Raw genomic sequence first — 230,686 nt, 5'->3', positions numbered from 1 at the left:
GTGATGTCGATGCCAACTACTTCCAGCATGTGCCTTATCTGCACTCCCAGGAGCAGGCGCTGGGGCAAAAATTTGCCGTGGCCGCAACGGTGCATATTGAGCCACTTGGCGTCTATTCCCACAAACATAAAACCTTTGCTGATGTCCCGCAAAATGGCACGGTAGCGGTGCCGAATAACGTGACTAACCTCAGCCGTGCGCTCTATTTACTGAAAGATCAGGGGCTGATTACCTTGAAGCCGGGCTTTACCGATCCGGCTAAAAATCAGGCGACGCCGAAGGATATCGCGGACAATCCAAAACACCTGAAAATTTTAGAGATTGAATCACCGCAAATCCCTCGTTCATTGGATGATGTTGATTTAGCAGTGATTAATGGAAATTATGCGTTAGAGGCAGGGCTTAATCCGGCGAAAGATGCATTAGGACTGGAGAAAGCTGCCGGTAACCCTTATGCCAATATTCTGGTTACCACCCCCGCGCTGGCCAGTGATCCACGAATCAAACAATTGGCGAAAGATTTGCAGTCACCCGAAGTGGCGAAGTTTATCACTGAAAAATATGCCGGTTCAGTTATCCCTGTGGCAGGCCTTAAATCATGATTAGCATCGAACGCCTGAGTAAAACCTATCCACAAGGAGGGCTGCCAATGGTGGCCCTGGAGGAGGTCTCGCTTGAGATCCCGACAGGCTCGGTGTTCGGTATTATTGGCCGTAGCGGGGCAGGTAAAAGTACCTTAATCCGTTGTCTAAACCTATTGGAACGGCCCACTTCGGGCCGTATTCAAGTGGATGGCCGGGAATTAACCACACTTTCTGACCGTGAATTGCGGCTGCAACGGCAAAATATCGGCATGATTTTTCAGAATTTCCATTTACTTCATTCACGTAATGTATGGGACAACATTGCTGTTGGTTTGGAAATTATTGGGATGCCCAAAGCGCAACGCCAGCAGCGCGTTGCTGAGTTATTGGATTTGGTTGGCTTGAGTGACAAGGCTTATGCTTTCCCCTCGCAGTTATCGGGCGGACAAAAACAGCGCGTGGGAATTGCCCGAGCGCTGGCCGCCAAACCGTCATATCTGTTATCTGATGAAGCGACTAGCGCGCTGGACCCTGAAACCACCGCATCGATCCTGGCATTGCTCAGTGATATCAATCGCCAACTTGGATTGACCATCGTGTTGATCACTCATGAATTGGAGGTGGTGAAATCCATCTGTGATAGCGCAGCATTGTTGGAGCGGGGGCGGGTGGTGGAAACCGGCGCTATTGCTGACTTATTGGCATCAACACATTCCCGTTTAGGGCGTTCATTGCTTCCCGCTCGGGGGCCGGCGTCATTGTCTGGTGCGCCAGTGGCGGAGCTAACCTTTTTCGATACCTTAGCGGCTTCCCCCGTGCTCAGTGAGTTGGCGCAGCAACATGCCGTGGGGGTAACCCTACTTGGCGGTGGGGTGGAATCGATAGGTGGCCAGCGGGTTGGGCGTTTGCAGGTTGATTTCAGCCACCCAGACGGCGGGTTGAGTTTAGCTGAGGTCTTACAATTTCTTAATGAGCGTGGCGTGAGGGCAGAACTGATATGAACAGCGGCATGAGTTGGCAAGATCTGCTGGCACTGGTCACCAATGCCACCGGCGAAACTATCTATATGGTGGTAATTGCCACCTTTTTCACTGTATTGATTGGCTTACCACTGGGGGTGTTGTTATTTATTTCGCGCCCCAATGGGGTTTTGCCTGCCGCGCGCTTGAATACATTGGTCGGTGCCATTGTTAATTTGGGGCGCTCAATGCCCTTTGTGGTGTTACTGATTGCGTTGATTCCGATTACCCGTTGGATTATCGGCACCACGTTAGGCAGTACCGCTGCCATCGTGCCAATTACTCTGGGGGCCATCCCATTTTTTGCCCGAGTGGTCGAAGCGGCTTTGGATGAAGTGGATAAAGGGCGGATTGAAGCAATTTTATCGATGGGCGGCTCGGCACGCCATGTGATTCAAAAAGTTCTGTTGCCAGAGGCACTTCCCGCTTTATTGGCCGGCATTACCTTAACTGTCGTGATGCTGGTGGGGTTCTCATCAATGGCGGGTGTTATTGGTGGCGGTGGATTAGGTGATTTGGCTATTCGTTATGGTTATCAACGTTTTAATAATGAAGTGATGGTAGCGACATTAATCATATTGGTCATTTTGGTTCAGGGCGTACAAAGCCTGGGCGATAGATGGGTCAGGTCGTTGGCTCACCGGCGCTAAAATTTATCACCACCTATATTTGATATAACAGCCGCGGTATTCATTGCTGTGGTTTCACTGCGCAATAATGGACGTTACCGCTATCAACGCGGCAACGTCCTGTCAGCAGGCGATTAACCGTTTAGTGCTTGTGCCAAGTCCGCAATCAGGTCCTCGGTATCCTCAATACCCACCGACAAACGCAGTAATTGTGGCGTAATACCGTGTTTCAGCCGGGTTTCTAAGGGGATGGAGGCATGAGTCATGCTGTATGGCTGGCTGATTAAACTTTCCACCCCGCCCAAACTTTCGGCCAGGGTAAACAGATGTGAGCGTTTGATTACCGCGCGAGCGTATTCATCATCCCCTTTCAATCGCACAGAAATCATACCGCCGAAACCCGCCATTTGCCGTGATGCCAGCTCATGTTGTGGGTGGCTTTTCAGCCCAGGGTAATAGACATTTTCAACTTGTGGTTGCCCTTCGAGCCACTCGGCTATCTGCTGGGCACTGTGATTATGTCGCGCCATGCGCAATGCCAAGGTACGCAGTCCGCGTAACGTCAGAAAGCTGCTGAAAGGATCTAAAATTCCGCCCACCGCATTGTGCAGAAAGCCTAACTGTGCTGCCAGTTCAGGGTTATTGCCCACCGCCGCGACGCCAGCGACCACATCAGAATGGCCATTAAGGTATTTGGTGGCGGAATGCACCACAATATCAAAGCCCAGTTCCAGCGGGCGCTGGATGTAAGGGGAGGCGAAGGTATTATCGGCCACACTGATAAGTTGATGCTTTTTGGCAATCGCCGCAATGGCCGCCAGGTCAGCCAGTTTCAGCAATGGATTGGTCGGTGTCTCCACCCAGATCATTTTGGTTTCTGGCAATATTGCTTGTTCTAATGCCTCGGTATCCGCAGGGGAGACATAGGTCACTCGCAAACCGGCCGTTCGGCTGCGAACTTTTTCCAGCAGGCGATAGGTTCCGCCATATAAATCATCCACGGCAATGATATGGCTACCCTGATCCAGCAGTTCAAGCACAGTTGAACAGGCTGCCAGACCAGAGGCGAAGGCGTAACCTCGAGTGCCCCCTTCCAGTTCCGCAATCGCCTTTTCCAGCGCGGTACGCGTTGGGTTGCCGCTACGCGAATATTCATACCCGGTATGCTCGCCAGGAGCGGGTTGTGCGAAGGTGGATGTCGCGTAAATTGCGGGCATCACCGCACCGGTGCTATCGGGGGTATAACCGGCATGAACGGTTAAGGTATCGAACTTTGCCATAATAAAAATCCTTAATATGAGAAGATTAAGCCAGCTTTTGACGCCAGGTATTCAAAACATCAGTGCGGGTAATCAAGCCAAGGAAACGCTCTCCATCCAATACTACTGCTACATGGCCATCATTGAATGTTGCCAGTAGAGAGCGGTAATCGGCCTCTTTTTGTAATGTATTCACTTGATGGGTCATGGCGGCACTGGCCGGTAATTTGAAATGGCTGGCATCTGCTTGTACGGTGTTCAGCAAGTCCCATTCGTCGATTAACCCGACCACTTTTTCGCCGTCTAATACTGGTAGCTGGGAGATGTCATACAGGCGCATTCGGGCGTGAGCCACGGCCAGCGTGTCCTGCGGTGAAACAGAAATTGTTGCGCCGTCCTCATGACGATAAGTGATGAAATCACGCAAATCGCCATACTGGGGCTTGCTCAGCAAACCTTGTTCCATGAGCCAGTAATCGTTGAACATTTTGGACAGGTACTTGTTGCCGCTGTCGCAAACGAAGGTGACCACTCGCTTTGGTGTGGTTTGCTCGCGGCAATAGCGTAATGCTGCGGCCAGTAGGGTGCCGGTAGATGAGCCTGCCAGTACCCCTTCTTCCCGCAATAACGCACGTGCGGTGCTGAAGGCTTCAGCATCATCGATGCGATAAGATTTTTTTACCTGAGAAAAGTTGCTCAGTGGCGGGATAAAATCCTCACCAATTCCTTCGACCAGCCAGCTACCCGCATCGCCAATCTGCGAGCTGTCGACGTAATCTGCCAAAATGGATCCCGCAGGATCGGCCAGTACGAACTCGGTGGCGGGTGAAACCTCGGCAAAGTATTGGCTCAGGCCGCTCAGGGTACCGCTGGAGCCAACACCCACCACGATGGCATCGACCTGCCCATCCATCTGTTGCCACAGCTCAGGGCCGGTCGATGTCCGGTGCGCCGCGGGGTTTGCCGGGTTATTGAATTGATCGATATAGAAAGCCCCCGGAGTTTCCTGCGCCAGACGCAGAGCATAGTCCTGATAATAAGCCGGATGCCCTTTGCCCACATCTGAGCGGGTCAATAGCACTTGTGCGCCCAATGCCCGCAGGTGGAAAATTTTCTCCTGGCTCATTTTATCCGGTACCACTAATAGCAGTTTGTAACCTTTTAGCGCCGCTACCAATGCCAACCCAAGGCCGGTATTGCCAGCGGTGGCTTCAATGATGGTTCCGCCGGGTTGCAGCAACCCTTCTTTTTCAGCTTGCTCAATCATCGAGAGCGCGACACGGTCTTTAATCGACCCACCGGGATTCTGATTTTCCAGCTTGACGAACAGTTGGCATGGGCCGGTATCAAAGTGGGTCAGTTCCAGTAGCGGGGTGTGGCCGATAAGATCAAGTACCGAGCGTGGGATAGCCATTGCATACTCCAGCATTATTTGTTTAACAGCATAAATTGTTTAACAGCATGAATTTGGATAACAACTGATGGGCTGGATAATAGCGCTAGCGGCTTAAGCATTAAAAAGAACAAATAACCTGCCTATATTACCTTTTGTTATATGTTTATGTTTTTTTAGACGTTTAGGTGCTTAGGTGTAAGGATGTTCAGACAGGAAGATGGTTAGCCGTATAGCCATCGATATTTATAAAAAACAGTCTCTTTACAAAACAAAACGTAAAACTACGCCCAATTGGGCCAGCAATGGGATAAATTTAGAAAAGGGACTGAAATATGACTAAGCTAATATTTCAGTCTAAGTGAAAAGACGTTATTTTTTCGCTAATTGGACAGTGGTTGGTTCTGGGAATACCACTTATTTCCAATTATTAGCAAGGATACTCTGGCGACCTCATGATGAAATTTATCCTCCCCTTTAAGATAAAGAAATTAACCTTCAGTGCTGGCTTATTGCTTTTGGTGCTGCCCGCCGCGCATGCGGCTGGAGACCCGGCTGCTCCCCCGGTAGATGCCAAAGCCTATGTGCTGATGGATTACAACAGTGGAAAGGTGTTGGTGGAAGGGAACAGTGACCAGCGCCTTGATCCGGCCAGTTTGACTAAGATTATGTCCAGTTATGTGATTGGACAGGCCATTAAAGCGGGGAAAGTGCACCCTGATGATTTAGTGACCGTGGGGAAAGATGCCTGGGCTACGGGTAATCCGGCATTACGTGGCTCCTCACTGATGTTTTTGAAACCGGGCGATCAGGTGAAATTGTCCGACTTGAATAAAGGTATTGTGATTCAGTCAGGCAATGACGCCAGTATTGCGTTGGCCGATTATGTGGCTGGTAGCCAAGACAGTTTTGTTGGTCTGATGAACAGCTACGCCAAAGCCTTGGGTCTGGCGAATACTCACTTTATGACCGTCCATGGTCTTGATGCGCCAGGGCAGTACAGCACTGCGCGGGATATGGCGGTATTAGGTCAGGCACTGATCCGCGACGTGCCGGAAGAGTATGCGCTGCACAAAGAGAAAGAATTCACTTTTAATAAGATTCGTCAGATTAACCGTAATCGTCTGCTATGGAGCACTAATCTCAATGTGGATGGCATGAAAACCGGTTTTACCTCCGGTGCGGGGCATAATCTGGTCGCATCTGCAACCGAAGGGCCAATGCGTTTGATCTCTGTGGTGTTAGGTGCACCCAGTGATCGGGTTCGCTTTAGTGAAAGTGAAAAACTGTTGACCTGGGGCTTTCGTTTCTATGAAACCGTGGTGCCGATTAAAGCCAGCAAACCTTTTGTGACGCAGAAAGTGTGGTTTGGTGATACCGGCGAGGCCGAGCTTGGGGTGGCAGAGGATGCCGCTATCACTATCCCGAAAGGGCAGATGAAGGATCTTAAAGCCAGTTATAAGTTGGATCAAACGGAGCTGCGTGCGCCGCTGGCCAAAAATCAAGTGGTCGGAACCATCGATTTTCAGCTTAATGGCAAGACGATTGACCAACGCCCGCTGGTGGTATTAAACGAAGTAAAAGAGGGCGGCTTCTTTAGTCGTATCTGGGACTTTGTGATGATGAAACTCAGTCAATGGTTTGGTAGCGTATTTGGTTAGTTTAAAGAAGATGATTGATTAATAAGAGAAAGGGCTACTGAAAAGTAGCCCTTTTAGCCTATTACGTGACCTATCACTGAGATAAATCAGTTACAGGCAACGATCTTGATTGCTAACCCCCCTCGGGAGGTTTCGCGGTATTTAGAATTCATATCTTTGCCGGTTTCATACATCGTTTCGATGACTTTATCCAGACAAACACTGGGTTCGCTAGTACGACGTAGCGCCATGCGCGCAGAGTTAACGGCTTGCACCGCAGAAATTGCATTACGCTCAATACACGGCACTTGAACTTGCCCTGCCACTGGGTCACAGGTCAGCCCCAGGTTATGCTCCATCGCGATTTCTGCTGCAATGCACACCTGAGCAGGGCTACCGCCCATCAACTCAGCCAGGCCTGCTGCGGCCATGGAACAGGCCACACCCACTTCGCCCTGACAACCCACTTCAGCGCCGGAAATAGACGCATTCATTTTATACAGCGCCCCAATCACACCAGAGACCAGGAAGTAGCGACTGTATGAGTTCTCATTTACCTGACGAATGAATTTGTCGTAGTAAGATAATACTGCCGGAATAATGCCACACGCGCCGTTAGTCGGGGCAGTCACAACCCGCCCGCCAGCGGCGTTCTCTTCATTGACGGCTAATGCATACATATTGATCCAATCGACAACCATCATCGGATCTGAGTTATTTTTATCGGTACTCACCAGCATTCGGCGCAAAGCTGCGGCGCGACGTGGTACTTTCATTGGACCAGGCAATAACCCTTCAGTATTGATGCCGCGATCAATACCGGCACGCATCACTTCCCAGATTGCGGCAAAGTGAGCACTTATTTCGGCTTTGCTGTGCAATGCCAGTTCATTTTGCATCACTAAACCGGACAGTGATAAACCGGTATCTTTACAGTGCTTTTGCAAGTCACGGGCAGAATTGAACGGATAAGGCACAGTAATCGCTTGGCTATCTTCCTGACCAAAGTGTGCTTCATCGACAATAAAACCACCGCCGATGGAGTAATACGTTTTACTGAAAATACAGTCATCACCCGCATGAGCGCTGATGGTCATACCATTTTCGTGCAATGGCAGGTTAGTGCTGTGGAAGTTCATCCCGCCATTGGCCGGGAAATCAACTTCGTGGCTGCCGTTTGCCAACAGCAGACGTTCCCGCAACTCTACATCGCGGATAAAACCAGAGATTGCATCAATATCAACGGTATCAGGCAGATTCCCCGCCAAACCCATAATAATCGCAATATCGGTATGGTGGCCTTTACCGGTAAGAGACAAAGAGCCGTAAACATCAACAGTGATTCGGGTGACGGCAGAAAGATGCCCCAGTTCGATTAGGTCATCGGTAAACAGCTTGCCAGCCTTCATTGGGCCGACGGTATGAGAGCTGGATGGACCAATACCAATCTTGAAAATGTCAAAAACGCTGACCATATATCGCCCCTTAAAGGTTCTAATTATTAAAGTGATGACATTGCCGTGGTAGGAAGCCGGAGCGGACGCTCCGGTTTTTGAAACAATTTACAACATCAGACCATGATAACTGGCTGGCCGTGGGACGTTGGCCAGCCTCAGAATCATTTACCGAACAGGCTGAACAAGATTGCAGAGATAGCAATCAGGCCCATGATAACCACGAATACGTTGCTGATATGGCCGCTGTACTTACGCATCGCTGGAACTTTATGGATTGCGTACATTGGCATCAGGAACAACAGCATCGCGATGATTGGGCCACCCAGGGTTTCAATCATACCCAAAATGCTTGGGTTCATGGTGGCGACGATCCAGGTTGTTACCAGCATGAACAGGGCAGTAATACGGTTCAGTTTGTCATGATTGATGGTTTTGCCTTTGCTACGCAGAGACTTAATCATCATGCCATTAAAGCCTTCACGTGCGCCCAGATAGTGACCCAGGAAAGACTTGGTGATAGCGATAAAGGCAATAACCGGCGCCATATAGGCAATTATTGGAGTATTAAAGTGGTTAGCCAGGTAAGACAGAATAGAAATGTTCTGGCTTTTCGCATCCGCCAGATCCGCAGGAGACAGGCTCAGTACGCAACTGAAGACGAAGAACATAACGGTGACAACCATCATGATGTGAGCAAAAGCCAAAATGCGTGAACATTTTTTCTCTGCATCTACGCCGTACTCTTCACGTTTTGATACTGCAAACGCCGAGATGATAGGGGAGTGGTTGAATGAGAACACCATGACCGGAATAACCAGCCACATGGTCATCCACAGACCGCTACCAGTACCGTTGCCGTCCATTGATACATGTTCAAATATTGCACCGGTCCAGTTAGGGATCAGGTACACAGCCAACAACATCAATGCCGCAACAAACGGGAATACCAGAATACTCATTGCTTTTACAATGGCATGCTCACCAAAACGCACGATAGTCATCAGGCCCACGATCAGAATCAGGGACAAAATAGCGCGCGGTGGTGATGGCAGATGCATCTGGTGGGTAATGAAGCTATCAACGGTGTTGGTGATTGCCACACTGTATACCAACAAAATCGGGTAGATAGCGAAGAAGTAAAGCAGGGTAATCAACTTACCTGCGCCGATACCAAAGTGCTCTTCAACCACTTCAGTAATGTCTTCACCTGGGTTTTTGCCTGACAGCACAAAACGGCAGAGACCACGGTGAGCAAAGAAGGTCATCGGGAAAGCAATGATGGCCATTACAATCAGCGGCAGAAGACCGCCGATACCGGCATTGATAGGCAGGAACAATACGCCTGCACCGATTGCAGTACCGTACAGGCCCAACATCCACATGGTGTCACTTTTACGCCATGTGCTTGATGAAACTTTTCCCGGGGAGGCAATAGTGCCTGCTTGAGTAGTGTCCATAAAGATCTCCACTGTGAACACGTTAATTTAAAATTAAGAGCCGAAAGTTAGATACCCGCTATGCATTATCGAGTTGCATAATCAGGCGAAAAATTCAGTCAAAACGATTCGTTTAAAATTGGTGCCCTGGTTATTACTTTGGTGCCGTAATCGTGCTTTATACCTAAATTGTCAAGTGCAAAATTTAACCGATATTAAGAAGATGAATTCGCGATATCGGATATTTTTGGTGTTCTTGGCAGAACAATAGTTTTTGCTGGCGGCAAGATAGCGATTTGCAGTGAAAACTACCGTGATCATGCTCCCAAATGCTTAATAAACTCGCCACTGATCATTTGTTGCGAATTTAAAACTGATTGTTATGTGAATGTTTATGATTTATCACTAGAAATAATGAAAAGTATACTTTCCCTTCTGGTCGATAAATAAACAGACTATTCTTTATTCCTTGCTTCTTGGCGTGCAATATATTTTAACCACGCTTATGGATCTAGCGGAAATCGATTTTTTCACTGATTTATTGATGAATATCATTAGTTTAAAACCTTAAAAATAATTTAACTTGTTGATTTTTAATGTTATTAAATAAATTATCAGGTGATGGTGGTTTATGGATTTGATGATAAATTCAACAGGAAAATAAGAGGAAAAAAGACAATAGGCATAGCCAGGGGGAATAAGTCAGCGCATGATTATTAGTATCGAACCATATATTTGTCATATAAATTTTTTCTGTCACTAATTTGTCTGACAATAAACTAACGTTATTCTTTTATTTAAATGTGTTAAATGAACACTAAATGTTAAATTAATTTACCTTAAATCTTTTTACTATTGCATGTTCATTTAATAATGGAATTGTGTTTTAGAAATTTGATAGGCAAAGAGTGATTTAACCACAAATATAATATGGTTATTTAGTGTTGTGCTATTCTGCTTAAATATAATCCAATTTTTACCTGATATATACGGATAGATTTATCTACCCGGTATTTACCGGGTTAAGATTTTTGCTATGTAATCAAGTCTAACAGTCGATTTTGATGCCATGTTGTAAAAAGAACTGGCTGAACTCGGCATCAGGCTGGCGGTCGGTGACTAACGCATCAAACAGGGTCAACGCTCCAATGCTGGCAGGTTTTATTTTACCGAACTTACTGTGGTCGGCCACCAGGATTTTCTGTTGTGATTTGGCTATAGCTCGGTGCTTTAACAGAATTTCATCGAAGTTGAAACAGGTGGCGCCATACTCAATTGAAACGCCGGCTGCGGAGATAAAAGCTTTGTTTGGGCAGGCATTGTCCAGCTCATTGTGCTGACTGATCGGTGTGAAAATATAGTTATTGGGTTTGAATTCACCACCGCACAGAATCACTTTACAGTTGGGTTTGTCTTGTAGGGAAAGAAAGGTGTTAAGGGAGTAACAAATAGCAGTAAATACCAGTTCTTCGTCTATCTCGTCGATAATCGAGGGAATTGTAGTGCCGCAGTCAAAAAAAACCGTATCGTTTTCGGCGATCAACCTTGCTGCCAACTGACCAATACGGCGCTTTTCTTCCACCTGTTTGGCTTGCTGGTCAGAAACAAAATAGTTATTGGCGTTATTGCTTTTAGGGTCCATCACCACATAACCACCCAACAAAATCACGGCGGTCGGCTCGGCGCTAAGATCACGGCGAATAGTCATTTCAGAGACTCGCAGCAAATTGGCCGCGTCTTTGAGGTGGATTTTGTCGGAACGCTTTAGGGCCTGAGTAAGTTTATTGATTCGTTCTGCACGGCGGGTTTCCATAAGCTATTCCTGACAAACAATTATTAATACCATACGTTGCACTATAGTTTCTTATAATACAACGTATTGCAATAAATAAGCCCGGCAGTAGCCGGGCTGACAATCGATTCGAATCTAAACAATCGATTAATAGACTTACACTGAGTTAGTAGCTTGATGCCACGGCCTGTTGGCCCGAAACGATGGTTACACCAGAGCTGGTACCAATGCGTGTCGCCCCTGCGTTGATCATGATTTCTGCTGTCTTTTGATCACGAACTGCACCAGAGGCTTTAACGCCTATTACCGGACCAACCGTAGCACGCATCAATTTAACATGTTCTTCTTTGGCACCACCGGTGCTGAAGCCTGTTGAGGTTTTCACAAAAGCTACGTCAAGCTCACGACACATTTCACAAACTTGTACGATTTGAGCATCACTTAGCAGGCAGGTTTCTAATATTACCTTCAACGGTGTAGTGGCGCAAATATCACGTACAGCCTTAATATCGGCTTTAACTTCGGCAATTTTGCCACTTTTCAGCCAGCCAACATTGATAACCATATCAATCTCTTGCGCCCCAGCGTTGATTGCTGCCTGAGCTTCAAAAGCTTTTGCTTCAGTCAGACCCGCACCCAGTGGAAAACCAATGACTGAGCACACCTTAACCGTACTACCGGCTAACTGTTGAGCGGCGACTGGCACGTATCCAGAATTAACACATACGGCATAGAAATGATGCTGTTTAGCTTCTTCACACAGCTTGATAATTTGGGCTTCCGTGGCATCCATTGCCAATAAAGTATGGTCAATGTAATTAGCATAATTGATCGTCATGATTTTTATCCTTTTGTTCATCTGTAAGTTATCACTACTGTTATAATAGTAACATTATTAGAAGAAAACAAAGGTAATTCTCACATATTTAACTGTTTTACATTTTATTTTGTTATTTTAATTACATTTTAGCGGCTTAAATGTACTGGTAATATAGATGACTTTCTTTTGTTAATTGATTTTAAAGGATTATTTTATAATGTGACTGGCGGCGGTGGGTATTGCCGATCTTTTAGAGCCATCGGCAATGTGAGATTTATAACCTAGCGTGACTAGCTTCTGACCCATCCTCTACTGATAGGCAGAGCAAAACTGATACGATAGAGGCGAGTCATACCACTCGCGATAGCGTCACCGAATAAATTCCATACTAACTGTGCGAACAGACAACCAATAATCCCTAATAAGAAGGCACCCACCATATCTAATGGCCAATGAACACCCAGGTAAATACGTGACCATGCAATGGCGGCTGCGACGACCATCATGCTGACTGCGGACCAGAGTTTGTGCCAAAAAACAAAGGCTAAGGCAAAGGTGAAAATAGCGGTGCCGTGATCACTTGGGAAAGAGCTGTCAGGTGCATGGCTCATAAAGTTATAGCCAAAACCGACAACAAAAGGGCGATCGTGTGGGATAAGCATCCCGATACAAGCCGCTGAAAGCATAGAGAAAGCAAGAGCGATTGCTGCCTTGGTTACCACTGCTCGCTGCATGTTAATGCTATCTTTTGGCCCCCATAGCCACAGTGCCACCAGTAACACGGGGATAATCATGATCAGGTCACGTGCGATGAAGGTCGCAAAAGAAATCATCCATGGCGGTGATGCAGGGGTCGCATTTATCATGGAAAAGAAAAAATAGTTCATTTGTTCCATTATTCAGTACCTTTATCGCGGCGGTAAAAACCGCTAATCATCCAAAACAGAGCCAACTGGCTCAGCCATACCCACCAACCCGCCCACAGGTTATGAGTAAGAAAATGTGCCCCGCGCATAATTTGACCAAACCCCATCAACATGCCAAGACCAATACCGAGCAACCAACACAGCGTAGCCAACCGAGGCCGCTCGGGGTAGAACAGGAAGAACAGTGCCATCACGGCAAAACCGCTGGATGCATGGCCACCGGGAAAACAGTGGCCGGGACCTGCACCTACAGGAGCGGTACCCATCAGCACATAACTGATAGCTTTACCACCGTACTCCACCAGATCCCAAGGGCAGGAGTGGGCGCTGACGGCCTTTAGCACACCAACCACCAACGGACCGATGCCAAACAACAACATGGTCGTCACCAAGCGCCCATTACGGCGATAAATCCCCCATAACAATGCCACCACGGCAGTACTGATAATGGTTATTTTCAATAATCGGTGGTTGAGTAAATCCAGCCAGTAATTGTTTTCCCATGGAAAATTTTGCCCGACGGGGTCAAACCAGTAATTGCTGATAAACCAATCTAGTTGCTCGTTGTTCGACAGCCATAGAAAGAGCAATCCACAGATCACTAACCCAAAAACCTGCCAAAAATAGAAGGATAACGGCAACGAGTAAAGGGAGTTTGTCTTAATTATCTGTGCTGTTGAGGCATTATTTAATGTCGCTGGAGTGACATTGGCTTGAGAGGTAGGTTTGCTGGTCTTCACGAAGTAACCTGAAGCGGAAATAGGGAATACTAAGACTGTAATAATATTGTCTTAAGAAAGCCTTAAGGGGCAGATGGCGCGATATGGACGAGAGTAGAAATAGGCAGAACTCAAATTTCAGGCAAGAAAAAACCCGATTAGTCTTGAACCTAAGAAGGCGGGACTATCGGGCTCCTCAATATGGGGACATCAAAGAAAAGCAGTGGCATTAAATCAGACCCCAGTCCAGTAAGAAAGTTCTGGGGAAATAAAAAAAGTATAAAATAATGTTTAGTTTTCTTCGAAATGGCTTTTTTAGCACACTAGCCTAATATCCCCGGCCAGATAATAACAATCAACGAACCTGCCAATGTTAATAGTACGTTGGCTATGGCATAAGTCCCGGCGTAACCCAGTGCCGGGATGTTACTGCGGGCAGTATCGCTGATGATGTCCATGGCCGGTGCGCAAGTGCGAGCACCCATAATGGCACCAAAAAGCAGAGCACGGTTCATGCGTAATACATAAGCGCCAAAGAGAAAGCAGATGACAACCGGGACCAGACTCACGATTAGGCCAGAGATAAGCATCTGCCCACCGACCGCGCCCAAGCTGCTATTAATACCGCCACCTGCACTTAATCCGACGCCAGCCATAAAGACCATTAACCCGAACTCTTTCACCATATTCAACGCACCTTGCGGGATATAGCCAAAAGTAGGGTGGTTAGCACGTAAAAATCCGAGCATGATGCCAGCCATTAACAGGCCGGCCGCATTACCAATGCCGAAACTGAAATTACTGAATTGGAAGGTAATTAAACCAATCATCAATCCGAGAATAAAGAAGGCACAGAAAGCCAGCAGGTCGGTGACCTGACTGTGAATAGAGATAAAGCCAATTTTTTCTGCCACGCTTTTAACGCGCCGTGCATCACCGCTGACTTGCAGTACGTCGCCTTTATTCAATACTACGTTGTCATCAATCGGCATTTCAATTTGGCTGCGGATCACCCGGTTTAGGAAACAGCCGTGGTCAGTCAATTTTAAGTGGCTGAGTCGCTTTCCAACAGCATTGCTATTTTTAACCACAATTTCTTCGGTAACAATGCGCATGTCCAGCAGGTCACGGTCGAAAACTTCTTTACCGTTACGAAAACTGGGATCAAGACGGGAGTGAGCGTCAGGGTAACCGACCAGTGAAATCTCGTCTCCCACTTGCAGCACCGCATCACCATCTGGGTTGGCTAAAATACCATTGCGGCGAATGCGCTCAATATAACAACCCGTTTGGCGGTAAATACCTAATTCACGTAGATTTTTACCATCTGCCCACGCCACCAGTTCCGGGCCAACCCGGTAGGCGCGAATGACAGGCAAATAGACCTTACGCTGGCTATCGGTATCCAGACCGCGCTCACGAGCAATCTGCTGAGCACTGGTCGGTAAGTCCTGGTGTTGGAGTTTGGGCAAATAACGTGCGCCCAAAATCAGGCTCACCAGCCCGATAAGATAGGTTAGGGCGTACCCGAGGCTCAGATTATCCTGCGCGTGTTGCAACGCCGGGTTATTGGCGATGGTATGGCGTAACGTATCACCTGCACCGACCAAAACCGGTGTGGAGGTCATGGAGCCTGCCAGCATCCCGGCAGTCAGGCCAATATCCCAGCCAAATAATTTACCCAGCCCCAACGCCAGAATCATTGCGCTACTTACCATGACCAGGGCGAGCATCAGGTAGTTTTTACCGTCGCGGAAAAATATAGAGAAAAAGTTTGGACCGGCTTCAACACCGACACAAAAAATAAATAGCATAAAGCCCAGATTCAGCGCTTCAGTATTGATGGTAAAGTGCTGTTGCCCAAGCAACAGTGATACCACCAACACACCAATAGCATTACCTAATTGAATAGGGCCGAGTCGCAGTTTACCCAGGCACAACCCCAAGGCTAAAACTACGAATAACAGCAAGATGTAATTGCCGTTTAACAGATTTGCGACGTTTATATTCACGAGTATGACTTTCTATTTAGCTCGAATGACCACGATGTATACGCTCTTGGTTTAAAGGTAGAAGGAGCATGTCTTTAAACTCAGAATATTTATCGCTAAACAGCACATAAAGGCAGGCGATAGTGGGAGTTATTCTAATCTGTCTGCTGCGAGACAGCCAGTAATAAGCAGGAAGTTTGGTCTCGCTAGAAGGATATGCTTTGTTACCAATTATAGATGGGTTTATATGTTGTTTGTAGGTCGCTTCGTCTGGTTTCCTGAGGCGGTTTTTACTGTGTGGTACTTGAGCCCCAGCAATAAAAAAAGGGCGCTAAGCACCCTTTTTCGGATAAAGCCAAATAATCTTGGCGAAGAAACGCTCTGTGCGGCTGACCAGATTACTGGAACAGGCTCAGATTTTCTTTAGCGTATGCTTCAAAATCTGTGCAACCGCCAATGTGTTTCTCATCAATGAAGATTTGCGGCACGGTTTCTACCGGTTTGCCGACGGTTTTTTCCAAATCAGCTTTGGTGATACCTTCCGCATGAATATCGATGTAACGGAATTTAAAATCGTCGCGTTCAGTTTCCAGTTTTTCTGCCAGTTCTTTAGCACGGACACAGTAAGGACATCCAGGACGCCCGAAAATCACAGCAAACATGTAAAACTCCTTAATTAAATTGAGCTATCCCCGCCATTTATCAAACAGGGGTAATCACTTCGCCAACAGCTCTTTATATCTTCAACTGTTAAATGACTTCTAGCGCATTACTCACTCTTACTGCGGTCTACTATGCCCTTTGACGCGGTGAAAAAAAAGCAGGATTTGCCTGTTAGTTTGATTAATCGTACCTATTTGCTTATCGGTACTGTTACAAGTTGTGGGGATTCAATACACTGTGTAAACGCTTATGCAGAGCCTATCGGAGGTAAAGATGCGCTCGTTAGGAGATATGCCCCGCATTGTGATTATTTCAGAAGTGCTGGGGATGCTGTTACTGGTTGTTGCCTACCTAAGTATTAATGGCTACTTGTCATTATCTGGTTCAATGGGAACACCGGCTGTCGCCATTATTATGATTTTTGTCGGGATTGGCCTGATGCTCCCTGCCGCTGCGTGTATTGTTTGGCGCGTAGCGAGTGGTTTTGGCCCACTATTAGGTAGCGCCGATAGAATATCAAGGCCGCCATCCAACAAAGAATCAGCGGCAGAACAGACCAAAAAGGATAATAAACCCGATCAGGATAATGACTGAGTCTTTATAAGGGCATTAAATTTGTCGGTATTGATCATAGCACTGTCGGTTAATATTCCGTAAGCTATGCCACTTTTCGTCTTATGAGAATCGTGAGGTAGGTAGTTATGGATTCACTCATCGTCCCGGATTTAGCCTTATTACGGCGTTGGCTGGATCAACTCGGTATCTCATTTTTTGAGTGCGACTCCTGTCAGGCGCTGCATTTGCCACATATGCAGAACTTTGAGGGCGTGTTTGATGCCAAAGTTGATTTGGTTGATAACATCATCTTGTTCTCGGCGCTGGCTGAAGTCAGGCCGACGGCCCTTATCCCGTTAGTCGCGGATCTGAGCCAAATAAATGCCAGCTCGCTGACGGTTAAAGCCTTTATCGATATTCAGGATGATAATTTGCCGAAATTGATTGTCTGCCAGTCACTGACGGTAGAAGTCGGTGTCACATTTGCTCAATTTGGCTATTTTATGCAGCAGTGTGAAGAGCAGATTTCGATGATCATTCTGGAAGCGCGTGCCAATGATTTACTGTTTATTGGCAACAGTGACGACGATGAATCGCTACAGACGGCGACGGCTTATCCGGTTATCCACTAATATCCCTTCATTAAATGTGCCGCTGATAGCGGTGGCACACTACTATTTCCCCTGTAAACCATAAGATATTCTGCTTTTTACCCTACTTTGCCAGATATTTATCGCCGTTTATGCCATTAGTGGCGCATTACATAGATAGAATGTGCATAAAAAATCGATAAAAGGCGTTTTTTACCCTAGAGTATGGTACGGATTGCTAAGTACGGTTATGCTGCTGTTTCTGCAAAGGGCATAATATTCCTCCGCCTAAACAGTGATTATTCTTACCAGGTGAATAATCACTCACCGTGCATAGTCATGCATCTGGTGCAGGTGGCAATAGCACTCGGCAGGGCAAAGGTGTTGTATCCTGGCGGATACAAATTTAGCGCACGACTTCACCCCCTATTCTGGAGGAGTTAACGGATGTTCACCCATCGTAAAAAGTGGTTATCGGGTGTTGCTGCTGGCTTGTTAATGGCCGCGTCCGTCTCAGCATCTGCTGAGGAAAAAACACTGCACGTTTACAACTGGTCCGATTATATCGCACCCGATACGCTGGCTAATTTCCAAAAGGAAACCGGCATTAAGGTTGTCTATGATGTGTTTGACTCCAACGAGGTGTTGGAAGGTAAGTTGATGGCCGGGAGTACCGGGTTTGATTTAGTGGTGCCATCAGCCAGTTTCCTTGAGCGCCAATTGTCTGCGGGTGTCTTTAAGCCGTTGGATAAAAGTAAGCTACCTAATTATAAAAATCTCGATCCTGAGTTGTTGGCGCTGGTCAGCAAACACGACCCAGAAAATAAATATGCTATTCCTTATTTGTGGGCGACAACAGGTATCGGCTATAACGTCGAGAAAGTGAAAGCTGCTCTGGGGAAAGATGCGCCAGTAAACAGTTGGGATCTGGTGCTGAAACCTGAAAATCTTGAGAAGTTGAAAAGTTGCGGTGTCTCTTTCCTGGATGCACCAAGTGAGATCTTTGCAACTGTACTCAATTACTTAGGTAAAGATCCAAACAGTATTCAGGCGACCGACTACACCGGTCCTGCTACTGAGTTGTTGCTGAAACTGCGGCCGAACATCCGTTACTTCCACTCTTCACAATATATTAATGATCTGGCAAATGGTGACATCTGCGTCGCTGTCGGTTGGGCCGGTGACATCATGCAGGCGTCTAATCGGGCCAAAGAAGCGAAAAATGGCGTGAATGTGGCCTACAGCATTCCGAAGGAAGGCGCATTAGCGTTCTTTGATGTGTTTGCGATGCCATCTGATGCTAAAAATCAGGATGAAGCCTATCAGTTCCTGAATTACCTGATGCGCCCTGATGTGATTGCTAATATCAGTAATCATGTGTTCTATGCCAATGCCAACAAAGCGGCAACGCCATTGGTAAATGCAGAAGTACGTGATAATCCTGGTATTTATCCGCCAGCGGATGTGCGTGCCAAAATGTTCACGCTGAAAGTACAAGACCCGAAAATTGATCGTGTGATCACCCGGGCTTGGACAAAAGTGAAAAGTGGTAAATAACCCATTGGGGTGAATCAGTAGCTTGTGCTCAACGCGTGACTGATATCACATTGATGGAAAGTGAAATGAACGAGGGTAGGGGCAGGGAGTTTATCTTCCTGTTCCTGTTTTTTATTGTGCCGCATCTTAAATGCGGCCTGTTCTGCTTTTACGGAGAGCACGCTGAGTGAATGATGTAATTCCCCGCCCGCAGCCAAAATCCCAGAAGGTGTTTACACCCTTGTTGGAGATCCGCAACTTAACCAAATCATTTGATGGTCAGGCCGCGGTAGATGACGTCAATCTGACTATCTACAAAGGTGAGATTTTTGCGCTGTTAGGGGCTTCAGGCTGTGGTAAATCCACCCTGTTGCGGATGCTGGCCGGCTTTGAGCAGCCCACTCAGGGGCAGATAGTGCTCGATGGGCAGGACTTGTCTCATGTGCCGCCGTATCAGCGCCCGATCAATATGATGTTCCAGTCTTATGCGTTATTTCCCCATATGACGGTTGAGCAAAATATCGCGTTTGGCTTGAAGCAAGACAAGTTACCTGCTGATGAGATCAAAAGCCGCGTTGCAGAGATGCTGACATTGGTGCACATGCAAGAGTTTGCTAAGCGTAAACCACATCAACTCTCTGGCGGGCAGCGTCAGCGCGTGGCTCTGGCCCGTAGCTTGGCCAAACGGCCAAAACTGCTGTTGCTGGATGAACCCATGGGGGCGTTGGATAAAAAGCTGCGTGATCGGATGCAACTGGAAGTGGTTGATATCCTGGAGCGGGTGGGGGCGACCTGTGTGATGGTTACCCATGACCAGGAAGAAGCGATGACGATGGCCGGGCGCATCGCCATTATGAACCGTGGCAAGTTTGTGCAAATTGGCGAACCGGAAGAGATTTATGAACATCCGAACAGTAGATTCAGCGCTGAATTTATCGGCTCGGTGAATGTATTTGAGGGGGTACTAAAAGAGCGGCTGGATGATGCATTGGTGATTGACAGCCCTGGTCTGCGCCATCCATTGAAAGTGGATTCTGATGCCTCGGTGGTAGACGGTGTCCCGGTATTTGTGGCTCTGCGCCCGGAAAAAGTGATGTTGTGTGAACAAGTGCCAGAAGATGGCTGCAACTTCGCGGTCGGTGAAGTGGTACACATTGCTTATCTGGGGGATTTATCCATTTATCATGTGAAGTTACACAGCGGGCAGATGCTGAGTGCACAGCTACAAAATGGTCATCGCTACCGTAAAGGGATGCCAACCTGGGGCGATGAAGTGCAATTATGTTGGGATGCTGACAGTTGCGTGGTTTTGGGTAATTAAGAGCCTTGGGGAGTTAATATCGTGATGTCTAAATCTACCCGTGGGGCAGCAGAACCACCGACCCGTACTGTCGGGCCGATTAAGGCTTTTGTCCAGCGTTACCAAATGGCGCATGGCCGTAAACTGGTTATTGCCATGCCTTATTTGTGGCTATTTCTGTTGTTTATGTTGCCGTTCCTGATTGTATTCAAAATCAGTCTGGCCGAGATGGCGCGCGCCGTACCCCCTTATACCGATCTGGTTACCTGGCTGGACGGCAAGTTGGATATCTCGCTCAATCTGGGTAACTATCTGCAACTGCTCGATGATCCGCTGTATATCGATGCTTACCTGCAATCATTGCAAGTGGCTGCGGTGTCGACGCTATGCTGCCTGATTATCGGCTATCCATTGGCTTGGGCGATTGCACACAGTAAATCATCCACTCGTAATATCTTATTGCTGTTGGTGATTTTACCGTCATGGACATCATTCCTCATTCGGGTTTATGCCTGGATGGGTATTCTGAAAAACAATGGAATCTTGAATAATTTCCTGATGTGGACCGGGATTATTGATCAACCGCTGATTATTCTGCACACCAATCTGGCGGTATACATTGGTGTGGTTTATTCCTATCTGCCATTCATGGTACTGCCAATCTATACTGCGCTGACCCGACTGGATTATTCGTTGGTGGAGGCGGCGCTGGATCTGGGGGCCAAGCCATTTAAGACCTTTATCAGTGTCATTGTGCCATTGACCAAAGGTGGCATTGTTGCCGGTTCCATGTTGGTGTTTATCCCTGCGGTGGGTGAGTTTGTTATCCCTGAACTGCTCGGTGGGCCGGACAGCATTATGATTGGTCGTATTTTGTGGCAAGAGTTCTTTAACAATCGCGATTGGCCGGTTGCCTCGGCGGTTGCGACGGTGATGTTAGTGCTGCTGATTGTGCCGATACTTTGGTTCCACAAGCATCAGAATAAAGAGATAGGAGGCCCGGTATGAATAACCTACCGGAAGTACGTTCGGTCTGGCGTCGGGTGATCCTTATTGTCGGTTATACCTTCTTGTATGCGCCGATGTTGATGCTGGTTATCTACTCATTTAACAGTTCTAAACTGGTAACCGTATGGGCGGGGTGGTCAACCCGTTGGTATACAGAGCTATTTAATGATTCAGCGATGATATCTGCCGTTGGCCTGAGTCTGACTATTGCCGCCGCCTCCGCCACGATGGCGGTGGTTCTGGGGACAATAGCCGCGGTGGTGATGGTGCGTTTTGGCCGTTTTCGCGGTTCAACCGGTTTTGCTTTCATGCTGACAGCGCCGTTGGTGATGCCCGATGTGATTACCGGTTTATCATTGCTACTGCTGTTTGTTGCTATGGGGCATGCTATCGGTTGGCCAGCAGAGCGTGGCATGTTCACCATCTGGCTGGCGCACGTCACCTTCTGTACTGCCTATGTGACGGTAGTGATAAGTTCTCGTCTGCGTGAGCTGGACCGTTCTATTGAAGAAGCCGCCATGGATTTGGGGGCCACACCGCTGAAAGTGTTCTTCGTGATTACCGTGCCGATGATTGCACCGGCATTAATCTCCGGCTGGTTATTGGCCTTTACTTTATCGCTGGACGATTTAGTGATTGCCAGCTTTGTTGCCGGCCCTGGGGCGACAACCTTGCCGATGCTGGTCTTTTCTAGTGTGCGGATGGGGGTCAATCCAGAGATTAATGCCCTTGCCACACTTATCTTGCTGGTGGTTGGGATAATCGGTTTAATCGCGTGGTGGTTTATGTCCCGTTCGGAAAAGCAGCGGTTGCGTGAATTACGAAAAGCTGCCCGTAGCTGATTGCCGTTAAAACTGTTAGGCTTCATTCTGCTTTAACGCCGCTGACCAGCGGCGTTATTGTCAGGAATAACATTAGGTTGCAGCAACCGGACTGAGGGCAGATAGGGCAACATGAGAAAACTATTTTCATCCTTAGCATTTTCATCCTCTGCAACGACGCCAGTACCGGTCCTCATCGCCGGTACAGCCATTATTGCTACCCGTATCCTCGGCGTATTATTATTGGTTGCGACTCTGGGGTGGGTGGGTACCGGCGAATTTATCAGTGAAAGTCTGCAAAGCTGGGATTTTGGCCTGATCTTCTTGGCCAGTGTGGTGCTATTGCTGTTAGACATTGTCTGCGGCGCTGCGGTGTGTTATCGCAAGAACTGGGCGCGTTGGTGCTATTTGGCGTGTCAGATTATCGCGAGTGTTTATTTGTTGATGGTGTCACTGGACTGGTTGTATTTAGATGTTTTTCGGGTTGAAGGTGATACCGGCAGCGAAATTTTACATAGCCTCCTGTTACAGAAGATCCCCGATGTGGTGATTATCGGTTTGCTGTTTTTCCCCTGGTACCGCTATTTCCCTCAGTCAAAATGAGTGTTTAGCGCGGCACAATGCTACAATTCGCCTCATCAACAGCCTCGGCTGCAAATTATTCAACTTCTCAGATTATAACGGTCAATATTAATGCATTGCGCACAGTATACGGCGGGTCGCTGTCGTTCCTGCCAGTGGCTGGATAAACCCTATCCACAACAACTGGCTGACAAACAACATCATTTGGAGAGCCTGCTAGCTGGTCACCCTGTGGCTCAGTGGTTAGCGCCGGTTTTCGGGCGTGAGAACGCTTTTCGTAATAAAGCGAAAATGGTGGTCAGTGGTAGTGTTGAACGGCCGCTATTGGGGATGTTGCATCGTGACGGTACCCCGGTCGATTTATCTGACTGTCCACTCTATCCGGCCAGTTTTGCCCCGGTCTTTACCGTGCTGAAAACGTTTATAGCCCGCGCTGGTCTCACACCCTATAACGTTGCACGTAAACGCGGCGAGCTTAAATTCCTGTTATTGACTGAAAGTATTTATAGCGGTGAGTTAATGCTGCGCTTTGTACTGCGTTCTGAAACCAAGCTGGCGCAATTACGCGCAGCACTGCCATGGTTACAGCAGCAATTGCCTCAACTGGCTGTTATCTCGGCTAATATTCAGCCAGTGCATATGGCAATCTTGGAAGGGGAGCAAGAAGTCCCGTTAACTGAACAGCAGGCGCTGCCCGAACTGTTTAATCAGGTGCCGCTGTTTATCCGGCCACAAAGTTTTTTCCAGACCAATCCTCAGGTTGCCGCCTCACTGTATGCCACGGCACGGCAATGGGTGCGGGAGCTGGAGATCAGCAGTATGTGGGATCTGTTTTGCGGAGTAGGTGGTTTTGGTTTGCATTGTGCCAGCGCCGAGACACAACTCACCGGTATTGAAATCAACGCGGAAGCCATCGCCTGCGCACGTCAATCGGCGCAGCAGCTAGGATTAAAGAATGTCAGTTTTGCCGCACTGGATTCCACCCGTTTCGCCACCGCAGAAACGCAAGTGCCGCAGTTGGTCTTGGTTAACCCCCCACGGCGTGGCATGGGTGCTGAACTGTGTGACTATCTTGCTCAGATGGCACCTGAATTCATACTCTATTCAAGCTGTAATGCGCAGACAATGGCGAAAGATATCAGCCTGTTAACCGATTACCATATTGAGCGGGCGCAGTTGTTTGATATGTTTCCGCATACTGCTCATTACGAAGTCCTCATATTGCTTACCCTGCGTCCTTGAAGCTGTAGGGTTGTTGGCTGCGTTCACTTACCCGAATCACTTACTTGAGTAAGCTCATCGGGATGCGTTCGCTTGCCGCCTACCTACAACTGCAATGACTTTGGGTATGTCCTGCGTCCTTGAAGCTGTAGGGTTGTTGGCTGTGTTCACTTACCCGAATCACTTACTTGAGTAAGCTCATCGGGATGCGTTCGCTTGCCGCCTACCTACAACTGCAATGACTTTGGGTATGTTCTGTGTCCTTGAAGCTGTAGGGTTGTTGGCTGTGTTCACTTGCCGCCTATCTACAACTGCAATGACTTTGGGGAAGTTATTAAATCAGTTTGGAAACCACTTATCATTGATGGCTTTATATGTCCCGTCAGCTTTAACGGCATCAATGGCTTTATTCAACTTCTCCAACAATGCGGTATTATCCGGGCGTACCGCAATGCCAAGGCCAGTGCCGAAGTATTGTGGGTCGGTCACATGTTCACCAACTGATGCCAGATTCGGATTGGTTTTCAGCCACTCATTCACTACAGCAGTATCACCAAACACCCCATCAATACGGCCATTTTTCAGGTCAATAATGGCATTCTGGTAGCTGTCATAAGCCACTGTCTGAATTTCAGGATGCAAATCCTGCAAATATTTCTGATGAGTGGTGCCATTTTCCATCCCGATTTTCTTGCCTTTCAGGTCGGCAAAAGAACTGAATTTACCTTTCGGCGCAATCACAATGGCGGAGTTTGCATAATAAGGCTGGGTGAACGCGACCTGTTTGCTACGCTCAGGGGTAATATCCATGCCAGAAATGACGGCATCATAACGTTTGAATTTCAGTGCTGGGATAAGACTATCAAAAGCCTGATTGGTGAAGGTACAGTTGGCCTCCATTTGTTTACACAACGCTTTTGCCAGATCCATATCGAAGCCGACGATTTCGTTATTGGCATCCATTGATTCAAATGGCGGATAGGTGGCTGAGGCAGCAAAACGAATAGTTTCTGCGGCAGTCGCGCTGAAAACCATACCACTGAGTAGGGTTGCCAATAGTAACTTTTTCATGCTTAAACTCCTGTCTGAATTTTTTTAATAGAATATGTTATTAGTTATTGATTTTATTATGCCTTGTGATGCTTCATCGCGATTTATTCGGATGGGTGATGAGGTTTACATTGCCATTTTATGAATTTATATGCAAGTAATGTGATTAAAAATTTGTTTTTTTATTTTAATTACAGGAAGGACAAACTAGAGGTTTGGGTTCGCGCGGGATTACATAAGGGGCCACGCTTATGGCCCCTTTGCCGGTTGGTTCATTGGAGGTCAGGTGAGCTGTGAAGCCCTAACAGCCGAATATGATCACTAAACAGCTAACAACCAAATTGGTCACAAAATCAAAAGAATAATCTTAATTCCGCCGCTCAAACGCCAGTGCTCTGCGTTCCACCAATCTCATCAGCAACGTTAGCAAACCATTCACGCACAGATAGACAATCCCGGCGGCACCAAACACCATCACGTCATAGGTACGGCCATACATCAGTTGGCTATAGCCCATAACTTCCATCAATGTGATGGTATAAGCCAATGAGGTACTTTTGAATACCAGGACCACTTCATTGGAATAGGATGATAATGCGCGCTTAAAGGCAAATGGCAGTAGGATGCGTAACGACTGGGCTTTTGACATCCCCAATGCTTCGCAAGATTGCCATTGACCCGATGGAATTGCCCTAACTGCACCGTAGAACAGTTGCGTAGTATAGGCCGCACTGTTCAATGCCAACGCAATCATTGCGCACAACCAAGGTTGCGACAATAAGCTCCATAACCACGGATATTCACGGATAGCAGGGAATTGACCTGGACCGTAATAGATCAAAAAGATCTGCACCAGCAGCGGGGTGCCGGTGAACAGTGTGATATAAATTTTAACCAGTGGCGTGATAATCGGTGTTTTTAGCGTTAACACAATGGTAAACAGCAGCGACAACACCAGTGCCACCAACAGTGATGCAATCGTCAACGTCAGGCTGGTATGCAGCCCTTTAAGGATCTCGGGTAAATATTCCAGCATCAGGATGGGCTCCGTTCAAAACGAGTGGTACGGAGTTCAATCCATTTGAGCACATACTGGCTCAGCAGAGTCACCACCAAGTAGATTGCCGCTGCAATTACATACCAAGTGAAAGGTTCCTGGGTCCGGGTTGCAATACTTTTGGTTTGTAGCATCAGGTCATTGACGCTGATAAGCGACACTAACGCTGTATCTTTCAGCAACACTAACCACTGATTGCCCAAGCCTGGCAATGCATGACGCCACATCTGCGGCATGATTAAACGGAAGAAGATGGCCGCCTGACTCAAACCCAATGCCTGACCTGACTCCCACTGCCCGATAGGCACTGCTTTCAGTGCGCCGCGTAAGGTTTGCGAGGCGTAAGCAGAATAGAGCAGGGCGAGTGCGATAACACCACACAAGAACGGACTCACCTCAAAATTATCGATATTGAGCTTAATGGGTAGCTCAAACAGATAAAGATTTAGGGTAAAACCGTCCGACAGCATCATCAACAACTGGGAGGAGCCGAAATAGATAAACAGGACCACCAGAATCTCCGGTAGCCCACGCAAAATGGTGACCCAGCCGGTAGTCAGGTAGCTGACCACTTTCACCCGTGATGATTCACAGACGGCAAACAGCATCGCCAGAACCAGACCGAGGGCCAGTGCACAAACGGCAAGGCCGACGGTCATACCGGCGGCGCTTGCTAAAGGTTGAAATTCATTCATGGGTGCTTAGATTACTGCTGGAACCATTTTTTATAAATTGTCTGATAGGTGCCATCTGCTTTAACTTTCGCCAGTGCAGCATCTAACTTACCCTGTAACTCGGTGTTGTTCTGACGCACTGCGATACCTAAACCGGTACCGAAATAGTCAGCGTCAGTCACTTTGTCACCCACCGCAGCGAGTTGGTTATTCTGCTTCAACCACTCGTTGACGACCGCGGTGTCGCCAAATACTGCGTCCAGACGGCCATTTTTCAAATCAAGAATAGCATTCTGATAGCTGTCATAAGGTACGGCGGTAATTTCAGGGTGTTTTTCCATCAGGTATTTCTGATGGGTAGAACCATTTTGCATCCCGACGCGTTTGCCTTTCAGGGCCGCCAAATCAGCCACTTTACCTTTCTCAGCGATAAACAGTGCGGAGTTATCGTAATAAGGTTTAGTAAAGGCAACTTGTTTTTGGCGCTCAGGGGTAATGTCCATACCTGAAATCACCGCATCAAAACGTTTGAATTTCAGGCTTGGAATCAAGCTGTCAAAGGCTTGGTTGGTAAAGGTACATTCGGCTTGCATCTCTTTACACAGCGCATTAGCCAGATCGATATCGAAGCCCTGCATTTTATTATTGGCATCAATAAATTCGAATGGCGGGTAAGTGGCTTCAGCCGCGAAACGGATAGTTTCCGCGGCAGAGGCGGACAGACTGATACTGGCAAGGACGGCCGCTATTATTAATTTTTTCATCGCAAATTCCCAAATAGATATCAATGTGACAGATAGCTGGCAAAAGCTTCGGTTGTTGGTTGTGTAAAGTGGCTGGCATCACCTTGTTCCACCACATGACCGTTTTCCATGTAAACCACACGGCTGGCCGTTTTGCGGGCCACTTCAACCTCATGGGTAACAATCACCTGAGTGATGCCGGTGCCGGCCAATTCACGGATGATACTGACGATTTGTGCGGTAATCTCCGGGTCAAGTGCCGCTGTGGGTTCGTCAAACAGCAAAACTTGCGGCTCCATCATCAACGCGCGGGCAATCGCCACTCGCTGTTGTTGGCCACCAGAAAGGTGCAGGGGGAAGCGGTCAGCAAAATCAGTCAAACGCAACCGTGACAGCAGCTTCTGCGCACGTGCCATGGCTTCATCTTTTGATAGACCCAGCACACGGCAAGGGGCTTCAATCAGGTTTTGTACCACTGACAGATGTGGCCAAAGATTATATTGCTGAAAGACCATACCCACATTCTGGCGCAATTCGCGAATCGCTTTTGCACCGGGAGCCTGAGTAAAGTCGAAGTGATTACCGGCGATCTGCAAAGTCCCTGAACGGGGCATTTCCAACAGATTCAGTACGCGCAGTAATGAGCTTTTACCTGCACCGCTTGGTCCTAATAGCACTAAGGTCTCGCCAGCCGGGCAGTCTAATGTAATGTCGAACAGCGCCTGATGTACGCCGTAATAACAGTTAATTCCGTTAAGTTGAATACTCATGCGCCAAATCTGAATAGCCAATGATGCGGTGAATGGTAACTTCCGCGGCATACTTATGCAATCTTTGTGCGTTAAAATTTATTAATAACCAGAATAAACCCAGCAAAATAGCATAACATTTGGATTTGACTGATATCCGAGGGAATTTGTCACGCGATGCATAAATCTGACAGAGCTATCCCCGTCATCTTTCACATTGCAGGGGTGTTGGCTGCTCTCGCTAACCCGAATCACTTACCAGTGTAAGCTCATCGGGATGCACTCTTTTGCCGCCTACCTGCAATTCGAAATCTATAGGGGATACTCATTTTCTTTCACATTGCAGGGGTGTTGGCTGCTCTCGCTAACCCGAATCACTTACCAGTGTAAGCTCATCGGGATGTACTCTTTTGCCGCCTACCTGCAATTCGAAATCTATAGGGGATACTCATTTTCTTTCAAATTACAGGGGGGTTGGCTGCTCTCGCTAACCCGAATCACTTGACTGTGTAAGCTCATCGGGATGCACTCTTTTGCCGCCTACCTGCAATTCGAAATCTATAGGGGATGCTCATTTTCTTTCAAATTACAGGGGTGTTGGCGGCATTTGGGGCTGGTTAGTGATCACCCAGTAGCTGCCGCAAGCTCCCTGCCGGTGCAGATACCCCCATAAAACGGATATCGTCGACAACCCAGCATGTCCCTTCACGTATCATCAGCACTTCGTCTTGCCACATCACCGATTGGCCACCCGCAGTTTGATGCGTCAAATTAACCCGCAGCGGAATATTTCTGGCATCGGTATTGGGAATGGTTGAGGCACTGGCAACGTCGGCACTGGTACTCCCTTCCCGCAGGCTGGTGAAAATATCGCCGTTTATGGTTTGAGTTTTATTCACCTGGGTCGTAGTGCGGTTGCCAATCTGTTTTCTGGCAATCTGAATTTGCTCGTACAACGCCTGACTCAAATAAGGGCGAAATTGGGCCGAGAGATTATCATCAGGTAAGCCACTTTGATGACCAATTTGTTGCACGCGGAGGTCATAGAATTTTTGCGCTACGGTATCCGGCCCACCTTCAACACAAGGTGTAGCACGGCTGCTGATATCCTTATAAGCGGGATCAACGGTGCTGGTACAGGCGCTAAGCAGAATGGCAAGAGGAAGAACAAGGGCAATATTTTTCTTTTTCATATGATGACCTTAGGTGAAAGAATCTGTTATGAAAGTTATTTCAGTATATACCCAAAGTCATCAGAGTTGCAGTTGGTCAGTAAATCAACCATTTCCACCAATTTTTACCTAGGGTGCTGTTTTACTTAGCGCATAACTTACCGTGCTCTTTCAGCCAGCGGGCGGTACGGATAATCCCTTCGTCCAGTGAGACAATGGGCCGATAGCCTAATTCTTCTTCAGCCCGGTGGGTATCCAACGTTAGATCAAAATTGAGCTTAGCGACGCCATAATGTGTCAGCACCGGCTCTTTTTCTGCTTTATTTCCCAGTTTCTCCATGGCTCTGGCCATGATATCCATCATCGGGTAGGGCACGGAGCGGATACGGCATGTCATATCCAACTCTTCCAGTAAATGTTGCACGATGGTGCGCAATGGGCGGGGCTGCTGATTGGTAATATTATAAGCGCGACCGGACAGCGTGTTCTCACGTTGAGTCGCCAGCCACATCGCATGCACCGCATTTTCCAGGTAAGTCATATCCACCAACGCATCACCGCCACGGGGTAACAGCAAAGTGCCATAATACTTAATCATCTGTAACAGGCGCGGCAGCATCACGGTGTCGTGAGGGCCAAATAACCCCTGCGGGCGTAAAATAGTGAAATGTGTTTGTGGATTGGAAAGTGCTAATTGTTTGATAACCTCTTCACCGGCAGCTTTACTGCGGGCGAACTCGTTAGCAAAACGTGCCGGGCGGAAGTCCTCCTGAATATTTCGATGGTGGTGATAATCGAAATAGATAGCCGGTGAGGAGATATGAATAAAATTCTCCACACCATAGGCTGCGGCCCATTCCCCCAAACGGCGTGTGGCGCGCACATTAGCCAGTTCGAACGCCTGTTCGGTGCCCCAAGGAGAGGTAAAACTAGAGCAATGCCATAGGGTATCGACGTCTGCCAGCATGGCTTTCGCCTGCGAGGAGACCAGGTTTGTCAAATCTGCATGAATAAATTCAGCACCTATTTTTGTCAACAATGCGCCCATCGCCGGATTGTTGCCGGTAGCGATGACTTTAATACCCTGACGACGGAGATATTCAACGGCATTTCGGCCTAACCCACAGGTTGCACCGGTGACCAATACCTTCATAGCGAATTCGGTTCCCACCAAAAATCAGAATGCTAGCGTTTGGAATCATTCGCCCAGCAAATAAGATGCCATTCTTTCGTGAAATGCGGTGCTATGCAATCAGAATCCCCTGCTTACTTGAATTTGCAGCGTTATTAGCTGCAACGCCCATTAAATAGGGGATGCATCACGCCGTTTGATTTAAGGCTCTGATTCGTTGTGCGCGGGTGCGGTAGGTTCACGATCATATTGCTCGGCCAGCGCCGCGATGCGTTTTGCCATTCCACGGAAAATAAACAGGTGTGCTGGCATCATGACAAACCAGTACAGTAAACCGCTAAAACCGGCCGGATGCCACCACGCCCGCACATCAATGCTTCGGCAGCCACCTAAATCCTTGATAGTAAAAGTGAGACGGCCCAGACCCGGCGCTTTCATGCCGAACATCATGGCTAACTGGCGTAATGGTTTGATTGTAATGACTTTCCAACCATCAATCAGGTCACCTAATGCCAGTGTTTCCCGCTCTGGGCGGCCATATACCACGCCACCACCGGCGATGTCATCCATCCAGGCGCGGATTTTCCATAACGGATTACCATAAAAATAACCTTCTTTACCGCCGATTTGTTGCACCACGTGCCACAGCGCCTCGCTGGAGGCGGTGGTCGATAGCTGGCAACCGGCCTGTTTAGGGTAAAATCCGTAGCCGGGCCGCCAGCGGGCGCGGGCCTCGGGGTCGTAGCCCCAATCGGCGGAGTCGACCACTTCATCTTCACGGCGCAGTGTCTCTTTGACCGCGTCGTCAAAACTTATCAGCTGTTGTGGGATAAGCGCCTGCAAAGCTTCACCATTGGCTGGTAAATCATGGTTCAATCCGGCAATCAATGCACTGGCAATCGGCGTGGGTACCGAGGTGACCAGATTGATGAAATAAACCGAAATAAACCGGGTAGGGAGTGGGATCGGTATCAGCCAACGCCGTTTACCACTGATCGCAATAAAGCGCTCAAACAGGGTCTGATAACTGATGTATTCCGGCCCGGCAACCTCGAAAATTCGGTTATCTTGTGCCGGATGGTTGAGTAATTCAGTCAAATACACCAGCAGGTTATCCAGTGCAACGGGCGACGATTTAGAACGAACCCAGCGTGGCGGGGTGAGGATGGGCAGGTTATAAACCATATCGCGCATCACTTCAAACGCGGCCGAACCGGGGCCGACGATAATACTGGCCCGTAGTTCGGTGACCGGAATGCCGCTTTGGCGCAGCAGCTCACCGGTTAACTTGCGCGCAATCAGATGAGGCGAGCTGTTATCCTCGGGTTGTAAGGCACCTAAATAAATAATCTGTTTCACCGTGGACGATGAGGTTGCGGCGCTGTGTTGTAGCGCCGTTTTCAGATTATTAGCAGCAATACGTTCCTGTTCAATCAAGTCCTGCCCGTCGCCCATACCATGAACCAGATAATAAACAACATCAATATCTTGCAACGCAGCACTGAGTGTGGCTGGCTGATAAAGATCAACAAAGTGACAATCGACTCCCGGCCACTGTTGTTCTTTTAACCACTCAATGCGGCGGGCGGCGGCAATGACATGGTGTCCTTGTTGGCTAAGCTTTGGAACCAGGTGCTGGCCGATATAGCCACTGGCACCTAATACCAATATCCGTTGCGGTGTCATGAGCACTGCTCGGTCAAAAATTCACGCCACAGTGCAACCACTTTCTCCAGATCATGGCGGCTGATATTAAGGTGAGTAATCATTCGAGTTACCGGGCCTGCACTGATCAATACACCGCGTTCACGCATCCAAGGGCCAAGCTTGGCGGCAGCCTCGGCGGATTGCTTAATATACAGTACGTTGGTCTGTGCTCCGGGTGCTGCAATTTCGATATCCAATGCGCGCAGTTGCTGCTCTAGCCATATTGCATTGTCATGGTCATCTTTTAACCGGCTGACATTGTGCTCTAAGGCATACAAGCCTGCCGCGGCCAGAATACCCGCTTGACGCATACCGCCACCGGTCATTTTACGCCAGCGGCGGGCGCGTTGAATATATTCAGCACTGCCGCACAACAGGGAACCCACCGGTGTGCCCAACCCTTTTGAGAGGCAAATCGTCAGGGTATCGCAATACTGGCTGATCTCGCTTAGTGGCACATTTAAGGCGACGGCCGCATTAAAAATACGTGCGCCATCGATATGCAGTGCCAGTTTCCTCTCTCGAGTCAGCGCCCAGGCTTGCTGTAAATAACGAAGAGGCAACACTTTGCCGCTATGGGTATTTTCCAAACTCAACAGCCGGGTCTGAGCAAAATGAATATCATCGGGTTTGATGGCTGCCAACACTTTATCCAGTGGCAGGGTACCGTCATCATTGGCTTCAATAGGTTGTGGCTGAATGCTACCAAGCACTGCCGCGCCACCGGCTTCATACAGATAGTTATGGGCTTTCTGACCGACAATATACTCTTCACCCCGCTGGCAGTGGGTTAATAGTGCCACCAAATTGGCCTGGGTGCCGGTTGGCAGGAACAGTGCCGCCTCCTTACCTGACAGGCTGGCGGCTTTAGCTTCCAAGGCATTAACCGTTGGGTCATCGCCATAGACATCATCACCCACTTCAGCGTTAGCCATCGCATTGCGCATTGCGGTGTCAGGTTGAGTTACTGTGTCACTACGTAAATCGATCAGCATAATTTTCTCGCGGTCAGAATAAGAAGATATTCTTCATCATAGCCAGATTGATAAAACAAGAAAGGAGTGAAAGGTATTATTTAGCTATTTGGTGAGTAATATTTATCGTGATAACTGATAATTAATTCGAATCGGCATTATTGGCTGATTTATTAGGATTTTTCTCGCTGAGCATAGACCAAACACGAAGATGTATTAATTTCCTCCAGGCATTTGCCTTGTTTATCGGTAAAAAAACGCGTTTCCAGTTCGTGGGCATCAGCCTTATCCAATAATATGAAACCGTATTGCTCCAGCAAGGTATCTATGCCGCGGGTAGTGATACCAAACGTCCACTCTTCGCCAATACTGCGCACACGTTCAACACTCTCTTTTGCGCCATATTCCGGGTTGTGCTGGGGTAAGCCTTCTTCGTCGGTTAATACCGAGAGTTCCGTCAACAGATGAGCATAAACAAAGTCGCAGATAATTTGGCTACCTTCATTGCAGTAGTCACTTATGGCACTAAACAGTGTTTTTACCTGTTCTGGCTCGAGATACATCAATAACCCCTCCAGCAGAAACAGGCATTTTTCACCCGCTTGTAACGGGATATCCGCCAGAATGTCCGCCAGACTTTGCAGATTAAAATCAAGGGGTAAAAAAGTTAGATTGGTAGGTGGGGTGATATCACACTCACGGAGTTTCTCTATTTTAGATTGTTGCATGGCTGGATGATCTATCTCATAAACCCGGCTATGTTGCAGTGCGTGATAGAAACGAATCGCTCTTGAATCAAAGCCCGCACCCAGAATAAATATTTTACTAAATCGACCTGCGGTTTTCTTAAATAGATCATCGATATACAAGGTTCTGGCGACAATATAAGGGTAAATTCCTGCCGGGGTAGCGATATGTAAACTATCATCGCCCAATAGAAAGGTTTTCTGCATCATAGAAAAGAATGAATGGAAGGTCTGGCTTAGAATAACCGCCACGTAATCATCACTTTTAAAATAAGGCCGTTTATCACCGTATGACTTTGCCCGCAGTAAACAGGTTAATTCAGCCGTAGCCGAAGTCCCTGATTTGGCTCTCTTTGACATAATGACACCACCATAAATAAAGTTAGCGTGCTGCTTATATAGCTACTAACAATTATCCTGATAAATAATGGCAACCACTGATTAAAAGACAGTACGCCTCTATTTGCTATTTTGCTGGGTGGCGAGTAAAAAATGTCGTTTATGACACATAAAATATAAGGATAATTTCTGTCTCAATCAGGAACTGAAGGGGGGGAACAATGAAAGTGATTAAATAACCACTTTCATTGCTAATTATTCTGTTACCAGATGGCTTTGGGAATCAGCGGAGCCAGTTGGTTTTTGCCAGCTCGACCACCTCATCGCCACGGCCATTAATGATAGCCCTTAGCATGTAAAGGCTGAATCCTTTGGCTTGCTCAAATTTGATTTGTGGTGGCATCGCTAGCTCTTGCTTGGCGGTGACCACATCGAGCAAAACCGGCCCCGGATGAGCGAAAGCACTCTCCAGTGCGGCATCTAATTCGCCGGCTTTCTCGACCCGAATCCCTTTGATACCGGCGGCATTGGCAATGGCGGCAAAGTCTGGATTATGCAAGTCAGTGCCATCGGTCAGATAGCCACCGGCTTTCATCTCCATGGCGACAAACCCCAGAACACTGTTGTTAAACACCACAATTTTCACCGGCAGTTTTAATTGTGCCAGAGTGAGAAAATCCCCCATCAGCATGGTGAAACCACCGTCACCGCATAAGGCAACCACTTGTCTGTCAGGGGCCGTTGCTTGCGCGCCAATGGCTTGCGGCATGGCATTGGCCATCGATCCATGGTTAAACGATCCCAGTAAACGCCGCTTACCGTTCATTTCCAGATAGCGGGCCGCCCATACCGTCGGTGTGCCGACATCACAGGTGAATATTGCGTCATCAGTGGCATGGCGGCTAATCTGTTGTGCCAGATATTGCGGGTGGATGGGTTGATTATCATTGGCGGTTGCCAAACCATCCAGATCTTTACGGGTGGTACGGTAGTGCTCTAACGCTTTTTGCAAAAATGTGCTGTCACTTTTGACTTCTAGTTGTGGCAACAGCGCGCTAAGCGTGGTTTTGATATCGCCGACCAGCGCCATATTGACCGGGCAATGTGCACCAATACTGCCGGGGTTGATATCAATTTGGATGATATTGGCGTTGGTTGGATAGAATGCACGGTAGGGGAATTGTGTTCCCAGCAGAATCAGGGTATCGGCATTGAGCATGGCATGATAGCCGGAGGCAAAACCAATCAGCCCTGTCATGCCAACGCTGTAAGGGTTATCCCACTCAATATGTTCTTTCCCGCGCAGGGCATGTACTACCGGGGCTTGCAGCATTTCAGCTAACTTCACCACTTCATCGTGGGCGTCAGCACAGCCGCTACCACACATTAGCGTGATATTTTTCGCCTGATTAAGCGTTTGCGCCAAAATGTTCAACTCACTCATCAGCGGCTGAACTAGCGGTAATTTGGGGGTTTGCCACACGATGGCGGCATCTTCTGGTGCAGGTTGTAACGCCACGTCACCTGGCAATACGATCACTGAAACGCCGCGATTGAGGATGGCTTGACGCATGGCGATTTCCAGCACCCGTGGCAGCTGTTCCGGGTTAGAAACCAGCTCACAATAGTGGCTGCATTCGCGAAACAGTTCTTGCGGATGGGTTTCCTGGAAATAACCACTGCCAATCTCACTGGAGGGAATATGTGCGGCAATAGCCAATACGGGGACATGATTACGATGACAGTCAAACAGGCCATTAATCAAATGCAAATTACCCGGGCCACAGGAGCCGGCACAGACTGCTAACTGCCCGGTGAGTTGTGCCTCCGCCCCGGCGGCAAAGGCGGCCACCTCTTCATGGCGAGTCCCCAGCCATTCGATAGTGCCCATCCGATGCAGACTATCACTCAGGCCATTGAGCGAGTCGCCGGTTACACCCCATATTCGCTTAACACCTGCTTGTTCCAACGTTTTTGCGACCAGTGTTGCCACAGTTTGCTTCATAGTTGTGTTCCCTCAAGGATTAATGGCGAGTCATTATTCTATGAGGTCAAAGTATGGCGCGTTTGGCAATAATTGCGCCATTAATGGGGGCTAATCGGCATTCAGGCCAGTTGGACATCACCTTGTAACTGGCAGCTACAAGCTAACACATAACCTTGAGCAATCTCTTCTGCTGTCAGCGTCATGGTGCTGCTGGTGGTATATTTGCCATGCAGAATACGGGTTTTACAAGAACCACAAACACCCGCGCGGCAGGCGGCCATCACTGGTACTTTGTGTTGTTCCAAGGCGAATAGCAGGGACGTACCCACCGGGACTTTAACACTGCGCAAAGGATGGCTGATGGTCATCGTCAATTCATTACCGCTATCGACAGCGTCATCACGGGTGCGGAACTGCTCTTTCTGGAAATGGTCTGCTGGAACTGATTGTTCGCGGCAATACTGCTCAACCCAATCCATATAGGGCGCGGGTCCACAAGTCATCACCCGGCGGTGGGCAATGTCAGGTGCTACCTGTTGCATTATTTGTGCATTGATTCTGCCTGCAACGAACCCATCGCTGGCCTCTGATTCAGCCATCAATGTGAGCTGTAATTGTTGTGGATAGCGCTGTAACAAGGCTTGCCAGCTAGCGGCAAAAATGACATCTGCTGGTGAGCGCACATTAAATATCACCCGGATATCTGCTTGTGCACGCCGTGCCAGTAAGTCACGACACATCGACATCACGGGAGTGACACCACAGCCAGCAGCTAGCATCAGGTAGTGGTCATCATCAGCGTGAGCACAAGTAAAATCGCCCTGAGCATCGGAAAGCCACAGGTAATCCCCCACCTTGACTTGCTGGGTCAACCAGCGTGATCCTTCCCCATCCGCTAAACAGCGCACGGTGAGCTGGATAAACGGACTTAAACCGGGTGTCGAGGAAAGCGTATATGCCCGCAGAGTTTCATCACTATTGCGAATGCTTACCAAGGCATATTGGCCCGGTAAATAAGGATAAAAATCGTGATTAATTAACCGCAGGCTCCAGACATCGGGTGTTTCTTGCCAGATGGAATGAACTTGCATGCGGTTAGGGCACAGGGCGGTAGGACAGTCGGTTGGGATAAAATCAGCGGTTGGGATAAAATCAGTCATCAAAACCTCACAACGAATCAGGTCATTTTCGGGCAAAAAAGCCATTAATAGTGCCCGACCAGTGGCAATAAACCACTCTGGCCGGGCAACGTGCCATTACTTAATGAGCCAAAATATCGACTTAATTCCCCAAAATCGCACTCATATCTTGCTCTACGGTGGTAATAGGACGCATACCAAATTTCTCGTAGAGGATGGCCATCAGGTTGTCAGTCAGGAAACCTGGCGCGGTCGGGCCGGTATAAATATTTTTGACACCCAATGACAACAGGGTCAGGAGAATGACAATAGCTTTCTGTTCAAACCATGACAGTACCAGACTGAGTGGCAGGTCATTGACGGTACAACCCAGTTTTTCTGATAATTTAACCGCCAGCATGATGGCGGAGTAAGCATCATTACACTGGCCGACATCCAGCAGGCGTGGCAAGCCTTCCAAGGTACCAAAATCCAGTTTGTTGAAGCGATATTTGCCGCAAGCCAGTGTCATGATGATGCAATCTTGTGGCACACTGCGGGCAAAATCAGTGAAATAGCTACGTTCTGTACGGCTACCGTCACATCCCCCGACCAGGAATACATGACGCAGCTTTTTAGTGGCGACCAAATCAATAACGGTATCTGCCGCATTCAGCAAGGTCTGGCGGCCAAAACCGACAGTAATCAGGTGTTCCAGCTCATTATACGGGAAGCCAGCCATCCCCAATGCCTGTTCAATGACGCGGGTGAAATCCTCCCCATCCAGGTGATTAACACCCGGCCAGCCAACAATACTGCGAGTCCAAATACGATCACCGTAATTGCCGACGTTCGGGTCAATGATACAGTTAGATGTCATTAGGATCGGACCGGGGAATTTGGCGAATTCGGTCTGCTGATTCTGCCAGCCACTGCCGTAGTTACCCACCAGATGTGGATAGCGTTTTAACTCAGGGTAGCCGTGAGCAGGCAGCATTTCACCGTGGGTATAAATATTAACGCCGGTTCCCTGAGTTTGCTCCAACAGCATTTGTAAGTCTTTGAGATCATGACCGGAGATCAAGATAGCCTTACCGGCAACCGGGCGCACATTCACCGATGTTGGCTGCGGATCGCCATAGGCTTGGGTTTCGCCGTGGTCCAAAATGGCCATCACATTGAAGTTCATTTTGCCAATACCCATTGCATTATTCAGTAGCGTGTCGACATCACGCGGTTGGGTACCCAACCAGGCCATATAAGCATGATAATCAGCATAAATCTGCTCATCGAACTGCCCCAGGACATGGGCATGTTCCATATAGGCCGCCGCCCCCTTCAGTCCATACAAACACAGCATGCGCAAGCCGTGGATATCGTCACCAACGTCAGCTTTATCGTTGTTCAGCGCAAATTGCAGCGATTGTTGTTGCAGGGTAGGGATATCGTCGGACAGTAGTTGTAGCTCAGCCAGTGGGTGATCAACCGTGATAGTACTATCAAGCAAGCGGCAACGAATGGCCAATGATTGGCGCAATAAGATGGCTTCTTTCGCGTAACCGACGATTCTGTCTGAGTCGAAATTCACATTGGTCAGGGTCGAGAAAAAAGCTCTGGGTGCAAAGCTATCAATCTGATGATCGATAATACCAAGTTCGCGGGCGGTCAATGCCCATGCGGAAAGCCCTTGCAGTACAGCAACTAATAGGTCTTGTAAATCAGAGGTTTCGGCGGTTTTCCCGCACATCCCCTGCGCGTAAGAGCAGCCGTTACCCGCAGGTGTTCGGATAGTTTGTTCACATTGCACACAGAACATAATTATTTTTCCTTTTAAAGTTGCATTTGTAATGCGTGTTTAAAAGCATAGAGGTGCATCCGAGGTTTAAAAAGGCTTTTTTAATGCAACTTTCACTTGTTTTGATTTGGCGCAACTTTTGCTGCGAATGAGAATTTATTCACTATTAGGCAGGAAGAGCGCGCAGTGAATCGGCTGATCCACTGCGCTGGGTAATAAAGTGATTAAGAAAAGAAAGCGATCAATACCGGGGCCAGTAAGCTTAGCAAGAAACCGTGGACGATAGCGGCAGGGACCATCTCCAGCCCACCACTGCGCTGCAATACCGGCAAGGTGAAGTCCATAGAAGTGGCGCCACATAAGCCAAGCGCCGTGGAGCGGCTACTGCGGACTAAGGTTGGAATCAGCATGATGGCCACTAATTCACGCGCCAAATCGTTAAAGAATGCGGCACTACCAATTACTGGGCCGAACGCATCAGTCAGCAAAATACCAGACAGTGAATACCAACCAAAGCCAGAGGCCATCGCCAGCCCGGTTTTAACCGGCAAACCGATCAGTAGTGCAGCAAGCATACCACCGAGTAAGGCACTGATTGCTACCACCAATGCCACCATGGTGCCACGGCGGTTCAACACTATCTGGCGCAGTGTCATACCACTGTTACGCAATTGAATCCCCACTAAGAACAGCAGGAAAATCAGTGCCAACTCGCTGCCTTTGGCGGCAAACTGCAACCACTCCCATTGGCTTAGACCCAACAGGAAGCCAACAATGACCACGCCGCACAGTTTTAATGACTCTAGTGCCATATGCAGCCGTGAGGGTAATGCTTCCTGCCGATGAGTATTCTTCCACGGTATTTTGCGTTCGAGCAAAAACAGTGCGAGCAAATTGGCACAAAAAATACACAGAAAAAAGATGCCGGTGTACTGGAAAATGAGCAGCAGGTTAGCGCTGAGGTTTTCCAAAAAGGCCAGGCTGATCCCCATAAAAAATAAAATAACGTAAACCATCCAGCTTAATAGACGGTTGATTAATTGAATTAATGGTTTGCGACTAAGTGGGATCAGATAACCAATAATTAACGGCAAAAGTATGATCAACAATCCTGAATACACGAGTTATACCGTCCTATACCCTTCTTCATTGACGTTACTGTGGTGTTAGCTGCACTTGCCCACCCGAATCACTTATCGATGTAAGCTCATCGGAATGAATGAACCTCCTTGAGACTCACCCTGTGAACGAGCATGAATGTTGTGCAAATCGGTTCGAGACCGATTAATCATTCGTTTGTGGACTTGTTGTAACGCCAATGACTTTGGTTATCATGAGCAGATGAATAATGAGCTGTGGCGCAATAAGCTATCTAAAATCAGAGACAGAGTAAAGCAGTACGCACGGGCCGCGGCACTTGACCCGTAAGGTTTTTTTGCGTCTGGCGTCAAGACAATCGACTATGATTGCTGAGTTAACAGTGTTATCTGTAGTATCAGTATGAATAAATTCGCACCGGAGGCGTAGCATGTATCTTGAACGTGTTGATATTGTCGGTTTTCGCGGTATTAATCGTATTTCATTGAGCCTTGACGATAATACTGTGCTGATCGGTGAGAACGCCTGGGGTAAATCCAGCTTATTAGATGCGCTCACGCTGCTGTTGTCTCCCGAACCTCAACTCTATCATTTTACCGTGCAGGATTTTTATTATCCGGCAGGGGACGAGACGGCTAAAGAGCGCCATTTACAGGTTATTTTTACCTTTTGTGAGAAAGACATTGGTCATTGGCACTCCCCACGTTACCGCCATTTAGCCCCATTATGGATAAAAAATGATGATGGTCTGCATCGTATTTATTATCGGGTCGAGGGGGAACTGGCTGATGATGGCACGGTGTGTACCTGGCGTACGTTCCTTGATTTAGAAGGCCAGCCACTGTCTTTGCACGATATTGAGAAGTTGGCACGTGGCGTTATTCGTATCCACCCGGTATTGCGATTGCGTGATGCGCGCTTTATGCGCCGGCTCCGTAGCAGCACTGAAAACAGCCATGCACCTGATAAAGTGGCGTTGAACCAGCAATTGGATCAATTAAGCCGTGAGTTGGTCCGTAACCCACAGAAACTGACTAATTCAGAATTACGCCAGGGCTTGGAGGCGATGCGCCAACTGCTGGAACACTACTTTGCCGAGTCTGGATCGCAGTCCGCCGGTTTGCGTAATCACCGTTATCGGCCACAACCGGAACGTGAAGCCTGGCTGGCCCTCGACAATATAAACCGGATGGTGGCTGAGCCGAACAGCCGCAGTATGCGGTTGATACTTTTAGGGATGTTTTCAACGTTATTACAGGCTAAAGGGCCATTGAGTCTCGATCCCCATTCCCGGCCATTGCTACTGGTAGAAGACCCTGAAACCCGCTTGCATCCGATAATGCTGTCCGTCGCCTGGGGGTTGCTCAGCCAGCTCCCTCTGCAACGGATTACCACGACAAATTCCGGTGAGTTAGTGTCATTAGTGCCGATAGAGAGCATTTGCCGATTGGTGCGCGAATCGGCAAAAGTCGCGACTTATCGTATTGGCTCTCGTGGCATGAGCCCTGAAGATAGCCGCCGTATCGCTTTCCATATTCGTTTCAATCGGCCCTCAGCCCTGTTTGCCCGTTGCTGGCTGCTGGTGGAAGGTGAAACAGAGATCTGGTTACTCAATGAGTTTGCTCGCCAGTGTGGTTATCACTTTGAAGCTGAAGGGGTAAAAGTGATTGAGTTCGCTCAGAGTGGTTTGCGCCCGCTGCTTAAGTTTGCCAACCGGATGGGCATTCAATGGCATGTTCTGACTGATGGCGATGATGCCGGTAAAAAGTATGCCGCCACGGTGCGTAATATGGCGGACAACGGGCGCGATCATGAACGGGATCGCCTGACTATATTGCCAGCACCAGATATGGAACACTTTTTATATCGCGCTGGTTTTGATGATGTCTATCATCGGATCTCAGCAATTCCTGCCAATGCCAAAATGCAGCCGCGTAGAGTGATTGAAAAGGCGATTCACCGTACCTCCAAGCCGGATCTGGCTATTGAGGTTGCCAGTCAGGCCAAAGAGAGGGGGGTAGAATCTGTCCCCCTATTACTGAAAAAAATGTTCTCTCGCGTAGTTTGGCTGGCGCGTGGTCGAGCCGATTAGCACCAGATCACTTCAACACGGATCACGCCACGTCGTGAGTAAAATGCGCGGCTAACGCACCCTCCAGTTGTGCAAGTAACTCATAGCGGCGGCGATATTCTGCCCGTTTTTTGCTAGCAATATCTTCAATCGGTTTACGCGCGATTTTGGTTGGTAAATTGAAATGGCCTTCTGTGCACGCTTCTCCGCCAACAGACAACCAAAAACTGTCATAGTCAGCATGCAATTTCTCTTTTTTCTTGGCCCGATAGCGCCAGTTTTGATAAATGTGCGTTTCATTCCCCACGGCTTTAATTTGTGTTATTCCCATTAACTCTGCCAGACAGCATGCGGCTTCCAATACCAAACGTTTAGGGAATAAACCATGACAAGCTTTAGTGCTGGTGTGAATTGCGCTGTGTGGTGTTCCATTATCGGCACCTTGTAACCCACCAATAAACAATGTTTTTTGCTGTTGATAGTAAAACAGGCTGAAAGTCAGCACCGCCAGCGTTTGCTGTTGCTCATTTGCCAGCATCAGCGTAATTTCTCCCTCCTTATTGAGTTTTGGAATAACACCCAAATAAAGAGAATACTTTTCCTCATTCTTGCCAATTAATTCAGCCAGTTTATAGGGCGAAGTATGCAAGTAGTTGCGACGTAATGCCGCAGGCATACATTGGTTTACCAAGAGGAAATGATCCTGTAGCACCCCCAGTTTTTGACGATTATTGAGCGTGTTAGTCAGATAAGGACGATGCAACTTACAAGGCAAATCGGGTTGTGCGCGCAGTATACTGTTTAGTAACGGTTGTTTTACCAGTACACCCAATAAACGAAAGGTCAGTTTTGGGCTGATAAGGGTCCGGGCGATAAATTTAAGCCGAAACTGCAACTTTTGCCATGAGCCGCCCAGAGCCTGACTACCTTTGAATAGCAATGTAATTAACCCCCAACGGTTAATATTGTTGGGGATTGATGCTGTGTTATTGATGTTATGCATGATTAAATCCGTAATATCGCTGTGTTTCTGGCGCTATTCAAACAAACGGGAACTAAACAGAGGCTCAATGCATCTTAGATTTCGCCTATAGCACGGTTGTATTGATATTTGGTTTAGTTAAATGAGAATTTCTGATGCTATTTTCAGCAGATTGAAAAATTGACGAATAAGGAAGGTAATTGATTTGATGCAGTTCAGTCGCAGTCAGCGCCGATGGCTTACCATAATTGCCGTGTTAATTATCGGGGGTTTTTTCCTCATCAGACATCTGACGGCCCCAGCCCCGGTGCAATACCAAACAGTAAAAGTTGCCAATCGTGACTTGCAACAGAATGTTCTGGCAACCGGCAAACTCGATGCGGTGCGTAAAGTTGATGTGGGTGCACAGGTCAGCGGCCAGTTGGAAAAACTGTATGTGGAGATTGGCGATCAAGTTAAGCAAGGGCAATTGCTGGCGATGATCGACCCGCAACAGGCACAGAACCAAATTAAAGAAGTAGAGGCGACATTACAGGATTTGAATGCTCAGTTGGCACAGGCGAAGGCTGAAATGCAACTGGCCGCGGTCACCCTGCGCCGTCAACAGGATCTGGCAAAATTACAGGTGGTATCGCGCCAAGACTTGGATCAGGCCAGTACCACGCTGGCAGTGAAAAAAGCGCAGGTAGAGACGATTAATGCGCAAATTAATAAGACTAAAGCCAGTTTGGATACAGCCAATATTAATCTCGATTACACCAAAATTTCTGCGCCAATGGATGGCGATGTGGTGCAAATCACCACCTTGCAGGGGCAAACAGTGATCGCCGCGCAACAAGCGCCTAATATTCTGACGTTGGCGGATATGAGCACTATGTTGGTGAATGCGCAGGTATCCGAAGCGGATGTCATTCATCTTAAACCGGGGATGAAAGCCTCATTTACCGTGCTGGGTGATCCTGGGAAACACTTTGATGGGGTGTTAAAAGACATTCAACCAACACCAGAAAAAGTAAATGATGCCATTTTCTACTCGGCACGTTTTGAGGTGCCGAATCCAGATCGCTTATTGCGCCTGCAAATGACTGCGCAGGTTTCAATTCAACTTGCCAACGTAAAACAGGCAATGGTTATTCCGTTATCGGCCTTGGGTGATGAGTTAGGGACTAACCGTTATCAGGTCGCGGTGCTGAAAGACGGTAAAGAAGAGAAACGTGAAGTGACGATTGGTATCCGTAATAACGTTGATGCCCAGGTGATTTCTGGTTTGAATATCGGTGATGAGGTCATCGTTAGCCGCGGTGGCACGGAGGAGACGTAATGACGGCATTGCTTGAGTTAAAAGGCATCCGTCGTAGCTATCAGTCCGGTGAAGAGACCGTGGATGTATTGCAGGATGTCTCACTGACAATTAATGCCGGTGAGTTAGTGGCAATTATCGGCGCCTCCGGTTCGGGTAAATCGACGCTGATGAACATTCTGGGCTGTCTGGATAAGCCTAGTGCTGGTGTTTACCGCGTCGCAGGGCAGGATGTGGCGGTATTGGATAATGATGCACTCGCGGCTCTGCGCCGTGAGCACTTTGGCTTTATTTTCCAGCGTTATCATTTGCTGCCGCATCTCAGTGCTGCCCACAATGTGGAAGTCCCGGCGGTCTATGCCGGTTTGGGTAAAAATGAACGCCGCGAGCGGGCCAATATGTTACTCACCCGCCTGGGGCTGGGCGACCGTGTCGGGTACCAACCCAACCAGCTATCTGGTGGGCAGCAGCAGCGTGTCAGTATCGCCCGCGCCCTGATGAATGGTGGGCAGGTGATTTTGGCTGATGAGCCAACCGGTGCACTGGATAGTCATTCCAGCGTTGAAGTTATGGCTATTCTGAAACAGCTACAGCAGCAGGGGCACACGGTTATTATTGTGACTCATGACCCTACTGTTGCGGCTCAAGCTGAGCGGGTTATCGAAATAAAAGATGGCCGCATTATGGCGGATTCAGGCTCGAAAACGGTGCAAGCAGTGGCCGCTTCTGAGGCAATTAGTCTGACGCCACCCGCTCCATCATGGCAGCAACTGGCGGGTCGTTTCCGCGAGGCTTTATTAATGGCCTGGCGTGCGATGTCGGCCAATAAAATGCGCACGGCCTTGACCATGCTGGGCATCATTATCGGTATTGCCTCTGTTGTCTCTATCTTGGTAGTTGGGGATGCGGCCAAACAACTTGTTCTTGCTGATATCCGGGCTATTGGCACTAATACTATTGATGTTTATCCCGGCAAAGATTTCGGCGATGACGACCCCAGTACCCGGCAGGCATTGGTTTATGACGACATGGCAGCACTGAAAGCACAGTCCTACGTCAGTGCTGTATCCCCGACCATCGCAGGCAGTATGCGGCTCCGCTATGGCAATATTGATGTTGCCGCCAGCGTATCGGGGGTCAGTGAACAGTATTTCCGTGTATATGGTATGAAACTCGAACAGGGAACGGCCATTACCCGTGAGCAGGTTGAACGCCAGTCGCAAGTTGCTGTTATTGACCGTAATACCCAGCGCCGCTTGTTCCCGCATATGAAAGACGTCGTAGGGCAGGTCATCTTGGTGGGGAATATGCCTGCCACCGTGGTTGGGGTGGTAGAAGAAAAGCAATCTATGTTTGGTAGCAGTAAAGCGCTGCGAATATGGGTACCTTACAGCACCATGGCGAGCCGTCTGATGGGGCGTGCCTACTTTGATTCGATAACTATCCGCATTAAAGAGGGGTATAGCAGCAAAGAAGCTGAGCAGCAGCTAGTGCGGTTGTTGACGATGCGCCACGGCAAGAAAGACATATTCACCTATAACATGGATAGTTTGTTGCAAACGGCGGAAAAAACTACCCGTACCATGCAATTGTTCCTGACACTGGTGGCAGTAATTTCATTAGTGGTAGGGGGAATTGGGGTGATGAATATTATGCTGGTTTCGGTGACAGAACGCACTCGAGAGATCGGTATTCGCATGGCTGTAGGGGCGAGATCCAGTGATGTTATGCAGCAATTCCTAATTGAAGCGATTCTGGTTTGCCTGGTCGGTGGAGCTCTGGGTATCACGCTATCCTTTGCCATCGGTCTGGTTGTAGAGATGTTTCTGCCTAACTGGCAGATAGCTTTCCCGCCGGTTGCATTGTTCAGCGCATTTTTGTGCTCTACAGTGATAGGTGTGGTGTTTGGTTATCTACCGGCCCGCAGTGCTGCTCGACTAAATCCGATTGATGCATTAGCTCGAGAATAAATTAGCTGGTGAATAGATCAGTCAAAGGATTGAACTTGGTTCATATGGCCGCATATTAGAAGTATGAGAAATAAAAATGCCAGTCATCGTTGGCTGGCATTTTGAAACGTAATCGATGTTAGTAGCAACACGCCGCCCGGGAAATACCGTTGGCACCAGACTGTTTCGCTGATGGGCAGGTGCAGGCGAGTGAATGCGTGGTGTCAGGCCATTGCAGCGAGCTCCTGCGGTATGGCTTCTTGCAATAGGACATCTAACCCGAGTGGAACTATCAGGCTGGCATGGTTTCCTTTTGGTCCCTGATGGACATCAAAGTTAACCATCTGACCGGCTTTTAATGTGCGGTAGCCATCCATCTGAATAGTTGAATAGTGAGCGAAGATATCTTCGCCGCCGCCCTCAGGGCAAATAAAGCCAAAACCTTTGGCATTGTTGAACCATTTAACAGTACCCGTCTCCATACTTCTACGTTCCTCGCAAGGCTATTCTAGTTTGAGATGAGGTAATAACTGGTTAAAGTGAGCGCGAATTGGTTAAAACTCCAACAGCTCACGAAAATACACTCTAGTGGAAATGGCCTTAACGTCAAGGGGAGGGCTTTTGTCTGACCAAGGCAGTTATTCAAAGTTTGATGTAGCTAACGCTATTGTGTTTATCTGGTTACAATTTAATCACTTTTAACGCAAAAAAACCGACTTCTTTCTCTGGCGGCGTTATGGCATAAGTGATGTTAAAATAATAATAGATATCTGCATGAAATGGTCTTATAACCGGAGTGAGGTATTGCTCCTGTATGGTTCTGTGAAACGATGGGCAGGCAATGGGTAACAACAACGATTGGCTGAATTTTGAACATTTAGTCAAAGATAAACAGAAAGAGGCGCTCAAACCGCCGTCTATGTATAAAGTTATACTTAACAACGACGATTACACACCGATGGAATTTGTGATTGACGTTCTGCAAAAGTTCTTTTCTTATGATATTGAACGTGCAACACAACTGATGCTCAATGTGCATTATCAAGGAAAGGCGATTTGCGGTGTTTTTACTGCTGAAGTTGCAGAGACGAAAGTCGCACATGTAAATCAATACGCCAGGGAGAACGAGCATCCATTGCTTTGTACGCTGGAAAAAGCCTGATTAAGGCAATTATTGGGAGGTGCCTATGCTCAATCAAGAACTTGAACTCAGTCTCAATATGGCTTTCGCCAGAGCGCGTGAGCACAGACACGAGTTTATGACCGTGGAGCACCTATTGCTGGCATTGCTAAGCAATCCGGCTGCGCGGGAAGCGCTGGAGGCGTGTACGGTTGATCTGGTAGCGTTACGCCAGGAGCTGGAAGCGTTTATCGAACAAACCACACCAACATTACCTGTTAGCGAAGAAGAGCGTGACACCCAGCCTACGCTCAGTTTCCAGCGCGTGTTACAACGTGCAGTTTTCCACGTCCAGTCCTCTGGGCGCAATGAAGTCTCGGGTGCCAACGTGTTGGTCGCCATCTTCAGTGAACAAGAGTCTCAGGCGGCCTACCTGCTGCGTAAGCATGATGTCAGCCGTCTGGATGTAGTGAACTTTATTTCCCACGGCGCTCGTAAGGACGAACCGGGTCAAGCACCGAATGCAGAAAACCCGGTAAATGAAGAGCAGGCAGGAGGGGAAGACCGTATGGAAAACTTCACCACCAATCTGAATCAACTGGCTCGCGTGGGGGGCATTGACCCACTTATCGGTCGCGACAAAGAGCTGGAACGGACTATTCAGGTATTGTGCCGTCGGCGTAAAAACAACCCGCTGTTGGTCGGAGAATCCGGTGTCGGTAAAACGGCTATCGCGGAAGGCCTGGCCTGGCGTATCGTGCAGGGCGATGTTCCTGAAGTGATGTCGGAATGCACTCTGTACTCACTGGATATCGGTTCACTGCTGGCCGGAACCAAATACCGTGGTGACTTTGAAAAGCGTTTCAAAGCGCTGCTGAAACAGTTAGAAAATGACAAAGACAGCATCCTGTTTATCGATGAAATTCATACCATTATCGGCGCAGGTGCTGCCTCCGGTGGGCAAGTGGATGCAGCTAACCTGATTAAACCACTGCTTTCTAGTGGCAAGATCCGGGTCATTGGCTCTACCACTTATCAGGAATTCAGCAATATCTTTGAAAAGGATCGCGCACTGGCACGGCGTTTCCAGAAAATTGATATTACTGAGCCGACACCGGAAGAGACCGTTCAGATTATTAACGGCCTGAAACCGAAATATGAAGCACATCATGATGTGCGTTATACCGCGAAAGCGATACGCGCAGCGGTGGAGTTGTCGGTTAAGTATATTAATGACCGCCATTTACCGGATAAAGCCATTGATGTGATTGACGAGGCTGGTGCTCGTAGCCGCCTGATGCCACTTAACAAACGTAAGAAAACTGTCAATGTGTCGGACATTGAATCCGTGGTGGCTCGTATCGCCCGTATTCCTGAGAAGACCGTCTCTGCCAGTGATCGCGATGTGCTGAGAAATCTGAGTGATCGGCTGAATATGTTGGTATTCGGTCAGGATAAAGCTATTGATGCGCTATCCGAGGCGATCAAAATGAGCCGCGCAGGATTAGGGCATGAGCATAAGCCGGTCGGATCGTTCCTGTTTGCTGGCCCAACAGGGGTAGGTAAGACGGAAGTTACGGTGCAATTGGCCAAAGCACTGGATATCGAACTGCTGCGTTTTGATATGTCTGAATATATGGAGCGCCATACTGTTAGCCGCCTGATTGGTGCGCCTCCGGGTTATGTAGGTTACGATCAAGGTGGTCTGTTGACCGATGCGGTTATCAAACATCCTCATGCAGTTCTGCTGCTGGATGAAATTGAAAAAGCCCATCCAGATGTGTTTAACCTGTTACTACAGGTGATGGATAACGGCACTCTGACGGATAACAATGGGCGTAAAGCTGATTTCCGTAACGTCATTCTGGTGATGACCACCAATGCTGGTGTGCGTGAAACGCAACGGACCTCAATTGGTTTTAAACAGCAAGATAACAGCACTGACGCACTGGAAGAGATCAAAAAAGTGTTTACCCCGGAATTCCGTAACCGGTTGGATAACATTATTTGGTTCAACCACTTATCACCTACCGTTATTCAGCAGGTGGTCGATAAATTTATCGTTGAGTTGCAGGCGCAGTTAGATGCTAAAGGCGTGTCACTGGAAGTCAGTGAAGAAGCCCGTAATTGGTTATCTGATAAAGGCTATGACAAAGCGATGGGTGCACGACCAATGGCGCGGGTGATTCAGGAGAATCTGAAGAAACCGCTGGCAAACGAGCTGTTGTTTGGTTCTCTGGTTGATGGTGGCTCGGTCACTGTTGGGCTGGATAAAGAAAAACAACAACTGGCTTATGAGTTTCAGAGTGCGCAGAAACGCAAAACTGAAGGTGCCGTTCATTAAATGTAAGATGTCCGAAATAAGTGGCGTTGCAGTCGATGGCAAATGAAAGATTCCCGATGAGCGAGTATTGAGTGATTCGGGGGATATCGGTGTTACACGGCTACTGCGTCAAGTATACCGGGCAATAAAAAAGGGCGATAAGCTATAAACTTATCGCCCTTTTTGTTTTCCACGATTAGTGACTTTTGCATTTTGCTGTTGATTTCACGATGAATAAACCTACTCAATCGATAAAAAAAAGAAAACGCAAAACGCCCTTGCCATAAATGGGAAGGGCGCCGGAGGGGGACTACATCCTCAGAGCTCGCCAGTCTTAAACTGGCGACAGATTAGCCGATTAACGGCTACGGAAGACAATGCGGCCTTTGCTCAGGTCGTACGGGGTCAGCTCTACAGTGACTTTGTCACCCGTCAGGATGCGGATATAGTTTTTACGCATTTTACCGGAGATATGAGCGGTTACCACGTGCCCGTTTTCCAATTCAACGCGGAACATGGTGTTCGGCAGCGTATCAAGAACGGTGCCCTGCATTTCAATATTGTCTTCTTTGGCCATCGAATCCTCTAGGTGTTACTACCTTAGTTTTTAACCGGCAAGATAATGCCGAAAAACCCACATTATGTAAAGAAGTGTTGGCGGTCATCGCACCATTTCAGCAAAATTAGTCTGCCGGTAAGAGGGGATAAAGCCTAATGTGGGGTACTTTCTCAACGGTTGATCTTTACTGCATCGCGGATGAAAAATTCAACGATTGCGGTAACCAGCATTCAGCCGGTAGTGGACTAAACTGGAGTTGACTCAACTGCTGCATAAAAAAGTTTCGTGGGATCTCAATCGCACCCAGCGACGCAGTGTGAGCGTTGAGGACCTGACAGTCAATCAGTTCTCCACCTTGACGGGTAAAATGATGACAAAAAACCATTAATGCGCTTTTTGAAGCATTGTCAGCTCGGCTAAACATCGATTCTCCGCAAAACAGTTTACCCACTGCAATGCCATATAATCCGCCAACCAGTTCATTTTCCAACCAAACTTCAACTGAGTGCGCGTGCCCTAATGCATGTAATTGGCAATAAGCTTGCTGTACATCCTCGCCAATCCACGTCCCCTCATCACGTTGCGCAGCACAAGCGCTGACCACATCGGCAAAAGCATGGTTAAGTGTGAGGCGATAAGGACAACGGCGCAGAAAGCGGCGCATGCTGCGGCTAATATGCAAATCTTCCGGGAATAACACCGCGCGCGGGTCCGGCGACCACCATAGGATCATCTCTCCGGGGCTAAACCAAGGAAAAATTCCCTTCTGGTAAGCTGCCAGCAGGCGAGGAGCGGCTAAATCGCCCCCAAGAGCCAGCAAACCATTAGGTTCGCGCAGAGCCAGCTCAGGTGAGGGGAATGCAAATGACTGAGAAGATAGCTGTGTAATGCGCATAAATCCCCCTGATGATATCTTCAGGCTCATAGCCTTCGTACTTGAAGCCACAGCGTTGTTAGCTGCTACGCTAAGTTCGCTGGGTATAATAAATAACAATGAATACCACTTTTTCTTCAGTGGTTTTTATTCATATTAGCGCGAATTATGCTAATTACCTGCTCGCATCAGGTGACTCATTCACAATTCACGCAGCCCAGTGTTCAATGGCGTTGATGGAATTGGTAATAGCGCCCTTTGTGTTGCAATAAACTGTGGTGATTGCCTTGCTCGACTATTTTGCCACCATCCATCACGCAGATTCGATCCATATATTCCAGACCGTATAAACGATGAGTGACCATGATCAGGCTCTTGTGCTGACAGTGTTGGCGCAGCAGAGCCAGAATTTGTTGTTCTGTTTCAGCATCTAACCCTTCGGTAGGTTCATCAAGTAGCAAAAGAGGCGCAGGATGTAGCAAGGCACGGGCAATTCCTAAACGACGCTGTTCACCGCCAGAGAGTGGCCGGCCGCCATCCCCCATCCAGGCATTCAGTCCCTCACTGTTATCAAGTAAGTTGGCTAACCCGACGTGTTCCAAAACTGTTTTCAACTGTGCATCAGACGCCGTAGGGCAAGCCAGCAACAGATTTTCACGTAATGTACTGCTGAAGACATGTACCCGCTGGCTGACCACTGTCATCATCTGGCGCAAGGTATTTTCGTCATAATTGGCCAATGGTTCCCCATTAAGCGTGATACTGCCTTGGCTGGCATCCCAGGCCCGGGTTAATAATTGTAACAGTGTGGATTTTCCACAGCCTGTGCGCCCAAGTAGCGCAATATGCTCCCCTGCGGCCAGTGACAGCGATATATTCTGCAAAACGGGTAAGGGCTGCTGTGGGTAGGTAAAACTCAACCCTGTCACTTCTAGCGCCACCTGTGCGGCCAGCTCTGGACCATTGGTCGGGAATGTCACTTCAGGCTGTTGTTCCATCAATTGCGCAACGCGGGTCGCAGAAGCGATAACTTGTCCCAAGTGTTGGAATGCACCAGCCACCGGCAGCAAGGCTTCAAATGCGGCTAAAGAGGTAAAAACAAAGAGCGCCAGTAATGCGCCTGGTTGATTATTCGCGCCAATACCTCCAGCGGCGAGCCATAAAATTAGCGTGACCGTTAGGCCAGTAGCCAGAATCATTAGCGCCTGCGCTAAACCAGCCAAGGATGCTTGCTGTTGTTGGCGTCTCATCCAGCGTTGTTCAATATCCTGCAACGAGGCACGGAATTGCTGTAACGCACCGAATACCAATAACTCTGCCTGCCCCTGTAACCAAGAGGTCAGTTGCGAACGATAAAGACCACGCAGGTCCGTCAGGTCACGACCAATGGGCTTACCGGCACGATAGAAGATCAATGGGACGAGTAGTAATAACCCCAGCAGAATTGCACCGAGTGTCAGGGCCAGATTGACATCCAGATAGCTCAAACCAAACGTCACGGCAGCAATAATTGCGATGGCGGCCACCAGCGGTGAGATGACGCGCAGATAGAGATGATCGAGGGTATCAACATCGGCGACCAACCGGTTCAGCAGTTCACTTTGGCGAAAACGGGCAATACCGGCAGGGGAGAGTGGTAGGATCTTCTGGAAAGCGAAGACCCGCAGATGTGCCAGTACACGGAATGTCGCGTCATGGCTGACAACTCGCTCTGCGTAGCGGCCCGCCGTACGGGTAATTGCGGCCCCTCGGACACCGGCAGCCGGTAGCAAGTAGTTAAACGTATATAATCCAGCAGGGCCAGCGATGGCGGTACCCGCAAGGAACCAACCTGATAATGTCAGCAAGCCGATACTGGCCAGCAGCGTGACAATTGCCAGCACGATACCCAGACAAATCAGGAACCAATGGCGGCGATACAACGCCAAAAAAGGAAGAAGTACGCGCATAATTAAAGCTCCTCACTGCGATGGGACAGCAGATTGGCAAATGAACCGTCAGACTGGCTGAGGGTGGAGTAATCACCTTGCTGAATCAGAAGGCCACTATCCATTACCCAGATTTGATCATAACCCAGCGTATCTTCTAACTGATGGGTAACCAGTAGCGTCGTCTGCCTGCGAGAGGCTTCCTCTAGTGCTTTCATCACCAATTGTTCACTGTGAGCATCAAGGCTGGCGGTGGGTTCATCCAGCAGCAATAAGCGGCACGGATTCAGTAAGGCGCGGGCAACGGCAACACGTTGCGCCTGCCCAACGGAGAGACGTGCAGAATGGTCGCCGACTTCAGTATTCAGCCCTTGTGGCAAATCAGCCAGGAATTCATTGATATAAGCACGCTCTACCGCCTGTTGCAATTGGCTGTGTGACGCATCTGGCTGGCCCAGCAAAATGTTGGCCGCCAGCGTCTGTTCCGGCAAATGTGGGTTTTGGCCAACCCAGCTTAATTGCCTACGCCACGCTGGTGCTTCCAGTTCGCGTAATTCAACCCCGTTCACTTTCAGTGAGCCGCGATAGGGTAAAAAGCCCAGCAGCAGGTTGAGTAATGAACTTTTACCTGCGCCACTCAGACCAACAATGGCAACGCGTTTGCCTGCGGGTAATAAGAACGTCAACGGTCCGGCCAACCGGGTGCCATTAGGGGCCAGAATTTCCAGTTGGTCGGCTTCCAGGGTGATAGCTTGGTTACCCGGCAGCACTTGGTCACCTTGGCCAATCGCTTCGCCTTCACTACTCAAAAATGTGACCAGCGATTCTGCTGCGCCAACTGCCTGAGCTTTTGCGTGGTAAAACGTGCCTAAATCTCTCAGCGGTTGGAAGAATTCAGGGGCCAGGATCAATACCAGAAAACCCGCAAACAGGGTGACGCCAAAACCATAACTACCAAAATTCAGTTCACCCAAATAGGAAAAACCAAAGTAGACGGCAACCACGGCAATAGAGATGGCGGCGAAAAACTCTAATACGGCTGAAGATAAGAATGCCATACGCAGCACTTCCATGGTGCGGCGGCGGAAATCTTCTGAGGCATCACGAATTTGGTCGGTTTCTGCTTTAGCACGGTTAAATAACCGTAACGTGTCTAATCCGCGTAAGCGATCAAGGAAGTTGCCACTCAACCGTGCCAGTGCGACAAAGTTACGCCGATTGGCGTCGGCGGCACCCATCCCGACCAGTGCCATAAACAGCGGGATCAATGGCGCGGTGACAAACAAGATCAAACCTGCCGCCCAGTTGATAGGGAAGACGGCAATCAGGATAAGCAATGGAATGAATACGGCCAGATACATCTGTGGCAGATAGCGGGAGTAGTAGTCCTGCATATCTTCAATTTGTTCCAGAATGATGGTTGCCCAACTGCCCGCGGGCTTACCTTTCACCCACGCAGGGCCGAGCTGTTCTAATCGGTCTAAAACGACATTACGGATCTGCTGGCGAACTTTCATTCCGCAGATAAATCCCACCCGTTCGCGCAACCAACTGATCACGGCGCGCAATGCAAAGGTTCCGGCCAGTAGCCAAAAATCAGCAGTCAATGCCGATCGGGGGAGTTGGTCGATAATCAGAGATTGCAGCAGGGTGGCCAGTAACCATGCCTGAGCGATGATCAATAACCCGCTGAGGAGGCCAAGTAACATGGACAGGCGGAGCCAACGTTGCGCGGGGGCGCTTTGTTTTTTCAGCCAACGAATCAACTCATACTGTCTTGTTTTATTCATCAGGCAATTTATCTGCGCAGGGAGCTAGAAAATATCAAAAAGTGTTTGTCACCGTTGACGGTGGCAAACTCGCGAAAGGCAATATTACCTTGTCATGACGAGAGGTGAAACCATTAGGTTGTGATAGTCGCCGCATTCCACAACAGGAGTAATTTACTGTTTTTAATTGGGATGCGGGCGAGTGAAAATAAAAAACGGGTGGTTCACTTATCGTAAACCACCCGCCACATAGCGCTTGGATCCCCATGCGGAATCGTTACTTATCGTTTACTAGCCCATCCAGATAGCGTTCTGCATCCAGTGCCGCCATACAGCCGGTACCGGCGGAGGTAATTGCCTGGCGGTAAATATGGTCCATAACATCGCCTGCAGCGAACACACCCGGAATGGAGGTTTGTGTGGCATTGCCTTGCAGACCTGACTGAACTTTGATGTAGCCGTTTTCCAGTGCCAGTTGACCATCAAAGATGGCGGTATTTGGGCTGTGACCAATCGCAATGAAGACGCCAGCAACAGCAATCTCTTCTGTCTCACTGTTTTTGGTGGATTTAAGGCGGACACCGGTGACACCCATGTCATCACCCAAAACTTCGTCCAAGGTGCGATCAGTGTGCAATACGATGTTGCCGTTTTTTACTTTTTCCATCAGGCGATCAATCAGGATTTTCTCTGAGCGGAAGCTATCACGACGATGAATTAAATGCACTTCAGCTGCGATATTCGCCAGATACAACGCCTCTTCAACCGCAGTATTACCGCCACCGACTACCGCCACTTTCTGATTCCGATAGAAGAAACCATCACAAGTCGCGCAGGCAGAGACCCCTTTGCCTTTGAAGGCTTCTTCTGACGCCATTCCCAGATAGCGGGCAGAAGCCCCTGTAGCAATAATCAGCGCGTCACAGGTGTACTCAGCACCATCACCAAACAGGCGGAATGGGCGGTTTTGCAAATCCACGCTATTGATATGATCGAATAGAATCTCTGTTTGGAATTTTTCTGCATGCTCATGCATCCGCTCCATCAGAGCAGGGCCAGTCAATCCTTCAGGATCACCAGGCCAGTTCTCCACGTCGGTGGTGGTGGTTAACTGACCGCCTTTCTCCATTCCGGTAATCAATACAGGTTTCAGGTTGGCGCGTGCAGCATAAACCGCCGCAGTGTAACCCGCAGGGCCAGAACCCAGAATAATCAATTTGCTATGTTTAGCCGTGCTCATGAATACCTCTTTCCCACAATGGCGGACAATGTTAGCGATTGTAGGGAAAATTGGGCATTAAAAAAAGCAGACAAAAATGTTGTTAGCGATTTGTTTGATAGGTGATGCCTATTTAATGAACTAAATGTATTAAGAATCGGCAGTTAGCGGTGAAGCGACGTCAGGCTACGTCCAAATTGGACCCAAATTAATTTTTACGTTACGCGCCAACTCGCGCTGAAAAGCTTTGACCCTATAAAACATGTGGCTTGCAAGCCGATTGAGCAAAAAATAGCCATGACACTAAACCACCTTTTTGCACCATTTTATAGCAAATTTAGGGCGAAAAAATAGCTAAGGGAAACACTCTGGGATTTTAATTCTGGCACGTTCTACTGATTTAACTTCTTTTACTTTGACAATCGGCTGTGCATTTGCGAAAACATCAGTGGAAGAAGAAATTATCTGCGCGCCATAAATTTCAGATTTGGTATCAGTGATGCCAAGCGAAAACCCTGGAACGTTTTCGATTAATGCTGGATGGCGTGTGAAGTAAGTTCTCGAACAACTGTAGGGGGGAGTTTCTACGGCGGTTCGTGATGTGCTATCTCTTCCTCAACGCTAATAATCATCGAGTACCTCGCATACAGTTGGACAGACAGGGTGTGAGATAACAACGTGTTGATATATTTGCATAAAACAGGCTGCGGGTCGTTGTCTGTAGCAGGCTCGAAGTATAAGCACGATGAGAGCATGTCACAGACTCAAGGAAATTAAGAGAGACTATAAGATGATAGATAATAAAAAACGCCCGGGGAAAGAGCTTGATCGTATAGATCGTAACATCCTGAATGAATTACAAAAGGATGGGCGTATCTCTAACGTTGAGCTTTCAAAACGAGTAGGATTATCACCAACACCATGTTTGGAACGGGTTCGCCGCTTAGAGCGTCAGGGCTTCATCCATGGTTATACAGCACTGCTTAATCCACAGTATTTGGATGCGTCGCTGCTGGTTATCGTTGAGATTACTCTGAATCGTGGCGCTCCGGATGTGTTTGAGCAATTTAATGCCGCTGTTAAAAATCTTGAGGAAATTCAAGAGTGTCACCTGGTTTCCGGCGATTTCGACTATTTGTTGAAAACCCGCGTACCTGATATGTCTGCTTACCGTACATTACTCGGTGAGACCTTGCTTCGCCTGCCGGGCGTCAATGACACCCGTACCTATGTGGTCATGGAAGAAGTGAAGCAGAGTAACCGCCTAGTCATTAAAACGCGGTAAACAGGCAGGTGCAAAACCTGAGTAATTTGGTTACACTCCTGTTTATTCATACAGTTTCAACGCCGGGAGGGTTCTCGGCGTTGTCACTCATACCAGTTAACAGGAACCTGGAGAGCCTTTCTTGAGCCAGGAATATACAGAAGATAAAGAAGTTACCCTGAAAAAACTCAGCAGCGGGCGTCGTTTACTTGAGGCGGTTTTGATTGTGGTGACAATTTTGGCAGCCTACCTGATGGCGGCGCTGCTCAGTTTTAATCCTTCGGACCCAAGCTGGTCCCAGACTGCATGGCACGAGCCTATCCACAATCTTGGTGGGGGTATTGGTGCCTGGATGGCCGATACACTGTTCTTCACCTTTGGTGTTTTGGCTTACGCAATCCCTGTGATTATGGTGATGTTGTGCTGGGCGGCTTTCCGTCAGCGCGATGCCAATGAACACGTCGATTACTTTGCTCTTTCTTTACGCCTGATTGGTACATTAGCCCTGATTTTAACGTCATGTGGCCTGGCTGCATTGAATGTTGACGATCTTTATTACTTTGCCTCTGGTGGGGTAATTGGCAGCTTGTTCAGTAATGCCATGTTGCCGTGGTTCAATGGTGTCGGGGCAACACTGACATTGCTCTGTATCTGGGCTGTTGGCCTGACGCTGTTTACCGGCTGGTCATGGTTGGTCATTGCTGAGAAAATTGGCGGGGTGGTCTTAGGCTCACTGACATTTATGACTAATCGCTCACGTCGTGAAGAACGCTATGACGATGAAGATGACGATTATCAGGTTGAAGATTCCGACGTTGCTGAACAAGAGCAGGGGGCGGCTTCAAATAAAGCGCTAGCAGTAGGCGCGGCTAGCGCCGCACTTGCGGCATCTGCGGCTCATGCTGACGACGACGTGCTATTCTCCGCGCCATCAGCAACCGACGCCATCGCCAATGCGCCTGAGCCGGCCTTATCCCCAGTGCCTGGGTCCAATGGCGACTATGATCCTCTATTAAGCAGCCTGCGGGCAACAGATGATGACTATCAACCTGCTCCTCGGGCGATAGCCGAGTCTGTTAGCAGCCATAGCACGGCACCGATAACGGCTAACTCGACAGCGACACCGCCGTTATATTCGTTTGAAATTCCGCAAGAGACGCCATCACCGGTTCAGACTCGTGTTGCCACGCCTGTTGAGCGGCCAGAGCCACAAATGGGGGCATGGGATGTACCACCTGCACCTGTCAGCCATTCGCCGTTCGATTTCTCAACAGCACAGCGCCATAGTGATCAGGTCGATAGCGTTCCTAATACGAACACTGGTTTTGGCCGTGCCCTTGATGGTTTGGCCGCAGTAAGTTCGGCCAGTGATCCACTGATTAGTGACCCGTTTATCAATAGCAGTTTGTCAAATAACCCATTGTCTCATCACGGTTTGTCGGGAACAGCCATCGCCGCTGCGAGTGCAGCAGCGACGTTTATGCCAGCATTTACTGCTACTAGTGACACCGGTTCTCAGGTAAAACAGGGCATCGGTCCTGAGTTACCACGGCCTAACCCAGTGCGTATTCCAACGCGGCGTGAGTTGGCCTCTTACGGTATCAAGTTGCCTTCACAACGTATGGCGGAGCAGGAACAACGCGAACAAGAAGCGCAAAATCCTCAGGTTAATGCAGCGTCGTTCGACAGCGAGCCGCTATCAGAAGATGATGATGCGTTGCAGCAGGCTATATTGCGTAAAGCGTTTGCCGACCAGCAGTCCGAGCGTTACGAGCAATCATCAGACGCAGGGGGTAATACGTTCACCGCCCCTGAGCCAGAAGATGAGCAAGCTTTAGAAGAAGCCGCATTACGGCAGGCATTCGCAGTACAACAACAGCATCGTTATGGGGCGGTTCAGCACCAAGACGCTATTCATCACCAAGACGCTACTCATCACAAAAACAGTGCCGCAGAAGGAATGCAGCCTGTTGATATCCGCCGCGCCTATACATTCTCGCCGGTCGCAGATCTTGTTGATGATAGCCCTCGTGAGCCCTTGTTTACGCTTTCTCCCTATGTTGATGAAGGGGAATCCACCGCTTCTCCAGACGCTATTTCGCCTGAGCAACCAGCGCAATATCAGCAGCCATCAGTGCATCAAACGCATTCAGGGCAAGCCACATCGGTGCCAGCACCCTATACGCAGTCTGCGGCAACGCCTACTTATGCACCGACAACAGCACATGCTCCGGTAATAGCCCCGTCTGCTGTTGAGCCAACAATACCGGTACCACCTGTCGCCCCGGTGCAACCAACGCCAGCAATGGACAGCTTGATTCACCCGTTCCTGATGCGTAATGATCAGCCGTTGATTAAACCGACCACACCACTGCCTACGCTTGATTTACTTTCTTCTCCACCAGCGGAGGAAGAACCCGTTGATATGTTTGCTTTAGAGCAAACGGCTCGTCTGGTTGAAGCACGTTTAGGTGATTATCGGGTAAAAGCGGAAGTTGTGGGTATTTCTCCAGGGCCAGTCATTACTCGCTTTGAGTTGGATTTGGCTCCAGGTGTTAAAGCGTCGCGCATTTCCAATCTTTCCCGCGATTTGGCCCGTTCTCTATCAGCTATCGCTGTGCGTGTAGTGGAAGTTATTCCGGGCAAACCTTATGTCGGACTTGAATTGCCGAATAAGCATCGTCAAACGGTCTACCTGAGGGAAGTGCTCGACTGTGCCAAATTCCGTGATAACCCTTCTCCGCTTGCTATTGTGCTTGGTAAAGATATTGCCGGGCAGCCGGTGGTGGCAGACTTAGCCAAAATGCCACACTTGCTGGTGGCTGGTACTACCGGTTCTGGTAAGTCGGTTGGGGTGAACGCGATGATCCTCAGTATCTTGTATAAAGCTACACCGGATGAGGTGCGCTTTATCATGATTGACCCGAAAATGCTGGAGTTATCGGTGTATGAAGGCATTCCTCATCTGCTAACCGAAGTGGTTACCGATATGAAGGATGCCGCGAATGCATTGCGCTGGTGTGTCGGCGAGATGGAACGGCGCTATAAATTGATGTCGGCACTGGGCGTGCGTAATCTCGCAGGCTATAACGAGCGCGTAGCTCAGGCTGAAGCTATGGGGCGGCCAATCCCTGACCCATTCTGGAAGCCATCCGATAGCATGGACATCTCACCGCCGATGCTGGTGAAACTGCCTTATATCGTGGTGATGGTGGATGAGTTTGCCGATTTAATGATGACAGTGGGCAAAAAAGTTGAAGAACTGATAGCACGTCTGGCACAAAAAGCCCGTGCTGCCGGTATCCATCTGGTGCTGGCTACCCAGCGCCCATCGGTAGATGTCATCACCGGTTTGATAAAAGCTAACATTCCAACCCGTATCGCATTTACGGTTTCCAGTAAAATCGACTCACGGACTATCCTCGATCAGGGCGGCGCGGAATCACTGCTGGGGATGGGGGACATGCTGTATATGGCTCCAAACTCTTCGATTCCGGTACGTGTGCACGGTGCCTTTGTCCGTGACCAGGAAGTGCATGCCGTGGTTAATGATTGGAAAGCTCGAGGTCGCCCTCAATACATTGAGAGCATTCTTAGTGGTAGTGAAGAAGGGGAAGGCGGTAGTCTTGGATTGGACAGTGATGAAGAGCTGGACCCACTATTTGATCAGGCCGTGAACTTTGTGTTAGAGAAGCGCCGGGCGTCAATTTCAGGCGTGCAGCGCCAATTCCGTATTGGGTATAACCGTGCTGCACGTATTATCGAACAGATGGAAGCCCAGCAGATTGTGAGTACGCCGGGCCATAATGGTAATCGTGAAGTGTTGGCCCCGCCGCCACATGAGTAGTCATATTTTGCTCTGAGGAAGTTAACATATACCCAATAGATTTCGAGTTGCAGGTAGGCGGCAACGAAATGAACCCAAGGAGTTGAGATAACTCAATGAGTTGGGTGACAAATCTGTCAGGAGCAGATTTGAACGCTGCTTGCCGCGGCCTCGCAGAGGCGAGGTCCATGGACGGGCCGAGTAGTGATGGCAGCCAACACCCCTGCATCTTGAAAGATGACGAGTATAGACAGGGCCGCTTTGCGGCCCTTATGCAAAGAAGCATAACCCCGTATTTATCAGAGAATTTTATAAGGTATTTAGAATAATGAAAAAACTGCTTGTTGCTTGCTGTCTGTTATCGGGTTTAATTTCAGCTTCAGTTCTGGCGGATGTCAGTACCGATTTGCAAGGTCGTCTGAGTAAGGTGAACAGTTTCCATGCTAATTTCTCGCAAAAAGTGACCAGCGCTGATGGCGCGACGGTGCAGGAAGGTGAAGGGGAGCTGTGGGTGAAACGGCCAAATCTGTTTAACTGGCATATGACCTCACCGGATGAAAGCGTACTTATCTCAGACGGGGAAACCTTGTGGTTCTACAACCCTTTTGTTGAGCAGGCCACGGCAACCTGGTTGAAGAATGCAACCGGTAACACCCCGTTTATGCTGATTACCCGCAACAACCCGGATGACTGGAAACAGTACAATGTTAAGCAGAAAGGCGATGATTTTGAACTGACACCTAAAAGTGCCAGCGGTAATCTGAAGCAATTTGCCATTACAGTTACGCCAACGGGGACTATCAAGAGTTTTACTGCGGTTGAGCAAGATGGGCAGCGCAGTGCTTACACCCTGAAAGGCCAGCAAAATAGCTCGGCTGACGCCAGCAAATTTAAATTTACCCTACCAAAAGGGGTGACGCTGGACGACCAGCGGCAGTGAGGTTTGTGTGAGTAATATGTCCCTCGACTTTTCCCAAAATGAGTTTCAGCCACTGGCCGCGCGGATGCGGCCTTTGACGTTGGATCAATATATTGGTCAGCAACATTTGCTGGCACCGGGTAAACCGCTACCACGGGCAATCGTTGCGGGGCAGTTACACTCCATGATCCTCTGGGGGCCACCTGGAACGGGCAAAACCACATTGGCCGAAATTATTGGTCGTTACGGTCAAGCTGATGTGGAACGCATTTCTGCCGTGACCTCCGGTATTAAAGAGATTCGTGAGGCCATCGAACGCGCACGGCAAAACCGTGATGCTGGTCGGCGCACTATCTTGTTTGTTGACGAAGTCCATCGTTTCAATAAAAGCCAGCAGGATGCTTTTTTGCCGCATATTGAGGATGGCACTATTACCTTTATCGGTGCTACGACTGAAAACCCCTCGTTTGAACTGAATTCGGCATTGCTCTCCAGAGCGCGGGTTTATTTGCTTAAGGCATTAACCGCCGCAGATATCGAGAAAGTGATCGATCAAGCGATGTCAGACGGCAGCCGTGGCTACGGTGGGCAGAATATCAAACTGCCGGACGAGACCCGCCGCATGATGTCGGAGCTGGTTGGTGGTGATGCTCGTCGCGCGTTAAACAGCCTTGAGATGATGGCAGATATGGCAGAAATAGATGCCAACGGGGTGCGAGTATTAACCCCTGATTTGCTGAAAGAAGTGTCTGGCGAGCGGAGCGCCCGTTTTGATAACAAAGGTGATCGTTATTATGATCTGATCTCGGCGGTGCATAAATCCATTCGCGGCTCGGCCCCGGATGCGGCGCTATATTGGTTTGCGCGTATTATCACCGCAGGGGGGGATCCCCTTTATGTCGCCCGCCGTTTATTGGCTATTGCCTCGGAAGATGTCGGTAATGCGGATCCACGCGCCATGCAAGTGGCTATATCAGCGTGGGACTGTTTTACTCGAGTCGGTCCGGCAGAAGGTGAAAGGGCGATTGCTCAGGCCATTGTTTATCTGGCTTGTGCACCAAAAAGTAATGCGGTTTATTCCGCGTTTAAAGCAGCGATGCAGGACGCGCGTGATAAGCCTGACTTTGATGTGCCAGAACACCTACGTAACGCACCGACCAAACTGATGAAAGAGATGGGGCTTGGGGCGGAGTACCGATATGCCCATGATGAACAGCATGCTTATGCTGCGGGTGAGAACTATTTCCCGCCAGAAATGGCCGCGACTCGCTACTATTCACCCTCATCCCGTGGTCTGGAAGGTAAAATCGGTGAAAAGCTGGCATGGTTGGCTGAGCAGGATCAAAATAGCCCGATAAAACGCTACCGCTAGTCTTGCTGTTGCGGTAAGGTTAGCGCTATATGGTAAGTGGCTGTTTATACCGCTTATGTCATGAAATTCTCCTTTAATAACCATTATGCCCAAAATAGTTGAAGTGGCAGGTAGGCAGCAAGTAAGCGAGTCTCAATGAGTTTACTGAGGTAAGTGATTCGGGTGAGAGAACGCTGCTAATACCGCTGCAACTTCAAAGATGAAAGGCATTCTATAACTACAAGCACAGGACTAGCATGCTCGATCCCAATATGCTGCGCAATGAGCTAGACGCAGTCGCCGAAAAACTTGCTCGCAGAGGTTTTAAACTTGATGTTCAGATGTTGCGCCAACAAGAAGAGCGCCGCAAAGTTTTACAGGTTGAAACAGAAAGTCTGCAAGCAGAACGTAACTCCCGATCGAAATTGATTGGTGCGGCCAAGGCGCGTGGCGAAGATATCGAGCCATTACGTCTGGAAGTAAATGCGCTGGGTGAAAAGCTGGATGCGGCTAAGGCCGAGCTGGACAAACTGCAAAACGAAATCCGCTTACTGGCGTTGTCTATTCCTAACCTGCCGGATGATTCTGTCCCTGTGGGTAGAGATGAGAAAGACAATCTTGAAGTCAGCCGTTGGGGTGAGCCGCGTAAGTATGATTTTGAAGTGAGAGATCACGTCTCGCTGGGCGAAATGGCCGGTGGCCTCGATTTTGCTGCCGCAGTGAAGCTGACCGGTGCGCGTTTTGTGGTAATGAAAGGGCAAATAGCCCGTATGCACCGTGCGTTATCCCAGTTTATGCTGGACCTGCATACCGAAAAACACGGTTATCAAGAAGCTTATGTTCCTTATCTGGTTAACCATGCCACTTTGTACGGTACTGGCCAGTTACCTAAGTTTGGTGAAGATTTATTCCACACCAAACCGCTGGAAGAAGAGTCAGATAGCAGTAACTATGCACTGATTCCGACCGCTGAAGTGCCGCTGACCAATCTGGTACGCGATGAGATTCTGGAAGAAGACACTCTGCCATTGAAAATGACGGCCCATACCCCATGCTTCCGTTCTGAAGCGGGTTCCTATGGTCGTGATACCCGTGGCTTGATTCGTATGCATCAGTTCGACAAAGTTGAGATGGTGCAGATTACTCGCCCGGAAGATTCGATGGAGGCACTGGAAGAGTTGACCGGTCATGCAGAGAAAGTTCTGCAATTACTGGACTTGCCATACCGCAAAGTGCTGCTGTGTACTGGTGATATGGGCTTTGGTTCCAGCAAGACTTACGATTTGGAAGTATGGCTGCCAGCGCAGGATACTTACCGTGAAATCTCTTCCTGTTCTAACATGTGGGATTTCCAGGCGCGCCGTATGCAAGCTCGTTGCCGCAATAAAACCGATAGAAAAACCCGTTTAGTTCATACCCTGAATGGTTCTGGTTTGGCGGTTGGCCGCACCCTGGTTGCAGTGCTGGAAAACTACCAGCAGGCAGATGGCCGAATTGAGGTTCCAGAAGTATTACGCCCATATATGGGTGGCCTGGACTTTATCGGTTAATAACATACGGATTAATCACTAATCCAATATGCAGAAAGCGCCTCAGGGCGCTTTTTCTTTTTGGCGTATAGCCAGAGTAAAGGCTGAAGATTGTCAGTAGGTGCTTCCAACATATTGTGCTATCCCCTCCCGCGCAGTAATTGACTTTTATATCGCCGGTGGCATGATGCGCTCACTTTTATCGTCCCGACGGCTCCTGTCTTATTATGTCCGCATATTCTCGCCCGGTTCTGCTTCTGCTCTGTGGGCTTTTGCTGTTTACGATTTCTATCGCGGTGTTAAATACATTGGTTCCCTTATGGTTATCTCATCAACAATTGCCAACCTGGCAGGTGGGGATGGTTAGCTCGTCTTATTTTAGTGGGAATCTGGTTGGGACATTGATTGCGGGGCGCTTGATCCAGCAATTTGGATTTAATCGCAGCTACCATTACGCCTGTTTTTTATTTGCGTTGGCGACTTGCGGATTAATGCTATCAGTGGATTTCTGGAGTTGGCTGGGATGGCGCTTTTTGGCGGGCGTCGCCTGCGCTCTGATTTGGGTCATTGTTGAGAGTGCGTTACTGCGTAGTGGCACGTTAACCAATCGTGGGCAACTGCTGGCGGCTTATATGATGGTCTATTATCTGGGAACCGTCACCGGGCAATTATTATTAGGTGTCGTGTCAACGCAATTACTCAATGTTATCCCTTGGGTCAGTACATTGGTCATTACGGCCATGCTGCCGCTGTTGTTTGCCCACTTCTCGCATCAGGGTAGCAGTGAGTCCTCACACATTGCCATTTGGCCGATGCTTAAGCGCCGTAGCGCTCGCCTGGGTATTAATGGCTGCATTATCTCAGGGATACTGTTAGGTTCGCTCTATGGACTGTTGCCGCTCTATCTATCACATCAGGGCATGAGTGATGCCAGCGTTGGATGGTGGATGGCTTTACTGGTTAGCTCAGGCATTATCGGTCAATGGCCGATAGGCAAAATGGCGGACCGTTATGGTCGTTTACTGGTGCTGCGTATTCAGGTGTTTGTCGTCATCCTCGGCAGTGTAGCCATTTTAGGTAATTATGCCCTGGCTCCGGCATTATTTATTCTGGGATGTGCCGGTTTTACCCTTTATCCGGTCGCCATGGCCTGGGCGTGTGAAAAGGCCAGTGCTGATGAGTTAGTGGCGATGAATCAGGCATTACTGATGAGTTATACCCTCGGCAGCCTGACCGGCCCAACCATGACTTCCCTGCTGATGCAGCGCTATTCCGATAATTTACTGTTTATCATGATAGCCGCTGTCGCCTTAGTGTATTTGATGATGTTGCTGCGTAAGCCAGGTAAACAACAGACCCCTTACGCTGCCATATAACAACCAAAAAAATACCGCCAGTGGCATAACCCAATTTGGCGGTATCTATGGGGATGCGTTAATTAACTGACTACGCCCCCCTTCTTGTTTGAAGTTGCCGCACCATTAGCTGCTTGCAACTGTAATGACTTAATATATTACTTTGTGACCATAGCTTTCGAGAATGCCTTTCACCCGATCCATGATCTCTGCGGTAGGGGGCTTCACCCCATCCAGTTTGTATTCTTCACCCATGGCGACCCATTTGTGCTTACCCAACTCATGGTAAGGCAGTAATTCGATTTTCTCGATATTGGTCATGTTCTGGGTAAACTCGCCTAACATGTGCGCCGATTTATCATCATCTGACCAACCCGGCACCACCACATAGCGGATCCAGGTTTTCTGGTTACGTTTTGCCAAGTAACGGGCAAACTCCAGTGTTCGATGATTCGATACCCCCACCAGATTCTGATGCACACTGTCATCCATCTGTTTTAAATCCAGCATCACTAAATCTGTGGCATCAAGTAACTCATCGATGACCGGATCATAACGGCGTACAAAACCATTGGTATCCAGACACGTATGGATACCAACTTCATGACACGCACGAAACCAATCGCGCACAAACTCGGCCTGCAAAATAGCTTCGCCACCTGATGCAGTCACACCGCCGCCAGATGCATTCATAAAGTGGCGATAGGTGATGGCTTCTTTGACTAATTCTTCAACGGTAACTTCTTTACCGCCGTGGGTATCCCAAGTATCACGGTTATGGCAATACAGGCAACGCATCAAGCAGCCCTGGAAGAATACGATAAATCGGATACCCGGGCCGTCAACAGTGCCACAGGATTCGAATGAGTGAATACGACCAAGTACTGACATAGCAGGATTTCTCCAACGCTGGATGAATAAAGGCCCCACTAAAGTGGAGCCTTTAAGTTTATGCCATTTTACTGCGGCAGGGAATTATATCGACTGTGTAAAGGTACGAGTAATTACATCCTGCTGTTGTTCTTTGGTCAGCGAGTTGAAACGTACTGCGTAACCCGATACACGGATAGTCAACTGCGGATATTTTTCCGGGTTTTCCATCGCGTCTAACAGCATTTCACGGTTCATTACGTTCACGTTCAGGTGTTGACCACCTTCGATGGACGCTTCGTGATGGAAGTAACCATCCATCAGACCGGCCAGGTTAGCTTTACGTACTTCGTCATCTTTGCCTAATGCGTTTGGCACGATAGAGAAGGTGTAAGAGATACCATCTTTCGCGTAAGCAAACGGCAGTTTAGCAACCGAAGTCAGAGAGGCAACAGCACCTTTCTGGTCACGGCCATGCATTGGGTTAGCACCTGGACCGAATGGTGCACCAGCACGGCGACCATCTGGGGTGTTACCGGTTTTCTTACCATAAACCACGTTAGAGGTGATGGTCAGCACGGACTGAGTTGCCACTGCACCACGGTAAGTACGCAGCTTCTGAATTTTCTTCATGAAGCGCTCAACCAGGTCACAAGCGATATCATCAACGCGTGAATCGTTGTTACCAAACTGTGGATATTCGCCTTCGATGTTGAAGTCGATAGCCAGGCCGTCAGCATCACGGATGGTGCTTACTTTGGCATACTTGATAGCAGACAGGGAGTCAGCAGCAACAGACAGACCTGCAATACCACATGCCATAGTACGGTAAACATCACGGTCATGCAGTGCCATTAGCGCAGCTTCATAGCTGTACTTGTCATGCATGTAATGGATGATGTTCAGCGCGGTAACGTATTGTTTAGCCAGCCAATCCATAAAGTGGTCCATGCGTTCCATGACTTTGTCATAGTCCAGCACGTCATCCATCATTGGCGCTTCTTTCGGGCCAACCTGGATCTTCATTTTTTCATCAACGCCGCCGTTGATTGCGTACAACATGGTTTTCGCCAGGTTGGCACGGGCACCAAAGAACTGCATTTGTTTACCGACAATCATCGGGCTAACACAACAAGCGATAGCATAGTCATCGTTGTTGAAGTCAGGGCGCATCAGATCATCGTTTTCATATTGCACAGATGAAGTATCGATGGAGACTTTAGCCGCATACTTTTTAAAATTCAGTGGCAGCTTTTCAGACCACAGAATGGTCATGTTCGGCTCTGGAGACGGCCCCATGGTGTACAGGGTGTTCAGGAAGCGGAAGCTGGTTTTGGTCACCAGAGTACGGCCATCAACGCCCATACCGGCCAGAGACTCAGTTGCCCAGATTGGGTCACCAGAGAACAGTTCATCATACTCAGGGGTACGCAGGAAGCGAACCATACGCAGTTTCATAACCAAATGGTCAATCAATTCCTGCGCTTCAATTTCAGTCAGCTTACCTTCTTTCATGTCACGTTCGATGTACACGTCAAGGAAGGTAGATACACGACCGAAGGACATTGCCGCACCGTTTTGGGATTTAACCGCAGCTAAATAGCCGAAGTAGGTCCACTGTACTGCTTCACGGGCGTTAGTTGCCGGACCTGAGATATCACAGCCATATTTGGCCGCCATTTCTTTGATTTGAGCCAGAGCACGATGCTGTTCAGCAATTTCTTCGCGCAACTGGATAGTCATTTCCAGGTCTTTGCCGTTTTCCAAATCATCTTGCAATGAATTGAACTGAGCCAGTTTGTCTTTCATCAGGAAGTCGATACCGTAAACGGCTACACGACGATAGTCACCGATGATACGGCCACGGCCATAGGCATCTGGCAAACCAGTCAGTACACCAGATTTACGGCAGTTCAAGATGTCTTTGGTATAAACGTCGAACACACCTTGGTTGTGTGTTTTACGGTAATCGGTGAAGACTTTTTTCAGTTGTGGGTCAAGTTCACGACCATAAACTTTGCAAGAGCCTTCTACCATTTTAATGCCACCGAATGGGATCAGTGCACGTTTCAATGGCTTTTCAGTCTGCAAGCCAACGATGGTTTCCAGATCTTTATTAATATAGCCAGCATCATGAGATGTGATGGTTGCAGCTACGTCGGTATCGAAATCAACTGGCGCATGGGTGCGGTTTTCCAGTTTGATGCCTTCCATAACCTGCGCCCACAGTTTGTCGGTCGCATCGGTAGGGCCGGCAAGGAAGGACTCATCGCCTTCATAAGGGGTATAGTTCTTCTGGATGAAGTCACGAACGTTTACACCGTTCTGCCAGTCACCCTTGGTAAAACCTTGCCATGCTTTGGCCAATTTTTCATTAAGTTCGGTCATAATGCATCTACCTTTTAATGTTAATTTCTTCGAAAACCAGACGTAGCGGCCACATATTAATGTTGCTGGTCACCGCGCAGATAAATTACCCAATAAGTCAACCCAACCAATAATCCGCCACCAATGATGTTACCGATAGTGACTGGGATCAGGTTATCAATAATAAAGTTACTTACGGTTAAGTGAGCAAATTGCTCAGGTGTTGATCCTATGGATTGCCAAAATTCAGGCGAAGCGAAATTTTTAATCACAATGCCCATAGGAATCATAAACATATTTGCGATGCTATGCTCAAAGCCGCTGGCAACAAACATCCCCACCGGTAAGATCATCGCGAACATTTTATCCATTATGGTACGGCCGGAGTAACTCATCCATACCGCCAGACAGACCATCAGGTTAGCTAAAATACCCAAACACACTGCTTCAATAAAAGTATGGTGCAATTTATGGTCGGCTGTTTGCAAAACATTCAGACCCCATTGACCATTCGCCACAGTATGTTGGCCTGCGAACCAAATAAGACACACAAAGAACAGTGCACCGAACAGATTCCCAATATAGACATTAACCCAGTTACATGCCAATTGACGCCATGTGATACGGCCGCTGGCTTTAGCGACAGTTGTGAGTACGGTCGATGTGAAGAGATCACCCCCACACACCACCACTAACATTAGCCCCAGGGAGAAACAAATACCACCAACCAATTTGGCAAAGCCGAAAGGCACGCCAGCAGTACCGGTAGTCGCTGTAATATAAAAAACAAACGCAATTGAAATAAACACACCAGCAGTAATCGCTAAATAAAAGGTTTTTAGCGGATGCTTGGTGGCTTTATAGACACCGGCATCTTCGGCTACTTTAGCCATTGCCGCAGGTAATAATGCATCGAAGGGGTTGTCAGCTTTCACACTAACTCTCTCTTAAGGGTTAATAAAGCACAACGAGATACTAGCAAAGCAGTATAGCGTGAAAATTGATATGGATCATATTGCGCGAGTTTAGTTAGCTGTGAAACACCATGAAATATAGGGGTAATGCTATTAACTTATTGATTATTAATTGAAAAAAATATTTTAAGATTTACAAATAATTTTGATTGGACTGTTTTAAAGCCGTTGAGAAGGTTAACTAAAAGGAGTATTTGTAGTTATTTTTATTATTATCAGTCATTAAAAATTAACTATTCATTCACCTATTTATCTATTTTATCTGGTCGCTAAATAATGTTTGTCTAAAGGTGCTATTACGGCGTCAGAAAATAACGTTTTTTTATGACAAAAACAATTGTTGAGCGCGGCGATTTGTATTTATTTTCGTCAGGATTAATTGCAGTACTAAATTAAACGGCGCTGCCAAAAGACAACGCCGTGGGTCGTTTTCTGCTGATTAGCATTTAGCTATTTGCTGGCAGAAAATGTTTACTCGCTTTTAGCCCAATAGCGGCGTTTGGCAGTTTGCAACTTCTCATAAGCACCTAGTAGTGCCTGATGAGCTGGTAAGGCTTTTAGATCCTCATCAACACTGAACAGGCCATTGAAGCGCGCCTCACCCACCAAGGCCGCTGAGGCTGCATCTACCGCCTCCTGACCATACATTTTCACAAAGGCAGTGTAATATTGTGCCGCTTCACGATCCGGCTCCTGAGTCAGTAACAATAGGGTTTGCAGGCAACGGTAATAGTTCGCCTGTTTTGCCGTAAAGACTGAAGAGTTAAAATCTTGCGTCCATTCAACCCAAATCAGTGCTTGCTCCAAATCACCGCCAGCCAATGCCAGCATGGATTTCAGTTCACCGACACGCAGGGTATACCAGCCGTTATCTTTACCCGAGGCGATACCCAGCAATTCACGCACGCGGGCGAAATCATCCAACCCTTCATCATCCAACTGCTGAATGAGCGCCAGATATTCCTCAGGCTGCGAGTCACTGCCGGGCAGGGCCAGCAACCTGTCTCGCAGATGAACACCCATGGTGTTGTTCGCCATCAGCAAATCTTCGGCAGGATAGATATCAGACCAGCCTGGTACCAAAATCCGGCAGGCATAGACACTTAAATGCTCATAATCAGCGATATACACTTCGGCGTTTTCTTGCTTGAAGATAGCCATCAGGGTAGCGAATTCTTCTTCTGTGCTGCCTTTAAAGCTCCAGTCCACAAATGGATAGTCGGCCTCGTCTTTGAACATATCCCAGCTGATCAAGCCACTTGAATCGATAAAATGGGTTTCCAGATTGGTGTGCTCTGCCACCTCTTCGTCATCGAAGGTCGGCGCGGTAAAGACGTCCAGGTCTTTCAGGCTACGGCCCTGCAATAGCTCAGTCACGGTACGTTCCAGCGCGACACCAAAATCAGGATGTGCACCGAATGAGGCAAAACAGGTGCCATTCGACGGGTTAAACAGCACTACGCAAATAACCGGATAAGCGCCACCTAGAGAGGCATCGTAAGAGAGAATTGGGAAACCTTCTTCTTCCAGCTTGGCAATGGCTTCTACCACACCTGGATAGCGGTTTAACACCGCCGCAGGGATCTCCGGCAAGCTGATAGATTCTGCGATAATACGGTTTTTAACTTTACGTTCAAAGACTTCGGACAGAGCTTGTACCCGAGCTTCATTGGCAGTATTGCCCGCAGACATGCCATTTGAGACATACAGATTGCCGATAATATTCATTGGAATATAGACGGTTTCTAAATCTGACTGGCGGGTAAATGGCAATGAACAGATCCCGCGTTTGGCGTTACCTGATTGCAAATCCACCAGATCACTGGCGACCAATTCCTGCTCTGGATCGTAAAACGCCAGCAGGCGCTCATCGAGAATGCCTTCTGGCAGCAAGTTATCTGCTGGGATCGGGAACCATTTCTCGTTGGGATAATGAACGAAATCCCCTTCGGCAATGGCTTTACCCAGATAGAAGTCAGCAAAGAAATAGTTGGTGGATAAGCGTTCGAAATATTCACCTAAGGCCGAAGCCAGTGCCGCTTTCTTGCTGGCGCCTTTGCCGTTGGTAAAGCACAACGGGCAATCACGGTCGCGGATATGTACCGACCAAACGTGAGGAACCGGGTTAAGCCAAGAGGCTTCTTCAATATTAAAACCGAGGTCGCTCAGTTTTTGCTGAAAGCGAGATATTGAGTCTTCCAGCGCGGCGTCTTTGCCGGGAATAAAGGTTTGGGTCATTGTCGTCACTTTTTGGCGGTACTAAAAACGCGCAATCATACGGGGTTTTAGTTAATAGCTCCATGTATTCCTAAAGCGCAGCAAATGTCACAGTTTCAGTATGGATATTCCGCATAATTCACTAGCTTATAAATAACGGAGTCATAATGTGAAATCTATAAAGCTAACTGTCTTAGCCGGAATCTTAGCAGGGATCAGCGGTTCGGCCTTTGCTCTACCCAATATCACCCTATTGGCAACCGGGGGAACTATCGCCGGTGGCGGAGATTCAGCCACTAAATCTAACTATAAAGCCGGTAAATTGGGGGTTGATGCCCTGGTAAACGCGGTGCCGGAAATGAAAAAAATCGCCAATATTCAGGGCGAGCAAGTGGTTAATATCGGTTCTCAAGATATGAATGACGAGGTCTGGCTGAAGTTGGCGAAAAAAATTAATGCCGATTGTGCCAAAACAGACGGATTCGTGATTACACATGGCACTGACACTCTGGAAGAAACTGCCTATTTTCTTGATTTAACGGTGAATTGCGATAAACCGGTGGTGATGGTTGGGGCGATGCGCCCGGCAACTGCCCTGGGTGCAGATGGTCCGCTGAATCTCTATAATGCAGTGGTCGTCGCCAGTGATGCCAATTCAGCTAAACGTGGTGTGCTGGTAGCGATGAATGACCAAGTGCTAAGTGGCCGTGATGTGATGAAAACCAATACCACTTCGGTGCAGACATTCCAGTCACCGAATACCGGATCCTTGGGGTCTATTTATGACGGTAAAGTGAATTATCTGCACCAACCCGCGCCAAGACAACCCGCTTTCGATATCAGCAAACTGAGTGAATTACCAAAAGTGGGCATTATTTATAACTATGCCAATGCCTCTGATTTACCGGCTAAAGCGCTGATTGCTGATGGCTATAAAGGGATTGTCAGTGCCGGTGTTGGTAACGGTAACCTTTATCATTCTGTTTTTGATACGCTGGCAACGGCAGCACACAGTGGGGTTGCTGTTGTGCGTTCATCCCGTGTGCCTACTGGCTCTACCACGGAAGATGCAGAAGTTGATGACACCAAATATGGATTTGTTGCATCCGGCTCACTCAATCCACAAAAAGCACGTGTGTTGCTGCAATTGGCATTAACCCAAACGCAAAAACCGCAAGAGATCCAAAAGCTATTCCACGCATATTGATTCAATCAGTCTTTGACGGGGGCTTCGGCCTCCGTATCTGCTTTATTACCACTAATCTGAAATAAATCCGCCCATGCCGTCCGGCGACTATCTTTAATGAATCAAAAAGTTATTGGGCAACTATAAATGCAAACATTTGATCTCAAACGAATGGCACTGGATAAATTCCCCATCGAATTCTTGGCCGAAGTGGGCATGCGCTGTTTATTCACCTTTGTCTTGGTTTTTTTATTCCTCAAACTGAGTGGTCGCCGTGGCGTGCGGCAGATGTCGCTATTCGAAGTCGTGATCATTTTGACATTGGGATCCGCTGCGGGTGATGTCACTTTTTATGAAGATGTGCCGATGTTGCCAGTAGTAATGGTCTTTATCTGCATTATGATTTTGTACCGCCTCTCTACTTTCTTGATGTCACGCAGCGAAAAAATACAACAGTGGATGGAAGGGAAGCCGTTGATCATCATCAGTGATGGAATATTTGTTTGGGAAACCATGCAGCAGGAAAATATTACCCATGATGAGTTTTTTATGGAGTTGCGCCAACAAGGTGTCGAGCATCTTGGTCAGGTACGGCTGGCCATCCTGGAAGTCAATGGTGCAATCAGTGTGTTTTTCTTCGCGCAAGAACATGTCAAACCCGGTTTGCCGGTATTACCTAAATGCTGTGTTAACCCCTTGGTCACCATTGAAAAACCTGCGGAGTATGCCTGTAGCCAGTGCAGCCTGATAGTGGCGTTATCCAGCGGTGCAGAGAAAACCTGTCAACGTTGTGGTCACCACCACTGGGTTGAAGCTTTGGGCCATCAACGAGCAAAATGAGTCATCTATCGTGCGCTAACACCTTGGTTCGGTAGCTTTTGGTGAATAATTCCAAATTAATGACATGATAACGCACAGCCTGCTATCGCTGGGGTTGAGAGTTTCTCCCTTGCCAGTGAATAACCGTTGCAGCAGGCGGACTCGGATGATAAAACCGAGTAATGATAACGATGGCAATCTCAGTTGAGTGTGGTGAGGGGAAATGACACAAGTTTATAATTTTAGCGCAGGGCCTGCGATGTTACCGGTTGAAGTTTTACGTCGTGCGGAACAGGAATTACGTAACTGGCATGGCTTGGGGACATCGGTGATGGAGATCAGTCACCGGAGTAAGGAATTTATTCAGGTTGCTGAAGACGCAGAAGAAGATCTGCGTGATCTGTTACGAATTCCGGCCAATTATAAAGTGTTATTTTGCCATGGTGGCGCGCGCGCGCAGTTTGCCGCAGTGCCATTGAATTTACTCGGCGACAACAACAGTGCTGATTATATTGACGGTGGCTATTGGGCACACAGTGCAGTCAAAGAAGCACAAAAATACTGTGTCCCTAACGTTATCGATGTGACAACCCACGATAATGGTCTAACGGGTATTTTGCCGATGAAACAATGGCAGTTGAGTGATAATGCTGCTTATGTACATTATTGCCCAAATGAAACCATTGATGGGCTGGCTATCAAAGAAGATCCGGATTTTGGCGATAAAGTTGTCGTTGCCGATTACTCATCATCTATCCTTTCTCGCCCGATTGATGTCAGTCGCTATGGTGTCATTTATGCAGGAGCCCAGAAAAACATCGGTCCCGCTGGCCTGACAGTGGTTATCGTGCGCGACGACTTATTAGGTAAAGCTCGCACTGAATTGCCATCGATCCTTGATTATAAGGTGCTGGCCGATAACGATTCCATGTTCAACACGCCGCCAACTTTTGCCTGGTATCTCTCTGGCCTGGTGTTTAAATGGTTGAAGGAGCAGGGCGGTTTGGTTGAAATGGAAAAACGTAATCAGGCGAAAGCTGATCTATTGTATGGTGCGATCGATAAGACCGGTTTCTATCGCAACCAGGTGGCTCACGCCAACCGCTCTTTGATGAATGTGCCATTCCAAATGAAGGATGCCTCCTTGGATAAAGTGTTCCTTAGCGAGGCACAAGAGCAGGGTTTGCAAGCCTTAAAAGGCCATCGTGTTGCTGGTGGGATGCGGGCATCGATTTATAATGCGATGCCAATTGAAGGCGTTAAAGTCTTAACAGATTTTATGGCTGACTTTGAACGCCGCCATGGTTGATTCCTCCGGGCGGATGTTTGTCTACTCAGACTGAGTATCACCCTTATTTAAAATATATTTATTTGCACATAGAAGACTGGAGAGTGCTTTTCCCATGCTGGAATCCCTGACTTTACAACCCATTGCTCTGATCAATGGCACCGTTAACTTACCCGGTTCTAAAAGTGTTTCTAACCGTGCACTTCTTCTGGCAGCGCTGGCCGAAGGGACGACCCAGCTGAATAACTTGTTAGACAGTGACGACATTCGCCATATGCTCGATGCCTTGCAGGCATTGGGGGTGAATTTCCGCCTTTCGGCTGATCGCACTCAATGTGAAGTGGATGGTGTAGGTGGCAAATTGGTCGCAGACCAACCCTTGGAACTGTTCTTAGGCAATGCGGGTACGGCAATGCGCCCATTGGCTGCGGCACTTTGCTTGGGTAACAGCGACATCGTACTAACCGGCGAACCGCGGATGAAAGAGCGGCCAATTGGCCACTTGGTTGATGCCTTGCGTCAGGGCGGTGCGCAGATTGATTATCTGGAGCAAGAGAACTACCCGCCGGTGCGCTTACGTGGTGGTTTCCGTGGTGGAAAACTGACCGTCGATGGTAGTGTCTCCAGCCAATTTCTGACAGCATTGCTGATGACTGCCCCCTTGGCTGAGCAAGATACCGACATTCAGATTCAAGGCACTCTGGTCTCTAAGCCATACATCGATATTACCCTGCATCTGATGAAAGCCTTCGGTGTTGATGTGGTGCATGAGAACTATCAACTGTTCCATATAAAAAGCGGCCAGACATATCGCACTCCGGGCACTTATTTGGTTGAGGGCGATGCGTCTTCTGCGTCCTATTTCTTAGCCGCCGCGGCAATTAAAGGTGGCACCGTGCGTGTCACGGGTATCGGTAAAAAAAGCGTGCAGGGTGATACCAAATTTGCTGATGTGCTGGAAAAAATGGGCGCAAAAATTAGCTGGGGTGATGACTATATCGAATGTAGCCGTGGCGAATTACAGGGTATCGATATGGATATGAATCACATTCCTGATGCGGCCATGACCATTGCTACCACCGCACTGTTTGCCAATGGCCCGACGGTTATTCGTAATATCTATAACTGGCGGGTAAAAGAGACTGACCGCTTATCTGCGATGGCCACTGAGCTGAGAAAAGTGGGTGCGGAAGTTGAAGAAGGTGAAGACTATATTCGTGTGGTGCCACCCGTGCAATTAATTGCCGCTGAAATAGGGACTTACAATGACCACCGTATGGCGATGTGCTTCTCACTGGTGGCGTTATCTGATACACCGGTGACGATTCTTGACCCTCAATGCACCGCTAAAACCTTCCCTGACTACTTTGAACAATTGGCCAATCTGAGCCAGACAGCCTGACCTTTTTGCGCCGAATTTATTGACCTCTAATGGGTACCCGTCGGTACCCATTCCCTATTTTATAGACGGATAGCACTTTTCTTTGTTGGCAAATAAGAATAAATGTTTTTTCTGGCTATCTTTCACATCTCTTCTACACTCCAGCCACGGCTTATGGTTTTATTTTCAGCAACTGAACCACGCGAGGGTAACAGTTCACATCGATGCGGCGTATAATGCTGCTCCTGTGTTTGCCCTGCTGGGTAGACAAGAGGTTTTGCCTACCGAAAGGAGAGAGAAATGACGGCGATAGCCCCGGTGATAACCGTTGATGGACCAAGTGGTGCAGGTAAAGGTACGCTTTGCAAAGCTTTGGCTGAATCGTTGAACTGGCGCTTGCTGGATTCGGGGGCGATTTACCGGGTTTTGGCGTTAGCGGCCCTGCATCATCAGGTTGATATCAGCACCGAAGAGGCATTGGTTCCACTTGCCGCACATCTCGATGTTCGTTTTGTCTCACAGAATGGGCAGTTAAAAGTGATTTTAGAAGGTGAGGATGTCAGCAATGAAATCCGCACCGAAACTGTAGGGAATACTGCATCTCAGGCCGCGGCTTTCCCGCGAGTCCGTGAGGCATTACTACGCCGCCAGCGAGCATTTCGTGAAGCACCGGGCCTGATTGCCGATGGTCGCGATATGGGGACAGTGGTCTTCCCTGATGCGCCGGTGAAAATATTTCTTGATGCAAGTTCGCAAGAACGCGCACACCGACGTATGCTACAGTTGCAGGAAAAGGGGTTTAATGTTAACTTTGAACGTCTTTTGGCCGAGATACAGGAGCGAGACTCTCGTGATCGTAACCGGTCTATTGCACCTTTAGTCCCTGCGGCGGATGCGTTGGTACTGGATTCAACCAGTATGTCCATCGAGCAGGTGATCGAACAGGCGCTGGCTTATGCCCAACGAATTTTAGCGTTGCCGTTGAAAAAATAACGACAATGCGGTCAGTTCTGAGCTCTCAACGATTTATTTTTTAATTAAAATTATTTTTGATGAGCACTTTAACCTTGCTGCAAGGATCTGTGGCGAGGCATGTGAAACAACCCCATCCGGCGGGATGCTAGATGGACGTTAAACTTAAGAATCCTGAAGATTATTAACATGACAGAATCTTTTGCTCAACTCTTTGAAGAATCCCTGAAAACAATTGAAACACGTCCGGGCTCTATTGTCCGTGGTGTTGTTGTTTCTATCGATAAAGATATCGTACTGGTTGACGCCGGTCTGAAATCTGAGTCAGCAATTCCAGCAGAACAGTTCAAGAACGCGCAAGGCGAACTGGAAATTCAAGTTGGTGACGAAGTTGACGTTGCTCTGGACGCTGTTGAAGACGGCTTCGGTGAAACTCTGCTGTCCCGTGAAAAAGCTAAGCGTCACGAAGCATGGCTGATGCTGGAAAAAGCTTACGAAGAAGCTGCAACCGTTACTGGTGTGATCAACGGCAAAGTGAAGGGCGGCTTTACAGTCGAACTGAACGGTATCCGTGCGTTCCTGCCTGGTTCACTGGTTGATGTGCGCCCAGTTCGCGATACTCTGCATCTGGAAGGCAAAGAGCTTGAGTTCAAAGTCATCAAGCTTGATCAGAAACGCAACAACGTAGTTGTTTCTCGTCGTGCAGTTATCGAATCTGAGAACAGCGCTGAGCGTGATCAATTGCTGGAAAACCTGCAAGAAGGCATGGAAGTTAAGGGTATCGTTAAGAACCTGACTGACTACGGTGCATTCGTTGATCTGGGTGGCGTTGATGGCTTGCTGCACATTACTGACATGGCTTGGAAACGTGTTAAACACCCAAGCGAAATCGTCAATGTGGGCGACGAAATCACTGTTAAAGTTCTGAAATTCGACCGCGAACGTACTCGTGTATCCCTGGGCTTGAAACAGCTTGGCGAAGATCCATGGGTTGCTATCGCTAAACGTTACCCAGAAAGCACCAAGCTGACTGGTCGTGTAACTAACCTGACTGATTACGGCTGCTTCGTAGAAATCGAAGAAGGCGTTGAAGGTTTGGTACACGTTTCAGAAATGGATTGGACCAACAAAAACATTCACCCGTCTAAAGTTGTTAACGTTGGCGACGTAGTGGAAGTTATGGTTCTGGACATCGATGAAGAACGTCGTCGTATTTCTCTGGGCCTGAAACAGTGCAAATCTAACCCATGGCAGCTGTTTGCAGAAACTCACAACAAAAACGACCGCGTTGAAGGTAAAATCAAGTCTATCACTGACTTCGGTATCTTCATCGGCCTGGACGGCGGCATCGACGGCCTGGTTCACCTGTCTGACATCTCCTGGAACGTTGCAGGCGAAGAAGCAGTTCGTGAATATAAGAAAGGCGACGAAATCGCAGCTGTGGTTCTGCAAGTTGACGCAGAACGTGAGCGCATCTCCCTGGGCGTGAAACAACTGGCAGAAGACCCGTTCAATAACTACCTGTCTGTTAACAAGAAAGGTGCTATTGTTACTGGTAAAGTAACTGCAGTTGACGCTAAAGGTGCTACAGTTGAATTGGCAGGCGGCGTAGAAGGTTATCTGCGTGCTTCCGAAGCAACTCGCGACCGCGTTGAAGATGCGACGCTGGTTCTGAACGTCGGTGATGAAGTTGAAGCCAAATATACTGGCGTTGACCGTAAAAACCGCGTAATCAGCCTGTCTGTTCGTGCTAAAGACGAAGCTGATGAGAAAGATGCTATTGCTACAGTTAACAACAAGCCAGAAGAAGGTAACTTCTCTAGCGCAATGGCAGAAGCGTTCAAAGCTGCAAAAGGCGAGTAATAACGGGGGGCGGTTTTTCCGCCCCTATACGGTAGTTTAGCTGCAAAGCTTGGAGGTAATATGACCAAGTCTGAACTTATTGAAAGACTTGCTGGCCAGCAATCTCATGTACCGGCTAAAGCCGTTGAGGATGCAGTGAAAGAAATGCTTGAACATATGGCTGGAACACTAGCTGAAGGTGAGCGCATTGAGATCCGAGGATTTGGCAGTTTTTCTCTTCACTACCGTGCTCCGCGTGTTGGCCGTAATCCAAAGACTGGTGCTAAAGTTGAATTGGAAGGTAAGTACGTTCCACACTTTAAGCCAGGTAAAGAATTGCGTGATCGCGCTAATATCTACGGCTAAGTTGTTTACAACTTACCGCGTTATTATCTATACCTAAAATCATTGGTGTCATAGCTAATACTGCTGTGACACTGATTATAAAAGGTATAAACGCTGATAAGAAACGGTGCCTAATGGCACCGTTTTTCTTTCTTTCTAATGTCCCGCGCTAAAATTAGCTGAATATATATTAAAACCTTATAACGAATAGATTAAATATTGTTTATTCACTTATTCAAATACCCTCATCTATCTCTATCTCTATCTCTATCTCTATCTCCCTTTTACCTGTAATAAGCTCAGCTTTATTTTCGATACATCCCGCATAGGTGTTGTTAGCTATGTAACAAGATAAAACTATTCGCGAAGCCGCTCTGAACTTCCACTTTTTGTACTGGCTGCATCATCCATCAACAGAGAAAATCAGCATATTCACGATAAGGCAAGCGGATGGCAATGAGGCTATCTGGCAGTAATACAAGGGATGGCTTCTTATCACTTTATCAATCGATCATGCTGCGGCCGCTATTGCCACTGGCTTCTTACCCCTTATTTTTCTACCTCAGTTGCCAGGAACTCTCATCACTGTGGGGCTGCTAGGGTTGGGGGGACTGGTATGGTTAAGTGGGCGTATCTACTGGCAATGTGTGGCATTAGTCATCATCAGCTTTGCGTGGGGAAGTTGGCACGGAAATAGGGTATTAATGCAAATTGAGGCGTTAACTCAAGGTGAGCAGCAAGTTATCGCCACTATAAAGAATGCCTATCTGACATGGGGAGAAGGGAATAAGGTCCTGTTGGGCATTCAGCAAGTTAATGGGCAAAGAGTATTTCCACCGATTGCAGTATCAGTAAAGTGGCCGGAGAAGCTTGAGCGCTATTGTGCTGGGCAGCAATGGGCGTTGAAGCTACGAATGCGGGCGGTGCATAGCTTACTCAATGAAGGGGGTTTTGATAGCCAACGCTGGGCTATAGCCAACCAGCGTCCATTGCAAGGGCGAGTGATTAAGGCTGAATTGCGTGATGCCCATTGTAATCTCCGCCAACGGGCCATCAGTGTTATTGAACAACAGCTACAGCAGTATGACCAGCGGCAGATACTGCTAGCTTTAGCTTTTGGTGAAAGAGAACAGTTGAACACACACCAGTGGGCGCTTTTTCGTAATACCGGAACGGCGCACCTGATGGCGATATCGGGTTTGCACATCGGGCTAGCGGCGCTGTTTGGCGGGATACTGGCTCGTGGGATCCAGTTATTTCTACCTGTTAGTTGGGTCGGTCCCGTGTTCCCGCTGCTGATTGGCTGGTTTGTGGCAATGGTTTATGTTTGGTTGGCGGGCGCGAATCCACCCGCGATGAGGGCGGCTATAGCATTAACCCTATGGTTACTGCTGAGGTTGTTCGGTATTTTATGCAGCGCCTGGCAAGTGTGGCTCTGGGTGTTGGCGCTAATATTACTCAGTGAACCACTGGCGGTACTATCAGACAGTTTTTGGCTCTCCTGTCTGGCGGTATTCAGTCTGATATGTTGGTTCTATTGGGTGCCAATTACTCAGCGTTTTAGGGGCGGATGGCTTGGGCTGACTATCCGCTGGTTCCATTTGCAATTTGGTATGATGCTACTATTGATGCCACTACAGATAGGCCTATTTCATGGCGTCAGCTTGTTTTCTATCGCTGCAAATTTGTGGGCAGTGCCTATCATATCCCTGCTTACTGTGCCTTGCGTATTGTTGGCCTTGGCCTGCATACCATTGCCTACCGTAGCTGGCCTGTTTTGGTTCTTGGCCGATATATCGCTTTGCGCGGTACTCTGGCCACTCAATTACCTAAAAACCGGTTGGTTGCATACTGGGTTAGCATCCGTTGCCGTAGCTTATGTGGGGTGGCTGGCAATACTTATTTGGCGTTTTCAGTGGTGGCGAAGCTATCCAATTGGGGTGATAGTCCTGTGTGTCAATTTGGTGTTATTCACTCAGCGGCGTGATGATTATCGCTGGCGCGTTGATATGTTGGATATTGGGCACGGTCTGGCAATAGTGATAGAACGCGCAGGGAAAGCAATTATCTTTGATACGGGCAATCGTTGGCACACCAGTAGCATGGCAGCCGCGGTTATTCTCCCTTATTTACGTTGGCGGGGCATTGTGGTTGAGCAAATTATCCTTAGCCATGATCATCTTGATCACACCGGAGGGCTAGCTGAGTTAAAGGCGGCATTCCCGCAGGCGAAAGTCCGTGCACCTTTCTCCTTAGCTGGCCCGATAGCGGGTTTGCCCTGTCAGAAAGGCGTGAAATGGCAATGGCAAAATTTAAATTTTGACGTTTTATGGCCGAGAACTCAGGTGATTAACGCCCAAAATGATGACTCATGTGTTATTCGCATTGATGATGGCAAACACAGTCTGTTATTGACGGGCGACCTTGAAACACGGGGAGAGCGACAGTTAGTTAAAAATTATCGTACTAAGCTAGCCTCAACATTGCTGCAAGTTCCCCACCATGGCAGCAATACCTCTTCAACCGGCCCATTTTTGCGGGCAGTGAAGCCAGAATTGGCTTTTGCTTCCGCTGCACGCTATAACCAATGGCACCTGCCAGCTAAAAAAGTGATTAAACGCTATCAAAAAAATAGCATTATTTGGCGTGATACCTCGGTATCCGGGCAGCTAACTGTGTATTTTTACAGCGATAGTTGGCAAATTAGGGGCTATCGGGAACAAATAATGCCACGTTGGTATCACCAGCGGTTTGGCGTTGGAGGCCATAATGAGTAGAATGGGCCGCTATTTCTTCTGGTGCTGGTATTTGCATGATGAATGATAAAGATCTATCCACATGGCAGACGTTCCGTCGCCTCTGGCCAATGATCTCTCCTTATAAGACCGGTCTTGTTGTCGCGGCGATAGCATTAATCCTTAATGCCGCCAGTGACACGTTTATGCTGTCGTTACTGAAACCTTTGCTCGATGATGGTTTTGGTAAAGCGAATAGCTCAATTTTAAAATGGATGCCGTTGGCTGTTATCGGTTTGATGGTGGTTCGTGGAATAACCGGCTTTATTTCTAGCTATTGTATCTCATGGGTCTCTGGTCAAGTCGTGATGTTCATCCGCCGCCGCTTATTTAGCCATATGATGGGGATGCCGGTATCCTTCTTTGACCAGCAATCGACTGGCACGTTGTTGTCCCGTATTACCTATGATTCTGAGCAGGTAGCGGCATCGTCTTCTGGCGCATTGGTTACAGTGGTGCGTGAAGGGGCCTCTATTATCGGTTTGTTTATCATGATGTTTTATTACAGCTGGCAGTTGTCGCTGATTTTAATCGTCATTGCACCGATTGTTTCTGTTTCTATCCGGTTAGTCTCTAAGCGTTTTCGTAATATCAGTAAAAATATGCAAAGCACCATGGGAGAAGTGACCACCAGTGCAGAGCAAATGCTGAAAGGGCACAAAGAAGTGTTGATCTTTGGTGGCCAGAAAGTTGAAACCGAGCGTTTTGATACCGTCAGTAATCGCATGCGTCAGCAGGGGATGAAGCTGGTTTCTGCTTCTTCCATTTCTGATCCCATCATTCAGTTGATTGCTTCCTTTGCGTTGGCGTTTGTGCTGTATGCGGCAAGTTTCCCAAGTGTGATGGAAACCCTGACAGCGGGTACCATCACTGTGGTGTTCTCGGCAATGATTGCTCTGATGCGCCCGTTGAAGTCCCTTACCAATGTGAATGCACAGTTCCAGCGTGGGATGGCAGCTTGTCAGACGCTATTTGCTATTCTGGATATGGAACAGGAAAAAGACGAGGGGAAACTGGAAGTTGAGCGGGCTAAAGGTGAAATAGAATTCCGCCATGTCACTTTCTACTACCCAGGCAAAGACACCCCAGCACTGAATGATATCAATATGCACATTGAAGCGGGTAAGACCGTGGCATTGGTAGGGCGTTCAGGCTCAGGTAAGTCAACTATCGCCAATTTACTGACCCGGTTCTATGATGTCAGCGAAGGCAGTATCTTGATGGACGGGCACGATTTGCGAGATTATCGGCTTGGTGCCTTGCGAAACCAAGTCGCCTTGGTGTCGCAAAATGTTCATCTGTTCAATGATACGGTTGCCAATAATATCGCTTATGCCCGTGACGAGCACTATAGCCGCGCTGAAATCGAAGAAGCCGCCCGAATGGCATATGCCATGGACTTTATCAATAAAATGGAATTTGGCCTTGATACTGTTATTGGCGAGAACGGTGTGATGCTCTCAGGTGGGCAGCGTCAGCGTATCGCTATCGCTCGTGCGTTATTGCGCGATTGCCCGATACTGATTCTGGATGAAGCTACCTCAGCGCTGGATACTGAATCTGAACGGGCGATTCAGTCCGCATTGGATGAGTTGCAGAAAAACCGTACTTCACTGGTTATTGCCCATCGCTTATCTACGATTGAAAAAGCCGATGAAATTTTGGTCATTGAAGAGGGGCGCATTGTCGAGCGTGGTGTACATGCAGAGTTGTTGGCGCAACATGGTGCCTATGCCCAACTTAATCGTATGCAGTTTGGCCAATGATTGAGCGTATCTGGTCTGGGCGGTCTCGGCTGTATCTGTTACTGCTGCCACTATCTTGGTTATACGGTGCGGTCACAGCACTTATCCGGGCCAGTTACTCGCTTGGCTGGCGTTCTGCCTGGCGCTCACCGGTCCCGGTGGTTATTGTCGGCAACCTTACTGCTGGCGGAAATGGTAAGACACCGGTCGTTATCTGGTTGGTGGAACAGCTACAACTACGGGGTTACCGTGTTGGGGTGGTGTCTCGTGGCTACGGGGGCAAATCTACGGTGTATCCGCTACTGCTATCCAATGAGACATCCACGGTGCAGGCAGGTGATGAGCCGGTTCTGATATATCAACGTACTCAGGCACCGGTCGCTGTCTCACCAAAGCGCTCAGATGCCATCAAAGCGTTACTAAAAGCTCACACTTTGGACTTCATCATCACCGACGATGGATTGCAACATTATGCGCTACAGCGTGATTTTGAGCTGGTGGTGATCGATGGTGTGCGTCGTTTCGGTAATGGTTGGTGGTTACCGGCAGGCCCGATGCGTGAACGGGCGGGGCGTTTGCACTCAGTGGATGCGGTAATCACCAATGGTGGTATTGCCGCCAGCGGAGAAATACCGATGCAGTTGGTGGCGCGGCAGGCAGTCAATCTGGTTAGCGGTGAGCGGTTGCCCGCACAGCAACTCCAGCATGTCGTTGCAATGGCGGGTATTGGCCATCCTCCTCGGTTCTTTACCACCCTGAATTTACTGGGTATTGAGCCTAAGAGTAAGCATGCTTTTGCTGACCATCAGGATTATTCATTAGCACAACTTAGTCCGCTAACGAGTGGCCAGCAAATATTATTGATGACTGAAAAAGATGCAGTCAAGTGTCGGGCTTTTGCTCAGCCTAATTGGTGGTACCTGCCGGTAGATGCACAGTTACCGCCGGATCAGGCTGAACAATTACTGTTGAACATTCAGGCATTATCACGCCACGCCAGGTAGCCCACTTTATAGACTCAGCAGTGTTAGCTTGAGGGATGCCGCGCACGCCACAATTGAGCGCTGCTGGGTTTCTTCATATAGCTGTAGTTCATCAATTACCGTGGCTCCCAGCGCCCGCTGGAAATCCTGCTTGCTGGAGTGCCCCGCAAACTGGCTGTGACCACTATCCCCTAAATTTGATTGAAAAATACCTGCTGCGCTGACGGGGAGAAAATCCTCATAAACTAAAGGCTCATATTGGATAAATTCCCCGTCAATCAATTGGTCTAATGTCAGGTTTTGCATTGATTCAGTAAGGGTACTTAGCCCTCTCTCGGTAGGGAAATAGCGAAAGAAAGCGAGCTGTTCAGCGCGCATTGTCGGGTAGTCATCTGGGAACTGGCTAAATTTCTCTTTGAGAATCGCCATGTATTGCAGGGCATTTTTTTCATTCACGGGAACCTGTAGTTGATCTTGTGCCGCCTGTAGCAGGCAGTCATAGAGATTACGCCCCTTCGCTGTCAGCGCTGCCCCCCGTTGTTCTATTTCACCAAAACGGGCGGTGTGATGGCCTCGAATGAGTCGACCATCTGTTGCGACAAACGAAACCTGTTCCTCAAGGGCTTTAAAGCTGGTTTGCCGTAATAATATTGGGCAGCGGCGCGGAGGTGGCCCTTCGATCACCGCTTTAGGGGTAATCTGATGTTCTGGCATCGCAATTTGTACGGCATCGATATGCAACGTTCGTGGCGTTAGGTGGTTAATATGGGGTCCTTTGAAAGCCACCACATCGGCAATTAAACGATGCTGATCGTGCAGTTGTTGGTAAACATCAGCACTTACTGTCGCTTGATTATGCCAGCGGAATGTCTCTAATGACTGAGCAATAAAGTCATCGGCTTCATTGCTGGTCAGCCCGCCAGAAATTTCATGCTGAGTAATTAGTTCGATAGCCCGTGGGGTAAATATCACTCTTTTTGCCAGAATATCGGCAGCTTGTTGCCGCAGCTCTGGTTGTTCAATTAATTCAAGGCGCAATAATGAGGTGAAAATTCTAAATGGGCAGGTTTGCAGCGAAGCTTCATGGACAGCGCGGAATGCCGTCGAGTGAACCGGAACCCCAGCCGGGGCCAGGTCATAATAACCAACAGGCAGCATACCCATCACCGCAAACAGGCGGCGCAGGGTCGCAAGTTCAGCGGCGGTTCCCACTCGGATAGCACCGTGTCGCTCCATGTTCAGGCGCTCAATCTCTCCGGTCTGGCGTAAATGGCGGGTAAGTTCCGGTTGCTGACCCATAGTTTGGTTGTTGATATCAGCAACCAGTTGTAACAAGGCTCCGTATAGCGGTACTTCATCCTGATACATATCCGACATGGCACTGGAGAATCTGGCGCGAATCTCATCGGGGTGGACAAACGGTGGGTGAGTCATAATCGGATAGCTCCTTCATGCTTATTCAGTTTTTAGTCTAGATTGATATCGATAAATAATGGGGTAAGCAGTGGAGAATATTGGTTTTTTATGCGTGGCATCCCATTGATGCTACTTACTGACCGACCTTCCCAGATAAAATAGTTGCGCGGCATGGTATTTTATGAGTTAATAGCCGCTGGCCTGTGCTACAGACCTATTTATGTGTAAGAGTGTTCGAGACTAAAGTAAAGCAGTTCCTCCCAGACGTTATCTTGTTGATGCCGATCCAAAGACGAACCTTCCAGTATCTCTGATAGTAACTCCCATAAGTAATGTTTTGATGCAGGCCCGCTATTACTCATAGCGCGAGTGCCTTATGGCAGATTTAATGTTATTTGAAAGTAGAAGTTGAAGGTGAAGTTTATGTCTAAGAAGACAGGTCAGGTTAAGTGGTTCAACGAAAGCAAAGGTTTTGGTTTTATTGAACAGCATGATGGCGGTAAAGATGTGTTTGTTCATTTCTCCGCGATCGCAACTGATGGTTTCAAAACCTTGGCTGAAGGCCAGCGTGTTGAGTATACCATCCAAGACAGCCCGCGCGGGCCGGCTGCTACAAACGTTGTTGCTCTATAATTTAAGAGAAATAATGTTTAGATTATCTTAGAAAGTGATGATGCCGATGTGCTAATCATCGATCTGGATAGCAAAATTCTAAAGCCCGCACTTATGCGGGTTTTTTCATAAAATCAAGCTCATAGAGGTTTAATCAGAAAACTTTAGGATGGGCAACTGCATCTAAACAATAAATAAAAATGAGTTGTTAGGATGCCCAGTAAAAGGAAATTTATTATGACGTTAAAAATGGGTCGCGTGAAATGGTTCAACCAATCAGAAGGTTACGGTTTCATCTCGCCACACGATGGTAGTTTGGATGTGTATGTCAGCAAGACGGCTATCGCCAACACCAAAAATAAATCACTCAGTGAAGGGCAGGACGTTGAATTCTCTACTTATCGTAGTATTCACGGGCCGTCAGCAGCAGATGTGATCGCTTTCTAAGTATACGACGACGATCAACTCGTTTTCTAAGCAAACGGCTACCTTTTGGTAGCCGTTTGTATTTATACCCTTGGGTATTTTTGGCCTCTATTCGACAGGTTGTTTTGTCGCCGGGCAGCTTTTGCAGGTGCTTCTATTTGTTTTTATGCGGCTTAGTTGCTGAAGTTAGCAAACAGCGCAATAATTTTATGGAATACTTTCATCTCTTACTCGATATGCCTATTTATGTGATGTGAGTCACAAAATTCTACTCCTCGCTATTCAACATATCAATAACAAAACCAGCATTTATCCCACGAGATAGCTATCTATATTTACTTATGTAGTTGCTAATTAACATAACTCCTTGTTATTAATCGCTGATAGCGCAGGCAGCATCGGTACAGTTAACCTGCTTCAGCAGATATGGTATCCTCGAGCACTTTCCTGCTGGCTAAACTCCATTCTGGAGGATGTATGGACCACCGTTTACTCGAAATCGTTGCCTGTCCGGTTTGCAACGGCAAGTTGTATTTCAATAAAGAAAACCTTGAATTGGTATGTAAAGCCGACAATCTGGCTTACCCGGTGCGCGATGGCATTCCGGTATTGTTGGAGAATGAAGCCCGCCCACTGTCAATTGATGAGAAGCACGCATGAGTTTCATCGCTATAATTCCCGCTCGATATGCTTCAACCCGGTTACCCGGCAAGCCATTGGCTGATATTGCGGGCAAACCGATGGTAGTTCATGTGATGGAACGAGCAAAGGCATCGGGCGCGTCACGGGTGATTGTGGCAACAGATCATCCTGAGGTGGTGAGAGCCGTTGAGTCCGCCGGTGGTGAGGTATGTATGACCCGTGCCGATCATCAATCTGGCACCGAGCGCTTAGCCGAAGTCATTGAACTCTATGGTTTTGCCGATGATGATATTATCGTAAATGTCCAAGGGGATGAACCTCTGATACCCCCGATAATTATCCGTCAGGTGGCTGATAATCTGGCCGCTTGTCGTGCTGGCATGGCAACATTAGCGGTGCCGATTGAAAGTAGCGAAGAAGCATTTAACCCTAATGCGGTTAAAGTGGTGATGGATGAGCAAGGCTACGCGCTCTATTTCTCCCGCGCGGCGATCCCATGGGAAAGAGAGCGTTTTGCTCAGTCAAAAGAGACTATCGGTGATTGTTTCTTACGCCATATTGGTATTTATGCTTATCGTGCAGGTTTTATCCGCCGTTATGTTAATTGGGCACCGAGCAAACTCGAACAAATCGAGCTATTAGAGCAACTTCGAGTACTGTGGTATGGCGAAAAGATCCACGTCGCGGTAGCAAAAGCGATACCCACGGTTGGGGTTGATACTCAGGCTGATCTGGATCGGGTGCGCGCTATCATGCTTCATCAGTAACCATTACGGGCACCGAACTGTTTGCGCCAGGTCCAATTGGGCCTGGCGTTTTTACTTTGTATCCGATAGTTTGATTTTTATTATCAATAATAGTTGATCTGCATTCTGGAAATCTCCCGCCCGTCATCCCATTATGAACCATCAATTTCGCCAGATAATTGGACTGAGCATAATGGAACAACTGAAAGCTGAATTAAGTGTGGTGCTCGGGGAATCTATCACCCGCCTCGAACGTATCAGCGAGCAGCCCTATGCCCACCTGTACGCGATGTATAACCAGCAGGGGCAGGCAATCCCATTACTGGCGAAGAGCTATGTTTGTCAGGGGATAGCACAGCAAGAGGCGTATAAACTTTCCATGCTGGCTCGGGAAGGCGATATCCGGTTACCCACCGTGTACGGACTGGTGATGACCCACCAATCCCCGTATAAAGAAATTCTGTTGATGGAGCGTTTACGTGGTGTTTCGGTGGAGGCACCGACTCGGACGGGGGAACGCTGGGATGCTTTGATGGATCAGATAGTTGAAGGTGTACTGGCATGGCATCGCATTGATAGCCACGGTTGTGTGGGTAATGTTGATAGCACCCAGGAAAATGATTGGTTCAGTTGGTATCAGCAACGAGTTGAAGTGTTGTGGGCGACCTTGTCTAATATGAATTCACCGGTTATGACATTGGAAGACCGTGCGATACTTTACCGTGCGAAGGCGTCATTAACGGCACTTTTTGCCGGTTTTGATGACAGCTCAGTGCTGGTGCACGGCAATCTGACTCTCCGCAGTATGTTAAAAGATGCGCGCAGCGATCAGTTGCTAGCGATGCTTAATCCAGGCCCGATGTTGTGGGCTCCACGAGAGTATGACTTGTTCCGCCTCAGCGAAGAGGGCATGCCTAGTCAGCTATTCTATCGTTATCTCAATAAAGCACCGGTCTCTGAATCCTTTGTTGCCCGCCGATGGCTCTATACCCTTTGGGAACTGGTGGCTCGCTTTATCCATACCGGGAATCTGGATCGTGCTGTATTTGATAATGCCGCCCGGCAACTCATCCCTTGGTTAAACTAATTTATTCACCCTTGCTATCCCCGCTTAATTTTTGCCACAACAGCCCCAATGTTTCATACCAGGCACGTTCGGTGTGGCCTAAATAAGCCGCTGCTGGAATAGCACGCTCCCAGCTATGCAACGGTGTAGTGATGGCTAACTGATTTGCAGGCGCGGGGATTGGATGTAACCCAATGGCGGTAAAGAATTTAATCGCTCGGGGCAGATGATTTGCCGAGGTGACCAGTAGAAATGGTTTATCACCTACCAGAGTGGCCACCGCCGCGGCTTCTTCAACGGTATCTTTCGGTTGCTCTAACGCAATAATATTCGCCACCGGAACACCTAAGCTTTCTGCCACCTGAGCTGCTGTTGTTGCACTGCTTTGGTTGTTCGGACCCGCACTGCCAGTAAAAACCATTTTTGCGTTAGGATGTGCACGATACAACCTGACACCCTCAGTGACTCTTGGCAGGCTATTTGCGAATAAATTGGCGCTTGGTGCCCAATTCGGATTAAACGTGTAGCCGCCACCGAGCACAACAATGTAATCTACCGGGTCGTTTCCCTGATAAGTCGCGTATGACTTTTCCAGTGGCAATAGCAGGCGGTCAGCGACAGGTTGCAGGCTAATAAGCAATAATACCAGCCAACTCAACGCAAAAAGTGTTTTGCCACTTTTCTGCCAGCGGGTAAACCACAATAAAATGAGTGCCAGCCCCATGATGATGAGTAACAAGGGCAGGGGCATTAATAAGCCGCCAACAAACTTTTTTAAGGTGAAAAGCATAAAAATAGGGCCCTTTTGGCTGAAAAACCGGCATTTGGCGCTGATTACAGGCCAAGAGGATTTATTCTAAGTCAGGCTGTGCCAAAATAGCAGGTTGGTAGGCATTCTTTTTACTGTGGCTATTGATTTGCGAGGTTCTATCAAGCAAGGGCGGCAAATCAATAGTGATAGCGGAGCAGTTGTTCATGCAGGATCGCAATTTCGATGACATTGCTGAGAAGTTTTCCCGCAATATCTATGGTACGACGAAGGGAATGATTCGTCAGGCGGTGGTTTGGCAAGATATCAGCGGGCTGTTAGCGCAGCTGCCACCACGCCCGTTGCGGATTTTAGATGCGGGCGGTGGCGAAGGGCATATGGCTTGCCAACTGGCGGCATTAGGCCATCAGGTCCTATTATGTGACCTGTCAGCGGAGATGATCCAGCGCGCGAAAGCCGCTGCCTTGGAAAAAGGTGTGAGCCACAACATGCAATTTGTACAAAGTGCGGCTCAGGACATCACCCAACATTTAGAACAGCCGGTTGATCTGATATTGTTCCATGCGGTTTTAGAATGGATTGCAGAGCCTCAACACGTTCTGCAAATACTCTTTAATGCGTTGACTCCCGGCGGCGCGCTCTCATTGATGTTTTTCAATGCCAATGGATTGGTGATGCGTAATGCGGTATTGGGTAACTTTCAGTTGGCGTTACCGGGTGTAAAAAGGCGTAGGCAGCGTTCGCTATCGCCGCAATACCCTTTAGATCCACCAACGGTATATGGTTGGCTTGAGCAAATGGGTTTATCCATTAGCGGTAAGACGGGAGTACGGGTGTTTCACGATTACATGAAAAATAAACAGCAACAAGTTGATGAGTTTGCTGAATTATTGGCGTTGGAACAGCGCTATTGCCGGCAGGAGCCCTTTATCAGCCTGGGGCGCTACGTGCATGTCTCGGCGTTTAAGCCAAATCTGAAGGACCCATTATGAGTGACTTTTCCCAGACAGTACCCGAACTGGTCGCCTGGGCGCGGAAAAATGACTTTTCGATTACTCTGCCCACAGATCGTTTGGCCTTTCTTTTGGCTATTGCCACGTTAAACGGTGAGCGGCTGGATGGCGAAATGAGTGAAGGGGAGTTAGTTGATGCATTTCGCCACGTCTGTAAAGGTTTTGAGCAGACCCATGAAACCGTGGCCGTGCGCGCGAATAATGCTATCAATGACATGGTGCGCCAGCGGTTACTCAACCGTTTTACCAGTGAAATTGCCGATGGTAATGCCATTTACCGCCTGACGCCGTTAGGCATTGGTATCACTGACTACTATATCCGGCAGCGCGAATTCTCCACCCTGCGCCTGTCAATGCAGTTATCGATTGTCGCACAAGAGCTACAACGGGCGGCCGAAGCGGCCGAAGAGGGGGGCGATGAATTCCACTGGCATCGTAATGTTTTTGCCCCGCTAAAATATTCAGTTGCTGAAATTTTCGACAGCATTGATATGACGCAACGCTTGATGGACGAGCAGCAACATAGTGTGAAGGAAGATATCGCCGCGTTGCTGAATCAGGATTGGCGGGCGGCTATTGCCAGTTGTGAAATGCTGTTGTCAGAAACCTCCGGCACACTGCGTGAATTACAAGATACGCTGGAAGCGGCAGGTGATAAACTTCAGGCTAACCTGTTACGTATTCAAGAAGCCACTATCGGCAATGCGGGTCTGGATCTGGTGGATAAGTTGGTCTTTGATTTACAAAGTAAACTTGACCGCATTATCAGTTGGGGCCAACAAGCGATTGATCTGTGGATCGGCTATGACCGCCACGTGCATAAGTTTATCCGTACTGCGATTGATATGGATAAAAACCGTGTCTTTGCCCAACGCTTGCGCCAGTCAGTGCAGAATTATTTTGATAGCCCATGGACTCTCACCTATGCCAACGCTGATCGCTTGCTGGATATGCGCGATGAAGAACTGGCGTTGCGCAGTGAGGAAGTTACCGGGGAGCTGCCACCGGATCTGGAATTTGAAGAATTTAATGAGATCCGTGAGCAATTAGCCGCCCTGATTGAGCAGGCGTTGTTGGTATACCAGCAACAAAAGATGCCACTTAATCTGGGGGAAGTGATGCGCGACTACCTCGCGCAATATCCGCGTGCTCGTCATTTCGACGTGGCTCGTATCCTGGTCGACCAGGCAGTTCGCCTTGGTGTGGCCGAAGCCGATTTCTCAGGGTTACCAGCAGAATGGTTGGCAATCAATGATTACGGAGCCAAGGTGCAGGCACATGTCATCAACAAATATTGAAGTAGTAATGCCCGTTAAACTGGCTCAGGCATTGGCCAACTCACTGTTTCCAGCACTTGACAGCCAGTTACGTGCCGGTCGTCATATCGGGATTGATGAACTGGATAATCATGCTTTCCTGATGGATTTTCAGGAGCAACTGGAAGAGTTTTATACCCGTTATAACGTGGAGTTAATCCGTGCACCGGAAGGTTTCTTCTATCTGCGCCCCCGTTCTACCACGCTGATTCCACGCTCGGTGCTATCTGAGCTGGATATGATGGTTGGCAAGATCCTTTGTTATCTGTATCTCAGCCCTGAACGTTTGGCCCATGAAGGCATTTTCGCGCAGCACGAATTATACGAAGAGCTGCTAAGTCTGGCCGATGAGAGCAAATTGCTGAAGTTTGTTAACCAGCGCTCAACCGGGTCGGATTTGGATAAGCAGAAGTTGCAGGAAAAAGTAAGAACGTCACTTAACCGGCTGCGTCGGTTGGGTATGATCTACTTTATGGGCAATGACAGCAGCAAGTTTCGTATCACTGAAGCGGTATTCCGCTTTGGTGCTGATGTGCGTAGCGGCGATGACCCACGGGAAGCCCAGTTACGCATGATCCGTGATGGCGAGGCCATGGCGGTGGAAAACAGTCTGTCACTCCATGATGAAAGCGATGAAACTGACATCACCATGGGTAATGCAGCGGACAGTGCAGAGGATGAACAGGAATGATTGAACGCGGTAAATTTCGCTCGCTGACCTTGGTTAACTGGAATGGTTTTTTTGCCCGGACATTCGATCTTGATGAGCTGGTAACCACCTTATCTGGCGGCAATGGTGCGGGTAAATCCACCACTATGGCCGCTTTCGTTACAGCACTGATTCCTGACCTGACACTGCTGCACTTTCGTAACACCACCGAAGCCGGTGCTACCAGTGGTTCCCGTGATAAAGGTCTGCACGGCAAATTGCGGGCCGGGGTCTGTTATTCAACGCTGGATGTCGTCAACTCCCGCCACCAACGTGTGGTTGTCGGGGTGCGGTTGCAACAAGTGGCAGGGCGTGACCGCAAGGTTGATATTAAGCCTTTCACCATTCAGGGGCTGCCGACGGCTATCCAACCTACCCAGATTCTTACCGAGGTGGTGGGTGAGCGTCAGGCGCGCGTCCTGTCATTACAAGAGCTGAAAGAGCGCGTCGAAGCAATGGAAGGGGTGCAGTTCAAGCAATTTAACTCCATCACTGACTACCACTCGCTGATGTTTGATTTGGGTGTGATTCCAAAGCGTTTACGCTCTTCTGCCGATCGCAGCAAATTTTACCGTTTGATAGAAGCATCGTTGTACGGTGGTATTTCCAGTGCGATTACCCGCTCACTGCGTGATTACTTATTGCCAGAAAACAGCGGCGTGCGCAAAGCCTTCCAGGATATGGAAGCGGCATTGCGTGAAAACCGTATGACCCTTGAGGCTATTCGTGTCACTCAATCTGATCGTGATTTGTTTAAGCATCTGATTTCAGAGGCAACGTCCTACGTTGCTGCTGACTATATGCGTCATGCCAATGAGCGGCGGATCCATCTTGATGGCGCATTGGTATTGCGCCGTGACTTGCTGACCAGCCGCAAGCAATTGGTGACTGAGCAGTATCGTCATGTGGAAATGTCGCGAGAATTAGCCGAGCAAAGCAGTGCGGAATCGGATCTGGAAACAGATTATCAGGCGGCCAGTGACCACCTGAGTCTGGTGCAGACCGCCATGCGCCAGCAGGAAAAGATCGAGCGCTACCAGAGTGATTTGGAAGAGTTGACTTACCGGCTGGAAGAGCAAAATGAAGTTGTCGCCGAGGCCAGCGAGCAGCAGGCCGATAACGAAGCCCGCGCTGAAGCTGCTGAGTTGGAGGTGGACGAACTGAAAAGTCAGTTGGCCGATTACCAGCAAGCGCTGGACGTTCAACAGACCCGTGCTATCCAATATCAGCAAGCCTTACAGGCTTTGGAACGTGCGCGCGCACTGTGCCAGTTGCCAGAATTAACTGCCGATAATGCCGAAGAGTGGCTAGAAACCTTCCATGCCAAAGAGCAGGAAGCGACTGAATCTTTATTACAACTTGAGCAAAAACTGAGTGTTGCTGATGCTGCGCACAGCCAATTTGAGCAAGCTTATCAGTTAGTGGTGGCTATCGCCGGCGAGGTCAGTCGCAGTGAAGCCTGGCAAACTGCGCGGGAATTGTTGCGTGACTGGCCGTCGCAACAACATTTGGCTGAACGTGTGCAACCATTGCGGATGCGTTTGTCAGAGCTGGAACAGCGTTTACATGCTCAGCAAGACGCAGAGCGCTTGCTGCAAGAGTTCTGTAAACGCCAGGGGCAAGTATACCAGCCGGAGGAGTTGGAAGAGTTGCAGCGTGAACTGGAGTCACAAGTTGAAGAGCTCTCTCTCAACGTCAGTGATGCTGGTGAACGGCGCATGGAAATGCGTCAGGAACTTGAGCAAATTAAGCTCAAAATTCAGGAGCTAACGGCGCGTGCGCCAGTCTGGTTGGCGGCACAAGATGCGCTGAGTCAACTCAGCGAGCAGAGCGGTGAGGCGCTGGAGGATAGCCGTCAGGTTACCGAACACATGCAGCAACTGCTGGAGCGTGAACGCGAAACCACGGTGGAACGCGATGAAGTCGCCGCAAGCAAACGTGCTGTTGATGCGCAGATTGAGCGTTTAAGTCAGCCAAGTGGTGCTGAAGATGCGCGGATGATTGCTTTGGCCGAACGCTTCGGTGGTGTGTTGCTCTCCGAGATTTATGACGATGTCACCATCGATGATGCGCCATACTTCTCCGCGCTGTATGGTCCATCGCGCCACGGTATCGTGGTACCGGACTTGTCACTGGTGCGGGATCAACTACAAGGGTTAGAAGACTGCCCGGAAGACCTCTATCTTATCGAGGGTGACCCGCAATCATTTGATGACAGTGTATTTGCCGTTGAAGAGCATGAAAAAGCGGTAGTGGTTAAAATTGCGGATCGCCAGTGGCGTTACTCCCGTTATCCAGAACTGCCGCTGTTTGGCCGTGCTGCCCGTGAGAACCGGCTGGAAGCTCTGTATCAAGAGCGTGACAGCCTGGCTGAACGTTATGCCACGCTGTCATTTGATGTGCAAAAAACGCAACGCTTGCATCAAGCATTCAGCCGTTTTATCGGTTCTCATCTGGCCGTGGCATTTGATGCAGATCCTGAAGCTGAAATTCGTTTACTCAATACCCGTCGTGGTGAAATAGAGCGTGCGCTGAGTGCACACGAAGAAAGCAACCAGCAGCAGCGCCAGCAATTCGAACAGGCTAAAGAGGGGATTTCAGCCCTTAACCGCTTGATCCCACTGATTTCATTGCTACTTGATGATACGTTGACTGACCGTGTCGAAGAGATAACTGAAGAATCGGCGCAAGCGCAAGAGGCGGCTCGCCATATTCAGAAGCATGGCGCTTCCCTGACTAAACTTGAACCGCTGTTAGCGGTATTACAAAGTGACCCGCAACAACACGAACAGTTGCAGGAAAACTATGTATTGGCGCAAAACAGCCAGCGTCAGGCTAAACAGCAAGCTTTCGCACTGACTGAAGTGGTTCAACGTCGTGCGCACTTTAGCTATACCGATTCTGCGGGCATGTTGACGGAGAACTCTGATCTCAACGACAAACTGCGCCAGCGCTTGGAGCAGGCGGAAGCAGAACGCACTCGCGCTCGTGAGCAGTTACGTCAGTATCAAGCGCAATTTACCCAGTATAATCAGGTGCTAGCGTCGTTAAAAAGTTCTTATGACGCCAAGCGTGACATGCTGAAAGAGTTAAGTCAGGAACTGGTGGATATCGGTGTTCAGGCTGATGCTAATGCAGAAGCCCGTGCTCGTACCCGCCGTGACGAGTTGCATGCGGCATTAAGTACTAACCGTTCACGCCGTAATCAGTTGGAAAAACAGCTAACCTTCTGTGAAGCTGAGATGGATAGCCTCCAGAAGAAACTGCGCAAGCTGGAACGAGATTATCATCAGATCCGTGAACAAGTCGTCAATGCCAAAGCAGGTTGGTGTGCGGTGATGCGGATGGTGAAAGATAATGGCGTTGAGCGTCGTTTGCATCGCCGTGAACTGGCCTATATGGACGGTGACGAGCTGCGTTCTATGTCGGATAAAGCCTTGGGTGCTCTGCGTCTGGCGGTGGCTGATAATGAACATCTGCGCGATGTGCTGCGTTTGTCTGAAGATCCGAAACGGCCTGAGCGTAAGATTCAGTTCTATATCGCGGTCTACCAACATCTGCGTGAACGTATTCGTCAGGATATTATTCGCACTGATGATCCGGTTGAAGCCATTGAACAGATGGAGATTGAACTGGGCCGTTTGACCGAAGAATTAACCGCTCGCGAACAGAAGCTGGCAATCAGTTCCAAAAGTGTATCGAATATTATCCGTAAAACTATTCAGCGCGAACAGAACCGCATCCGTATGCTGAATCAGGGCTTGCAAGCGGTGTCATTTGGTCAGGTCAAGAGCGTGCGACTGAATGTGAATGTACGTGAAGCTCACGCGACGTTACTCGATGTGCTATCTGAGCAACAAGAGCAGCATCAGGATCTGTTTAATAGTAATCGTCTGACCTTCTCCGAAGCATTGGCGAAACTCTACCAGCGGTTGAACCCACAAATGGATATGGGGCAGCGCTTGCCGCAGACCATCGGTGAAGAACTGCTTGATTACCGTAACTATCTGGAACTGGAAGTCGAAGTTTATCGCGGTTCAGATGGCTGGCTGCGGGCAGAAAGCGGCGCATTGTCAACCGGTGAGGCTATTGGTACCGGTATGTCAATACTGGTCATGGTGGTACAGAGTTGGGAAGAAGAGTCGCGTCGTCTGCGCGGCAAAGATATTTCCCCTTGTCGTTTGTTGTTCCTTGATGAAGCGGCGCGTTTGGATGCCAAATCTATCGCGACATTATTTGAACTGTGCGAGCGGCTGGAAATGCAATTAATAATTGCAGCACCAGAAAATATCAGCCCGGAAAAAGGGACAACCTATAAGTTGGTACGAAAAGTCTTCCAAAATCATGAGCATGTACATGTGGTTGGCTTACGAGGTTTTGCCAATGAAATACCAACATTGCCGCCGATACCTGCCGAGATACAACCTGGCGGTTAATTATTGTTCAGAAAGAAGGCAGCAATAATTAATCCGATTAAATGGTCGCTAACTAGCGGCCATTTTTATTTCTTCCACACCTTAGGGTTATATTTTATAACCACCGGAAATCTGTTAGCGTAACGTGAATGGTTAAATTTATATCGTTAACCACGCAAGAGGCAGTTCTGTTTGTATAATAATGATGAAAACCCGAAACTATTGAAGTGGTAGCCAACGAACAAATCTCGTTGAACTGATCGACGCTCAGGGATTCGGGTGCCAGAGCAGCAACAATGCTGCGACTTCAAGGAAGAAGGGTAACGACAGACTATGACGTACTTAGATAAGCATACCGGGGGCATAGAATGTCGATAGGGAAACGAAATCCGCAACGCGCATTAGCATTATACTGCGCTTTAATTTATAGCCTGATGCCGATATTTACAGCATCAGCCACGGCACCTGTCATGCCGTTAGACTCATCCTCAGCGCTGCCTATGAGTGGTACGACAATGTCGGTCGCACAAAGCCGCTCACAGTTATTATCAGTGCTGCCTAAAACGGTGACACCTTTCTATGCTTCTGAGTTGGCATTGCTTTATGCCGCCAACCGTATGCAGCCGATGTGGCAGGATAGAACTGCGGTGCAGCATTTTCAGCAGCAATTAGCCGAAGTGGCACTCTCCGGTCTCCAGCCGCAATTTATGCAGTGGGTAAAATGGCTGAGTGACCCTGACATTACCGGCCAAGCTCGCGATGTTATTTTGTCAGATGCCATGCTGGGATACTTGCACTTTATCTCAGGTGTTGGCGCTAACGGTAGTGTCTGGTTATACAGCAATGTGCCATACAAAATGGCGATGCCGCCGGTTACTATTTTAAATCGTTGGCAGCAAGCGGTGCATGAAGGTACCACCGCACCCTATCTGGCGTCGCTGGCCCCCCAACATCCTCAATACGACAAAATGCATCAGGCATTGAAACTGATGCTGGCAGACCGCCAGCCATGGCCACAGATGTCTAATGGCCCCAGCCTGCGCCCAGGCCAGTTAAGTGACGATATTCCAGCGCTACGAGAAATCCTGGACAGAACGGGCATGCTACACCCCATTGCATCAGAACCGGCCAAAGCCCCAGAGGTTATCCCGGTGGATAATCCAGCAGTAGCCGTGGTCAATGATGATCTCTCGGTTGATGAAGAAAAGAGCCGTGCTCAGGCTCACAGTTTAGTGGTTAGCCCTTCAGCGGCACCCGTGGCCGACGTTCCTGTTACCGGTGGGGTTGTAGCGTCGCCATCAGCGCTGCTCACCACAACTATAACCGACAATGTTTATACGCCAGAGTTGGTGGCAGCCGTTAAACGTTTTCAACAGTGGCATGGGCTAAGTGATGATGGTGTTATTGGTGTCCGAACTCGTGAATGGTTGAATGTCTCACCACAAACGCGGGCAACATTATTGGCATTGAATATTCAGCGTTTGCGTATTTTACCGGGACACGTCGATAACGGCATTATGGTTAACATTCCAAACTATTCGCTTAATTATTATAAGAATGGTGCTGAGGTCCTCTCATCTCGGGTGATTGTTGGCCGTCCAAGCCGCAAGACACCGTTGATGAGCAGTGCGTTAAATAATGTGGTGGTCAATCCGCCGTGGAATGTACCAACGTCTCTGGTGCGCCAGGATATCGTACCCAAAGCACGCTATGATGCTGGCTATTTCCAGCGTCATGGTTATACCGTTTTGTCTGGTTGGAGTAATGAGGCTGAAGTTGTTGATCCATCGATGATCGATTGGAGCATGATTTCACCTAATAACTTCCCGTACCGTCTGCGTCAGGCACCAGGTGCCAGCAATTCATTAGGGCGCTTCAAATTCAATATGCCAAGCTCTGATGCTATCTACTTACATGACACGCCGAACCATGGTCTGTTCCAGAAAGATATCCGTGCATTAAGTTCCGGCTGTGTCCGCGTCAATAAAGCCTCGGATCTGGCAAATATGTTATTGCAAGATGCTGGCTGGAATGATGCGCGGGTTTCCTCAACGTTAAAACAAGGCGATACCACCTACGTGAATATTCGCCAACGTGTCCCGGTGCAATTGTATTACCTGACAGCATGGGTGGCGGATGACGGTAGGCCACAATTTAGAACAGATATTTACAATTATGATAAGACGGTGAGATCCGGTGCACAAATCTCACCTCAGGCTGAACTTTTAATGCAATAAATGCAGTAAAACTCAATAACTAATGGTCTTAATATCGGGTTGTCATAGGGGGCCCCAAATTGGGGTTCTCTATAACCGAACTTAAACGCACAGCGAGTGCGGGCCGAATGCGGGTTGACTGGTTTTCCGTAGGCGGTTATGGTTCGGGACGGCACATTTGGTTAGTGCTTTCTTTTGACATTCTTGCCGGGTATTAACAGAGATCATGGATAAAATTGATAATTATCGCCGTAAATGGCTAACGTTAGGCGGGGCAGCGCTGGGTATATCGCTGCTTCCAGGGCAGGCATTCGCCACCCTTTCTACTCCTCGCCCACGGATCTTGACCCTGAATAACCTCAATACAGGCGAGTCCATAAAAGCCGAATTTTTTGATGGTCGGGGCTATAACAAAGATGAACTTTCCCGCTTAAACCATCTCTTTCGCGATTATCGGGCCAATAAGGTAAAAACTATCGACCCACGCCTGTTTGATCAACTATACCGCCTGCAAGGGCTTCTTGGCACAACTAAACCGGTGCAGCTTATTTCCGGTTACCGCTCACTTGATACCAATAATGAACTGCGCGAACGCAGCCGTGGTGTGGCCAAACACAGTTTCCACACGCAAGGGCGGGCAATGGATTTTCATATTGAAGGTATTCAATTGAGTAATATCCGCAAAGCAGCATTAAAAATGCGTGCAGGTGGTGTAGGATATTACCCTCGCAGTAACTTTGTACATATTGATACTGGGCCGACAAGAACCTGGTAGCAGACATTTTTATGCCAATGCATTGAATCATACCTAACAGATTTCAAATTGTAGGGCGGTGGCAAGCAAGTGCCAAATCGGTCAGAGTGGGTTTGAACAGCACTTATGCCAGCCACAGGGCGAGCCTCAAGATTCAGGTTCGCTAATCTCGATAAACTGATGCTATCAGTGATTCGGGTAAACGACCGCAGCCCATACAGATGTATGGTTGAAAGATGATAGGTATATTGCCAGTTGCATTTGGGGTGGAGTTTTATGAAATATCAAATTATTCCGGTGACGGCCTTTAGCCAGAACTGCACCTTAATCTGGTGTGAAGCCACAAAGCAGGCCGCATTGGTGGACCCTGGTGGTGACGCAGCCAAGATCATTGCTGAAGTTGCACGTCAGGGGGTAACGGTCAGCCAGATTTTGTTGACTCACGGCCATCTGGATCATGTGGGTGCTGCTGCTGAGTTAGCCGCTCATTTTGATATCCCGATTTATGGCCCTGAAAAAGAAGATACGTTCTGGTTAGAAGGGCTACCGGCACAGAGCAGAATGTTTGGTTTGAGCGAATGTGAAGCTTTTACCCCAACCCGTTGGTTGACCGAGGGTGACAAAATCACTGTTGGTGAAGTGGAGTTATCGGTATTGCATTGCCCTGGGCATACGCCAGGTCACATTGTCTTCATTGACCAACAGGGGCGTCTGGCACTGGTCGGTGATGTTATCTTTAACGGTGGTGTTGGACGTAGTGATTTCCCACGCGGTGATCACCAACAACTGATTAACTCCATTCGGACTAAATTGTTGCCTTTAGGTGATGACATAACGTTTATTCCCGGTCATGGCCCAATGTCTACGTTAGGCCATGAACGGCAGACTAACCCGTTTATACGTGAAGAACCGGCTATTTGGTGATGTCGACATCATAAACAGCTAGAATTTCAAAGAAGGCACCGTCAGGTGTCTTTTTACGTTATATTGAATAAGTGATTTACATATTTTGTGAAGCAATAGTTATTTATCTATTGGTGCTGTGATCATAATGATGATAGCGGTCGGTGCTTATATTATCTTTGCGAGATGGATAAAGCCTGACCAACAAACAGTCGTCACGTTAATTGACCCGGCACTGTTTCTGCTGCCGTTTTGAGTTCGTAATATTACGAGCGCCTTTCAATGGAAGCCACTATGCCGTTTCGTCGTTTCAGACTGAATAAATTCCTGTCCCGGCTAAGTTTTTCTTGCATGGTATTATTCTTATTTCTGTTGTTAGGGGCGGCAGTGATTTATGCGCAAACCAAAGCCAATATGCATCAGGATGCTGAAGCTAAGTTATTACAAGGTAGGGCTCGATTCGAGCAGATATTTAATAATTTGCAGCATGCGGCGCTTCAGGTAGAAACCGGATTAGGTAAACCTTGCATGCAAGTTGTTCAAAACCTGCGGGATCAAGTTGTCATTATACCGGATGTGCGTTCAGTCTCTTTAGCTAAGGGGACGACTATCTATTGTTCCTCGATATATGGCCCACTTTCCACGCCGTTTGATCTAGATGTGTTCGTTGATGGTCAACTGGAGCTAATGCAGGGTAATGATGTCACTCCAGATCGTGCTTTGATGGTGTATCGGCTGGCGCGAGGTGATTACAGCATACTGGTTGCGGTCGATGGCTATTATCTGCGCAGCATCCTTAACTTATTAAGTGGTGATATACAATTGTATTTGAGGGTGGGTGATAAATGGATGGATGCGGTGGGTATGGTACATCCAGGCCACCCCCCCGAGGGAAGCGAACCGTTATATCTGGCCTCAGACAAGTTTGCTTATTCATTAAATACGGCGCTCTCTAACCAGCAATATTTGGCCTATGCCTGGCAATATAATCAAGGTAGCCTGATATTTTTCATCTTAATGAGCATCGGTTCAGCCGCGCTGGTTTTCTGGTTATCGGGTAGGGCGGCATCACCCACGCAGGTATTAAAACAGGCGTTAGAAAACAACGAGTTTGTTGCTTATATGCAGCCGATAGTATCAGGCAAAGAGCAATGCTGGGTGGGTTGTGAAGTTCTAATGCGTTGGCAGCATCCTGTTAATGGTTTAATTCAGCCAAATAAATTTATTCCGATGGCCGAGGACAGTGAACTTATTGTTCCGATGACTCGCGCTATCATGCAGCAAGTTAGTACCACTTTTGCACCTTACGTAAATCAGTTACCGGAAGGTTTTCACTTTGGTTTTAATATCAGTGCTAACCATTGCCGTGATCTGAGTCTGGTAGATGATTGCCGCCGTTTTATTCAGGCCTTTGGTGGTAATAAAATCAATATCACGTTGGAATTAACCGAACGGAAATTAATCGTTGCCGATGAGATTACCGACCGATTATTTGCCGAGTTGCATGCTTTGGGGGTATTTATTGCTATCGACGATTTTGGTACCGGACATTCAAGTCTGACTTATTTACAGAACTTTAAAGTGGATTTTTTGAAAATTGACCAAAGTTTTGTTGGCATGATTGGTTCCGATGCATTGTCGAGCCACATTGTCGGGAATGTTATCGATCTCGCTACCCGACTAGGGTTGCAGACCATTGCAGAGGGAGTCGAAAACGACACTCAAATGCGCTATTTACAGGCCCATAACGTCGACTATCTGCAAGGCTATATGTATGGGCGTCCTATGCCGATGAGCGAATTTGCCAAATATATGTTCCATTAAGACTCATATTCTGACATTTGAAACAAAATAAAAAGGGTGAATATGCACCCTTTTTACGGTAAGTCATTGATGCTTAATCACAGCACAGCAACGATAGCTTCACACAGCGGAGCCATGTTATCAGGTGTCATACCTGCAACGTTTACCCGGCCAGAGTTGACAGCATAAACAGCAAACTCACTGCGCAGGCGCAGAACCTGTTCTTTGGTCAGGCCACTGAATGAAAACATCCCATTCTGGTTAATGATAAAGCTGAAGTCCTGCTTCGCACCTTTTTCCTGCAATGTATTCACAAACAACTGACGCATACGATGAATGCGCTGGCGCATATCGGTCAGTTCTTGTTCCCAAATGGCGCGTAATGTCGCGTTGCTCAGGATGGTGGCAACCACTGACGCACCATGGGCTGGTGGGTTGGAATAGTTAGCACGGATAACGGCTTTAACCTGGCTGAAGACGATATCGGCCACGTCGCTGCTAGCGGCAACAATGGTGCAAGCCCCGACACGCTCATTATACAAACCAAAGTTTTTCGAATAAGAGCTACAAACGATCAGTTCCTGATGTTTGGCAGCGAAAATACGCAGCCCCTGAGCATCTTCCTCCAAACCTTTGGCAAAACCTTGGTAGGCGAAGTCAAACAGTGGCAGCCAACCTTTGGCGACTGACAGCTCAGCTAATTGGCTCCATTGGGCTTCGGTTGGGTCGATACCGGTAGGGTTATGGCAGCAGCCATGGAATAGCACTACGTCGCCAGCCTGAGCTTCTGAGAGGCTTTTTAATAGCCCATCGAAGTCCAGTGAATGGTTCGCAGCGTCATAATAGGCATACTCAACCACTTCAAGCCCTGCAGCGGCGAAGATATTTTTATGGTTCGGCCAGGTAGGGTTACTGACCCAGACACGTTTAGCGCTGGTCTGATGGGCGATAAAATCAGCAGCAATACGTAACCCGCCGGTACCACCTGGGGTTTGAGCGGTACGCGCACGCTTATCGGCAATAATAGCGCTGTCGGCACCGAACAACAGTTCTTGTGTACAACTGGCGAAAACCGGCAGGCCATCAATACCCAGATAGTTTTTAGTAACTTCGTTTTCCAGCAAATACTGCTCAGCTTTCTTCACGCTGGTCAGCACCGGTGTTTTACCGGTTTCGTCTTTGTAGACACCAATCCCCAGATTGATTTTATGAGGGCGGTCATCCGCGCGGAAAATATCGGTCAGGCCCAGAATCGGGTCAGCAGGTGCAGCAGTGATTTTTTCAAACATGTCAGAGGCTTCCATGGCTTAGCGTTAAGCAAACAGAACTATCAGGGTAGCGCCAGTTGCAGTCTTTGCCAACCGTTTGCGATAAAAAGAAATGAATGTTGTGAGGCGGGGGAATTCAGGGTGAAAAATCGGCAAAATAGCGTATTCGACAGCGTAATATCCCTCTATTGGCTAAGGATAAAAACAAAAAGACAGAGCCGAAGCCCTGTCTTTTTTAACTTATGTCAGCAGATAAACTGCGTGATTAAGTTTAACTTAGAACTGGTATACCAAGCCAACACCAACAACGTCATCAGTGTTCAGCTTGTTAGTACGAGTGAACTCGTTTTCGTCCAACAGGTTGATTTTGTAATCAACATAGGTAGACATGTTTTTGTTGAAGTAGTAGTAAGAACCTACAGAAACATATTTCAACAGATCTTGGTTATCGCCATTCGCGTTAAGATCTTTCCCTTTAGACTGAACGTAGCCTAAAGATGGACGCAGACCGAAGTCGAACTGGTATTGTGCAGTGATTTCAATATCACGAGTTTTGTTAGCAATAGTGTTGCTAAAATCACCGTATGGAGTCAGGTTCTGAGTTTCAGCATACATTACAGCCAAGTATACGTTGTTAGCGTCGTATTTAGCACCAACGTTCCATGCCTGAGCTTTATCGCCTTCAGCAGTACTGAATGCTTTTTGCTCGTTAGTGCGGTTTGCAGAAGAGAAACCAGCACCAAAGTTCACACCGTAACCGATATCATAAGTTGAAGAGATACCGAAACCGTCGCCATTCTGATCTTTCAGGTTAGCACCAGTGTAAACACCGGTAACTGGGTCAATAGAACCAGCACGGTCATTCTGGTTTTTGCCTTGATATTGCAGAGCAAAATTCAGGCCATCAACCAGACCGAAGAAGTTGGTGTTACGATAAGTAGCCAGACCAGTAGAACGACCAGTCATGTAGTTATCAGAGTTAGAGATAGAGTCGCCACCGAACACAGGCAGCATGTCAGTCCATGCGTTAACGTCATAGATTACGCCGTAGTTACGGCCGTAGTCCAATGAACCGAACTGATCAAATTTCAGACCAGCAAAGCCCAGACGGGTTTTGTTGCCTTTGTCGCCTTGAGATTCAGCGTGGTTAGCCTGAACGTTGTATTCCCACTGGCCGTAACCGGTCAGTTGGTTAGTAATTTGGGTTTCACCTTTGAAGCCGAAACGAACATAAGTTTCGTCGCCGTCTTGTCCAGCGTTGTCAGAGAACTGGTGACGCGCGTCAACTTTACCGTACAGATCAAGTTTGTTGCCGTCTTTGTTGTAGATTTCTGCTGCATTAGCTGCGCCAGCTACTAACAATGCTGGGATTACTACTGCAAGAATATTGCGCTTCATCATTATTATTACCCTCATTGGTGTTATTCGGACACCTGCCACTGCCGCCAATAATTTTTTTGGAACTATTGTTGAGAGTTTGGTGTCGTCTGTGTCTGAACGCAGTGTTCCATTCACAGACCTGATAATCCACACCGAAAATGCTACCAATTGCCTGAATGTGTTTCATTGAGATACTATGTGTTACTAAATGTAAATATCAGGGAACTTTGTGACTTAGATCGAACTTTAAAAAATGACAAAAGCCAGCAGAGCTGGCTTTTATTTATACAAATAAACATTTTTTTCGAAATGACGAACTTAGAAGCTGGCATTTCTCGGTGTGCGTGGGAATGGGATGACATCCCGAACGTTTTGGACCCCTGTTACATAGGAGATCAATCGCTCAAATCCAAGGCCAAATCCTGAATGCGGTACCGTACCGTAGCGACGCAGATCACGATACCACCAATAATCTTCTTTATTGAGGCCCATCTCTTCCAGACGTGCGTCCAACACATCTAAGCGCTCTTCACGTTGTGAACCCCCGATGATTTCACCAATTCCCGGCGCTAATACATCCATCGCTGCAACGGTTTTGCCATCTTCGTTCATCCGCATATAGAAAGCTTTAATGTCTTTCGGGTAGTTTTTAACCACTACCGGTGCCTTAAAGTGTTTCTCAGCCAAATAACGCTCATGTTCAGAAGACAAATCTATGCCCCATGACACGTCATTTTCAAATTTCTGGCCCGATGCCAGCAAAATCTCGATAGCGTCGGTGTAATCAACCTGAGCAAAATCAGAGGTGACAAAACGTTGTAGGCGATCTACCGCATCTTTATCTACCCGCTCAGCAAAGAACTTCATGTCATCAGCACGTTCATTGAGCACCGCCTGGAAAACATATTTCAGCATTTTCTCGGCCAATGCGGCGACGTCATCTAAAGAAGCAAATGCGACTTCAGGTTCAACCATCCAGAATTCCGCCAAATGACGGCTGGTGTTGGAGTTTTCTGCCCGGAAAGTGGGGCCGAAAGTGTAAACTTTGGACAATGCACTGGCGTAGGTTTCTCCATTCAACTGACCGGATACCGTCAGGAATGCTTCTTTACCGAAGAAATCCTCGCTGAAATCGACAGCTCCAGTATCAGTGCGTGGCAAGTTTTCCAGATCCAGCGTCGACACGCGGAACATTTCACCAGCACCTTCGGTATCTGAAGCGGTGATCAGTGGGGTAGAAACCCAGAAGTAACCATTTTCATCGAAGAAACGGTGAATTGCCTGCGCTAAGGTATGGCGGACACGGGCAACAGCACCAATCAGGTTTGTACGTGGGCGTAAGTGAGCCACTTCGCGCAAGTATTCGATGCTGTGACGTTTTGCCGCCATCGGATAGGTATCGGGATCATCAACCCAGCCGACCACTTTGATAGCAGTTGCCTGAATTTCAAAGCTCTGGCCTTCACCTGGTGATGCCACCACTGTTCCAGTGACTTCTACTGAGCAGCCGGTAGTCAGATGCAGTACTTCATCCTGATAATTAGGCAAAGCATTATTCACGACGGCCTGTAACGGGTCAAAGCAGGAACCGTCATAAACGGCAACGAAGGAGATACCCGCTTTAGAATCTCTCCGGGTACGCACCCAACCGCGTACGGTGACTTCACTGTCAACCGCAGCACGGCCTTGCAGTACGTCGACTACAGGCACTACGCTCATAGATTTCTCTCTTTAATAGTTTTGATATAGAAATAGTTAACAACCCAACCAAATGGGGATGTTGCTATGTTACTTGCGGCAGTGCAGGACACAAGTAGAAATCACCAGATCAGTGCAACATTTCTGTCGTTATCCTTAATAAAGGCGGCACAAATCAGAGCTGGGTTTAATTGGGAAGTGGTTGTGAGGGGAAAACGGCTAAGTGAAGTGGCTCGCCGGGTTATATTAACACCCCGACGAACCCTCATTATGCAGGCCGATACTAACTGGCCTTTTTGACTAACGGCAGGGCGAATGCTTCGCGTAACTCATCAACAAAAGCCGGGTCCTGACAGATAGTTTTACCCGGACTATCCGAGAGTTTTGCGACCGGCTTGTTGTTGCATTCAACCAGTTTAATGACAATATTGAGCGGTTTAACGCCGGGAATATCACAAGTTAAACGGGTACCGATACCGAATACTAATTTAATTCGTTGATAGAAATGGCGATAGAGTGACAACGCTTTTTCCAGATCTAAATTATCTGAAAACACCAATGTTTTACTCATTGGGTCAATACCCAGTTTTTCATAATGGGCGATAGCTTTTTCACCCCATTCTACCGGGTCACCTGAGTCATGGCGCAATCCTTGATAGCGATTGGCGAATGTCTCATCAAAATCGCGCAAGAAGGCATCCATGGTAATACAGTCAGTCAGTGCGACACCAAGTTGATTTGGGTACTCATCTAACCAGACTTGTAGTGCCACGCGCTGACTATTGGCCAGTATCGGACTTATCTGCTGATGAGCCTGGAACCATTCATGGGCTTGAGTACCGACCGGAGCTAATGCCAGGTTGCGGGCTAAATCATAGTTGCTGGTACCTACAATATAGGGGAACTCATCTTTTAAGCTGCTGACAATAGCATGCTGTATATCGCGTGAGAAACGGCGACGGGAGCCAAAATCCATTAGCTTGAAATGACTAATATCGATATCCGCGCTGAGAATCTTAAACTGCTGAAGTTTGTTGCGCAGTTGTGTGACGGCCTCGGCTGTTGTGACACCGACTGACCGGCGCCGATGAACGATTTCACTGATCACTGCCAGCAAAGGGACTTCCCATAAAATCGTTTCGCACCATAAACCGGCAATCCGAATATCTAATTTACCGTCATTATTGGATACGGTGACCTGCTCAGGATTAAAACGAAAATCCCGCAACCAATTGAGGTAATCATCTTGAAAGAAGGGTAACCCCGAGAGGTAGGTAAACTCATCATCGGTTAACGCTAATTGTTTCATTAGCGCTATCTGATGGCGGATTTCATCGGCATATTCGCCCAGCAACTCATCACCACGGCAGCGGAATTCAGCGGCAACGGTAATATGGCGATAGCGATGGAACACGGCTTGTTGCATATGGAGCTTATAAGCATCCGTATCAAGCAGTGAAGTCAAAATCGGTGAGGCGTCTTGGGTCATGGCGCTATACAGCATCCTCGTAGGAGCATTTTCCGCAGTCAGCATATACCCTTGGTACTTGAAGTTGTCAGGGCTGCTTCGTTCACTCACCCGAATTACCTACTTATGTAAGCTCATCGTGATGCGTTCACTGGCCGCCGACCGGCAACACCAATTACTTTGGACATAATCTATAAAGTCGCAGGAGTATACCGGTATTATCCTGTTATTGAAGCCTCATCACACCATAAATGCTAATCACAGGTCTAGGATTAAACGTGCCATTATCAGTGAAACGGCTATTTTCTTTAGTGGTGTTGGCCCTTAAGGTCAGATTTTTAGCTGTTTAAGCGAATAAAGGATAAATTAACTTATAAAATATAGGGTTATTAAATTGCACTACTGAGCAACAAAAGGTAAATCTTTGTTTCCTGTTGGTTATCAGAGGTCACCTTGGCGGCCTGGTGCGGGTATTTCCCCATCATTGAGATATCACAATCAACGCAGAGCAATGTGGGGAAATAGCAAACATCATATTATATGTTTAGACATCGACTTAGATAAGTGCGATCAGGGAAGATGGCCGTAGGGTAGCCCCGAACCCGCTTGATTGCGGATATGGTCGATGAATTCTTGGCTAAGCGCTACAACATCATAGGCATAGGGTGGGATCCTGCCGATATCAGCGTCAAACCCACAATTGTTGAGTTCAGCAAGGCTATGGTTAAAAGTCGAGCCGTCATCATTAACTTTATCGCCGCCATTAAACGCCTTCATTACCCGATATTCAGCCGTAAGGTCATTAACCAAAAATATATTTTTCTCTGATAAAATACTGGACTGATAACCCAAGCCATAGCTGTATTCGTAGGGATATATAGGATCTGATTTATCTTGCTCAAATAAATTATTATAGAGATGTATGCTGGCGAAACGAACTCGCGGAGTGCGCTGGATTATCCGCGTAAAGTAATTATTAAAGAATATAACGTGCATGGTTCCTGCATCTTGCTCAGCATGACTATCGCTATGACCAATCAAAATAGTTTTGTCATGTAATTCAAAACGGCAGTGAGAAACCGTGACATAGTCAGAGCCGCGTTTAATATCTAACGCGCCATCATGCTGAACAAACTTCCAGCCATCCTTCTCGGTGTATTGATCAATCGTAAAACGGCCATCACTAAACGTGACATGGTCTACCCAGACATGGTGTGAATTAATGATATTTAAACCATCCCATTCAGCATTCCACCCATCACCTTCTTCAAACTGGGGATCGACATCTACTGGGTTCTCAATAAAGGTCTGAATCTATGTTCAATCTTATTAATGTATGAAGACCAATGTGCATGATGTCGGGTTCCGTGCTGATGGTATTGGCATATTCTGCTGTCAGAAATGACGATACCGAGCAAATCAACGGGTATTTTGTTCACCAAATGCAAGCAGGAAAATGAGCTGCGAGGCGGCTCGAAAAAAGCACATTCAATGCGTTATTTGCCGTAATAGCACTCGCTCTCACCTAGGTTTTTTTTACAATTGTGATACATTGAAAAGCTATCTGAGTCTGAGGCCAATGGGCTGACAGCAATGTTCTGGTTGCCGTGATACTGGCCTTATACGACTATTAATACAGACCTGATAATCATATTCACTGATGACGTCAAAAGGGTTCCTATGACACAACAGCCGCAAGCTAAATACCGTCACGATTATAAATCGCCGGATTACACCATTACCGATATCGATTTGGACTTCGCACTGGATGCGCAAAAAACGACGGTAACGGCGGTCAGTAAAGTAAAACGTCAGGTAGCAGATGTGACGCCGTTGATTCTAAATGGTGAGGATCTCACGCTCGTCAGTATCAGTGTTGATGGGCAAGTTTGGCCTCATTATCAGCTACAGGATAACTCGCTGGTCATTGAGCAATTACCAGCACATTTCACACTGACAATCGTCAATGATATTCATCCTGCGACCAACAGTGCACTTGAGGGATTATATCTTTCCGGTGACGCGCTGTGCACCCAGTGTGAAGCCGAAGGTTTCCGCCATATTACTTACTATTTAGACCGTCCTGATGTTTTGGCCCGTTTTACGACCCGCATCGTGGCTGACAAATCTCGTTATCCTTATTTGCTTTCCAATGGTAACCCTGTGGGGCAGGGTACACTGGAAGATGGTCGTCATTGGGTAAAATGGCAAGATCCATTCCCTAAGCCTTGTTATCTGTTTGCTCTGGTTGCCGGTGATTTTGATGTTTTGCGCGATAAGTTCATTACCCGCTCCGGGCGTGAAGTCGCATTGGAGCTTTTTGTTGACCGCGGTAATTTAGATCGCGCCGACTGGGCGATGACGTCGTTGAAGAACTCCATGAAATGGGATGAGACTCGTTTTGGTCTGGAATACGATCTCGACATCTATATGATTGTCGCGGTTGATTTCTTCAATATGGGTGCGATGGAAAATAAAGGCCTGAATGTATTCAACTCTAAATATGTTCTGGCAAAAGCTGAAACAGCAACAGATAAAGATTATCTGAACATTGAAGCGGTTATCGGACATGAATATTTTCATAATTGGACAGGTAATCGAGTCACGTGCCGTGATTGGTTCCAGTTAAGCCTGAAAGAGGGCTTGACGGTATTCCGTGATCAAGAGTTCAGCTCTGATTTAGGTTCACGTTCAGTTAATCGAATTGAGAACGTACGCGTAATGCGTGCCGCACAGTTTGCCGAAGATGCCAGCCCAATGGCCCATGCCATTCGACCAGACAAAGTTATCGAGATGAACAACTTTTACACCCTTACCGTGTATGAGAAGGGTTCAGAAGTTATCCGCATGATGCATACCCTACTGGGTGAACAACAATTCCAGGCCGGTATGCAGCTCTATTTTGAACGCCATGATGGTAGTGCCGCAACGTGCGATGATTTTGTACAAGCAATGGAAGATGCATCGAATGTCGATCTCTCTTTATTCCGTCGCTGGTATAGCCAGTCCGGCACTCCGATTCTGACCATCCGTGATGACTATGATGCTGAGAAGCAGCAGTACCATCTGCACGTCAGCCAGAAAACCTTACCAACCGCTGACCAGCCAGAAAAACTGCCACTGCATATTCCATTAGATATTGAACTATATGACAGTAACGGAAATGTGATTGCGCTACAGAAAAACGGCTTGCCGGTCCATCATGTCCTGAATGTGACCGAGTCTGAGCAGACATTTACCTTTGATAATGTTGAACATACGCCGATCCCCTCTTTGCTGCGCGAATTCTCCGCTCCAGTCAAACTGGATTATACCTACAGTGATCAGCAGCTCACTTTCCTGATGCAGCATGCGCGTAATGAATTCTCTCGTTGGGATGCTGCCCAGAGCTTGCTGGCAACCTATATCAAACTTAATGTTGCCAAGTATCAGCAGAAACAGCCGCTGAGTTTACCCACTCACGTTGCGGATGCTTTCCGGGCAGTATTACTCGATGAAAATCTTGATCCGGCTCTGGCAGCGCAGATCTTGACCTTACCGTCAGAAAATGAAATAGCAGAGCTGTTTACTACCATTGATCCGCTGGCGATCAGTGCGGTTCATGAGGCTATTACTCGTTGTTTGGCTCAGGCATTGTCTGATGAACTGTTAGCCGTATATGTTGCGAATATGACACCTGTGTATCGTATTGAACACAGTGATATTGCCAAGCGTGCATTGCGTAATACCTGCCTGAATTATCTGGCTTTTGCTGATGAAGACTTTGCTAACAAGTTGGTCTCGTCACAATACCACCAGGCGGATAATATGACTGATTCGCTGGCCGCATTGGCGGCGGCAGTCGCTGCACAATTACCTTGCCGTGATGAGTTGCTTACAGCCTTCGATATGCGTTGGAATCATGATGGTTTGGTTATGGATAAATGGTTTGCACTGCAAGCGACGAGTCCGGCGGCTGATGTTTTGACACAGGTACGGGCTTTGCTTAAGCATCCGGCATTCAGTTTGAGCAATCCAAATCGCACTCGTGCGTTAGTCGGTAGTTTTGCTTCGGGTAATCCGGCGGCATTCCATGCCAGCGATGGCAGTGGTTATCAATTCCTGGTCGAAATTCTCAGTGATTTGAATACCCGTAACCCGCAGGTGGCTGCACGGCTGATTGAGCCGTTGATTCGCTTGAAACGTTATGATGCTGGCCGTCAGGCTCTGATGCGCCAGGCGCTGGAGCAACTTAAAACGCTAGATAATCTGTCCGGTGATTTATACGAGAAGATAACTAAAGCACTGGCCGCATAATGGCTAAATCAGCCAATAGCGCTGCCCACTAACGTTACCTTCACAGCACAGAGGGCAGCAATGCCCTCTTTTTTATGGTTCTTGACCTACAAATAGTTAACATCTTGTTATCAATATAGTTAAACAAAGAGATTCTTTGCGTGGCTTTACTGAGCAATCGTTTACTTTCCTGATAGATAAATTTACCATTCCCGCGTCTATCCATAGGTTGAAAGCCGGTCAGGAGATCACATGTACTACCCACTCGTCAAAAAAGCACTATTTCAGCTTGATCCAGAACGTGCCCATGAATTCACTTTCCGGCAGTTAAAACGTGTTACTGGCACACCACTCGAATTCCTGGTTCGCCAGTCGGTACCAACCAAACCAGTGAGCTGTATGGGATTGTCATTCAAAAATCCATTAGGTTTGGCGGCGGGGCTGGATAAAGACGGTGAATGTATTGATGCTCTGGGCGCGATGGGGTTCGGTTTTATCGAAGTGGGTACGGTGACACCCCGGCCACAGTCAGGTAATGATAAGCCAAGGTTGTTTAGGATCGTTGAGGCTGAAGGCTTGATCAACCGGATGGGATTTAATAATCACGGAGTTGATAACTTAATTGAAAATGTCAAAAAATCACATTTTGGCGGAATATTAGGTATTAATATCGGGAAAAATAAAGACACCCCGGTAGAGCAAGGTAAAGAAGATTACTTGATTTGTATGGATAAAATTTATCCTTACGCGGGATATATTGCGATTAATATCTCCTCACCTAATACCCCAGGGTTACGATCTTTGCAGTATGGTGAAGCGTTAGATGATTTGTTGGCAGCAATTAAAAATAAACAAACTGAATTACATCAGCGCCATCATAAATATGTTCCTGTGGCAGTAAAGATCGCGCCGGATCTTACCGAGGAAGAGTTGATCCAAATAGCTGACAGTTTAGTTCGCCATAATATAGATGGCGTTATTGCCACTAATACAACGTTAGATCGCTCTCTCATTCAGGGATTAAATTATTGCGAACAAGCCGGTGGTTTAAGTGGCCGACCATTACAATTACGTAGCACGGAAGTCATTCGTCGCTTATCGCAAGAACTGCAAGGGCGTCTGCCAATTATCGGGGTAGGTGGAATTGATTCGGTTACTGCCGCTCGCGAAAAAATGGCGGCAGGTGCTTCATTGATTCAAATTTATTCCGGCTTTATCTTCCGTGGGCCTGGTTTGATTAAGAATATCATCACTCATATCTAATTATTTAACTTCATTACTGGCCGGGGGGTTTATTTCTTCCTCCGGCTCGTCTATATTTTACTCCGGTAGATTAAATATACAGCGAAAGCCCTATACCTAAATAATGTGAGTTGCAGGTAAGCGGTAATCGAATAACAAAGTGGTCGTGAACTGATTTGAACGCGGCTTATAGTGGTCTCGTAGCGGCGAACTTCATGGATGGGCTGAGTAACGAGAGCCGCCAACGCACATGCTGTTTGAAGTATGATGCGGTTATATGAAATTAATCCCATTTGATGGGCGAAGAACTCAGTTATTGAGTCAATGATGTTAGCAGCATGGCGGGAAGGAAAAATATGCGAATTAAACCAGATGATAAATGGCGTTGGTATTTTGATACCGAACACGACCGACTGATGTTGGATTTAGCTAATGGTATGATATTTCGCTCGCGTTTCCCGTCTAAAATGCTAACCCCAGATGCTTTCGATGAATCCGCATTCTGTGTCGACGATGCCGCACTCTATTTTGAATTCGAAGATCAATGTCGCCAAATTAAATTGAGCCATGAACAACGTTCAGAATTGGTGTTAAATGCATTGGTCGCATTTCGTTTCCTAAAACCACTAATGCCCAAAAGTTGGTATTTTGTACAATATCCTAAAGCGCTGATGCCAAAAAATGGTGAGTTGGCGTTAGTTAAAGTATTGGATAGTGGTGAAGATGTTCGCTTGTTAGTGGTTGAGTCGGGTGATTCGGCAAGTTTGTGTTTATTAGCACAATCACAAGTGGTATTAGCTGGACGGCAGATGGTATTAGGTGATGCCATTAAGATAATGAATGACCGTTTGTTGCCACTTATCATTGCAGAGGTTTATACCGCCCCAGCTTTCGACCGAGCGGTATAATTCCCCTTCATACCGCAGTAAAGTGGTTAGCTGCGTGCAGAGAGTAAGTTTATCGGGATTATCTTATTTACCGCTGAGGGTAATATCCCCTGTGGGAATACAGCTACAACAAAGAATAGTTCCGTCATTGCCAATGGCACTCTGTTTTAAAGGCGCAACATCGCCATTCACTAATGTAATTCTACAGCTACCACATATCCCAGCCCGGCATGAATAAGGAATGCGGATATTTTGTTGTTCCAATTGTTCCAGCAATACCTGCTGATTATTGCCATTAAAGCGAATGCCGTTATATTCAATCGATACCGCTTTGGATTGCTCAAGTGGTGCCGCCAGGCTTTCAACTATGGCACCTGCACTGTATGGCCGTGGTGGTTTGGTTGACAGAATTTCTACTTCATCGCCTATCCGAATAATACCGCTGTTCCTGGCCACCATATTCTGGCCAAAATCGATATCGCCATTTTCCGCAGTTCGGAATGTCTGTAGTGTTCGTAATGGCTCACCGGCGGGGTGTTTCCGCCCGCGTTCTACGCTGACGGTGGTTAATACACAACGGCTGCATGGCTTAACCAAATCAAAGGTGATATCTCCAACGCGAATCACCTGCCAACTGTCTTCGGCAAATGCACTGGCACCGGTTACGACTAAATTCGGGCGAAACTGTTCTAATTTAATACTGCCAGGGCAGCGTTGCTGTAGTTCTTTAAATGATGCTTCGTTAATGAGCAGATAAGGGAAGCCATCAGCAAAAGACAGTGGAATCTCTGGCATCGGTTTCACCCTGCGGGTTAACTGGGCACCGAGCCAGCGTAATTGCACTTCACGCTGAAAATAGCCACTGAGCCAGTTATTGATGGTCTCAGGGGCAATTAGCGCCGTAAAATGATTTCCCCAGACTTCCGTTGGTTCAGCATTGGCTAAAAAATCATTAAAGCGGATACTGGCACTCTCGCCATCGGGCGCCGTGAGATATAAACCGTCCGGCATTAATGCCGGGGTGAACAACACCATCTGCGGATTTTGGCGCGCAGTAATAAAAGTGCCATCCGGTTCGGTAATCATAAATACGCGGTCAAAGGCCAGCCCACTGCTGCTGACTTGAGCATGAGAAAGCTGCAAGCCGCGCATGGATTTCACCGGATGAACGTAGAGTCGGGAGAGGGTAATCACCATTGCCTCCGTGCGAGTATTAAATAAGAAGGAGCAACTTTATGACAAGCTGCTGGGATTAGCTATAATGCGCAACAATTTTCTTTTTGGTGATAGTGCGATATGAACTCTCTGTTTGCCAGCACGGCGCGTGGACTGGAAGAACTGTTAAAAAGCGAACTCGAAGCGCTGGGCGCTCACGACTGTAAAATAGTACAGGGTGGGGTACATTTTCAGGGTGACGATCGACTCATGTACCAAAGCCTGCTGTGGAGCCGCCTGGCTTCGCGCATCTTGTTACCGCTTAACGAATTTAAAGTTTACAGCGATTTGGACTTGTACCTCGGGGTGCAGGCGATCGACTGGCCGTCAATTTTTGGTGTGGATAAAACCTTTGCTGTGCACTTTAGCGGCGTGAATGATGAAATCCGCAACAGCCAGTACGGTGCATTGAAAGTAAAAGATGCCATTGTTGACAGCTTTACCCGTAAGTTGGAGCAGCGCCCAACGGTTGCCAAGCAGCAACCGGATATTCGGGTGAATGTTTTCCTACAACGGGATATGGCCAGTGTGGCATTGGATCTCAGTGGTGAAGGGCTGCATCAGCGCGGCTACCGTGATTTGACCGGTCAGGCTCCCCTGAAAGAAAACCTGGCAGCGGCAATTATCCAGCGTTCTGGCTGGCAGTCAGGTACACCGATGGTCGATCCGATGTGTGGTTCCGGTACATTGCTGATTGAAGCGGCAATGATAGCCTCTGATCGCGCCCCAGGTTTGCATCGCGCCCATTGGGGCTTTACCGCCTGGAGTGCCTTCAACGAAGTGCTATGGCGTGAATTGACCACCGAGGCGCAAGTGCGTGCCCGCAATGGTTTGCAGGAAACCACTTCTCGCTTCTTCGGTTCAGACATCGACAGACGAGTTATCGAAATGGCGCGTGCTAATGCCCGCCGTGCTGGGGTATCGGAGCTGATTAGCTTCAATGCCAATGATGTCAGTAAGTTAGTGAACCCATTGCCGGAAGGGCCGGTAGGCACGGTTATCAGTAACCCGCCTTACGGTGAGCGGTTGGAAAGCGAGCCGGCATTGATTGCATTGCATAATATGCTCGGTCGCATCATGAAATCGGCATTTGGTGGCTGGCGTTTATCGCTGTTCAGTGCATCACCGGAATTGCTGAGTTGCCTGCAACTGCGGGCGGAACGTGAATTTAAAGCGAAAAATGGCCCGCTGGATTGCGTGCAGAAAAATTATCAGTTAGCGGCGAATCCACAGGGTGCTGCGGGTGTTCAGGTGGCAGAAGATTATGCCAACCGTCTACGTAAAAACGTGAAAAAGCTGGATAAGTGGGCCAAACAGCAGGGTATCGAATGCTACCGTCTGTATGATGCTGATTTGCCTGATTATAATGTGGCCGTCGATCGTTACGGCAGCAAAGTGGTGGTACAGGAATATGCGCCGCCGAAAACGATTGATGCGCAAAAGGCCCGCCAGCGCTTATTTGATGTGATTAATGCCACCCTTGCGGTACTGGATCTCCCATCCAATCAATTGGTATTGAAAACCCGTGAGCGCCAGAAGGGCAAAAACCAATACGAAAAGCTGGCACAAAAAGGTGAATTCCTGCTGGTGAGTGAATATAACGCCAAGCTATGGGTTAACCTGACCGATTACCTCGATACCGGTCTGTTCCTTGATCACCGTATCGCTCGCCAGATGCTAGGTAAAATGAGCCAGGGTAAAGACTTCCTTAACCTGTTTGCCTATACCGGTACGGCCAGTGTTCATGCCGGCTTGGGTGGTGCGCGCAGTACCACGACGGTTGATATGTCGCGTACCTATCTGGAGTGGGCCGAGAAGAATTTGCGGGTGAATGGCTTAACTGGCCAACAACACCGCTTGATTCAGGCTGATTGCCTTTCATGGCTCAGTAACACTGATGAGCAGTTCGATGTGATCTTCATTGATCCACCGACTTTCTCCAACTCCAAGCGTATGGAGACCACCTTTGATGTTCAGCGCGATCACTTAGTGCTGATGAAAGAACTTAAACGGTTACTGCGCCGTAAGGGAACAATCATGTTCTCGAACAATAAGCGCGGTTTCCAGATGGATTTGGACGGGATAAAGGCGTTAGGGCTGGAAGCGAAAGAGATAACAGCTCAGACACAATCAGAAGACTTTGCCCGTAATCGTCAAATCCACAACTGTTGGCTGGTCACCCACAGCCACGAGGAAAAGTAGAAACTATGTCGTTAATTAGCATGTCCGGTGCCTGGCTGTCGTTCAGCGATGCACCTTTATTGGATAATACTGAATTGCATATTGAGGCAAACGAGCGCGTTTGTCTGGTGGGCCGTAATGGCGCAGGTAAATCCACCTTATTGAAAATTTTGAGCAAAGAAGTAGCACTGGATGATGGCCGCATCATTTATGAGCAAGATTTGATTGTGGCGCGTCTGCAACAAGACCCACCACGCAATGTGGCCGGTACCGTGTTTGACTTTGTGGCTGAAGGCGTGCAGGAACAGGCTGAACATTTAAAAGCCTACCACGCCAGCTTGCATCAGGTTGAGTTAGACCCAAGTGAGAAGAACCTCAATCGTCTGGCGGCATTGCAGGAGATTCTGGACCATCAAGGTTTGTGGCAATTAGACAGCCGCATTCAGGAAGTGCTGGTTCAACTTGGTTTATCTGCTGATGCCGAACTTTCATCACTGTCAGGTGGTTGGTTGCGTAAAGCAGCACTAGGCCGTGCGCTGGTAAGCTCGCCGAAAGTGCTGCTGCTGGATGAACCGACCAACCATTTGGACATCGAAACCATTAATTGGCTGGAAGGCTTCCTGAAAGAATTCCAGGGTAGCATCGTGTTTATCTCTCATGACCGTTCCTTTATCCGCGCGATGGCGACCCGTATTGTCGACCTTGATCGTGGCAAATTGGTGTCATGGCCAGGGAATTACGAACTGTATCTTGCCAGCAAAGAAGAAGCATTGCGGGTTGAAGAGCTGCAAAACGCTGAATTTGACCGCAAACTGGCGCAGGAAGAAGTGTGGATACGCCAAGGTATCAAAGCGCGCCGCACCCGTAACGAAGGCCGTGTGCGCGCGCTGAAAGCGCTGCGCATGGAGCGTTCAGAACGCCGTGAAGTGATGGGCACAGCCAAGATGCAAGTCGAAGAGACCGTGCGTTCAGGCAAAATTGTCTTTGATCTGGAGAATGTTAACTATCAGATTGATGGCAAAGTATTAGTGAAAGATTTTACCGCACAAGTACAGCGTGGCGATAAAATCGCGCTGGTGGGCCCAAATGGTTGCGGTAAAACGACATTACTGAAACTGATGCTCGGTCAGCTTAAAGCGGACAGCGGCAAAGTACATTGTGGCACCAAGTTGGAAGTGGCTTATTTTGACCAGCATCGGGCAGAACTTGATCCCGAACGTACGGTGATGGATAACCTGGCAGAAGGTAAGCAAGAAGTGATGGTAAATGGCCGCTCGCGTCATGTACTAGGTTACCTGCAAGACTTCTTGTTCCACCCTAAACGCGCAATGACACCGGTGAAAGCGCTGTCTGGTGGTGAGCGTAATCGCCTGTTATTGGCTAAATTATTCCTTAAGCCTAGCAACTTGTTGATCCTCGATGAACCGACCAACGATCTGGATGTGGAAACACTGGAGTTGTTGGAAGAGATGGTTGATAGCTATCAGGGCACAGTGTTGTTGGTAAGCCATGACCGTCAATTCGTTGATAACTCAGTGACTGAATGTTGGATCTTTGAAGGTAATGGCCAGATCAATAGTTTTGTTGGCGGCTATTATGATGCGCATCAGCAACGTGCTGAGGCAAAACCTATCCGTCAGGTAGCGGCTAAAGTTGAAGAAACCAAAGCTGCGTCACCGGTTAAGAGTAATGCACCCGCCGCTAAACGCCCGGGTAAGTTGAGCTATAACTTACAGCGTGAGTTGGATCAGTTACCGCAACAGCTAGAAAAACTGGAAAATGAAATCAGTGAGTTACAGGCTGAAGTTGGTCACGCAGATTTCTTCTCCCGCCCGCATGAAGAGACACAACAGGTCTTGAAAGCATTAGCTGATGCTGAACAGGCGTTAGAAGTAGCATTTGGTCGTTGGGAAGAGCTGGAAGCTCAGAAAAACGGTTAAAAATGTGTAACCGCCGTTCTACCAGATGACGTGCAATACGATATTATGTCTATTGTTATAGTAAGTCTCTTGATAGAACGGTGTTCAACAATACCCAATAGATTTCAACGTGCAGGAAGGTAGCTTGCAGCGGCCTGGTAGAGGCGAGAACCACGGATGGCGGAGTAACGGAACAGCCAACCATCTGCATGTTGAAAGATGAAGGGATATACAGGCCAGCCGTAAGGACATAGATATTGTATTCTGTTATTGAGCCTAAACACGGCGGGCAGTCAGGGAATGTCATCCTGTGCCGGCAGTGCGACATGTCAGTGGCCTTACCCTCGCTGCCTTATGGCACCAAAGCGGTATGTCCGCGTTGCAAAACCACACTGACTGCCAGGTGGGATGAGCCACGCAAGCGCCCTGTGGGGTACGCGGTTAGTGCATTATTTATGCTATTGCTGGCTAATATGTTCCCGTTCGTCAACATGCGTGTGGCCGGGATCACCAGCGAAATTACCTTACTCCAAATACCCAGAGTCATGGTGTCAGATAACTATGCCAGCATGGCAACGTTATTTATGGTACTGGTTCAGTTGATACCGGCATTCTGTATGGTAGCCATCATCCTGCTTTGCCTGCGGGTGCGGATGCCAGCCCACTTGAAAGCCGCAATCGCGAAAGCGTTATTCCAATTTAAAAGCTGGTGCATGGTTGAGATCTTCCTCGCCGGTGTGCTGGTGAGCTTTGTCAAACTGATGGCGTATGGCGACATCGGTATTGGCAGCAGTTTTATCCCCTATTGCCTATTTTGTCTGTTACAAGTCCGCGCCTTCCAATGTGTCGATCGTCATTGGATGTGGCAGGATATTGCTCCGGCTCCTGAACTGAAGCTCCCGTTGGTTGCGGGCCGTACTGGTTTGCGTCAGGGGTTGCGATCCTGTTCTTGTTGTACCGCAATTTTGCCGCAATCCCAGGTGCAATGCCCGCGCTGCCATACTCATGGCTATGTTCGTCGTCGCCATAGCTTGCAGTGGACGATGGCCCTATTGATCACCTCGATTCTGCTCTATATTCCGGCTAATTTGATGCCGATTATGATTACCGAAAGTCTGGGGAGTCAAATGGGTTCTACCATTATGGCGGGGGTCATTTTCTTGTGGAGCGAAGGTTCTTATCCGGTGGCGATGGTGATTTTTATCGCCAGTATCATGGTGCCATCGTTAAAAATGTTAGCGATTGCCTGGCTGTGTTGGGATGCAAAAGGTAAAGGTAATAGCGATACTGAACGGATGCATTTCATCTATGAAATCGTGGAGTTTGTTGGCCGTTGGTCAATGATCGATGTCTTTGTTATTGCTGTGCTCTCTTCATTAGTCCGTATTGGGCAACTGATGAGTATTTATCCAGCGATTGGTGCACTGTTATTTGCCATGGTAGTGGTTCTGACAATGTTTGCTGCATTAACCTTTGATCCCCGTTTAACCTGGGATCGAATCAGTGAATCAACCCAAAAGGAGCCGCAAGGTGACGGACAATAATCCCAGCCAGAATGTGGCGGAAATTGAAAAAATCAAGCGATGGTCGCCGGTGTGGATCATCCCGATTGTCACTGTGCTGATTGGCGCATGGATTTTGTTTTATCATTTCAGCCACCAGGGGCCACAGGTGGTATTGACCACACTGAATGCCGAAGGTATTGAAGCAGGTAAAACAAAAATAAAAAGTCGTAGTGTGGATGTCGGTATCGTAGAGCAGGTCACGCTGAGTGAGGATCTGAACCATGTTATCGTGCAGGCACGGCTCAGCTCAGGCATGAATACCCTGTTACATAGCGATACCGTCTTCTGGGTGGTGAAGCCGCAGATTGGCCGTGAGGGTGTATCTGGCCTGGGAACACTACTTTCCGGTGCTTACATTGAGCTGCAACCGGGTAGCAAAGGTAAATCATTAAGTGAATTCACCTTATTGGATTCCCCACCGCTGGCCTCACCTGATGCTAAAGGGGTGCGTATCATTCTGGACAGCGAACAGGCTGGGCAGTTGAATGCTGGCGACCCGGTATTGTTCCGTGGCTACCGGGTCGGATCGGTAGAAACCAGCACCTTCGATGCTAAGTCACGCTTAATGCGTTATCAGTTATTTATTGGTGCGCCTTATGACAGTCTGGTCACCAGCAATGTCCGTTTCTGGAAGGACAGTGGTGTAGCGGTCGATCTATCATCACAAGGAATGCGAGTTGAAATGGCATCGCTGGCAACCCTTTTCAGTGGTGGCGTAAGTTTCGATGTGCCTGATGGTTTGGATCTGGGCAAGCCGGTCACGGCAGATAAAGCTGAATTCAAACTGTTTGATAATCGCAGCAGCATTCAAAATTCTCTGTTCACGGAACATGAAGATTTCTTGTTGTTCTTCTCCGACTCTGTACGTGGTTTGCAGTCTGGTGCGCCGGTAGAGTTCCGTGGTATTCGTGTGGGTACTGTAGCCGATGTGCCGTTCTTCACCGAAGGTATGCGGCAGCGGGTTGATAATGATTTCCGTATTCCGGTGCTTATTCGCATTGAGCCAGGCCGTTTCCGCGATGATTTAGGCCCGGATACCAACTTTGCGCAAATATTGAAAACAGCCAAAGAACGCGGGCTACGTGCCTCATTGAAATCAGGTAACTTGCTGACGGGTGCGCTGTTTATTGATCTGGATTTCTACCCAGATGCCAAACCGTGGAAAGGGCCGTTGGAAGTGGCGGGCTATCCATTGCTGCCCACCGTCAGTGGTGGCTTAGCGCAAATTCAGCAGAAATTGATGCAAACACTGGATAAGATTAATAGTCTACCGCTGGATCCAATGGTGAATGAAGTCACGAAGACACTGGCTGAAAGTCAGAAAACGATGCGTGAAACTCAGAAAACCTTGGCGGCATTGACCGCAATCACCTCAAGCCCGGCGATGCAGGATCTCCCCAAAGATCTGCAAAAAACCCTGAATGAGTTGAATCGCAGCATGAAAGGCTTCCAGCCAGGTTCACCGGCCTACAACAAGATGGTGGGTGATATGCAACGGTTAGATCAGGTCTTGCGTGAATTACAGCCAGTATTGCGTACGCTGAATGAGAAGAGTAACGCGCTGGTATTTGAAGCGGCAGGAAGTCAGGATCCTCAGCCTAAGAAGGCCAAAAAATGATGAAATGGATGGCAGTTCTCGCAGTGCTGTTACTTAGCGCTTGCAGTAGCGAACCCGGCAAAACCTACTATCAGTTACCGGCACTCAGCGCTCCTGCTACGGTCAGTAGTAGTGTTGCTTCAAGGCAATTATGGATTGAACATGTTGGTGTCGCTGATTATCTGGCTGCGACGGGAGTGGTATACCAAACCAATGATGTACAGTATGTCATTGCCAGCAACAACCTGTGGGCCAGTCCACTGGATCAACAGTTGCAGCAAACCTTGGTAACCAATCTGAGTAATGCGCTGCCGGGTTGGTTGGTCTCTTCACAACCACTGGATAGCGATCAGGATGTCCTCAATGTGACTGTAACCGGCTTCCATGGCCGCTATGATGGTCGCGCTGTTATTCGTGGTGTGTGGATACTGAAACATCAGGGACAGTTGATTAAGCAGCCATTCGATCTCGAACTTAAACAGAGTGAAGACGGCTACGATGCTCTGATCCGAACCTTGGCGCAGGGCTGGCAGCAGGAAGCCAAGGTTATTGCTGCTCAGTTACAAAACGTTAAGTAATATTTTGTTCTAATTTAGTCTAATATCAGTCAAACTCTCTTTCGTTGCTAACGAAAAATTACTGCGAAAGAGGGTTTTTTGTTTAATATCAATGTTTTACCTTCATTCACCCCAAATCAATCACTTAGCAAATTCAGCGGGCATAGCTCACAAATATGACATTGGCGTGAATTTTGCGCATTGCTTTTCTGTTTCCTAAGGTCTATCACTTAATTGTGACTGCACATAAAGTGGTCACTGTTTTCTTTCCACCAGACCGAAAGATGAGGGAAACGAGGCATGAAGAGACAGAAAAGAGATCGCCTGGAAAGGGCGTTGTCACGCGGGTATCAAGCAGGTATTTCAGGGCGTTCAAGGGAAATTTGTCCCTATCAAGCTTTAGACGCCAGATCGCATTGGTTAGGAGGTTGGCGACAAGCCATGGAGGACAGGGCTGTGACCGCTTAAGCGGCTCTCTGTCAGACTAAGGGATCACCTCCGCTTTATGCGCATATTGCGGAGGTTTTCATTTTTACTCTTCGTTCTTGTCGCCGCAGCGTTGTTGGCTGCGTTCGCTCATCCGAATCATTGACTGGTGTCAACTCATCGGAATTCACTCATTTGCCGCCTAGCTGCAACACCAATTACTTTGAGTAATACAGGTGGTACTTGTCGCCGCAGCGTTGTTGGCTGCATTCGCTCACCCGAATCATTGACTGGCGTCAACTCTTCTAGGTCTGACCAACTATTCAGCCCAGCGTTTTAGCAAGATACTCGCGTTAACCCCGCCAAAACCGAAGCCATTTGACAGCGCATAGGTTATCTCATGGGGGAGAGCTTTACCTGCCACAATATTCAACCCCTTGGCCGCAGCATCCAGACTCTCCAAATTCAGAGTGGCAGGCACGATTTGATCACGCAGTGCCAGTACCGTGAAGATGGTTTCCAATCCGCCAGCCGCCCCCAGCAAATGCCCGGTGGCTGACTTGGTTGAGGTAATGGCTAAGGTATTACCTTCACCAAATAAGTGTTTAATCGCATTGATTTCGCCAAGATCCCCCACCGGAGTTGAGGTTGCATGCGCATTAAGATGCTGAACTTGTTCTGGCTTAATTTTGGCCTGACGCAAAGCGATCTTCATTGCGCGATATGCGCCATCACCATCTTCAGCTCCAGAGGTCATATGGTAGGCATCGGCACTGGTACCGTAGCCGACAATCTCAGCTAACGGTTGTGCACCACGGGCGAGAGCATGTTCTAATTCTTCAATAATCAGTAAACCGGCACCTTCCCCCATCACAAAACCATCGCGAGCACTGTCGAAGGGACGGGAGGCTTTCTCAGGTGTGCTATTAAAACCGGTTGATAGAGCACGAGCTGCAGCAAAACCAGCCAAACTGACCTTATCAATCGCGGCTTCAGCGCCACCACATAAGGCAACATCCGCTTCATCGTTGCGGATCATCCGCACCGCATCACCAATAGCTTGCACTCCCGCCGCACAAGCGGTGACGGGCGCGCCAATTGGCCCTTTAAAATGATGTTTAATAGAAACATGACCCGCAGCCAAATTCACCAAAAATGAAGGTATAGTGAAAGGGGAGAGGCGTTTTGGCCCGCGAGTGTCGGTGGTGCGTACGGCATGAGCAATCGCAGGGAAACCGCCAATACCAGAACCAATCACGGTAGCGGTACGCTCCTGTTTTTCTACATCGTCAGCATGCCAGTCGGCTTGGGTAATAGCTTCATCTGCCGCCGCCATCGCAAACGCAATGAAACGATCCATTTTCTTCTGATCTTTTGGCGCAACAGCTTTATCAGGATCAAAGCCTGCTTCTGAGTCTGCGTCAAGTGTAGGCACTTGCCCACCAATCTTAGCTGACAAATCACCGACAATCTCATCCGGCAGAATACGGATGCCGGATTGTCCTGCCAGCAAACGTTGCCAAACAGTTTCGCTACCACAGCCTAACGGGGAAACCACACCCATTCCTGTAATTACTACACGGCGCGTATTCATTGTTTTTCCTTTTGAGACTTAATTGAGTGAGACTGTTGCCTGGTATCTATTGACTGTTTGCCATGCATCAGTGCCAACCGTTTATTAATTATATCGCTCTTGACGGAGCCTGCCGCAAGAGTGACATCTTGTACACAAATAGGTTGCCCGGTATTTCTGTCCAGTAAGATAGTTTCTACCGGATTACCCGTACGGCGATCTGCGAGTACCACCGCAGGACCAAGTGGTGCAAAATGCTGATTACCCCACTGGAATAGTGCCGCCATCACTGGGAAAAAATCATTGCCACGCTCAGTCAGTAAATACTCATAGCGGGCAGGACGCGGATTATAGAGCCGCTTTTCAAGGATCCCACTTTCCACCAGATACTTTAGGCGGCGGGTGAGGATAGTGGGTGATAGCTGCAAACTTTGCTGAAATTCATCAAACCGCGTTAACCCCTGAAAGGCATCGCGGATGATTAATATGCTCCACCATTCGCCGACGCGTTCAAGAGAGCGGGCAACCGGGCAAGGCATGTCTTCAAGGCGGGTTCTTTGCATTCCATTCCTCACATCATTATTGTGGCTTTGGCTGAGCGTGGGCTGAAAATTAACATTCAACAAGTGACTACATTTATTGTAGTTACTTAGGTTAAAAAAAATGCCTCGTGGCATCATTATTATGGTGCAGGGGAGTAACTGCCCCTGCACAGGGATAACAAATATTAGAAAGTATTGGTGTCTTTAAACAGACCGACTTTCAAGTCGGTGGCAGTGTAAATCACTTTGCCATCAACCAAAACTTCACCGTCCGCGACACCCATAATTAATTTACGCATAATGACACGTTTAAAATTAATACGATATGTTACTTTCTTGGCTTCAGGCAGTACCTGACCGGTGAATTTAACTTCACCGACACCCAGCGCGCGACCTTTGCCTTCGCCACCTAGCCAGCCAAGATAGAACCCAACCAATTGCCACATAGCATCAAGGCCCAGGCAGCCTGGCATTACAGGATCACCGATAAAGTGGCAACCGAAGAACCATAGATCTGGATTGATATCCAGTTCCGCTTCCACATAACCTTTGCCATAGGTACCGCCGTCTTCTGTCATCTTGACGACACGGTCCATCATTAACATATTGCCAGCTGGCAATGGTGGCCCGCCAGCGCCAAACAGTTCGCCACGGCCTGATGCTTCAAGGTCTTCTTTTGTATAGGATTCGCGTTTATCTACCATGTTCTCAGTAAGCCTTATTTTAGTGAAGTGCGCAGAATAGCGTACACCTGTACGCTGAGCAAGTCCGATCAGCCCTGGTTGAACCAGTTTAGCCAGCGTAATGGCCATGGCCAACGGTGTCTGTCCTGCGGATTAACCTGTGAGATTCGCTCTTGAATTATACCTAACAGGCTTGGTTGCTGCTCGTCGGCATACACCATGCCTGTCAATAACGGCAGTGCTTCAGCGGCGCTATCAACCGCCCAGAGATGGAACTGACCATTTTGTACCGCCTCAATCACTGCCTGATTCAGGCATAAATGACGGACATTGGTGGTCGGTAGAATCACCCCTTGAGTACCCGTCAACCCGCGACGCTGACAGGCTTCGAAGAAGCCTTCGATCTTTTCATTCACGCCGCCAATAGGCTGCACATTACCAAACTGATCAACAGAGCCTGTGACCGCAATTTGCTGGTTGATCGGTTGCTGCGAAAGGGCACTGATCAAGGCGCAAAGCTCGGCCAGTGATGCGCTATCACCATCGACCTCACCATAGGATTGCTCAAAAACAATCGAAGCCGAGAAGGGTAGCGGCTGATCAAGTTCCAATTCTGAGATCAAGAATGCTTGCATAATCATCATGCCTTTAGCATGTAGATTACCGCCCAGTTCCGCTTTACGTTCAACGTCAACAAACTCGCCATCACCCAAGTGAACCACACAACTGATACGTGCAGGTTCGCCAAAAGCATAAGGGTGACCTGGGTATTCCAGTACCGACAAACCATTAATCTGACCGACGACTAACCCTTCGGTATCAACCAAAATCTGCCCTAGTTCAATCTCATCTTGCATCCGCTCAGCAAGATAACTATTGCGCCAATCACGGGCATTCAAGGCAATGTCCAGCGCATTGGCTGTAATTGACTCTTCTTCAGCATACAGCGCTGCTTCTGCCAACTGGCCAGTTAGCCATACAGGGCACAGCGGCAGACTGCCCTGATCACCGCTGTAGCGCACTGCCTGACGAAACAGAACTGGCCAGGCATCGGCAGATAAAGATGGCAACTGTTTTTTCTGCAATAACGCATTGATATAGCCACACCATAGGGTCATGCCATCGATATCGACCAGCGGCAGCTCGACCTCGAACTCGCCATAGATAGCCAATTCGCCTAACTCGGGTTCCATATCGTGGAAATCGCCAAGGCCCAGACGGTCGCCAACGAGAATCAGGCGCAGATCCAGTGGCATCGAGGGAATGTGTACTGGCAGAGGGCGGGTTTCATCAGGTGACAACCAATCGAAGCGCTGCTGGACAATCATCTGTTTCAGACGCAGCCACATCAGTGGTTGAGCTTGTAATGCCCGTACTGACAGGATCAATATGCCGCCATTAGCCTGATGAACCAAGCCGGGTTGCAGACTGATTTGATCTTTATGCCATCTAACACAACCAAACAGTTGTTCTGGTTCTACCCATTCCTGATAGAGACAGCGTGAATGTGCCGCAAAAGGCTCGTTACCACGTTGGGCCGGCTGCCAGGTCACTAGATTGCCATCAATCTGATAATCGCCACCAAACACGGCAGAGGCTTCAGGTTGCAGCTCTTTAACTGCCTGCGCGATCAATGCCAGATACTCAGTACTCTCCTGTGCTTTAATCAGCATAAAACGCGGTTGAGATTGTGGATGACAAAATAGCGTCATGCCATTCTCTAACCGGGGCTGAATCGCCGAGAAAGAAACCGGCTCCAACTGGGAGGCAGTAGTAAATAACGCTTCATAGGGCGTTGCGTTCGGCAGCATTGACTGCCATTCAAGTCGGTTATTGGTCAAAGTAATAGATGCAATCGTCAAAAAGGGAAAGGGCGATTATACAAGAATAAAGCAGGCTGCATATACGTAGAGTGGCAGTTGGTAGCAAGGAGTAAGACATCGGCAGTATTCCGTACAAAAAACAAACTAATCATAGGCTTTTTGTAGGGTGAAATTCTGCATAAAACTGTTATGCTTGACTTAAGTTACACGGTCACTAAAGAGCTCACGATGAAATATCAACAACTGGAAAATCTGGAAAGTGGTTGGAAATGGGCGTATTTGGTAAAAAAGCACCGTGAAGGTGAAGCCATTACCCGCCACATTGAAAACAGTGCAGCGACAGACGCAGTAGAGCAATTGATGAAACTGGAAAGTGAACCAGTAAAGGTGCTGGAGTGGATTGACACTCATATGAACGTACAACTGGCGACGCGGATGAAGCAGACTATCCGCGCCAGACGTAAGCGCCATTTCAATGCTGAGCATCAGCATACGCGCAAAAAGTCGATCGATCTGGAATTTCTGGTTTGGCAGCGTTTGGCCGCTCTAGCCCGGCGCCGTGGCAATACTCTGTCAGATACAGTGGTGCAGTTAATTGAAGATGCTGAGCGTAAAGAGAAATATGCCAACCAGATGTCATCTTTGAAACAGGACTTACAGGATATTCTTGGTAAAGAGATTTAACCTGTCTTGGTATGAATTAGATAAAAGATGATATTGATATAGAGCCATTAAGAAAAGAGATGTGGCCTGGTTTGTTATCATTGATGACAAAAAAAACCCCGCAATGCGGGGTTTTTTACGAAAGGAGTAAACTTAAGCCTGTGGCTGAGTTACAACTTCTTTGTAGCCTTTAACTTCGATCTCTACGCGACGATCTGGTGCCAGGCAATTGATCAGAGCAGCACGTGGTTTCACGTTGTCACAGGTGTTACCAGTAACTGGGTTTGCTTGACCTTCACCGCGAGCGGTGATTTTGTCAGCAGGGATACCTTTAGAAACCAGGTAATCACGCACGCTGTCAGCACGACGCTGAGACAGAACTAAGTTCGGTGCTGGTTGACCGATACGGTCAGCGAAGCCCAGAACAACTACAGAACCGTCTTTAGGATCGATAGAGCTCAGTTGTGCATACAGTTGGTCCAGAGCTTGCTGGCCTTCTGGTTTCAGAGTTGCTTTGTTGAAAGCGAACAGCACGTCAGATTTCAGTGTGAAACGCTTAGTGTCAACAACTGGAGCTGGAGCTGGTGCTGGAGCAACTACTGGCGCTACTGCATCTTCCTGACCGAAACGGTAAGAAACACCCAGGCTCAGCATACCATTGTCTGGACGAGCACCAACGGTAGCTTTATCACCGATGTTGCTAACCCATTGGTATTCCATACGGGTTGCCCAGTTTTTGGTCCATGCGTATTCTGCACCCAGCGCTACCAGTGGAGAAACACCGGTGTCATGGTTGCTAGCACGGCTATCAGTAGGAGCATCGTAAGCGCTAGAATCTACGCGCCAAACCAGACCACCCAGACGGGTGTACAGGTCCAAGTCCTGAGCAATTGGGTAGCTCAGTTTAGCAGCCAGCTGTACGCCTTGTGCTTTGAATGCGCCGTTATTTACGTCGCCTTTGTAAGGCATACGGCCAAGCCAGTCGTATCCCATTTCAAAGCCCAGGTATTGGTTTGCTTGGTAACCCAAGAACGCACCAGCACCCAGTTGGTCTTTATGGGTAGGACCGTCGTTGCCAACGTTGCCATAGATACCGCCAGTGCCAGTATCTTGATACTGGGACCAACCCAGTTTACCACCGGTGTACCAGGTGTTATCTTTCGGTGCGGCTTGCGCTACTGTAGCGAAACCAGCCAGTGCCACTGCTAATGCGATAGCTGTCTTTTTCATTTTACGCCTCGTTATCATCCAAATAGGCAATGAGCTTTAAAAAGCTAAGCCCTTGGTTAAAATTCTTCGCCAAGGTTTTAACGCTCCCGTTAATCACGCTGCCAGTATAATTTGGCGTTTTAGAGCAACCTTGGCGATGTAAAGTCTACAACGTGGCGAGAAAGTTACAAGTGTGATGTGATAAACCGCCTGAAAAAAAAGCGAAATAGTGCATTATCTTTAACGATTTAGCGGTAAAAACCCGCGTTTTCTAGACGTTATTTTCTGCTACAAGCCGCATTCCGACTCGCTTTATGCCGGTTTTACAGGAGTAAGCGCTAAATATTGTAATAATTCATGGGATAAATCCTAAATTTACTTAATGATACAAAGAAGAATGAATTTTTAACGTTGCGCACTGTCCTTGGTTCAGTTTTATGTCATTCAACGGACGCATAACAAACCCATAAGCATTCCCTAACTTTGCTGCCAAACGTAATCTGATTCGATCATTTTCTGACAACTCCGGTAGCCAACCAAGAACGACACTGTAATTTCCCGTCAATAATGCCTTCTCCATTGCATCAACAGTCGACAATGGATTGATTTGCCGTAACTGAACGACTTTATCTATTGGTAAGCCTGAATGCTGTAACCATAAACGACTTAATTTCTGTTGTGGGGCCAGCCATAAAAGCCAGCGAGACTGCTTACCAAGTTGTTGCAATAAAGGAAGCAATAACTGAGTTACCGCAGGCTGGTTTTCACTGTACACAAGTTCACTGATAAGGCCACTATCTGTTGGAGCATCAACTCTTTCCGGTGTTTCACGGCTAATAAGAGAATGATAATTAGCATTATAAGGTTTTAGTGATTGAGTACGCATTATGAACCTCGCCTGTAGTGTGCTGTATGCATATACAGTAGTCACTGTTTGTTCGAAGATCAACTAAATTTTTACAAGACGCTTCGCATAATTGTGATGTAAATCCGTGCAAATTCATTTTGTGTTTGGCTAGGTAATCCATATTGCGTATTTTTTAATTGGTTGTTCCTCTTACACTTATTGCAACTGAATAGGGACGTTGGATCGGATTTTTACTAAAGGAGTAGTTATGGAAAACGCATCAGAAAACAAAATCATGCAAGCACAGGATCGTTTCGATTTTTTAGGCAAGATCACAGTTCGTTCGCAATTTGGTGGCTATGGCCTATTGGCGAACGGCATTATGTTTGCGGTGGTTTCGGACGGCGAACTGTATTTACGCGCCAATAATAAGATAGAAACGCTATTCCGCAGTCGGGGGATGAGTAACTTTGTCTACGCTAAACGTGGGTTACCGGTATTGCTGCGTTATTATTGGGTAGACTCTGCATTATGGAGTGATGAGTGCACACTGAGTCATTTTGCTACACGCGCTTATCAAGGGGCTAAAGCTGAGTTTTTAAGCAAAAAAGGGCCAACAGTTCGTCTGAAAGATTTGCCGAATCTCAGTGCCAGCCTTGAACGACTATTGTGGAAAGCCGGCATCAAGAATGCGGCGGAGCTGCGGCGTGAAGGGGCCAAATGCTGTTATCTGAAGTTACGTGCATTAAGGCGCTCACTCGGGGTTAATGTATTATTGGCGCTTGCTGGGGCGATAAGTGGCCACCATTATGCTGTGCTGCCTTTATTGATGCGTAGTGAACTTATTGAATGGTTTGAGATACACATCCGTTCGCCCAAAATTACGCAGTTTGAAACAGCATAGCAGGGCCATCGGGAATGGCCCCAATCTTAATTAGCCTGGCTGATGTGCCTATTCAGTTCACTGAGTTCAGGTAACAGTTCAAGCAATAAACCTATTTGTTGTAAAACCAATTGGTCTTTGCTCTCCGGCTCAGGATTACAGTTCTGTAGCCGGGTAGATAAGCTGGCTAGCACCTGGGCCATTTTCGCGCAGTCAGGCTGCTCTTGCTCAAGTGTCCCCTCGACATAACAAATCGCGTCATTAAGCAGATTCAGGGTGGCGGTGTTGCTCAGTTTCTCTCGATGAGCACCCAGCGCGGATATATAGCTCAGCATCGTGTGGTTCAGACAGAGCAATCGGAATGCTGCCTCCTGGGTTTCTTTGTCATTTTTGGGTTCGGCAGACATATTTGAGATCACTGAGGCTAATTCCGCGTCGCAATTATGTGCATCACGGCGGGCTATACGGTAGGGCAGGCTATTATCTTTGCCTTGATAGTATTGCACCAGAATTGCATCCAAATAGCGGCAGTTGGCATTCAGCGTTTTATGAACCACCGCTGGGAGGTGGCGGAACTTCCAATCCGGCCAGATAAAACTCACCGCTACCCAGGCGATGGCACAGCCTAGCAGGGTATCAAATACCCGAGGTGCGGCAACCTCAAATCCTTCCCCTAATAGGTTAAAACAGAGCAAAACCAGCAGGGTAATAAACATCGTTGCATGAGCATACTGAACATTACGGAAAGCAAAAAATAGCACCCCGGTAATGACAATAAGGATGAGTTGCCCCTCAATGGAAGGCACAAAATACAGGATAGGCAAACCAATAAGAATACCCGCCAGTGTGCCAATTATGCGCAATGCAAGGCGGCGGCGCGTCGCATTATAGTTAGGTTGGCAGACAAAAAGACTGGTCAGTAGGATCCAATAGCCGTGGCGCATGCCTGTTAGTTGAATAAACGCATAACCGAGACATAACACCACTGACATACGAACTGCGTGGCGAAATAGTGCAGATTGTGGGGTGAGATGGCGGCTGATACGCAGCTTGATATCACTCCATCCGGTAATGTGGTCGTCAGACAAACGGCTCTCGGGCTGAGGGCCTTCGGCTAATACTTGTTCGGATTCAATCCCCGCCAATTGGGCATCAATAGCCCGTAAATTTCTCAGTAAGTGGGAAAGGGCTTTAACTTGTGGGATATTCTCGTTTTGCGCGAGTTCTCTGGCCAGTGCCGCATCTAAAAACGTAAAGGCTCGCTCGAAGCGAGGATCATGTTGATACTTTTGTCTCATCAGAATGGATTGCGAAAGTTGCAGGCAGGCTCTGGCTTGCATACTCAGTAAGCGCTGAAAGCGGAATAGCACGTCGCTGTAACGGAATTTCTCTCGTAGAACCTGATATTGGACATGTGACGAGCTAGCGCGTTCATGAATATCTTGCGCGACAAAATAGTAGTGAAGTGTCCGTCTGGTTCCACGCTGGCCCCGATCACCTTTCAAGCGAGTCACCAGTGAGGCTTTGGCCTGATTTAAGGTTGATACCAGTGTGCCGTTGGCCATCGCCACATCAATAAGCGGCTGGTCGACATCAGATTCGATGTCAGGATCGAAGAGATTAGCTTTTGCTTCCAAATAGTGAGCAAGCTGCTGGTAGCAACGAGCTAGATTATCCTGCAAGGGGCGGATAGGGAAAATAAGGTGTCCGCACAAGGTCAGTACGTTATACCAAACAGCTCCGAGCAGCAGCAGTAGCGGCTGTTGGTACCAGATATGGTACATCGAGGTACCCAACATGGTGTAGATAGCAATTAGCAATGCGCCAAAGGCAATTGTTGCATAGCGTTGTCCCAAAGCCCCCAACAGAATAAAACCACAGGTTGAAAAGGTCAGACCGAGGGCAAAAAACCAGGGATAAGGAAATAACAACTCTATCGATGCGGAGGCGACAAAAAAACAGATCAGCGTAATGAATAAATTGCGTAACCGCCCTGTCAGGCGGTCATCAAGATCAGTAAGTGCTGCCGCGACGACACCGAGTGTTAACGGAATTGTCAGTTTGGGCTGACCAATCCACCACGGAACCGCCGTTACTCCCGCCAACGCGATAAAAATACGGGCATGATAAAGCAGGCTACTATTGTAGACATAACGGCGTAAACCAGTGACGAAAGTGAGCACAAAAAACCTCTAAAACTGAAAATTCAGCGTTGCTGATATTGGCGTTGAGCGTTAGCCATTCTCGCTTGCTGTGCCATTTCGACTGAAACGACACGGCGGCCCACGGGCCACAAAGCAATAGCAGCAATTTTAAAATTGGCAATACCGACCGGGATCCCAATGATGGTTATGCATTGCACAATCCCTGTGGCGATATGGGATAAACACAGCCACCAACCAAATAAAATGAACCAGACAATATTCAGTAACGAGCCGCCGGCAGTTATCAGAGCATTACTTTTTTCTGGGTATAATTCATTGACATGGATCGCCTCATTGCCATAAGGAAGAAATGATAATTTGGTAATTTCCCAGCAAGAGCGCGTTAATGGTAAGGTAAAAATCAGAACGACACTGACGACTGTGGCGAATAGCCAGCCCAGTGTGGTGAAGAAACCACCTAAAACAAAATTAAGAATATTCAGTACAGTACGCATAGTGATTTATCTGCCTAGCTGAATAAAAAAACCGCAACGCGGATGAGTGATAACAAACGCTAACCATTCTATATGAATAGGGCGGGTTAGTTTCCGTTGTCAACTATCGGATACCTGTTGTTTAAACTCAATTATTTTATTTACACTCCATTGTGTTATTTCAATTCACTTAATACGAGTAATGGCGCGCAGATATGGAACTTAAAGCGACATCTTTTGGCAAGCATTTGGCTCAGCACCCTTACAATCGGGTGCGCTTGCTCAATGCTGGCATCGAAGTATGCGGTGATAAACATCAGTACCTGATTCCTTTTAACCAGTTGGTTAACATTGAATGTAAGCGCGGTATTGTCTGGGGCGAACTGGAATTTGAATTGCCAGACCAACAAGTTGTCCGTTTACATGGCACCGAATGGCAGGAAACTCAACGTTTCTATCAACATTTACTGGGCATCTGGCAGCAATGGAGTGAAGAGATGAGCTTGGTTTGTGTTGAGGTTTTACATAAACAAGTGGGATCAATCAAGCGGATTGAGCAACAGGATAAATGGTTTAAACGCAGTGAGTTAGGACAGGTGCAGCACTCTATTCGCGAGGCTTTCGCCTCATTGCCGATACCGGTGCCGCGGTTGAACGAATTTGAGACCTGTCGTGCAGATTATGAAATCTGTTTGCGCTGGTTGCAGCAAGGTAGTCGCAGTGTAGAACGCCGGAATCAGCAATGGACCAACCGAATGTTGGAAGAGCATCAAGATTTCTTCCAAAGTGTAGAAACCTCCCCCCTGAATGAATCGCAAAGCCGGGCGGTGGTTAATGGCGAAGACTCGGTATTAGTTCTGGCAGGTGCCGGCAGTGGTAAAACATCAGTGCTGGTAGCCCGTGCCGGTTGGTTGTTACGCCGTAATGAAGCATTGCCGGAGCAGATTTTACTGCTCGCATTTGGCCGTCAGGCGGCTGACGAGATGAATCATCGCATTAAGCAACGGTTAGCTGTGGATGATATTCAGGCTAAAACCTTCCATGCACTGGCATTGCAGATTATCCAGCAAGGCAGCCGTAAAACACCACTAATCAGTAAATTAGAATCAGACAGCCAGGCCAGAAGGTCGTTACTGATTAAGAATTGGCAACAGCAGTGTAGTGAGAAAAAAGCGCAGGCAAAAGGGTGGCGTGAATGGCTAACTGATGAGCTTGAGTGGGAGGTTGATGAGGGTGAGTTTTGGCAAGATAAACGTTTAGCAGCCAGATTGGCGGGGCGGCTGGAGCGTTGGGTAGGGCTGATGCGAATGCACGGTGGTAGTCAAGCCGAAATGATTGAGCAGGCTGATGAAGAAGTGCGTGATCTCTTCCAGAAACGTATACGGTTAATGGCACCGTTATTGAAAGCGTGGAAAACGGCGTTGAAAGAAGAAGGTGCGGTTGATTTCTCCGGCTTGATTCATCAGGCAGTTAACTTACTGGAGAAAGGGCGTTTTGTTAGTCCGTGGAAGCATATTTTGGTGGATGAGTTTCAGGATATCTCACCGCAACGCGCTATGCTGCTGGCAGCACTGCGCAAACAAAATAAGCAAACCTGCTTATTTGCGGTGGGTGATGATTGGCAGGCGATTTATCGGTTTAGTGGCGCGCAGCTCTCGCTCACTACAGCTTTTAGCCAGTACTTCGGTGAAGGGGCTGAATGTGCATTGGATACCACTTACCGCTTTAATGATAGGATCGGTGAAATTGCGAACCGGTTTATTCAGCAAAACCCACATCAATTGAAAAAGCCACTTAACAGCTTGAGTAAAGGTAACAAAAAGTCAGTCATCATTTTGCCGGACCAACAGCTTGACACCTTACTGGATAAATTAAGCGGTTTTGTTAAGGATGATGAGCGTATTTTGATTTTGGCCCGCTATCACCATTTACGGCCTGAGATTTTGCAAAAAGCGGCAACTCGCTGGCCAAAACTGACGATTGATTTTATGACTATTCATGCCAGCAAAGGGCAGCAAGCCGACTATGTGATTATTGCAGGGCTACATGAAGGTAATGATGGTTTTCCGGCAGTAGCGCGGGAATCAATTGTGGAAGATGTGCTGTTACCGGCACCGGAAGATTTCCCAGATGCAGAGGAGCGGCGTTTATTATATGTCGCAATGACTCGTGCGAAGCACCAAGTCTGGTTACTGCAAGATACAGCAAAACCCTCTATTTTTGTTAAGCAACTTAGCGAGTTAGGTGTTCCAGTTCAGCGTAAACCTTAACTGAGCTATCGCATACATTCCGCCCGGTGGTTGTGGCACCGGGCATAATGCTTATTGCAGTCGCTGTTTTAAGTAATGATCATAATCAGGGATTGCGATGGTAACTTCGCTGCTAAACAAGTTAGAACCAATTAAGAAGTCTGCGGTCGAGCGGTTGGTGGCGACAGGTATATTCCAGACTGTTGCCAGACGTAGTAGGGCTTTCACATCGGGATCATGCGGCACAGCATTCAACGGGTCCCAGAAGAAAATCAAAATATCGATTTTTTTCTCCGATATCAGCGCACCCACTTCTTGATCTCCCCCCATCGGACCACTTAGTAAACAGTTAACGTCAATGCCGGTGGCTTTTTGTACCAGGTTTCCGGTGGTACCTGTGGCATAAAGTTCGTGCTGGGACAGCAGTTGTTTGTTTTCCATAACCCATTCGAGCAGCGATTTTTTGCAGTGATCGTGGGAAACAAGGGCAATATGCTTGCGTACCGCAATAGTGCGGGTAGTCAGTTCCATCAATATATCCTTCAATAAATGCTAGCGGTTTGCTAACAGATTACTGAAACGGAGATTTTGTGCATAGCGGTAACGCAAAGAAATGCGAGGAAACAAGCATAACCTGATGTTTAAGAACCGCCTTATCGTAAACGGATCATTTGCCCGGTTGCTTTTTAGCCCAGAGTAGGAAGCGTTGTTGAGTTTCGGCGTTGGCTTGCAGGAACCAATATTGCAGCATCTGTTCGGCAACATTTTCCCCTTGCAGGCTGGTGGTATTCTGCGCGGTATTTGTCCCTGCCACGGCAATAGTGGTCCCCGGCACCGCACTCACAGTTGAAGGTGGAATGGTGGCAAAAGAGGGAACTGAAGCACTAAATTGGCCAACATTATAACTGGCCATTGCAGTTTCAAGTGTGCTGGCAGTGTTGAGATTGTCCTGATGTAATACATCGTGACGTACAGATAATGGGCGGCCATTATCCCCAATAAGCTGATATACCGGGTTTTTAGAAAACTTATGCCCATCTCGTTCGGTATCAATGGCCGGTAATTTTATGGCGACTGAACGAACATTGCGGGTATTAAACACCACCACTAATGGCGGAGAGGCATACAACACTTTCGGATCGGCTGGCAGTGGTTTAGCCACTTTGAACAGAATTTGATGCTGACCGCTGTTTAATTCCAAGCTATCGGCTCCTTTTAGCAAGGATCCTGACATATTTTTCCCATCGACCACCAACAGGTCAATTTCCGGCGCGAGTTTTAAGGTCGTGGCGATAGCTGAAGCACTACAGCAAACGGCCAAAATCCCTACGACCACCAGACCAAATTTCATGTGCTGCTCCTGAGGGTGATATCCGCGTACATTGTCAGACAGGCTAGATTATGTGTCAAAGTCTTTCCGTTCGCCCACATTTATTTACTTTTTGAAATGTTCAGTATAAATATGACGTTTTTATCCTGATGAATTATAAGGATAAAGCCGGCACTCTAACAGTAATTACTGCGACATCTCTTAAACCAAATCAATCTGACCGCATTTATGATCCATTTTCCCCATGATGTACACTTAGAGGATCGCCTAATATTGGTAGTATCCCTCCGGGTGCACATGGATTGGGATATTCTTTTAGCGCATCAGAGGAACTGAAAAATGCACGATAAAGACATTGCTGACATTCTCCAACAGGTAAAAACAATTGCATTAGTCGGGGCGAGTGATAACCCATCGCGGCCAAGTTATGGTGTTATGGCTTATCTGCTACAGCAGGGGTATCAAGTCACGCCTGTTAGCCCTAAATTGGCGGGGAAATCATTATTGGGCCAGCAGGCATATGCAGAACTGGCGGATATTCCTCATGCTATCGATATGGTGGATGTTTTCCGTAATGCTGAGGCTGCATACGGCGTTGCGCAAGATGCTATTGCTATCGGCGCCAAGGTTCTGTGGTTACAAATTGGTGTTATTAATGAGTTGGCGGCTACCTTGGCGGCAGATGCGGGAATAAAGGTGGTGATGGATCGTTGTCCGAAGATTGAAATACCGCGCCTGGGATTAGAAAAACAGTGATACGCGGCGTTGCTAATTTTGGCGATAAAAAACCCGGTACTAAGCGCCGGGTTTTATCGATAAATCTCAAGATTTAGTTGCGTAGACGCGGAGCCTGTAGCTGATGGCGGATGGACGCCGCCAGTTCATCCAATGAAGGTTGCTCTGGGTGAGCATCCATATCTTCATAGGTTAGTTGCGCTTCAGCTAGATAGGTATGTATCGGTTGCCCCTCATCATCCTCAATAACCACGTGATACCAAGGTGACGAACGCAGCATAGCGTTGTTTGCAACCTCATCAGGTTCCGGTGGCTCGAGAGAATATTCAGGATCGATATCAATCACTACACCCAAATAGCCGTGTAGGCTGTGGCGGACCTGCTGCCCAATACCAAATTTGCTGGCAATCATGATAACCTCCTGAGAAACATTACTCTGTCTTCTATATGAGGGCAGTGTAGGGCATTTCAAGTCATACTATCCGGCACGCGAACCCTTTCAGGTACAGACCTTCTGGATATGTCGCGATAACCGGGTGATCCGCTGCCTGACGGAACTGTTCTATAAATTGTATATCATGCCCTGCATCTAACGCAGCATCGGCCAAAATTTTCTGGAATAAATCTGTTGGCATCAAACCAGAGCAGGAGAAACTTAACAAGATCCCGCCTGGGCGCAATAATTGTATCGCTAACATATTAATATCTTTGTAGCCACGACACGCACTTGCCAACTGACTTTTGTTCTCCACAAACTTCGGTGGGTCCATAATGATCATGTCAAACTTTTCCCCTTGCGTGCGGTAGTTACGCAGCAATTGGAACACATCATCCCGAATGAATTCGGTTTTGCTCAAATCCAACTGGTTGAGTTCAATGTTTTGTTTGGCTATATCCAGTACAGCTTGTGAGGTATCAACGCTGATAACTTGCTTACAATTTCCCATCAGCGCTGCGACAGCAAAGGCACCGGTATAAGAGAAACAGTTCAGAACACGGCGACCATCGGCGTAGTTACGCGCCGCCAGGCGGCTATCGCGCTGATCTAAATAAAATCCTGTTTTATGGCCGTGCTGAATATCAACCAACAGTTGCATGCCGTTTTCGGTTATTGGCAGCAGGTCAGGCGGCATTTCACCGCTGATTGTCCCTTGCGTCAGAGGTAAGCCTTCTTTTTTACGCACGGAAACATCGGAGCGGTCATAAATAGAGCATTCTGGGTAACAATGTTGTAAGGCACTAACCAGTGTTTCCCGCTGATATTCAGCGCCGGCCGACAGTAACTGCAATACCAGAAAGTTCTGGAAGCGGTCTATGGTGATACCCGGCAGGCCATCAGACTCACCGGCGATCAGGCGATAGCCGTTCAAACCATCACGCTTTGCCAGCCAATCACGCCAGCTCTGCGCTTGCTGTAGACGGCGGATGAAGAACTCGCGGTCAATAACTTCATCTTGTTGGAACGTCCAGACTCGTGCCAAAATTTGTGATTCAGGAGAGTAGGCGGCACGGGCCAGCCATTTACCCTGGCTATCAAGGATATCGAGGGTTTCACCGGGCAGGGCACTCCCCTCAAGGCGTTGAACGGCCCCAGAGAAGATCCACGGATGGCGACGAAGTAAGGACTTTTCACGTCCTTTGGCAAGAATCAGGCTTACGGTCATAATTAGGTTGCTGCCAGCTAGGTAAAAAAGAGCGGTATTGTCGGAGTATGAGCCGGAAAATGCAAATTATCACGTAGATGAGGAGTCTATATGCCAAAAGTATGCACTGCCGCCTATGTTTACGGCGTTGTTCAGGGCGTGGGTTTCCGCTATAGCACGCAACGTCAGGCACAAGCGCTGGGTGTAACGGGTTACGCTAAAAATTGTGATGATGGCAGTGTGGAGGTGGTGGCTTACGGCGAGCAAAATGCGGTTGAACACCTGCTTGAGTGGATTAAGCAGGGGGGGCCACGCGGTGCGCGGGTGGATCGCCTGCTGACAGAACCTTATCCGAGCACCGCGTTTGAAAAATTTAAAATCCGCTATTAACTCACGAGCGGTGCCAGAGCACAGCTATCCATCATTAAATACTGCTATCTGCCGTTAAATACACTTAACGGGTTTGGGTAATCCTGCAATTTTGGTTGCTTGCTTTGCTGGCCCTTTGGGGTATAAACGATAGAGATATCGGCTATTACCTTTCTCTTCACCATACTTTTGTGCCATGGCCTTTACCAGCATGCGGATTGCAGGTGATGTATTGAATTCTTGATAAAATGCACGCACAAAGCGCACCACTTCCCAATGCGGTTCAGTGAGTATAATCTCTTCCTGTTCAGCCAGTATGGGCGCTAAAGCCTCGCTCCAGTCCGCGCTATTTTTCAGATAACCCTGTGCATCGGTATCAATAACCCGGCCTTCAAACTCCAACATACAACCTCGGTAATTCAATCAATGAAACGGCCGCTAATTTAGCAAATATTTGCCACTACCCCAAAGCAGTCTCTGCTGTTATTTGGTGAGGAGCCATCTGTGCGAGAGTAAATAAACCGGCTGCTGTACGCCTAATGGCCAGTTAGCATAAGGGATGACGATAAATTCAGCACTCGACAATCAGCTAGCGGATTTTTTGGTCAATTAAGCACAAACAGGCTTTACAAGCGGCAGAGCTCTGTTTATAGTTCGGCTCGTTGCGGAGGGGTGGCCGAGTGGCTGAAGGCAACGGTCTTGAAAACCGTCGACGGGTAACCGTTCGAGAGTTCGAATCTCTCCTCCTCCGCCATCATTTCTCTTTATCCTCTTGTTTTTTTCCCAGTTACTTATCCCAAACAAAGGGTATTTTGCCCCACAGACCCTATCGATAATGCTTTCTCCGGCAGCGTTGCTCCACCGTGGAAACGAACTAACACGCCTTTTTCTCCCATTGCATTTGTTTTATTTGTGATCGATAGCAAATAAAATGTCAATTCGAAATAAATCGAAAGTTATGGTGCAAGTGATACTCGCTTGCCTGATGGTGTTGTGGTTGCTGGCTACCTATATCTTGGCGGTTGAAGTGAGTTGTGAAACTGATAGCCCTTATATTTACGTAGCGAGGAGGTCTAATGGTCTTGGTATACCTATAAAGAGGTATATGATTGACTTTTATGTAAAAATTGATCGATGAGATGCTTTTTTTTTGAGCTGGTTCATAAAAGCGAATACCCACACAAAAATTGTTTGATCTAAAACAAGCATTCTTACTACTACAAATCATTTGCTGCAAATCCTCCTTACTATCTGCCTAACCCACAGGTTGATATCAGTCATGCTTCGCCTCCTGGCTCGCTATTTCTCACCTGATTGCGGGTTTAAAAATAAAAAAACCATCTGGTGCGGGCACTGATAGCGTCCGGTATGGAAAAACACACTGGAGTAAATATTGTGAGCAAATTTATAAGACAGGTGTTGGTAGGGATAATGGTTCTTTTGGCAATAGGCGCGGTATTTTCTTTGTCGGCGGCACCTACGCCGCCGATTGAGGCCCGCAACGATAAATTCGCCGAACAGCATGTTGACCAATTTACCTCATGGTTGAAAACCAAAGAGAGTGGGCCACGAGAAGATGCGCTGGCGGATGACCCCAATTTGGTGATCCTTTGGGCCGGATATCCGTTTGCTAAAGATTATAACAAACCTCGTGGGCACTATTATGCTGTCACTGATGTGCGGGAAACCTTACGTACCGCAGCACCGAAAACCGCAGAGGATGGCCCCTTGCCGATGGCCTGCTGGAGCTGTAAAAGCCCGGATGTTGCCCGCTTGATCAATGAACAAGGTGAAGAGGGGTATTTCAAAGGGACTTGGGCCAGAGGTGGCCCGGAAGTCGTCAATCAGTTGGGGTGTGCCGATTGCCATAATACCGCTTCTGCTGATTTTGCTGCCGGGAAGCCAGCTTTAGTCCTCTCCCGGCCCTATGCTGAGCGTGCTTTGCAATCTATCAATAAACCTTTCGAACATGCCAGCCGCCTGGATCAACAATCCATGGTGTGCAGCCAGTGCCATGTTGAGTACCACTTCGCCGGTAAAGATAAAGCGGTGAAATTCCCATGGGATCAAGGCACGGATGTGGTGTCAATGGAGAAGTATTACGATGAAATCGCTTTCTCTGATTGGGTTCATCCGCTGTCAAAAACCCCGATGTTGAAAGCCCAGCATCCTGAGTATGAAACCTGGCGTGCGGGGATCCACGGTAAAAATAATGTCAGTTGTATCGATTGCCATATGCCGAAAATCCAAAATGCGGCAGGTAAGGTGTATACCGACCACCAGATCCGCAACCCGTTTGATAGCTTTGAAACTACCTGTGTTAACTGCCATACCCAGGATAAAAAAACCTTGCAAGATATTGTTGCTGAACGCAAAGCCAGCATTCAGGAGTTAAAACTGAATGTTGAGAAACAACTGGTTCACGCACATTACGAGGCAAAAGCTGCTTGGGATGCCGGGGCAACCGAACAAGAAATGAAACCTATTCTGCAAGATATCCGCCATGCCCAATGGCGCTGGGATTATGCCATTGCTTCCCACGGTATTCATATGCATGCACCGGATGTTGGTCTGCGTGTATTGGGGGGCGCGTTGAATAAAGCTGCCGATGCCCGTACCAAACTTGCACGTCTGCTGGCGACAAAAGGGATTAGCCACGAAATTCCGCTGCCGGATATTTCGACCAAACTCAATGCCCAGAAAGCGCTGGGAATGGATATGGATAAGCTGAACCGCGAGAAGCAGGAGTTTCTGCAACAAGTGGTACCAGCCTGGGATGATCAAGCCAGAAAAGCGGGCCGGTTGAGCCAGTAAGAGGCGTTCCGGTGTGACAATACGCTCACCGGATCTATTCCAGAGACAAACGGCCCCAGATTGGGGCCATAGCAAAGGTGGAATAATTATGCGCGTTTTACGTTCATTCGGTTCAGCCGCGCTGCTGGTAGTGTTGATTCTGTGCACGCTGCCCACTCTCGCCACAACACCGAACACGACGGCGAAAATGCCCGCGTCGCGCCATATTGTTGAGCCGCAGCGCAACCCGGATGCTGCTTGCATCCAATGTCATAAAGAACAAAAAGATGAGTTGCATGGCAAACATGCTGGCGCGGTAAATCCGAATACACAGTTGGCCTTAACCTGTACCAACTGCCATGGGCAGGCATCGGTGCTGCACCGTAATGGTATTAAAGATGTGATGCGTTTTAACCGCGATATGTTTAATGCCGATAAAGCGATGTACAGCGTCTCACAACAAAACAGTGTCTGTATGAGTTGCCATCTGCCGGAGAAATTACGCGAGGCGTTCTGGCCCCATGATGTGCACATGTTGAAGCTTTCTTGTGTCAGTTGTCATCAGTTGCATCCTAAAACCGACCCGATGCATGACCTTGACGATAAAGGGCGGGTCAAACTCTGTGTTGACTGTCATCGCCGTCAGCAGGAGCTGATATCGAAGGAAACACCATGAATACGAACCGTCGTCACTTTATCGCCAGTATGGGGGCGCTGATTTTCCTGACTGGTTCTGCTGGACGTTCACTGGCACTCAGCGGCACTGTTGATGGCATTCGTTACGGGATGCTACATGATGAAACCCGTTGTATTGGCTGCACGGCCTGTATGGATGCTTGCCGTGAGGTTAATCATGTACCCGCTGGGGTCTCACGGTTAAACATCATCCGTAGCCAACCGATCGGTGAGTTTCCTGCCGTAAAATATCAGTTCTATCGTCACTCCTGCCAGCATTGCGATAAGGCACCCTGTGTCGATGTTTGCCCAACCGGAGCCTCATATCGCGATAGCGGGACTGGGATTGTTGATGTCGATCCCGACCTCTGCGTAGGGTGCCAGTACTGTATCGCCGCCTGTCCGTACCGGGTGCGCTTTATCCATCCGGTGACGAAAACTGCCGATAAATGCGATTTTTGTCGGAAAACTAATCTAAAGCAGGGTAAACAGCCCGCCTGTGTCTTGTCGTGCCCAACCAAGGCACTCATCTTTGGCAATTTGGACGACCCTAACAGTGAACTGGTGAAATTATTGCATCAGCGCACTGTGTATCGCGCCAAGTTACATCTTGGGACACAACCGAAATTGTATCGTGTTCCCTTTCAGTATGGGGAGATAACCGGATGAATCCTGAACTGAATACCCCGTTTCATTTTGCCTCGTTAGTGTGGGATTGGCCGATAGCCATCTATCTGTTTTTGATAGGAGTATCGGCGGGCATGGTGGTAGTTAGCCTATTGGTTAAGCAACGGGTTCTGGGCGGTGAGGCGGCGCGCAGTGGGTTAGTTAAATCGACCGCTATGATTGCGCCCTTAGCGGTGATTATGGGGTTGTTTATTTTGATACTGCACCTTACCCGGCCGTGGACTTTTTGGAAGCTGATGTTTTTCTACAGTACCAGCTCGGTTATGTCATTGGGTGTCATGCTGTTTCAAATTTATATGGTGGTGCTGTTGGTCTGGCTGGCGGTGATATTTCGCCATGGGCTGACGGCATTATTACAGCCTTACCGCAAATTGAATTGGGTTGGCACGGTGCTGCATAAACTGGCACCGATTGAACGCAAGTTGGAACCATTGATGATGTTTCTGGCTGTGGCGTTGGGGGCATATACCGGCTTCCTGTTATCGGCCCTGAAGAGTTACCCCTTGTTGAATAATCCGGTATTGCCGGTGTTATTTCTGTTCTCCGGTGTTTCTTCGGGTATTGCTGCCATGGTGTTGTGCGCGGTGACCTTTTTTAAAGAACCCATAGATAGCCCGGCACTGGCATTTGTTCATCGGTTGGAAAAACCGGTGGTGTGGTTGGAGCTATTTCTGCTGCTGGCATTCTTCACCGGGCTGTGGTTCGGCGGTGGTCAGAAAGAAGTCGCGGTCGCTGTCGCGTTGGGCGGTGGTTTTTGGGCCGCGATGTTTTGGTTCTGGGTTATCGGTTGCGGCATGGTGCTGCCATTAGTTTTAAACCGTTTTTGTAGCCATGGAATGCGCCATCGGGTCTCATTTCTAGTGACGGTATCCGGCTTGAGTCTGTTTGGCGTATTGGTTTTACGTTTCTTTATTCTTTATGCCGGTCAGATGACGGTTGTGTGAGGAGGCGAACCGGTGATGGGTGAAAATGTATGGTAGGTGAGTTGGGGCTGTTGTCACTGTTGGTGGCTGCGTCATTGGCGCTGCTGCTCACTGTTGTGCCTGTTATTGCTCTCCATCGGCGGCGATTGGCTTTGTTGTATTGGTTACCGTCGTTCAGTTACGCCGTGACCTTATTCATTACACTGGCACTGTTGTTACTGGGTTGGTGCTTTGTTAGCGATGATTTTTCTCTGCTTTATGTGGCACAACACGGCAATAGCCAGCTTCCTCTATTTTATAAGGTTGCGGCAATCTGGGGCGGGCATGAAGGCTCCTTGTTGTTTATGCTGTTTGCTCTGAGCCTGTGGAGCACCGCGTTGACGCTTTTTCGCCGTCATTTTCCGCTGCGTTTTTTTGCTCGCGCGTTGGCAGTGATGGGGGGGCTACTGCTTATCCTGAGTGTTTTTATCCTCTTTTTCTCCAATCCTTTTGAGCGATTGTTCCCGACGTTGGCGCAGGGGCGTGATTTAAATCCAATGTTGCAGGATCTGGCGCTGATATTTCATCCACCCTTGCTGTATCTGGGGTATAGCGGTTTTGCCGTTAGTTTTGCTTTCGCCGTTTCGGCATTGCTTGCAGGCCGCAATGGCAATAATAGTGTGCACTACTGCCGTCCCTGGGTATTGGCTGCCTGGAGTTTTCTCACGTTTGGCATTTTGTTGGGGGCATGGTGGGCATACAGCGAGTTGGGGTGGGGCGGCTGGTGGTTCTGGGACCCGGTTGAAAATGCGTCATTACTGCCATGGCTCACCGCAACTGCACTGTTACATGTTCTGGCTGTTATTGAGAAACGGGGCTTATATCATCATTGGGGCATTTTGCTGTCGCTGGTGACATTTCAACTCTGCTTGTTAGGCACTTTTATCGTGCGCTCTGGGGTGTTGACCTCAGTTCACGCTTTTGCTGTTGATACGGCGCGCGGTGAGGCTTTACTGGCGCTGTTTGGCATAGTGACGTTGAGTTCATTGACGCTATTTGCCCTGCGGGTGCGGGGCAACAATCGCCCTGCTGCTTTCAACCTCTTCTCACTGGAGTCATTACTGCTGGCGGCAATGGTGCTGCTCAGCATTGCTGCGGTAACCGTATTGATTGGCACATTGTATCCATTAATTTTCAGTGTGCTGGGGTTAGGATCACTGTCTGTTGGTGCGCCCTATTTTAATCAAACCCTGACACCTTTTGTGCTGTTGTTGCTATTGCTGATGGGCATAACGCCGTTTGCCGATTGGCGGCAAAGCCACAAAATCAATGGCTGGCGTCTTGTCGTACCTGCTGTATTAGCTATCTGCGGTGGGTTGCTCAGTTTAGGTCTATTCGAGTCACCGTGGCAGGTGGGGATGCTGATAGGTGTCACTCTGGCTATCTGGCCGTTGTTCGCGCCATTATTTGCGCCAAAGATACGTGGCAATTTATGGTTGATACACGGTGGCGTTGCGGTCAGCCTGCTGGGAATGCTGTTTGCTTCATATTACACCGTCGAGCAGGGGCGACGTATGGCGCCAGGCAGTCAGGTCACACTGGCCGGTTATCAGTTTACCTATCGTCAAACTGAATTGGTGGTCGGCCCAAACTATACCAGTGAGCAGGCGCATATTGTGGTCAGCCAGAATGGGCAAGCGTTAACCACATTGTTACCGGAGCGGCGGCACTATACGGCGCGGGGAATGTTGATGATAGAGCCGGCGATAGCCAGTAGCCCCCTGGCGGACTTTTATGTGGTTCTGGGGGATAGTTTGGGCGCGGGGGAGTATAGCGTACGTTTGTCCCATAAACCGATGGTCAGTTGGATTTGGGGGGGCGCACTGATGATGGTAGTTGGTGGTTTATTGGCGCTATGGCGCAGAATCCACCCTGTTAGCGACCTCGCGGGGGATAAATGAAACAACGTTGGCCTTGGTTGATTGTCCCTCTGGTTGCCTTACTGCTGGGCTGCTTGCTTTATAGCGGCTTAACGCGGGATCCGCATCGTATCGAGTTGGCCGAGCAAGACCTGCCGTTTCCCGCGTTTTCTTTATCCGAATTGCAACAGCCCGGGCAGAACATAACGCGAGAGCAACTGTTGGGTAAGGTGACGGTGATTAATGTATGGGCCAGTTGGTGTGCCAGTTGTAAGCAAGAGCTCGCCCTACTGGGGCAGATAGCCGGGACGTTGCATGGTGTGCAGTTCTATGGTCTGAATTACCGCGATGACCGTCAGGCGGCGTTAAATACTCTGCGGCGCTACAGCAATCCTTATCAGAAGAACCTTTATGACCCGCATGGCACATTAGCACTGGCGATGGGGGTATATGGTACACCTGAGACCTGGCTAATTGATGCAAATGGCATTATTCGCCAGCGCTATGCTGGTGAAATGACGACAGAGATATGGCAACAACAGTTTATGCCGCTACTGGCGCAATGGACGCGGGTGGGAACCCCATGAAAGTTTTATTCCTGATGTTATCACTGGTTTTTTCATCTGGTGTTGCGGCTGATCTGGTGGATACCTATCATTTTAGTTCGCCGCAACATCAGCAACAAGCATTGGCATTGGCGCAGGAGTTGCGTTGTCCTCAATGCCAAAATCAGAACTTGCTGGAGTCGACCTCGCCGATAGCGCAAGACTTGCGATTAGAGGTCTATCAGTTGGTAGAAGCAGGACACAGCTCTCAGGAGATAATGGCCGTAATGACCCAGCGCTATGGGGACTTTGTTCGGTATCGTCCTCCGTTGCGCAGTGCCACACTGGTGCTATGGTTTGGGCCTGGGGTGTTGCTGGCCTGCGTGTTAGGTGGGTTGATTTTTAAGATACGCCGGCAATCTGTCTCAGGTGTGAGAGGGCCGCGATAATGGTGCTATCGATAGGGCTGGCGATACTGGTGCTGTTGGTGGTAGTGAGTTTGTGGTGGCCGTGGCTGGTGCAATATGGTCGGTTGAGCTGGCGCTGGCCACTGGGCTTCAGCCTGGTGGTGCTGATGCTAATTATGTTGGGATACCGGCAATTGGGCCATTATACCGCCGTGCAGCAAGAGGCTTTGCGGCTACAGGAAGCCCAGCGGTTGAATAATATGCTCGATAAGCAGAGCAGTGATCCCACGCTATCTCGGTTACAACAACGTATTCGTCTGGCTCCCGATAAGGGGGATGGATGGTACAGTTTAGCTCAACATTATTTATATCGTAACGAATTTGAGGATGCATTGATCGCCTTGCAGCAGGCTGAACGTTTGCAGGGGGCCAGTGCCCGCTTTGATGCTGCACGAGCGACGGTGTTCTATTACCGGTCAGGGCAAAAAATGACGGGTGATGTGACGTACTGGTTACAGCAGGCTTTGACTAAAGATCCCATGCAATATACTGCGCTAATGCTGCAAGCCGCTGATAACTTTACCCATGATAGATACGCGCAGGCCATCGCTATTTGGCAGCAGTTATTGGAAAGTGATAACCCACAGGTTGATCGTGCGGTGATTATCCGTGCTATTACATTAGCTCGGGTGATGCAGCAGGCTGAATGATAAACAAAAAAAACCCTTACCAATCTCATTTGGTAAGGGATGCCAATTCGGCCAACACCAGGGAAAACATTATAACCGTTTATTAATCATACAATTAATTTGGGTTAGTGATATGACTTAAGTCAAGTTTATCAAAATTATATAAATAAGGTTAATGTTTATATGTGTCAGGAATCATTTATTAATCGCAAGGAGCATGGATTTACTGCACACATTGATTATTTGTATGATTTTTAAACGATGAGAAGGGGGCGGGCGATATTATGGCCATCTGAATGTAAATGCATCCAGATGGCTAGGCAGAACAGGTCTTGTGGGACTAAAAGTCCCCTGGTGTTGGCGAAAATATATTCTTTTTTGACTAACTTTCTTAGCGTCTGTGCGCTAATATATTAGTTTTATAATATCTAAAACTAATTATTTAAAGCAAAAACAGTCTAATAAACATAGGGCTATAATAATAGCTAGCCTTAAGTCTAGTTTGGAAAACTATCCTTTAGTCTAGGTTGTTTGTTCATATAATGTTAGCCGGGCGTCTGTGAGGAAACTCTGTAAGTCTATTTTATACACTGATTTCTATTGAAAACAATGTCATAAAATTGTATCGTTGCTCAACATATATAGTAAACTTGGTCTGTTATGATAATTGATTATTTTGATAATGAAAGTATTAATGAAGATATAAAGAACTATATTCAAAGAAGAATAAAAACTTATGGTGATCTGCGTTATTCCTATTTGGTAATGAATAAGAAAACACCCTTACACCCGACTATTATTTCAAACTACCCAATGGATTGGATACAAACATATAAAAAAAATAACTACCACCTTATCGATCCTGTTATTCTGACGGCAAAAGACAAAGTTGCTCCCTTTGCTTGGGACGATAATTCGGTGATTAATATAAAGTCAACCGACTCAGCTGTGTTTAACCTTGCCAGAGAATATAATATTATCAATGGTTATACATTTGTTCTTCATGATAATAATCATAATATGGCAACGCTGAATATTTCTAATGGAAGTGATGATAGCATTTCTTTTGATGAGAGCATTGAGACCAATAAAGAGAAAATTCAAATGCTGCTCATTTTGACTCATGATAAAATGTTGGGTCTCTATCACAAAAATAACAGTAAAAACAACAAGTTGAATGGTATTGGTGACGAAAGAGAAATCTTCTCTCCTAGAGAGAACGAAATTTTATATTGGGCTAGTGTCGGCAAAACATACTCGGAAATTTCCATAATATTGGGAATAAAAAGAAGTACAGTTAAGTTTCATATTGGTAATGTTGTTAGAAAACTTGGTGTTTTAAATGCCAAGCATGCGATAAGACTTGGCATAGAGTTAAAGTTAATTAAACCTATTTAACTATATCTGGCACCGCTAATGGCCAGGTTTCAAGTATATGAGGTTCAACGTGATGCGTTCTGCGTATCTTCTTTATTAATTGTTGTTGGCTATCAATGTCGACACCCAGATGTAAAAGATAAATAACCTCATTTTTCTCTGACTCACCTTGGTTTAAAACTGTAATATTCCAGCCGGAACGCTTCAGTAATACATACATCCCTCGGCTGACAACAGTCAGTATACCTTTATAATTGCGGCTTCTGGCATAATTAACCATTGCTAAAAAAAGTAATACGCTGAGTGCACTATTATGGCCTACCATATCTCTTGCTAGTTTTTTTTCAACAAAGAAACGGCTGGATTCTATAAAACCATCGACCGGAAGGTCAATGTCGGAAAAATAAGGTGCGAATGGCCCTGCCACCATTGTCGGATATTTCATTTCAATAAATCTGACACTGCAAACAATAGTGTCCTCTATTATTCCTAATATATAGTTTGTATTCTCATCATCATATTGGTCGCTTTCTCTGCCATCAGTACAGGTTACTTTCCAATCTAAGCGATCTTTAAATGTTATTTTTCTAAGTGTGAAGATCTCGTCTAACTTTCTTTCAGGCATACTGTTAAAGTTTACGTTAAATAGTTTTAACATGATGAAAACCAAAGTTATTTAATTAAACCAGCATCGTACACGATCTCTGTCCGTTAGTGCAAACATTGAACGAGGTAGACAACGCCATGAATAACTAATGAATGTCAGCATCTTCGTTCAATTATTCTACAAATAGCAAAAAGACAGACAATCTATTTTTGATGGCCACGTACTATAGGTGCGGTACTCGGAGAGTTGATGGATATTTTTAAGAGAAAAGTGACATCAGACGGGACTTTTCAACAGGAAATAGTTATAACGAAACATCATTTCATTTTTTGATTGAAAAGGATGTTCACGTGGACCGCAGTCCTGCGCTTTTTACCAATAAAAAATTTGTTTTCCTTGTGGCAACCTTCTGTTGCCTTCTTTGGGGCAGTGCCTACCCTGCGATTAAAAATGGTTATGCACTGTTTCATATCGCCCCAGATGACATTCCGAGCAAGATGGTGTTTGCGGGTTATCGCTTTTTATTGGCCGGGTTAGTGCTACTCATTTTTGCTGTAGCCAGTGGTAAAGCTATTGGCCGACTTAACAAGGGCCAATATAGGCAGATTGCCATTTTAGGGCTAACACAGACCACGTTACAGTATGTCTTTTTCTATATTGGACTGGCATATACTACCGGGGTGAAAGGCTCCATCATGAATGCAACGGGGACATTTTTCAGTGTCTTGTTGGCGCATTATATTTATAAAAATGATCGATTATCATTTAATAAAATCATTGGCTGCGCACTGGGTTTTGCTGGCGTGATGGTGGTGAATTTTGGTGCCGATTTGATGGATTTTAATTTTTCACTGTTAGGTGAGGGAAGTGTGGTACTGGCTGCTTTCATCCTTTCTGCCGCCAGTATTTACGGCAAACGTATTTCACAAACCATGGATACCACGGTGATGACAGGTTACCAGCTTGCCATCGGAGGGTTGGTGTTGACGCTTGGCGGTTATCTCTTTGGTGGCCATTTGAGTGACATTGGCTGGCGGGCTTTATTGTTATTGGCCTACCTGGTGCTGTTGTCATCGGCCGCTTTTGCACTCTGGAGCTTGCTACTCAAATATAATCGGGTAGGGATGGTTGCACCGTTCAATTTTCTCATCCCGGTTTCAGGTGCGGTTCTGTCCGCCATTTTCCTCAATGAAAGCATTTTAGAATGGAAGAATGCCCTTGCACTGGTGTTGGTTTGTGCGGGGATCATTTTGGTTAATCGAATAAAACAGAATAAAACAGAATAACGAGTAAAGAATAAATAGTTCAGAGTTATTAATGTGGGGGATGTATTAGCCTTAATTGAATTTGAGATATTAGGGCTAATACCAGCAGTTAAATGTCTTTTAACAATTTTAGCGTGCAACGATTTTTTCGATGTCGATAGAAAGCAAAGTGGCATTGGTTGGCTATAATAAACATGCGCTTGATAAAGATATAAGTATCGTGTCCATTATTTCTTGAAGGTGACCTATGCTACATGTTGACATTCCAAGTCGTGAAGAATTTCTTAGTCTTTCTGATGTACGCTCCGATGCCTGCGTTTCCATCTATCTTGAAACATCACCGTTACATCAACAGTTAGCTGGCAGTAAAATCCAGTTGGGGAACTTAATAAAAGAGGCATTACAACAGCTTGAGGCGGTAAACTTTGATAAACGGCGTCTGGCTTTATTGGAAGAAGAGTTATATTCCGTATTAGAGGATGAGTCATTCTGGGATCTGCATGCTTACAGCCTCGCAATACTTGCGACACCTGATACTTTGCGAACCTACCGTTTGGCTAATAAACTGCAAGACCAAGTAGAGATCAGTGAGCGTTTCCACCTCAAACCGCTATTACGCGCACTGACATTTCCACACTCCGCTTATATTCTGGCATTATCAGAAAATGAAGTGCGTTTGATTGAGTTTTTTGCCGATGCACCACCCGCTATCGTTTCTGTTCCCAACCTACCTGACAATGTGTTAAATGCAGTAGGTAAAGCTTCATTAAATGCACGTAAGTATGATGGCGTACATGAAAAAGTAAGGCTCGCACAATATACCCGGCAAATAGATAATGCCCTGCGGCCATTATTTGCCCGTCATAACTACCCGCTTATTTTAGTCAGTACTGAACCTTTGACGTCAATTTATCGGGCGACAAATTCATTATCAAATCTGGTGGATGAAACGTTATCTACCAATGCAGAACATCTTAATATTTCGGAACTTGCCACATTAGCGCGCCCGGTATTGGACAATTTCTATCGGGCGCAAATAGAGGGGCTGAAGCCGTTATTTGAACAGCGCGCAGGAGAACGTCGAGTCACTCATGATTTGTCGGATGCCGCACGGGCGGCAACGTTCGGTGCTATTGATTTATTACTGGTTGATATTGAAAGCCAAGTCCCAGGGACTATCAATGATCAGGGTATTATTACTTTTGCGTCAGAAGATGATGCTCTGACATATGGGGTTATCGATGAGATTGCCAGACGTGCATTGGCAACCGGAGCACGAGTTTTGGCGGTGCGGGAAAGCGATTTAGCCGGTAAGCAGTTGAGCGCTATATTGCGTTATCCACTTTAAATTGTCTTAATTAATCAACAGGGTCGCATAGGCCCTGTTGCACTTAGCGCTTATTCAGCCAGATATTGGCGCAGTGTATTGAGTAAATGATCGAATACCACGCGGACTCGCTGGGTATTGCGTAGATCTTCATGCATCACCAGCCAAAACTCCAGTGGATACGAGAATTCTTGTGCTAACACCCGCACTAACCCAGATTGACGAGCTATGGGTTCATGGCAGGCACCAATGCCCAAACCGCTGCGTATTGCCGCCAACTGTGCCAAATGGCTATCAGTACGTAGGCGGTATTGGTGCGGTTCAAAATCGACTCCCTGCTCACGCAGAACCTGGACATCATGGGTGTTACGATCCGGGCCGATTAACGCGTGAAACGCTAATGCTCCGAGACTCTGCGGCATACCATGGCGCTCAATGTAATCTTCAGTAGCAAACAGCCCAACTTCGCAATAACCCGCCCGTTGCGCAATAACTGGCAACGCTTTGGGGCGTAAGGTTCTTACTGCAATATCGGCTTCCTGGCAGGTTAACCCCTCTATCTTGCTACCCAGACTTAATTCCAGCACCAGCTCAGGATAGTGTAAGCGCAGAGGTTCTAAGCGTTGCGGCAGGATTTCAACGCCAAGTAATTCACTGGTGGCAATGCGCACGGTATCTTTAGCTGACCCAATATCGGCGCAGGCGGCTCGTACAAAAGCGTCGGCAGCGGTGGCCATTTCCAAGGCATGGGGTAACAGTGCCCGCGCTGTTTCCGTTGGGATTAATCCAGTGGACGTGCGGTTAAACAATTTTTGCCCAAGACATTGTTCCAGCGACTCAATATGCCGGCGGGCTGTCGGTTGCGAAACATTCAGACTCCGTGCGGCGGCAGATAAACTGCCTTCACGCATAATGGCCAGAAATGTACGCTGGTTATCCCAATCAGCAGGAGGTAGGTTCATAAAATTGATACTGTCAGATGGTCATAAATAGACAATTTCATTGCGTTCCCCTGTACGGTATCCCTATCACTTATTCATCATAACATCAGGCTTTATCGGTAACGATTTTCACCCCGACCCGACTTACCCGATCCGATTCCATTTCGGCAATCGTCCAGGTCAAGCCATCCCACTCAATCTGATCGCCAATAACCGGCTCTCCACCAAATAAATAGAGGACGAATTGGCCCAATGTTTGCTGTTTATCGATTCCGGGTTCCAGATTAAGGCCATAAATCTGAGAGATATCGTGGAGCTTGGCATCGGCATCAAGAATAAAGTCACCAAAGAAGCGTTCATCCAGTTGGATATTGGGTGACTGACTAAACAGTTTTCCCAATGCTGGCAGGTCGTGTTCCTGACCGATAACACACAAGATGTCACCTTCTTTCAGACGGGTGCTGCCGGTGGGGTGCAATAAGTCTTTACCACGAAACAGCGCCGCAATACGTGTCCCTTTAGGCATTTTCAAATCGCGCAGCGCAGCACCGATACACCACTTGTCACAACTCAACTGGTAAATGAACTGTTCCCATTGGTTATTCATATCAATATCTAACCCAATGCGCGAGACCGGTGCTAGTGCTGGAGGCACCACCAATTTAGTTTTACGTGCGGCAAATGACAGGCTGGTGCCCTGTAGCAGCAGTGATACCAGCACGACAAAAAAGGCCACATTGAAAAATAAATTCGCGTTGGGAATACCGGCCATCATCGGGAATACGGCTAGAATAACCGGCACTGCACCGCGTAAACCCACCCAGGAAATAAAGATCCGTTCACGCAGATTAAAGCTTGGGAACGGCAGTAAACCAATGAACACCGACAGTGGTCGGGCGAACAAAATCATCCACAATGAGAGGAGCAGCGCTGGGATCGCTATCGGCAATAGGTCACTTGGATTAAGCAACAGCCCCAATACCAGGAACATCCCGATTTGACTCAGCCATGCCAGCCCATCGAAAGTTTGTAATATACCGGAGCGGTTGCGGATAGGGCGGTTACCCAGTAATAGCCCGCAGAGATATACTGCCAGAATACCACTGCCGTTCATGGCCGTTGCCAATGAGAAAACCAGAATCCCACCACTGACTGCCAGCAGGGGATATAAACCATTCGCTAGCTCTATTCGGTTTATAAAGAGCAGCAGTAAACCGCCACCGCCTAACCCGATGATAATTCCCAGACCAAACTGTTGGATTAAGTGCACCAGGAACATCCAACTGAGGCTGGTTTCACCTGCGGAGATCATGGCAATCAAGGTAACGGTTAAAAACACCGCCATGGGATCATTGCTGCCTGATTCGATCTCTAAAGTGGCACTGACGCGCTCGTTGAGACCTTTACCCCCAAGCAGTGAGAATACCGCAGCGGCATCGGTCGAGCCAATAATCGCACCAATGAGCAGCCCTTGAATAATATCTAAATCGAACAGCCAGGCCGCAGCCAGGCCCGTCAGGCCAGCAGTAATCACCACACCGACGGTTGCTAAAGAGAGCGCAGGCCACAGAGCAACACGGAATGATGAAGCTCGAGTGCGCATCCCGCCATCTAGCAGGATAACCGCCAACGCCAGGTTACTGACCAGATACGCCACTGGGTAGTTATCGAAAGCAATCCCGCCAATACCGTCACCGCCTGCCAGCATACCGATGGCCAGAAAGATAACCAGAATCGGAATACCCAGCCGGGAAGAGAGTGAACTCAGTAAAATACTGGCTCCCACCAGCACTGCGCCGATCAAAAAGAGGCTATTAATTGCGATGGCGTCCAAGGTGGGAGTTCTCCTGATTTAAGGCGAAAATAAATGAATAACAGGCCAAAGTTATAAAAAATTATTATACACAGATTTATCTCATCTAATGCGAAGAGATGACCTAATTCAATGTGTTAAATCAGCATTTTTTTAGTTCATAGCGTTGTGGCACTTACTCACTTGAACCACTGATTTTGTCAGTTCTTTGGAATGGAGTCATTTGCAGCTTTGCTGAAATGTCAAAGATGTTAAGTCTATATAATGATTAAAATTATGAGGATAAAAGAGGGGTCGCTCACCTTTAATTGCCCAGCGGGGAATCAAGGGTGAGCGTTGGATAGTAGAACTAGTCGCGTTTGAGTGTTACCAGCGCTCTTCTCAGTGCTTCTGCTGTCGGTGCTTTTTCCTGTTCAGGAAGATTATCGACAGAAAGCTGTGACAGTTCGTTAACTAATACGCTGCGATCTTTTCCGGTGATTGCGCTGTCCAGCGCTCCGCTAAGGCGGCTAACCAAGGCAAACAGGGTAGCGAACTCGGTGACTGCAACAGCATCAGACTTGGGATTATTCTCAGTAGATTCTTGCTTTTTCATCACAATTCCTCTTTTTGTTGTCACTGCAAGTGAAACAAATCCTGATAAGGAATCAACAGGATAGTTGCTCTGAAAGCAGAGCAAGCAGTGAGGCATTAGCCATCCCGCCATCTACATGATGGTTTCACAGTGTAGCCGTTTTATCGCTTAAGCGGTATGCCGATATTCATATCGCTTAGCAATAACATTATTCGTTTGAATAATAATTTGATTACACCGTTTGCTGCTGCGGCTTGCCAGAAAATAAGAATTTCAGCAATGGAATACGGCGATGAATCTCATATAACATGAATGAAATCAGGCAAACAAAGGCCATGCCCACTACAAAGCCAAGGCCATTATTGTCAATTTGCGGCGTAATAAAGGCACCATAAATCAAGGTTAGCGGATGATGCACCAGGTAGATGAAAAGTGAGGCATTAACCAGATAGGTGATACGTGGTGAGGGGTAGTTTAATAACCGGTACCCAATAGAGTAGACCACATTGGTCATGGTCACGCCCATCAATGCCTTGATGATAAGATCCAGCTCAAAGGCAAAAAACTCAGCAGTATTAATATGTTGGTTTATCGAATAGGCGATGAATAACAACACAGAGGCCAAAAATGCACCAGGTGAAAAGGTAAGAAATACCCGTTTGAGTGGCGGATAGATAAAGCTGTAAGCACCCAATAGAAAGAACGGTAGATAAAACAAAGTCTCCATAACAAAGAAATTGAAGACACTATTAAAGAGTATTTCCGGGTTAAGAAGAAATATTATTCTACGAATGACCGCGTAGATTAATACAAAGCCAAACAATGATAGTGAGATTTTTCCTATATTATTCATTTCCTTTATCAACACTGGAACTGACTGTTGGTTATTCTTGATTTTTTTGAACAGATAAAAACAGATTGTCGTCAGCAATGCGAGGGTTAACAAAAACCATAAGTGTGAAACCATTTCCCAAATAGCAATATTTATTTTTTGATAAATTGTAAATGAATTCCAATCTTGTAATTTGGTGGTGTAATTTTTAAGGAGGTAAAATTGTGGCAATGTTATTAGTGGGATGGCGGTGAGTAACGGAATAACCACCCGCTCCAGGCGGACCTTAAGCCAGCGCTGGCGCTCATAGCGTTGATATAACATGAACGAAAAATAGCCGGAAATAACAAAGAATACCTGCATGCGAAAGGCGTGAATGAAATCGTTTAGTAAGGTAAATAGATGTGAAGGATGCGTACTATTCACTGCCCAATGATGGTTGGAGTATATAAGAGAAAGATGAAAAGGAATGCCGAGTAACATCAAATAGGCGCGGATAGCGTCTAGAAAGTACTCCCGTTGGTTAGTATTTTTTTTCATACTTATTCACTATTTGTTATCGGAATTAGAATAACGCGCCGGTTTTACCCACGGAGTTGTTTTTATAGTAAACGTTTATTGATAACAATATACGTTATTCAATGGATCAGTAAGGCGAGAAACACTACTATAAGGGCTAATAATTTTCCATAGCGTATTTTAGCTGGGCAAGATAGTCTTGTGGCTTAGCCACGGGTTTAAACAATCAACCGTCAGCATAACTCAGGCATTTACGCTAACCTGAATTTATCTGTGCGGTATGTGGGATAAACCGTCAATAATTTGGCTGTGATGATTTAAGCACCCGAACAGGGGGAGATGTGCGAGTTAATATTTTTTCAAACGTTAATAGAATGTCTAAAGGGTCACGCGCGAACAGCGTCAGATGGCTGGGGGTAACTCTCTTGCTGTCATTATTCACTTCTCAGGCAATGGCTTTCTCGTTAGATGATGTGGCTAAACAGGCACAGACATTGGCGGGTAAAAGCTTCGAGGCACCAAAAAGTAACCTTCCATCGCAATTTCGCGAAATGAAATTTGCCGACTATCAGCAGATTCAGTTTAACCATGACAAATCCTATTGGACCAAACTGGATACGCCATTTAAGTTAGAGTTCTATCATCAGGGCATGTACTTCGACACGCCAGTGCAGATAAACGAAGTTACTGCGACCAGTGTTAAACCCATCAATTATAGCCCGGACTATTTTAACTTTGGTTCGGTCAAGCATGATGCCGAGTCAGTGAAGAACTTAGGTTTTGCTGGTTTTAAAGTGCTTTATCCGATCAATAAAGCGGATAAGAAAGATGAAATCGTAAGTATGCTTGGTGCCAGCTATTTTCGTGTGATTGGTAAAGGTCAGGTTTATGGCCTTTCTGCGCGCGGGCTGGCCATTGATACGGCATTGGCCTCTGGCGAGGAGTTCCCACGTTTTCGTGAGTTCTGGATTGAGCGGCCTAAACCAAATGACAAACATCTGGTTATCTATGCTCTGCTGGACTCACCTCGTGCCACCGGTGCTTACCGTTTCGTCATTTATCCGGGGCGCGACACCACTATTGATGTACAGGCCAAAGTCTTCCTGCGCGACAAGGTTGAGAAGCTGGGTATTGCACCATTAACCAGCATGTTCCTGTTTGGGCCAAGCCAGCCGTCAGCAGTGTTGAACTATCGTCCGGCATTACATGATTCCAATGGTCTTTCTATTCATGCGGGTAATGGTGAATGGATTTGGCGACCACTGAATAATCCAAAACACCTGTCGGTCAGCACCTATACGGTAGAAAATCCAAAAGGGTTTGGTTTGCTACAACGGGGTCGTGAATTCTCGCAGTATGAAGATTTAGACGACCGCTACGATTTGCGTCCGAGTGCCTGGGTTGAACCGCGTGGTGATTGGGGCAAAGGTAAAGTTGAGCTGGTGGAAATTCCAACGGCGGATGAAACCAACGACAATATCGTGGCCTTCTGGTCACCAGACGTGTTGCCAGATGCAAAAACATCACTTGATCTGAATTACCGCCTGCACTTCACGCGCGATGAAGAGAAATTGCATTCGCCGGACGTGGCCTATGTCAAACAGACCTTACGTTCAACCGGTGATGTGAAACAGTCGAATCTGATTCGTCAGCCTGATGGCAGTGTGGCATTCCTGGTTGATTTTGTCGGTCCAGTGTTGAAATCACTTGATGAAAATACACCGCTAGCTTCACAGGTCAGTATCGACGACAACGGTGAATTGATCGAGAACAGTGTGCGCTACAACCCGGTTACTAAGGGCTGGCGTTTAACATTGCGGCTAAAAGTTAAGGACGCAAAAAAACCGATAGAAATGCGTGCTGCGCTGGTTAATGGTGATAAAACCCTGACTGAAACCTGGAGCTATCAGCTACCTGCCGATGAATAAGTCAAATCAATCTCCTGTACAGGATTATATTGCGGACTTGCCCCTGACTGCTCAGCAGCAAGGGGCGCTGCGTGATGCTCTACCTGAAGATGTATTACTCGATAGCACCCCTGAAGCGATGCAGCATTTGCATCAGCAACTGGCGGCCAGTGCGCCACCAGCGGGAGTTTTTAGCCAGGAAGACAGTGCGTTAGCATCAGTCAATGCCCGTCTGCGTGCGGCGTGGCCGGAGGCCTTGGCGCAAGGGAAACAACTGGAGTCAGATTGCGAAGGGCGCACGGTCATTAATGCGATGCCGCCCATCAAACGCACCAGTATGGCACCGCAGGCATGGCGGACCAATCCGGTGGGGCGTTTTTGGGATTCATTATTGGGTCGCAACCCGGTATCACGGGCACAAACCCATGAGCAGGCCATCGCCGAGAAGAAATGGCGTAGCGTAGGCTCTCTGCGCCGCTATATTTTGCTGATACTCATTGTGTTGCAAACCACCATTGCGACCAGTTATATGAAGACCATTCTGCCCTACCAGGGGTGGGCGTTAATCGATCCTTTCGAGATCTGGCAACAAAACTGGCAGGTTTCGGTAATGCAATTGCTGCCTTACCTGCTACAAACCGGCATCCTGATTCTGTTTGCCGTGCTGTTTTGTTGGGTCTCTGCCGGATTCTGGACCGCGCTGATGGGCTTCCTGCAATTGCTGATTGGCAAAGATAAATACAGCATATCCTCTACTATCAAAGGGGATGAGGCGCTAAATCCAGCTCACCGGACTGCGCTGATTATGCCAATTTGTAATGAGGACGTGGAGCGGGTATTTGCGGGGCTACGTGCCACTTATGAGTCAGTCGCCGCCACGGGTCAGCTTGAGCACTTCGATATTTATGTGCTCAGTGACAGTTATGACCCCGATATCTGTGTGGCAGAACAGAAAGCCTGGCTGGAGCTGTGTCGTGATGTCGATGGGCATGGGCGCATTTTCTACCGCCGCCGCCGCCGCCGGGTTAAACGCAAAAGCGGTAATATCGATGACTTCTGCCGCCGTTGGGGTAGTCAGTACAGCTATATGGTGATTCTGGATGCCGATAGCGTGATGAGCGGTGAGTGTTTGACCGGGTTGGTGCGGTTGATGGAAGCCAATCCAAATGCCGGGATTATCCAATCTGCGCCGAAAGCCTCAGGTATGGACACGCTGTATGCCCGTATCCAGCAATTTGCCACGCGGGTCTATGGTCCGCTGTTTACGGCTGGTTTACATTACTGGCAGTTAGGCGAATCCCATTACTGGGGCCACAATGCCATTATTCGGGTTAAGCCTTTTATCGAGCATTGTGCACTGGCACCATTGCCGGGTGAAGGTTCGTTCGCAGGTTCCATTCTGTCGCATGACTTTGTGGAAGCGGCATTAATGCGCCGTGCCGGTTGGGGAGTGTGGATTGCTTATGATTTGCCGGGTAGCTATGAAGAACTGCCACCTAATTTGCTTGATGAACTAAAACGAGACCGCCGTTGGTGCCACGGTAATCTGATGAATTTCAGATTGTTCCTGGTTAAGGGCATGCATCCGGTTCACCGGGCTGTGTTCCTCACTGGTGTGATGTCATATCTGTCTGCGCCGTTGTGGTTTATGTTCCTGGTGCTGTGTACTGCTTTGCAAGCGGTGCATACCTTGATGGAACCGCAGTATTTCCTGCAACCGCGTCAACTGTTCCCAGTCTGGCCCCAGTGGCGGCCCGAGCTGGCAATTGGCTTGTTCTCCACCACTTTGGTATTACTGTTCTTGCCAAAATTACTCAGCATCATTTTGATCTGGGCAAAAGGGGCGAAAGAGTACGGTGGGGCGCTGCGTCTATTGCTGTCGATGCTGGCTGAAATGTTGTTCTCCGTGTTACTGGCCCCTGTGCGCATGCTGTTCCATACCGTGTTTGTGGTCAGCGCCTTCCTCGGTTGGTCAGTGCAATGGAACTCACCACAACGTGATGATGATGCCACGCCGTGGAGTGAAGCTATGGTTCGTCACGGCTCGCAATTGTTACTGGGTTTGGTTTGGGCCGGTGGCGTGGCCTGGCTGGATCTGCGCTTCTTGTGGTGGTTATCGCCGATTGTATTTTCGTTGATTCTGTCACCGCTAGTCTCTGTGGTTTCCAGCCGTCGGACATTGGGGATGGCCAGTAAACGGGCTAAATTATTTTTGATCCCGGAAGAGTATAATCCACCACGAGAATTGCTGGCGACGGAAGAGTACCTGAAGCTTAATCATCAGCGGGCGCTTAGTAATGGTTTCTTGCATGCGGTGATGAACCCATCGTATAACGCGCTGGCCAGTGCGATGGCGACAGCTCGCCACCATACCCGTGCGATTATCGAGCAGGTGCGTGCCGAGCGGCTGACACTCGCGCTGGAGGCTGGGCCGGATAAATTGGCTAAATTACAGCGTCTGGAATTACTCAGCGACCCGGTATTGATTTCGCGTTTGCACCAGCAAGTCTGGCAGCAGCCGGAGCAGTATCAGATTTGGAACGGGTATTATCGCCAACTCGCGCATAATATAAAGGCGTTTCCAGCAGCGAAATAACGCTGATATGAAGTAACGGTAATATTGAGTAACAACGGGCGTACATTATGTATAGCCCGTTTTTTTATTAGTGATAGTTCGGTCTGAGCGGTGATAGCGTATTAGTGAATACGGACTAACGCTTTAACACCTTCTATGTTTTACATTAGCCAGATTGAGTCTTAACCGTTGTTTACATGGCGCTATGATAAGCTGTGTATCGCGCTAAACCTGAAGAGTAACTGTGTGAATCCCATCGTTAAACTGACCCATTGCCCTACCAGCATGGCCCGCATTGTTATGCTGGTGATCGGTATTATGTTGTTGTCCGGCTGTGGCAGCATTATCAGCCGCACGGTGCCGGGGCAGGGCCATGGGCATCAATACTATCCTGGCGTGCAATGGGATATGCGTGAGGGACCATGGAAGTATGTCACGGTGATAGACGTTCCGCTGTCAATGATAGTTGATACTTTTATGCTGCCAATCGATGCTCGTCACGGCCCTTATGAGTAACATCATTCGTTGGTAGCAAAAATCAGCAGTTGGTAGTGTTGTTGCTGACAAACGAATTCACTGATCGGTGTCATATGTAACCCTTTGACATGGGCTGCCAATGAGTGTGGATTATTGTTGTTAACAAACGCGGCCCCTACATCAAATTGATTACAGGTATGGGTTTTAACGGCGCTAAACAGCTGTTTAAGCACCCCTTTGCCGCGCCAGTGGCTATCGATACACACCGGCCCGTAAAGAAATACCCGCAATTGTGCTAATGGCTGGCCTTGATACTGTTGATGGCTTATGGCTTCCAGCATGGCATCAACCACCGGTGGCCGTGGTTGTTTATCCGTGTGGGCCAGACAGACAAAACCCGCGACTTGCCCATCATCAACGGCAACCAGAATTCCCAAATCTTGGTTAATTGAATCCAGTTGCTTTTCATCCATTTGTGACACAATAAAACCCTGTTTACGCTGCTCTGGGCTTAAATTTTCTGGGGTATTTTGTCGCTGCAATTGTAAGATGGCCGGGTAGTCTGAAGGTTGCGCAGGTCTTATTTTCATGTTTAATCTCTAGGTTCGAATGTGTTATCAGGAGAGAGCCGATGCCATCAAAAGCAGTGAGATTATCCGATACCCACTTAAGTAAGCCGCCGTCAGTGTTACCGAAAACCGCGATAATGCGTGTTGCCAGACCCACCGATAATCTTAAATTAATCAGCGAGATGTACTGTCGTGGCTTAGGATTTAGTCAACTGGGTCATTTTGTCGATCATCAGGGGTTTGACGGTATTATTCTCGGACATCCACACCACACTTACCATTTAGAGTTTACGCATCATCGCGGCGTCCGGGTAGGGGCGGCACCGACGCAGGACAACTTATTAGTATTTTATATACCGGATGAAGCGCAATGGAGTCTTCAGTGCCAGCAGATGGTGACGGCAGGTTTTCGTAAGGTCACTGCTTATAATCCTTATTGGGATGTCAGTGGCAAAACGTTCGAAGATAGCGATGGTTATCGTGTGGTATTACAGCAACAGGAATGGCTGTTGTAGAACAAAACCCGCCACCAGGGCGGGTTTGTGTGAACAGAGGTTGCCGTGCATGCATCAGGCGGTTTGTTGGCCCTGAGTATTATTCATCAGCCGACGAATCGGTACGATAAGCAATATTAACACTGCCGCACAGATAACCAATGCAATTGAGCAACGGGCGAACAGTGTCGGCAGCATATCAAGCTGGTCAGCTTTAACATGTCCGCCAATCAGGCCCGCTGCCAGATTACCCAGAGAACTGGCGCAGAACCACAAGCCCATCACCTGGCCGCGCATTCTGTCTGGTGCCAGTAGGGTCATGGTGGCCAAACCGATCGGGCTAAGGCACAACTCACCCAGTGTCAGCAGCAGTATACTCATCACCAGCCACAGAGGTGAAACACCGGCACCACCACTGCTAAGCACATGCTGAGCGGCATACATCATCACAGCGAAACCGGCCGCCGCGCATAAAATACCGATGACAAATTTAGTGATACTGCTGGGTTGAATTTTCTTCTTCGCCAGGGCAGGCCAAGCCCAACTGAATACCGGTGCCAACAGAATAATAAACAGCGCATTTATTGATTGGAACCAGACTGTTGGGATCTCAAAGCCCATAACCATACGGTTGGTATAGTCATTAGCAAACAGGTTGAATGAAGTCGGTTTCTGTTCAAACGCTGACCAGAAGAACGCCGCAGAAACTAACAGAATAAAGCACACCAACAGGCGAGCACGATCTTTACGGCTCATATTGGCAAAGGCAAATAGATAGACGAAATAGAGTGTCACTGAGGCCGCAATAACATAGACCAATAAGCTGGCAATCAAGACCGGATTAATCGGGATAATCCCTTGTGCTATAAGGGTAATCAGTACCACTACCAGCAGCAGGATGCCTGTCACCCACTTACCAACCCCTTGGCGCTGATTTGTCGGTTTGTTCCAGCTTGAGTCTAGCCCGACTTCTGCGTCATAGCGTTTCATCGCTGGGATAGCAAAACCACGGAAGATAACCAGTGCCACTAGCATACCAATACCGCCGATACCAAAACCCCAGTGCCAGCCGTGGGATCGCAGCAACCAACCGGACAGTAGCGGCGCGATAAATGACCCCATATTGATACCCATATAGAACAGTGAGAAACCACCGTCGCGGCGGGCATCACCTGGCTTATATAGGGTGCCGACCATGACTGAGATACAGGTCTTGAACAAGCCGGTACCCAGTACGATAAACACTAAACCGATAAAGAACATGTCGTTGCCGAAGAACGCTGATAGCGCAATCGACAGATGACCCAGTGCAATCAGGATAGAACCATACCAGACTGCACGTTGCTGGCCGAGCCAGTTATCAGCCAGCCAGCCGCCGGGTAATGCTGCCAGATACATGCTACCGGCAAAAATCCCGACGATAGCGGAGGCTTGCTCACGAGGCAGGCCCATACCACCGTCAAATACAGTGGCAGCCATAAACAGAATTAACAGTGGGCGGATGCCGTAGAACGAGAAACGCTCCCACATTTCAGAAAGAAACAGGCCGCTGAGCGGATAAGGATGGCCAAAGAACGTGCGGCCGCCTTCGGAGTTAACAGAGGTTTGCATAAAGTCTTCCCATAGAATCGCCGTTAAAGTCGGGCGAATAAGCCATCATCGAATGTTCACCCCTTTGGCACTACGGCCAGTTATCAGGGTTAACACTCGTTACAGTAGAATTTAACGCAATAATAACGTCATTTTTTGCTGCCTATCGGGGTTATATCGTATTTTTAGATGAAAAGTCGATACACATCGCATTTATCAGGGTTATCTTTCTGACTTTGAGTGCATTTCACTACAAAAGATAGAGACTAAGTTTCATTATTTAATCTTATTATTAATATTATTTATCAATAAGTTAAATCAATAGGCTATGGCTATTTTGACATGAGAGAGTGCTGGAATAAAAAATTTTCGCATAAAAACACAATAAACAGCAACTTGGCGAGGGATTAACGTTTGATGGGGCTTTTGTCAGTGCATCTCAGGAGGATTCGGGCAGAAAAGAGCAGGAATATACGTGCTTTTGTTTAGGGATTTAGGATGGTTTATGCGGGTACCCGCCGGGTGGGTTACCCCTCTAATCTTTAGCTATCTTGCTGTTGTTGAACCTCACGTTGCCGTGCTTTTAAGGGCTGGCGCTGTAAACACCAGTAAGAATAGATCGCGTTAAATAGTACCACCAAGGCAGTTACACAGAATACAGCGCGGAAACCATAGCTGGCAGAGACCGCAGCCCCGAGTAGCGGGCCGCTGACATTACCGACATCACGAAACGATTGGTTATAACTGAAAATCCGGCCAGCCACTTGATTGGTGCAGTTATAAATTAGTAACGTCTGCACCGCAGGGAGCAATGCACCATCCGTTGCCCCCAGCAAGAAGCGCAAAATACCCAATTGCAATGGAGTCTGCACGAAAGCCATCGGGATCAAGATAAGCACTGACAGAGCCAGCATGGCAATCAGAATGCGTTCCGGGCCGATTCTATCACCCAGTTTTCCTAATCTCGGCGCGCTCATCAATGCAGCAACCCCTGGGACTGACGCAATCATGCCGCTGACGAAAGCCAAATTATGAATATCACCAGCCAGTTCGCGCACATACAGCGTCAAGATCGGCGCAATTGAGCCAGTAGCAATCTGGATTATCATGGTGGTGACAAACAGGCTCAGGATTAACTTCGGGTTCTTCAGGGAGTTAAATACTTGCCGCCCGTTAAGCATGTCTTTTTTCAGTACCGGTGCAAACTGCTCCCTGACATACAGCCAGGTTAGGGCAAAACAGAGCAACAACACCGCCGCGGTAATAAAGAATACCGGTCTCAGGCCATAGTTATCCGCTAACAACCCGCCGATCAGCGGCCCGATTAATGCACCGCTCACCCCACCGGTTGAGAGCGTCCCCAAAGCCCAGCCACTCTTGTTGCGCGGTACTTGAGTAGCGATTAGTGCATTGGCATTTGGAATAAAACCACCCAGTAGTCCCAGCAGTGCACGTAATGCCAGAAACTGCCAGATATTTTGCGCCATACCCATTAAAACCATCACGATCCCCATGCCTAACGCTGAGCGTAATAGCATGATTTTCCGCCCTTTACGATCAGCGAGGCTCCCCCAGAAGGGGGCGGCAATGGCAGAAAACAGAAAAGTAATACTGAATACCAGACCGGACCACATATTCAATGACTGGTGACCGCTCACGCCTAACTCCTCCACATACAATGGCAAGAATGGCATGATCAAACTAAATGCAGCACCGGTTAGAAAACAGCCTAACCAGGTGACAAATAGGTTTCTTTTCCAGTTAACAGGTTGTGGCGCCGAGGTCATAAATTACCGATTAAGCAAGTGATTGCTTTGCGTCTCTTTATTCGTCAGCAGGGCGTTTGAAGGGGCGGCAAAGCACGAGAAGCAGATACTTAGCCTGATAAGTATGCGCTCATAGTGCAGCGACATCAATGAGATAAATATTAGTTTTTATAAAATGGAAAGGTGGTTCGACATGGATGGATATGCTTATTCTATTTGGTAATAACACAGGAGTTGTGGCATTAGCATGATGTTACAGCTGGCAGAGAAAACAGGAAAAACCACCCCGCCAAAGGCGCAGTGGTTAGTATGATATTCGTTATTTAGCGCCAGTGATTAGCGGTAAGCTTCATTTTTAGTCACGGAATAACGGCCACTACCCAGTAGCATGATAGCGACACCACCGAGGAAATACATAGCTTCGTTTTCCAAACCCCAGGCACCGACTTGGGTCAGGGTAAAGAATTTCCCCGTACCGACCATTAATACTGCAACCAACAGGTTAACGGCGTAAACGAACGCCGCAGGGCGGGTAAACAGACCAAGAATAATCAGGATCGGGGTGACAATTTCGCCGATGTAAACGCCATAGGCGACAAAACTGGGGATGCCTTGCGCCTGTAAAGACGCGGCTATCCAGCTGGTGCCATGCTGAATTTTGGCTACACCATGAAATAACATCAAGACACCGAACGTTAGGCGTAATAGTAGTTTGCCGCCGTTAGGATGGTCTGTTAATCGAGTGAACCAGAGATTAAGTGTTGCGAGCATATATATCCTTATTAAAAAAGAAAATAACCGGATAATAACTAGGATTAATTACTCTCAGTATCGTCAGATAAATCTTATTTGCCTAGCGGATAAATCTGACGAAGTGTATCAAAAAAATTGATATAAACTAATTCTCATTACCATTACCATTACCATTAGCAATATTCTATTTCTGAATAAGTCATGCTATTCATACAATGAAGGCGCGCCTTCTGGCCGGGTCTTAAAACGCCGGTGTAGCCACATATATTGGTCGGTGGCTTGGGCAATCTCTTTTTCGACCACTTTATTCATAAACGCGGCCGCCGCCACTTCATTATCTAACGGGAAGTTCTCTACCGCGGGTTGCAACAGCAGTTGATAACCTTTGCCATTAGGTAAACGACGCGGCGTGAAAGGAATAATTGCCGGTTTACCCATACGTACCAGCAGGTAAGTCCCAGTGGTGGTTGCCGCTTGATCGACAGCGAACAAGGGCACAAATACGCTGCTGCGCGGACCGTAATCGTGATCCGGCGCATACCAGATAATTTCGCCTTGTTTTAGGCTGCGGATCATTCCTTTCAGATCTTTGCGGTCTAACATGGCTTTATTTGAACGCATCCGGCCCCAAGTCTGCATCCAGTCCATGGCTTTATTATCATGCGGGCGATAGACACCGATGCCCGGATTGTAGATTCCGAAGATGCGGGCACCCAGTTCCAGCGTAAGAAAATGCAAGCCGATCAATAAAATCCCTTTGCCTTCCTCTCGCGCTTGTTGAATGTGCTCTAGACCACTAACGCTACACCAGCGCTCCATGCGCCAGTTCGGCCAAAACCAAGCCATGCCCGTTTCAAATAACCCCATCCCCACCGATTCAAAGTTCTTAACCAGCAGTTCATCGCGTTCAGCCTGTGGCATATCAGGAAAGCACAACTCGAGATTACGCTGTGTTATCCGTTTACGCCGTTTGAGAAAACGCATAGAAAAGCGGCCAAGGGAGGTACCCAGGACATAGATAACCGGGTAGGGGAGCAACACCAATAGATAGAGGATACCAAGGCCAAGCCAGGTCAGCCAATAACGAGGGTGTAGCAGTGAGCGTTCAAAAGAAGGAACTTGCATATCTGTTCTCTGCGTTATTGTAATTCAGTCGGACAGTTAACTATTTACTCTTGATAGCGGACATGTGGTTCTTTAACGAACCTCAATAGGCAGTTGCCGGTCATCCATACCAACGTATTCATCTGTCATTTAAGGTAGACTATTGTGACATTTTTAGTGGCTTACAGGAAAACAGACCGCACCAAAAAGCCATTTTTATGCCTTTTGGTTGAAGTTTCCGCCGATTAAATCACCTATCTGATGGTTAAATAACCATGATTGAATTTGGCTATTTGAACTGATTCAGTAAGCTGACTAACTCAGCCAGACTGCTAACCGCCATCTTTTCCATTACTTTAGCCCGATGCACTTCTACGGTTCTGACAGACACACAAGCTTTGTCGGCGATATCCCGATTAATCAAACCCTGCATAACCCATTGCGCAATCATCTGTTCCCGTGGCGTCAGCGAGGCATAACGCAGTTGTACCTGTCGGCGGGCCGTCAACTGCTCTGTGTGCTGCAAGCCCTGCTGTAAGGCGGTAATCAGCGGCGCTGTCGCGACTGGTTTTTGTAAGAAATCAACCGCCCCCAGTTTCATCTGCTCAACCGCCTGCGGCACTTCTCCATGGGCGGTAAGGAATATGACGGCCAGCGTGCTGTCTCGCTGGCGCATCTGGTTATAGACTTGCGTACCATCTAGCAGCGGCATACGAATATCGAGCAGTAATACACCAGATTGATATAAATCAGCCTGGGCCAGGAAACACTCACCGTCATGCCATACCTTCACTTTGTAACCCAGGCTTTCCAGCAAAAAACGGCAAGCGTCGGTGACGGCAATATCGTCATCAAGTAGATGAATCAGTGACAAGAGTAAGCTCCTTGCTTGGGTTAAGTGGCAGTGTCAGGGTAACGCGTAGTCCAATCTTATCATTGGCGGCCAGGTGGTTAAGTAGTGCCAGATTTCCGCCCTGGCGACAGATCAATCGCTGGCAAATGACCAGACCGAGACCGAGGCCATCACTTTTGGTGGAACGGAATGGGGTAAAAGGTTGGTTGAGCTGTTCGGCCGTCAGGCCACCGGCATCATCTTGCAAAATTAATATTGCCACATCGGCTTGCTGATAAGCACTGAACCATAACTGGTGGGCACCGGCCTGCAAACTGTTAGTGATCAGATTACACAAGACCTGATCGAGCAGCGTGGGCGGTAAATGCAGCGCTAATGATGCTTCGATATCAGTGTGCAACGTGCAACACGGCGCGGGATTGGTGGCTGCCAGTAACTGCCAGAGGTGATTAACCAGGGCAGGCAATGGCTGGCAGGTGGCAGAGCTGTTCGTGGCAGGCTGTTTTCCTGCCCACAGCCGTAAGTTAGCAATGGTATCAGCCCCGCGTTGGGCCTGATGGCTGATTTGATTCAAAATGGGCAGTAATGAGTGATCAGCCTGTTCCCGTTGCAGGCGAATAGCGCAGCCATCGGCGTAATGCTGAATAGCGCTGAGCGGCTGATTTAGTTCATGAGCAAATCCCGCGGCCATCTCACCGAGAATACTCAGGCGCTGAGCTTGTTCCAACGCACTTTCCCTAGCCCTAAGTTGCTGGTGAAGTTGCTCCAATTGCTGGCTGCGACGGCGCACCAGAAACGCCACCCAGATATGATTGGCCGCGAGCAATAACAGAATCACCGCGATGGCGACGATCAACAGCCGATGCTGTTGCGCCCAATCAAGAGTTTGTTGCCAGAATTGCGGCTGTTGGGGATGTTGATTAATTGAACGTAATAAACTTTCGACCTGACTGGTGGAGGAGGGCGCACCCCATTGTGGTGTTTTGTCACCATCGGGGCTGAGCAAAATCCGCGTAACATTATCGGCTAATTCATCCGGTACCTGTGATAACGCGGCAAACGACCAATTCGGGTATAACTCGCTGCTGCTCAGGCATGGAATGGCGGTTTTCTTCGCCAATAGCGGCTTAAAGTCAGCAGTATGCGCTAATCCTTCTGCCTGCATATCTTCCAGCAGGCAGGTAGGCACAATAGCCGCGGAGATAGCGCGATCACGCAGCAGATAAATTAACGCATCCACCGGGAAGCCAGAAAAATGCAATTGAAAATCCCGTTCTGGTTGCAGCCCCGCATCGCGTAGCACTTTGTATCCTAATAAGTAACCGCCAAAGGCATCGGGAGAGACGGCACCAACGCGTTTGCCAATCAACCCTTGGGGATTATGGATATCACTGTCCGCGCGTACCAGAATAACACTACCGATCACATTGCGGCTGGTGCTGTCTGGCTCATGACTGGAACGCAAAGAGACCAACCAACGCAGAGGATAGTGGTTATCAATTTGCACATATTGTGCCGGATTGGTCAGCAGAAAATTAACTCGGTTCTGCTGCACCGCACTTTTCATCGCATTTAAATCCAAGGGTAATAACTGAAAGTGCTGCCCAGGCAAGTGCTGATTAAGGCGATCGGCCAACGGTTGCCAATGTGCTAGCGCCTGAGCATCACCGCGTAATGCCAGCACGCCAATGGTCCAATCATTGGCATGGGCGGTTGAAAACCACCAAAACAGCACTATCACCAGCCCTCTGAAACTCATGCATGTTCCTTTTTATGATCCCCGTCGCAGTGCGCAATTGTCCTGGATCAAGTCCTTAAAGGGAATGTGGAAAACCACAATAGGGCTTCTGCTCGTCGATTTCTACAATCCTTGAATTAAGAGCATTGTTATTAAGCAGATGAGAAGAAAAATGGATCAAGGAAAAAGAGCATTTCTACAGCGGCTCGGGGTGTTAACTGCTGGCGCAGCATTGGTGCCATTGGCGGATGCGGGCTGGCGGATGGAACCGGCACGCAAACAAGGTGATATCAAACGGCGCTACGCCATGTTGATTGATTTGCGCCGCTGTATTGGTTGCCAGGCATGTACTGTCAGTTGCGCGATTGAAAACCAACTGCCACAAGGCCAGTTCCGTACCACAGTTAATCAGTATCAAATTGCCCTGTCTGGGGCAGAAAGTGTCACCAATGTATTGCTACCCCGCCTGTGTAACCACTGCGATAACCCGCCTTGCGTGCCAGTCTGCCCGGTACAGGCCACTTATCAACGCCAGGATGGCATTGTGGTTGTCGATAATACCCGTTGTGTTGGTTGTGCATACTGTGTTCAGGCTTGCCCGTATGAAGCTCGTTTTATCAATCACAGTACCCAAACTGCGGACAAGTGTACTTTTTGTGTTCATCGTCTGGATGTTGGATTGCTGCCTGCTTGTGTGGAGTCTTGTGTCGGCGGGGCGCGGATTATCGGTGATTTACGCGATGGCAACAGTATATTGCGCCAAATGCTGCTGCAACATGCCGCTGACATCAAAGTGCTGAAACCGGAGCAAGGCACTCACCCTCAAGTGTTTTACCTCGGGCTAAATGACATTTTTACCCGACCATTGCAGGGCCAACCCGCGCTCTGGCAGGAGGTACACCCATGATCCGTGAAATTTTAGCCCGCCCACAAGATATCGCCTGGTTGCCTTGGGCGGTGCAGTATTTCTTTTTCATCGGACTGGCTTGTAGTGGCGTGTTGTTTGCCTGCTGGCAACGGATGTTCTCTCGCCATCAGCAGAATCCATTGGAGTTTGCTGCACTGATGTTAGCGGCGACTGCGGTGGTGGTTGCGCCATTGGCGCTCAATGCGGACCTACATCAACCGGCCCGCGTCTGGCACTTCTATGCCCACTTTACGCCGTGGTCGTGGATGTCATGGGGATCTCTTTTCTTACCCTTGTTTACCCTGCTGGTGTTGTCCTATTTTCTGGCGCTGACCTACAGCCGATTGCGGGCAAAACCATTAGCGCGATTATTGACAGGATTAGCCGGACTCTGTGCGTTTTCTGCTATCACTATTTTGCTCTATACCGGCCGCGAGGTGTCAATCCTGCGCGCCCAACCCCTGTGGTTTAGTTTATGGTTGCCACTGTTTATCTTCCTGACGGCCTGGCAGGCGATCCCGCCTTTACTGGCTACCTGGCTATGGCGTGAGCCGCACTATCAGGTGTCATTGGTGCGCTGGCAACTCATCAATTTAATGATGCTGGCGTTGGTTACTGTGCTGTGGGCCAGTGGTGATAATGCCTCGGCACAAGCTCTGCGCTACTGGGCTATGCATGCCCAGACTCTGGCAGCATTTCCTGTGGTGCTGTGGCTATTGCTTTTGGCAATGGCGCTGTTCAACAGGAAAAAAACCTTATCAAGCGGGATGGTAGTGGCTCAGGCACTGGCAGCCCTGACGTTGTGTTGGTCGGTACGTTGGCTATTGCTGATGCACACTCAAACGTTGCCTAAATACAATGTGTTAACCAATCCCTATTCGTTGCCGCTGGGGAGTGAAGGATTGCTGGCCGTGGTGGGTACATGCGGATTATGGATAGCGGTGATTATTGCTAGCCGTGAAGGTGTCAGATGGCTTGAACAACAATTCTCAAGTGAAAAAATAGTCTCAAGTGAAAAAATAGTCTCAAGTGAAAAAACAGTTTCAGGCGAGAAAACAGTGGAAGGAGAAATGCATCATGGCTAAGTCTACACGGCGTCAATGGTTAAAAGGCAGTTTAGCCTTGGGCGGAGTGGTTGCATTTGCTGCCAGTTATCATGCTGTGGCACGCAAAACATTGGCTGGCCTGATTGATGGTAGTGCCGGAAAGCTTACACTCGATCCTGTTAGTGCCAACGCATTAGCACCAGAAGGACGTATTGGGCAGCAGTGGCAGGCCAATCCGCAACAAGCGGTTTCAATGACACAATGTTTTGGTTGTTGGACCTTGTGTGGCTTACGGGTGCGAGTCGATACCCAGCACAATAAAATCCTGCGCATCGCCGGTAACCCTTATCATCCGTTGTCTCATGACCACCATTTTCCGTATCAGTTACCACTAAGTGAAGCGCTGCAACGTTTAGGTGGAGAGTCAGGCATGGCCGGGCGTTCAACGGCCTGCGCGCGCGGCGCGACGCTATTAGAGGGGGTCGATAGCCCTTATCGTATTACCGAGCCAATGAAGCGCGCCGGGCCACGGGGCAGTGGCAAATGGCAGCGTATCAGCTTTGAGCAATTGGTGGCGGAAGTGACCGAAGGCGGTGATCTCTTTGGCGAGGGGCCGGTTGAAGGGTTGCGGGCTATCCGTGACCTGATTACCCCCATTGATACTCAGCAGCCCTCATTGGGGCCGAAAGCCAATCAGTTACTGGTGACTAATGCCGGTGATGATGGGCGCGATGCTTTTATCCGACGCTTTGCTCATCAAGCGTTCGGCACTAAAAATCTCGGTAGCCACGGGGCATATTGTGGTTTGGCGTATCGTGCCGGTTCAGGTGCGTTGATGGGGGATTTAGATAAAAATGCCCATGTTAAGCCAGATTGGGATAACGTCCGTTTTGCCCTATTTTTGGGGACGTCGCCCGCGCAATCCGGCAACCCATTTAAGCGGCAAGGGCGTCAGCTAGCCAATGCTCGCCAGCGTGATGATTTCAATTATGTGGTGGTCTCCCCCGCGTTGCCACTGACAACCACATTGGCTAATCAGCATAACCGCTGGGTTCCCGTGTTGCCGGGGACGGATGCGGCACTGGCAATGGGGATGATTGGTTGGATTATCGAACAGAATCGTTTTAACCACACTTATTTGTCCGTTCCCGGTGAGGTCGCCATGCAAGCGGCGGGTGAGCGCAGCTGGACCAATGCCAGCCATCTGGTGATAACCACTGAAACCCATCCCTTGGCAGGCCAGTTCCTACGTGCCAGCCAGCTAAGTGGTGAGTCAGTGGCCGAAGCTGAAGAGAGTCCGGTATTAGTGCAAGTGGCTGACGGTACATTGCAGCCTGCTGCACTAGCATTACACGCTCAATTGTTCGTCATGCGCGAAGTCACCTTACATGATGGTCAAATTGTGCAGGTGCAATCAGGTATGGCGTGTTTGCGGCAAGCGGCAGAGCGTTTTACTCTGGCAGAATACAGTCAGCAATGCGGCGTCCCAGCAGAAACGATGGTTGGTTTGGCGAAAGAGTTTACTGCTTACCAGCGTCAGGCGGCGGTTATCTCCCATGGTGGCATGATGGGGGGTAACGGTTTTTATACCACCTGGGCGGTCATGATGCTCAATGCCCTGATTGGTAACTTGAATCTTAAGGGTGGGGTTTCGGTTGGGGGTGGCAAGTTTGATGGTTTTGCTGATGGTCCTCGCTATCAGTTAGCCACTTTTGCTGGAATGATAAAACCAAAAGGCTTACCGCTATCGCGCAGCAAGCAGCCCTATGAACAATCGCAAGAGTATCAGCAAAAGATTCAGCAGGGTCAGCCTGGCTATCCGGCCCGTGGCCCATGGTATCCCTTTGTCGGTGGGCAATTGACCGAACAATTGGCACCGGCATTGGCAGGTTATCCCTATCCGCTTAAGGCATGGATTAGCCATATGACTAATCCGCTGTACGGGGTCGCGGGGCTGCGCAACTTGATTGAGGCGAAACTACAAGATCCACGTCAATTGCCGCTGTTTATTGCCATTGATGCTTTTATGAATGAAACCACCGCATTGGCTGATTATATCGTACCGGATACCCATAATTTTGAGAGTTGGGGATTCAGTGCGCCCTGGGCCGGGGTACTGGTAAAAGCCAGCACGGCCCGCTGGCCTGTGGTGACATCACGTACTGCCCGCACGGCTCAAGGCGAGCCTGTGGCCATGGAGAGCTTCCTGATTGCAGTGGCCAAGGCATTGCAATTACCGGGGTTCGGTGCCAATGCGATGCAGGACAGCCAGGGAAACAATTTGCCGCTGGAGCGGGCCGAGGATTACTATTTACGGGCCGCGGCCAATATTGCTTATGGCGGTGAAAAACCACTGCCACCAGCCTCTGATGAAGAACTGAAATTAACCGGCGTCGATCGCTTATGGCCCGACTTACAACGCAGTCTGCATATTGATGAGCAGCGCCGAGTGGCTTACCTGTTGGCGCGTGGTGGGCGTTTTGCGCCTTATGAGAAAAGTTGGAATGGCGATGCCACCGGGCCGCAGTGGAAAAAGCCACTGCAAATCTGGAACGAAAATGTCGCGCAACATCACCATGCGATTACCGGCGAGCGTTATAGCGGCTGTCCGACTTGGTATCCACCTCGTCTGGCAGACGGTTCCGATGTCTTTACCCATTATCCGGCAACTGACTGGCCTTTGCGCTTGATGTCCTTCAAGTCTCATCTCATGAGCAGTTCTACTGCGATGATTGAGCGTTTACGCGCGGTCAAACCCACCAATTTGGTGGCGATTAATCCAACCGATGCTCAGCGCTACGGGATACAGCACGGTGACAGTGTGCGCCTGATGACCCCCGGTGGTCAGATGGAGGTACAGGTAAGTTTATTGGATGGTGTTATGCCTGGTGTGGTTGCTATTGAACATGGTTATGGACATCGCGAGATGGGTGCCAGAACACATTCGTTGGATGGTGTTACCATGGCGTCAGACCCGCGTATCGGTCAGGGGAGCAATCTGAATGACTTGGGGTTTACTGATCCAACGCGAGAAGTCCCCAATACCTGGCTGGATTGGGTCAGTGGTGCCGCGGTCCGGCAAGGGCTACCCGCCAAATTGGAAGTGATTAGCTAGCAGGCTATCAATTTTGACTTAAATCCCTCTCAATTGAAGAGGGATTTTTATTTCTGCGTTATGATATTTCCGATGTATAAATGAGTTTCATTCATTCTTACCGGAGAGCCGTCGATGGCAGTAGCAAGACTCAGTGCGGGTTTATTGGTCGTCGGTGGCATATTGGGTTATATGGGGGCTTACTGGCAAACCCTCTCTTTGCTGATTGCTGCCGGAGTTGCCTTACTCACTGGGATCGTTCTTTCCGCTTTTACTGATAGTGATTACCGCTAAAGATGTTACGCAGTAATGTTTCAGGTATTATATGCGCCGCACGGGCTGCCCGTGGTGAAACATCAATTCTATTGTGCAATGAATTAACGTGATTAGCCGTCTAATGAATTACCTAACCCATTGAGCAGAAATTAAATTTTTATCAGTAACCTCTTCGAAAGACAGGAACGTACACCATGCCAGTGTTACATAACCGAATTTCTAATGAGGAACTTAAAGCGCGCATGTTGGCTGAAACCGAACCGCGCACCACAGTTTCTTTTTATAAATATTTCACTCTGGAAGATGCCAAAACCTTCCGTGACGACCTCTATAGTCAATTTGTTAAACTCGGCGTGTTTGGTCGGGTTTATGTGGCTAAAGAGGGGATCAATGCACAAATCAGTGTGCCCGCTAATCGTTATGATGAGTTCAAAACCGCGTTGTTTGCCGCACATCCTGCGCTGGATCAGGTGCGGCTGAATGTGGCTCATGAAGATGATGGGAAGTCATTCTGGGTGCTGCGCATGAAAGTTCGCGAACGCATTGTGGCGGACGGTATTGATGACGAGAGTTTCGATCCCAGTAATATAGGACATTATCTGAAGGCCGATCAGGTCAATCAGATGATTGATGATCCCGATACTTTGTTTGTTGATATGCGCAATCACTATGAGTACGAAGTGGGCCATTTCGAAAATGCTATTGAAGTCCCTTCTGATACTTTCCGTGAGCAATTGCCAATGGCGGTTGATATGCTGCAACATGACAAAGAGAAAAATATTGTTATGTATTGCACTGGCGGGATTCGCTGTGAGAAAGCCAGCGCCTATATGCTGCACAATGGCTTCAAAAATGTTTATCACGTTGAGGGCGGTATTATCGAATATGCCCGTAAAGCAAAAGAACAGGGGTTGCCGCTGAAATTTATCGGTAAAAACTTTGTTTTTGATGAGCGGATGGGGGAGCGGATCTCTGATGATGTGATAGCCCACTGCCATCAGTGCGGTACACCTTGCGACACGCATACCAACTGTAAGAATGATGGCTGCCACTTACTATTTATTCAGTGTCCGACCTGTGCGGCAAAGTTTGCTGGTTGCTGTAGTGATATCTGTCAGGAAGAGCTGAAGTTGCCGCAGGAAGAGCAACGGTCCCGCCGTGCTGGGCGCGAAAACGGCATCAAGATTTTTAATAAATCGAAGGGATTGTTGCAAACTACCATGCACATTCCGATGCCAGAAAAGAGCACAGATAAAAAATAGTCGTAGGGTTAACCTACTGGATGTACTATTAAAGTTAGACGTTGTCGGTTATTTTATTCGATAGCGTCTTTTTTATGCCATTTTTAGAGCAATGGCGATTCCAATACAAGGATTGATAATGACAATACCTGGAGTGAGTAGCCAAGGGCTACGGTTAGTCACGATGCTGGCTATGCTGGTGGTGATTATGGCGGGAATTAAAGCGGCATCGCCGATCGTGGTTCCATTCTTGTTGGCTATATTTCTTGCTATCGTATTAAACCCTTTAGTGAAACTGTTGGAGAAAATAAGAATTCCCCGCACCTTAGCTATTGTCTTATTGGTTAGCATTATTATTTTACTCATGGCATTGCTCTTTAGCCGCCTGGGTTCTTCATTAAATGAGTTTGCCCGCTCGTTGCCGCAATATCGTGGCATGATGCTGGAAAAAATGCGCGACCTGCAAGAGTTTGCAATGCGCTTTAATATTGAGTTCTCGGTGGATGACATTATGAAGCATGTCGATCCTAGCACCGCGATGAACTTTGTGACCCGTCTCCTGAGCCACCTTTCTGGTGCCATGGCTAGTATGTTCTTGCTGCTGATGACGGTGGTCTTTATGTTGTTTGAAGTGGAACGACTGCCTTATAAAATGCAGTTGATGTTTGATAACCCAGAGCAAGGGAATGCGATTCTCAAGCGTGCACTAAATGGTGTCACTCATTATCTGGTGATCAAGACGGTTATTAGCATTGCGACGGGGATTGTTATTTGGTTATTCCTGGCAGCGATGGGGGTCAGATTCGCTTTCCTTTGGGGGCTACTGGCTTTCGTCCTCAATTACATTCCTAATATCGGCTCCGTATTGGCGGCTATCCCACCCATCGTTCAGGCACTGTTGTTTAATGGTTTTGCTGATGCTTTTGCCGTTACCTGCGGGTATATTTTGATTAACCTGATTGGTGGCAATATTATTGATCCACGGATGATGGGGCGTGGTTTGGGTCTATCAACCTTGGTGGTGTTCTTATCCTTGATTTTTTGGGGGTGGCTACTCGGGCCGATTGGTATGCTGCTTTCTGTTCCATTAACCATTATTGCCAAAATAGTATTAGAGTTAACACCAGCCGGTTATAAAATCGCCGTGTTATTGAGTGATGGCAAACCGGCCAAGGTAGAGTAGTGCAAACTGCGGATATCGTATTTATTGCTGGGCCACAGGTGGGAAGCTATCTGGTGGCCCGGCCAGAAGAGGTAGAGAAAACGCGTTAATAGAAAAAGAAATAAATATCCAGAGCTAACAGAATCAGCCACAAGCAGATATAGAGCAGTAGATGTTCCCGTACATTATTGATAACCATCGATAGCAATTTATTTAACATGCAGGGTGCCTGAGGCTAGAATTATCGTCCATTATAAGGATTTTTACTTTTATAAACAATAAGCTGGCAGGCTAAATTCCTGAGTTACAGCATGATAAAATAAATCATTTCTTGGGATAATATGGGCATTGTGGTGCGAATGGAAAAGATTGATATGTATTGGTGATATTAAGTGAAATGTAACCGATTCTTTAACTGTAAGCGATAACTCACTATATTAATCCGGTTACATTATTTGTTAAGAACAAAAATTATATATACAGAAAATTTACTGAAAGGGAATGATCCCTTTATTGGGCCTCTCTATACACCAACGCCTTAGTATAAATATTTAAACACATTGTAAATAAAGCATAATTCCAAACGGTTTCTGACTTTTATTTTTTCGGTAATATGCCGTTTATGCGAATAAACTGTACTGTCACTGATATTTAACTTCCTGGCAATGCGGTAATTGGGCATCTCCATCATCCAGTAGCACATGACTTTATGCTCTTGTGGACTGAATAGGGATGCTGGACAGGGGGGATGTGGCTTACCGATACCCTCACTTGAAAAGTCCGATAGTCTTTGTAACAACGCCGGTAAGCGTCTTTTAGCCAAAATAGAGACAGAATCTGTCAGGGGTATCGGCGTTTCACTAAACGGATATGACGCATCCAGATAAATATAAACTTTAGCCCGCAGACAACAACTCAAAAATTGTGCTAATAATGGGCAATGTCCACCATAGCGACAATATTGGGTAAGGTTAACAATAATGACCTCAGGATCAAACTCATGAACAGCTAATGTAGCCTGTTCCACCGTAGGAACATCCATTAAATCGAGATATGAAGCGTTATTTAAATAAGTATTTACCCCTGATCGGGTATAAAAACATTCATCTATAATTAATATTTTCATGTGGCATACATCCTTGTCTAACAGCAACCATACCTGGCCGCATACAAGGATAAAGTAATCCCCTGATGCCTAAAACGTCAATTCGGGATTCACGATTGTTTTTAGCGGCTTTTACGAATATAAGACTCTGCTAATTATTAAATTTGCGGCGTTTTATATTAATAATGAAGTGAAAATGAGAGCGAGATATACCGATGACTGAAATAAAAAGAAACAGTCATCGGTAACAATCAAGTGCTGAACTCGCAGGTTACCGCATTACGGTTTGGCGAAGCGGGATAGCGAAAAGGCTGAAATATCAATAGGTGAGGGTTTATCTTGTGCGAAGAGCGCAGCGACTTCCCCCAATGCAGTTGCAAACTTAAATCCATGGCCACTTAAGCCTGTTACCACCATGATATTTTTGTTATCGGGTAATGTATCGATGATAAAATCTTCATCAGGGCTCATGTCATAACTGCATGCCGCGCCGTGCAGACAGACACCCACTCCCGGTAGGAAGTTACGTAAAAAGCCAAATACTTCGGTTCCATCCTCGGCATAACTGCCAAAGGGCTTACGTTGTGCCGCCGTTTCAATAGGCTGACCACCATTATGTTTGCCTAGTTTTAACTCGTCATTTTGCGAGGGGAAGCCGTAATAATGGATATTATCCGGTGTCTCGACGGTGAATGCCGGGAAATGATTCCCTTCGCTATAGCGGCCATCGGCATGGTGCCATGAAAACACTTTACGTATGGCGGTCACCGGTAATTCAGGTAACAGCTCTTTGATCCAGGTTCCGGCGGTGACAATCACTTTCTTAGCACTGTAGGTACCGTCTATAGTCACGACATCTACACCACCATCCAGCGGTTCGATAGCGGTAACCGGACAATTGAATAAAATACCGCAGCCTGCTTCTGTGACGGCTTTAATCAGCGTTTTAATTGCCAATTCAGAACGTAGATAACCTGATTGCGGTTCGAACACTCCAATATAATTATCCGGTACGGTAAATACCGGCCACTTTTCACGGATCTGGGCCGCGTTTAAGGTTTCAACCGGCAAGTTATATTGTTGAGCGCTGTGCTGCGCATTTTGCAGGAAAATAGAGTCATCTGGCCCAAGATTAAGCACGCCACTGGCCTGAAATAATGATTCACCTGTTTGAGCTGATAACTGGTCCCACAATGTTTGGGCACGCAAAACTAAGGGAACATATTTCTCACCTTCGCCATAGGCATGGCGAATGATCCGTGTATCACCATGGTGACTGCCTGCTTGATGAGGCGGCATGGCACTGTCAATCATCAGTACGTTTAAACCGGCTTGTGACGCATAGTAACCTGCGGCAGAGCCGACCGAACCGCTACCAATGACAATTAGATCATAATCCATATTTTGCATCCCGGGGAATATCGCCACCTGGCTTTTTCAATAGGGTTTGTGCTAGCAATGTGTATTTATCGCGGCAATAACCCGAACGATTTAAATTAAAGGTAGCAACAGTGCTGATAAAAATTAAAACGATAGTAATAGCACGGGACCGAGAGGAGAAAAAGCGCTGTTAGCCATAGGGGGGTGGGAATGGTTAATAAAAAGGCACTAAGTGATATTCACTCGTGCCTTTTTTGGCGAACATTAAACTCGTTTTCTGGTGGAAAAAAATTAATGTTTACGGTGATCGAGATCTTGATATTCCGATGACTCAATTTTAGCAATGCCTGCTTCTAAGATATTTATTAATTGGCGTGCAACATCGGTGGTTAACCAGAGCGTTCTATCAACCAGCGCATCTTCTGGCGGTTGATCCATGGAAGACAGGTAATGAAGACGTATCATCATAGCGTCGTATACATCTACAGTGCTGATATCCCAGCCTACAAGCGGGTGAGTCTGAATAACTTCATCATTTCTGTCCATAAAGACCCCTTATATAGTAGTTACTGACTGGAGTGACTAATGAGGATCAATGCGGCTCATTATCAAGTGAGCTTTTTCAGTATACGCAACCGCCGATAAATTTGGAGATTATCGCAAGATCTTTACAAATTATTTATTTTATGATGATTTGTTAATCAACAATAAATGGGTTAAAAGAAGTGGGTGAGTAAAGGAAGTTTAGACGCTTATATAAAAAAGCCGAGGAGCGACTCCCCGGCAAAACAGCATTACATTGGGTTACTCCGCGTCGAACCAGTCGTCAGCGCTTTCCCATATTTCTTGTAATATTTCAGAGATCAAATCTTTATCTGTTTTGGCACCACCTAAAACGGAAAGATTATTTGCTCCGGCATAACGTACTTGTACTGCGGTGGTGGTGTCCGGGAATTTGGTGTTGAGTCTTTTACTCAATTCATGGGTTAGTGCTTCGATAGCACCTGCGGGTAACGGGTTTTTTTTATCAATACTCACTTCAACACGCATATTTGGCCCTCCGAATATTTATACTGGTTATTTATACAGTACAAATATTCAGGTTGCAAGTGACTGATATAAAAATCGTCGCTGTAAAGGGTTAGCCCCTACAGCGGCGGTTATCAGCTTTTAACTGACCAATTGATAGTCTGACCGGCCAGGAAAGGAATCACCGATTCATCCCCTAATGGGATCTCTTCTGGTTGTTGGAAGGGGGCCTTAACCAATTCAACAATGTCTTCGTTAATCGGCAAACCATAGAAGCGTGGACCATTTAATGAACAGAATGCTTCAAGATGCTGTAGCGCATTCATCTCTTCAAACACAGTAGCATAAGCTGGTAGCGCTGATGGTGCGTTGAACACGCCAGCACAGCCACAGGATGACTCCTTACGATGTTTGGTATGGGGAGCGGAATCGGTTCCGAGGAAGAAACGGTCTGAACCACTGGCAACGGCCTGGCGCAATGCTTCTTGATGCGTGCTGCGTTTCAATATTGGCAGACAGAACAAGTGGGGGCGAATACCACCGACCAGCATGTGATTGCGGTTAAACATCAGATGCTGCGGGGTGATAGTTGCACCAAGGAAACGATTGCCTGCCAGCACGTAATCGGCCGCATCTTTGGTGGTTATGTGCTCGAAGACAATCTTCAATTCAGGGAATTGGCGACGTATCGGTTCCAGAATCTGTTCAATAAAGAGTGCTTCGCGATCAAAAATATCAACGGCAGCTTCTGTTACTTCACCGTGGATCAGCAGCGGCATACCTATCTTTTGCATTTGCTCAAACAACGGGTATATCGCCGGGATATCGGATACACCATGATTTGAGTTGGTCGTAGCATTCGCTGGATACAGTTTTGCCGCAGTAAATACGCCTTGCTCAAAGCCGGTGGCCAGTTCTTTGACATCAAGTGTATTGGTCAGATAACAGGTCATCAATGGCGTGAAGTTATGCCCGGCAGGTACTGCGGCTAAAATTCGTTCCCGATAAGCGATAGCACTGGCAACAGTCGTAATTGGTGGAGCCAGATTGGGCATGACAATGGCCCGGGCGAACACCTCGGAGGTATAGGGCAGCACGGTACTGAGCATTTCGTCATCACGTAAGTGAATATGCCAGTCATCCGGGCGGCGAATTTTCAGGGTTTGGGGTTGTGCAGTCATTCAACTAGCTCCGCAGTCATGATGAGATATTGGGGTTTTTATACTGTTTCCGGCGGGGTCTAAGGATAAGCGGAAAGTGCGCAGGATGCATCTGATTGTTAGGGTTAAGTTGAAAACAAGGCAAAAAGGGCATCTTATAGAGGGGCTCGGGATAAAATTACCCGTTAGGGTGAGCTATTGATTAGCAGTAAAATACGCTAATTGAATGTACAGCATGGGAGAATAACTATGGAAGTCCGTGTCATCGCCAGTTTAGTGGCAAAACCTGAATTTATTGATGCAGTAAAAGAAGCGGTTCATTTGGTAATAGAACCGAGTCGTGAGGAGAAGGGGAATCTGCAATATGATCTCCATGCCGAAAGCGACCAGAAAGGTTCTTTTGTGTTTTTCGAACGCTGGGCATCTGATGATGCATTGGAAAAACATAATAAAACCGAGCACTTCAAAGCGTTTGTCAAAGCTGTTGAAGGCAAACTGGAAAACCTCGAAATAAAGAAACTGAAACAGATAGCCTGAGAGTGATCTCTGGTTAAAGATATCACCAATATAAAAAAACCCGCCTGATGGCGGGTTTTGTCTTTGCAATGTCTGGTCGGAATAATATTACATTTATTCGACAGATTGCGGTTTTGTTGCCGGCGCGGTTGCCTGAGTTGCCGCCGCATGGCCACCAGCAGAACCTTTACCTGCAAAATCAAAGACTGGACGTTCCCACTGACCTTTAGTCGGTGACTCTGGCGCGTAATCCGGTGCCGGTGCTTTGGTCATCGGTGCTGAAGCGTAATGTTTGAACACCACACCTTCAGGATGAGCGATAGCCGACTGTTGTGGCACAACAGCAACAGGAGCCTCAACCACAACCGTGTCACTTACACTAGCTTCGACAGCGATTTCTTCAATCAGCGGTTCTTCAATTGTCGATGTTTCAACAACGACTTCGGTCACTGCCTGTGTTTCAGCTACAGCGTCTTCCACCACAGTTTCAGCTACAACCGCGTCTTCCGCCGGTGTTTCAACAATAGTTGTTTCAACAGCAGCAGTTTCAGCAACAATGGTTTCTTCCACCACCGCTTCTTCAGCAGTTGTATCCTCAATTACCGTTTCCTGAACCACAGGTTGAGCGGTAGTTTCCGCAACGCCAGTTTCTTCAACGTCGGATACTGCTTCAACCGCTGCGGTAGTTTCAGCTTGCACCACCTCAGCGACAGCTTCAACGGTTGGTTCTACAGCAGTTGGCTCAACGGCAACAGGTTCTACAACCACTGGCACGACAACAGGAGCACGGCCAGGAACGGCTGCGGCTGAAGATGAAGAACCACCTGGTTTATGTTGCGCAACAGGTGTCGGAGTGACAGTTTCAGTCACGGCGACGACGACAGGTGCGGCAACAACTGGGGCTGCTACAATCACGGCCGGAATATTAACCGGAGTCTCTACTGCGGCAACTGCTATTGGCAATTGTTGTTCAACCGGGTTTTCTACAAAAGCAGGTTCAACTGTTTGAGCTACCGGATAACGGACCCACACTTTGCCTGAAGCCATTTCTGGTGAGGCGAAAGCGCCGGCCAGTGGCATAGCAGATTGTGTCGGGTAACGCTCATCACGATAGCGACGGCGACGCTGACCACTGACGCGCAGATGACGAGGTGAACGGCGTGAACGACGTGGCATACCATTTTCATTATTGGCATTGCTAACGTGAGTAGCTTCATCATCCGCTTGAACAGTAGTTTGTGGCAGTAATTTCACTTCTTCCTGCACAACTGGCGCTGCAATGCTTGCTACCGGTGCACTAACAGGATTTTCCTGGGCTACATTTTCCAGCACATTCAGCTCATCATTGGCAGATTGAATACGGACTTTCTGATTCAATTGGCGGCGTTGACGACGCTGCATAACCTGTTGGCGTTCTTCTTGCTCAGGTTGCACATCTTCGACCACAACACTGACGGCGGCGATTTCTGCTTTGACTTCCTGTGGTGCCTGACGTTTATCATCCTGGCGACGGCGCTGACGATCACCGCGACGCTGTGGTTGCTGCTCGTCACGTGGCGCTTTATCCGTTTCAACAACGTCAGTTTGTGCTTGCGGCGCAGCAGTTTGCGCAACTGGACGCTTATTGCGACGCTGATCTTCACGACCTTCGCGGTTCGCATTGTCACGACCACTGTTGTCACGGCTATTGCTATCACGGCCACTGTTGTCACGTGTGCTGTTATCACGGCCTTCACGTGGTGTACGGTCGCCTCTCTCTTTGCGGCCATTGTTCTGGCGACGAGGATTACGACGATCATTACGGCGGTTTTCGGTGGTTTCGGTTTTCTCGACCTCTACCGGTTTAACTTCTTCTTCCGATGTGCCGAATATACCTTTTAGGCCACTGAACAAACGGCTAAAGAAGCCAGGCTGTTCTGACGTAGCAGCAGATGCGGTTACTTGCGGTGCAACGCTTGGTTTAGCACTGACGCTAGCAGGTGCGGCTTCCGGTGGTACTTCGGTTGGCAGAGAGAAAGTCGCCAACGCTGGTTGTTCTGGGCGTTTACGCTCAATCGTTGCTTCTTCTAACGGCTGCGCCATTTCTGCTTCATGCAGTTGTGGTAGCAGGTAGCTGAGAGAAGGAACCTCTTCGCCTTTACGTACCCGAAGAACAGAATAGTGCGGTGTTTGCATCTGATCGTTTGGCACGATCACCGCACGTACACCACCTTGACGTTTTTCAATGGCGTTGACTGATTCACGTTTTTCGTTGAGCAGATACGACGCAATCTGTACCGGTACAATGGCGTGAACTTCATGGGTATTTTCTTTCAGCGCTTCTTCTTCAATCAGACGCAGAATAGAAAGTGACAGTGATTCGTTGTCACGAACGGTACCGGTACCGCTACAGCGTGGGCACACGTGGTGGCTTGACTCACCCAGTGACGGGCTAAGACGCTGACGGGACATTTCCAGCAAGCCGAAGCGAGAGATTCGGCCAATCTGGATACGGGCACGGTCTTGGCGAACAGCATCACGCAGGCGGTTTTCAACTTCACGCTGATGGCGCACTGGTGTCATATCGATGAAGTCGATAACAATCAGACCACCGAGGTCACGCAAACGTAACTGGCGGGCAATCTCATCAGCGGCTTCAAGGTTGGTGTTAAACGCGGTTTCTTCGATATCGCCACCACGTGTTGCACGCGCGGAGTTGATATCAATTGCCGTCAGGGCTTCGGTGGTATCAATAACGATAGAACCGCCGGAAGGCAGACGCACTTCACGCTGGAACGCTGACTCAATCTGAGACTCAATTTGGTAGTGGCTGAATAAGGGGATTTCACCACTATACAATTTGATTTTGCTACTGAAATCCGGGCGACCCAGAGCGGCGATATGCTCTTTTGCCAGTTCGAGAACTTTAGGGTTATCGATCAGGATCTCGCCGATATCCGGGCGCAAATAATCACGGAAAGCGCGGACAATTACGTTACTTTCCTGATGGATTAAGAATGGCGCAGGGCGACCTTCAGCGGCTTTTTTAATCGCATCCCAATGCTTGAGGCGGAATGACAAGTCCCATTGCAGTGCATCAGCAGATTTGCCAACACCAGCAGTACGGACAATCAGACCCATGCCATCAGGCAATTGCAGGGAGGATAGGGCTTCTTTCAGTTCGGTGCGGTCATCACCCTCAATGCGACGGGAGATACCACCGGCACGTGGGTTGTTCGGCATCAGAACCAAATAACTGCCTGCCAGGCTGATGAAAGTTGTTAGTGCGGCACCTTTATTGCCACGTTCTTCTTTATCAACCTGAACGATAACTTCTTGGCCTTCGCGCAGCACATCTTTGATGTTTGGGCGGCCATGAGAGGAATAATTACTAGGGAAATATTCGCGAGAAATTTCTTTTAGTGGGAGGAAACCATGACGTTCAGCGCCGTAATCAACAAAAGCGGCTTCCAGACTGGGTTCGATTCGGGTGATTTTGCCTTTGTAAATATTCGCTTTTTTCTGTTCATGACCTGGGCTTTCAATATCCAAATCATACAGCCGCTGTCCATCTACAAGGGCAACACGCAACTCTTCTTGCTGAGTTGCGTTAATCAACATTCTTTTCATCTTTAACTTACTCGTTATTTTTACATTGGCGTTAGAACTGCGGGCAAAATAACCTCTATGGCCGGGTAAACCGATGACCCCGAGTCTTCTAGCAAAGCCGTCAACCTCACGGTTGTCGCCTGCATAGGGGCGCATTATTTCGGTAAGCCTGTGTTTCTTTCTGAAAAACAGCGCTTTTATATAAAGGGGCGCTTCTGAATATAAGACAACAGAGCAGACCCACTTGCCGGCCAAGCTGCAACCCGCAGCCCGCTAATTGCTTGATTTCACATTACGTCTTACGCCATTGCTGCGTTTTTGTGTGATCAGGCAAAGTTTATTATTCCACAAGTCTCTTGGTCTAACGAGAATCAACGCAGAATTAGTGACATTATTCCATTGCTGACACTGATATAGCAAGATGACTTTACCTGTCTACGTAAAGATTCTTTTACTGTTTTCACAGCGTTGGCGGCTATCGTTGTCTTATTAAACAATAAATGCGCGCAAACGTTATCTTTAAATAGCCAGACTGACAGTTAAGCACAGAAAAAGGGGTGGCGCTAATTCCTCGGTGTATTTAGAATCGCGCACCATGAAAACGAATAATCCAGTAGTACAATTAATCACCATTTCTGCCGACGAAGCCGGTCAGCGGATCGATAACTTTTTGCTCACTAAATTGAAAGGTGTGCCAAAGAGTATGATCTACCGCATCGTGCGCAAAGGTGAGGTTCGCGTTAATAAAGGGCGCATTAAGCCAGAATATAAACTGGTTGACGGGGATGTGGTCCGGGTACCGCCAGTGCGCGTCGCTGAGCGCGAAGAGGTTCAGGTCTCTGCCAAACTTGATAAAGTTGCGGCGTTGGCCGACTGTATTTTATTTGAAGATGACTATTTGTTGGTGTTGAACAAGCCTTCTGGCACGGCGGTTCATGGTGGCAGTGGTTTGAGTTTTGGTGTTATTGAAGCCTTACGTGCATTGCGCCCCGAAGCCCGCTTCCTTGAATTGGTTCATCGCCTTGACCGTGATACCTCTGGTGTCTTATTGGTAGCGAAAAAACGCTCTGCGCTGCGTTCTTTGCATGAGCAACTGCGGTTAAAAGGGATGCAGAAAGACTATTTGGCATTGGTTCGTGGTCAATGGCAATCTCACTGTAAAGCGGTGCAGGCACCTTTGTTGAAGAATATTATACAAAGTGGCGAGCGAGTGGTGAAAGTCAGCAGCGAGGGCAAACCGTCAGAAACGCGTTTTAAAGTTGAAGAGCGCTTTGAGCATGCAACGCTGGTCAAGGCCAGCCCGATTACTGGTCGTACTCACCAGATCCGCGTACATGCGCTCCATGCGGGTCACCCGATTGCTTTTGATGATCGCTATGGCGACCGTGAATTTGATCAACAATTGCAAGGAACCGGGCTGCATCGTTTATTCCTGCACGCGGCGGCATTACGTTTTGAGCATCCCAATAGCGGTGAAACTATGCGCATTGAAGCGCCACTGGATAATCAGCTACGCCACTGTTTGTTGATATTACGAAAGAAAGCAGCAGAAAAATAAATTGCCGCAATAAATAATTGAAGTAACAGGGCGCAAGTATCAATTGCGGCCTGTTTTGTTATTCAGTATTTACAGGAGCGGATTTACTCCCTGCTCAATCAGCATCTCGGTGAGGGCGATTAACGGCAGACCGATGAGTGTATTCGGGTCGCGCCCTGATAATTTATCAAATAGGGTAATACCCAATCCCTCACTTTTAAAACTGCCGGCACAATCCCATGGTTGCTCTCGCGTCAAATAACCGTCTATTTCTGCTTCACTTAGCGTTCGGAAATAAACGTCAAAAGTTTCGCACAGGCAGTTAATGCTGTTGGTTGCTGTATTCAATAGGGCCAGACCGGTATAAAAAGTGACACATTGTCCACTGGCCTGCTGCAATTGCTTCATTGCGTTTGCATAATTGTGGGGTTTCCCGACGATTAATCCGTCAATGACACAGACCTGATCAGAGCCGATTATCAGATGTTGTGGAAAATCTCCCGCCAGTGCCTGCGCTTTTGCACTCGCCAACCGCTGCACTAGCGCGCTGGCTTCTTCACCTGTCAGTGGGCTTTCATCGGTTTGTGGTGCCGCAGTAACAAAAGGTAATTGCAGCTTTTCCAGCAAAGTCCGACGATATGATGAGGTTGAAGCAAGAACCAGTTGCAGCATAATATTTTCCATAAACCGTAGCGTAATTTAATCAGGCATTTTAAACTGTCTGCCGCTTCGGAAGCGAATATTGGTGAAAGGTGCAGTAAAAAGGCCTTTTTCTTTGACTCTATGTCGTTACAAAGTTAATATGCGCGCCCTATGCAAAAGGTAAAATTACCCCTGACCATTGATGCGGTTCGTACCGCTCAGAAACGTTTAGATTACGCAGGTATCTATTCTCCTGAGCAGGTTACACGTGTAGCCGATTCAGTGGTAAGTGTGGACAGCGATGTCGTGGCCTCATTATCGTTTAATATCGATAATCAGCGCCTGGCGGTTATTACAGGTCACGCGGACGTCGATGTAACATTGATGTGTCAGCGCTGTAGTAACACGTTTGCACAACATGTTCATACAACGTATTGTTTTAGCCCGGTCGTCAATGATGAGCAGGCTGAAGCATTACCGGAAGCGTACGAGCCGATCGAAGTCGACGAATTTGGCGAAGTTGATCTGCTGGCTATGATTGAAGACGAAATTATTCTTTCACTGCCTGTCGTTCCGGTACATGATTCTGAACACTGTGAAGTGTCCGAGGCGGACATGGTATTTGGTAAACTGCCTGAAGAGGTGGAGAAACCGAATCCATTTGCCGTATTAGCCAGTTTAAAGAAAGTAATTAAGGAGTAAGGTCAATGGCCGTACAACAGAACAAACCAACTCGTTCCAAACGTGGCATGCGCCGTTCACACGATGCGCTGACCACTGCCACTCTGTCTGTGGACAAAACTTCCGGTGAAACTCACCTGCGTCACCACATCACAGCCGACGGTTTCTACCGTGGCCGCAAGGTTATCGGCTGAGTAGTACTTGCTAATCTTTAGCAAGGCGATACCTTGACTTGTCTAACCCTAGCGTTAGATGCAATGGGTGGGGATTTCGGTCCCCACGTCACAGTGCCTGCTTCATTGCAGGCACTGGCCTCTAATCCACGGCTTAAACTCCTGCTGGTCGGGAATCCCGACACCATCACTCCGTTACTTGTTAATGCCGATCCTTTGTTGCTGGCGAGGTTACAGGTCATCCCTGCTGAGCATGTTATTGCCAGCGATGCTAAACCCTCACAAGCTATTCGTGCCAGTCGTGGTACCTCGATGCGCATAGCGCTGGAGTTGGTCAAAAACGGTGACGCGGCAGCCTGTGTGAGTGCAGGGAATACAGGAGCATTGATGGGGCTGGCGAAGATGATGATTAAGCCACTAGATGGAATAGAGCGCCCGGCGTTAATGACTGTCATCCCAAACCAGCAACGCAGCAAGACGGTGGTGCTGGATTTAGGGGCTAACGTTGAATGTGATAGTACAATGTTGGTGCAGTTTGCTGTCATGGGGTCGGTGATGGCAGAAGAAGTTGTCGGTATTACCAACCCGCGTGTTGCTTTGCTCAATATCGGCGAAGAGGAAACCAAGGGGTTAGATAATATCCGCGAAGCCGCCGCAGTATTAAGAAATACACCGGCGATCAACTATATTGGTTATCTGGAAGGCAATGATTTGCTTACGGGTAAGACCGATGTGATGGTTTGTGACGGCTTCGTGGGTAACGTCACTCTAAAGACCATGGAAGGTGTGATAAGAATGTTCTTGTCACTGCTCAAATCATCGGGCGAAGGCAGTAAACAGTCCTGGTGGCTTAAACTCATTGGGCGCTGGCTGCAAAAACGTGTGGCAAAACGGTTCGGTCATTTGAACCCCGACCAGTATAATGGTGCATGTCTGTTAGGATTGCGGGGCATTGTAATCAAGAGTCATGGCGCGGCGAATCAACGTGCATTCGCAGTCGCAATCGAACAGGCGGTGCAGGCGGTGCAGCGGCAAGTCCCTCAACGGATAGCCGCGCGCCTTGAAGCGGTATTACCCAAGAGTGACTGATCGTACATGTATACTAAGATTCTCGGTACGGGGAGTTATCTGCCCGTACAAGTGCGCAGCAATGCTGATTTAGAAAAAATGGTGGATACGTCGGACGAGTGGATTGTCACCCGTACAGGTATTCGTGAGCGGCGTATTGCCGGCCTGGATGAAACAGTCGCGACCATGGGTTTCCATGCGGCTGAAAAAGCACTGGAGATGTCTGGGGTTAGTAAGGACCAGATTGGGCTGATTATTGTTGCTACCACCTCTTCAAGCCATGCTTTCCCAAGCTCGGCCTGTCAGGTACAGCAAATGCTGGGTATTAAAGATGCAGCCTCTTTCGATTTGGCAGCAGCCTGTGCGGGCTTTACCTATGCGCTGAGTGTGGCTGACCAATATGTGAAAAGTGGTGCGGTTAAGCATGCCATCGTGATTGGCTCCGATATGTTATCGCGCGCGCTGGACCCAGAAGACCGCGGTACGATTATTCTGTTTGGTGATGGTGCAGGTGCTGTGGTATTAGGCGCATCTGAACAGCCTGGCATACTGTCTACCCATTTGCATGCCGACGGCAGCTATGGGCAGTTGCTGGCACTGCCGTACCAAGACCGCCAAAAACAAGAGCAACCAGCCTATGTCACCATGGCCGGTAATGAAGTATTTAAAGTTGCGGTGACTGAGCTTGCCCACATTGTGGACGAGACATTGCAGGCCAACAATCTGGAGCGCAGTGCGCTGGATTGGTTAGTGCCGCATCAGGCTAACCTGCGTATTATTACCGCAACGGCGAAGAAGTTAGGCATGGGGATGGATAGAGTGGTGATAACTCTTGATCGTCATGGCAACACCTCTGCGGCATCTGTCCCTGCGGCGCTGGATGAAGCGGTGCGTGATGGGCGTATTCAACGTGGGCAGTTAGTGCTGCTGGAAGCGTTTGGCGGTGGCTTTACCTGGGGCTCTGCGCTGGTTCGCTTTTGATTTAACAGTACCTTTTTTGGTTTAACAGGACTTTTTTGATTCAACAGGAAAGAAAATGTCGAAATTTGCAATGGTATTTCCAGGCCAGGGTTCTCAATCCCTTGGCATGCTGGCCGATTTGGCCGCACAATTTCCGATAGTTGAAGCGACTTTCAGTGAAGCGTCGTCGGTACTGGGTTACTCCCTTTGGCAGCTAGTGCAGCAAGGCCCGGCAGATGAATTGAATAAAACGTGGCAGACACAACCGGCATTGCTGGCGGCATCTGTTGCAATTTGGCGTGTCTGGCAACATCAAGGCGGCAAGCTGCCGACAATGATGGCAGGTCATAGCTTGGGTGAATACTCAGCGCTGGTTTGCGCGGGTGTGATTGATTTCAAACAGGCGATCACTCTGGTTGAATTGCGCGGCAAACTGATGCAAGAAGCGGTACCAGCAGGCACCGGCGCAATGTACGCCATCATAGGTCTGGATAATGAATCCATTGCTAAAGCCTGTGAAGAGTCAGCACAAGGTCAGGTTGTTTCGCCTGTCAATTTTAACTCGCCAGGCCAGGTGGTGATTGCTGGCAACAAAGAAGCGGTAGAACGCGCAGGGGTTGCTTGTAAAGCGGCCGGAGCCAAGCGCGCCTTGCCTTTACCGGTCAGTGTGCCATCTCATTGTGCGTTAATGAAGCCGGCGGCTGATAAGTTAGCCGCAGCACTGGAAAACATTGAATTCCAGGCGCCATTGTTCCCGGTTATCAATAATGTTGATGTGAAAACGGAAGTGTCACCAGAGGCTATCCGTAGTGCGCTGGTGCGCCAACTCTACAACCCGGTACGTTGGACTGAGAGTGTTGAATTTATGGCAGCAGAAGGTATTGAGCTGCTGTTAGAAGTTGGGCCAGGTAAAGTCTTGACTGGCTTGACCAAGCGTATCGTGGATACTTTAACCGCAGCACCGGTAAACGATGTTGCTACATTGACCAGCGCGCTTGAAAACTAAGAAAGAGGATAACATGAGCTTCGAAGGAAAAATTGCGCTGGTAACCGGCGCGAGCCGTGGGATTGGCCGTGCGATTGCAGAATTATTGGTCGAACGTGGTGCCCGGGTTATTGGCACTGCGACCAGTGAGAAGGGTGCAGAAGCGATTAGTGCCTATCTGGGTAGCAATGGCAAAGGCTATATGTTGAACGTCGTAGAACCCGCGTCAATCGATGCTGTTTTGACAGCGATTCGTGCGGAATTTGGCGAAGTTGATATTTTAGTGAATAATGCAGGTATTACGCGTGATAACCTGCTGATGCGTATGAAGGATGAAGAGTGGCAAGATATTATTGACACCGATCTGACTTCTGTATTCCGCCTGTCAAAAGCGGTAATGCGCGCTATGATGAAAAAGCGGTTTGGGCGTATCATCACCATCGGGTCTGTGGTTGGGACAATGGGCAATGCGGGGCAGGTTAACTACGCGGCAGCTAAAGCGGGTCTGATCGGTTTTAGCAAGTCTTTGGCGCGTGAGGTTGCTTCACGTGGCATTACTGTCAACGTTGTGGCACCTGGCTTTATTGAGACGGACATGACGACGGCGTTGACAGATGAACAACGCGCAGGCATTTTAGCCCAAGTACCAGCTAACCGGCTTGGGCAAGCTAAAGAAATCGCCAGCGCTGTTGCATTTTTAGCCTCTGACGAGGCCAGCTACATCTCTGGTGAAACGTTACATGTCAATGGCGGCATGTATATGATTTAAAAATCACGAAAGTATTTGCATTATTTGAGGTGAAAACCGCAAAATAGCGTAAAATCGTGGTTTGACCAGCCGAGATTTAGTTGCATCTTTTTCAACATTTTATACACTACGAAAACCATCGCGAAAGCGAGTTTTGATAGGAAATTTAAGAGTATGAGCACTATCGAAGAACGCGTTAAGAAAATCATCGTTGAACAACTGGGTGTTAAAGAAGACGAAGTGAAGAACAGTGCTTCTTTCGTTGAAGATCTTGGCGCGGATTCTCTGGACACCGTTGAGCTGGTAATGGCTCTGGAAGAAGAATTTGATACTGAGATTCCAGACGAAGAAGCAGAGAAAATCACTACTGTTCAGGCAGCTATTGATTTCATCAACGCTAACCAGCAGTAAGCGAACATGCTTTAAGTTTAGATAGTTAGGCGGTCACTCGACCGCCTAAGTTTTTTTTGTCCTAAGTGTTATTTTCCCTCCTTGGAGGACAACCGTGTCTAAGCGTCGAGTTGTTGTGACTGGACTGGGCATGTTGTCTCCTGTCGGTAATACAGTAGAATCCACATGGAACGCTGTTCTTGCCGGGCAGAGTGGCATCAGCCTGATCGACCATTTCGATACTAGTGCCTATGCAACGAAATTTGCTGGCTTAGTAAAAGATTTTAATTGTGAAGAGTTCATTTCGCGTAAAGATGCACGCAAAATGGATGCATTCATACAGTACGGCATTGTTGCTGGCATGCAAGCCATGCAAGACTCAGGGCTTGAAATAACCGAAGCCAATGCTCCTCGTATCGGTGCCGCTATTGGTTCTGGTATTGGTGGGTTGGGTCTGATTGAAGAGAACCACACTGCGCTGGTGAATGGCGGGCCACGTAAAATTAGCCCGTTCTTCGTGCCATCAACCATTGTTAACATGATTGCCGGCCATCTGACCATTATGTGTGGTATGCGTGGGCCAAGCATCTCTATCGCGACTGCCTGTACTTCTGGTGTGCATAACATCGGTCAAGCGGCACGTATCATTGCTTACAATGATGCGGATGTCATGCTGGCAGGTGGCGCTGAAAAAGCCAGTACCCCACTGGGTGTCGGTGGTTTTGGTGCTGCTCGTGCATTGTCTACTCGTAACGATAATCCGCAAGCCGCAAGCCGCCCGTGGGATAAAGACCGTGATGGTTTCGTTCTGGGTGACGGCGCAGGCATGATGGTGCTGGAAGAGTACGAACACGCGAAGAAACGTGGTGCAAAAATCTATGCTGAAGTTGTTGGGTTTGGGATGAGCAGCGATGCCTATCACATGACATCTCCACCGGAAGACGGTTCAGGAGCAGCACTGGCAATGGTGAATGCATTACGTGATGCGGGTGTGACCCCATCTCAAATCGGCTATATCAATGCCCATGGCACATCGACTCCTGCTGGCGACAAAGCCGAAACGCAGGCAGTTAAGTCTGTATTTGGTGAAGATGCCCGCAAAGTGATGGTCAGTTCCACCAAATCCATGACTGGGCACTTGTTAGGTGCAGCCGGTGCGGTTGAGTCTATCTTCACTGTGCTGGCGTTGCGCTCTCAAGCTATTCCGCCAACCATTAATCTGGATAACCCGGATGAAGGTTGTGATTTGGATTTTGTTCCGCATGAAGCCCGTCAGGTAAAAGATATGGAGTACACCTTGTGTAACTCCTTCGGCTTCGGTGGCACTAACGGTTCTTTAGTTTTCCGCAAGGTCTAACTTCGGCTGTTAAGCTTCTGCTGCTAAAAAGGCCCGGTTTTCCGGGTCTTTTATTAGGTTAACCCCGCATCACTTAATGGCTCAACGTGAGTGTTGTCACTGCTAACGTCGCGCCACAGCGCCAAGTAAGAAAGAGATAACATCCCGCCATAATCACTGTCTTAATAAGAGATAAATCTGAAAACAGCCATTGACTAAATCTGCTACTGTCGCCACGTACAATTTTTATTTATGTACAGTATATATTTACTGGCAAGGTATATTTAGCAACTGAATGTATGGCAAACAATACCCCTCCCATTTAAAGAGAGTCTGAATGTTCTGGATTAATGGTATAGAGCAAAATTTGATTTCAGCGTCAGACCGCTCAGTGCAGTTTGGTGATGGCTGCTTTACGACGGCAAGGGTATCTCATGGTCGGGTAGTGTGGCTTGATAAACATATACTGCGCTTGCAACAGGCAACCGAACGCTTGTTGATGCCGACAGTAAACTGGAATGCCTTGACTAAAGAAATGGTCGAGGCGGCAAACCATACTGAAGATGGGGTACTGAAAGTGATTATTAGCCGGGGTAGCGGTGGGCGCGGCTACAGCGGTACTGCTTGTCAGCACCCTACGCGCATTATTTCGCTTAGTGATTATCCGGCGCATTATCATAGTTGGCGTGAGCGGGGTATTTCATTGACATTAAGCCCGGTGACATTAGCTCGCAGCCCATTGCTGGCGGGTGTTAAGCATCTAAATCGCCTTGAACAAGTGTTGATTCGTGCGCATCTTGAGCAGACAGAGGCTGATGAGGCACTGGTGCTTGACACTGCGGGCCTGCTGGTGGAATGCTGTGCGGCTAATTTATTCTGGCGTAAAGGTGGCGCAATATTTACCCCGGACTTAAGCCTGTCGGGTGTTGATGGCATCATGCGCCAGATGATTATTACCTGTCTGGCCGGACATGGGCAGCAGGTAGCGCTTGTGACGCAACCACTGGAGGCACTGGCTGATGCGGATGAAATTATCGTGTGCAACGCGCTGATGCCGCTACTGCCTGTGAACCGCGCCGATAAATGGCTTTATCACTCGCGTCAGTTGTTTGATTTCCTGAATCAGCATTGTTGCGATGCATAACTGATGGTCTCAGCAGCATGTTGGTTTTAATGTATAGCGTTGATGACTACCTTTAATTTGAAGATGGCCACCCGATGAAAATAAAAAGCACCCGAGTTGTAATCCTTTTTGCCGCTATCTGTTTGGGATTAGTGCTGTTGGGTTATCAGAAAATACAACACTTTGCGGACCAGCCGCTGGCTATCCAGCAAGAAACCATCTTTAAACTCCCCGCCGGTACGGGGCGGGTCGCATTGGAGAATTTACTGCAACGTGACCACGTGATTAAAAACACCCGTTTGTTCCCCTGGCTGTTGCGTATAGAGCCTGAGTTGGCAAAATTTAAGGCGGGGACTTACCGTTTTACCCCTGGCATGACGGTGCGCGGCATGCTGGAATTACTCGCCAGTGGTAAAGAAGCACAATTTACCGTGCGCTTTATTGAGGGCAAGCGGTTACGTGACTGGCTGGATGAGTTGCAGCAGTCGAAATACGTAAAACATGTTTTGGCCGGCAAAAGTGATAGTGAGATTGCGGTGTTACTGGGGTTAAAAGACAGTGTTCACCCTGAGGGTTGGCTCTATCCTGATACCTACTCCTATACCGCCGGGACGACCGATCTGGCCTTACTCAAACGTGCCCATGCGAAGATGGAAAAGACGGTTGATGAAATTTGGCAAGGGCGAGAGGAATCTTTACCCTATAAGACACCGGGTGAGCTGGTCACCATGGCATCTATCATCGAAAAAGAAACCGCAGTAAATGAAGAACGCACTAAAGTCGCATCGGTGTTTATTAACCGTCTGCGGATTGGTATGCGCCTGCAAACTGACCCTACAGTTATTTATGGTATGGGTGACAAGTATAATGGCAACATTAGTCGTAAAGACTTAGATACACCAACACCTTATAATACCTATGTGATTTCTGGTTTGCCGCCTACCCCAATAGCCATGCCGGGGCTGGCATCACTGACGGCTGCCGCGCATCCGGCCAAAACCGCCTATCTCTACTTTGTGGCAGATGGTAAGGGCGGGCATACATTCACCACCAATTTAGCCAGTCATAACCAAGCGGTACGGGTCTATCGTCAATCGCTTAAGGATAAGAATGAACAGTAAATTTATCGTTATTGAAGGGCTGGAAGGGGCAGGGAAAACCACCGCCAGAGACACCGTGGTTGCCACGCTGCGCGCCCAAGGGATTAACGATATTGTTTTCACCCGGGAGCCGGGTGGAACACCATTGGCAGAAAAACTGCGTGATTTGATTAAACAAGGTATTGATGGTGAAGTCCTGACAGATAAAGCCGAAGTGCTGATGCTGTATGCCGCGCGAGTACAATTAGTTGAGAATGTAATTAAACCGGCGTTGGCTCGAGGCAGTTGGGTGGTGGGTGATCGCCATGATCTCTCATCTCAGGCGTATCAGGGAGGAGGGCGTGGCATTGATAGCCAACTGATGACGTCACTGCGTGATACCGTATTGGGTGAATTCCGCCCTGATCTAACGCTGTATCTTGATCTGCCGCCTGTGGTCGGTTTAGCACGCGCTCGTGCCCGTGGCGAGTTGGATCGTATTGAACAAGAGTCGCTGGCCTTTTTTGAACGCACGCGGGCACGCTATCTCGAACTGGCCGCCGCTGATAGCAGCATAAAAACCATCGATGCCTCCCAATCTCTTGAGCAAGTGAGCACATCAATCAGCCGGGTACTGACTCAATGGCTGGCCAGCCGGGAAACCGCATAATGAAATGGTATCCGTGGCTTACGGCCCCTTATCGCCAGTTGATAGGGCAGCATACTGCCGGGCGCGGGCACCACGCGTTGTTACTCCACTCCTTGCCCGGTAATGGTGAAGAGGCGTTGATTTATGGCCTCAGCCGCTGGCTGATGTGCCAGCAGCGGCAAGGTGAGAAAAGTTGTGGTGAATGCCATAGCTGCCGTTTAATGCTGGCGGGCAACCACCCGGACTGGTATGTAGTGGCACCGGAAAAAGGTAAAAGCAGCATTGGGGTCGAATTAGTGCGTCAGCAGATAGATAAGCTCTATTCCCATGCACAACAAGGTGGGGCTAAGGTGGTGTGGTTGCCACACGCCGAACTGTTGACCGATGCGGCGGCAAATGCCTTATTGAAAACCTTGGAAGAGCCACCGGAGAAAACCTATTTCCTGCTGGACTGCCATCAACCCGCCAGTTTGTTAGCTACGCTGCGTAGCCGCTGTTTTTACTGGTATTTGGCCTGCCCGGAAACCGCACTCAGTTTGCAATGGCTGCAACGCCAGATTCAGGCAGAACCGGTGACGGCGCTGGCCGCGCTTAAATTGAGTGAGGGCGCACCCTTGGCAGCCGAGCGGTTGTTGCAACCGGAGCGCTGGACTCTACGAAATGCGCTGTGTAACGCGCTCAGTAGTGCATTGAACAGTTCGGATCTACTTTCCCTGTTAGTGCAGTTGAACCATGATGATGCGGCTGAACGTCTCCAATGGCTCTCTTCGCTGCTGCTGGATGCTTTGAAATGGCAACAAGGTGCTGGCGAGTTTGCGGTTAATCAGGATCAATTGTCGCTGGTACAACAGTTGGCGCTCGTAGCCACCACACCGGTGTTGCTTCAGTCAACGCAACAACTGGCAAAATGCCGTCATCAATTATTATCTGTCGTCGGTGTCAACCGTGAATTGTTACTCACTGAGTTGCTACTTAACTGGGAAACCGCGTTATCCACCGGCACCTACTCCACCTCACCTTGATTGTACACTCAACGTAATTGGCGTTGCAGCGGCTGGCCGAAGGATGGGCCGAGTAACGAATATAGCTAACACCCCTGCGGCTACAATTATGAAAAGTATGGAAGAGTTTAATATTATGTTGTTAGTAGATTCACACTGCCATCTTGATAGCCTTGATTACCAGACGCTGCACAGCAGCGTCGATGATGTATTAGCCAAAGCAAATGCGCGGGATGTCGGTTTCGTCCTGGCGGTCGCCACTACGTTACCGGGCTTTTCTGCCATGACATCCCTTATTGGCGAACGCCAAAATGTGGCATTTTCATGTGGTGTTCATCCGCTGAATCTCGATGGTGGCTATGATTTCCAGCAACTCAGAAGTCTTGCCGCGGCAGATAATGTGGTGGCGATGGGCGAGACCGGGCTGGATTATTTTTATCAGCAAGATAATATCCCGCTGCAACAAGCCTCTTTCCGTGAACATATTCGTATTGGTCGTGAATTAAACAAACCGGTGATTGTGCATACCCGCGATGCGCGTGAAGATACACTCGCAATTTTGCAGGAAGAGCAGGCGCAGGAGTGTGGTGGTGTTTTACATTGCTTTACAGAAGACAAAGCCACGGCAGCAACGCTGTTAGACCTCGGTTTTTATATCTCATTCTCGGGGATTCTCACTTTTCGTAATGCGGAACAACTGCGTGATGTGGCCCGTTATGTTCCGCTGGATCGGATATTAGTAGAAACCGATTCACCTTATCTGGCTCCGGTTCCCCATCGTGGCAAAGAGAATCAACCAGCCTATGTCCGTGATGTTGCAGAGTATATGGCAGTGCTGAAAGGCGTGAGTCTTGAATCACTGGCGCAGGCGACGACTGACAACTTCTGCCGGTTATTTCATCTGGATCCTTCCCGGCTCGCCAGTGAAAATAGCTAGCATCCTTAATAATACTTTTTTTTAAGCTCGTAATTAATCCCCGGAACGAGTAATGTTCTCACCCGATTTATTGGGTGAGGGCAGGTCTTGTTGACGTTTTTTTACAAAAAATGCGCGATTTGATGCAAGTTAAGCGCTTTCTTGAAAGAAACGTGACTGCCATCAAACATTAAGCAGGCTATTTATTTTACTCTTCGTAAAAATTAAAAGGGTGCTTTAGACACCCTTATTCGCAAAGGCTTACTCCCCCCTTTGTAATGCCAATAAACGCGAGAAACAGCAGAAAAGCACTATTACTCAGGAGCACACTCAACTATGTTTAAGAACGCATTTGCAAACCTGCAAAAGGTAGGTAAATCGCTAATGCTACCGGTATCCGTCTTACCCATCGCAGGTATTCTGCTGGGTGTCGGTTCCGCGAATTTTAGCTGGCTACCAACAGTAGTCTCTCACGTAATGGCAGAAGCGGGCGGTTCCGTCTTTGCTAACATGGCATTAATCTTTGCTATTGGCGTTGCACTCGGCTTTACCAATAACGACGGTGTATCCGCGTTGGCGGCAGTTGTTGCTTACGGCATCATGGTGAAAACCATGGCTGTGGTAGCGCCTCTGGTCTTGCATCTGCCAGCAGAAGAAATTGCGGCCAAACATTTAGCCGATACTGGGGTACTGGGCGGGATTATTGCAGGTGCTATAGCCGCCTACATGTTCAACCGCTTCTACCGTATTCAGTTACCTGAATATCTCGGTTTCTTTGCGGGCAAACGCTTTGTTCCGATTATTTCTGGTTTCACCGCTATCTTCGTTGGTGTGATCCTGTCCTTCGTATGGCCACCTATCGGTACTGCGATCCAGACCTTCTCCCAATGGGCGGCTTACCAGAACTCAGTCGTTGCTTTTGGTATCTACGGCGTAGTTGAACGTGCGCTGGTACCATTCGGTCTGCACCATATCTGGAACGTACCATTCCAAATGCAAATTGGTGAATACACCAACGCAGCAGGTCAGGTATTCCACGGTGACATTCCACGTTACATGGCGGGTGACCCAACTGCCGGTAAACTGTCGGGTGGTTTCCTGTTCAAAATGTACGGTCTGCCAGCCGCTGCAATTGCGATTTGGCATTCAGCCAAACCGGAAAACCGCGCTAAAGTGGGCGGGATCATGATCTCCGCAGCACTGACCTCATTCCTGACGGGTATCACCGAACCAATTGAATTCTCCTTCATGTTCGTGGCACCAATTTTGTATGTTATCCATGCAATTTTGGCCGGTCTGGCGTTCCCAATCTGTATTCTGCTTGGGATGCGTGACGGTACCAGCTTCTCCCATGGTTTGATTGACTTCATTGTTCTCAGTGGTAACAGTAGCCGTATCTGGCTGTTCCCTCTGGTGGGTATTTGCTACGGTCTGGTGTACTACACCATCTTCCGTGTGCTGATTACCAAACTGGACCTGAAAACACCGGGTCGTGAAGAGACAACCACTGAGCAAACTGTCCAGGGCGGCACAGAAATGTCAGCGGCACTGGTAAATGCGTTTGGTGGTAAAGAGAACATCACTAACCTGGATGCTTGTATTACCCGTCTGCGTGTCAGCGTGGCGGATGTTTCCAAGGTTGACCAACCTGGTCTGAAGAGACTGGGTGCTGCGGGTGTAGTGGTCGCAGGTTCTGGTGTTCAGGCTATCTTCGGGACTAAATCAGATAACCTGAAAACAGATATGGACGAATATATTCGTAACCATTAATTCAGGTTTGGGGAGTGCAAAGGGGAGGCGAGAGCCTCCCTTTTTTTATCTTTTTCACGTTGATTTTATTGAATTATTTATTTTTAATGTCCACATTATGACCTCCACTCAAAGATTGACCACCTTCAGATACAAAAAAGCCCGCACGCGGCAGGCTGATTGAAAGCGGGGGAGTATCAAAAACCCAAATCAAATTGGTCGTTACCCAGATGCCCTGGCAGAAACAGATCGCGGGGTAGGGTTGCGGTATTATTACGGCTGGGGCGGGACAGGATTTTATCGACTGATTGCAGTGTGGTGAACGTACAACTGCAAAGCAGGTTCTGGCACTGGTGGTAATTCTCTTTGGTATTGCCGGTTAGCGTGCTGGGTATTGGCGGTTTTAATCGGAGCCGAGGCGCTTTTTTGATGCAGGGCCGCAATGATCACACCGGCGGATAACTCGCCGCCAGCAGCCAGAATAATGACCTGTTCCCCTTCGGTCGGCGGCCACCATGTGCGGGCCTTTTCGGCGCGACGGACAGACCACGGCAACCAGTCGGTCAGTAATTCACCGCAGCGCACGCGGGCTTTGGGCGGATCAAGGGCCAAATTCACCTGCTCCACGATACCGAAACGGATCAGATTCATTATCAGGCGATAGATTTCGGCGTTGGTCATGGCGGTCAATACTCGTTATTCAGCGTAACGGTATTGTTTACGCGCGCAGGCAGGGGTGCAACGCGCGGCAGTTGTAGGGGGACTGTGACAACTTTTAGCGGGAAATATCGGGGTGGTTTAACTAATACAGCGAGCGAATAACGCAGTCATGCGTTGATAACGGCAATGGTAGCCATCAATATTGGCCTGAATCCATTCATCGGGGTTGATGCCAGCAAAGGATATTTGAAAGCCGCAATTGATAATAATGTGTTCGAACAGCAACCGCTGCGCCCTGCCATTACCTTCACGGAAAGGGTGGATAACATTAAGATCAGACTAGTACTCAGCCAGTTTTACAATCAGCGAGTCATAGGGCAGACCAACCAGATAATTTTCTTGTGCCAGTTGGTTAAACAGTCGGTTAGCTTCAGGTGTAATGCGATTGATATTGCAAAATCGGGTAGTGCCTTTGGATATATCAATGGTTCTCAGCTCTCCGGCCCAATGATAAATATCGCCAAACAAGGCTTGATGCAGCGCGCACCAATAGCGCAAATCATAGGGTGGCGGGCTAAATTCGATCTCCATAATCGCCAGCTCGGAAAAATCTTTTTCCATCTCAATAAATTGGTCATCATCAGTAATGCCGAATTTATTGATTAACACCTGACTGTTCGGATAGGTATAAGGATCTGGGCCGTCACCGTATTTATCGCTGTTCACCGCTAACTCGGCTGGCTTTTGGTGGCGTATTTATTCATTAGGCTTTGCTTCAGTTTAGCCCTTTCGTTCTTTGAGGTTGGCAACGTTTGATTGGTACTGTTCAAGCCTTCCAAACGCATACTTTGGCGATAGTTTTCTAACTTCACACGGTCGAAGTATTGTTTTTTCTCAGCCAGACTCGTCATTACATTAGCCATTACGATCTCCGGTAGTGCATATAGAAATGCAGATAAAACAAATATACGCGATCCAGCGGAGTTTTTCATCCCAGCGTAATGTTAGCCACGGGCGATAAAGTCAAACACCTGACTGAGCACATTATCACTGTCTTTTTTTTGTGATGCCGAGCAATTGACGGGCGGGGTAAGGGGGCATTCAAGAACGTATTTGTGTACGTGGCAGGCGGGAAGAAAGACGGCCTGCAAATTATGCCGTTTAGTGAAATAACCGCCAAAGATGAATTTAACGGCATCAAGAACGTGACCCGCGATGATTTGCTTGCCGCACACCGGGTACCGCCGCAACTGATGGGGATCATGCCGACCAATACCCGTGGCTTTGGGGATGTTGAAAAAGCCGCGAAGGTGTTCGCCATCAACGAGCTGTATCCCATCATGGAAGATCTGAAAGCCCTGAATGACTGGTTGGGTGTGGATGTATTCCGGTTCAACCCCTACGCACTGGCCGAAATTTAAGTTTGACCCACCGATTCATTCAATAATTTTCATCCATACCCACACCGGCGCGCCCTGCGCCGCGTGCAATTTCCCCATCACGCTATAACGCGCTGTGCGGCCCATAGCAAGGTGCACGCCTCACGCATCCGATCACGACACCCATCACCCGAATGCACATCACCATGACCCACAAGCGGCGCATCAGCCGGAGGTGCCCGACCTCCCTTAGACCCTTCAGCGCGCGATTGTCTCCCCTCCACGCCTGCACACAAAAAGGGTCGCTTTTTGTGCATTTGTGCAACTGGCGGCAAGCCGCGCCAGTTCTGGGCTGAAAGGGGGTAAATAGCATCAAAAAAATTGTGCAAATTTGTGCGGTATTGAGTACTAAAATTTAATTCAATTTCTACTCATTCTCTTCGAAAATGGAGCGGTGTTTTTGGATGAAATTATCAATTTCTTGGCAGATAAAAAGTCCCATTCCTTCTGCCATCAATGGTGGAACAGCATTACCAACTTGTGTGTATTTTGGGCAACTGACCTTGCGACGTTGACCGCCAGTAGTATATGAACCAGAAAAATCGAACCAATCAGGAAAAGATTGTAGGCGTGCGCATTCTCTAACGGTAAGAATACGTGGTTCATCATAATGCAGAATATCGTCTGGTAATGTTGTTACAGTAACCGAGGGTTTGTTAGGATCAAGAACCCGCATTATTGCTTTTTTTGTATTCATTATTTTATTAGCGTATATAGCTGGAATAGTTCTTCCACGGGAAAGCGAATATTCCTTCTGAAAAATAGGGTTATCTATATCAACTAAAATTTTCTTAAATTTATTAATAACATATTGTGAATGATTTGCTAATCTTAACCCTGACGGTGTTGTATTATTTTTATTAAACTCTTTTCGCATCAGTTTCTGATATTTAGATTCCGATGGGGGAAGTTTTTTTATACGCTTGAATCGAGAACCTGGGGCGTCTTCGGCAATAGTCATTGCTAAAGGACTAGACAAATCATCGAATGCTTTTAGGTCAGAAATAGCATCAGAGGTCGATTGTTTCTTTTTTAATCCTTTTGATTTTAAGAAGTTAACTTGAAATCTTTCCAGATCAACTTTAAGTGATGGTGCCAATTTATTGCCAAGCTCAATTATTTGTTGTGGTGAATAATTATTTGAGTCAAAGCCAAATAACTCAATATTAATTCCCAAAAGAATAAATCTCCGCCGATGCTGAGGAACCCCCCAATCAGCACAATCTTCAACTAAGCTTATTGGGAGATAGCCTAAAATTGATAATTCATGTTTAATTTTTAAAGATACTGGCGAATCTGTTTGGCCTTTAAAAGAATATTGTATGCCTACGACATTCTCTAGAATAAGATATTTTGGCTGCACTAAAGAAACCACTTTTAAATAATCATAGGCTAATTGATTTCGCGGATCTAATGGATTTCGTCGACCAGCACTTGAAAATCCCTGACATGGAGGGCCACCAACAACTAGATCTATTTCTTTGCCATCACCAAGCTCAGATAAATAAGACGAGTATTTGTCTAATAGTGTATGAATGTCATGATTATCGAGTGATATTTTTTCACTCTCCCAACTATAACTAAATTTATTACCTTCAATCAGGTTGCGTTTCAGCGTTTCGAAAGCATCTTGATTTTTTTCGACGGCTAGTCTGCCTGTTAATCCAGCCTTAAGAAGACCAAGAGAAAAACCACCACATCCAGAAAATAAATCTATAAAATTCATATAGTTAGTTCTTTATTTAAAATCATTATATTATTCTAATTTAAAATTCAATGGGATACTAGAGTAAATACCCCATGCGTCAAATTAAAAATTCCCATCGGCACACTGAAGACAAGTTATTCCATTTTTTCTCCACATAGCCACAACTGATGAGCGGTCATCAACTGAAAGTATAATCTTGAATCCATTAGATAAAATTGAATTGAGAATATCTTGCTTTATTAATGAATCATCACGTCTATCTTTATCTGCTCTCATATATAATTTATCAAACTCAATGTTATTTTTATACAACCAGCATTGGGTTTCACTTATATATCTTTCTGGGCGACCACTAACTATTAACATCGAGTATTTTTTAGTTAAACTTAATGCATTATATAGCTCAATAATTGGCCTGTTAGGCTCATCATTTATCATGCCTTCAAAAAACAAATCCCAATTTTTAGGCTTCTGATTTAAAAGAAGTCGTCTTCTATCTATGTTTGCTAGGGTGCCGTCAAGATCAAATATAATTGCATTTTTCATTTTCTAATTTAAACCTTCAATTACTGCTGCAAATGTATCTATTCTACTTTCTATAGCAATAAGTTGGCATAGTATTTTTTTTGATTCTTCTTGATTAAATGGTATTTCCTGTTTTCCGACAGTGAAAATACTTTCATTTTCTCTAATAGTTGGATTTTGATGGGCTAAGGCATTTCGCCAATCTAGCAAATGAAAGATGTCTTCTATGAGCGTCTTTTGTTCGTGTGTATTAGCATGTTTATCACATAGGCTCTTAACTGTTTCAATGCGTTTAAAACTACTAAATGCTCTATTGTAAATCAATTGTTCCAATGGATTTGGTTCCAGATTCTTTAATTTATCTAAAGAGTCATTAAATGATTTTTTTAACAAAATTTCCTCTGAAGAAAATAGTTTCTTTATATCTTTATAAGAAGGCATCATTTTATCGACGATTTTCTTTCTCAATTCTAATTGATGTTCATTAACTATTTTATTATTGAATTTTAAAATAATATCAAGGAGTTGGCGGTCGAGGTCAGCAACTCCAGACATTACTAGCCCTCTAATGTTATCTAAATCTATCAAGCGCCTCATTTTTAGATCAAAGACGTTACACATTTTATAGAGTAAAACCTCTGAGTCTTTTCCTGAGAAATATACACCTTCCAAATCTTCGTCGTAAGCTACTTTTTTTAAGAAATTAGGACCATATCCAGAATAAAAAATAACCTCTGTTAAACAATGCTTATCTCTAACAGAGCGTATAACATCAGCCCCATTTTTTCCGTCTTGAGTGATATTGTAATCTAATACAATAAGGTCATATAAACGCCCATCAACGTCCATATTAATTTCAGTTTCGCTTGATCTATACTCTATTTTTACTTTAAATCCATGTGAGTTGATATGTTCATCTATCAATCCCACATTGGAACTTTGGAGATACTCTTTATCATCCTCAACCCAAAGAATATTAAAAGTAATACTCATTTAAAAATCCTCATAGCTAAACTGAACCCTTTTTTATTTGTATCAATTAATTCTATATTGCCATTAAGTTGACTAATGGTTTGTTTCACATGATATAATCCAAGTCCAGAACCATTCGTTGTAGTAACACCTCGTTCAAATATTGCAGATATAGGGTTAATACTAGAATTAACTCCGGTTCCATCATCTGAAACTAATATTTCTAATTGATTCTCAGAAAGTAAAGACAATCCAACATTAAAATTTTTGGCTTTAGCTCTAGTACTGTTACTAGCAAGATTATCAAAAATTATTGCTATTTCTATTGGTTTAAATTTAACAATAAACGGCTCGGAAAAATCACGATAAACATGAGTCTTTAAATTTTGGGCTGCATTTTCTGATGCTACATTTTCAATATATTGCTGAATGAAGCTGGCTATATCAGTATTTAAAATATCTGTTTTCATTTTAAAGTTTGCTTTGGTAGCAAAATTATTTACTGTTATTATTTTTTTTGTATTCAATAGTGCTTTTTCTAATAATTCAAAAACTTTTTCATTATCATCCGTTGCTTTAAGTTTATTTATCGCTTGGTCTAAAAATCCTTTAACCGTATGAGCCTTTAGTTTTGATTGATGATGTAAGAGTAGTAATTGCTCATAATCTGAACCTGATGATAACCTTGAAAATAAAACCTCTGACTCTTGTGTTTTTATTTTTTTTTCTAATTGTTTATTATCACTTGATAAATTTCTAGCTACCTCGATGAGTTTTGTTACATGACGTTCTTTGAGAGAGACGGTTTTATTCGCTTTTGTTAACGCAACCTTTTGTTTCTCAAATTCGTCATGTATTTTATTTAATGCAAGTTTTACATCATGCCCTATCACATTCCCTTCAAATGCGTCAAATTTTTTAAGTATTGCAGCAACGTTTTCCTCTTTCTCTAATGAAAGTGAGTCTAAAACCTCTGGCGATATGTCAAGTGATAACGTTGTTAAAGGCGGTGCGTCAACAATCTTGAAAAGATCTAGGGCTATTCTTCTTCTTTTACTTTGTGATGATTCTGAGTATGTTTCACCCTCAGGCATATTAACATCACCAGGAATGACGCCAGATGACAATATTTTTCTTGTAGACTCAGGGACTTGATCCCAAGATAGTCCTTCAATGACAAATTTTTCCAATCTGGATATCTGTTTTATTATCAATCCATCTGGTTTCTTAGTAAGTTGAGTAAATGGTTCATTTTTAGCAACGCCCTCTCTGTTTGAAACAATTCTAAAATTGTTTTCGTTATCTATTATATTAATAACTCCTAATAAATCTCTATTACCAAAATATCTACTTTGGCCTTGGGCTTTTCGACTGTTTAACTGTAACCAATCATTATCTCTATCACCATATGGCGATACTCTATATCCATTAATAAAAAGGAAAACAGAGCCAAATTCTACGACAGTCAATCCTGTCTGTCTTTTAAAGTATGCTTTCTTATATGGGTTCATAAAGTGCAGAACTACAGATGTATTTTTTATTTTGTCAAATAAAGTATTTTTTTCAACTATTTTATAAATCCTAACACCATCATGAAATAACTCCGTTGTTAATATTTCACCTGTGTCATTTATTTTCGACTCAATATATGTAGTGTTGAACTTTAATTTCTCAAAGACAGTATTTTCAATGATGCCATTAATTTTTAAGTGTTCATCTAAAGTTGAATCATCTTTGAGTTCATCTAAAGAAATCAATTCTATATTAACAATTGAATTATCAAAGGCTGCTATTGGATTAACGAAACTCTGTAAGTGACGCTTTAAAGAAAGTAATTTATCGCGATCCCATGATTGTCTTAAATCAGTTATTAATAATATGGTGCCATTATCGTTAATATTAAAACCTGTGTTTTCTTCAACATATTCAATCGTTGTTTCATTTATGCTTATGTCTACAGCTTGAATTACTGAGTTATGTTCTTCCAACCCTTCAAAACTCTTCCAATTTAGTGATAGATGCAAAATGGAATTATTATTTTTTTTGGTGAATAGATCCAATTTTTGACCAAGTCTATCACATGCGAATCTACCAACTCCTTTATTGCCTGCAAGCAATCTATTTTTTATTTTTATACTTTTTTTTTCTGAATAAGCAATGTTGAGCCACTTATTTTCTAAGTCAGAAAGTGACATTCCGTGACCATTGTCAAATACAATTATTGACTTCTTTTTTTCACTAAATGTAACTTTAATATTTTCTGCATTTGCATCAATTCCATTTTTAACGAGCTCGATAATTGCAATATTATCATCGTTGATTAAATCTTGACCTATTATGTTTTTTAGGTCGGAATGCGTTTTAAAATGGTATGAGTTATTTTCTATTTGACTCATTTTACGACCTATCCTTATACATTAACACAGCTAAAATTAGCCACTATATAAAGCAACTTTTCTAATATTTAACCTGAGTCAATGTAAAATAAGGTATAACATTAACCTCAAGATTTTCCATAACTATCACATAAATAGAGAAAATTACAATATCCTTCGACGTGTTTTGCAACATTTATCAAATCAATTATTTAATACTACCGAATTGTAATTATATTTTTTGCAATCATTATGAAATTGAAAGATTGAATCTGCTTTGGAAAAGGCTCAAATGATTGTCGAGTAGAATGTACATTTTGTTGGTCGGGCACGAGATCTATATGCAAAAGTTACACTTTCCCCACTAATTCGAATGCTTCTCCATCCCCAAAATCCACCTTACCCCCCCATCACTAACGCCCGCAATTCCCACGGCTCCGGCTCTATGCCGATTTTCCGCAGGAAACTCAGCACTTGATCGGCTAACTCACCAACGGGCTGATACTGAGCCGCTATCTCTGCTTTTTTCACTTGGCGATTATCAGAGACTTTCTTACCTTTACCCCCATCATTGCGGATACGTTCGCCCAGCTCTCGCCGTTCCTTACGCCCCATATCCTCAAAAAGCTGGCTGGTTTGCTGGTGATAACGTTTTATCTGCTTGGCTGTAGCGTTCTTGGGCAGTTTTGGATAACTAAATTCTGCGCCTGGCGGGGGCTTTCAACCGATTTTGTCGGTTGAGGGCAGCTACCGCGTACAGTTATTGACAGAACTCCAAGGGGCGGCGGGCCGCCCTGAACGTCAACAGAAAAATCCGCGTCAGCTTTGATTTTAGGAACAATTTTGTAAGTGGTGGTGCGGGTATAGATAATTGAATTAGCACCCGATTCAGGGGCAAAGACGCCAGTGATCCGGCTGACGTTATCCCCGTAATCGTTGCCATTCTCGGTGATGTCGTAATTGAGCCTAACGCGCAAATCTTTGCGGGCGACTAATGGGCCGCCTTGTGCGAGGGTGTAACCCGCCCAATTGCCTTCATCAGCGGCAACCTGCGCCGGTGATATCTCTGGGAATAAACGCAGCTCCTTATCCCGCAGACGGCGTAATTCACGGTATACCGTGACCGGCGGACCACCTATTTATCTTCTCCCTGTAGCGCAATGGCCGCGTTGAAATCGCCTGAATCCAATAACTGTTCCGCTTTTTCAATCAATAGTTGATGAGTGTTCCGCAATAGTTGTAAATGTGAACGGCGACCACGGCCAGCTTCTGACTGCCATAAAACCCGCCAGCCTGTTGCATTTTAACCAGCAATGTCCGCATATGGCGCTTAGTGCAGCTAAGCTTGTCGGCTAATTCTTGCAGTGTAATCGTAACCTGTTGCACCCCAACCACGCCCAGTAAGCGTAAATATTGTTGCTCAAGACGTCGACTGACCATAAAAGAGGATCTCTATTGAATGAATCTCAGCAGTTTTTAATATCACCTTTTTAGCTGATAATTTTAGTACAGCAAGGGCTTATCGCCCACCGTCCTTCGGCATGAAAAGCTTGTGCGGGCAGGGCGTAATGACTATTTAAGGTGAGAAGATGACCCGGTATTTAAATAAAGACACCCAAGTGTGTATTTCTCTGGCGGCCAGACCCAGTAACTTTGGTACCCGTTTTCACAACTTTTTGTACGATGCCTTAGACCTCGATTATCTGTATAAGGCTTTTACTACCACTGATCTTGTTGCCGCCATCGGTGGTGTGCGGGCGCTGGGATTTCGTGGTTGTGCCATCTCAATGCCCTTTAAAGAGGCGGTGATTCCGCTGGTGGATGAGATGGACCCATCAGCTAAAGCTATTAACTCAGTAAATACTCTGGTCAATACCGCAGGCTACCTTAAGGCGTACAACACCGACTATATCGCCATCGCCATGTTGCTTGCGACATATCAGGTGTCATCAAAGCAGGTTTTTGCTTTACGTGGCAGTGGTGGCATGGCAAAAGCAGTGGCTTTTGCATTAAAAAATGCAGGTTTTAAGCAGGGTTATATCATTGCGACAAATGAAGTGACAGGTAAGCAGTTAGCGGATCAATCAGGTTATATTTATCGCCCTGATATGCAGGACGTTCGGGCTAATGTGTTGATTAATGCTACCCCGGTGGGGATGTTGGGGGGGAAGGATGCCGATGCTCTGGCATTTACTCAGGGTGAAATAGATAGTGCGGATATCATTTTTGATGTGGTGGCACTGCCGGCAGTCACCCCACTTATCCGTTACGCTAAAGCACAGCAGAAAACCGTTATTACTGGCGCAGAAGTATTTGCTATTCAGGCGGTTGAGCAATTTGTGCTGTATACGGGGATTCGCCCAGAGCCCGCTTTGTTTGAAAAAGCGGCGGCTTATGCCAGAGGCTGATTATTGAGGTTGAAATCAATAGAATTTGTCGCTCATACTACGCATTCTCCGTTTTATAATGATAAAGGAAATGCGTAATGGCCGAAGAAACGATTTTCAGCAAAATTATCCGCCGTGAAATTCCTGCCGACGTGGTCTACCAGGATGAGCTGGTGACGGCGTTTCGTGATATTGCCCCACAGGCACCCACCCATATCTTAATCATTCCCAACATTCTTATTCCAACTGTGAATGATGTCACCGCAGAACATGAAGCCACACTGGGTCGTATGATTACCGTAGCGGCTAAACTTGCACAACAAGAAGGTATTGCCGAAGAGGGCTATCGCCTGATCATCAACTGTAACCAACATGCCGGGCAAGTGGTCTATCATATTCATATGCACCTGGTTGGTGGTCGTGATCTGGGTTCATTGTTGTCACATAAATAATGATGCTGCATCAATAGCGACATAATGATTGAGTCTAAATGAGGTAAGCCTATGCGCCGTGTTAAGGCGTTTTTATTACCGGTGATGGTGTCGGCGTGTATCGCGACATTATTGGGGTGCAGCAACCCGAAAGGGATTGCAGTAAATAAACAGCAAACCGTGGTAATGGATTCGTCGGTTTTGACGGCAGGTATTTTGGCTTCTCAACCCACAGTATCACTCTCTTCTGGCAATAATGTTGCGCGTTCAGTTATCACGAATAGCCAGAATAAGCCGGTAAGAATCAACTACCGTTTTTATTGGTATGATACCCAGGGCTTAGATGTGCCGCCGCTGGAAGCGCCGCGTTTTGTGATGATAGCACCAGGGGACGATGTCACTATTCAGTCAGTTAATAATAATTTTAATGCGCGCAGTGCACGCCTTCATTTATTTTTATAACCGATTGATTTTCACAATTGGAGTAGGGCAATGAAAAGGTATTTATTTGTGGTTTTGGCAGCGTTAGTGCTGACCGGTTGTCCGTCCCGGACGCCTGTTGCACCAACGACGCCGCCCGTCACCATTGAACCGGTAACACCCCCTGTCGTTGAGACACCTCCGCCGGTAGACACCGTGCCGCAGCCACCGAAAGTGCAATCTATCGATTGGGCTATCAGTGTCGAGCCGTTGGTGGCGAAAATGGTGAATAACAACGAAGTGGCGAATGGCAGCATTCTGCTATTGGATAGCGTTAAAAACAACACCAATGGTGCATTGCAAACGGCGAAAGCCACCGCCGCATTACATCAAGTGCTAGCGGCGAATAAAAAGTTTGTTTTGATCTCGCCGCAACAATTAGCCGTTGCTAAGCAAACGCTGGGGCTTTCGGAAGAAGATAGCCTGGGGTCGCGCAGCAAAGCGATTGGTTTGGCCCGCTATGTCGGCGCTCAATATGTGCTGTACAGCGATGTGAGTGGTGATGTGAAGTCGCCAACCATTGAAATGCAATTGATGCAGGCACAATCAGGCGAAATCATTTGGTCAGGTAATGGCCCGGTTCAGCGCTGATCTCTCTCTGTATGCATTCATTGACAGCATAAATCCGGCGATGAAAATCGCCGATTATCACTTTAGTCCGGTCGCGGGGCTAACCGGTGAAAGCTGGCGCATTACAGCACCCAATATTGACTGGTTGGCACGTCAACAATCACTAGCCAAACGTCAGTTGGGGGTGAATCGGCGGCGGGAACGAAAACTGTTACGACACGTGGCAAATCAGCATTTCTCACCGGCCATTATTGCCGCCGATCAGCACTGGTTAGTGGTTAATTGGCTTGAAGGTGACGTTGTCACTAATGAGCAATTTATTGAATTATCAGATAATGGGCAGTTGCCACAGTTATTGGCCCGCCTGCATCATCTGCCCATCAGCGGCTACCGTCTCGACTTGCGCCGTCAGTTAACCCGCTATGGGCAATTGATTGACTCAACGCGCCGCTCACCTGCCTGGTTGCGCCGCCAACATGACTTTCTGCGCCGCCCGCTACCGCAGCCTATTAAGTTGGCGCCGTTGCATATGGATGTCCATCCCGGCAATGTGTTAATGACCCCAACCGGGCTGAAACTGATTGATTGGGAATATGCTGCCGATGGGGATATCGCATTGGATATTGCGGCGCTGTTTCGCAGCAATAACTGGTTATTGCCACAACAACATGCCTTTTTACAGCACTACTGCGCGAGTGAGCAGGGATACCCTGACATCAAACGCTTATCACAGCAGATACAGCGTTGGTTACCGTGGATTGATTACCTGATGCTGATGTGGTTTGAGGTGCGCTGGCAGCAAACGGGTGATGAGACATTTTTACAATGGGCGTCGCCACTGCGCCAGCAGTTTAATTTATCGTTTTAATTCGTAGCGTTACCCAAAGAAATTGGCGTAGCAGCCAGGCAAATCGACCCCTGTGGCGGCCCCGTCCGAGGGGTATTTTATTGAATGAAGTGAGGTTGTTGTGGGACCAGTAATGTTAGACGTCGCCAGCTATGAGCTGGATGCTGAAGAGCGTGAGATTTTAAAACACCCACTGGTGGGCGGTCTGATTTTGTTCAGCCGTAACTTTCATGATGCGGAACAGTTGCGTGAGCTGGTTCGTCAAATCAGGGCGGCCTCTCGTGAGCGTCTGGTGGTGGCCGTTGACCAGGAAGGGGGCCGGGTGCAGCGTTTTCGTGATGGCTTTACTCGCCTGCCTGCGGCCCAGTCGTTTGCCGCTATTAATGATGCAACTACGGCAGCTAAGCTGGCGCAAGAGGCCGGTTGGCTGATGGCGGCCGAGATGATAGCGATGGATATCGATATCAGTTTTGCGCCGGTACTGGATATCGGCCATGTTAGCGCCGCTATTGGTGAGCGCTCTTTCCACAGCGAGCCACAACAGGCTCTGGCAATGGCGGAATGCTTTATCCGAGGCATGACTAGTGCCGGGATGAAGACCACCGGTAAGCATTTCCCCGGTCATGGTGCGGTCACCGCCGACTCCCATAAGGAGACGCCACATGATAATCGACCACTGGCAGAAATCCGCACTCATGATATGGTTATATTTCGCGAGTTGATCGAGCGGCGACTGCTGGATGCCATCATGCCTGCTCACGTGATTTATACTGAAGCTGATGCGCGCCCGGCCAGCGGCTCGGCGTATTGGCTCCAGCAGATATTGCGTCAGGAATTAGGTTTTGATGGCATTATCTTCTCAGATGATTTATCGATGGAAGGTGCTGCGATAATGGGCAGTTACGCCGAGCGCGGGCAGGCTTCGCTGGATGCCGGTTGCGATATGATTTTGGTGTGTAATAACCGCCAGGGTGCCATCAGCGTGCTAGATAACCTGTCTCCGGTCAAAGCGGATCAGGTTGCGCGCTTGTATCATTCTGGGCAGTTTGAGCGTCAATCATTGATGGGGTCATCACGCTGGCAACAGGCGAATAAGGCATTAACTGCACTCAGCGAACGTTGGGATGCACATAAGAGCCAATTGAAATAAGTTATATACTCTAAATAATTCGAGTTGCAGCGGCCTCAACGAGGTGAGGCTCACGGATGGGCCGAGTAGTGAGTGTAGCCAACGCACATGCAGCTTGACGTATGACAAGTATAAGTCGCGAGGATAAATATGATCGTCTATTTACATGGTTTTGATTCCAATAGCCCTGGTAATCACGAGAAAGTCCTGCAACTGCAATTTATCGATCCAGATGTGCGTTTTATCAGTTACAGCACCTTGCATCCTCGACATGATATGCAGCATTTACTGAAAGAAGTGGATAAAGCCATTCAGCAGGGCGGTGATGTCAAACCACTGATTTGTGGTGTTGGTTTAGGCGGGTTTTGGGCCGAGCGCATTGGTTTCCTGTGCGGTATCCGCCAGGTTGCTTTCAACCCGAATTTGTATCCGCAGGACAATATGGGCGGTAAAATCGACCGCCCAGAAGAGTATGTTGATATCGCCAGCAAGTGTATTAATGACTTTCGCGAGAAAAATCGCGATCGTTGCCTGGTGGTGTTGTCTCGTCATGATGAAATGCTTGATAGCCAGCGAACTGCGGGTGACCTACATCCTTATTATGAAATTGTTTGGGACGAGAAACAAAACCACAAGTTTAAGGATCTTTCACCCCATCTTCAGCGCATTAAAGCCTTTAAAACTCTTGGCTAGCGTAAAGTGACTGCTGAGCTTAAAACAGTCGGTTTGTTAAAGATTGGTTAATTGTAAAGCCTATAACGTTCTGCTAACCGGTTTGGGAAAGGGAGTTTAAATCCTTTATCCAGGCCGTTTTGTTGCTTAAAAACGGCAAAATAAGATTTTTCCTCGCTGCAAATAGAAAAATTCTAAACTGTGACTAAACGCTAACTATTTGAATCCTATTCCAGAAAGATTCTCTATGCTGTCACTTTAATCAAAAAAAGTTGATATATATCAATTTTGGTATGACCAAATAACCCTGCATGATATTCTGGCTACAGATTATTGATTTAGCATCAGCGAACCCTATGTTATCTAAGGATATTATTCTTTTACCCTTAGCTAACAATTGGTTCACATTTAGGGGGTCATTTTGACAACGCCGAAGAAGAAAATCGTTATTATTGGTGGTGGTGCCGGCGGTCTTGAGCTGGCGACGAGTCTGGGCCATAAGCTGGGCCGCAGCAAGAAAGCGGATATCGTTCTGGTTGATCGCAACCACAGCCATCTGTGGAAACCGCTGTTACACGAAGTAGCCACGGGTTCTCTTGATGATGGCGTCGATGCGTTGAGCTATCTGGCTCATGCGCGTAACCACCACTTTAACTTCCAGTTAGGTTCCTTAACTGACATTAACCGTGAAACCAAAACCCTCAGTTTGGCTGAGATTTGCGATGAACACGGTGATGTGCTGGTGACCCAACGTGAATTGACCTATGACATTCTGGTCATGGCCTTAGGCAGTACCTCTAACGATTTTGGTACGCCAGGCGTAAAAGAGAACTGCATTTTCCTTGATAACCCGCATCAGGCACACCGTTTCCATAATGAAATGCTGAACCTGTTCCTGAAATATTCAGCGCAACCGGGTGAAAAAGGGAAAGTTAACATTGCGATCGTTGGTGGGGGGGCTACCGGTGTGGAACTCTCTGCAGAACTGCACAATGCGGTGAAACAACTGCATAGCTACGGTTTTGAGGGCTTGGACAATCAAGCACTGAATGTGACGCTGGTGGAAGCTGGCGAGCGGATTCTACCCGCATTACCCCCGCGCATTTCAGCGGCCGCGCATCAGGAATTGATTAAACTCGGCGTGCGCGTGCTGACCAAAACCATGGTGACCAGTGCGGACGAAAAAGGTCTGAACACCAAAGAGGGTGAGTTTATTAACGCTGACCTGATGGTGTGGGCGGCGGGGATCAAAGCACCGGACTTTATGAAAGATATCGCTGGGCTGGAAACCAACCGTATTAATCAGTTGGTGGTGGAACCAACACTGCAAACGACGCGTGATGCGAATATCTTTGCTATTGGTGACTGTGCTTCTTGCCCGCAGGCAAGTGGCGGTTTTGTTCCCCCGCGCGCGCAGTCGGCTCACCAGATGGCCAGCCGTTGCTACAGCAATATTCTGGCGTTGCTTAATGAGCAGCCGTTGAAGCCGTATATCTATAAAGACCACGGTTCACTGGTTTCTCTGTCGAAGTTCAGCACTGTGGGTAGCCTAATGGGCAACCTGATGCGCGGTTCAATGATGGTCGAAGGGCGTGTTGCTCGTGTGGTGTATATCTCACTGTATCGTATGCACCAGGTGGCATTACATGGTTATACCAAGACTGGCCTGATGATGCTGGTGGGTGGGATTAATCGGGTTATTCGCCCGCGCTTGAAGTTACACTAATCGCCTTCTCACTTAAACAAACCGCTGCCGTTAATAAAAGGTGGCGGTTTTTGTTTGCTCAATCTCAGGCACTTAACGCTAAAAGTGTTCGCCCGTAATGCAAAATTTGCAGCATAAAATTTCGCAGTCGCAAATACCCACAGTCGGATTCCTCCTAAACATATTCATTTACACCTATTATCTGGGTTTTTAGTCCATTTGTCTTATTGCTAGCTCAAACGACTTTGTGCAGACTCCATGGTGTTTACAGACGGCGAGTCACGCACGCCGTATTCCGCTAATCAGAGACAGCCTTTGGTGTCGGAAACTGTCAGATTTTCTGTTTTTACGCTGGAATTCTGGGGCAGAAGATGCGTGGTAACACTTTCAGGAGGATTTCCTGTGAACAAATCAATGTTAGCAGGCGTGGGTATCGGTATTGCGGCCGCTCTGGGAATTGCCGCAGTTGCGAGTATGAATGTTTTCTCTGGCGCGCCGCAATATGCACAAGTTATTGCGGCGACACCGATTAAAGAGACGGTCAAAACGCCTCGACAGGAATGTCGTAATGTAACGGTCACTCACCGTAAACCAGTGCAAGATGAGAATCAGATTGCAGGATCAGTGTTAGGTGCTGTAGCGGGTGGGGTTCTGGGACATCAGGTTGGGGGCGGGCGAGGTAAGGATATCGCTACTGTTGCCGGTGCATTGGCTGGCGGATATGCCGGTAACCGTGTGCAAAGTAATATGCAAGAAAGTGATACCTATACCACCACTCAACAGCGTTGCCAGACTGTCTATGACAAGTCACAAAAAATGCTGGGATATGACGTAACCTACAAAATTGGTGATCAGCAGGGAAAAATTCGTATGGATCGTGATCCAGGTACGCAGATCCCGATCGATAAAAATGGTCAACTAATACTGAACGACCGAGCATAATACAAAATCTGTTGTCCAAGACCTGGTACCAAGAACCCGCGATTTAGTGCTAATTCTGATCGTTTAAACAGAACATGTTTTTGCCGCAAACCCGGCAAAAATTTAAGCGAGTGGCATTAGCATTAACGCGGGTCTCTCATTGCTGAGAAACCCGCATTAACTCGCTGATTAACCTACCCGATGCTGTGCAAAGGCGGCCAACAACTCACTGATAAATTTCAGTCGCTGTGAACGATCAGTTAAATCCTGCATAAACTTCAACTTGGTTGGCCCTTCCAGGCGGTATATCTGTGGCTGGCGCTGTAATAGCCCAATCAGATAGACAGGATCGACTTTGTTCTTATCACTAAATTCAATAAAGCCACCGCGCTCATTACCTTCAATTCGTTTGATGCCCAATTTTTGTGCCTGCTGGCGTAACTCTGCGGTGTGCAACAGATAACGTGCTGGATCGGGCAGTTTGCCAAAACGATCGATTAACTCCACTTTTAGCTCATCAAGTTCCGTCTCATTGCGGGCACTGGCGATACGCTTATAGAATGAAAGCCGAACATTCACATCTGGAATGAAATCTTCTGGCAGCAGCACCGGTATGCGCAATTCAATTTCAGTTTGATTGCTGGTCAAATCTTCCAGAGATGGCTCTCTGCCTTCTTTCAAAGCATCAACCGCGCTTTCCAGCAGCTCCATATAGAGTGAGAAGCCAATGGTGGTCATCTGGCCGCTTTGGTCTTCACCTAACAGTTCACCCGCGCCGCGAATCTCCAGATCATGGGTTGCCAGCGCAAAGCCGGCACCAAGATCTTCCAGTGAGGCAATCGCTTCCAGCCGCTTTTTAGCGTCCGTGGTCATCGCTTTCGGATTCGGCGTCAGTAGGTAAGCATAAGCTTGATGATGTGAACGCCCAACCCGGCCGCGCAATTGGTGTAGCTGCGCCAGGCCAAAGTGATCAGCGCGCTCGATGATAATGGTATTGGCGCTAGGAATATCAATACCTGTTTCGATAATGGTGGTACAGACCAAAACGTTGAAACGCTGATGATGGAAATCATTCATCACCCGCTCCAGATCCCGTTCACGCATCTGGCCGTGACCGATAGCGATGCGCGCCTCAGGAACCAGCTCCGCCAGACGTTGTGTGGCCTTCTCAATATTTTCCACATCGTTGTACAGGTAATAAACCTGCCCACCGCGCAGAACCTCACGCAGGATGGCTTCGCGAATAACCAGGCTGTCGTACTCCCGTACAAAGGTTTTCACTGCCAGGCGCCGCGCCGGTGGGGTGGCAATAATCGACAAGTCGCGCATGCCGCTCATCGCCATATTCAAGGTACGCGGAATCGGTGTGGCTGTTAGGGTCAGAATATCCACATCGGCACGCATCGCTTTGATCCGCTCTTTATGACGAACACCGAAACGATGCTCTTCATCGACAATCAGCAGGCCGAGATCTTGCCAGCGCAGGTCACTTTGCAGCAACTTATGGGTGCCGATAATGATATCGACTTTACCTTCAGCGGCTTGCTCCAGAATCACTTGCTGCTCTTTGGCACTGCGGAAGCGGGACATCATTTCTATCCTGACCGGCCAAGTGGCGAAGCGATCACGGAAGTTATCGAAATGCTGTTGGGCAAGTAGTGTAGTGGGGACCAATACGGCTACTTGCTTATTATTGGCAACCGCGAGGAACGCAGCACGCATTGCCACTTCGGTTTTACCGAAACCAACATCGCCACATACCAGGCGATCCATCGCCAGCGGCCGACACATATCGCTGAGAACCGCATTAATGGCCTGTTCCTGATCTGGCGTGGTTTCAAACGGGAAGCTTTGGCAAAATAACTGGTATTGCTCATGGTCATGTTTGAATTTAAAGCCAGACTTGGCGGCGCGCTGGGCATAGATATCCAGCAGTTCGGCTGCCACGTCTCGCACTTTCTCGGCCGCTTTTTGTCGTGCCCGCCCCCAGGCTTCTCCGCCCAGTTTATGCAGTGGCGCATTTTCATCAGCACCGCCGGAATAACGGCTAATCAGATGCAAAGATGAGACTGGCACATACAACTTATCTTCACCGGCGTAGGTCAGTATTAGGTATTCAGCTTTGATGCCGCCAGCTTCGAGCGTGGTTAAGCCCAGATAGCGGCCCACGCCATGTTCCAGATGAACCACTGGCTGGCCGGGGCGCAGCTCGGCCAGGTTGCGGATTAGGGTATCGGTATTGATGGTACGCCGATTATCCTGCCGACGGCGGCTGACGCGCTCGCCAAGTAGGTCACTTTCACAAATCAGCGCTAATTGTTTATCGGTATCGAGGAAGCCGCGTTCACTGGCGCCGATCATCAGATAATGACCGGGAGCTGCCGCTGGTGGTAACGCTGTAATCAGGCTCGGGCTGATTTTTATCCGGGCCAACAGGTCTTGTAGCGTTTCTCGTCGGCCTTCGCTTTCGACTGAAAACACGATGCTGCCACTGAATGTTTCGATAAAGCGGCGCAGGTTATCCAATGGCGCTTTTTGCTGTGCTTGCACAGCCACATCAGGCAGGGGCTGATAGTGCAAATTGGTATTGGCAGCTTTAGTCGGCAGTGGATCTGTCTTGAACTGGAGCCGAGGCCACTTTTTTAGCTCAGTGAACAGCGAATCAACCCGTAACCAGAGCGTATCGGGTGCCAGCAATGGGCGCATTGGGTCAACACGGCGGCTTTCAAAGCGCTGATTCACATCTAGCCAGAAACGCTCAGCGGAACCCTCCAGATCGCCGGTATTCACCAATAAGGTATTTTCAGGTAAATAACTGAACAATGAGGGCAACGGTTGGCTAAAGAACAAGGGTTGCCAATATTCGATACCCGCAGGCCAGATGCCTTTACTCACTTGCTGATAGATGTGTTCAGCGTCGCGGCGAACTTCAAATTGTTCACGCCATTGGCTACGGAATAACTCGATTGCGGTTTTGTCTATCGGAAATTCATGCGCAGGCAGGAGGTTTATCTGTTCAACTTCAGACAGCGTGCGCTGCGAATCAACATCAAACACGCGCAGACTGTCAATGTCATCATCAAAGAAATCAATTCGATACGGCTCTTCGCTGCCCATTGGATACAAATCAAGCAATGCCCCACGGGTCGCAAATTCACCATGTTCCATTACCTGATCAACACTGCGGTATCCTGCCTGCTCAAGTTGCGCGCGTAGTTTATCACGCGACAGATGCTGGCCTTTTTTCATCACCAGCGCATGGCCGTGTAGGAATTCATGCGGGCATACGCGTTGCATCAGGGTATTAATCGGGAGAATAATAACACCGCGATCCATCGTGGGCAGATGATACAAACACGAAAGGCGCGCTGAAATAATATCCTGATGCGGCGAGAAACTGTCGTAAGGCAGTGTTTCCCAATCGGATAGGGTGCTTACTGGGCGGAGTGAGAATTGTTGCACCTCATCACGCAGGCGCAGGGCCGTTTGCATGTCAGGGGTAATTAACATTACCGGGCCATCATGGCGCTCAATGATTTCCGCACATTCCACCGCGCAGGCTGAGCCAGTCAACTGACCTAATTGACGGGTATCACCAGGCCGCTGCGGCAATGAATAACGATATTGTTGGGACATAAGCAGTTAAACAGTCTCTTAGTTTGTATACCCGCCGCCCTTCAAGAGGCAGAGGTGTTGGCTGCCCTTGCTCACCCCAATCACTTAGTTATCTAAGCGCTTGAGTATTAATGAGCCTTCACCCTATGGGCTAGCATAAATGCTATTCAAATCGGTTGCTTACCGACTTTTTACTTGGGTGCCGCCTACCGGCATGACCAAGTAACAGGGATAGCGTTAACCCATGTTGCCGTTCAGCAGGACAGTATCAGCACAACAGATGACAAATTATCTCGGCGGCTATCCTAGCACGTGAGGGGGCATAGCCACAGACTGGCACCCTGATTTGGAATAAAAGCCAGAGATATATCCAATAGATCTCAAGATGCAGGAAGGCGGCAAGCGAGAAATCCCGATGAGCTTACTAAAGTAAGTGATTCGGGTAAACGAGCGCGGCCAACACACCTGTAACTTGAAATATGAAGGATATAGGCGGTTAATGGTTCCATAAAGGCGTAGTACCCTTTATTATCCTCGATCACTTTGCTTTAGCAACAGGATCTAAACAGATTTCATGTATCAACCTGTCGCACTATTTATTGGTCTGCGTTACATGCGCGGGCGTGCATCTGATCGCTTCGGTCGGTTTGTCTCATGGCTTTCTACTATTGGCATCACGCTTGGCGTGATGGCGCTGATCACGGTACTGTCGGTGATGAATGGTTTTGAGCGTGATTTGCAGAATAATATTTTGGGGCTGATGCCGCAGGCGCTGATTACCACGCCACAAGGTTCTCTCGACCCGAACAAAATCCCCGCCTCAGCATTGAAATCACTGGCTGGTGTTACCGATATTGTGCCGCTGACCACTGCTGATGTGGTGTTGCAGAGTGCACGTAATTTGGCGGCAGGTGTGATGCTGGGTGTTGATCCCGAGCGTCATGAACCACTGGCCGATTATTTGGTTAACGTGCACCTGAAGGATTTACAGCCGGGGAGTTACAATATTATCCTGGGCGAAAAACTGGCGGGCCAGTTGGGTGTTAAACGTGGTGAAACATTGCGTTTGATGGTCCCTAGTGCCAGTCAGTTCACGCCAATGGGGCGCATTCCTAGCCAACGGCTGTTTAATATCATTGGAACATTCGCCGCAGACAGTGAGGTGGATGGCTACCAAATGCTGGTTAATCAGCAGGATGCATCACGTCTGATGCGTTATCCCGCGGGCAATATTACCGGCTGGCGTCTATTCCTTGCACAACCGCTGTCCGTTGATAGCCTGAGCCAACAGGTGTTGCCAGAAGGCACGGTATGGAAAGATTGGCGTGAGCGTAAAGGTGAGCTGTTCCAGGCGGTGCGTATGGAAAAAAATATGATGGGGTTGCTACTTAGCCTGATTATTGCCGTCGCAGCCTTCAATATTATTACCTCACTGGGTCTGTTAGTGATGGAAAAACAGGGCGAAGTGGCCATTTTGCAAACTCAAGGATTGAGCCGCCGTCAAATTATGCTGGTCTTTATGGTGCAGGGGGCTACCGCTGGGGTAATTGGCGCATTACTTGGTGCCGGGCTGGGTATTTTACTCGCCAGCCAATTGAACACGATTATCCCGATTCTCGGTTTATTGATTGATGGTGCCACCTTGCCGGTGGAAATTAACCCGGTACAGGTCGCCGTGATTGCTCTGTTGGCGATGGCGATTGCCTTGTTGTCCACGCTTTATCCTTCCTGGCGCGCTGCCGCCGCACAACCTGCCGAGGCTTTACGCTATGAGTAACCATCCATTATTACAGTGTTTAGATTTGTGCAAACGCTATCAGGAAGGGCAATTGCACACTGACGTATTGCGTAATGTGTCGTTCACTATCGAAGCTGGTGAGCTGATGGCGATTGTCGGCAGTTCCGGTTCAGGTAAAAGTACCTTATTGCATCTGCTGGGTGGTCTGGATTCCCCAACCTCCGGCGAGGTTATTTATCAGGGCCGTTCACTGAATCAGCTCTCTTCCACCGCGAAAGCGGAATTACGTAACCAAGAGTTAGGTTTTATCTATCAATTCCACCATTTACTGCCTGATTTTACCGCATTGGAGAATGTCGCAATGCCACTGTTAATCGGTGGAGCCAAACCCGCAGAGGCGCAGGATAAAGCCCGGGCGATGTTGACCGCGGTAGGGTTGGAAAAACGGAGCAAACATCGGCCGTCTGAGTTGTCTGGTGGTGAGCGTCAGCGGGTGGCGATTGCCCGTTCGCTGGTGAACAACCCGTCACTGGTTTTGGCAGATGAACCGACCGGTAACCTGGACCAACGTAATGCTGACAGCATCTTTAATCTGTTAGGTGAATTGAATGTTCGCCAGGGGACGGCATTTTTAGTGGTAACCCACGATTTGCAGTTAGCAAAACGTATGAGCCGCCAGTTGGAAATGCGCGATGGCCAGCTACAGCAACACTTGACACTGGTGGGGGCTGAGTAATGGGTGTGTCGCCACTTTCACTCTTAATCGGCTTACGGTTTAGCCGTGGCCGCCGTCGTGGCGGTATGGTGTCATTAATTTCAGTGATATCTACCTTGGGTATCGCCTTGGGTGTTGCAGTATTGATCGTGGGTCTAAGTGCGATGAATGGCTTCGAACGTGAGCTGAAAGATCGCATTTTGGCCGTGGTACCACACGGCGAAATTGCGGTGGTTAATCAGCCGTTCAGTGGCTGGCCGCAAACTCTACAACGTATTGAAAAAGTGCCCGGTATCGTAGCGGCCGCCCCTTATATCAATTTCACCGGCCTGATTGAAAATGCCACACAACTGCGTGCAGTACAGGTTAAAGGTGTTGATCCGCAGGCAGAACAGCGCCTTAGCGCATTACCCAGCTTTGTGCTTGATCATGCTTGGGATAATTTCAAAGCGGGTCAGCAGCAGATTATTTTAGGTAAAGGTC

At 47.8% G+C, this 230,686-nt stretch carries 194 protein-coding genes, 1 tRNA gene and 4 pseudogenes (2 of these 199 only partly in view); 111 read left to right on the top strand and 88 right to left on the bottom strand.

The features are described 5' to 3' along the window. The 3 genes in view from Q2T71_RS13205 to Q2T71_RS13195 are tightly spaced (each overlapping or abutting the next) and all read left to right on the top strand, a layout consistent with a single transcriptional unit that may run on beyond the window. Window positions 1-602, top strand: the 3' portion of a protein-coding gene (locus Q2T71_RS13205) for a MetQ/NlpA family ABC transporter substrate-binding protein (protein WP_083158386.1). The gene continues 223 nt to the left of window position 1, outside the view; 602 of the gene's 825 nt are visible here — the last part of the coding sequence; its start codon lies off the left edge, out of view; its stop codon occupies window positions 600-602. After that, complete coding sequence (locus Q2T71_RS13200) at window positions 599-1,585, top strand: methionine ABC transporter ATP-binding protein (protein ID WP_372559370.1); 987 nt, start codon at window positions 599-601, stop codon at window positions 1,583-1,585. The genes Q2T71_RS13205 and Q2T71_RS13200 overlap by 4 nt, the downstream gene beginning before the upstream one ends. Then, complete coding sequence (locus Q2T71_RS13195; RefSeq protein WP_372559369.1) at window positions 1,582-2,253, top strand: methionine ABC transporter permease; 672 nt, start codon at window positions 1,582-1,584, stop codon at window positions 2,251-2,253. The genes Q2T71_RS13200 and Q2T71_RS13195 overlap by 4 nt, the downstream gene beginning before the upstream one ends. A gap of 113 nt (window positions 2,254-2,366) precedes the next feature. Here Q2T71_RS13195 and Q2T71_RS13190 read toward each other — a convergent pair whose 3' ends face one another. Then, the gene (locus Q2T71_RS13190; RefSeq protein WP_372559368.1) at window positions 2,367-3,512 is read right to left on the bottom strand and encodes a PLP-dependent aspartate aminotransferase family protein; all 1,146 of its coding nucleotides are present in this window, start codon (window positions 3,510-3,512) and stop codon (window positions 2,367-2,369) included. Between the two features lie 25 nt (window positions 3,513-3,537). Continuing rightward, window positions 3,538-4,905, bottom strand: a complete 1,368-nt coding sequence (locus Q2T71_RS13185) for a cystathionine beta-synthase (RefSeq protein ID WP_083158390.1) — start codon at window positions 4,903-4,905, stop codon at window positions 3,538-3,540. A 434-nt stretch (window positions 4,906-5,339) separates the two neighbouring features. Here Q2T71_RS13185 and Q2T71_RS13180 point away from each other — a divergent pair, with 434 nt between their 5' ends. Continuing rightward, window positions 5,340-6,545 carry a serine hydrolase gene (locus Q2T71_RS13180; RefSeq protein ID WP_372559367.1) on the top strand — a complete coding sequence of 402 codons (1,206 nt, stop codon included), beginning with the start codon at window positions 5,340-5,342 and terminating at the stop codon, window positions 6,543-6,545. A gap of 86 nt (window positions 6,546-6,631) precedes the next feature. On the opposite strand, the gene Q2T71_RS13175 is transcribed toward Q2T71_RS13180, so the two are convergent. From Q2T71_RS13175 to Q2T71_RS13140, 8 genes are all read right to left on the bottom strand, one after another. After that, window positions 6,632-7,999, bottom strand: a complete 1,368-nt coding sequence (locus Q2T71_RS13175; protein ID WP_372559366.1) for an L-serine ammonia-lyase — start codon at window positions 7,997-7,999, stop codon at window positions 6,632-6,634. 143 nt (window positions 8,000-8,142) lie between these two features. Continuing rightward, entirely contained in the window at window positions 8,143-9,438 is a 1,296-nt protein-coding gene (locus tag Q2T71_RS13170; protein ID WP_083158393.1) for an HAAAP family serine/threonine permease, read from the bottom strand. Window positions 9,439-10,465: 1,027 nt separating this feature from the next. Continuing rightward, window positions 10,466-11,230, bottom strand: coding sequence for a DNA-binding transcriptional repressor DeoR (gene deoR, locus Q2T71_RS13165; RefSeq protein ID WP_372559365.1), 765 nt, complete (start codon window positions 11,228-11,230; stop codon window positions 10,466-10,468). A gap of 145 nt (window positions 11,231-11,375) precedes the next feature. After that, window positions 11,376-12,047 (bottom strand): deoxyribose-phosphate aldolase, encoded by a 672-nt coding sequence (gene deoC / locus Q2T71_RS13160; protein WP_083158395.1) that lies wholly within the window; start codon window positions 12,045-12,047, stop codon window positions 11,376-11,378. A 272-nt stretch (window positions 12,048-12,319) separates the two neighbouring features. Then, the gene (ybjG, locus tag Q2T71_RS13155; protein WP_372559364.1) at window positions 12,320-12,925 is read right to left on the bottom strand and encodes an undecaprenyl-diphosphate phosphatase; all 606 of its coding nucleotides are present in this window, start codon (window positions 12,923-12,925) and stop codon (window positions 12,320-12,322) included. After that, entirely contained in the window at window positions 12,925-13,596 is a 672-nt protein-coding gene (locus Q2T71_RS13150) for a phosphatase PAP2 family protein (protein ID WP_372559923.1), read from the bottom strand. Before Q2T71_RS13150 ends, ybjG begins: the two co-directional genes overlap by 1 nt. Before the next feature lie 401 nt (window positions 13,597-13,997). Further along, window positions 13,998-15,686, bottom strand: a complete 1,689-nt coding sequence (locus tag Q2T71_RS13145) for an aspartate:alanine antiporter (RefSeq protein WP_372559363.1) — start codon at window positions 15,684-15,686, stop codon at window positions 13,998-14,000. A 377-nt stretch (window positions 15,687-16,063) separates the two neighbouring features. Further along, window positions 16,064-16,327, bottom strand: coding sequence for a GrxA family glutaredoxin (locus Q2T71_RS13140; protein ID WP_004873700.1), 264 nt, complete (start codon window positions 16,325-16,327; stop codon window positions 16,064-16,066). Window positions 16,328-16,601: 274 nt separating this feature from the next. Here Q2T71_RS13140 and Q2T71_RS13135 point away from each other — a divergent pair, with 274 nt between their 5' ends. The 8 genes from Q2T71_RS13135 to rlmC all read left to right on the top strand — a co-directional run bounded on the left by Q2T71_RS13135 (window position 16,602) and on the right by rlmC (window position 23,962). Beyond that, entirely contained in the window at window positions 16,602-16,922 is a 321-nt protein-coding gene (locus Q2T71_RS13135) for a YbjC family protein (RefSeq protein ID WP_372559362.1), read from the top strand. A 107-nt stretch (window positions 16,923-17,029) separates the two neighbouring features. Beyond that, complete coding sequence (locus Q2T71_RS13130; RefSeq protein ID WP_083158399.1) at window positions 17,030-17,515, top strand: YbjN domain-containing protein; 486 nt, start codon at window positions 17,030-17,032, stop codon at window positions 17,513-17,515. A 405-nt stretch (window positions 17,516-17,920) separates the two neighbouring features. Next, window positions 17,921-19,030: a spermidine/putrescine ABC transporter substrate-binding protein PotF gene (gene potF / locus Q2T71_RS13125; protein WP_083158400.1), complete on the top strand. Its 1,110-nt coding sequence runs from the start codon at window positions 17,921-17,923 to the stop codon at window positions 19,028-19,030. Window positions 19,031-19,196: 166 nt separating this feature from the next. Beyond that, window positions 19,197-20,330 (top strand): putrescine ABC transporter ATP-binding subunit PotG, encoded by a 1,134-nt coding sequence (gene potG, locus Q2T71_RS13120; protein WP_083158401.1) that lies wholly within the window; start codon window positions 19,197-19,199, stop codon window positions 20,328-20,330. A gap of 24 nt (window positions 20,331-20,354) precedes the next feature. Continuing rightward, the gene (potH, locus tag Q2T71_RS13115; protein WP_372559361.1) at window positions 20,355-21,317 is read left to right on the top strand and encodes a putrescine ABC transporter permease PotH; all 963 of its coding nucleotides are present in this window, start codon (window positions 20,355-20,357) and stop codon (window positions 21,315-21,317) included. Next, complete coding sequence (gene potI, locus Q2T71_RS13110) at window positions 21,314-22,159, top strand: putrescine ABC transporter permease PotI (protein WP_050084992.1); 846 nt, start codon at window positions 21,314-21,316, stop codon at window positions 22,157-22,159. The genes potH and potI overlap by 4 nt, the downstream gene beginning before the upstream one ends. 111 nt (window positions 22,160-22,270) lie before the next feature. Further along, window positions 22,271-22,741, top strand: coding sequence for a YbjO family protein (locus tag Q2T71_RS13105; protein WP_372559360.1), 471 nt, complete (start codon window positions 22,271-22,273; stop codon window positions 22,739-22,741). A 90-nt stretch (window positions 22,742-22,831) separates the two neighbouring features. Further along, window positions 22,832-23,962: a 23S rRNA (uracil(747)-C(5))-methyltransferase RlmC gene (gene rlmC, locus Q2T71_RS13100; protein WP_372559359.1), complete on the top strand. Its 1,131-nt coding sequence runs from the start codon at window positions 22,832-22,834 to the stop codon at window positions 23,960-23,962. Window positions 23,963-24,280: 318 nt separating this feature from the next. On the opposite strand, the gene artJ (Q2T71_RS13095) is transcribed toward rlmC, so the two are convergent. The 14 genes from artJ (Q2T71_RS13095) to Q2T71_RS13030 form a co-directional block, all read right to left on the bottom strand. Continuing rightward, window positions 24,281-25,012, bottom strand: a complete 732-nt coding sequence (artJ, locus tag Q2T71_RS13095; RefSeq protein WP_372559358.1) for an arginine ABC transporter substrate-binding protein — start codon at window positions 25,010-25,012, stop codon at window positions 24,281-24,283. Between the two features lie 346 nt (window positions 25,013-25,358). Continuing rightward, on the bottom strand, window positions 25,359-26,027 hold the full coding sequence (gene artM, locus Q2T71_RS13090; RefSeq protein WP_032899150.1) for an arginine ABC transporter permease ArtM: 669 nt from the start codon (window positions 26,025-26,027) through the stop codon (window positions 25,359-25,361). Further along, the gene (gene artQ, locus Q2T71_RS13085; protein WP_005184781.1) at window positions 26,027-26,743 is read right to left on the bottom strand and encodes an arginine ABC transporter permease ArtQ; all 717 of its coding nucleotides are present in this window, start codon (window positions 26,741-26,743) and stop codon (window positions 26,027-26,029) included. The genes artM and artQ overlap by 1 nt, the downstream gene beginning before the upstream one ends. Before the next feature lie 11 nt (window positions 26,744-26,754). After that, entirely contained in the window at window positions 26,755-27,486 is a 732-nt protein-coding gene (artJ, locus tag Q2T71_RS13080; protein ID WP_005184779.1) for an arginine ABC transporter substrate-binding protein, read from the bottom strand. A 20-nt stretch (window positions 27,487-27,506) separates the two neighbouring features. Next, window positions 27,507-28,235 carry an arginine ABC transporter ATP-binding protein ArtP gene (gene artP, locus Q2T71_RS13075; RefSeq protein WP_050074082.1) on the bottom strand — a complete coding sequence of 243 codons (729 nt, stop codon included), beginning with the start codon at window positions 28,233-28,235 and terminating at the stop codon, window positions 27,507-27,509. 596 nt (window positions 28,236-28,831) lie between these two features. Beyond that, window positions 28,832-29,407, bottom strand: coding sequence for a lipoprotein (locus Q2T71_RS13070; protein WP_372559357.1), 576 nt, complete (start codon window positions 29,405-29,407; stop codon window positions 28,832-28,834). A gap of 121 nt (window positions 29,408-29,528) precedes the next feature. After that, on the bottom strand, window positions 29,529-30,539 hold the full coding sequence (locus Q2T71_RS13065; RefSeq protein ID WP_372559356.1) for an NAD-dependent epimerase/dehydratase family protein: 1,011 nt from the start codon (window positions 30,537-30,539) through the stop codon (window positions 29,529-29,531). A 180-nt stretch (window positions 30,540-30,719) separates the two neighbouring features. Next, entirely contained in the window at window positions 30,720-32,204 is a 1,485-nt protein-coding gene (locus Q2T71_RS13060; RefSeq protein WP_372559355.1) for a DUF2867 domain-containing protein, read from the bottom strand. Then, window positions 32,201-33,220: a low-specificity L-threonine aldolase gene (ltaE, locus tag Q2T71_RS13055; protein ID WP_372559354.1), complete on the bottom strand. Its 1,020-nt coding sequence runs from the start codon at window positions 33,218-33,220 to the stop codon at window positions 32,201-32,203. The genes Q2T71_RS13060 and ltaE overlap by 4 nt, the downstream gene beginning before the upstream one ends. Before the next feature lie 152 nt (window positions 33,221-33,372). Next, window positions 33,373-34,305, bottom strand: a complete 933-nt coding sequence (locus Q2T71_RS13050) for a class I SAM-dependent methyltransferase (protein WP_372559353.1) — start codon at window positions 34,303-34,305, stop codon at window positions 33,373-33,375. Window positions 34,306-34,567: 262 nt separating this feature from the next. Beyond that, window positions 34,568-36,289, bottom strand: coding sequence for a ubiquinone-dependent pyruvate dehydrogenase (gene poxB / locus Q2T71_RS13045; RefSeq protein WP_372559352.1), 1,722 nt, complete (start codon window positions 36,287-36,289; stop codon window positions 34,568-34,570). Window positions 36,290-36,390: 101 nt separating this feature from the next. Beyond that, window positions 36,391-37,362, bottom strand: a complete 972-nt coding sequence (hcr, locus tag Q2T71_RS13040; protein WP_372559922.1) for an NADH oxidoreductase — start codon at window positions 37,360-37,362, stop codon at window positions 36,391-36,393. A 190-nt stretch (window positions 37,363-37,552) separates the two neighbouring features. Then, a complete protein-coding gene (gene hcp, locus Q2T71_RS13035; RefSeq protein WP_372559351.1) occupies window positions 37,553-39,205 on the bottom strand; it encodes a hydroxylamine reductase in 1,653 nt (550 codons plus the stop codon). Between the two features lie 203 nt (window positions 39,206-39,408). Further along, window positions 39,409-40,305, bottom strand: coding sequence for a lysine exporter LysO family protein (locus Q2T71_RS13030; RefSeq protein WP_372559350.1), 897 nt, complete (start codon window positions 40,303-40,305; stop codon window positions 39,409-39,411). A 407-nt stretch (window positions 40,306-40,712) separates the two neighbouring features. On the opposite strand from Q2T71_RS13030, the gene Q2T71_RS13025 reads away from it, so the two are divergent. Next, on the top strand, window positions 40,713-42,374 hold the full coding sequence (locus tag Q2T71_RS13025) for an ATP-dependent endonuclease (RefSeq protein ID WP_372559349.1): 1,662 nt from the start codon (window positions 40,713-40,715) through the stop codon (window positions 42,372-42,374). Window positions 42,375-42,396: 22 nt separating this feature from the next. Here Q2T71_RS13025 and Q2T71_RS13020 read toward each other — a convergent pair whose 3' ends face one another. Beyond that, entirely contained in the window at window positions 42,397-43,356 is a 960-nt protein-coding gene (locus Q2T71_RS13020) for a VirK/YbjX family protein (protein ID WP_372559348.1), read from the bottom strand. A 187-nt stretch (window positions 43,357-43,543) separates the two neighbouring features. Here Q2T71_RS13020 and macA point away from each other — a divergent pair, with 187 nt between their 5' ends. Beyond that, window positions 43,544-44,656, top strand: coding sequence for a macrolide transporter subunit MacA (gene macA / locus Q2T71_RS13015; RefSeq protein ID WP_193784808.1), 1,113 nt, complete (start codon window positions 43,544-43,546; stop codon window positions 44,654-44,656). Continuing rightward, window positions 44,656-46,605, top strand: a complete 1,950-nt coding sequence (macB, locus tag Q2T71_RS13010; protein WP_083158422.1) for a macrolide ABC transporter ATP-binding protein/permease MacB — start codon at window positions 44,656-44,658, stop codon at window positions 46,603-46,605. The genes macA and macB overlap by 1 nt, the downstream gene beginning before the upstream one ends. A 203-nt stretch (window positions 46,606-46,808) precedes the next feature. Here macB and cspD read toward each other — a convergent pair whose 3' ends face one another. Beyond that, window positions 46,809-47,066, bottom strand: coding sequence for a cold shock-like protein CspD (cspD, locus tag Q2T71_RS13005; protein ID WP_372559347.1), 258 nt, complete (start codon window positions 47,064-47,066; stop codon window positions 46,809-46,811). 359 nt (window positions 47,067-47,425) lie between these two features. Between cspD and clpS the strand changes: the two genes are divergently transcribed. Together clpS and clpA are read left to right on the top strand one after the other, a co-directional pair. Beyond that, the gene (gene clpS, locus Q2T71_RS13000; RefSeq protein ID WP_005184739.1) at window positions 47,426-47,746 is read left to right on the top strand and encodes an ATP-dependent Clp protease adapter ClpS; all 321 of its coding nucleotides are present in this window, start codon (window positions 47,426-47,428) and stop codon (window positions 47,744-47,746) included. A 25-nt stretch (window positions 47,747-47,771) separates the two neighbouring features. Then, the gene (clpA, locus tag Q2T71_RS12995) at window positions 47,772-50,048 is read left to right on the top strand and encodes an ATP-dependent Clp protease ATP-binding subunit ClpA (RefSeq protein WP_050084965.1); all 2,277 of its coding nucleotides are present in this window, start codon (window positions 47,772-47,774) and stop codon (window positions 50,046-50,048) included. Window positions 50,049-50,385: 337 nt separating this feature from the next. Here the strand turns inward: clpA and infA are convergent, their stop codons facing one another. The 5 genes from infA to trxB all read right to left on the bottom strand — a co-directional run bounded on the left by infA (window position 50,386) and on the right by trxB (window position 56,397). Next, complete coding sequence (infA, locus tag Q2T71_RS12990; protein ID WP_002211347.1) at window positions 50,386-50,604, bottom strand: translation initiation factor IF-1; 219 nt, start codon at window positions 50,602-50,604, stop codon at window positions 50,386-50,388. Window positions 50,605-50,770: 166 nt separating this feature from the next. Then, window positions 50,771-51,481: a leucyl/phenylalanyl-tRNA--protein transferase gene (aat, locus tag Q2T71_RS12985; protein ID WP_083158424.1), complete on the bottom strand. Its 711-nt coding sequence runs from the start codon at window positions 51,479-51,481 to the stop codon at window positions 50,771-50,773. A 203-nt stretch (window positions 51,482-51,684) separates the two neighbouring features. After that, window positions 51,685-53,409: a cysteine/glutathione ABC transporter ATP-binding protein/permease CydC gene (gene cydC, locus Q2T71_RS12980; RefSeq protein WP_372559346.1), complete on the bottom strand. Its 1,725-nt coding sequence runs from the start codon at window positions 53,407-53,409 to the stop codon at window positions 51,685-51,687. Window positions 53,410-53,411: 2 nt separating this feature from the next. Beyond that, window positions 53,412-55,178 (bottom strand): cysteine/glutathione ABC transporter permease/ATP-binding protein CydD, encoded by a 1,767-nt coding sequence (gene cydD, locus Q2T71_RS12975; protein WP_372559345.1) that lies wholly within the window; start codon window positions 55,176-55,178, stop codon window positions 53,412-53,414. A 256-nt stretch (window positions 55,179-55,434) separates the two neighbouring features. Then, window positions 55,435-56,397, bottom strand: a complete 963-nt coding sequence (gene trxB, locus Q2T71_RS12970) for a thioredoxin-disulfide reductase (protein ID WP_372559344.1) — start codon at window positions 56,395-56,397, stop codon at window positions 55,435-55,437. Between the two features lie 769 nt (window positions 56,398-57,166). Between trxB and lrp the strand changes: the two genes are divergently transcribed. The 6 genes from lrp (at window position 57,167) to Q2T71_RS12940 (ending at window position 66,641) form a co-directional block, all read left to right on the top strand. Then, a complete protein-coding gene (lrp, locus tag Q2T71_RS12965; RefSeq protein WP_002211340.1) occupies window positions 57,167-57,661 on the top strand; it encodes a leucine-responsive transcriptional regulator Lrp in 495 nt (164 codons plus the stop codon). Between the two features lie 121 nt (window positions 57,662-57,782). After that, on the top strand, window positions 57,783-61,487 hold the full coding sequence (locus tag Q2T71_RS12960) for a DNA translocase FtsK 4TM domain-containing protein (protein WP_372559343.1): 3,705 nt from the start codon (window positions 57,783-57,785) through the stop codon (window positions 61,485-61,487). 307 nt (window positions 61,488-61,794) lie between these two features. Beyond that, the gene (lolA, locus tag Q2T71_RS12955) at window positions 61,795-62,406 is read left to right on the top strand and encodes an outer membrane lipoprotein chaperone LolA (protein ID WP_083158429.1); all 612 of its coding nucleotides are present in this window, start codon (window positions 61,795-61,797) and stop codon (window positions 62,404-62,406) included. 7 nt (window positions 62,407-62,413) lie between these two features. Next, window positions 62,414-63,757, top strand: a complete 1,344-nt coding sequence (locus tag Q2T71_RS12950; RefSeq protein WP_372559342.1) for a replication-associated recombination protein A — start codon at window positions 62,414-62,416, stop codon at window positions 63,755-63,757. A gap of 236 nt (window positions 63,758-63,993) precedes the next feature. Further along, window positions 63,994-65,286 carry a serine--tRNA ligase gene (gene serS / locus Q2T71_RS12945; RefSeq protein ID WP_372559341.1) on the top strand — a complete coding sequence of 431 codons (1,293 nt, stop codon included), beginning with the start codon at window positions 63,994-63,996 and terminating at the stop codon, window positions 65,284-65,286. Window positions 65,287-65,492: 206 nt separating this feature from the next. Then, the gene (locus Q2T71_RS12940) at window positions 65,493-66,641 is read left to right on the top strand and encodes an MFS transporter (protein ID WP_372559340.1); all 1,149 of its coding nucleotides are present in this window, start codon (window positions 65,493-65,495) and stop codon (window positions 66,639-66,641) included. A gap of 129 nt (window positions 66,642-66,770) precedes the next feature. Here the strand turns inward: Q2T71_RS12940 and pflA are convergent, their stop codons facing one another. The 4 genes from pflA to ycaO form a co-directional block, all read right to left on the bottom strand. Continuing rightward, a complete protein-coding gene (pflA, locus tag Q2T71_RS12935; protein ID WP_372559339.1) occupies window positions 66,771-67,511 on the bottom strand; it encodes a pyruvate formate lyase 1-activating protein in 741 nt (246 codons plus the stop codon). Window positions 67,512-67,595: 84 nt separating this feature from the next. Continuing rightward, window positions 67,596-69,878: a formate C-acetyltransferase gene (gene pflB, locus Q2T71_RS12930; protein ID WP_083158433.1), complete on the bottom strand. Its 2,283-nt coding sequence runs from the start codon at window positions 69,876-69,878 to the stop codon at window positions 67,596-67,598. 56 nt (window positions 69,879-69,934) lie between these two features. Beyond that, window positions 69,935-70,792 (bottom strand): formate transporter FocA, encoded by an 858-nt coding sequence (gene focA, locus Q2T71_RS12925; protein ID WP_050084953.1) that lies wholly within the window; start codon window positions 70,790-70,792, stop codon window positions 69,935-69,937. A gap of 510 nt (window positions 70,793-71,302) precedes the next feature. Continuing rightward, window positions 71,303-73,069, bottom strand: coding sequence for a 30S ribosomal protein S12 methylthiotransferase accessory factor YcaO (ycaO, locus tag Q2T71_RS12920; protein WP_372559338.1), 1,767 nt, complete (start codon window positions 73,067-73,069; stop codon window positions 71,303-71,305). Window positions 73,070-73,217: 148 nt separating this feature from the next. On the opposite strand from ycaO, the gene ansB reads away from it, so the two are divergent. The 10 genes from ansB to lpxK all read left to right on the top strand — a co-directional run bounded on the left by ansB (window position 73,218) and on the right by lpxK (window position 86,425). Continuing rightward, window positions 73,218-74,255, top strand: coding sequence for an L-asparaginase 2 (ansB, locus tag Q2T71_RS12915; protein ID WP_083158435.1), 1,038 nt, complete (start codon window positions 73,218-73,220; stop codon window positions 74,253-74,255). A gap of 126 nt (window positions 74,256-74,381) precedes the next feature. Then, window positions 74,382-75,074: a DUF421 domain-containing protein gene (locus Q2T71_RS12910; protein ID WP_372559337.1), complete on the top strand. Its 693-nt coding sequence runs from the start codon at window positions 74,382-74,384 to the stop codon at window positions 75,072-75,074. A 202-nt stretch (window positions 75,075-75,276) separates the two neighbouring features. Next, window positions 75,277-76,362 (top strand): 3-phosphoserine/phosphohydroxythreonine transaminase, encoded by a 1,086-nt coding sequence (serC, locus tag Q2T71_RS12905; RefSeq protein WP_372559336.1) that lies wholly within the window; start codon window positions 75,277-75,279, stop codon window positions 76,360-76,362. A gap of 94 nt (window positions 76,363-76,456) precedes the next feature. Then, window positions 76,457-77,743: a 3-phosphoshikimate 1-carboxyvinyltransferase gene (gene aroA / locus Q2T71_RS12900; RefSeq protein ID WP_372559335.1), complete on the top strand. Its 1,287-nt coding sequence runs from the start codon at window positions 76,457-76,459 to the stop codon at window positions 77,741-77,743. A gap of 279 nt (window positions 77,744-78,022) precedes the next feature. Further along, window positions 78,023-78,715 carry a (d)CMP kinase gene (gene cmk / locus Q2T71_RS12895; RefSeq protein ID WP_050084945.1) on the top strand — a complete coding sequence of 231 codons (693 nt, stop codon included), beginning with the start codon at window positions 78,023-78,025 and terminating at the stop codon, window positions 78,713-78,715. 168 nt (window positions 78,716-78,883) lie between these two features. Then, on the top strand, window positions 78,884-80,557 hold the full coding sequence (gene rpsA, locus Q2T71_RS12890) for a 30S ribosomal protein S1 (RefSeq protein WP_004391091.1): 1,674 nt from the start codon (window positions 78,884-78,886) through the stop codon (window positions 80,555-80,557). 60 nt (window positions 80,558-80,617) lie between these two features. Continuing rightward, entirely contained in the window at window positions 80,618-80,902 is a 285-nt protein-coding gene (gene ihfB / locus Q2T71_RS12885) for an integration host factor subunit beta (RefSeq protein WP_005184672.1), read from the top strand. A gap of 473 nt (window positions 80,903-81,375) precedes the next feature. After that, on the top strand, window positions 81,376-83,658 hold the full coding sequence (locus tag Q2T71_RS12880; RefSeq protein ID WP_372559921.1) for a ComEC family protein: 2,283 nt from the start codon (window positions 81,376-81,378) through the stop codon (window positions 83,656-83,658). 35 nt (window positions 83,659-83,693) lie between these two features. After that, complete coding sequence (gene msbA, locus Q2T71_RS12875; RefSeq protein ID WP_083158440.1) at window positions 83,694-85,442, top strand: lipid A ABC transporter ATP-binding protein/permease MsbA; 1,749 nt, start codon at window positions 83,694-83,696, stop codon at window positions 85,440-85,442. Beyond that, window positions 85,439-86,425: a tetraacyldisaccharide 4'-kinase gene (gene lpxK / locus Q2T71_RS12870; RefSeq protein WP_372559334.1), complete on the top strand. Its 987-nt coding sequence runs from the start codon at window positions 85,439-85,441 to the stop codon at window positions 86,423-86,425. Before msbA ends, lpxK begins: the two co-directional genes overlap by 4 nt. A 6-nt stretch (window positions 86,426-86,431) precedes the next feature. Here the strand turns inward: lpxK and Q2T71_RS12865 are convergent, their stop codons facing one another. Further along, window positions 86,432-87,838 (bottom strand): VOC family protein, encoded by a 1,407-nt coding sequence (locus Q2T71_RS12865; RefSeq protein ID WP_372559333.1) that lies wholly within the window; start codon window positions 87,836-87,838, stop codon window positions 86,432-86,434. Between the two features lie 405 nt (window positions 87,839-88,243). Here Q2T71_RS12865 and Q2T71_RS12860 point away from each other — a divergent pair, with 405 nt between their 5' ends. From Q2T71_RS12860 to Q2T71_RS12840, 5 genes are all read left to right on the top strand, one after another. Continuing rightward, window positions 88,244-88,453 (top strand): cold-shock protein, encoded by a 210-nt coding sequence (locus Q2T71_RS12860; protein ID WP_372559332.1) that lies wholly within the window; start codon window positions 88,244-88,246, stop codon window positions 88,451-88,453. Window positions 88,454-88,669: 216 nt separating this feature from the next. Then, a complete protein-coding gene (locus Q2T71_RS12855) occupies window positions 88,670-88,879 on the top strand; it encodes a cold-shock protein (protein ID WP_005159937.1) in 210 nt (69 codons plus the stop codon). A 456-nt stretch (window positions 88,880-89,335) separates the two neighbouring features. Next, the gene (locus Q2T71_RS12850) at window positions 89,336-89,518 is read left to right on the top strand and encodes a Trm112 family protein (RefSeq protein ID WP_004700032.1); all 183 of its coding nucleotides are present in this window, start codon (window positions 89,336-89,338) and stop codon (window positions 89,516-89,518) included. Further along, window positions 89,515-90,267: a 3-deoxy-manno-octulosonate cytidylyltransferase gene (gene kdsB, locus Q2T71_RS12845; RefSeq protein WP_372559331.1), complete on the top strand. Its 753-nt coding sequence runs from the start codon at window positions 89,515-89,517 to the stop codon at window positions 90,265-90,267. The genes Q2T71_RS12850 and kdsB overlap by 4 nt, the downstream gene beginning before the upstream one ends. Before the next feature lie 172 nt (window positions 90,268-90,439). Then, window positions 90,440-91,333, top strand: coding sequence for a YcbJ family phosphotransferase (locus Q2T71_RS12840; protein ID WP_372559330.1), 894 nt, complete (start codon window positions 90,440-90,442; stop codon window positions 91,331-91,333). 1 nt (window position 91,334) lies between these two features. Here the strand turns inward: Q2T71_RS12840 and elyC are convergent, their stop codons facing one another. Next, window positions 91,335-92,102 (bottom strand): envelope biogenesis factor ElyC, encoded by a 768-nt coding sequence (gene elyC, locus Q2T71_RS12835; RefSeq protein ID WP_372559329.1) that lies wholly within the window; start codon window positions 92,100-92,102, stop codon window positions 91,335-91,337. Between the two features lie 185 nt (window positions 92,103-92,287). On the opposite strand from elyC, the gene cmoM reads away from it, so the two are divergent. From cmoM to Q2T71_RS12795, 8 genes are all read left to right on the top strand, one after another. Further along, on the top strand, window positions 92,288-93,073 hold the full coding sequence (gene cmoM, locus Q2T71_RS12830) for a tRNA uridine 5-oxyacetic acid(34) methyltransferase CmoM (protein ID WP_372559328.1): 786 nt from the start codon (window positions 92,288-92,290) through the stop codon (window positions 93,071-93,073). Further along, window positions 93,070-94,392, top strand: coding sequence for a chromosome partition protein MukF (gene mukF, locus Q2T71_RS12825; protein ID WP_102970391.1), 1,323 nt, complete (start codon window positions 93,070-93,072; stop codon window positions 94,390-94,392). Before cmoM ends, mukF begins: the two co-directional genes overlap by 4 nt. Then, window positions 94,373-95,101 carry a chromosome partition protein MukE gene (gene mukE, locus Q2T71_RS12820; RefSeq protein WP_042568220.1) on the top strand — a complete coding sequence of 243 codons (729 nt, stop codon included), beginning with the start codon at window positions 94,373-94,375 and terminating at the stop codon, window positions 95,099-95,101. The genes mukF and mukE overlap by 20 nt, the downstream gene beginning before the upstream one ends. Further along, window positions 95,098-99,555 carry a chromosome partition protein MukB gene (mukB, locus tag Q2T71_RS12815; RefSeq protein ID WP_372559327.1) on the top strand — a complete coding sequence of 1,486 codons (4,458 nt, stop codon included), beginning with the start codon at window positions 95,098-95,100 and terminating at the stop codon, window positions 99,553-99,555. Before mukE ends, mukB begins: the two co-directional genes overlap by 4 nt. Before the next feature lie 347 nt (window positions 99,556-99,902). Then, window positions 99,903-101,771 (top strand): L,D-transpeptidase, encoded by a 1,869-nt coding sequence (gene ldtD / locus Q2T71_RS12810; protein WP_372559326.1) that lies wholly within the window; start codon window positions 99,903-99,905, stop codon window positions 101,769-101,771. A 205-nt stretch (window positions 101,772-101,976) separates the two neighbouring features. After that, complete coding sequence (locus tag Q2T71_RS12805; RefSeq protein WP_083158449.1) at window positions 101,977-102,525, top strand: YcbK family protein; 549 nt, start codon at window positions 101,977-101,979, stop codon at window positions 102,523-102,525. A 255-nt stretch (window positions 102,526-102,780) separates the two neighbouring features. After that, window positions 102,781-103,428: an MBL fold metallo-hydrolase gene (locus Q2T71_RS12800; protein ID WP_372559325.1), complete on the top strand. Its 648-nt coding sequence runs from the start codon at window positions 102,781-102,783 to the stop codon at window positions 103,426-103,428. Window positions 103,429-103,701: 273 nt separating this feature from the next. Beyond that, window positions 103,702-105,231 (top strand): EAL domain-containing protein, encoded by a 1,530-nt coding sequence (locus Q2T71_RS12795; RefSeq protein WP_372559324.1) that lies wholly within the window; start codon window positions 103,702-103,704, stop codon window positions 105,229-105,231. A gap of 77 nt (window positions 105,232-105,308) precedes the next feature. On the opposite strand, the gene Q2T71_RS12790 is transcribed toward Q2T71_RS12795, so the two are convergent. From Q2T71_RS12790 to Q2T71_RS12770, 5 genes are all read right to left on the bottom strand, one after another. Continuing rightward, window positions 105,309-106,499: an amino acid aminotransferase gene (locus tag Q2T71_RS12790; protein ID WP_372559323.1), complete on the bottom strand. Its 1,191-nt coding sequence runs from the start codon at window positions 106,497-106,499 to the stop codon at window positions 105,309-105,311. 255 nt (window positions 106,500-106,754) lie between these two features. After that, entirely contained in the window at window positions 106,755-107,876 is a 1,122-nt protein-coding gene (gene ompF / locus Q2T71_RS12785; protein ID WP_372559920.1) for a porin OmpF, read from the bottom strand. Between the two features lie 300 nt (window positions 107,877-108,176). Continuing rightward, the gene (gene asnS / locus Q2T71_RS12780; RefSeq protein ID WP_083158454.1) at window positions 108,177-109,577 is read right to left on the bottom strand and encodes an asparagine--tRNA ligase; all 1,401 of its coding nucleotides are present in this window, start codon (window positions 109,575-109,577) and stop codon (window positions 108,177-108,179) included. Window positions 109,578-109,839: 262 nt separating this feature from the next. Further along, window positions 109,840-111,045 (bottom strand): nicotinate phosphoribosyltransferase, encoded by a 1,206-nt coding sequence (gene pncB / locus Q2T71_RS12775; RefSeq protein WP_372559919.1) that lies wholly within the window; start codon window positions 111,043-111,045, stop codon window positions 109,840-109,842. A gap of 549 nt (window positions 111,046-111,594) precedes the next feature. Next, entirely contained in the window at window positions 111,595-112,326 is a 732-nt protein-coding gene (locus tag Q2T71_RS12770) for a hypothetical protein (RefSeq protein WP_372559918.1), read from the bottom strand. Window positions 112,327-112,704: 378 nt separating this feature from the next. Here Q2T71_RS12770 and pepN point away from each other — a divergent pair, with 378 nt between their 5' ends. The 3 genes from pepN to Q2T71_RS12755 all read left to right on the top strand — a co-directional run bounded on the left by pepN (window position 112,705) and on the right by Q2T71_RS12755 (window position 117,449). After that, a complete protein-coding gene (gene pepN / locus Q2T71_RS12765) occupies window positions 112,705-115,320 on the top strand; it encodes an aminopeptidase N (protein ID WP_372559322.1) in 2,616 nt (871 codons plus the stop codon). A gap of 231 nt (window positions 115,321-115,551) precedes the next feature. Next, a complete protein-coding gene (pyrD, locus tag Q2T71_RS12760; RefSeq protein WP_005184626.1) occupies window positions 115,552-116,562 on the top strand; it encodes a quinone-dependent dihydroorotate dehydrogenase in 1,011 nt (336 codons plus the stop codon). A 335-nt stretch (window positions 116,563-116,897) separates the two neighbouring features. Next, a complete protein-coding gene (locus Q2T71_RS12755) occupies window positions 116,898-117,449 on the top strand; it encodes a cell division protein ZapC (RefSeq protein WP_083158459.1) in 552 nt (183 codons plus the stop codon). A gap of 63 nt (window positions 117,450-117,512) precedes the next feature. Here the strand turns inward: Q2T71_RS12755 and Q2T71_RS12750 are convergent, their stop codons facing one another. Beyond that, window positions 117,513-118,625: a YcbX family protein gene (locus tag Q2T71_RS12750; protein WP_372559321.1), complete on the bottom strand. Its 1,113-nt coding sequence runs from the start codon at window positions 118,623-118,625 to the stop codon at window positions 117,513-117,515. A 99-nt stretch (window positions 118,626-118,724) separates the two neighbouring features. Between Q2T71_RS12750 and rlmKL the strand changes: the two genes are divergently transcribed. The 6 genes from rlmKL (at window position 118,725) to rmf (ending at window position 126,930) form a co-directional block, all read left to right on the top strand. Beyond that, window positions 118,725-120,845 (top strand): bifunctional 23S rRNA (guanine(2069)-N(7))-methyltransferase RlmK/23S rRNA (guanine(2445)-N(2))-methyltransferase RlmL, encoded by a 2,121-nt coding sequence (gene rlmKL, locus Q2T71_RS12745; RefSeq protein WP_083158461.1) that lies wholly within the window; start codon window positions 118,725-118,727, stop codon window positions 120,843-120,845. Between the two features lie 5 nt (window positions 120,846-120,850). Then, window positions 120,851-122,764, top strand: coding sequence for an ABC transporter ATP-binding protein (locus Q2T71_RS12740; RefSeq protein WP_372559320.1), 1,914 nt, complete (start codon window positions 120,851-120,853; stop codon window positions 122,762-122,764). Window positions 122,765-123,000: 236 nt separating this feature from the next. Beyond that, complete coding sequence (gene pqiA / locus Q2T71_RS12735; RefSeq protein ID WP_372559319.1) at window positions 123,001-124,287, top strand: membrane integrity-associated transporter subunit PqiA; 1,287 nt, start codon at window positions 123,001-123,003, stop codon at window positions 124,285-124,287. After that, window positions 124,274-125,926 carry an intermembrane transport protein PqiB gene (gene pqiB, locus Q2T71_RS12730; RefSeq protein WP_372559318.1) on the top strand — a complete coding sequence of 551 codons (1,653 nt, stop codon included), beginning with the start codon at window positions 124,274-124,276 and terminating at the stop codon, window positions 125,924-125,926. The genes pqiA and pqiB overlap by 14 nt, the downstream gene beginning before the upstream one ends. Next, window positions 125,923-126,483, top strand: a complete 561-nt coding sequence (gene pqiC / locus Q2T71_RS12725) for a membrane integrity-associated transporter subunit PqiC (protein ID WP_372559317.1) — start codon at window positions 125,923-125,925, stop codon at window positions 126,481-126,483. Before pqiB ends, pqiC begins: the two co-directional genes overlap by 4 nt. Window positions 126,484-126,762: 279 nt before the next feature. Beyond that, entirely contained in the window at window positions 126,763-126,930 is a 168-nt protein-coding gene (gene rmf, locus Q2T71_RS12720; RefSeq protein WP_005170911.1) for a ribosome modulation factor, read from the top strand. Window positions 126,931-127,207: 277 nt separating this feature from the next. Here rmf and fabF (Q2T71_RS12715) read toward each other — a convergent pair whose 3' ends face one another. The 4 genes from fabF (Q2T71_RS12715) to Q2T71_RS12700 form a co-directional block, all read right to left on the bottom strand. Beyond that, entirely contained in the window at window positions 127,208-128,482 is a 1,275-nt protein-coding gene (fabF, locus tag Q2T71_RS12715; protein WP_372559316.1) for a beta-ketoacyl-ACP synthase II, read from the bottom strand. Next, entirely contained in the window at window positions 128,479-129,024 is a 546-nt protein-coding gene (locus Q2T71_RS12710) for a winged helix-turn-helix transcriptional regulator (protein WP_372559315.1), read from the bottom strand. Before Q2T71_RS12710 ends, fabF (Q2T71_RS12715) begins: the two co-directional genes overlap by 4 nt. Window positions 129,025-129,188: 164 nt before the next feature. After that, window positions 129,189-129,707: a bifunctional 3-hydroxydecanoyl-ACP dehydratase/trans-2-decenoyl-ACP isomerase gene (fabA, locus tag Q2T71_RS12705; RefSeq protein WP_083158467.1), complete on the bottom strand. Its 519-nt coding sequence runs from the start codon at window positions 129,705-129,707 to the stop codon at window positions 129,189-129,191. Between the two features lie 68 nt (window positions 129,708-129,775). Next, complete coding sequence (locus tag Q2T71_RS12700) at window positions 129,776-131,527, bottom strand: AAA family ATPase (RefSeq protein ID WP_372559314.1); 1,752 nt, start codon at window positions 131,525-131,527, stop codon at window positions 129,776-129,778. A 210-nt stretch (window positions 131,528-131,737) separates the two neighbouring features. Here Q2T71_RS12700 and matP point away from each other — a divergent pair, with 210 nt between their 5' ends. Further along, the gene (gene matP, locus Q2T71_RS12695; RefSeq protein ID WP_083158469.1) at window positions 131,738-132,193 is read left to right on the top strand and encodes a macrodomain Ter protein MatP; all 456 of its coding nucleotides are present in this window, start codon (window positions 131,738-131,740) and stop codon (window positions 132,191-132,193) included. A 132-nt stretch (window positions 132,194-132,325) separates the two neighbouring features. Here the strand turns inward: matP and ompA are convergent, their stop codons facing one another. After that, complete coding sequence (ompA, locus tag Q2T71_RS12690; RefSeq protein WP_083158470.1) at window positions 132,326-133,402, bottom strand: porin OmpA; 1,077 nt, start codon at window positions 133,400-133,402, stop codon at window positions 132,326-132,328. 358 nt (window positions 133,403-133,760) lie between these two features. Then, a complete protein-coding gene (sulA, locus tag Q2T71_RS12685) occupies window positions 133,761-134,267 on the bottom strand; it encodes an SOS-induced cell division inhibitor SulA (RefSeq protein ID WP_372559313.1) in 507 nt (168 codons plus the stop codon). A gap of 229 nt (window positions 134,268-134,496) precedes the next feature. On the opposite strand from sulA, the gene Q2T71_RS12680 reads away from it, so the two are divergent. After that, complete coding sequence (locus tag Q2T71_RS12680) at window positions 134,497-135,132, top strand: TfoX/Sxy family DNA transformation protein (protein ID WP_372559312.1); 636 nt, start codon at window positions 134,497-134,499, stop codon at window positions 135,130-135,132. 26 nt (window positions 135,133-135,158) lie between these two features. On the opposite strand, the gene yccS is transcribed toward Q2T71_RS12680, so the two are convergent. Further along, on the bottom strand, window positions 135,159-137,294 hold the full coding sequence (yccS, locus tag Q2T71_RS12675) for a YccS family putative transporter (protein WP_372559311.1): 2,136 nt from the start codon (window positions 137,292-137,294) through the stop codon (window positions 135,159-135,161). 23 nt (window positions 137,295-137,317) lie between these two features. After that, window positions 137,318-137,770, bottom strand: coding sequence for a YccF domain-containing protein (locus Q2T71_RS12670; protein WP_083158474.1), 453 nt, complete (start codon window positions 137,768-137,770; stop codon window positions 137,318-137,320). Window positions 137,771-137,964: 194 nt separating this feature from the next. Here Q2T71_RS12670 and helD point away from each other — a divergent pair, with 194 nt between their 5' ends. Beyond that, complete coding sequence (gene helD, locus Q2T71_RS12665) at window positions 137,965-140,019, top strand: DNA helicase IV (RefSeq protein ID WP_372559310.1); 2,055 nt, start codon at window positions 137,965-137,967, stop codon at window positions 140,017-140,019. 51 nt (window positions 140,020-140,070) lie between these two features. Here the strand turns inward: helD and Q2T71_RS12660 are convergent, their stop codons facing one another. Both Q2T71_RS12660 and Q2T71_RS12655 read right to left on the bottom strand, forming a co-directional pair. Then, window positions 140,071-140,529, bottom strand: coding sequence for a methylglyoxal synthase (locus tag Q2T71_RS12660; RefSeq protein WP_083158476.1), 459 nt, complete (start codon window positions 140,527-140,529; stop codon window positions 140,071-140,073). A 136-nt stretch (window positions 140,530-140,665) separates the two neighbouring features. Next, window positions 140,666-141,349 (bottom strand): DUF2057 family protein, encoded by a 684-nt coding sequence (locus tag Q2T71_RS12655; protein ID WP_372559309.1) that lies wholly within the window; start codon window positions 141,347-141,349, stop codon window positions 140,666-140,668. A 318-nt stretch (window positions 141,350-141,667) separates the two neighbouring features. Here Q2T71_RS12655 and Q2T71_RS12650 point away from each other — a divergent pair, with 318 nt between their 5' ends. Then, window positions 141,668-142,084 (top strand): CoA-binding protein, encoded by a 417-nt coding sequence (locus tag Q2T71_RS12650; protein ID WP_083158477.1) that lies wholly within the window; start codon window positions 141,668-141,670, stop codon window positions 142,082-142,084. A gap of 73 nt (window positions 142,085-142,157) precedes the next feature. Here the strand turns inward: Q2T71_RS12650 and hspQ are convergent, their stop codons facing one another. Both hspQ and rlmI read right to left on the bottom strand, forming a co-directional pair. Then, window positions 142,158-142,475, bottom strand: a complete 318-nt coding sequence (gene hspQ / locus Q2T71_RS12645; protein ID WP_083158478.1) for a heat shock protein HspQ — start codon at window positions 142,473-142,475, stop codon at window positions 142,158-142,160. 61 nt (window positions 142,476-142,536) lie between these two features. Continuing rightward, window positions 142,537-143,727: a 23S rRNA (cytosine(1962)-C(5))-methyltransferase RlmI gene (gene rlmI, locus Q2T71_RS12640; RefSeq protein WP_083158479.1), complete on the bottom strand. Its 1,191-nt coding sequence runs from the start codon at window positions 143,725-143,727 to the stop codon at window positions 142,537-142,539. Window positions 143,728-143,817: 90 nt separating this feature from the next. Here rlmI and yccX point away from each other — a divergent pair, with 90 nt between their 5' ends. Continuing rightward, window positions 143,818-144,096 carry an acylphosphatase gene (gene yccX / locus Q2T71_RS12635; protein WP_372559308.1) on the top strand — a complete coding sequence of 93 codons (279 nt, stop codon included), beginning with the start codon at window positions 143,818-143,820 and terminating at the stop codon, window positions 144,094-144,096. A gap of 54 nt (window positions 144,097-144,150) precedes the next feature. Here yccX and tusE read toward each other — a convergent pair whose 3' ends face one another. Next, complete coding sequence (gene tusE, locus Q2T71_RS12630) at window positions 144,151-144,480, bottom strand: sulfurtransferase TusE (RefSeq protein ID WP_372559307.1); 330 nt, start codon at window positions 144,478-144,480, stop codon at window positions 144,151-144,153. 261 nt (window positions 144,481-144,741) lie between these two features. Between tusE and Q2T71_RS12625 the strand changes: the two genes are divergently transcribed. From Q2T71_RS12625 to Q2T71_RS12580, 10 genes are all read left to right on the top strand, one after another. Further along, a tRNA-Ser gene (locus Q2T71_RS12625) sits at window positions 144,742-144,829 on the top strand. 677 nt (window positions 144,830-145,506) lie between these two features. Continuing rightward, entirely contained in the window at window positions 145,507-146,889 is a 1,383-nt protein-coding gene (gene nrfA / locus Q2T71_RS12620; RefSeq protein ID WP_372559917.1) for an ammonia-forming nitrite reductase cytochrome c552 subunit, read from the top strand. Between the two features lie 88 nt (window positions 146,890-146,977). After that, entirely contained in the window at window positions 146,978-147,544 is a 567-nt protein-coding gene (nrfB, locus tag Q2T71_RS12615) for a cytochrome c nitrite reductase pentaheme subunit (RefSeq protein ID WP_372559306.1), read from the top strand. Then, window positions 147,541-148,212 (top strand): cytochrome c nitrite reductase Fe-S protein, encoded by a 672-nt coding sequence (gene nrfC / locus Q2T71_RS12610; protein WP_372559305.1) that lies wholly within the window; start codon window positions 147,541-147,543, stop codon window positions 148,210-148,212. Before nrfB ends, nrfC begins: the two co-directional genes overlap by 4 nt. Next, entirely contained in the window at window positions 148,209-149,174 is a 966-nt protein-coding gene (gene nrfD / locus Q2T71_RS12605; RefSeq protein ID WP_372559304.1) for a cytochrome c nitrite reductase subunit NrfD, read from the top strand. Before nrfC ends, nrfD begins: the two co-directional genes overlap by 4 nt. 29 nt (window positions 149,175-149,203) lie before the next feature. After that, complete coding sequence (locus Q2T71_RS12600) at window positions 149,204-151,093, top strand: heme lyase CcmF/NrfE family subunit (protein WP_372559303.1); 1,890 nt, start codon at window positions 149,204-149,206, stop codon at window positions 151,091-151,093. Continuing rightward, window positions 151,090-151,638, top strand: a complete 549-nt coding sequence (locus Q2T71_RS12595; RefSeq protein ID WP_372559302.1) for a DsbE family thiol:disulfide interchange protein — start codon at window positions 151,090-151,092, stop codon at window positions 151,636-151,638. Before Q2T71_RS12600 ends, Q2T71_RS12595 begins: the two co-directional genes overlap by 4 nt. Next, window positions 151,635-152,045, top strand: coding sequence for a heme lyase NrfEFG subunit NrfF (gene nrfF / locus Q2T71_RS12590; RefSeq protein WP_372559301.1), 411 nt, complete (start codon window positions 151,635-151,637; stop codon window positions 152,043-152,045). Before Q2T71_RS12595 ends, nrfF begins: the two co-directional genes overlap by 4 nt. Beyond that, the gene (locus Q2T71_RS12585; protein ID WP_372559300.1) at window positions 152,045-152,713 is read left to right on the top strand and encodes a cytochrome C heme lyase; all 669 of its coding nucleotides are present in this window, start codon (window positions 152,045-152,047) and stop codon (window positions 152,711-152,713) included. Before nrfF ends, Q2T71_RS12585 begins: the two co-directional genes overlap by 1 nt. Window positions 152,714-153,352: 639 nt before the next feature. Further along, window positions 153,353-154,090, top strand: coding sequence for an autoinducer binding domain-containing protein (locus tag Q2T71_RS12580; protein WP_372559299.1), 738 nt, complete (start codon window positions 153,353-153,355; stop codon window positions 154,088-154,090). Here Q2T71_RS12580 and Q2T71_RS12575 read toward each other — a convergent pair. Beyond that, a complete protein-coding gene (locus Q2T71_RS12575) occupies window positions 154,083-154,727 on the bottom strand; it encodes an acyl-homoserine-lactone synthase (protein ID WP_372559298.1) in 645 nt (214 codons plus the stop codon). The genes Q2T71_RS12580 and Q2T71_RS12575 overlap by 8 nt on opposite strands. A 299-nt stretch (window positions 154,728-155,026) precedes the next feature. Here Q2T71_RS12575 and Q2T71_RS12570 point away from each other — a divergent pair, with 299 nt between their 5' ends. Further along, window positions 155,027-155,962, top strand: a complete 936-nt coding sequence (locus Q2T71_RS12570) for a DMT family transporter (protein ID WP_372559297.1) — start codon at window positions 155,027-155,029, stop codon at window positions 155,960-155,962. 226 nt (window positions 155,963-156,188) lie between these two features. Next, window positions 156,189-157,289: a hypothetical protein gene (locus Q2T71_RS12565; protein WP_372559296.1), complete on the top strand. Its 1,101-nt coding sequence runs from the start codon at window positions 156,189-156,191 to the stop codon at window positions 157,287-157,289. Window positions 157,290-157,339: 50 nt separating this feature from the next. Here the strand turns inward: Q2T71_RS12565 and Q2T71_RS12560 are convergent, their stop codons facing one another. From Q2T71_RS12560 to mdoC, 4 genes are all read right to left on the bottom strand, one after another. Then, window positions 157,340-158,230 (bottom strand): LysR family transcriptional regulator, encoded by an 891-nt coding sequence (locus tag Q2T71_RS12560; protein ID WP_372559295.1) that lies wholly within the window; start codon window positions 158,228-158,230, stop codon window positions 157,340-157,342. 85 nt (window positions 158,231-158,315) lie between these two features. Next, window positions 158,316-160,043: a potassium/proton antiporter gene (locus Q2T71_RS12555; protein ID WP_083158494.1), complete on the bottom strand. Its 1,728-nt coding sequence runs from the start codon at window positions 160,041-160,043 to the stop codon at window positions 158,316-158,318. A gap of 328 nt (window positions 160,044-160,371) precedes the next feature. Beyond that, on the bottom strand, window positions 160,372-160,617 hold the full coding sequence (locus Q2T71_RS12550; protein WP_193784638.1) for a hypothetical protein: 246 nt from the start codon (window positions 160,615-160,617) through the stop codon (window positions 160,372-160,374). Window positions 160,618-160,828: 211 nt separating this feature from the next. Next, window positions 160,829-161,968: a glucans biosynthesis protein MdoC gene (gene mdoC / locus Q2T71_RS12545; protein WP_372559294.1), complete on the bottom strand. Its 1,140-nt coding sequence runs from the start codon at window positions 161,966-161,968 to the stop codon at window positions 160,829-160,831. A gap of 353 nt (window positions 161,969-162,321) precedes the next feature. On the opposite strand from mdoC, the gene Q2T71_RS12540 reads away from it, so the two are divergent. The 3 genes from Q2T71_RS12540 (at window position 162,322) to Q2T71_RS12530 (ending at window position 166,945) form a co-directional block, all read left to right on the top strand. After that, window positions 162,322-163,875 (top strand): glucan biosynthesis protein G, encoded by a 1,554-nt coding sequence (locus Q2T71_RS12540; RefSeq protein WP_083158497.1) that lies wholly within the window; start codon window positions 162,322-162,324, stop codon window positions 163,873-163,875. Beyond that, window positions 163,868-166,450, top strand: coding sequence for a glucans biosynthesis glucosyltransferase MdoH (gene mdoH, locus Q2T71_RS12535; RefSeq protein ID WP_372559293.1), 2,583 nt, complete (start codon window positions 163,868-163,870; stop codon window positions 166,448-166,450). Before Q2T71_RS12540 ends, mdoH begins: the two co-directional genes overlap by 8 nt. 264 nt (window positions 166,451-166,714) lie before the next feature. Further along, complete coding sequence (locus Q2T71_RS12530) at window positions 166,715-166,945, top strand: YceK/YidQ family lipoprotein (RefSeq protein WP_083163564.1); 231 nt, start codon at window positions 166,715-166,717, stop codon at window positions 166,943-166,945. Between the two features lie 2 nt (window positions 166,946-166,947). Here Q2T71_RS12530 and Q2T71_RS12525 read toward each other — a convergent pair whose 3' ends face one another. After that, complete coding sequence (locus tag Q2T71_RS12525) at window positions 166,948-167,496, bottom strand: N-acetyltransferase family protein (RefSeq protein WP_372559292.1); 549 nt, start codon at window positions 167,494-167,496, stop codon at window positions 166,948-166,950. A gap of 116 nt (window positions 167,497-167,612) precedes the next feature. Between Q2T71_RS12525 and Q2T71_RS12520 the strand changes: the two genes are divergently transcribed. Beyond that, window positions 167,613-167,990: a VOC family protein gene (locus Q2T71_RS12520; RefSeq protein ID WP_372559916.1), complete on the top strand. Its 378-nt coding sequence runs from the start codon at window positions 167,613-167,615 to the stop codon at window positions 167,988-167,990. A 54-nt stretch (window positions 167,991-168,044) separates the two neighbouring features. On the opposite strand, the gene Q2T71_RS12515 is transcribed toward Q2T71_RS12520, so the two are convergent. From Q2T71_RS12515 to ttrS, 6 genes are all read right to left on the bottom strand, one after another. Then, complete coding sequence (locus Q2T71_RS12515; protein ID WP_372559291.1) at window positions 168,045-169,580, bottom strand: peptide MFS transporter; 1,536 nt, start codon at window positions 169,578-169,580, stop codon at window positions 168,045-168,047. Window positions 169,581-170,101: 521 nt separating this feature from the next. Further along, complete coding sequence (mdtG, locus tag Q2T71_RS12510) at window positions 170,102-171,346, bottom strand: multidrug efflux MFS transporter MdtG (protein ID WP_083158502.1); 1,245 nt, start codon at window positions 171,344-171,346, stop codon at window positions 170,102-170,104. Window positions 171,347-171,661: 315 nt separating this feature from the next. Then, window positions 171,662-172,096: a DoxX family protein gene (locus Q2T71_RS12505; RefSeq protein ID WP_083158503.1), complete on the bottom strand. Its 435-nt coding sequence runs from the start codon at window positions 172,094-172,096 to the stop codon at window positions 171,662-171,664. Window positions 172,097-172,282: 186 nt separating this feature from the next. Further along, a complete protein-coding gene (locus Q2T71_RS12500; protein WP_372559290.1) occupies window positions 172,283-173,203 on the bottom strand; it encodes a Kdo(2)-lipid IV(A) acyltransferase in 921 nt (306 codons plus the stop codon). Window positions 173,204-173,471: 268 nt separating this feature from the next. Beyond that, entirely contained in the window at window positions 173,472-174,056 is a 585-nt protein-coding gene (gene ttrR, locus Q2T71_RS12495) for a tetrathionate respiration response regulator TtrR (protein ID WP_372559289.1), read from the bottom strand. Then, window positions 174,034-175,794, bottom strand: a complete 1,761-nt coding sequence (gene ttrS / locus Q2T71_RS12490; protein WP_372559288.1) for a tetrathionate respiration histidine kinase TtrS — start codon at window positions 175,792-175,794, stop codon at window positions 174,034-174,036. The genes ttrR and ttrS overlap by 23 nt, the downstream gene beginning before the upstream one ends. Before the next feature lie 151 nt (window positions 175,795-175,945). Here ttrS and ttrB point away from each other — a divergent pair, with 151 nt between their 5' ends. The 6 genes from ttrB to Q2T71_RS12460 all read left to right on the top strand — a co-directional run bounded on the left by ttrB (window position 175,946) and on the right by Q2T71_RS12460 (window position 183,520). After that, entirely contained in the window at window positions 175,946-176,680 is a 735-nt protein-coding gene (ttrB, locus tag Q2T71_RS12485; protein ID WP_372559287.1) for a tetrathionate reductase subunit TtrB, read from the top strand. Beyond that, the gene (ttrC, locus tag Q2T71_RS12480) at window positions 176,677-177,765 is read left to right on the top strand and encodes a tetrathionate reductase subunit TtrC (RefSeq protein ID WP_372559286.1); all 1,089 of its coding nucleotides are present in this window, start codon (window positions 176,677-176,679) and stop codon (window positions 177,763-177,765) included. Before ttrB ends, ttrC begins: the two co-directional genes overlap by 4 nt. Further along, window positions 177,758-180,841 (top strand): tetrathionate reductase subunit TtrA, encoded by a 3,084-nt coding sequence (gene ttrA, locus Q2T71_RS12475; RefSeq protein ID WP_372559285.1) that lies wholly within the window; start codon window positions 177,758-177,760, stop codon window positions 180,839-180,841. Before ttrC ends, ttrA begins: the two co-directional genes overlap by 8 nt. 114 nt (window positions 180,842-180,955) lie before the next feature. Next, window positions 180,956-181,114 carry a hypothetical protein gene (locus tag Q2T71_RS12470; protein WP_372559284.1) on the top strand — a complete coding sequence of 53 codons (159 nt, stop codon included), beginning with the start codon at window positions 180,956-180,958 and terminating at the stop codon, window positions 181,112-181,114. A gap of 176 nt (window positions 181,115-181,290) precedes the next feature. Continuing rightward, window positions 181,291-182,358 carry a rhodanese-related sulfurtransferase gene (locus tag Q2T71_RS12465; RefSeq protein ID WP_372559283.1) on the top strand — a complete coding sequence of 356 codons (1,068 nt, stop codon included), beginning with the start codon at window positions 181,291-181,293 and terminating at the stop codon, window positions 182,356-182,358. Window positions 182,359-182,476: 118 nt separating this feature from the next. Further along, window positions 182,477-183,520 (top strand): AI-2E family transporter, encoded by a 1,044-nt coding sequence (locus Q2T71_RS12460; protein WP_372559282.1) that lies wholly within the window; start codon window positions 182,477-182,479, stop codon window positions 183,518-183,520. An 85-nt stretch (window positions 183,521-183,605) separates the two neighbouring features. Here Q2T71_RS12460 and Q2T71_RS12455 read toward each other — a convergent pair whose 3' ends face one another. The 6 genes from Q2T71_RS12455 to pyrC all read right to left on the bottom strand — a co-directional run bounded on the left by Q2T71_RS12455 (window position 183,606) and on the right by pyrC (window position 188,194). Next, complete coding sequence (locus Q2T71_RS12455; protein WP_005183270.1) at window positions 183,606-183,719, bottom strand: DUF2770 family protein; 114 nt, start codon at window positions 183,717-183,719, stop codon at window positions 183,606-183,608. Between the two features lie 318 nt (window positions 183,720-184,037). Beyond that, window positions 184,038-184,625, bottom strand: coding sequence for a response regulator transcription factor (locus Q2T71_RS12450; RefSeq protein WP_372559281.1), 588 nt, complete (start codon window positions 184,623-184,625; stop codon window positions 184,038-184,040). Window positions 184,626-184,883: 258 nt separating this feature from the next. After that, entirely contained in the window at window positions 184,884-186,005 is a 1,122-nt protein-coding gene (gene solA, locus Q2T71_RS12445) for an N-methyl-L-tryptophan oxidase (protein ID WP_372559280.1), read from the bottom strand. A gap of 270 nt (window positions 186,006-186,275) precedes the next feature. Then, on the bottom strand, window positions 186,276-186,530 hold the full coding sequence (bssS, locus tag Q2T71_RS12440; RefSeq protein WP_032813201.1) for a biofilm formation regulator BssS: 255 nt from the start codon (window positions 186,528-186,530) through the stop codon (window positions 186,276-186,278). A 258-nt stretch (window positions 186,531-186,788) separates the two neighbouring features. Next, window positions 186,789-187,034, bottom strand: coding sequence for a DNA damage-inducible protein I (gene dinI / locus Q2T71_RS12435; RefSeq protein WP_145557180.1), 246 nt, complete (start codon window positions 187,032-187,034; stop codon window positions 186,789-186,791). A gap of 113 nt (window positions 187,035-187,147) precedes the next feature. After that, the gene (gene pyrC, locus Q2T71_RS12430; protein WP_372559279.1) at window positions 187,148-188,194 is read right to left on the bottom strand and encodes a dihydroorotase; all 1,047 of its coding nucleotides are present in this window, start codon (window positions 188,192-188,194) and stop codon (window positions 187,148-187,150) included. A gap of 228 nt (window positions 188,195-188,422) precedes the next feature. Here pyrC and Q2T71_RS12425 point away from each other — a divergent pair, with 228 nt between their 5' ends. After that, entirely contained in the window at window positions 188,423-188,710 is a 288-nt protein-coding gene (locus Q2T71_RS12425) for a putative quinol monooxygenase (RefSeq protein ID WP_372559278.1), read from the top strand. A 93-nt stretch (window positions 188,711-188,803) separates the two neighbouring features. On the opposite strand, the gene rne is transcribed toward Q2T71_RS12425, so the two are convergent. After that, complete coding sequence (gene rne, locus Q2T71_RS12420) at window positions 188,804-192,298, bottom strand: ribonuclease E (RefSeq protein ID WP_372559915.1); 3,495 nt, start codon at window positions 192,296-192,298, stop codon at window positions 188,804-188,806. Window positions 192,299-192,872: 574 nt separating this feature from the next. On the opposite strand from rne, the gene rluC reads away from it, so the two are divergent. Beyond that, on the top strand, window positions 192,873-193,835 hold the full coding sequence (gene rluC, locus Q2T71_RS12415) for a 23S rRNA pseudouridine(955/2504/2580) synthase RluC (RefSeq protein WP_372559277.1): 963 nt from the start codon (window positions 192,873-192,875) through the stop codon (window positions 193,833-193,835). 69 nt (window positions 193,836-193,904) lie between these two features. Here the strand turns inward: rluC and Q2T71_RS12410 are convergent, their stop codons facing one another. Further along, complete coding sequence (locus Q2T71_RS12410) at window positions 193,905-194,486, bottom strand: nucleoside triphosphate pyrophosphatase (protein WP_372559276.1); 582 nt, start codon at window positions 194,484-194,486, stop codon at window positions 193,905-193,907. A gap of 141 nt (window positions 194,487-194,627) precedes the next feature. On the opposite strand from Q2T71_RS12410, the gene yceD reads away from it, so the two are divergent. The 14 genes from yceD to ptsG all read left to right on the top strand — a co-directional run bounded on the left by yceD (window position 194,628) and on the right by ptsG (window position 207,335). After that, complete coding sequence (gene yceD, locus Q2T71_RS12405) at window positions 194,628-195,158, top strand: 23S rRNA accumulation protein YceD (protein ID WP_083158518.1); 531 nt, start codon at window positions 194,628-194,630, stop codon at window positions 195,156-195,158. A 5-nt stretch (window positions 195,159-195,163) separates the two neighbouring features. After that, the gene (gene rpmF / locus Q2T71_RS12400; protein WP_002210931.1) at window positions 195,164-195,331 is read left to right on the top strand and encodes a 50S ribosomal protein L32; all 168 of its coding nucleotides are present in this window, start codon (window positions 195,164-195,166) and stop codon (window positions 195,329-195,331) included. Window positions 195,332-195,364: 33 nt separating this feature from the next. Next, a complete protein-coding gene (gene plsX / locus Q2T71_RS12395) occupies window positions 195,365-196,399 on the top strand; it encodes a phosphate acyltransferase PlsX (protein WP_372559275.1) in 1,035 nt (344 codons plus the stop codon). Window positions 196,400-196,405: 6 nt separating this feature from the next. After that, a complete protein-coding gene (locus Q2T71_RS12390) occupies window positions 196,406-197,359 on the top strand; it encodes a beta-ketoacyl-ACP synthase III (protein ID WP_083158520.1) in 954 nt (317 codons plus the stop codon). Window positions 197,360-197,414: 55 nt separating this feature from the next. Beyond that, window positions 197,415-198,344 carry an ACP S-malonyltransferase gene (gene fabD, locus Q2T71_RS12385; protein ID WP_372559274.1) on the top strand — a complete coding sequence of 310 codons (930 nt, stop codon included), beginning with the start codon at window positions 197,415-197,417 and terminating at the stop codon, window positions 198,342-198,344. A gap of 13 nt (window positions 198,345-198,357) precedes the next feature. Then, entirely contained in the window at window positions 198,358-199,092 is a 735-nt protein-coding gene (gene fabG, locus Q2T71_RS12380; protein ID WP_083158522.1) for a 3-oxoacyl-ACP reductase FabG, read from the top strand. A gap of 153 nt (window positions 199,093-199,245) precedes the next feature. After that, window positions 199,246-199,482 carry an acyl carrier protein gene (gene acpP, locus Q2T71_RS12375; RefSeq protein ID WP_002220787.1) on the top strand — a complete coding sequence of 79 codons (237 nt, stop codon included), beginning with the start codon at window positions 199,246-199,248 and terminating at the stop codon, window positions 199,480-199,482. Window positions 199,483-199,576: 94 nt separating this feature from the next. After that, window positions 199,577-200,818: a beta-ketoacyl-ACP synthase II gene (gene fabF, locus Q2T71_RS12370; protein WP_372559273.1), complete on the top strand. Its 1,242-nt coding sequence runs from the start codon at window positions 199,577-199,579 to the stop codon at window positions 200,816-200,818. Between the two features lie 316 nt (window positions 200,819-201,134). Beyond that, window positions 201,135-201,941, top strand: coding sequence for an aminodeoxychorismate lyase (gene pabC, locus Q2T71_RS12365; protein ID WP_372559272.1), 807 nt, complete (start codon window positions 201,135-201,137; stop codon window positions 201,939-201,941). Window positions 201,942-202,015: 74 nt separating this feature from the next. Continuing rightward, window positions 202,016-203,041: an endolytic transglycosylase MltG gene (mltG, locus tag Q2T71_RS12360; RefSeq protein ID WP_372559271.1), complete on the top strand. Its 1,026-nt coding sequence runs from the start codon at window positions 202,016-202,018 to the stop codon at window positions 203,039-203,041. Continuing rightward, window positions 203,031-203,669: a dTMP kinase gene (gene tmk / locus Q2T71_RS12355; protein ID WP_083158526.1), complete on the top strand. Its 639-nt coding sequence runs from the start codon at window positions 203,031-203,033 to the stop codon at window positions 203,667-203,669. The genes mltG and tmk overlap by 11 nt, the downstream gene beginning before the upstream one ends. Continuing rightward, window positions 203,669-204,670 carry a DNA polymerase III subunit delta' gene (holB, locus tag Q2T71_RS12350; RefSeq protein WP_372559270.1) on the top strand — a complete coding sequence of 334 codons (1,002 nt, stop codon included), beginning with the start codon at window positions 203,669-203,671 and terminating at the stop codon, window positions 204,668-204,670. Before tmk ends, holB begins: the two co-directional genes overlap by 1 nt. 115 nt (window positions 204,671-204,785) lie before the next feature. After that, window positions 204,786-205,586: a metal-dependent hydrolase gene (locus Q2T71_RS12345; RefSeq protein WP_083163574.1), complete on the top strand. Its 801-nt coding sequence runs from the start codon at window positions 204,786-204,788 to the stop codon at window positions 205,584-205,586. Between the two features lie 315 nt (window positions 205,587-205,901). Further along, complete coding sequence (ptsG, locus tag Q2T71_RS12340; protein ID WP_083158528.1) at window positions 205,902-207,335, top strand: PTS glucose transporter subunit IIBC; 1,434 nt, start codon at window positions 205,902-205,904, stop codon at window positions 207,333-207,335. 176 nt (window positions 207,336-207,511) lie between these two features. Here the strand turns inward: ptsG and Q2T71_RS12335 are convergent, their stop codons facing one another. The 4 genes and pseudogenes from Q2T71_RS12335 to Q2T71_RS12320 all read right to left on the bottom strand — a co-directional run bounded on the left by Q2T71_RS12335 (window position 207,512) and on the right by Q2T71_RS12320 (window position 208,897). Then, on the bottom strand, window positions 207,512-207,655 hold the full coding sequence (locus Q2T71_RS12335; protein WP_372559914.1) for a hypothetical protein: 144 nt from the start codon (window positions 207,653-207,655) through the stop codon (window positions 207,512-207,514). Next, complete coding sequence (locus tag Q2T71_RS12330) at window positions 207,612-207,995, bottom strand: phage baseplate assembly protein V (RefSeq protein WP_372559269.1); 384 nt, start codon at window positions 207,993-207,995, stop codon at window positions 207,612-207,614. Before Q2T71_RS12330 ends, Q2T71_RS12335 begins: the two co-directional genes overlap by 44 nt. Window positions 207,996-208,112: 117 nt before the next feature. Beyond that, window positions 208,113-208,700 (bottom strand): annotated as a pseudogene (locus Q2T71_RS12325) (Fic/DOC family protein). Window positions 208,701-208,702: 2 nt separating this feature from the next. Beyond that, window positions 208,703-208,897, bottom strand: coding sequence for a YhfG family protein (locus tag Q2T71_RS12320; RefSeq protein WP_372559268.1), 195 nt, complete (start codon window positions 208,895-208,897; stop codon window positions 208,703-208,705). A gap of 156 nt (window positions 208,898-209,053) precedes the next feature. Here Q2T71_RS12320 and Q2T71_RS12315 point away from each other — a divergent pair. Next, window positions 209,054-209,395: pseudogene (locus Q2T71_RS12315) on the top strand (phage portal protein); the annotation flags it as partial. 385 nt (window positions 209,396-209,780) lie between these two features. Here the strand turns inward: Q2T71_RS12315 and Q2T71_RS12310 are convergent. From Q2T71_RS12310 to Q2T71_RS12280, 7 genes and pseudogenes are all read right to left on the bottom strand, one after another. Then, window positions 209,781-211,139 (bottom strand): DNA cytosine methyltransferase, encoded by a 1,359-nt coding sequence (locus Q2T71_RS12310; protein WP_372559267.1) that lies wholly within the window; start codon window positions 211,137-211,139, stop codon window positions 209,781-209,783. Between the two features lie 84 nt (window positions 211,140-211,223). After that, window positions 211,224-211,667: a hypothetical protein gene (locus Q2T71_RS12305; protein ID WP_372559266.1), complete on the bottom strand. Its 444-nt coding sequence runs from the start codon at window positions 211,665-211,667 to the stop codon at window positions 211,224-211,226. A 3-nt stretch (window positions 211,668-211,670) separates the two neighbouring features. Beyond that, the gene (locus Q2T71_RS12300) at window positions 211,671-212,639 is read right to left on the bottom strand and encodes a response regulator (RefSeq protein WP_050941968.1); all 969 of its coding nucleotides are present in this window, start codon (window positions 212,637-212,639) and stop codon (window positions 211,671-211,673) included. Continuing rightward, window positions 212,636-215,014 (bottom strand): sensor histidine kinase, encoded by a 2,379-nt coding sequence (locus tag Q2T71_RS12295; protein ID WP_372559265.1) that lies wholly within the window; start codon window positions 215,012-215,014, stop codon window positions 212,636-212,638. Before Q2T71_RS12295 ends, Q2T71_RS12300 begins: the two co-directional genes overlap by 4 nt. A 378-nt stretch (window positions 215,015-215,392) precedes the next feature. Next, window positions 215,393-215,608 carry a hypothetical protein gene (locus tag Q2T71_RS12290; RefSeq protein ID WP_372559264.1) on the bottom strand — a complete coding sequence of 72 codons (216 nt, stop codon included), beginning with the start codon at window positions 215,606-215,608 and terminating at the stop codon, window positions 215,393-215,395. 135 nt (window positions 215,609-215,743) lie between these two features. After that, window positions 215,744-216,132, bottom strand: a pseudogene (locus tag Q2T71_RS12285) (replication endonuclease); the annotation flags it as partial. After that, window positions 216,132-216,433: pseudogene (locus tag Q2T71_RS12280) on the bottom strand (SgrR family transcriptional regulator); the annotation flags it as partial. The pseudogenes Q2T71_RS12285 and Q2T71_RS12280, both read right to left, overlap by 1 nt. Window positions 216,434-216,582: 149 nt before the next feature. On the opposite strand from Q2T71_RS12280, the gene Q2T71_RS12275 reads away from it, so the two are divergent. From Q2T71_RS12275 to Q2T71_RS12235, 9 genes are all read left to right on the top strand, one after another. Continuing rightward, on the top strand, window positions 216,583-217,401 hold the full coding sequence (locus Q2T71_RS12275) for a shikimate 5-dehydrogenase (protein ID WP_372559263.1): 819 nt from the start codon (window positions 216,583-216,585) through the stop codon (window positions 217,399-217,401). Window positions 217,402-217,478: 77 nt separating this feature from the next. Next, window positions 217,479-217,832, top strand: coding sequence for a purine nucleoside phosphoramidase (hinT, locus tag Q2T71_RS12270; RefSeq protein WP_372559262.1), 354 nt, complete (start codon window positions 217,479-217,481; stop codon window positions 217,830-217,832). Between the two features lie 51 nt (window positions 217,833-217,883). Next, window positions 217,884-218,273, top strand: coding sequence for a YcfL family protein (locus Q2T71_RS12265; RefSeq protein WP_372559261.1), 390 nt, complete (start codon window positions 217,884-217,886; stop codon window positions 218,271-218,273). 30 nt (window positions 218,274-218,303) lie between these two features. Beyond that, window positions 218,304-218,882, top strand: coding sequence for a penicillin-binding protein activator LpoB (gene lpoB, locus Q2T71_RS12260; RefSeq protein WP_372559260.1), 579 nt, complete (start codon window positions 218,304-218,306; stop codon window positions 218,880-218,882). Between the two features lie 40 nt (window positions 218,883-218,922). Continuing rightward, window positions 218,923-219,729: a thiamine kinase gene (thiK, locus tag Q2T71_RS12255; RefSeq protein ID WP_372559913.1), complete on the top strand. Its 807-nt coding sequence runs from the start codon at window positions 218,923-218,925 to the stop codon at window positions 219,727-219,729. 112 nt (window positions 219,730-219,841) lie between these two features. Continuing rightward, a complete protein-coding gene (nagZ, locus tag Q2T71_RS12250) occupies window positions 219,842-220,858 on the top strand; it encodes a beta-N-acetylhexosaminidase (RefSeq protein ID WP_372559259.1) in 1,017 nt (338 codons plus the stop codon). Window positions 220,859-220,987: 129 nt separating this feature from the next. Then, entirely contained in the window at window positions 220,988-221,530 is a 543-nt protein-coding gene (ycfP, locus tag Q2T71_RS12245; RefSeq protein WP_083158536.1) for an alpha/beta hydrolase YcfP, read from the top strand. A gap of 400 nt (window positions 221,531-221,930) precedes the next feature. Next, complete coding sequence (locus tag Q2T71_RS12240) at window positions 221,931-223,235, top strand: NAD(P)/FAD-dependent oxidoreductase (RefSeq protein ID WP_083158537.1); 1,305 nt, start codon at window positions 221,931-221,933, stop codon at window positions 223,233-223,235. A gap of 381 nt (window positions 223,236-223,616) precedes the next feature. Further along, window positions 223,617-224,156, top strand: coding sequence for a glycine zipper 2TM domain-containing protein (locus Q2T71_RS12235; protein ID WP_372559258.1), 540 nt, complete (start codon window positions 223,617-223,619; stop codon window positions 224,154-224,156). A 168-nt stretch (window positions 224,157-224,324) separates the two neighbouring features. Here the strand turns inward: Q2T71_RS12235 and mfd are convergent, their stop codons facing one another. Next, window positions 224,325-227,771 carry a transcription-repair coupling factor gene (gene mfd, locus Q2T71_RS12230; protein ID WP_372559257.1) on the bottom strand — a complete coding sequence of 1,149 codons (3,447 nt, stop codon included), beginning with the start codon at window positions 227,769-227,771 and terminating at the stop codon, window positions 224,325-224,327. Between the two features lie 553 nt (window positions 227,772-228,324). On the opposite strand from mfd, the gene lolC reads away from it, so the two are divergent. The 3 genes in view from lolC to lolE are tightly spaced (each overlapping or abutting the next) and all read left to right on the top strand, a layout consistent with a single transcriptional unit that may run on beyond the window. After that, window positions 228,325-229,527 carry a lipoprotein-releasing ABC transporter permease subunit LolC gene (lolC, locus tag Q2T71_RS12225; protein WP_372559256.1) on the top strand — a complete coding sequence of 401 codons (1,203 nt, stop codon included), beginning with the start codon at window positions 228,325-228,327 and terminating at the stop codon, window positions 229,525-229,527. After that, window positions 229,520-230,224 (top strand): lipoprotein-releasing ABC transporter ATP-binding protein LolD, encoded by a 705-nt coding sequence (gene lolD, locus Q2T71_RS12220; RefSeq protein ID WP_372559255.1) that lies wholly within the window; start codon window positions 229,520-229,522, stop codon window positions 230,222-230,224. The genes lolC and lolD overlap by 8 nt, the downstream gene beginning before the upstream one ends. Next, on the top strand, window positions 230,224-230,686 hold the 5' end (the start) of the coding sequence (gene lolE / locus Q2T71_RS12215) for a lipoprotein-releasing ABC transporter permease subunit LolE (protein ID WP_372559254.1). The gene runs 785 nt beyond the window's last position; only the first 463 of its 1,248 coding nucleotides appear in the window; the start codon lies at window positions 230,224-230,226; its stop codon lies beyond the right edge, outside the window. The genes lolD and lolE overlap by 1 nt, the downstream gene beginning before the upstream one ends.

Origin of the sequence: Yersinia sp. 1652 StPb PI (assembly GCF_041538345.1) — a bacterium.
GTDB classification, from domain to species: Bacteria; Pseudomonadota; Gammaproteobacteria; order Enterobacterales; family Enterobacteriaceae; genus Yersinia; species Yersinia enterocolitica_E.
The sequence above is the reverse complement of the archived record's forward strand: the minus strand, read 5'-3'. Positions and strand labels throughout refer to the sequence as shown.

What these genes read in the sequence shown, in the direction of transcription:
- ptsG (WP_083158528.1), top strand. Translation starts at nt 205,902, where the DNA reads ATGTTTAAGAACGCATTTGCAAACCTGCAAAAGGTAGGTAAATCGCTA.
- nagZ (WP_372559259.1), top strand. Translation starts at nt 219,842, where the DNA reads ATGTTAGACGTCGCCAGCTATGAGCTGGATGCTGAAGAGCGTGAGATT.
- serS (WP_372559341.1), top strand. Translation starts at nt 63,994, where the DNA reads ATGCTCGATCCCAATATGCTGCGCAATGAGCTAGACGCAGTCGCCGAA.
- rluC (WP_372559277.1), top strand. Translation starts at nt 192,873, where the DNA reads ATGAAAACGAATAATCCAGTAGTACAATTAATCACCATTTCTGCCGAC.
- elyC (WP_372559329.1), bottom strand. Translation starts at nt 92,102, where the DNA reads ATGCTTTTCACCTTAAAAAAGTTTGTTGGCGGCTTATTAATGCCCCTG.
- hspQ (WP_083158478.1), bottom strand. Translation starts at nt 142,475, where the DNA reads ATGATTGCCAGCAAATTTGGTATTGGGCAGCAGGTCCGCCACAGCCTA.
- Q2T71_RS12910 (WP_372559337.1), top strand. Translation starts at nt 74,382, where the DNA reads ATGCAAACATTTGATCTCAAACGAATGGCACTGGATAAATTCCCCATC.
- nrfC (WP_372559305.1), top strand. Translation starts at nt 147,541, where the DNA reads ATGAATACGAACCGTCGTCACTTTATCGCCAGTATGGGGGCGCTGATT.
- artM (WP_032899150.1), bottom strand. Translation starts at nt 26,027, where the DNA reads ATGCTGGAATATTTACCCGAGATCCTTAAAGGGCTGCATACCAGCCTG.
- Q2T71_RS12520 (WP_372559916.1), top strand. Translation starts at nt 167,613, where the DNA reads ATGCGTGTTGCCAGACCCACCGATAATCTTAAATTAATCAGCGAGATG.
- acpP (WP_002220787.1), top strand. Translation starts at nt 199,246, where the DNA reads ATGAGCACTATCGAAGAACGCGTTAAGAAAATCATCGTTGAACAACTG.
- mfd (WP_372559257.1), bottom strand. Translation starts at nt 227,771, where the DNA reads ATGTCCCAACAATATCGTTATTCATTGCCGCAGCGGCCTGGTGATACC.
- rlmI (WP_083158479.1), bottom strand. Translation starts at nt 143,727, where the DNA reads ATGACCGTAAGCCTGATTCTTGCCAAAGGACGTGAAAAGTCCTTACTT.
- asnS (WP_083158454.1), bottom strand. Translation starts at nt 109,577, where the DNA reads ATGAGCGTAGTGCCTGTAGTCGACGTACTGCAAGGCCGTGCTGCGGTT.
- Q2T71_RS12450 (WP_372559281.1), bottom strand. Translation starts at nt 184,625, where the DNA reads ATGAAAATATTAATTATAGATGAATGTTTTTATACCCGATCAGGGGTA.
- Q2T71_RS12680 (WP_372559312.1), top strand. Translation starts at nt 134,497, where the DNA reads ATGGAAAACGCATCAGAAAACAAAATCATGCAAGCACAGGATCGTTTC.
- Q2T71_RS12795 (WP_372559324.1), top strand. Translation starts at nt 103,702, where the DNA reads ATGCCGTTTCGTCGTTTCAGACTGAATAAATTCCTGTCCCGGCTAAGT.
- artJ (WP_005184779.1), bottom strand. Translation starts at nt 27,486, where the DNA reads ATGAAAAAATTAATAATAGCGGCCGTCCTTGCCAGTATCAGTCTGTCC.
- cydC (WP_372559346.1), bottom strand. Translation starts at nt 53,409, where the DNA reads ATGCGCGTACTTCTTCCTTTTTTGGCGTTGTATCGCCGCCATTGGTTC.
- nrfD (WP_372559304.1), top strand. Translation starts at nt 148,209, where the DNA reads ATGAATCCTGAACTGAATACCCCGTTTCATTTTGCCTCGTTAGTGTGG.
- pqiC (WP_372559317.1), top strand. Translation starts at nt 125,923, where the DNA reads ATGATGAAATGGATGGCAGTTCTCGCAGTGCTGTTACTTAGCGCTTGC.
- Q2T71_RS12540 (WP_083158497.1), top strand. Translation starts at nt 162,322, where the DNA reads ATGTCTAAAGGGTCACGCGCGAACAGCGTCAGATGGCTGGGGGTAACT.
- Q2T71_RS12290 (WP_372559264.1), bottom strand. Translation starts at nt 215,608, where the DNA reads ATGGGGCGTAAGGAACGGCGAGAGCTGGGCGAACGTATCCGCAATGAT.
- Q2T71_RS12550 (WP_193784638.1), bottom strand. Translation starts at nt 160,617, where the DNA reads ATGAAAAAGCAAGAATCTACTGAGAATAATCCCAAGTCTGATGCTGTT.
- artP (WP_050074082.1), bottom strand. Translation starts at nt 28,235, where the DNA reads ATGAGTATTCAACTTAACGGAATTAACTGTTATTACGGCGTACATCAG.
- mdoH (WP_372559293.1), top strand. Translation starts at nt 163,868, where the DNA reads ATGAATAAGTCAAATCAATCTCCTGTACAGGATTATATTGCGGACTTG.
- nrfF (WP_372559301.1), top strand. Translation starts at nt 151,635, where the DNA reads ATGAAAGTTTTATTCCTGATGTTATCACTGGTTTTTTCATCTGGTGTT.
- ompA (WP_083158470.1), bottom strand. Translation starts at nt 133,402, where the DNA reads ATGAAAAAGACAGCTATCGCATTAGCAGTGGCACTGGCTGGTTTCGCT.
- Q2T71_RS12865 (WP_372559333.1), bottom strand. Translation starts at nt 87,838, where the DNA reads ATGACTCACCCACCGTTTGTCCACCCCGATGAGATTCGCGCCAGATTC.
- Q2T71_RS12575 (WP_372559298.1), bottom strand. Translation starts at nt 154,727, where the DNA reads ATGTTAAAACTATTTAACGTAAACTTTAACAGTATGCCTGAAAGAAAG.
- ycaO (WP_372559338.1), bottom strand. Translation starts at nt 73,069, where the DNA reads ATGACCCAAACCTTTATTCCCGGCAAAGACGCCGCGCTGGAAGACTCA.
- pflA (WP_372559339.1), bottom strand. Translation starts at nt 67,511, where the DNA reads ATGTCAGTACTTGGTCGTATTCACTCATTCGAATCCTGTGGCACTGTT.
- rpmF (WP_002210931.1), top strand. Translation starts at nt 195,164, where the DNA reads ATGGCCGTACAACAGAACAAACCAACTCGTTCCAAACGTGGCATGCGC.
- Q2T71_RS13135 (WP_372559362.1), top strand. Translation starts at nt 16,602, where the DNA reads ATGCGCTCGTTAGGAGATATGCCCCGCATTGTGATTATTTCAGAAGTG.
- fabF (WP_372559316.1), bottom strand. Translation starts at nt 128,482, where the DNA reads ATGAATACGCGCCGTGTAGTAATTACAGGAATGGGTGTGGTTTCCCCG.
- Q2T71_RS12755 (WP_083158459.1), top strand. Translation starts at nt 116,898, where the DNA reads ATGCGAATTAAACCAGATGATAAATGGCGTTGGTATTTTGATACCGAA.
- Q2T71_RS12580 (WP_372559299.1), top strand. Translation starts at nt 153,353, where the DNA reads ATGATAATTGATTATTTTGATAATGAAAGTATTAATGAAGATATAAAG.
- pabC (WP_372559272.1), top strand. Translation starts at nt 201,135, where the DNA reads ATGTTCTGGATTAATGGTATAGAGCAAAATTTGATTTCAGCGTCAGAC.
- Q2T71_RS12390 (WP_083158520.1), top strand. Translation starts at nt 196,406, where the DNA reads ATGTATACTAAGATTCTCGGTACGGGGAGTTATCTGCCCGTACAAGTG.
- mdoC (WP_372559294.1), bottom strand. Translation starts at nt 161,968, where the DNA reads ATGAAAAAAAATACTAACCAACGGGAGTACTTTCTAGACGCTATCCGC.
- potH (WP_372559361.1), top strand. Translation starts at nt 20,355, where the DNA reads ATGTCTAAATCTACCCGTGGGGCAGCAGAACCACCGACCCGTACTGTC.
- mukB (WP_372559327.1), top strand. Translation starts at nt 95,098, where the DNA reads ATGATTGAACGCGGTAAATTTCGCTCGCTGACCTTGGTTAACTGGAAT.
- Q2T71_RS12710 (WP_372559315.1), bottom strand. Translation starts at nt 129,024, where the DNA reads ATGCAAAGAACCCGCCTTGAAGACATGCCTTGCCCGGTTGCCCGCTCT.
- nrfB (WP_372559306.1), top strand. Translation starts at nt 146,978, where the DNA reads ATGCGCGTTTTACGTTCATTCGGTTCAGCCGCGCTGCTGGTAGTGTTG.
- Q2T71_RS12565 (WP_372559296.1), top strand. Translation starts at nt 156,189, where the DNA reads ATGCTACATGTTGACATTCCAAGTCGTGAAGAATTTCTTAGTCTTTCT.
- Q2T71_RS12470 (WP_372559284.1), top strand. Translation starts at nt 180,956, where the DNA reads ATGGCAGTAGCAAGACTCAGTGCGGGTTTATTGGTCGTCGGTGGCATA.
- hcp (WP_372559351.1), bottom strand. Translation starts at nt 39,205, where the DNA reads ATGTTCTGTGTGCAATGTGAACAAACTATCCGAACACCTGCGGGTAAC.
- macB (WP_083158422.1), top strand. Translation starts at nt 44,656, where the DNA reads ATGACGGCATTGCTTGAGTTAAAAGGCATCCGTCGTAGCTATCAGTCC.
- Q2T71_RS12310 (WP_372559267.1), bottom strand. Translation starts at nt 211,139, where the DNA reads ATGAATTTTATAGATTTATTTTCTGGATGTGGTGGTTTTTCTCTTGGT.
- Q2T71_RS12500 (WP_372559290.1), bottom strand. Translation starts at nt 173,203, where the DNA reads ATGCAAGTTCCTTCTTTTGAACGCTCACTGCTACACCCTCGTTATTGG.
- lolA (WP_083158429.1), top strand. Translation starts at nt 61,795, where the DNA reads ATGAAAAAACTGCTTGTTGCTTGCTGTCTGTTATCGGGTTTAATTTCA.
- ttrS (WP_372559288.1), bottom strand. Translation starts at nt 175,794, where the DNA reads ATGAGTTTCAGAGGGCTGGTGATAGTGCTGTTTTGGTGGTTTTCAACC.
- Q2T71_RS13190 (WP_372559368.1), bottom strand. Translation starts at nt 3,512, where the DNA reads ATGGCAAAGTTCGATACCTTAACCGTTCATGCCGGTTATACCCCCGAT.
- Q2T71_RS12275 (WP_372559263.1), top strand. Translation starts at nt 216,583, where the DNA reads ATGACCCGGTATTTAAATAAAGACACCCAAGTGTGTATTTCTCTGGCG.
- Q2T71_RS12455 (WP_005183270.1), bottom strand. Translation starts at nt 183,719, where the DNA reads ATGTTAAATAAATTGCTATCGATGGTTATCAATAATGTACGGGAACAT.
- yccX (WP_372559308.1), top strand. Translation starts at nt 143,818, where the DNA reads ATGCCAAAAGTATGCACTGCCGCCTATGTTTACGGCGTTGTTCAGGGC.
- Q2T71_RS13105 (WP_372559360.1), top strand. Translation starts at nt 22,271, where the DNA reads ATGAGAAAACTATTTTCATCCTTAGCATTTTCATCCTCTGCAACGACG.
- potI (WP_050084992.1), top strand. Translation starts at nt 21,314, where the DNA reads ATGAATAACCTACCGGAAGTACGTTCGGTCTGGCGTCGGGTGATCCTT.
- ttrB (WP_372559287.1), top strand. Translation starts at nt 175,946, where the DNA reads ATGGATCAAGGAAAAAGAGCATTTCTACAGCGGCTCGGGGTGTTAACT.
- nrfA (WP_372559917.1), top strand. Translation starts at nt 145,507, where the DNA reads ATGGTTCTTTTGGCAATAGGCGCGGTATTTTCTTTGTCGGCGGCACCT.
- hcr (WP_372559922.1), bottom strand. Translation starts at nt 37,362, where the DNA reads ATGCAAGTTCATTCCATCTGGCAAGAAACACCCGATGTCTGGAGCCTG.
- ihfB (WP_005184672.1), top strand. Translation starts at nt 80,618, where the DNA reads ATGACCAAGTCTGAACTTATTGAAAGACTTGCTGGCCAGCAATCTCAT.
- mltG (WP_372559271.1), top strand. Translation starts at nt 202,016, where the DNA reads ATGAAAATAAAAAGCACCCGAGTTGTAATCCTTTTTGCCGCTATCTGT.
- Q2T71_RS13180 (WP_372559367.1), top strand. Translation starts at nt 5,340, where the DNA reads ATGATGAAATTTATCCTCCCCTTTAAGATAAAGAAATTAACCTTCAGT.
- ltaE (WP_372559354.1), bottom strand. Translation starts at nt 33,220, where the DNA reads ATGCTGATCGATTTACGTAGTGACACAGTAACTCAACCTGACACCGCA.
- poxB (WP_372559352.1), bottom strand. Translation starts at nt 36,289, where the DNA reads ATGAAGCAAACTGTGGCAACACTGGTCGCAAAAACGTTGGAACAAGCA.
- Q2T71_RS12425 (WP_372559278.1), top strand. Translation starts at nt 188,423, where the DNA reads ATGGAAGTCCGTGTCATCGCCAGTTTAGTGGCAAAACCTGAATTTATT.
- ompF (WP_372559920.1), bottom strand. Translation starts at nt 107,876, where the DNA reads ATGAAGCGCAATATTCTTGCAGTAGTAATCCCAGCATTGTTAGTAGCT.
- clpA (WP_050084965.1), top strand. Translation starts at nt 47,772, where the DNA reads ATGCTCAATCAAGAACTTGAACTCAGTCTCAATATGGCTTTCGCCAGA.
- pepN (WP_372559322.1), top strand. Translation starts at nt 112,705, where the DNA reads ATGACACAACAGCCGCAAGCTAAATACCGTCACGATTATAAATCGCCG.
- serC (WP_372559336.1), top strand. Translation starts at nt 75,277, where the DNA reads ATGACACAAGTTTATAATTTTAGCGCAGGGCCTGCGATGTTACCGGTT.
- Q2T71_RS12295 (WP_372559265.1), bottom strand. Translation starts at nt 215,014, where the DNA reads ATGAGTCAAATAGAAAATAACTCATACCATTTTAAAACGCATTCCGAC.
- cmoM (WP_372559328.1), top strand. Translation starts at nt 92,288, where the DNA reads ATGCAGGATCGCAATTTCGATGACATTGCTGAGAAGTTTTCCCGCAAT.
- potF (WP_083158400.1), top strand. Translation starts at nt 17,921, where the DNA reads ATGTTCACCCATCGTAAAAAGTGGTTATCGGGTGTTGCTGCTGGCTTG.
- Q2T71_RS12850 (WP_004700032.1), top strand. Translation starts at nt 89,336, where the DNA reads ATGGACCACCGTTTACTCGAAATCGTTGCCTGTCCGGTTTGCAACGGC.
- Q2T71_RS13130 (WP_083158399.1), top strand. Translation starts at nt 17,030, where the DNA reads ATGGATTCACTCATCGTCCCGGATTTAGCCTTATTACGGCGTTGGCTG.
- rne (WP_372559915.1), bottom strand. Translation starts at nt 192,298, where the DNA reads ATGAAAAGAATGTTGATTAACGCAACTCAGCAAGAAGAGTTGCGTGTT.
- tmk (WP_083158526.1), top strand. Translation starts at nt 203,031, where the DNA reads ATGAACAGTAAATTTATCGTTATTGAAGGGCTGGAAGGGGCAGGGAAA.
- Q2T71_RS12320 (WP_372559268.1), bottom strand. Translation starts at nt 208,897, where the DNA reads ATGGCTAATGTAATGACGAGTCTGGCTGAGAAAAAACAATACTTCGAC.
- thiK (WP_372559913.1), top strand. Translation starts at nt 218,923, where the DNA reads ATGAAAATCGCCGATTATCACTTTAGTCCGGTCGCGGGGCTAACCGGT.
- deoR (WP_372559365.1), bottom strand. Translation starts at nt 11,230, where the DNA reads ATGGAAACCCGCCGTGCAGAACGAATCAATAAACTTACTCAGGCCCTA.
- fabA (WP_083158467.1), bottom strand. Translation starts at nt 129,707, where the DNA reads ATGGTAGATAAACGCGAATCCTATACAAAAGAAGACCTTGAAGCATCA.
- trxB (WP_372559344.1), bottom strand. Translation starts at nt 56,397, where the DNA reads ATGAGCACGGCTAAACATAGCAAATTGATTATTCTGGGTTCTGGCCCT.
- fabG (WP_083158522.1), top strand. Translation starts at nt 198,358, where the DNA reads ATGAGCTTCGAAGGAAAAATTGCGCTGGTAACCGGCGCGAGCCGTGGG.
- Q2T71_RS12410 (WP_372559276.1), bottom strand. Translation starts at nt 194,486, where the DNA reads ATGCTGCAACTGGTTCTTGCTTCAACCTCATCATATCGTCGGACTTTG.
- Q2T71_RS12840 (WP_372559330.1), top strand. Translation starts at nt 90,440, where the DNA reads ATGGAACAACTGAAAGCTGAATTAAGTGTGGTGCTCGGGGAATCTATC.
- Q2T71_RS12505 (WP_083158503.1), bottom strand. Translation starts at nt 172,096, where the DNA reads ATGCTCGCAACACTTAATCTCTGGTTCACTCGATTAACAGACCATCCT.
- dinI (WP_145557180.1), bottom strand. Translation starts at nt 187,034, where the DNA reads ATGCGTGTTGAAGTGAGTATTGATAAAAAAAACCCGTTACCCGCAGGT.
- Q2T71_RS13025 (WP_372559349.1), top strand. Translation starts at nt 40,713, where the DNA reads ATGTATCTTGAACGTGTTGATATTGTCGGTTTTCGCGGTATTAATCGT.
- lrp (WP_002211340.1), top strand. Translation starts at nt 57,167, where the DNA reads ATGATAGATAATAAAAAACGCCCGGGGAAAGAGCTTGATCGTATAGAT.
- Q2T71_RS12305 (WP_372559266.1), bottom strand. Translation starts at nt 211,667, where the DNA reads ATGAAAAATGCAATTATATTTGATCTTGACGGCACCCTAGCAAACATA.
- pflB (WP_083158433.1), bottom strand. Translation starts at nt 69,878, where the DNA reads ATGACCGAACTTAATGAAAAATTGGCCAAAGCATGGCAAGGTTTTACC.
- Q2T71_RS12300 (WP_050941968.1), bottom strand. Translation starts at nt 212,639, where the DNA reads ATGAGTATTACTTTTAATATTCTTTGGGTTGAGGATGATAAAGAGTAT.
- clpS (WP_005184739.1), top strand. Translation starts at nt 47,426, where the DNA reads ATGGGTAACAACAACGATTGGCTGAATTTTGAACATTTAGTCAAAGAT.
- Q2T71_RS13020 (WP_372559348.1), bottom strand. Translation starts at nt 43,356, where the DNA reads ATGCATAACATCAATAACACAGCATCAATCCCCAACAATATTAACCGT.
- Q2T71_RS13170 (WP_083158393.1), bottom strand. Translation starts at nt 9,438, where the DNA reads ATGGACACTACTCAAGCAGGCACTATTGCCTCCCCGGGAAAAGTTTCA.
- ybjG (WP_372559364.1), bottom strand. Translation starts at nt 12,925, where the DNA reads ATGGAACAAATGAACTATTTTTTCTTTTCCATGATAAATGCGACCCCT.
- Q2T71_RS13140 (WP_004873700.1), bottom strand. Translation starts at nt 16,327, where the DNA reads ATGTTTGCTGTGATTTTCGGGCGTCCTGGATGTCCTTACTGTGTCCGT.
- Q2T71_RS12595 (WP_372559302.1), top strand. Translation starts at nt 151,090, where the DNA reads ATGAAACAACGTTGGCCTTGGTTGATTGTCCCTCTGGTTGCCTTACTG.
- Q2T71_RS12650 (WP_083158477.1), top strand. Translation starts at nt 141,668, where the DNA reads ATGCACGATAAAGACATTGCTGACATTCTCCAACAGGTAAAAACAATT.
- msbA (WP_083158440.1), top strand. Translation starts at nt 83,694, where the DNA reads ATGATGAATGATAAAGATCTATCCACATGGCAGACGTTCCGTCGCCTC.
- ttrA (WP_372559285.1), top strand. Translation starts at nt 177,758, where the DNA reads ATGGCTAAGTCTACACGGCGTCAATGGTTAAAAGGCAGTTTAGCCTTG.
- rmf (WP_005170911.1), top strand. Translation starts at nt 126,763, where the DNA reads ATGAAGAGACAGAAAAGAGATCGCCTGGAAAGGGCGTTGTCACGCGGG.
- tusE (WP_372559307.1), bottom strand. Translation starts at nt 144,480, where the DNA reads ATGTTGGAGTTTGAAGGCCGGGTTATTGATACCGATGCACAGGGTTAT.
- deoC (WP_083158395.1), bottom strand. Translation starts at nt 12,047, where the DNA reads ATGACGATCAATTATGCTAATTACATTGACCATACTTTATTGGCAATG.
- Q2T71_RS12345 (WP_083163574.1), top strand. Translation starts at nt 204,786, where the DNA reads ATGTTGTTAGTAGATTCACACTGCCATCTTGATAGCCTTGATTACCAG.
- Q2T71_RS12530 (WP_083163564.1), top strand. Translation starts at nt 166,715, where the DNA reads ATGGCCCGCATTGTTATGCTGGTGATCGGTATTATGTTGTTGTCCGGC.
- Q2T71_RS13200 (WP_372559370.1), top strand. Translation starts at nt 599, where the DNA reads ATGATTAGCATCGAACGCCTGAGTAAAACCTATCCACAAGGAGGGCTG.
- cmk (WP_050084945.1), top strand. Translation starts at nt 78,023, where the DNA reads ATGACGGCGATAGCCCCGGTGATAACCGTTGATGGACCAAGTGGTGCA.
- Q2T71_RS13175 (WP_372559366.1), bottom strand. Translation starts at nt 7,999, where the DNA reads ATGGTCAGCGTTTTTGACATTTTCAAGATTGGTATTGGTCCATCCAGC.
- Q2T71_RS13065 (WP_372559356.1), bottom strand. Translation starts at nt 30,539, where the DNA reads ATGAAGGTATTGGTCACCGGTGCAACCTGTGGGTTAGGCCGAAATGCC.
- yceD (WP_083158518.1), top strand. Translation starts at nt 194,628, where the DNA reads ATGCAAAAGGTAAAATTACCCCTGACCATTGATGCGGTTCGTACCGCT.
- ldtD (WP_372559326.1), top strand. Translation starts at nt 99,903, where the DNA reads ATGTCGATAGGGAAACGAAATCCGCAACGCGCATTAGCATTATACTGC.
- pyrC (WP_372559279.1), bottom strand. Translation starts at nt 188,194, where the DNA reads ATGACTGCACAACCCCAAACCCTGAAAATTCGCCGCCCGGATGACTGG.
- cydD (WP_372559345.1), bottom strand. Translation starts at nt 55,178, where the DNA reads ATGAATAAAACAAGACAGTATGAGTTGATTCGTTGGCTGAAAAAACAA.
- Q2T71_RS12800 (WP_372559325.1), top strand. Translation starts at nt 102,781, where the DNA reads ATGAAATATCAAATTATTCCGGTGACGGCCTTTAGCCAGAACTGCACC.
- matP (WP_083158469.1), top strand. Translation starts at nt 131,738, where the DNA reads ATGAAATATCAACAACTGGAAAATCTGGAAAGTGGTTGGAAATGGGCG.
- aat (WP_083158424.1), bottom strand. Translation starts at nt 51,481, where the DNA reads ATGCGCATTACACAGCTATCTTCTCAGTCATTTGCATTCCCCTCACCT.
- bssS (WP_032813201.1), bottom strand. Translation starts at nt 186,530, where the DNA reads ATGGACAGAAATGATGAAGTTATTCAGACTCACCCGCTTGTAGGCTGG.
- Q2T71_RS12660 (WP_083158476.1), bottom strand. Translation starts at nt 140,529, where the DNA reads ATGGAACTGACTACCCGCACTATTGCGGTACGCAAGCATATTGCCCTT.
- ttrC (WP_372559286.1), top strand. Translation starts at nt 176,677, where the DNA reads ATGATCCGTGAAATTTTAGCCCGCCCACAAGATATCGCCTGGTTGCCT.
- Q2T71_RS12860 (WP_372559332.1), top strand. Translation starts at nt 88,244, where the DNA reads ATGTCTAAGAAGACAGGTCAGGTTAAGTGGTTCAACGAAAGCAAAGGT.
- Q2T71_RS12585 (WP_372559300.1), top strand. Translation starts at nt 152,045, where the DNA reads ATGGTGCTATCGATAGGGCTGGCGATACTGGTGCTGTTGGTGGTAGTG.
- Q2T71_RS12330 (WP_372559269.1), bottom strand. Translation starts at nt 207,995, where the DNA reads ATGACCAACGCCGAAATCTATCGCCTGATAATGAATCTGATCCGTTTC.
- Q2T71_RS13185 (WP_083158390.1), bottom strand. Translation starts at nt 4,905, where the DNA reads ATGGCTATCCCACGCTCGGTACTTGATCTTATCGGCCACACCCCGCTA.
- Q2T71_RS12600 (WP_372559303.1), top strand. Translation starts at nt 149,204, where the DNA reads ATGGTAGGTGAGTTGGGGCTGTTGTCACTGTTGGTGGCTGCGTCATTG.
- Q2T71_RS12515 (WP_372559291.1), bottom strand. Translation starts at nt 169,580, where the DNA reads ATGCAAACCTCTGTTAACTCCGAAGGCGGCCGCACGTTCTTTGGCCAT.
- Q2T71_RS13060 (WP_372559355.1), bottom strand. Translation starts at nt 32,204, where the DNA reads ATGACACCGCAACGGATATTGGTATTAGGTGCCAGTGGCTATATCGGC.
- holB (WP_372559270.1), top strand. Translation starts at nt 203,669, where the DNA reads ATGAAATGGTATCCGTGGCTTACGGCCCCTTATCGCCAGTTGATAGGG.
- Q2T71_RS12740 (WP_372559320.1), top strand. Translation starts at nt 120,851, where the DNA reads ATGTCGTTAATTAGCATGTCCGGTGCCTGGCTGTCGTTCAGCGATGCA.
- Q2T71_RS12790 (WP_372559323.1), bottom strand. Translation starts at nt 106,499, where the DNA reads ATGTTTGAAAAAATCACTGCTGCACCTGCTGACCCGATTCTGGGCCTG.
- sulA (WP_372559313.1), bottom strand. Translation starts at nt 134,267, where the DNA reads ATGCGTACTCAATCACTAAAACCTTATAATGCTAATTATCATTCTCTT.
- rpsA (WP_004391091.1), top strand. Translation starts at nt 78,884, where the DNA reads ATGACAGAATCTTTTGCTCAACTCTTTGAAGAATCCCTGAAAACAATT.
- artJ (WP_372559358.1), bottom strand. Translation starts at nt 25,012, where the DNA reads ATGAAAAAGTTACTATTGGCAACCCTACTCAGTGGTATGGTTTTCAGC.
- cspD (WP_372559347.1), bottom strand. Translation starts at nt 47,066, where the DNA reads ATGGAGACGGGTACTGTTAAATGGTTCAACAATGCCAAAGGTTTTGGC.
- Q2T71_RS12855 (WP_005159937.1), top strand. Translation starts at nt 88,670, where the DNA reads ATGACGTTAAAAATGGGTCGCGTGAAATGGTTCAACCAATCAGAAGGT.
- pyrD (WP_005184626.1), top strand. Translation starts at nt 115,552, where the DNA reads ATGTACTACCCACTCGTCAAAAAAGCACTATTTCAGCTTGATCCAGAA.
- mukE (WP_042568220.1), top strand. Translation starts at nt 94,373, where the DNA reads ATGTCATCAACAAATATTGAAGTAGTAATGCCCGTTAAACTGGCTCAG.
- rlmKL (WP_083158461.1), top strand. Translation starts at nt 118,725, where the DNA reads ATGAACTCTCTGTTTGCCAGCACGGCGCGTGGACTGGAAGAACTGTTA.
- infA (WP_002211347.1), bottom strand. Translation starts at nt 50,604, where the DNA reads ATGGCCAAAGAAGACAATATTGAAATGCAGGGCACCGTTCTTGATACG.
- hinT (WP_372559262.1), top strand. Translation starts at nt 217,479, where the DNA reads ATGGCCGAAGAAACGATTTTCAGCAAAATTATCCGCCGTGAAATTCCT.
- lpoB (WP_372559260.1), top strand. Translation starts at nt 218,304, where the DNA reads ATGAAAAGGTATTTATTTGTGGTTTTGGCAGCGTTAGTGCTGACCGGT.
- Q2T71_RS12465 (WP_372559283.1), top strand. Translation starts at nt 181,291, where the DNA reads ATGCCAGTGTTACATAACCGAATTTCTAATGAGGAACTTAAAGCGCGC.
- helD (WP_372559310.1), top strand. Translation starts at nt 137,965, where the DNA reads ATGGAACTTAAAGCGACATCTTTTGGCAAGCATTTGGCTCAGCACCCT.
- pncB (WP_372559919.1), bottom strand. Translation starts at nt 111,045, where the DNA reads ATGACCCAAGACGCCTCACCGATTTTGACTTCACTGCTTGATACGGAT.
- mdtG (WP_083158502.1), bottom strand. Translation starts at nt 171,346, where the DNA reads ATGACCTCGGCGCCACAACCTGTTAACTGGAAAAGAAACCTATTTGTC.
- lolD (WP_372559255.1), top strand. Translation starts at nt 229,520, where the DNA reads ATGAGTAACCATCCATTATTACAGTGTTTAGATTTGTGCAAACGCTAT.
- Q2T71_RS12655 (WP_372559309.1), bottom strand. Translation starts at nt 141,349, where the DNA reads ATGAAATTTGGTCTGGTGGTCGTAGGGATTTTGGCCGTTTGCTGTAGT.
- aroA (WP_372559335.1), top strand. Translation starts at nt 76,457, where the DNA reads ATGCTGGAATCCCTGACTTTACAACCCATTGCTCTGATCAATGGCACC.
- Q2T71_RS13070 (WP_372559357.1), bottom strand. Translation starts at nt 29,407, where the DNA reads ATGAAAAAGAAAAATATTGCCCTTGTTCTTCCTCTTGCCATTCTGCTT.
- lpxK (WP_372559334.1), top strand. Translation starts at nt 85,439, where the DNA reads ATGATTGAGCGTATCTGGTCTGGGCGGTCTCGGCTGTATCTGTTACTG.
- Q2T71_RS12805 (WP_083158449.1), top strand. Translation starts at nt 101,977, where the DNA reads ATGGATAAAATTGATAATTATCGCCGTAAATGGCTAACGTTAGGCGGG.
- solA (WP_372559280.1), bottom strand. Translation starts at nt 186,005, where the DNA reads ATGGATTATGATCTAATTGTCATTGGTAGCGGTTCGGTCGGCTCTGCC.
- mukF (WP_102970391.1), top strand. Translation starts at nt 93,070, where the DNA reads ATGAGTGACTTTTCCCAGACAGTACCCGAACTGGTCGCCTGGGCGCGG.
- lolC (WP_372559256.1), top strand. Translation starts at nt 228,325, where the DNA reads ATGTATCAACCTGTCGCACTATTTATTGGTCTGCGTTACATGCGCGGG.
- ycfP (WP_083158536.1), top strand. Translation starts at nt 220,988, where the DNA reads ATGATCGTCTATTTACATGGTTTTGATTCCAATAGCCCTGGTAATCAC.
- Q2T71_RS12750 (WP_372559321.1), bottom strand. Translation starts at nt 118,625, where the DNA reads ATGGTGATTACCCTCTCCCGACTCTACGTTCATCCGGTGAAATCCATG.
- Q2T71_RS12940 (WP_372559340.1), top strand. Translation starts at nt 65,493, where the DNA reads ATGTCCGCATATTCTCGCCCGGTTCTGCTTCTGCTCTGTGGGCTTTTG.
- rlmC (WP_372559359.1), top strand. Translation starts at nt 22,832, where the DNA reads ATGCATTGCGCACAGTATACGGCGGGTCGCTGTCGTTCCTGCCAGTGG.
- artQ (WP_005184781.1), bottom strand. Translation starts at nt 26,743, where the DNA reads ATGAATGAATTTCAACCTTTAGCAAGCGCCGCCGGTATGACCGTCGGC.
- Q2T71_RS13195 (WP_372559369.1), top strand. Translation starts at nt 1,582, where the DNA reads ATGAACAGCGGCATGAGTTGGCAAGATCTGCTGGCACTGGTCACCAAT.
- macA (WP_193784808.1), top strand. Translation starts at nt 43,544, where the DNA reads ATGCAGTTCAGTCGCAGTCAGCGCCGATGGCTTACCATAATTGCCGTG.
- Q2T71_RS12265 (WP_372559261.1), top strand. Translation starts at nt 217,884, where the DNA reads ATGCGCCGTGTTAAGGCGTTTTTATTACCGGTGATGGTGTCGGCGTGT.
- Q2T71_RS12460 (WP_372559282.1), top strand. Translation starts at nt 182,477, where the DNA reads ATGACAATACCTGGAGTGAGTAGCCAAGGGCTACGGTTAGTCACGATG.
- Q2T71_RS12525 (WP_372559292.1), bottom strand. Translation starts at nt 167,496, where the DNA reads ATGAAAATAAGACCTGCGCAACCTTCAGACTACCCGGCCATCTTACAA.
- Q2T71_RS13050 (WP_372559353.1), bottom strand. Translation starts at nt 34,305, where the DNA reads ATGTCAAAGAGAGCCAAATCAGGGACTTCGGCTACGGCTGAATTAACC.
- Q2T71_RS12670 (WP_083158474.1), bottom strand. Translation starts at nt 137,770, where the DNA reads ATGCGTACTGTACTGAATATTCTTAATTTTGTTTTAGGTGGTTTCTTC.
- kdsB (WP_372559331.1), top strand. Translation starts at nt 89,515, where the DNA reads ATGAGTTTCATCGCTATAATTCCCGCTCGATATGCTTCAACCCGGTTA.
- Q2T71_RS12560 (WP_372559295.1), bottom strand. Translation starts at nt 158,230, where the DNA reads ATGAACCTACCTCCTGCTGATTGGGATAACCAGCGTACATTTCTGGCC.
- fabD (WP_372559274.1), top strand. Translation starts at nt 197,415, where the DNA reads ATGTCGAAATTTGCAATGGTATTTCCAGGCCAGGGTTCTCAATCCCTT.